This is a genomic window from Amycolatopsis suaedae, assembly GCF_004214935.1.
Lineage (GTDB): Bacteria > Actinomycetota > Actinomycetes > Mycobacteriales > Pseudonocardiaceae > Amycolatopsis > Amycolatopsis suaedae.
This window is the reverse complement of sequence record NZ_SFCC01000010.1, coordinates 1-223,684: the sequence shown is the minus strand read 5'-3', so window position 1 is coordinate 223,684 and position 223,684 is coordinate 1. Positions and strand designations below refer to the sequence as shown.

General features: G+C 70.6%; 220 protein-coding genes and 4 tRNA genes (1 of these 224 cut by a window edge). 117 read left to right on the top strand and 107 right to left on the bottom strand.

Annotated elements, in window-relative coordinates:
• The 3 genes in view from EWH70_RS21055 to EWH70_RS21045 are tightly spaced (at most 49 nt apart) and all read left to right on the top strand, a layout consistent with a single transcriptional unit that may run on beyond the window.
• A protein-coding gene (locus tag EWH70_RS21055; RefSeq protein WP_165436351.1) for a DUF3558 family protein crosses the window boundary here: on the top strand, window positions 1-326 show its end. It extends 628 nt beyond the left edge of the window; the window shows 326 of its 954 coding nt (coding positions 629-954); its start codon lies beyond the left edge, outside the window; the stop codon is at window positions 324-326.
• A 49-nt stretch (window positions 327-375) separates the two neighbouring features.
• Window positions 376-1,329 carry a DUF3558 family protein gene (locus EWH70_RS21050; RefSeq protein ID WP_165436350.1) on the top strand — a complete coding sequence of 318 codons (954 nt, stop codon included), beginning with the start codon at window positions 376-378 and terminating at the stop codon, window positions 1,327-1,329.
• 24 nt (window positions 1,330-1,353) lie between these two features.
• Complete coding sequence (locus EWH70_RS21045) at window positions 1,354-2,322, top strand: DUF3558 family protein (RefSeq protein ID WP_130477168.1); 969 nt, start codon at window positions 1,354-1,356, stop codon at window positions 2,320-2,322.
• Here EWH70_RS21045 and lhgO read toward each other — a convergent pair.
• Entirely contained in the window at window positions 2,319-3,512 is a 1,194-nt protein-coding gene (lhgO, locus tag EWH70_RS21040) for an L-2-hydroxyglutarate oxidase (RefSeq protein WP_130477167.1), read from the bottom strand. The genes EWH70_RS21045 and lhgO overlap by 4 nt on opposite strands.
• Window positions 3,513-3,601: 89 nt before the next feature.
• On the opposite strand from lhgO, the gene EWH70_RS21035 reads away from it, so the two are divergent.
• Window positions 3,602-4,216: a TetR/AcrR family transcriptional regulator gene (locus EWH70_RS21035; RefSeq protein ID WP_130477166.1), complete on the top strand. Its 615-nt coding sequence runs from the start codon at window positions 3,602-3,604 to the stop codon at window positions 4,214-4,216.
• Window positions 4,217-4,378: 162 nt separating this feature from the next.
• Entirely contained in the window at window positions 4,379-4,696 is a 318-nt protein-coding gene (locus EWH70_RS21030) for a hypothetical protein (RefSeq protein WP_240687117.1), read from the top strand.
• Here the strand turns inward: EWH70_RS21030 and EWH70_RS21025 are convergent.
• Together EWH70_RS21025 and EWH70_RS21020 are read right to left on the bottom strand one after the other, a co-directional pair.
• A complete protein-coding gene (locus EWH70_RS21025; protein WP_130477165.1) occupies window positions 4,650-6,191 on the bottom strand; it encodes an MFS transporter in 1,542 nt (513 codons plus the stop codon). The two genes, EWH70_RS21030 and EWH70_RS21025, sit on opposite strands and share 47 nt — an antisense overlap.
• Window positions 6,192-6,221: 30 nt before the next feature.
• Window positions 6,222-9,341: an ATP-binding protein gene (locus EWH70_RS21020; protein ID WP_130477164.1), complete on the bottom strand. Its 3,120-nt coding sequence runs from the start codon at window positions 9,339-9,341 to the stop codon at window positions 6,222-6,224.
• Between the two features lie 85 nt (window positions 9,342-9,426).
• On the opposite strand from EWH70_RS21020, the gene EWH70_RS21015 reads away from it, so the two are divergent.
• From EWH70_RS21015 to EWH70_RS20995, 5 genes are all read left to right on the top strand, one after another.
• Window positions 9,427-10,962: an ArnT family glycosyltransferase gene (locus EWH70_RS21015; RefSeq protein ID WP_165436349.1), complete on the top strand. Its 1,536-nt coding sequence runs from the start codon at window positions 9,427-9,429 to the stop codon at window positions 10,960-10,962.
• A gap of 118 nt (window positions 10,963-11,080) precedes the next feature.
• The gene (locus EWH70_RS21010) at window positions 11,081-11,476 is read left to right on the top strand and encodes a hypothetical protein (protein WP_130477162.1); all 396 of its coding nucleotides are present in this window, start codon (window positions 11,081-11,083) and stop codon (window positions 11,474-11,476) included.
• Window positions 11,476-12,129: a DUF3558 domain-containing protein gene (locus EWH70_RS21005; protein ID WP_130477161.1), complete on the top strand. Its 654-nt coding sequence runs from the start codon at window positions 11,476-11,478 to the stop codon at window positions 12,127-12,129. Before EWH70_RS21010 ends, EWH70_RS21005 begins: the two co-directional genes overlap by 1 nt.
• Window positions 12,129-13,331 (top strand): PPE domain-containing protein, encoded by a 1,203-nt coding sequence (locus EWH70_RS21000; RefSeq protein ID WP_240687116.1) that lies wholly within the window; start codon window positions 12,129-12,131, stop codon window positions 13,329-13,331. Before EWH70_RS21005 ends, EWH70_RS21000 begins: the two co-directional genes overlap by 1 nt.
• Window positions 13,331-14,023, top strand: coding sequence for an ESX secretion-associated protein EspG (locus EWH70_RS20995; RefSeq protein WP_130477159.1), 693 nt, complete (start codon window positions 13,331-13,333; stop codon window positions 14,021-14,023). The genes EWH70_RS21000 and EWH70_RS20995 overlap by 1 nt, the downstream gene beginning before the upstream one ends.
• 78 nt (window positions 14,024-14,101) lie before the next feature.
• Here the strand turns inward: EWH70_RS20995 and EWH70_RS20990 are convergent, their stop codons facing one another.
• Window positions 14,102-14,734 carry a DUF4360 domain-containing protein gene (locus tag EWH70_RS20990; protein WP_130477158.1) on the bottom strand — a complete coding sequence of 211 codons (633 nt, stop codon included), beginning with the start codon at window positions 14,732-14,734 and terminating at the stop codon, window positions 14,102-14,104.
• A 60-nt stretch (window positions 14,735-14,794) separates the two neighbouring features.
• Window positions 14,795-15,424: a DUF4360 domain-containing protein gene (locus tag EWH70_RS20985; protein ID WP_130477291.1), complete on the bottom strand. Its 630-nt coding sequence runs from the start codon at window positions 15,422-15,424 to the stop codon at window positions 14,795-14,797.
• Window positions 15,425-15,676: 252 nt separating this feature from the next.
• Between EWH70_RS20985 and EWH70_RS20980 the strand changes: the two genes are divergently transcribed.
• The 5 genes from EWH70_RS20980 (at window position 15,677) to EWH70_RS20960 (ending at window position 20,873) form a co-directional block, all read left to right on the top strand.
• Window positions 15,677-16,816, top strand: coding sequence for a DegT/DnrJ/EryC1/StrS family aminotransferase (locus tag EWH70_RS20980; protein WP_130477157.1), 1,140 nt, complete (start codon window positions 15,677-15,679; stop codon window positions 16,814-16,816).
• A 54-nt stretch (window positions 16,817-16,870) separates the two neighbouring features.
• On the top strand, window positions 16,871-17,800 hold the full coding sequence (locus EWH70_RS20975; RefSeq protein ID WP_130477156.1) for an NAD-dependent epimerase/dehydratase family protein: 930 nt from the start codon (window positions 16,871-16,873) through the stop codon (window positions 17,798-17,800).
• A gap of 35 nt (window positions 17,801-17,835) precedes the next feature.
• A complete protein-coding gene (locus EWH70_RS20970) occupies window positions 17,836-19,050 on the top strand; it encodes a glycosyltransferase family 4 protein (RefSeq protein ID WP_130477155.1) in 1,215 nt (404 codons plus the stop codon).
• A 2-nt stretch (window positions 19,051-19,052) separates the two neighbouring features.
• Window positions 19,053-19,685, top strand: coding sequence for an acyltransferase (locus EWH70_RS20965; RefSeq protein WP_130477154.1), 633 nt, complete (start codon window positions 19,053-19,055; stop codon window positions 19,683-19,685).
• A 225-nt stretch (window positions 19,686-19,910) separates the two neighbouring features.
• Window positions 19,911-20,873, top strand: a complete 963-nt coding sequence (locus EWH70_RS20960; RefSeq protein ID WP_165436348.1) for an FG-GAP-like repeat-containing protein — start codon at window positions 19,911-19,913, stop codon at window positions 20,871-20,873.
• 63 nt (window positions 20,874-20,936) lie between these two features.
• On the opposite strand, the gene EWH70_RS20955 is transcribed toward EWH70_RS20960, so the two are convergent.
• Window positions 20,937-21,899 carry a Gfo/Idh/MocA family protein gene (locus EWH70_RS20955; protein ID WP_130477152.1) on the bottom strand — a complete coding sequence of 321 codons (963 nt, stop codon included), beginning with the start codon at window positions 21,897-21,899 and terminating at the stop codon, window positions 20,937-20,939.
• Window positions 21,896-23,002: a DegT/DnrJ/EryC1/StrS family aminotransferase gene (locus EWH70_RS20950; protein WP_130477151.1), complete on the bottom strand. Its 1,107-nt coding sequence runs from the start codon at window positions 23,000-23,002 to the stop codon at window positions 21,896-21,898. Before EWH70_RS20950 ends, EWH70_RS20955 begins: the two co-directional genes overlap by 4 nt.
• A 187-nt stretch (window positions 23,003-23,189) precedes the next feature.
• Between EWH70_RS20950 and EWH70_RS20945 the strand changes: the two genes are divergently transcribed.
• The 10 genes from EWH70_RS20945 to EWH70_RS20900 all read left to right on the top strand — a co-directional run bounded on the left by EWH70_RS20945 (window position 23,190) and on the right by EWH70_RS20900 (window position 34,579).
• On the top strand, window positions 23,190-23,915 hold the full coding sequence (locus EWH70_RS20945) for an acyl-ACP--UDP-N-acetylglucosamine O-acyltransferase family protein (RefSeq protein WP_130477150.1): 726 nt from the start codon (window positions 23,190-23,192) through the stop codon (window positions 23,913-23,915).
• Between the two features lie 17 nt (window positions 23,916-23,932).
• Window positions 23,933-24,178 (top strand): acyl carrier protein, encoded by a 246-nt coding sequence (locus EWH70_RS20940; RefSeq protein WP_130477149.1) that lies wholly within the window; start codon window positions 23,933-23,935, stop codon window positions 24,176-24,178.
• Window positions 24,171-24,905 carry an SDR family NAD(P)-dependent oxidoreductase gene (locus EWH70_RS20935; RefSeq protein ID WP_130477148.1) on the top strand — a complete coding sequence of 245 codons (735 nt, stop codon included), beginning with the start codon at window positions 24,171-24,173 and terminating at the stop codon, window positions 24,903-24,905. The genes EWH70_RS20940 and EWH70_RS20935 overlap by 8 nt, the downstream gene beginning before the upstream one ends.
• A complete protein-coding gene (locus tag EWH70_RS20930) occupies window positions 24,902-26,299 on the top strand; it encodes an AMP-binding protein (protein ID WP_130477147.1) in 1,398 nt (465 codons plus the stop codon). Before EWH70_RS20935 ends, EWH70_RS20930 begins: the two co-directional genes overlap by 4 nt.
• A gap of 2 nt (window positions 26,300-26,301) precedes the next feature.
• The gene (locus EWH70_RS20925) at window positions 26,302-27,351 is read left to right on the top strand and encodes a LuxE/PaaK family acyltransferase (RefSeq protein ID WP_130477146.1); all 1,050 of its coding nucleotides are present in this window, start codon (window positions 26,302-26,304) and stop codon (window positions 27,349-27,351) included.
• Window positions 27,348-28,610, top strand: a complete 1,263-nt coding sequence (locus EWH70_RS20920) for an acyl-CoA reductase (protein ID WP_130477145.1) — start codon at window positions 27,348-27,350, stop codon at window positions 28,608-28,610. Before EWH70_RS20925 ends, EWH70_RS20920 begins: the two co-directional genes overlap by 4 nt.
• 48 nt (window positions 28,611-28,658) lie before the next feature.
• The gene (locus tag EWH70_RS20915) at window positions 28,659-29,660 is read left to right on the top strand and encodes a lysylphosphatidylglycerol synthase transmembrane domain-containing protein (RefSeq protein WP_130477144.1); all 1,002 of its coding nucleotides are present in this window, start codon (window positions 28,659-28,661) and stop codon (window positions 29,658-29,660) included.
• Window positions 29,661-29,838: 178 nt separating this feature from the next.
• Entirely contained in the window at window positions 29,839-31,941 is a 2,103-nt protein-coding gene (locus EWH70_RS20910; protein ID WP_130477143.1) for a DUF6541 family protein, read from the top strand.
• A gap of 26 nt (window positions 31,942-31,967) precedes the next feature.
• Entirely contained in the window at window positions 31,968-33,641 is a 1,674-nt protein-coding gene (locus EWH70_RS20905; protein WP_130477142.1) for a glycosyltransferase family protein, read from the top strand.
• Window positions 33,642-33,850: 209 nt separating this feature from the next.
• A complete protein-coding gene (locus tag EWH70_RS20900; protein ID WP_130477141.1) occupies window positions 33,851-34,579 on the top strand; it encodes a lysophospholipid acyltransferase family protein in 729 nt (242 codons plus the stop codon).
• Here the strand turns inward: EWH70_RS20900 and EWH70_RS20895 are convergent.
• Window positions 34,576-35,391 carry an HAD family hydrolase gene (locus tag EWH70_RS20895; protein ID WP_240687114.1) on the bottom strand — a complete coding sequence of 272 codons (816 nt, stop codon included), beginning with the start codon at window positions 35,389-35,391 and terminating at the stop codon, window positions 34,576-34,578. The genes EWH70_RS20900 and EWH70_RS20895 overlap by 4 nt on opposite strands.
• A gap of 65 nt (window positions 35,392-35,456) precedes the next feature.
• Here EWH70_RS20895 and EWH70_RS20890 point away from each other — a divergent pair, with 65 nt between their 5' ends.
• Entirely contained in the window at window positions 35,457-36,329 is an 873-nt protein-coding gene (locus tag EWH70_RS20890; protein WP_130477140.1) for an LLM class flavin-dependent oxidoreductase, read from the top strand.
• Between the two features lie 598 nt (window positions 36,330-36,927).
• Here EWH70_RS20890 and EWH70_RS20885 read toward each other — a convergent pair.
• The gene (locus tag EWH70_RS20885; protein WP_130477139.1) at window positions 36,928-38,889 is read right to left on the bottom strand and encodes a DUF6541 family protein; all 1,962 of its coding nucleotides are present in this window, start codon (window positions 38,887-38,889) and stop codon (window positions 36,928-36,930) included.
• 88 nt (window positions 38,890-38,977) lie between these two features.
• Here EWH70_RS20885 and glf point away from each other — a divergent pair, with 88 nt between their 5' ends.
• The 5 genes from glf to EWH70_RS20860 all read left to right on the top strand — a co-directional run bounded on the left by glf (window position 38,978) and on the right by EWH70_RS20860 (window position 44,750).
• Window positions 38,978-40,204, top strand: coding sequence for a UDP-galactopyranose mutase (gene glf / locus EWH70_RS20880; protein WP_130477138.1), 1,227 nt, complete (start codon window positions 38,978-38,980; stop codon window positions 40,202-40,204).
• Window positions 40,197-40,733 carry a phosphatase PAP2 family protein gene (locus tag EWH70_RS20875; RefSeq protein ID WP_130477137.1) on the top strand — a complete coding sequence of 179 codons (537 nt, stop codon included), beginning with the start codon at window positions 40,197-40,199 and terminating at the stop codon, window positions 40,731-40,733. The genes glf and EWH70_RS20875 overlap by 8 nt, the downstream gene beginning before the upstream one ends.
• The gene (locus EWH70_RS20870; RefSeq protein WP_130477136.1) at window positions 40,705-41,724 is read left to right on the top strand and encodes a decaprenyl-phosphate phosphoribosyltransferase; all 1,020 of its coding nucleotides are present in this window, start codon (window positions 40,705-40,707) and stop codon (window positions 41,722-41,724) included. The genes EWH70_RS20875 and EWH70_RS20870 overlap by 29 nt, the downstream gene beginning before the upstream one ends.
• Before the next feature lie 75 nt (window positions 41,725-41,799).
• The gene (locus tag EWH70_RS20865; RefSeq protein ID WP_130477135.1) at window positions 41,800-43,335 is read left to right on the top strand and encodes a hypothetical protein; all 1,536 of its coding nucleotides are present in this window, start codon (window positions 41,800-41,802) and stop codon (window positions 43,333-43,335) included.
• On the top strand, window positions 43,335-44,750 hold the full coding sequence (locus tag EWH70_RS20860; RefSeq protein ID WP_240687113.1) for a hypothetical protein: 1,416 nt from the start codon (window positions 43,335-43,337) through the stop codon (window positions 44,748-44,750). The genes EWH70_RS20865 and EWH70_RS20860 overlap by 1 nt, the downstream gene beginning before the upstream one ends.
• On the opposite strand, the gene EWH70_RS20855 is transcribed toward EWH70_RS20860, so the two are convergent.
• Window positions 44,723-45,901: an MFS transporter gene (locus EWH70_RS20855; protein WP_240687112.1), complete on the bottom strand. Its 1,179-nt coding sequence runs from the start codon at window positions 45,899-45,901 to the stop codon at window positions 44,723-44,725. The genes EWH70_RS20860 and EWH70_RS20855 overlap by 28 nt on opposite strands.
• A gap of 45 nt (window positions 45,902-45,946) precedes the next feature.
• On the opposite strand from EWH70_RS20855, the gene EWH70_RS20850 reads away from it, so the two are divergent.
• Window positions 45,947-46,357 (top strand): MerR family transcriptional regulator, encoded by a 411-nt coding sequence (locus tag EWH70_RS20850; RefSeq protein WP_240687111.1) that lies wholly within the window; start codon window positions 45,947-45,949, stop codon window positions 46,355-46,357.
• Window positions 46,358-46,741: 384 nt separating this feature from the next.
• Here the strand turns inward: EWH70_RS20850 and EWH70_RS20845 are convergent, their stop codons facing one another.
• Genes EWH70_RS20845 through EWH70_RS20820 form a run of 6 tightly spaced genes read right to left on the bottom strand, consistent with a single transcriptional unit; the run spans window position 46,742 to window position 52,078 of the window.
• Window positions 46,742-47,332 carry a hypothetical protein gene (locus EWH70_RS20845; protein WP_130477134.1) on the bottom strand — a complete coding sequence of 197 codons (591 nt, stop codon included), beginning with the start codon at window positions 47,330-47,332 and terminating at the stop codon, window positions 46,742-46,744.
• Window positions 47,329-47,985: a hypothetical protein gene (locus EWH70_RS20840; RefSeq protein WP_130477133.1), complete on the bottom strand. Its 657-nt coding sequence runs from the start codon at window positions 47,983-47,985 to the stop codon at window positions 47,329-47,331. Before EWH70_RS20840 ends, EWH70_RS20845 begins: the two co-directional genes overlap by 4 nt.
• 1 nt (window position 47,986) lies before the next feature.
• Window positions 47,987-49,438 carry a WXG100 family type VII secretion target gene (locus EWH70_RS20835; RefSeq protein WP_130477132.1) on the bottom strand — a complete coding sequence of 484 codons (1,452 nt, stop codon included), beginning with the start codon at window positions 49,436-49,438 and terminating at the stop codon, window positions 47,987-47,989.
• A gap of 10 nt (window positions 49,439-49,448) precedes the next feature.
• Complete coding sequence (locus EWH70_RS20830) at window positions 49,449-49,940, bottom strand: YbaB/EbfC family nucleoid-associated protein (RefSeq protein WP_130477131.1); 492 nt, start codon at window positions 49,938-49,940, stop codon at window positions 49,449-49,451.
• Between the two features lie 27 nt (window positions 49,941-49,967).
• Window positions 49,968-50,723 (bottom strand): decaprenylphospho-beta-D-erythro-pentofuranosid-2-ulose 2-reductase, encoded by a 756-nt coding sequence (locus tag EWH70_RS20825; protein ID WP_130477130.1) that lies wholly within the window; start codon window positions 50,721-50,723, stop codon window positions 49,968-49,970.
• The gene (locus EWH70_RS20820; RefSeq protein WP_130477286.1) at window positions 50,720-52,078 is read right to left on the bottom strand and encodes a decaprenylphosphoryl-beta-D-ribose oxidase; all 1,359 of its coding nucleotides are present in this window, start codon (window positions 52,076-52,078) and stop codon (window positions 50,720-50,722) included. The genes EWH70_RS20825 and EWH70_RS20820 overlap by 4 nt, the downstream gene beginning before the upstream one ends.
• Before the next feature lie 115 nt (window positions 52,079-52,193).
• On the opposite strand from EWH70_RS20820, the gene EWH70_RS20815 reads away from it, so the two are divergent.
• A complete protein-coding gene (locus EWH70_RS20815; protein WP_130477129.1) occupies window positions 52,194-52,637 on the top strand; it encodes a GtrA family protein in 444 nt (147 codons plus the stop codon).
• Between the two features lie 78 nt (window positions 52,638-52,715).
• Window positions 52,716-54,671 carry a glycosyltransferase gene (locus EWH70_RS20810; RefSeq protein ID WP_130477128.1) on the top strand — a complete coding sequence of 652 codons (1,956 nt, stop codon included), beginning with the start codon at window positions 52,716-52,718 and terminating at the stop codon, window positions 54,669-54,671.
• A gap of 63 nt (window positions 54,672-54,734) precedes the next feature.
• On the opposite strand, the gene EWH70_RS20805 is transcribed toward EWH70_RS20810, so the two are convergent.
• Window positions 54,735-54,977, bottom strand: a complete 243-nt coding sequence (locus tag EWH70_RS20805) for a hypothetical protein (protein ID WP_130477127.1) — start codon at window positions 54,975-54,977, stop codon at window positions 54,735-54,737.
• 108 nt (window positions 54,978-55,085) lie between these two features.
• Here EWH70_RS20805 and EWH70_RS20800 point away from each other — a divergent pair, with 108 nt between their 5' ends.
• From EWH70_RS20800 to EWH70_RS20785, 4 genes are all read left to right on the top strand, one after another.
• Window positions 55,086-55,871, top strand: a complete 786-nt coding sequence (locus tag EWH70_RS20800; RefSeq protein ID WP_130477126.1) for an ESX secretion-associated protein EspG — start codon at window positions 55,086-55,088, stop codon at window positions 55,869-55,871.
• Window positions 55,872-55,966: 95 nt separating this feature from the next.
• Window positions 55,967-56,437, top strand: coding sequence for a hypothetical protein (locus EWH70_RS20795; RefSeq protein ID WP_130477125.1), 471 nt, complete (start codon window positions 55,967-55,969; stop codon window positions 56,435-56,437).
• Window positions 56,438-56,454: 17 nt separating this feature from the next.
• Window positions 56,455-57,000, top strand: coding sequence for a DUF3558 family protein (locus tag EWH70_RS20790; RefSeq protein ID WP_130477124.1), 546 nt, complete (start codon window positions 56,455-56,457; stop codon window positions 56,998-57,000).
• A gap of 10 nt (window positions 57,001-57,010) precedes the next feature.
• Window positions 57,011-58,462: a hypothetical protein gene (locus EWH70_RS20785; RefSeq protein WP_130477123.1), complete on the top strand. Its 1,452-nt coding sequence runs from the start codon at window positions 57,011-57,013 to the stop codon at window positions 58,460-58,462.
• A gap of 55 nt (window positions 58,463-58,517) precedes the next feature.
• Here EWH70_RS20785 and glfT1 read toward each other — a convergent pair whose 3' ends face one another.
• The 3 genes from glfT1 to wzm are packed head-to-tail and all read right to left on the bottom strand — an operon-like array spanning window position 58,518 to window position 61,205.
• On the bottom strand, window positions 58,518-59,438 hold the full coding sequence (gene glfT1, locus EWH70_RS20780) for a galactofuranosyltransferase GlfT1 (RefSeq protein ID WP_276320569.1): 921 nt from the start codon (window positions 59,436-59,438) through the stop codon (window positions 58,518-58,520).
• 3 nt (window positions 59,439-59,441) lie between these two features.
• A complete protein-coding gene (gene wzt, locus EWH70_RS20775; RefSeq protein WP_130477122.1) occupies window positions 59,442-60,257 on the bottom strand; it encodes a galactan export ABC transporter ATP-binding subunit Wzt/RfbE in 816 nt (271 codons plus the stop codon).
• A 3-nt stretch (window positions 60,258-60,260) separates the two neighbouring features.
• Window positions 60,261-61,205: a galactan export ABC transporter permease subunit Wzm/RfbD gene (wzm, locus tag EWH70_RS20770; RefSeq protein ID WP_130477121.1), complete on the bottom strand. Its 945-nt coding sequence runs from the start codon at window positions 61,203-61,205 to the stop codon at window positions 60,261-60,263.
• 171 nt (window positions 61,206-61,376) lie between these two features.
• Between wzm and EWH70_RS20765 the strand changes: the two genes are divergently transcribed.
• The 5 genes from EWH70_RS20765 (at window position 61,377) to EWH70_RS20745 (ending at window position 65,061) form a co-directional block, all read left to right on the top strand.
• Window positions 61,377-62,006: a glycosyltransferase family 29 protein gene (locus EWH70_RS20765; protein WP_130477284.1), complete on the top strand. Its 630-nt coding sequence runs from the start codon at window positions 61,377-61,379 to the stop codon at window positions 62,004-62,006.
• 26 nt (window positions 62,007-62,032) lie between these two features.
• The gene (locus EWH70_RS20760) at window positions 62,033-62,467 is read left to right on the top strand and encodes a hypothetical protein (protein WP_130477120.1); all 435 of its coding nucleotides are present in this window, start codon (window positions 62,033-62,035) and stop codon (window positions 62,465-62,467) included.
• Entirely contained in the window at window positions 62,467-62,931 is a 465-nt protein-coding gene (locus tag EWH70_RS20755; protein WP_130477119.1) for a GNAT family N-acetyltransferase, read from the top strand. Before EWH70_RS20760 ends, EWH70_RS20755 begins: the two co-directional genes overlap by 1 nt.
• 5 nt (window positions 62,932-62,936) lie before the next feature.
• Complete coding sequence (gene pseI, locus EWH70_RS20750) at window positions 62,937-63,989, top strand: pseudaminic acid synthase (protein WP_130477118.1); 1,053 nt, start codon at window positions 62,937-62,939, stop codon at window positions 63,987-63,989.
• A gap of 172 nt (window positions 63,990-64,161) precedes the next feature.
• The gene (locus tag EWH70_RS20745; protein ID WP_240687110.1) at window positions 64,162-65,061 is read left to right on the top strand and encodes an endonuclease domain-containing protein; all 900 of its coding nucleotides are present in this window, start codon (window positions 64,162-64,164) and stop codon (window positions 65,059-65,061) included.
• A 79-nt stretch (window positions 65,062-65,140) separates the two neighbouring features.
• On the opposite strand, the gene EWH70_RS20740 is transcribed toward EWH70_RS20745, so the two are convergent.
• Complete coding sequence (locus EWH70_RS20740) at window positions 65,141-66,265, bottom strand: DegT/DnrJ/EryC1/StrS family aminotransferase (RefSeq protein WP_130477117.1); 1,125 nt, start codon at window positions 66,263-66,265, stop codon at window positions 65,141-65,143.
• Complete coding sequence (gene pseB, locus EWH70_RS20735) at window positions 66,258-67,241, bottom strand: UDP-N-acetylglucosamine 4,6-dehydratase (inverting) (protein WP_130477116.1); 984 nt, start codon at window positions 67,239-67,241, stop codon at window positions 66,258-66,260. The genes EWH70_RS20740 and pseB overlap by 8 nt, the downstream gene beginning before the upstream one ends.
• Before the next feature lie 49 nt (window positions 67,242-67,290).
• On the opposite strand from pseB, the gene EWH70_RS20730 reads away from it, so the two are divergent.
• Both EWH70_RS20730 and EWH70_RS20725 read left to right on the top strand, forming a co-directional pair.
• Entirely contained in the window at window positions 67,291-68,013 is a 723-nt protein-coding gene (locus tag EWH70_RS20730; RefSeq protein ID WP_240687109.1) for a cytidylyltransferase domain-containing protein, read from the top strand.
• A complete protein-coding gene (locus EWH70_RS20725; RefSeq protein ID WP_130477114.1) occupies window positions 68,010-68,981 on the top strand; it encodes a spore coat protein in 972 nt (323 codons plus the stop codon). The genes EWH70_RS20730 and EWH70_RS20725 overlap by 4 nt, the downstream gene beginning before the upstream one ends.
• Here EWH70_RS20725 and EWH70_RS20720 read toward each other — a convergent pair.
• A complete protein-coding gene (locus EWH70_RS20720) occupies window positions 68,969-69,541 on the bottom strand; it encodes a bacterial proteasome activator family protein (RefSeq protein WP_130477113.1) in 573 nt (190 codons plus the stop codon). The two genes, EWH70_RS20725 and EWH70_RS20720, sit on opposite strands and share 13 nt — an antisense overlap.
• A 124-nt stretch (window positions 69,542-69,665) precedes the next feature.
• Here EWH70_RS20720 and EWH70_RS20715 point away from each other — a divergent pair, with 124 nt between their 5' ends.
• Complete coding sequence (locus EWH70_RS20715) at window positions 69,666-70,865, top strand: cysteine desulfurase-like protein (protein ID WP_130477112.1); 1,200 nt, start codon at window positions 69,666-69,668, stop codon at window positions 70,863-70,865.
• On the opposite strand, the gene EWH70_RS20710 is transcribed toward EWH70_RS20715, so the two are convergent.
• A complete protein-coding gene (locus EWH70_RS20710) occupies window positions 70,862-71,836 on the bottom strand; it encodes an NAD(P)H-quinone oxidoreductase (protein WP_130477111.1) in 975 nt (324 codons plus the stop codon). The two genes, EWH70_RS20715 and EWH70_RS20710, sit on opposite strands and share 4 nt — an antisense overlap.
• A gap of 55 nt (window positions 71,837-71,891) precedes the next feature.
• On the opposite strand from EWH70_RS20710, the gene EWH70_RS20705 reads away from it, so the two are divergent.
• Both EWH70_RS20705 and EWH70_RS20700 read left to right on the top strand, forming a co-directional pair.
• A complete protein-coding gene (locus EWH70_RS20705; RefSeq protein ID WP_130477110.1) occupies window positions 71,892-72,551 on the top strand; it encodes a GNAT family N-acetyltransferase in 660 nt (219 codons plus the stop codon).
• Window positions 72,552-72,651: 100 nt separating this feature from the next.
• Window positions 72,652-74,181, top strand: coding sequence for a M28 family metallopeptidase (locus EWH70_RS20700; RefSeq protein WP_130477109.1), 1,530 nt, complete (start codon window positions 72,652-72,654; stop codon window positions 74,179-74,181).
• Between the two features lie 54 nt (window positions 74,182-74,235).
• Here the strand turns inward: EWH70_RS20700 and EWH70_RS35530 are convergent.
• A tRNA-Ser gene (locus EWH70_RS35530) sits at window positions 74,236-74,323 on the bottom strand.
• Between the two features lie 74 nt (window positions 74,324-74,397).
• Between EWH70_RS35530 and EWH70_RS20695 the strand changes: the two genes are divergently transcribed.
• Window positions 74,398-74,829, top strand: a complete 432-nt coding sequence (locus tag EWH70_RS20695; protein WP_205669191.1) for an SgcJ/EcaC family oxidoreductase — start codon at window positions 74,398-74,400, stop codon at window positions 74,827-74,829.
• 81 nt (window positions 74,830-74,910) lie between these two features.
• Here the strand turns inward: EWH70_RS20695 and EWH70_RS20690 are convergent, their stop codons facing one another.
• Window positions 74,911-75,384, bottom strand: a complete 474-nt coding sequence (locus EWH70_RS20690; RefSeq protein WP_130477107.1) for a MarR family winged helix-turn-helix transcriptional regulator — start codon at window positions 75,382-75,384, stop codon at window positions 74,911-74,913.
• A 514-nt stretch (window positions 75,385-75,898) separates the two neighbouring features.
• On the opposite strand from EWH70_RS20690, the gene EWH70_RS20685 reads away from it, so the two are divergent.
• A complete protein-coding gene (locus tag EWH70_RS20685; protein WP_240687108.1) occupies window positions 75,899-76,420 on the top strand; it encodes a hypothetical protein in 522 nt (173 codons plus the stop codon).
• 10 nt (window positions 76,421-76,430) lie between these two features.
• On the opposite strand, the gene EWH70_RS20680 is transcribed toward EWH70_RS20685, so the two are convergent.
• Window positions 76,431-77,450 (bottom strand): hypothetical protein, encoded by a 1,020-nt coding sequence (locus EWH70_RS20680; protein WP_130477106.1) that lies wholly within the window; start codon window positions 77,448-77,450, stop codon window positions 76,431-76,433.
• Window positions 77,447-78,019 (bottom strand): RNA polymerase sigma factor, encoded by a 573-nt coding sequence (locus EWH70_RS20675; RefSeq protein WP_205669190.1) that lies wholly within the window; start codon window positions 78,017-78,019, stop codon window positions 77,447-77,449. The genes EWH70_RS20680 and EWH70_RS20675 overlap by 4 nt, the downstream gene beginning before the upstream one ends.
• A gap of 86 nt (window positions 78,020-78,105) precedes the next feature.
• Between EWH70_RS20675 and EWH70_RS20670 the strand changes: the two genes are divergently transcribed.
• Window positions 78,106-78,807, top strand: a complete 702-nt coding sequence (locus EWH70_RS20670; RefSeq protein ID WP_165436347.1) for a L,D-transpeptidase family protein — start codon at window positions 78,106-78,108, stop codon at window positions 78,805-78,807.
• On the opposite strand, the gene EWH70_RS20665 is transcribed toward EWH70_RS20670, so the two are convergent.
• The gene (locus EWH70_RS20665) at window positions 78,797-79,078 is read right to left on the bottom strand and encodes a DUF2277 domain-containing protein (protein ID WP_130477104.1); all 282 of its coding nucleotides are present in this window, start codon (window positions 79,076-79,078) and stop codon (window positions 78,797-78,799) included. The two genes, EWH70_RS20670 and EWH70_RS20665, sit on opposite strands and share 11 nt — an antisense overlap.
• Before the next feature lie 127 nt (window positions 79,079-79,205).
• Here EWH70_RS20665 and EWH70_RS20660 point away from each other — a divergent pair, with 127 nt between their 5' ends.
• Window positions 79,206-79,736 carry a hypothetical protein gene (locus EWH70_RS20660; RefSeq protein WP_130477103.1) on the top strand — a complete coding sequence of 177 codons (531 nt, stop codon included), beginning with the start codon at window positions 79,206-79,208 and terminating at the stop codon, window positions 79,734-79,736.
• Window positions 79,737-79,749: 13 nt separating this feature from the next.
• Here EWH70_RS20660 and EWH70_RS20655 read toward each other — a convergent pair whose 3' ends face one another.
• Together EWH70_RS20655 and EWH70_RS20650 are read right to left on the bottom strand one after the other, a co-directional pair.
• A complete protein-coding gene (locus tag EWH70_RS20655; protein WP_240687107.1) occupies window positions 79,750-80,913 on the bottom strand; it encodes a S8 family peptidase in 1,164 nt (387 codons plus the stop codon).
• Window positions 80,914-80,961: 48 nt separating this feature from the next.
• On the bottom strand, window positions 80,962-83,892 hold the full coding sequence (locus EWH70_RS20650; protein WP_130477102.1) for a LuxR family transcriptional regulator: 2,931 nt from the start codon (window positions 83,890-83,892) through the stop codon (window positions 80,962-80,964).
• A 336-nt stretch (window positions 83,893-84,228) separates the two neighbouring features.
• Between EWH70_RS20650 and EWH70_RS20645 the strand changes: the two genes are divergently transcribed.
• The 4 genes from EWH70_RS20645 to EWH70_RS20630 all read left to right on the top strand — a co-directional run bounded on the left by EWH70_RS20645 (window position 84,229) and on the right by EWH70_RS20630 (window position 89,831).
• A complete protein-coding gene (locus tag EWH70_RS20645) occupies window positions 84,229-85,032 on the top strand; it encodes an alpha/beta hydrolase (protein WP_205669189.1) in 804 nt (267 codons plus the stop codon).
• A 136-nt stretch (window positions 85,033-85,168) separates the two neighbouring features.
• A complete protein-coding gene (locus EWH70_RS20640) occupies window positions 85,169-86,338 on the top strand; it encodes an acyl-CoA dehydrogenase family protein (RefSeq protein WP_130477101.1) in 1,170 nt (389 codons plus the stop codon).
• On the top strand, window positions 86,335-88,302 hold the full coding sequence (locus EWH70_RS20635; RefSeq protein ID WP_130477100.1) for an acetate--CoA ligase family protein: 1,968 nt from the start codon (window positions 86,335-86,337) through the stop codon (window positions 88,300-88,302). Before EWH70_RS20640 ends, EWH70_RS20635 begins: the two co-directional genes overlap by 4 nt.
• Window positions 88,293-89,831: a thiamine pyrophosphate-binding protein gene (locus tag EWH70_RS20630; RefSeq protein ID WP_130477099.1), complete on the top strand. Its 1,539-nt coding sequence runs from the start codon at window positions 88,293-88,295 to the stop codon at window positions 89,829-89,831. Before EWH70_RS20635 ends, EWH70_RS20630 begins: the two co-directional genes overlap by 10 nt.
• A 4-nt stretch (window positions 89,832-89,835) precedes the next feature.
• On the opposite strand, the gene EWH70_RS20625 is transcribed toward EWH70_RS20630, so the two are convergent.
• Together EWH70_RS20625 and EWH70_RS20620 are read right to left on the bottom strand one after the other, a co-directional pair.
• Window positions 89,836-90,429 carry a TetR/AcrR family transcriptional regulator gene (locus EWH70_RS20625; protein WP_130477098.1) on the bottom strand — a complete coding sequence of 198 codons (594 nt, stop codon included), beginning with the start codon at window positions 90,427-90,429 and terminating at the stop codon, window positions 89,836-89,838.
• Window positions 90,430-90,444: 15 nt separating this feature from the next.
• Entirely contained in the window at window positions 90,445-91,539 is a 1,095-nt protein-coding gene (locus EWH70_RS20620; protein ID WP_130477097.1) for a winged helix DNA-binding domain-containing protein, read from the bottom strand.
• A gap of 155 nt (window positions 91,540-91,694) precedes the next feature.
• On the opposite strand from EWH70_RS20620, the gene EWH70_RS20615 reads away from it, so the two are divergent.
• Entirely contained in the window at window positions 91,695-92,687 is a 993-nt protein-coding gene (locus EWH70_RS20615) for a beta-ketoacyl-ACP synthase III (RefSeq protein ID WP_240687106.1), read from the top strand.
• On the opposite strand, the gene EWH70_RS20610 is transcribed toward EWH70_RS20615, so the two are convergent.
• The 8 genes from EWH70_RS20610 to EWH70_RS20575 form a co-directional block, all read right to left on the bottom strand.
• On the bottom strand, window positions 92,671-94,176 hold the full coding sequence (locus tag EWH70_RS20610; RefSeq protein WP_240687105.1) for an adenylate/guanylate cyclase domain-containing protein: 1,506 nt from the start codon (window positions 94,174-94,176) through the stop codon (window positions 92,671-92,673). The two genes, EWH70_RS20615 and EWH70_RS20610, sit on opposite strands and share 17 nt — an antisense overlap.
• Before the next feature lie 783 nt (window positions 94,177-94,959).
• Window positions 94,960-95,877 carry a non-homologous end joining protein Ku gene (gene ku, locus EWH70_RS20605; protein ID WP_130477096.1) on the bottom strand — a complete coding sequence of 306 codons (918 nt, stop codon included), beginning with the start codon at window positions 95,875-95,877 and terminating at the stop codon, window positions 94,960-94,962.
• Complete coding sequence (gene ligD, locus EWH70_RS20600; protein ID WP_338078596.1) at window positions 95,877-96,746, bottom strand: non-homologous end-joining DNA ligase; 870 nt, start codon at window positions 96,744-96,746, stop codon at window positions 95,877-95,879. The genes ku and ligD overlap by 1 nt, the downstream gene beginning before the upstream one ends.
• A 28-nt stretch (window positions 96,747-96,774) precedes the next feature.
• Window positions 96,775-97,587 carry a class I SAM-dependent methyltransferase gene (locus tag EWH70_RS20595; protein ID WP_130477275.1) on the bottom strand — a complete coding sequence of 271 codons (813 nt, stop codon included), beginning with the start codon at window positions 97,585-97,587 and terminating at the stop codon, window positions 96,775-96,777.
• A gap of 45 nt (window positions 97,588-97,632) precedes the next feature.
• Entirely contained in the window at window positions 97,633-98,424 is a 792-nt protein-coding gene (locus EWH70_RS20590) for a SigB/SigF/SigG family RNA polymerase sigma factor (protein WP_130477095.1), read from the bottom strand.
• On the bottom strand, window positions 98,421-98,846 hold the full coding sequence (locus EWH70_RS20585) for an ATP-binding protein (RefSeq protein ID WP_130477094.1): 426 nt from the start codon (window positions 98,844-98,846) through the stop codon (window positions 98,421-98,423). Before EWH70_RS20585 ends, EWH70_RS20590 begins: the two co-directional genes overlap by 4 nt.
• Before the next feature lie 49 nt (window positions 98,847-98,895).
• Window positions 98,896-99,228, bottom strand: coding sequence for a plasmid stabilization protein (locus EWH70_RS20580; protein WP_130477093.1), 333 nt, complete (start codon window positions 99,226-99,228; stop codon window positions 98,896-98,898).
• Between the two features lie 22 nt (window positions 99,229-99,250).
• On the bottom strand, window positions 99,251-100,219 hold the full coding sequence (locus EWH70_RS20575) for a baeRF2 domain-containing protein (protein ID WP_130477092.1): 969 nt from the start codon (window positions 100,217-100,219) through the stop codon (window positions 99,251-99,253).
• Window positions 100,220-100,330: 111 nt separating this feature from the next.
• Here EWH70_RS20575 and EWH70_RS20570 point away from each other — a divergent pair, with 111 nt between their 5' ends.
• The gene (locus tag EWH70_RS20570; RefSeq protein WP_130477091.1) at window positions 100,331-101,095 is read left to right on the top strand and encodes a sulfite exporter TauE/SafE family protein; all 765 of its coding nucleotides are present in this window, start codon (window positions 100,331-100,333) and stop codon (window positions 101,093-101,095) included.
• Here EWH70_RS20570 and EWH70_RS20565 read toward each other — a convergent pair.
• Window positions 101,073-101,789 carry an antibiotic biosynthesis monooxygenase gene (locus tag EWH70_RS20565; protein ID WP_130477090.1) on the bottom strand — a complete coding sequence of 239 codons (717 nt, stop codon included), beginning with the start codon at window positions 101,787-101,789 and terminating at the stop codon, window positions 101,073-101,075. The two genes, EWH70_RS20570 and EWH70_RS20565, sit on opposite strands and share 23 nt — an antisense overlap.
• Window positions 101,790-101,817: 28 nt before the next feature.
• Window positions 101,818-102,870, bottom strand: a complete 1,053-nt coding sequence (hisC, locus tag EWH70_RS20560) for a histidinol-phosphate transaminase (RefSeq protein WP_130477089.1) — start codon at window positions 102,868-102,870, stop codon at window positions 101,818-101,820.
• Between the two features lie 111 nt (window positions 102,871-102,981).
• Here hisC and EWH70_RS20555 point away from each other — a divergent pair, with 111 nt between their 5' ends.
• The 7 genes from EWH70_RS20555 (at window position 102,982) to EWH70_RS20525 (ending at window position 108,420) form a co-directional block, all read left to right on the top strand.
• Window positions 102,982-103,614, top strand: coding sequence for a dienelactone hydrolase family protein (locus EWH70_RS20555; protein WP_130477088.1), 633 nt, complete (start codon window positions 102,982-102,984; stop codon window positions 103,612-103,614).
• A gap of 91 nt (window positions 103,615-103,705) precedes the next feature.
• On the top strand, window positions 103,706-104,176 hold the full coding sequence (locus EWH70_RS20550; RefSeq protein WP_130477087.1) for a hypothetical protein: 471 nt from the start codon (window positions 103,706-103,708) through the stop codon (window positions 104,174-104,176).
• Entirely contained in the window at window positions 104,173-105,354 is a 1,182-nt protein-coding gene (locus EWH70_RS20545) for a PPE domain-containing protein (RefSeq protein WP_130477086.1), read from the top strand. The genes EWH70_RS20550 and EWH70_RS20545 overlap by 4 nt, the downstream gene beginning before the upstream one ends.
• 9 nt (window positions 105,355-105,363) lie before the next feature.
• On the top strand, window positions 105,364-106,143 hold the full coding sequence (locus EWH70_RS20540; protein ID WP_130477085.1) for an ESX secretion-associated protein EspG: 780 nt from the start codon (window positions 105,364-105,366) through the stop codon (window positions 106,141-106,143).
• An 11-nt stretch (window positions 106,144-106,154) separates the two neighbouring features.
• Window positions 106,155-108,116, top strand: coding sequence for an acetoacetate--CoA ligase (locus EWH70_RS20535; RefSeq protein ID WP_130477084.1), 1,962 nt, complete (start codon window positions 106,155-106,157; stop codon window positions 108,114-108,116).
• Window positions 108,117-108,201: 85 nt separating this feature from the next.
• A tRNA-Ser gene (locus EWH70_RS20530) sits at window positions 108,202-108,291 on the top strand.
• Window positions 108,292-108,347: 56 nt separating this feature from the next.
• Window positions 108,348-108,420, top strand: a tRNA-Arg gene (locus EWH70_RS20525).
• A gap of 567 nt (window positions 108,421-108,987) precedes the next feature.
• Here EWH70_RS20525 and EWH70_RS20520 read toward each other — a convergent pair.
• A complete protein-coding gene (locus tag EWH70_RS20520) occupies window positions 108,988-110,190 on the bottom strand; it encodes a DNA sulfur modification protein DndB (protein WP_130477083.1) in 1,203 nt (400 codons plus the stop codon).
• Window positions 110,191-111,020: 830 nt separating this feature from the next.
• Between EWH70_RS20520 and EWH70_RS20515 the strand changes: the two genes are divergently transcribed.
• Together EWH70_RS20515 and EWH70_RS20510 are read left to right on the top strand one after the other, a co-directional pair.
• Window positions 111,021-111,440 (top strand): very short patch repair endonuclease, encoded by a 420-nt coding sequence (locus EWH70_RS20515; protein WP_130477082.1) that lies wholly within the window; start codon window positions 111,021-111,023, stop codon window positions 111,438-111,440.
• Window positions 111,441-111,450: 10 nt separating this feature from the next.
• Window positions 111,451-112,608: a DNA cytosine methyltransferase gene (locus EWH70_RS20510; protein WP_240687103.1), complete on the top strand. Its 1,158-nt coding sequence runs from the start codon at window positions 111,451-111,453 to the stop codon at window positions 112,606-112,608.
• A gap of 141 nt (window positions 112,609-112,749) precedes the next feature.
• Here the strand turns inward: EWH70_RS20510 and EWH70_RS20505 are convergent, their stop codons facing one another.
• The 5 genes from EWH70_RS20505 to EWH70_RS20485 all read right to left on the bottom strand — a co-directional run bounded on the left by EWH70_RS20505 (window position 112,750) and on the right by EWH70_RS20485 (window position 117,433).
• Window positions 112,750-113,715: a NaeI family type II restriction endonuclease gene (locus EWH70_RS20505; RefSeq protein ID WP_130477081.1), complete on the bottom strand. Its 966-nt coding sequence runs from the start codon at window positions 113,713-113,715 to the stop codon at window positions 112,750-112,752.
• Between the two features lie 63 nt (window positions 113,716-113,778).
• Window positions 113,779-114,645, bottom strand: a complete 867-nt coding sequence (locus EWH70_RS20500) for an NgoMIV family type II restriction endonuclease (protein ID WP_130477080.1) — start codon at window positions 114,643-114,645, stop codon at window positions 113,779-113,781.
• A 285-nt stretch (window positions 114,646-114,930) separates the two neighbouring features.
• Entirely contained in the window at window positions 114,931-115,665 is a 735-nt protein-coding gene (locus tag EWH70_RS20495) for a DNA methyltransferase (RefSeq protein WP_130477079.1), read from the bottom strand.
• 66 nt (window positions 115,666-115,731) lie between these two features.
• Window positions 115,732-116,709 (bottom strand): esterase/lipase family protein, encoded by a 978-nt coding sequence (locus EWH70_RS20490; protein ID WP_130477078.1) that lies wholly within the window; start codon window positions 116,707-116,709, stop codon window positions 115,732-115,734.
• 106 nt (window positions 116,710-116,815) lie between these two features.
• Entirely contained in the window at window positions 116,816-117,433 is a 618-nt protein-coding gene (locus EWH70_RS20485; protein WP_240687102.1) for a TetR/AcrR family transcriptional regulator, read from the bottom strand.
• Window positions 117,434-117,471: 38 nt separating this feature from the next.
• On the opposite strand from EWH70_RS20485, the gene EWH70_RS20480 reads away from it, so the two are divergent.
• Both EWH70_RS20480 and EWH70_RS20475 read left to right on the top strand, forming a co-directional pair.
• On the top strand, window positions 117,472-117,969 hold the full coding sequence (locus EWH70_RS20480) for a GNAT family N-acetyltransferase (RefSeq protein WP_130477077.1): 498 nt from the start codon (window positions 117,472-117,474) through the stop codon (window positions 117,967-117,969).
• 12 nt (window positions 117,970-117,981) lie between these two features.
• Window positions 117,982-118,797, top strand: coding sequence for an SDR family oxidoreductase (locus EWH70_RS20475; protein WP_130477076.1), 816 nt, complete (start codon window positions 117,982-117,984; stop codon window positions 118,795-118,797).
• 90 nt (window positions 118,798-118,887) lie between these two features.
• On the opposite strand, the gene EWH70_RS20470 is transcribed toward EWH70_RS20475, so the two are convergent.
• The 4 genes from EWH70_RS20470 to EWH70_RS20455 all read right to left on the bottom strand — a co-directional run bounded on the left by EWH70_RS20470 (window position 118,888) and on the right by EWH70_RS20455 (window position 122,384).
• Complete coding sequence (locus EWH70_RS20470; protein ID WP_130477075.1) at window positions 118,888-119,613, bottom strand: GntR family transcriptional regulator; 726 nt, start codon at window positions 119,611-119,613, stop codon at window positions 118,888-118,890.
• Between the two features lie 76 nt (window positions 119,614-119,689).
• Entirely contained in the window at window positions 119,690-120,700 is a 1,011-nt protein-coding gene (locus tag EWH70_RS20465) for a M14 family zinc carboxypeptidase (RefSeq protein ID WP_130477074.1), read from the bottom strand.
• A 27-nt stretch (window positions 120,701-120,727) separates the two neighbouring features.
• Window positions 120,728-121,441, bottom strand: coding sequence for a 2OG-Fe dioxygenase family protein (locus EWH70_RS20460; protein WP_130477073.1), 714 nt, complete (start codon window positions 121,439-121,441; stop codon window positions 120,728-120,730).
• A 61-nt stretch (window positions 121,442-121,502) separates the two neighbouring features.
• On the bottom strand, window positions 121,503-122,384 hold the full coding sequence (locus EWH70_RS20455) for a helix-turn-helix domain-containing protein (RefSeq protein ID WP_240687101.1): 882 nt from the start codon (window positions 122,382-122,384) through the stop codon (window positions 121,503-121,505).
• A gap of 330 nt (window positions 122,385-122,714) precedes the next feature.
• Here EWH70_RS20455 and EWH70_RS20450 point away from each other — a divergent pair, with 330 nt between their 5' ends.
• Both EWH70_RS20450 and EWH70_RS20445 read left to right on the top strand, forming a co-directional pair.
• Window positions 122,715-123,176, top strand: coding sequence for an SH3 domain-containing protein (locus EWH70_RS20450; RefSeq protein WP_130477072.1), 462 nt, complete (start codon window positions 122,715-122,717; stop codon window positions 123,174-123,176).
• Between the two features lie 163 nt (window positions 123,177-123,339).
• Window positions 123,340-123,837 (top strand): hypothetical protein, encoded by a 498-nt coding sequence (locus tag EWH70_RS20445; protein ID WP_130477071.1) that lies wholly within the window; start codon window positions 123,340-123,342, stop codon window positions 123,835-123,837.
• On the opposite strand, the gene EWH70_RS20440 is transcribed toward EWH70_RS20445, so the two are convergent.
• Window positions 123,834-124,268 carry a type II toxin-antitoxin system Rv0910 family toxin gene (locus EWH70_RS20440; protein WP_240687100.1) on the bottom strand — a complete coding sequence of 145 codons (435 nt, stop codon included), beginning with the start codon at window positions 124,266-124,268 and terminating at the stop codon, window positions 123,834-123,836. The genes EWH70_RS20445 and EWH70_RS20440 overlap by 4 nt on opposite strands.
• A gap of 140 nt (window positions 124,269-124,408) precedes the next feature.
• On the opposite strand from EWH70_RS20440, the gene EWH70_RS20435 reads away from it, so the two are divergent.
• Window positions 124,409-125,401: an aldo/keto reductase gene (locus EWH70_RS20435; RefSeq protein ID WP_130477070.1), complete on the top strand. Its 993-nt coding sequence runs from the start codon at window positions 124,409-124,411 to the stop codon at window positions 125,399-125,401.
• Here EWH70_RS20435 and EWH70_RS20430 read toward each other — a convergent pair.
• A complete protein-coding gene (locus EWH70_RS20430) occupies window positions 125,372-126,004 on the bottom strand; it encodes a DUF2238 domain-containing protein (RefSeq protein WP_205669188.1) in 633 nt (210 codons plus the stop codon). The genes EWH70_RS20435 and EWH70_RS20430 overlap by 30 nt on opposite strands.
• 58 nt (window positions 126,005-126,062) lie before the next feature.
• Here EWH70_RS20430 and EWH70_RS20425 point away from each other — a divergent pair, with 58 nt between their 5' ends.
• Window positions 126,063-126,536, top strand: coding sequence for a GNAT family N-acetyltransferase (locus EWH70_RS20425; protein ID WP_130477270.1), 474 nt, complete (start codon window positions 126,063-126,065; stop codon window positions 126,534-126,536).
• On the opposite strand, the gene EWH70_RS20420 is transcribed toward EWH70_RS20425, so the two are convergent.
• On the bottom strand, window positions 126,520-127,116 hold the full coding sequence (locus tag EWH70_RS20420) for a hypothetical protein (protein WP_130477068.1): 597 nt from the start codon (window positions 127,114-127,116) through the stop codon (window positions 126,520-126,522). The genes EWH70_RS20425 and EWH70_RS20420 overlap by 17 nt on opposite strands.
• A 93-nt stretch (window positions 127,117-127,209) precedes the next feature.
• Here EWH70_RS20420 and EWH70_RS20415 point away from each other — a divergent pair, with 93 nt between their 5' ends.
• The gene (locus EWH70_RS20415; RefSeq protein ID WP_205669187.1) at window positions 127,210-127,995 is read left to right on the top strand and encodes a metal-dependent hydrolase; all 786 of its coding nucleotides are present in this window, start codon (window positions 127,210-127,212) and stop codon (window positions 127,993-127,995) included.
• Between the two features lie 10 nt (window positions 127,996-128,005).
• Window positions 128,006-130,357, top strand: coding sequence for a Tex family protein (locus tag EWH70_RS20410; protein WP_130477067.1), 2,352 nt, complete (start codon window positions 128,006-128,008; stop codon window positions 130,355-130,357).
• Between the two features lie 57 nt (window positions 130,358-130,414).
• Here EWH70_RS20410 and lysA read toward each other — a convergent pair whose 3' ends face one another.
• Window positions 130,415-131,728, bottom strand: coding sequence for a diaminopimelate decarboxylase (gene lysA / locus EWH70_RS20405; RefSeq protein ID WP_130477066.1), 1,314 nt, complete (start codon window positions 131,726-131,728; stop codon window positions 130,415-130,417).
• 193 nt (window positions 131,729-131,921) lie between these two features.
• On the opposite strand from lysA, the gene EWH70_RS20400 reads away from it, so the two are divergent.
• The 6 genes from EWH70_RS20400 to EWH70_RS20375 are packed head-to-tail and all read left to right on the top strand — an operon-like array spanning window position 131,922 to window position 137,809.
• Window positions 131,922-133,139 (top strand): extracellular solute-binding protein, encoded by a 1,218-nt coding sequence (locus EWH70_RS20400; protein WP_130477065.1) that lies wholly within the window; start codon window positions 131,922-131,924, stop codon window positions 133,137-133,139.
• Window positions 133,136-134,191 (top strand): ABC transporter ATP-binding protein, encoded by a 1,056-nt coding sequence (locus tag EWH70_RS20395; protein WP_130477064.1) that lies wholly within the window; start codon window positions 133,136-133,138, stop codon window positions 134,189-134,191. Before EWH70_RS20400 ends, EWH70_RS20395 begins: the two co-directional genes overlap by 4 nt.
• Window positions 134,188-135,066, top strand: a complete 879-nt coding sequence (locus EWH70_RS20390) for an ABC transporter permease (RefSeq protein ID WP_130477063.1) — start codon at window positions 134,188-134,190, stop codon at window positions 135,064-135,066. Before EWH70_RS20395 ends, EWH70_RS20390 begins: the two co-directional genes overlap by 4 nt.
• Window positions 135,063-135,878, top strand: coding sequence for an ABC transporter permease (locus EWH70_RS20385; RefSeq protein WP_130477062.1), 816 nt, complete (start codon window positions 135,063-135,065; stop codon window positions 135,876-135,878). The genes EWH70_RS20390 and EWH70_RS20385 overlap by 4 nt, the downstream gene beginning before the upstream one ends.
• A 60-nt stretch (window positions 135,879-135,938) precedes the next feature.
• Window positions 135,939-136,508, top strand: a complete 570-nt coding sequence (locus EWH70_RS20380) for an RNA polymerase sigma factor (RefSeq protein ID WP_130477268.1) — start codon at window positions 135,939-135,941, stop codon at window positions 136,506-136,508.
• A complete protein-coding gene (locus tag EWH70_RS20375) occupies window positions 136,505-137,809 on the top strand; it encodes a hypothetical protein (RefSeq protein WP_130477061.1) in 1,305 nt (434 codons plus the stop codon). Before EWH70_RS20380 ends, EWH70_RS20375 begins: the two co-directional genes overlap by 4 nt.
• Window positions 137,810-137,812: 3 nt before the next feature.
• Here the strand turns inward: EWH70_RS20375 and EWH70_RS20370 are convergent, their stop codons facing one another.
• Together EWH70_RS20370 and EWH70_RS20365 are read right to left on the bottom strand one after the other, a co-directional pair.
• A complete protein-coding gene (locus EWH70_RS20370; RefSeq protein WP_130477060.1) occupies window positions 137,813-138,589 on the bottom strand; it encodes a sporulation protein in 777 nt (258 codons plus the stop codon).
• Window positions 138,590-138,650: 61 nt separating this feature from the next.
• The gene (locus EWH70_RS20365; RefSeq protein WP_130477059.1) at window positions 138,651-139,277 is read right to left on the bottom strand and encodes an alpha-ketoglutarate-dependent dioxygenase AlkB; all 627 of its coding nucleotides are present in this window, start codon (window positions 139,275-139,277) and stop codon (window positions 138,651-138,653) included.
• Window positions 139,278-139,463: 186 nt separating this feature from the next.
• On the opposite strand from EWH70_RS20365, the gene EWH70_RS20360 reads away from it, so the two are divergent.
• Window positions 139,464-139,967, top strand: coding sequence for an ATP-binding protein (locus EWH70_RS20360; protein ID WP_130477058.1), 504 nt, complete (start codon window positions 139,464-139,466; stop codon window positions 139,965-139,967).
• Window positions 139,968-140,034: 67 nt separating this feature from the next.
• Complete coding sequence (locus tag EWH70_RS20355) at window positions 140,035-141,567, top strand: trypsin-like serine protease (protein WP_130477057.1); 1,533 nt, start codon at window positions 140,035-140,037, stop codon at window positions 141,565-141,567.
• On the opposite strand, the gene EWH70_RS20350 is transcribed toward EWH70_RS20355, so the two are convergent.
• Both EWH70_RS20350 and EWH70_RS20345 read right to left on the bottom strand, forming a co-directional pair.
• The gene (locus tag EWH70_RS20350) at window positions 141,543-142,328 is read right to left on the bottom strand and encodes an SDR family NAD(P)-dependent oxidoreductase (RefSeq protein WP_130477056.1); all 786 of its coding nucleotides are present in this window, start codon (window positions 142,326-142,328) and stop codon (window positions 141,543-141,545) included. The genes EWH70_RS20355 and EWH70_RS20350 overlap by 25 nt on opposite strands.
• An 11-nt stretch (window positions 142,329-142,339) precedes the next feature.
• Complete coding sequence (locus tag EWH70_RS20345) at window positions 142,340-143,131, bottom strand: aldo/keto reductase (protein WP_130477267.1); 792 nt, start codon at window positions 143,129-143,131, stop codon at window positions 142,340-142,342.
• A gap of 153 nt (window positions 143,132-143,284) precedes the next feature.
• On the opposite strand from EWH70_RS20345, the gene EWH70_RS20340 reads away from it, so the two are divergent.
• Window positions 143,285-143,740, top strand: a complete 456-nt coding sequence (locus EWH70_RS20340; RefSeq protein WP_130477055.1) for a MarR family winged helix-turn-helix transcriptional regulator — start codon at window positions 143,285-143,287, stop codon at window positions 143,738-143,740.
• A 470-nt stretch (window positions 143,741-144,210) separates the two neighbouring features.
• Here EWH70_RS20340 and EWH70_RS20335 read toward each other — a convergent pair whose 3' ends face one another.
• From EWH70_RS20335 to EWH70_RS20315, 5 genes are all read right to left on the bottom strand, one after another.
• Window positions 144,211-144,717, bottom strand: coding sequence for a DUF4232 domain-containing protein (locus tag EWH70_RS20335; protein ID WP_130477054.1), 507 nt, complete (start codon window positions 144,715-144,717; stop codon window positions 144,211-144,213).
• Between the two features lie 94 nt (window positions 144,718-144,811).
• On the bottom strand, window positions 144,812-146,875 hold the full coding sequence (locus EWH70_RS20330; RefSeq protein ID WP_240687099.1) for an iron ABC transporter permease: 2,064 nt from the start codon (window positions 146,873-146,875) through the stop codon (window positions 144,812-144,814).
• Window positions 146,876-146,882: 7 nt separating this feature from the next.
• Window positions 146,883-147,860: an ABC transporter substrate-binding protein gene (locus tag EWH70_RS20325; RefSeq protein ID WP_130477053.1), complete on the bottom strand. Its 978-nt coding sequence runs from the start codon at window positions 147,858-147,860 to the stop codon at window positions 146,883-146,885.
• Between the two features lie 15 nt (window positions 147,861-147,875).
• Window positions 147,876-148,715 carry an ABC transporter ATP-binding protein gene (locus tag EWH70_RS20320; RefSeq protein WP_130477052.1) on the bottom strand — a complete coding sequence of 280 codons (840 nt, stop codon included), beginning with the start codon at window positions 148,713-148,715 and terminating at the stop codon, window positions 147,876-147,878.
• A gap of 67 nt (window positions 148,716-148,782) precedes the next feature.
• Window positions 148,783-149,187 (bottom strand): hypothetical protein, encoded by a 405-nt coding sequence (locus EWH70_RS20315; protein WP_130477051.1) that lies wholly within the window; start codon window positions 149,185-149,187, stop codon window positions 148,783-148,785.
• Window positions 149,188-149,211: 24 nt separating this feature from the next.
• On the opposite strand from EWH70_RS20315, the gene EWH70_RS20310 reads away from it, so the two are divergent.
• Entirely contained in the window at window positions 149,212-149,814 is a 603-nt protein-coding gene (locus EWH70_RS20310) for a TetR/AcrR family transcriptional regulator (protein WP_165436345.1), read from the top strand.
• Here EWH70_RS20310 and EWH70_RS20305 read toward each other — a convergent pair.
• Window positions 149,800-150,687 carry a dihydrodipicolinate synthase family protein gene (locus tag EWH70_RS20305; RefSeq protein ID WP_130477049.1) on the bottom strand — a complete coding sequence of 296 codons (888 nt, stop codon included), beginning with the start codon at window positions 150,685-150,687 and terminating at the stop codon, window positions 149,800-149,802. The two genes, EWH70_RS20310 and EWH70_RS20305, sit on opposite strands and share 15 nt — an antisense overlap.
• A gap of 11 nt (window positions 150,688-150,698) precedes the next feature.
• Window positions 150,699-151,619 (bottom strand): DMT family transporter, encoded by a 921-nt coding sequence (locus EWH70_RS20300; RefSeq protein ID WP_130477265.1) that lies wholly within the window; start codon window positions 151,617-151,619, stop codon window positions 150,699-150,701.
• A gap of 73 nt (window positions 151,620-151,692) precedes the next feature.
• Between EWH70_RS20300 and EWH70_RS20295 the strand changes: the two genes are divergently transcribed.
• Window positions 151,693-153,030 carry an aminotransferase-like domain-containing protein gene (locus tag EWH70_RS20295; protein ID WP_338078595.1) on the top strand — a complete coding sequence of 446 codons (1,338 nt, stop codon included), beginning with the start codon at window positions 151,693-151,695 and terminating at the stop codon, window positions 153,028-153,030.
• Window positions 153,031-153,080: 50 nt separating this feature from the next.
• Here EWH70_RS20295 and EWH70_RS20290 read toward each other — a convergent pair whose 3' ends face one another.
• Window positions 153,081-153,821, bottom strand: a complete 741-nt coding sequence (locus tag EWH70_RS20290) for an AraC family transcriptional regulator (protein ID WP_130477047.1) — start codon at window positions 153,819-153,821, stop codon at window positions 153,081-153,083.
• 54 nt (window positions 153,822-153,875) lie between these two features.
• Between EWH70_RS20290 and EWH70_RS20285 the strand changes: the two genes are divergently transcribed.
• The 3 genes from EWH70_RS20285 to EWH70_RS20275 all read left to right on the top strand — a co-directional run bounded on the left by EWH70_RS20285 (window position 153,876) and on the right by EWH70_RS20275 (window position 156,597).
• Complete coding sequence (locus EWH70_RS20285) at window positions 153,876-155,006, top strand: MFS transporter (RefSeq protein ID WP_130477046.1); 1,131 nt, start codon at window positions 153,876-153,878, stop codon at window positions 155,004-155,006.
• 80 nt (window positions 155,007-155,086) lie between these two features.
• Window positions 155,087-155,440, top strand: coding sequence for a YciI family protein (locus tag EWH70_RS20280; protein WP_130477045.1), 354 nt, complete (start codon window positions 155,087-155,089; stop codon window positions 155,438-155,440).
• Entirely contained in the window at window positions 155,437-156,597 is a 1,161-nt protein-coding gene (locus EWH70_RS20275) for an RNA polymerase sigma factor (RefSeq protein ID WP_338078594.1), read from the top strand. The genes EWH70_RS20280 and EWH70_RS20275 overlap by 4 nt, the downstream gene beginning before the upstream one ends.
• On the opposite strand, the gene EWH70_RS20270 is transcribed toward EWH70_RS20275, so the two are convergent.
• From EWH70_RS20270 to EWH70_RS20250, 5 genes are all read right to left on the bottom strand, one after another.
• A complete protein-coding gene (locus tag EWH70_RS20270) occupies window positions 156,594-157,046 on the bottom strand; it encodes an SRPBCC family protein (protein WP_130477044.1) in 453 nt (150 codons plus the stop codon). The two genes, EWH70_RS20275 and EWH70_RS20270, sit on opposite strands and share 4 nt — an antisense overlap.
• Window positions 157,043-157,384 carry an ArsR/SmtB family transcription factor gene (locus EWH70_RS20265; RefSeq protein WP_130477043.1) on the bottom strand — a complete coding sequence of 114 codons (342 nt, stop codon included), beginning with the start codon at window positions 157,382-157,384 and terminating at the stop codon, window positions 157,043-157,045. Before EWH70_RS20265 ends, EWH70_RS20270 begins: the two co-directional genes overlap by 4 nt.
• Before the next feature lie 331 nt (window positions 157,385-157,715).
• Window positions 157,716-158,747, bottom strand: a complete 1,032-nt coding sequence (locus EWH70_RS20260) for an NAD-binding protein (protein WP_130477042.1) — start codon at window positions 158,745-158,747, stop codon at window positions 157,716-157,718.
• 77 nt (window positions 158,748-158,824) lie between these two features.
• Window positions 158,825-159,745, bottom strand: coding sequence for an aminoglycoside phosphotransferase family protein (locus EWH70_RS20255; protein WP_130477041.1), 921 nt, complete (start codon window positions 159,743-159,745; stop codon window positions 158,825-158,827).
• Complete coding sequence (locus tag EWH70_RS20250) at window positions 159,742-161,301, bottom strand: FAD-dependent oxidoreductase (protein ID WP_130477040.1); 1,560 nt, start codon at window positions 161,299-161,301, stop codon at window positions 159,742-159,744. Before EWH70_RS20250 ends, EWH70_RS20255 begins: the two co-directional genes overlap by 4 nt.
• Before the next feature lie 76 nt (window positions 161,302-161,377).
• On the opposite strand from EWH70_RS20250, the gene EWH70_RS20245 reads away from it, so the two are divergent.
• Window positions 161,378-162,007 carry a TetR family transcriptional regulator gene (locus EWH70_RS20245; RefSeq protein WP_130477039.1) on the top strand — a complete coding sequence of 210 codons (630 nt, stop codon included), beginning with the start codon at window positions 161,378-161,380 and terminating at the stop codon, window positions 162,005-162,007.
• Between the two features lie 5 nt (window positions 162,008-162,012).
• Here EWH70_RS20245 and trxA read toward each other — a convergent pair whose 3' ends face one another.
• From trxA to EWH70_RS20215, 6 genes are all read right to left on the bottom strand, one after another.
• Window positions 162,013-162,345 (bottom strand): thioredoxin, encoded by a 333-nt coding sequence (gene trxA / locus EWH70_RS20240; RefSeq protein ID WP_130477038.1) that lies wholly within the window; start codon window positions 162,343-162,345, stop codon window positions 162,013-162,015.
• On the bottom strand, window positions 162,342-162,734 hold the full coding sequence (locus EWH70_RS20235) for a MerR family transcriptional regulator (RefSeq protein WP_130477037.1): 393 nt from the start codon (window positions 162,732-162,734) through the stop codon (window positions 162,342-162,344). Before EWH70_RS20235 ends, trxA begins: the two co-directional genes overlap by 4 nt.
• Before the next feature lie 29 nt (window positions 162,735-162,763).
• Entirely contained in the window at window positions 162,764-163,285 is a 522-nt protein-coding gene (locus tag EWH70_RS20230) for a putative immunity protein (RefSeq protein ID WP_130477036.1), read from the bottom strand.
• Window positions 163,286-163,358: 73 nt separating this feature from the next.
• Complete coding sequence (locus EWH70_RS20225) at window positions 163,359-163,805, bottom strand: hypothetical protein (RefSeq protein WP_130477035.1); 447 nt, start codon at window positions 163,803-163,805, stop codon at window positions 163,359-163,361.
• On the bottom strand, window positions 163,802-164,929 hold the full coding sequence (locus EWH70_RS20220; RefSeq protein ID WP_130477034.1) for a hypothetical protein: 1,128 nt from the start codon (window positions 164,927-164,929) through the stop codon (window positions 163,802-163,804). The genes EWH70_RS20225 and EWH70_RS20220 overlap by 4 nt, the downstream gene beginning before the upstream one ends.
• 67 nt (window positions 164,930-164,996) lie before the next feature.
• Window positions 164,997-165,635 carry a TetR/AcrR family transcriptional regulator gene (locus EWH70_RS20215; RefSeq protein ID WP_130477033.1) on the bottom strand — a complete coding sequence of 213 codons (639 nt, stop codon included), beginning with the start codon at window positions 165,633-165,635 and terminating at the stop codon, window positions 164,997-164,999.
• Window positions 165,636-165,771: 136 nt separating this feature from the next.
• Between EWH70_RS20215 and EWH70_RS20210 the strand changes: the two genes are divergently transcribed.
• The 4 genes from EWH70_RS20210 to EWH70_RS20195 are packed head-to-tail and all read left to right on the top strand — an operon-like array spanning window position 165,772 to window position 169,620.
• Entirely contained in the window at window positions 165,772-167,157 is a 1,386-nt protein-coding gene (locus EWH70_RS20210) for an MFS transporter (protein ID WP_130477032.1), read from the top strand.
• Window positions 167,158-167,178: 21 nt separating this feature from the next.
• Entirely contained in the window at window positions 167,179-168,030 is an 852-nt protein-coding gene (locus EWH70_RS20205; RefSeq protein ID WP_130477031.1) for an SDR family oxidoreductase, read from the top strand.
• A complete protein-coding gene (locus EWH70_RS20200; protein ID WP_240687096.1) occupies window positions 168,002-169,198 on the top strand; it encodes an MFS transporter in 1,197 nt (398 codons plus the stop codon). The genes EWH70_RS20205 and EWH70_RS20200 overlap by 29 nt, the downstream gene beginning before the upstream one ends.
• Window positions 169,195-169,620, top strand: a complete 426-nt coding sequence (locus EWH70_RS20195; RefSeq protein WP_130477030.1) for a Dabb family protein — start codon at window positions 169,195-169,197, stop codon at window positions 169,618-169,620. Before EWH70_RS20200 ends, EWH70_RS20195 begins: the two co-directional genes overlap by 4 nt.
• 9 nt (window positions 169,621-169,629) lie before the next feature.
• On the opposite strand, the gene EWH70_RS36625 is transcribed toward EWH70_RS20195, so the two are convergent.
• From EWH70_RS36625 to EWH70_RS20180, 3 genes are read right to left on the bottom strand one after another with little or no spacing between them, the layout of a single operon-like run.
• Window positions 169,630-169,926, bottom strand: a complete 297-nt coding sequence (locus EWH70_RS36625; RefSeq protein WP_338078599.1) for an effector binding domain-containing protein — start codon at window positions 169,924-169,926, stop codon at window positions 169,630-169,632.
• Between the two features lie 6 nt (window positions 169,927-169,932).
• Complete coding sequence (locus tag EWH70_RS20185) at window positions 169,933-170,766, bottom strand: Rid family hydrolase (RefSeq protein WP_130477028.1); 834 nt, start codon at window positions 170,764-170,766, stop codon at window positions 169,933-169,935.
• 17 nt (window positions 170,767-170,783) lie between these two features.
• On the bottom strand, window positions 170,784-171,620 hold the full coding sequence (locus tag EWH70_RS20180; protein WP_130477027.1) for an isocitrate lyase/PEP mutase family protein: 837 nt from the start codon (window positions 171,618-171,620) through the stop codon (window positions 170,784-170,786).
• A 95-nt stretch (window positions 171,621-171,715) separates the two neighbouring features.
• On the opposite strand from EWH70_RS20180, the gene EWH70_RS20175 reads away from it, so the two are divergent.
• Entirely contained in the window at window positions 171,716-172,297 is a 582-nt protein-coding gene (locus EWH70_RS20175; protein WP_130477026.1) for a TetR/AcrR family transcriptional regulator, read from the top strand.
• A 50-nt stretch (window positions 172,298-172,347) separates the two neighbouring features.
• Here the strand turns inward: EWH70_RS20175 and EWH70_RS20170 are convergent, their stop codons facing one another.
• Both EWH70_RS20170 and EWH70_RS20165 read right to left on the bottom strand, forming a co-directional pair.
• Window positions 172,348-172,896, bottom strand: coding sequence for a hypothetical protein (locus EWH70_RS20170; RefSeq protein WP_130477025.1), 549 nt, complete (start codon window positions 172,894-172,896; stop codon window positions 172,348-172,350).
• A 415-nt stretch (window positions 172,897-173,311) separates the two neighbouring features.
• A tRNA-Lys gene (locus EWH70_RS20165) sits at window positions 173,312-173,384 on the bottom strand.
• Between the two features lie 114 nt (window positions 173,385-173,498).
• Here EWH70_RS20165 and EWH70_RS20160 point away from each other — a divergent pair.
• The 3 genes from EWH70_RS20160 (at window position 173,499) to EWH70_RS20150 (ending at window position 178,170) form a co-directional block, all read left to right on the top strand.
• Window positions 173,499-175,340 (top strand): serine/threonine-protein kinase, encoded by a 1,842-nt coding sequence (locus tag EWH70_RS20160; RefSeq protein WP_130477024.1) that lies wholly within the window; start codon window positions 173,499-173,501, stop codon window positions 175,338-175,340.
• On the top strand, window positions 175,337-177,163 hold the full coding sequence (locus tag EWH70_RS20155) for a serine/threonine-protein kinase (protein ID WP_130477023.1): 1,827 nt from the start codon (window positions 175,337-175,339) through the stop codon (window positions 177,161-177,163). Before EWH70_RS20160 ends, EWH70_RS20155 begins: the two co-directional genes overlap by 4 nt.
• A gap of 68 nt (window positions 177,164-177,231) precedes the next feature.
• The gene (locus EWH70_RS20150; protein ID WP_130477022.1) at window positions 177,232-178,170 is read left to right on the top strand and encodes a GntR family transcriptional regulator; all 939 of its coding nucleotides are present in this window, start codon (window positions 177,232-177,234) and stop codon (window positions 178,168-178,170) included.
• A 16-nt stretch (window positions 178,171-178,186) separates the two neighbouring features.
• On the opposite strand, the gene EWH70_RS20145 is transcribed toward EWH70_RS20150, so the two are convergent.
• The 8 genes from EWH70_RS20145 to EWH70_RS20110 are packed head-to-tail and all read right to left on the bottom strand — an operon-like array spanning window position 178,187 to window position 186,603.
• Window positions 178,187-178,642 (bottom strand): hypothetical protein, encoded by a 456-nt coding sequence (locus EWH70_RS20145; RefSeq protein WP_130477021.1) that lies wholly within the window; start codon window positions 178,640-178,642, stop codon window positions 178,187-178,189.
• A complete protein-coding gene (locus tag EWH70_RS20140; RefSeq protein ID WP_240687095.1) occupies window positions 178,639-181,350 on the bottom strand; it encodes a WXG100 family type VII secretion target in 2,712 nt (903 codons plus the stop codon). The genes EWH70_RS20145 and EWH70_RS20140 overlap by 4 nt, the downstream gene beginning before the upstream one ends.
• Complete coding sequence (locus EWH70_RS20135) at window positions 181,347-181,661, bottom strand: hypothetical protein (protein ID WP_130477020.1); 315 nt, start codon at window positions 181,659-181,661, stop codon at window positions 181,347-181,349. The genes EWH70_RS20140 and EWH70_RS20135 overlap by 4 nt, the downstream gene beginning before the upstream one ends.
• 1 nt (window position 181,662) lies before the next feature.
• Window positions 181,663-183,555, bottom strand: coding sequence for an AMP-binding protein (locus EWH70_RS20130; protein WP_165436344.1), 1,893 nt, complete (start codon window positions 183,553-183,555; stop codon window positions 181,663-181,665).
• Window position 183,556: 1 nt separating this feature from the next.
• Complete coding sequence (locus EWH70_RS20125) at window positions 183,557-184,177, bottom strand: EndoU domain-containing protein (RefSeq protein WP_130477019.1); 621 nt, start codon at window positions 184,175-184,177, stop codon at window positions 183,557-183,559.
• On the bottom strand, window positions 184,174-185,724 hold the full coding sequence (locus EWH70_RS36620; RefSeq protein ID WP_130477018.1) for an EndoU domain-containing protein: 1,551 nt from the start codon (window positions 185,722-185,724) through the stop codon (window positions 184,174-184,176). The genes EWH70_RS20125 and EWH70_RS36620 overlap by 4 nt, the downstream gene beginning before the upstream one ends.
• 13 nt (window positions 185,725-185,737) lie before the next feature.
• Window positions 185,738-186,286, bottom strand: coding sequence for a YbaB/EbfC family nucleoid-associated protein (locus EWH70_RS20115; RefSeq protein ID WP_130477017.1), 549 nt, complete (start codon window positions 186,284-186,286; stop codon window positions 185,738-185,740).
• Complete coding sequence (locus EWH70_RS20110; RefSeq protein WP_130477016.1) at window positions 186,283-186,603, bottom strand: type VII secretion target; 321 nt, start codon at window positions 186,601-186,603, stop codon at window positions 186,283-186,285. The genes EWH70_RS20115 and EWH70_RS20110 overlap by 4 nt, the downstream gene beginning before the upstream one ends.
• A gap of 209 nt (window positions 186,604-186,812) precedes the next feature.
• On the opposite strand from EWH70_RS20110, the gene EWH70_RS20105 reads away from it, so the two are divergent.
• The 4 genes from EWH70_RS20105 (at window position 186,813) to EWH70_RS20090 (ending at window position 191,336) form a co-directional block, all read left to right on the top strand.
• Window positions 186,813-187,652, top strand: coding sequence for an ESX secretion-associated protein EspG (locus EWH70_RS20105; protein WP_130477015.1), 840 nt, complete (start codon window positions 186,813-186,815; stop codon window positions 187,650-187,652).
• A 14-nt stretch (window positions 187,653-187,666) separates the two neighbouring features.
• A complete protein-coding gene (locus tag EWH70_RS20100) occupies window positions 187,667-188,077 on the top strand; it encodes a hypothetical protein (protein WP_130477014.1) in 411 nt (136 codons plus the stop codon).
• A gap of 19 nt (window positions 188,078-188,096) precedes the next feature.
• On the top strand, window positions 188,097-190,013 hold the full coding sequence (locus tag EWH70_RS20095) for a hypothetical protein (protein ID WP_130477013.1): 1,917 nt from the start codon (window positions 188,097-188,099) through the stop codon (window positions 190,011-190,013).
• A gap of 135 nt (window positions 190,014-190,148) precedes the next feature.
• Complete coding sequence (locus EWH70_RS20090; RefSeq protein ID WP_130477012.1) at window positions 190,149-191,336, top strand: MFS transporter; 1,188 nt, start codon at window positions 190,149-190,151, stop codon at window positions 191,334-191,336.
• Here the strand turns inward: EWH70_RS20090 and EWH70_RS20085 are convergent.
• Both EWH70_RS20085 and EWH70_RS20080 read right to left on the bottom strand, forming a co-directional pair.
• Window positions 191,302-191,946, bottom strand: a complete 645-nt coding sequence (locus EWH70_RS20085) for a tetratricopeptide repeat protein (RefSeq protein ID WP_130477011.1) — start codon at window positions 191,944-191,946, stop codon at window positions 191,302-191,304. The two genes, EWH70_RS20090 and EWH70_RS20085, sit on opposite strands and share 35 nt — an antisense overlap.
• A gap of 39 nt (window positions 191,947-191,985) precedes the next feature.
• The gene (locus EWH70_RS20080; RefSeq protein ID WP_130477010.1) at window positions 191,986-192,537 is read right to left on the bottom strand and encodes a TetR/AcrR family transcriptional regulator; all 552 of its coding nucleotides are present in this window, start codon (window positions 192,535-192,537) and stop codon (window positions 191,986-191,988) included.
• Here EWH70_RS20080 and EWH70_RS20075 point away from each other — a divergent pair.
• Together EWH70_RS20075 and EWH70_RS20070 are read left to right on the top strand one after the other, a co-directional pair.
• Window positions 192,473-193,804, top strand: a complete 1,332-nt coding sequence (locus tag EWH70_RS20075; RefSeq protein ID WP_338078593.1) for an MFS transporter — start codon at window positions 192,473-192,475, stop codon at window positions 193,802-193,804. The genes EWH70_RS20080 and EWH70_RS20075 overlap by 65 nt on opposite strands.
• A 5-nt stretch (window positions 193,805-193,809) precedes the next feature.
• On the top strand, window positions 193,810-194,733 hold the full coding sequence (locus tag EWH70_RS20070) for an LLM class flavin-dependent oxidoreductase (RefSeq protein WP_240687094.1): 924 nt from the start codon (window positions 193,810-193,812) through the stop codon (window positions 194,731-194,733).
• On the opposite strand, the gene EWH70_RS20065 is transcribed toward EWH70_RS20070, so the two are convergent.
• Window positions 194,734-195,453, bottom strand: coding sequence for an SDR family NAD(P)-dependent oxidoreductase (locus EWH70_RS20065; RefSeq protein WP_130477008.1), 720 nt, complete (start codon window positions 195,451-195,453; stop codon window positions 194,734-194,736).
• 73 nt (window positions 195,454-195,526) lie between these two features.
• On the opposite strand from EWH70_RS20065, the gene EWH70_RS20060 reads away from it, so the two are divergent.
• Window positions 195,527-196,078: a MarR family winged helix-turn-helix transcriptional regulator gene (locus EWH70_RS20060; RefSeq protein ID WP_130477007.1), complete on the top strand. Its 552-nt coding sequence runs from the start codon at window positions 195,527-195,529 to the stop codon at window positions 196,076-196,078.
• On the opposite strand, the gene EWH70_RS20055 is transcribed toward EWH70_RS20060, so the two are convergent.
• Window positions 196,079-196,561, bottom strand: coding sequence for a hypothetical protein (locus EWH70_RS20055; protein ID WP_130477006.1), 483 nt, complete (start codon window positions 196,559-196,561; stop codon window positions 196,079-196,081).
• Window positions 196,562-196,573: 12 nt separating this feature from the next.
• Window positions 196,574-197,572 (bottom strand): hypothetical protein, encoded by a 999-nt coding sequence (locus tag EWH70_RS20050; protein WP_130477005.1) that lies wholly within the window; start codon window positions 197,570-197,572, stop codon window positions 196,574-196,576.
• 168 nt (window positions 197,573-197,740) lie between these two features.
• Between EWH70_RS20050 and EWH70_RS35855 the strand changes: the two genes are divergently transcribed.
• The 3 genes from EWH70_RS35855 to EWH70_RS20035 all read left to right on the top strand — a co-directional run bounded on the left by EWH70_RS35855 (window position 197,741) and on the right by EWH70_RS20035 (window position 200,193).
• Entirely contained in the window at window positions 197,741-198,145 is a 405-nt protein-coding gene (locus EWH70_RS35855) for a VOC family protein (RefSeq protein WP_205669185.1), read from the top strand.
• Window positions 198,146-198,182: 37 nt separating this feature from the next.
• Complete coding sequence (locus EWH70_RS20040; protein ID WP_130477004.1) at window positions 198,183-198,500, top strand: hypothetical protein; 318 nt, start codon at window positions 198,183-198,185, stop codon at window positions 198,498-198,500.
• Between the two features lie 145 nt (window positions 198,501-198,645).
• Window positions 198,646-200,193 carry a GMC oxidoreductase gene (locus EWH70_RS20035; RefSeq protein ID WP_205669184.1) on the top strand — a complete coding sequence of 516 codons (1,548 nt, stop codon included), beginning with the start codon at window positions 198,646-198,648 and terminating at the stop codon, window positions 200,191-200,193.
• 415 nt (window positions 200,194-200,608) lie between these two features.
• On the opposite strand, the gene EWH70_RS20030 is transcribed toward EWH70_RS20035, so the two are convergent.
• From EWH70_RS20030 to EWH70_RS20020, 3 genes are read right to left on the bottom strand one after another with little or no spacing between them, the layout of a single operon-like run.
• Complete coding sequence (locus EWH70_RS20030) at window positions 200,609-201,097, bottom strand: carboxymuconolactone decarboxylase family protein (protein ID WP_130477002.1); 489 nt, start codon at window positions 201,095-201,097, stop codon at window positions 200,609-200,611.
• The gene (locus EWH70_RS20025) at window positions 201,094-202,173 is read right to left on the bottom strand and encodes an NAD(P)H-dependent amine dehydrogenase family protein (protein WP_130477001.1); all 1,080 of its coding nucleotides are present in this window, start codon (window positions 202,171-202,173) and stop codon (window positions 201,094-201,096) included. Before EWH70_RS20025 ends, EWH70_RS20030 begins: the two co-directional genes overlap by 4 nt.
• A gap of 32 nt (window positions 202,174-202,205) precedes the next feature.
• Window positions 202,206-203,066, bottom strand: coding sequence for a LysR family transcriptional regulator (locus EWH70_RS20020; RefSeq protein ID WP_130477000.1), 861 nt, complete (start codon window positions 203,064-203,066; stop codon window positions 202,206-202,208).
• A gap of 75 nt (window positions 203,067-203,141) precedes the next feature.
• Between EWH70_RS20020 and EWH70_RS20015 the strand changes: the two genes are divergently transcribed.
• Window positions 203,142-203,984, top strand: a complete 843-nt coding sequence (locus EWH70_RS20015; protein ID WP_130476999.1) for a PhzF family phenazine biosynthesis isomerase — start codon at window positions 203,142-203,144, stop codon at window positions 203,982-203,984.
• Between the two features lie 18 nt (window positions 203,985-204,002).
• On the opposite strand, the gene EWH70_RS20010 is transcribed toward EWH70_RS20015, so the two are convergent.
• Entirely contained in the window at window positions 204,003-205,409 is a 1,407-nt protein-coding gene (locus tag EWH70_RS20010; protein ID WP_130476998.1) for a short-chain fatty acyl-CoA regulator family protein, read from the bottom strand.
• 104 nt (window positions 205,410-205,513) lie between these two features.
• On the opposite strand from EWH70_RS20010, the gene EWH70_RS20005 reads away from it, so the two are divergent.
• Genes EWH70_RS20005 through EWH70_RS19995 form a run of 3 tightly spaced genes read left to right on the top strand, consistent with a single transcriptional unit; the run spans window position 205,514 to window position 209,003 of the window.
• Window positions 205,514-206,995, top strand: a complete 1,482-nt coding sequence (locus EWH70_RS20005; RefSeq protein WP_130476997.1) for an MmgE/PrpD family protein — start codon at window positions 205,514-205,516, stop codon at window positions 206,993-206,995.
• Window positions 206,995-207,888, top strand: coding sequence for a methylisocitrate lyase (prpB, locus tag EWH70_RS20000; RefSeq protein ID WP_130476996.1), 894 nt, complete (start codon window positions 206,995-206,997; stop codon window positions 207,886-207,888). Before EWH70_RS20005 ends, prpB begins: the two co-directional genes overlap by 1 nt.
• An 8-nt stretch (window positions 207,889-207,896) precedes the next feature.
• Window positions 207,897-209,003: a bifunctional 2-methylcitrate synthase/citrate synthase gene (locus EWH70_RS19995; protein WP_130476995.1), complete on the top strand. Its 1,107-nt coding sequence runs from the start codon at window positions 207,897-207,899 to the stop codon at window positions 209,001-209,003.
• On the opposite strand, the gene EWH70_RS19990 is transcribed toward EWH70_RS19995, so the two are convergent.
• From EWH70_RS19990 to EWH70_RS19975, 4 genes are all read right to left on the bottom strand, one after another.
• Window positions 208,996-209,829: an arginase family protein gene (locus tag EWH70_RS19990; protein ID WP_130476994.1), complete on the bottom strand. Its 834-nt coding sequence runs from the start codon at window positions 209,827-209,829 to the stop codon at window positions 208,996-208,998. The genes EWH70_RS19995 and EWH70_RS19990 overlap by 8 nt on opposite strands.
• A gap of 3 nt (window positions 209,830-209,832) precedes the next feature.
• Window positions 209,833-211,602, bottom strand: coding sequence for a BTAD domain-containing putative transcriptional regulator (locus tag EWH70_RS19985; RefSeq protein WP_130476993.1), 1,770 nt, complete (start codon window positions 211,600-211,602; stop codon window positions 209,833-209,835).
• Between the two features lie 199 nt (window positions 211,603-211,801).
• Complete coding sequence (locus EWH70_RS19980) at window positions 211,802-212,371, bottom strand: TetR/AcrR family transcriptional regulator (protein WP_240687093.1); 570 nt, start codon at window positions 212,369-212,371, stop codon at window positions 211,802-211,804.
• Between the two features lie 374 nt (window positions 212,372-212,745).
• Window positions 212,746-213,531 carry a TetR/AcrR family transcriptional regulator C-terminal domain-containing protein gene (locus EWH70_RS19975; protein WP_130476991.1) on the bottom strand — a complete coding sequence of 262 codons (786 nt, stop codon included), beginning with the start codon at window positions 213,529-213,531 and terminating at the stop codon, window positions 212,746-212,748.
• An 85-nt stretch (window positions 213,532-213,616) separates the two neighbouring features.
• On the opposite strand from EWH70_RS19975, the gene EWH70_RS19970 reads away from it, so the two are divergent.
• Window positions 213,617-215,884 (top strand): ATP-binding cassette domain-containing protein, encoded by a 2,268-nt coding sequence (locus tag EWH70_RS19970; protein ID WP_130476990.1) that lies wholly within the window; start codon window positions 213,617-213,619, stop codon window positions 215,882-215,884.
• Window positions 215,885-215,887: 3 nt separating this feature from the next.
• On the opposite strand, the gene EWH70_RS19965 is transcribed toward EWH70_RS19970, so the two are convergent.
• A complete protein-coding gene (locus EWH70_RS19965) occupies window positions 215,888-216,988 on the bottom strand; it encodes a serine hydrolase domain-containing protein (RefSeq protein WP_130476989.1) in 1,101 nt (366 codons plus the stop codon).
• Window positions 216,989-217,347: 359 nt separating this feature from the next.
• On the opposite strand from EWH70_RS19965, the gene lanKC reads away from it, so the two are divergent.
• The 4 genes from lanKC (at window position 217,348) to EWH70_RS19945 (ending at window position 223,610) form a co-directional block, all read left to right on the top strand.
• A complete protein-coding gene (gene lanKC / locus EWH70_RS19960; RefSeq protein ID WP_130476988.1) occupies window positions 217,348-219,912 on the top strand; it encodes a class III lanthionine synthetase LanKC in 2,565 nt (854 codons plus the stop codon).
• Between the two features lie 21 nt (window positions 219,913-219,933).
• Window positions 219,934-220,077 carry a SapB/AmfS family lanthipeptide gene (locus EWH70_RS19955; protein WP_130476987.1) on the top strand — a complete coding sequence of 48 codons (144 nt, stop codon included), beginning with the start codon at window positions 219,934-219,936 and terminating at the stop codon, window positions 220,075-220,077.
• Window positions 220,078-220,218: 141 nt separating this feature from the next.
• Complete coding sequence (locus tag EWH70_RS19950; protein WP_130476986.1) at window positions 220,219-221,883, top strand: ABC transporter ATP-binding protein; 1,665 nt, start codon at window positions 220,219-220,221, stop codon at window positions 221,881-221,883.
• Window positions 221,880-223,610, top strand: coding sequence for an ATP-binding cassette domain-containing protein (locus EWH70_RS19945; protein ID WP_130476985.1), 1,731 nt, complete (start codon window positions 221,880-221,882; stop codon window positions 223,608-223,610). Before EWH70_RS19950 ends, EWH70_RS19945 begins: the two co-directional genes overlap by 4 nt.
• Window positions 223,611-223,684: the final 74 nt, after the last annotated feature.

Genomic DNA, 223,684 nt, shown 5'->3' with positions numbered 1-223,684 from the left:
GGGGCAACATCGACGGTGATCCTGGCTGCGAATGGCCATCGTTGTCGCCGGACCGGCAGCCGCTCTACGTCGCCCTGGCGCTCGACAGGTCTGCCGATCAGGTGGCCCAGGGCGAGAAAGCGGACGAACAAGTACAGGTCAACGGCCGGGGCTGGGGGCTTCACCGTACGCCGCAGGACTCCAAGATGAACTGCGCCGCGGTTCTCGCGTTCGGCGAGAAGTCCGCTGTCATGGTCACGGGTGGCCATCGGCGTGAGCCAGGCAAGGTATGCGATCAGGTCCTGAAGGCGTTGCCGGTGATCACCGCCAAACTGCCGCCGGCGTAAGGCCTGGCCCTGTTACCGTGGCGGCATGGTAGGGGGATGGACACGTACGGTGACCGCCGTGGCGGCGGCGTTGGTGCTGGCGGGTTGTACGAGCACGGTTGCGGGTAGTGCGCGGCCGGGTGCGGCTCCGGCGGCGCCGGTGCTGGATCCGTGTGCGTTGCTGACGCCGGAGCAGGCGACGTTTCTGGAACTGCAGCCGCAGGGCAGGCTGACGCCCGGCAAGGAGGACCGCCGGCTCCCGCCGAGCTGTCGCTTCTCGCCCGCCGAAGCGAACGACGACCGGTCCGGTGTGGACATCGTCGCGTCGCTGAGCATGTCGGCGGCGACCTACCACGCGGGTGCGGCTCACATTGAGCAGGTGCAGTTGGGCGGTCTGACGTGGAACCGTTATCCGAGCGCGTTCGGCGATGGTTTCTGCAACTACGCGGTCGTGTTGTCGGAGCAGTCGTTCGTCGAGGTCACCACGACCAACTTCGGGGACAAGAGCAAGGCCTGCGATCTGGCGAAGCGGGCGGCGCCGCTCGTGGCATCGCATCTGCCGGGTGGGGCGCCCGCTTCGCCGGTGCCACAGAAGCCGGTCGCCCCGCTGGCCACCGTGGAGCCATGTGACTTGATCACGCCCGAGGAGTCGGATCAGCTTCAGATCAATCCGCAGGGCGCGAAGACCGGTGACGGTCGCGACGCCATCGGTGGCGAGCCCGGTTGTCAGTGGGAGTCCACCGATTCGGCGCTCCATCCGATCTACCTGAAGTTGTCGACCAAGAATTCAGCCGCGGAGCTCGGGGACGGCGGAAAGCCCGATGAGCAGATCCAGGCTGGTGGACGGACGTGGGACCTGTATCGCACCCCGAACGACGACCCGGACTCGTGCGCCGCTGTGCTGGGGTTCGGGCCGGATTCGGGCGTCAAGGTCACCGGAGGGAACCGGGCCGACCACGCCAAGGCCTGCGACCAGGTGCTCAAGGCGCTGCCGTTCATTACGGCGAAACTGCCGCCAGCCTGACCTGCGGGTTGTTACCGTGTCGGCGTGGCAGGGGGCGTGGCGCGTTGTGTGGTTGCCCTGGCGGTCGCCGTACTCGCCGGGTGCACCAGCACGGTCGCGGGCAGTGCGCGGCCGGGTGCGGGCCCGGTGCCGGTGTCGGATCCGTGCGCGTTGCTGACCGCCGACCAGGCCGCGTTCCTCGAACTGGTCCACCCCGGCCAGCTGCGACCCGGTGACATCGAACGCCAGGTTCCGCCCAGCTGCTACTGGGAAGCGCACGAGGACAGCGCCACCGACGCGTCGTTCTCGACCGCCGCGGCGCTGGACCTGCCGATGGAGGCGTACTACGGCGGCAAGGGGCCGATCGGGCACGTGCAGTTCGGCGGGCTGACCTGGGAGAAGCACGCCGACCCGCTCACCGGCGGCGGGGTCTGCAGCTACGCCATCAAGCTGTCCGAGACGTCGTTCGTCGAGATCGGCAGCTCCAACTTCAGCGAGGAGACGAAGGCGTGCCAGAAGGCCGACGAGGCCGCGCCCTTCGTCGCCTCCCATCTGCCCGGCGGCGCGCCCGCGCCGTCGACACACCGGCCGCCACACCCGCTGACGGCGGTCGCGGAGCCGTGCGACCTGCTCAGCCCGCAGGAGACCGACCAGCTCGGCGTGCAGGCGCAGGGGCGCAGGACGGGCACCGATCGCGGGTCCATCAAGGGCGAACCCGGCTGTGAGTGGGACTCGGCGAACCCCGACATCCAGTCGGTGTACGTCAAGGTGTCGACGAAGGAAGCGAAGCTCGCGCCGTACCAGGAGCAGCCGGACGAGCAGCTCGACGTGGCCGGTCGCAAGTGGAGCGTCTACCACATGAACGAGCACCCGGACAGCTGCTACGTGATCCTGCCGGCGAACCCGAAGGGTGGCGTCGTGGTGCTCAGCGGCCACAAGACCGACCACTCGAAGGCGTGCGAGCGGGCCAAGGCGGCTGCCACCGCGATGACCCCCAGGCTCCCGCCCTTTTAGGAGGCCTCGACCTCCGTCGCCACATACTTGGCGATCTCCAGCGCGCTGGTCGCGGCCGGTGAGGGGGCGTTGAGCACGTGGACCTGGTTGGGGGCGGACTCGATCAGGAAGTCGTCCACCATCGAGCCGTCCGGCAGCAGCGCCTGAGCGCGCACGCCGGAGCCGTGCCGGACGATGTCGTCGGGACCGACGGCGGGCACCAGCTTGGCCAGGCTCGCGGCGAAGCGCCGCTTGGAGAACGACCGCCGCACCTCGTCGAGACCGATCGGGTAGGCGTACTTGCGGGCCAGCCGCCACGCGCCGCCGAACCGGGCCACCTCGGCGAGGTCGCCGACCGAGATGTCCGACCACCGGTACCCCTCACGGCGCAACGCCAGCACCGCGTTCGGGCCGGCGTGGACGCTGCCGTCCAGCATCCGGGTCAGGTGCACGCCGAGGAACGGCAGCGACGGGTCGGGCACCGGGTAGATCAGGCCGCGGACCAGGTGCCGCCGGTCGGGACGCAGTTCGTAGTACTCGCCGCGGAACGGCACGATCCGCGCCCTCGGGGTCAGCCCGGCCAGCCGCGCCACCCGGTCCGACTGCAGCCCGGCGCAGTTGACCAGGCTGTCCGCTCGCAGCACCTCGCTGCCGGTGGCGACCTCGACGCCGCCGAGCGCACCCGCGCGGATGCCCCGCGCCGGGGTACCGAGGCGCAGGTCGGCCCCCGCCTCCTCCAGCAGCCGCACCAGCGCGCGGCAGACGGCGGGGAAGTCGATGATGCCGGTGGACTCCACCCGCAGTGCCCGCACGCAGGCGACCTCGGGCTCGTACTCCCGTGCCTCGTCGGCGCCGATCAGCTTGGCAGGTACGCCGTTGGCCTCGGCGCGTTCGGCGAGCACGCCGAGCGCGGGCAGTTCCGCCTCGGAGGTGGCGACGACCAGCTTCCCGCAGACCTCGACCGGCACGCCGTTGTCCTTGGCGAACTCCACGATGGACTGGTTGCCCGCCACGGACATCCTGGCCTTGAACGAACCCGGCTTGTAGTAGAGGCCGGCGTGCACGACGTTGGAGTTGTGGCCGGTCTGGTGCGCGGCCCAGTCCGTCTCCTTCTCCAGGACGGTCACGCCGTGACCGCGCCGGGTCAGTTCCCACGCGACCGACAGCCCGATGATCCCGCCGCCGATGACGACCGTGCTCCTGCTGCGCATACCCACGGCAGCCCAGCGTACGGGCCCGCTCGTCCCTGCCGGACAGCACCCCTGACAACCTAACGGCTGTCAGGTACGCTACCTGACAAATGTCAGGTAAACGTCTGAGCCCCGCCGAGCGCCGGGCCCGCATCCTCGACGCCGCCGCGGCGGTCTTCGCCGAGTCCGGCTACGACGCCGCGGGCATGCGCGCGGTCGCCGCCCGGGCCGGGATCACCACCCCGGTCCTCTACGACCACTTCCGGACCAAGGCCGATCTCTACGCCCAGCTGCTGGAGTCCGAAGTGGACGCACTGATCGAGGCGTGGGCGGGGCGCCCGGTCCCGGCCGAGTCACGGGCGCTGCTCACCACGACCGCCGACCGGGTACTGCGGTGGGCGGAAACCCACGAGTGCGGCTGGCGGATGATCTTCGCCGAGACACCGGCCGACCCGGTCGTCGCCGAGGTGCACGCCGCTGGCCGAGCCCGCGCGATGGCCGCCGCGCGGGCGCTGTTCGCCTGGCTCCCCGCGCTCGACACCACGTCCGACCTGCCCCGCGAGCGCGTCGACGAGGCGTTCGCCGTGGCCGCCACCAGCACCCTGAACGCCCTCGCCGGCTGGTGGTGGGCCAACCGCGACGTACCACGCGACCAGGTGGTCGCGTTGCTCACCGACCTGCTGTGGCACGGGCTGCGGCAGCTCACCGAAGGGAGAAGGCCATGAGCGCGACCCAGCGGTACTGCCGCGGCGGGGAGACCGGGGACCTGGAGCTGGTCCGCGGTGCCCTCGCCGAGGACGTCGTCCTGCGCTCACCGCTGACCCAGCGGGTCGCGTTCACCGGGCGGGGGCAGGTCGTGAGCCTGGTCGAGGTCGCCGCTGACCCACGTGCGGGACCTCCACTTCACCTTCGACGTCGGCGACGACCGCACCAGGACCGTCGGCTACACCGGCACGATCAAGGGCCGTCCGATCGAGGAGACGGCGGTGTTCCGGCTCGACGACGACGGCCTCATCGCCGAGGCGACGCTGTACATCCGCCCGCTCACCGCGCTGGTCACCGTCATGGCGACGTTCGGCCCGGACATCGCCCGGCGCAACGGGCGGCCGTGGGCGGCCAGGCTGCTCTCCGTCCTGACCGCCCCGCTGGTCTGGGTCGTCAGCCAGGGCGACCGGCGACTGGTGTCGCTGGCTGCTCCTCGGTGACCTCCTCGATCACCTTCGGAATGCCGCGCATGGTGACCAGCGCCCCGACCGCGATGAGCACCCCGAGCGCCGCCGAGCCGTACATGGTCGCCTCCATGCCGGTCAGAAACGCTTCGCGGGCCGAGTCCAGCGTCCCCGCGGGCAGGGCGTCCGCCACGGCCACGGCGCCACCGAGCGAGTCCCGCGCCGGTGCCTCGACCTCCGGCGGCAGCCCGGACGGCAGCACCAGCTCGGCCCGGTAGACCGCACCGAGCAGGGTCCCCAGCAGTGCGATGCCGAGCGCACCGCCCAGCTCGGTCGCCGTCTCCGAGATGGCCGACGCCGCGCTGGCCCGCTGCCGTGGCACGGTCGCCAGGACCGTGTCGGTGGCGATGGTCAGGGTCGTGGCCAGCCCGACGCCGGAGATCAGCATGCCGATCAGCACGAACCAGTACGGCGTGCCGGTGTCGACCTGCGCCAGCACCAGGAACGACACCGCGCACAGCGTCAGCCCGCCCGCGATGGCCCGCGACCGGCCGAACCACTGCACGGACAGCCCGGCGAGCACGCCGCCGACCAGCGCACCGGCCATGCCGGGCAGGTTCGCCAGCCCCGACTTCAGCGGTGACCAGCCGAGCACCAGCTGGAAGTACTGCGCGAACGTCAGCGAGAGGGCCAGCTGCGCGAACATCACCGCCGCGGTGGTCCCGACGGTCGCGGAGAACGCCCGCTGCGCGAACAGCGAGATGTCGACGAGTGGCTGCGGCAGCCGCCGTTGCCTGGCCAGGAACCACACCAGCCCGCCGACGCCCAGCACGGCCGCGACGATCACGTCCGGCTCGTCGATGCCCTTGTACGCGGTTTCCTTGATCGTGTAGACCACGCCGATCAGGCCGACCATCGACAGCAGCACGCTGAGCGGGTCCAGCCGGGTGGCCACCGGGTTGCGTGACTCCGGCAGGATCACCGCGCCCGCGATCAGCACCACGAGCACCATCGGGACGTTGATCAGGAACACCGAGCCCCACCAGAAGTGCTCCAGCAGCCAGCCGCCGAACACCGGCCCGCCACCGAACCCGAGGATGACGACGCTGCTCCACAGGCCGACGGCCATGGTGCGTTCCTTCGGGTCGGTGAAGACGTTGCGGATGATCGACAGCGTGGACGGCATCAGCGTCGCGGCCGCCATGCCGAGCAGGGTCCTGGCCACGATCAGCAACTCGGGGGTCGGCGCGTACGCGGTCAGCACCGACGCCAGGCCGAACACCGCGGACCCGATCAGCAGCAGCTTCTTCCGGCCGATGCGGTCACCGAGGTTGCCCATGGTGATCAGCAGCCCGGCGATGGCGAACCCGTAGGCGTCGGAGATCCAGAGGAACTGGGTCGCGGTCGGCTTCAGGTCCTCCAGCAGCTTGGGCACCGCGAGGTGCAGGACGGTCATGTCGAGGGCGATCAGCAGGTTGGCCACACAGCAGACGGCCAGAGCGGCCCACCGACGCCCGTTGGAGATGTTCATGTGCGCAGCGTCGGACCTGCCGCTGACCGTTCACGCACCGAGCGCTGGCAGCTCCACCCCGGTGATCGTCAGCTCCCTGCCGGCGCGGAAGGCCACCTCGTACGCGGCGAGGCCGATCTGCCCCACCGCGGCCTCCCTGGTCGCGGCGACGTCGGGATCACCGGCGACCGTGGTGCCCCGCACCCCGGCTGCGGCACCGAGCAGGTGCGCCGCCCTGCTCGCGTCGCTCGGCGCGGCCGCGGCGGCGAGTGCCTCCAGCGCGTCGGCAGCCGTGCGGGCGTTCTCCCTGGCCACCGCCGCGTCCAGGGCCTGCCGCAGCAGGCCGGCGGCCGTCGCCGCGTCGCCCTCGGCCAACGTGATGCGGCCCAGCTGCACCAGGAGTTCGACACGCATCTCGGCCAGGGTGAACGTGTCGGACTGCCGGCAGACGTCCAGCGCCCGCAGGCACCGCTCGCGGGCCCCGGCCAGGTCACCGCGCCGGTACGCCACGGTGCTCAGCCCGGCCAGCGCGCTGGCCAGCGTGTTCGGCTCACCGGTCTCGGTGGCCAGCTCGGCCGCCCGGTCGAAGTCCGCGGCCGCGGCCTCGACGTCACCTGCCAGCACCAGGCACTTGCCACGCTCGCACAGCAGGTCGGCGGTGCTCTCCACGGCACCGAGTTCCTCGGAGAGCCGGACTCCCTCGCTGAGCAGCCCGATGCCCTCGGCATGTTCGCCCCGCCAGCTGGTCAGCTGCCCGAGGTGCGCGACGGCCTGGGACAGGCCCCACCGCTCGCCGACCTCCCGGAACCGCTCGACTGCGTGCCGCAGGTGGTCCTCGGCCTCCACCAGCTTGCCCTGGTAGAGCGCGGAAAGCCCGGTGCCGAACGCGGAGAGCCCCCGGCTCCACGGCTCGGCGGTGAGCAGGTCGGGAATGCCCGGCCAATGTTCGGGAGGTCCCGTGGCGGGCGGCGGGCCGGCCACCATGCCCCACAGCATCAGCAGGAACGGCTGGCGCGGCGGCGGCCAGGACGGACTGCCCGCCTGCACGACAGCCAGGTGCTCAGCGAGGTCGGCCGTTTCGGCCAGCCCGGAGTGCGCGCACAGCACGCACACCGCGTGTTCCTCCTCCAAGCCTTCCGGCGGCACCGGCCCGACGGCGTGGGCCAGGCGTGCCGACAGCAGCGCGCCCTCGTAGCGCTTGCCCCGCATCCACCAGTACGGCGTGAGTGCGCTGACCAGCCGCAACGCCAGCTCTGGCGCGGAGCGGGTCGCCCAGTGCAGTGCGGAATGCAGGTTGTCCACCTCGGCGTCCAGGCGGTCCAGCCAGCCCAGCTGCGCACCGGTACGCAGGTGCGGGCCCGCCCGCTCGGCCAGCGCCAGGAAGTATTCGGCGTGCGCGCGCCGGGCGAGCCCGGCGCGGCCGGACTCAGTGAGCCGCTCGGCGCAGTAGGCGTGGACGGTCTCCAGCATGCGGTAGCGGTCGCCGGTGCCGAGTTCCAGCAGCGACTTCTCGATCAGCCCGGCCAGCGCGTCCGGCACGTCGTCGACGAAGGCCGCGCAGACCTCCTGGACGGCGGTCAGCGTCGCGCCACCGGCGAACACGGTCAGCGCACCGGCCAGCGCCTGCTCGGCGGGTGCGAGCAGCTCCCAGCTCCATTCGACGACCGCCCGCAGCGTCCGGTGCCGGGCCTGCGCCGTCCGGGTGCCGCGGGACAGCAGCGCGAACCGGTCACCGAGGCGGGCGGCGATGTCGGCCACCGACAGCGACCGGACTCGCGCGGCTGCCAGCTCGACGGCCAGCGGCAGGCCGTCGAGCGCCTGGCAGATCCGCAGCACCGGCTCCAGGTCCGCGGGGCCGAGCACGAGGTCGGCCCTGGCCGCCGCGGCGCGGTCGAGGAACAGGCGTACGGCCGGGTAGCGCAGGGCAGTGTCGAACGGGACGTCCGCGGGCGGCACGGCCAGCGTCGGAACCGGGCTGACGGTCTCGCCGGGGATGTTGAGCGGTTCCCTGCTGGTCGTCAGCAGACGTATGCCGGGACACCCGGCGAGCAGGCGCTCGGCCAGTTCCGCGGCCGCGTCGATCAGGTGCTCGCAGTTGTCCAGCACCAGCAGCAGTTCGCGGTCCCGCAACGCCGTCAGCAGCCGGTCGGTGGGATCCGCCGGTGGCTCGCCGGTGCGCTGCGGGGCGTCCCGCAGGCCGAGCGCGCCGAGCACCGCCGGCGCCACCTCGGCGGGGTCGGACAGCGGCGCCAGCTCGATATAACAGACCGGCGATCCGGCCGAGCGGACCGCCTCGACGGCCAGCCTGGTCTTGCCCGTCCCGCCCGGCCCGGTGAGGGTGACCAGCCTGCTGGCGGCGAGCCGTCCGGCCAGCCGTTCCAGCTCGTCGTCCCTGCCGACGAAGCTGGTCAGCTGCGCGGGAAGCGGTGTGCTCCTGCCCGTCGGAGCGGGCTCGGCCCGCAGAACCGCCAGGTGGACCGCGGCCAGTTCGGCCGACGGGTCGGTGCCCAGCTCCTCGGCCAGGACGGTCCTGGTCTCGGCGAACACGGCCAGTGCCTCGGCCCGTCGACCCGCCGCGTGCAGTGCGCGGATGAGCTGGGCGGCGAGCCGTTCCCGCAGCGGGTTCGCCGCCACCAGCTCGCGTAGTTCGGCGACGAGTTCCTGATGTTCGCCCAGGCCGAGCGCCGCCTCCATGCGGTCCTCGGTCGCGGTCAGCCGCAGTTCCTCCCACCGTCGCGCGAGCGCGCCCGGCGCGGGCAGCGAGTCCAGTGCGGGGCCTCGCCAGAGGCGCAGTGCGGCGGCGAGCAGGTCGGCGGCGGTGGCGAGGTCACCGTCGGCGAGCGCGGCCCGGCCCCTGGCCACCAGCCGGTCGAAGCGGTGCAGGTCGACGTCGTCGGGCTCGACCCGCAGCCGGTAGCCGGTCGGGGAGTGCTCCAGCTCGACGCCGGGCAGCGCCTGCCGGAGGCGGGACACCTGCGACTGCAGGGCGTTGGCGGCGCCGGCGGGCGGGTTGTCGCCGTAGAGGCCGTCGACCAGCCGGGCCGTCGGCACCACCTGGCCCGCGTCGAGCAGCAGCAGCGTGAGCAGGGCGCGGACCCGCGGGCCGCCGACGGCGACCGCCTCGCCGGCGGCGGTACGCACCTCCGTCGGACCGAGAACGCCGAACCGCATGGGGACATCATGCCCCTACCCGGAGCGGCGTGACCGGCTTGTGACAACCTTGAGTGTCACGTCTGAGCACGTCGCGGAGACTTTCTTGCAAACCGAAACCGTAAGCGAGCGCGAAACCGAGCCGTCGCGGTCCGTTCCTGCGCTGGCCAGGGTGCCGGTATGCGTGATCGCGGGCGCGGTGGCGCTGCTCCTGCTGCTCACCAGCGGGCGGTACGGCTTCTTCGGTGACGAGCTGTACTTCCGCGCCGCCGGCCGGAACCTGGACAGCGGCCTCGCCGACCAGCCGCCGCTGGTCCCGCTGGTCGCGCGGGCCATGGAGTTCGTCTTCGGCGACTGGGTGCCCGGCTCCCGGCTACCGGTGATCGCACTGGTCATGCTCGGGGTGTTCATCACCGCGCAGATCGCCAGGGAGTTCGGCGGCGGGCGGCGCGCGCAGGTGCTGGCCGCGGGCGTCTACGCGGTGTCGCCGTTCTTCCTGTACGGCGCAGGCCACACGCTGTCCACCCAGTCGTTCGACTCGTTCTCCTGGACGCTGGTCAGCTGGCTGCTGGTGCGCTGGGTCCGCACCCGCGAGGACCGGATGCTGCTGTTCGCCGGCCTGGCCACCGCGGTCGGGCTGCAGGGCAAGGCGATGCTGGTGGTGTTCTGGATCGGCATCGGCGCCAGTGTCCTGCTGCTCGGGCCGCGGGTGATGCTGATCCGCAAGCAGCTGTGGTTCGGCGCGCTGGTGGCGGTGCTGCTGGCGGTGCCGTGGGTGCTGTGGCAGATCCAGCACGACTGGCCGCAGATCGAGATGACGCAGGTGGTCTCCAAGGAGATCGAGGCGTCCGGGGGCAGCAGGGAGACGTTCCTGCCGGTCGCGTTCACCTGGGTCGCCGGACCGCTCGGCGCCATCCTGTTCAGCCTCGGCGCGCTGGCGCTGCTGTTCGCCCCGACGCTGAAGCCGTACCGTTTCTACGGCCTGGCGACGATCGGGATCGTCGCCGCGTTCTGGTACAGCAACGGCCGCCCGTTCTACTTCGCCGGCCTGTTCGCCGTCTGCTGGGCGGCCGCGGCGGTGGTGATCGAGCAGCGTGCGCCGAAGGCCCGCTACGTGCCGTGGGTGGCCGCGCCGATCTACACGTTCGCCGGCATCCTGATGTTGTGGGGCCTGCCCAGCGGGCCGCCGATCTGGCCGCTGTCGCACTACAAGGACCAGCCGGTCAGTCCCGCCAACATGCAGCTGGAGGAGTTCGGCTGGCCGCAGATGGTGGACGCCGTCGAACGGGCCTGGAAGCAGATCCCGGAGAGCGAGCGGGCCACCACGACGGTGCTGGCGGGTCACTACTGGCAGGCGGGCGCCCTCGACGAGTACGGCCCGGAGCGGGGCCTGCCGCCGGTGCACAGCCCGCACCGCGGGTACTGGTACTTCGGAGCCCCGCCGGAGTCGGCGACGACGGCACTGGTCATCGGCTACTCGCCGGAGGACGCGGAGAACATGTTCGGCGAGGTCGAGGCCGTGACGCTGGTGGACAACGGCCACCGGATCAACAACGGCACCCAGGGGCAGGCGGTGTACATCTGCCGGGAGCCGAAGCAGACCTGGGAACAGCTCTGGCAGGCGACGCGCCCGCTCGTGTGACCGCTGTCGCGCGCATTCCGTGGTCGCGCGAGCACGGTTCGTGGCATAGTGGTCCAGCCGGGTCATGATAAGTGGCCTAGGCCAGCTTGTCCAGTCTCGGGGATGGGGAGGATCACCGATGACACAGCCGCAGCAGCCGGTCGCCCACTACGCGGGGACGGACCCGCTGTCGCAGGCCGCGGGTGCGGTCAAGCCCGGAGGGCCCGGCTTCGCCCTGGCGCCCGACGAACTGGTCTCCATCGCGAACGAGTGGGAGTCCCTCGCGGACCTGTTCACCCGGGCCCGGGAGCACACCGGGGCGATGGCTGAGGTAGAGGGACCCGGCTTGGAGTACGCGAGTACCGACAACGCGAAGATGATCAAGCAGTCGGGCGTGCTGGCGGACCAGTCCCTGGAGGGACGGGTCCAGTACTGCCTTGATCAGGCCGCGAAGTTCCGGGCGGCGGCGGGCAAGTACGCGGCCGCCGAGGACGACGCCAAGGGCGAGGTCGAGTCGAAGGGTGGCAAGTTCTGATGCGTTCGGCTGTCATCGGGACCACGGTGCTGGCCGTGGTGCTGGTGGGGTGTTCAAGTGGCGGCGGTGGTCAGGTGGCCGGAACGCCGACTCCGGCACCGCCGACCTCCAGCCCTCCGGTGAGCTCCCCGCGCGATGGTGAGCTACCACCGCCCCAAGGCGAGGTGTCGGTGCCGGGGGCTGGTGCCCCGTCGGTATCAAGGCCGCTGGAAGTCGGCCGTTACGAGCAGGAGCCGTGCTCGACGCTCAGCGCGGCGCAGGTCGAGGAGTACATGGGCACTGGTGCGACCAGTGAGGCGACCAACCTGGGTGGGCCTGGTTGTGAATGGCACAAGCCCCAGACTCAACTCGCCATCACGGTCAAGTTCCTCAAGATCCACGATCTCGGATTGACGGCGTTGTATGCCAATCGCTCTCAGTACCAGTTGTTTCGGGAGTTGGATCCGGTCGCCAGTTATCCAGCGGTGGCTTGGGGTTTGACCGACGACAGCATGACGAAGGGGCAGTGCCGGGTGCGGGTGGGTATCAGCGACCGGGCGACCATGGACTTCATTTTGAAGCTGTCGGAGAAGAACGTCGGGAAGATGGATCCGTGTGCGGGGGCGCGTGAGGTCGCCCAGGCGGTGATCACCAACATCCAGGGGGGCAACTGATGGGCAACGGTGCGCTCAGCGCGAGCCAGATCTACGAGCAGATCACCGGCGGGCCGGGCCCGGCGCGGCTGCACAGCGCGGGCGAAGGCGCCGCGCAGCTGCGCCAGCTGCTCTCCGAGGCGGCCGGGCGGGTCAACGCCCTGCACGGCCGGATCGGCGCGGGCTGGCAGGGGGCCGCGAGCGAGGCCGCCGCCTCGGCCGCCACGCCCCTGGCCGACGCCGCCGCCAAGGACGCCGACCTGCTCACCGTCGCCGATCAGGCGATCGTCGCCCAGGGGGACGCCTTCGGCACCGTCCGGGGCACGGTTGTCCCGGTCCCGCCCAACCCGCCGGCGTTCGACGCCGACGACTTCACCGCGATGGTCAACTCCGGCACCAACTCCCACCAGGCGAAGATGGTCACCTGGCTGGCGCAGAGCCAGGCCAACGTCGACGCCTTCAACGCCTACCACCAGGCCAGCACCGCCAACGGCCAGACCATGCCCAGTTCCTACGCCCCGCTGGTCGATCCCGGCGCACCGATCGCGATGGCCGACCAGGGGCCCGCGAAGGGCTTCGACGGCGGCGAACGGCCCGGTGGCGGCGGCGTGATCACCCCGCCGGGCGGGCCCGGGGCGCGGCAGCAGCACGGCCCCGGTCCGCAGCAATCCGGGCCGCAACCGGCACCTAGCCCGGGTCCCGCACCGACCCCCGGACCCGGAGCCGAGAAGCCCGACGACAGCACCCGCTCGGCCGGAGCCACCCCACCCAAGACCCCGCCCGCGTTTGGCGACCAGCCGGGACGCCCACCGGCGCTCGGCAGCCCACCGCCGGTCACCAGCACCGGACCGGGAACCGGCGGCGGACTGCTGCCCGGCTACCGCGGTGGCTTCACCGGCGGTCCCGGGACGACCGGGGGACCCGGTGGCGTCGCGGGTCGCGCGGGTGGTCCGGTGGCCGGACCGGGCGGCCGCCTCACCGGCGGCGGCGAACTGGGCGCGGCTGGGCGGACCGGCCCCGCCGGTGCGGCCGGAGCGTCCGGCCGGCCGGGTGCGATGCCGATGGGCGGCGCCCCGATGGCGGGCCGCGGCGAGAAGGAAGAGGACAAGGAACACCAGCGCGCGCCCTACGTGAAGGGCGAGGACCCGGAGGAGCTGTTCGGCGGGGACATCGTGAAACCGGTGCCGGCCACGATTGGTGAGTCCAAGCCGCAAGACCGGTGATGGACACGGTCGAACTCACCCTCTCGACGCTGCTCGCAGCACTGCGCCGGACCGGCTGCGAACGGCCCCACGTGGCCCTCGCCGGTCAGCCCGTCTACGTGCCCGCCGAGGCGGCACCCGCGCTGGAGCGCGCGGCCGTCGACGAGCTGAGCGGACTCGGGCTGGCCCGCGGCACGTCGCTGACCGACGACTTCACCGACCTGTTGCACCTGCTGGCGACCCCGGAGCTGGACTTCCACGCCCACGTACGCACCGGTGACGAGGAGTACGCGGTGCTGGTCGCCGCACGAGGGCGGGAGGCGGCGGTCGTGGTGCGCGACGGGAACCGGGTCTGGCTCAGGTCCAGTCGCGACCCCGACCACGCGGCGACCCTCGTCGCTCACCTGCCGGAGTTCGCCCCGGCCCGGTTCACGCCGTTCTCGGTCGACCGGGCCGAACTGCGTGCGGAGCGCAGGCGCAGCGCGGAGGCCAGGGAACTCGACGAGATCCTCGGCGTCCCGCGGTACGGCTGGGGCTACCTCCAGGCCGCTCACCGTGATCGCCGTGGGGACCGCAGGCAGGCCGGTGAGGACATCACCTATCTCGACATCGACGCCGGACGGATCGGGTTCACGCCGGCGGGCGGCGGTTACCTGACCGTGCTGCCGGGCACACCGGACAATCTGGCGGCCAAGCTGGCGGCCCTCCGCTGATCGCGACGGCACCGGGCGGTGTGTGTCGCGACCCACACCGCCCGGCTCGTCGGCCGGCCGCCGCTAACCCGGCGACGCTTACTTACATTCCTTCCAGGCGAAGTGGTAGGTCGTGTTCACGGCCCCGTCGGTGGAGTCCATCGACAGGAAGCTGGTGGTCTTCTTCGGGTCCGAGGTCCCGGCGTTGACCCGCAGCTCGGTGTTGATGTTGAAGTTCCGCTTCTCCCCGCACGGGGAGTACACGATCGCGGCCAGTTCGGTCTCGTCCGTGGCCTGCCAGTTGTCGCTGTGCGGGCCGCGGTAGTTGTGTGTGCGGTACTCGGTCGGCGACATTCCCTGGAAGTAGTAGTTCGCCCGCTGCATCCCGGTGGCGCCGGCTTCCAGGTGTGCGAAACCCCGGTAGTCGGCCCTGGCGATTCCGTAGGTGAATCCCTGCGGAACATTCACTCTGAGGTTGAGCTGGCAGTTCTTTCGGAAATCGGTCGGCTTCGCGCCGACACCGACCTGAGCGAGGTATTCGCTGTAGGTGACGGTGAACGCCTTGTTGTCCGGCGATACGGCGACGGCCGCCGTTCCCGCCGGGCAACCCGAACCATTGACGGTGACCACGTCGATCGTGATGTGGTCGGGCGGCGGAGTGGTACCCGGGGCGCCGCCCGGGGGAAATATGATCGACGCGGCCAGGGCAGCGGTAGTCAACGCAGTGAACATCGATAACGCCTTTCCGTCTTCAGGGTGGAGAGTGTCGGCGCGGCGGATTCACTGGGTTGGCTATTCGCACTTCTTCCAGGAGAACTGGTACCTGGTGCTGACGCTGCCGTCGGTGGAGTCCATCGACATGAAGCTGGTGGTCTTGGCCGGGTCGGAGGTGCCCGCGTTCACGCGCAGCTCGGCGTTGATGTTGAACAGCCTCTGCTCACCGCAGGGCGCGTAGATGATCTCCGCGACCTCGGTGCGGTCGGTGGTCTGCCAGTTGTCGCTCAGCGGACCGCGGAACGGATGGCTGCGGTGTTCGGTCGGCGACATCCCGGTGAAGTAGTAACCGGCACGCTGCAGTCCGGTCGCGCCTCGCTCCAGGTGGGCGAAACCGCGGTAGTCGGCCTGTGCGATTCCGTAGGTGAAGCCCTGCGGATAGTTCACCCGGAGGTTGAGCTGGCAGTTCTTCCGGAAATCGGTGGGAGTGGAGCCGACTCCGGTCTGGGCGAGGAATTCGCTGTAGGTGACCGTGAAGGCGGTATTGTCCGGGGAAACCGCGACCGCGGACGTTCCGGCGGGGCACCCGGAACCGTTCACAGTGACGACGTCGACGGTTACCCGTCCCGGAGGCGCGTTCGTTTCAGCGGGGACGGCCGGCGCCAGCGCGGTGAGCGCGAGCGAGGCCGCGGTGAGTGTCGCTAACATGTGGGGGATACCTTTCCGCTGCATTTCTTCGCATTGGCGGCGGCAGTTGACAACCATAACCCCGCTCCCAGTCGCAGGACTCCGCTGAACGGGGCAGTTTCTACACAGAGTTAGAAAACGTTTACTGACTGTTGTCAGTCTGCCAAAGGCAACGCTGAGTGCTCACCGAGCGTCCAGGTACCGGGGCTGTCCGGCCACGCTGGGCGCTCCAATACACTTCGATCCGACCGAGTGCAATGCCATGGGAGAGGTATGTCTGACAGCCCCGCGACGATCGCGTTGGGCCAGCCGACCGTTGGGGAGGAAGAGCTGGCCGCGGTGGCGGAGGTCTTCCGCTCCGGCTGGCTGGCCGGCGCAGGTCCCACCTGTCGCAAGTTCGAGGAGCGTTTCGCGGCGGCCGTAGGCACCCGCCACGCTCTGTCCACCAGCAACTGCGGGTCCGCGCTCTATCTGGGCCTGCGCGTTCTCGGTGTCAAGCCGGGCGACGAGGTCATCGTCGGCGACTACACGTTCCCCGCCACCGGGCACGCCGTGCTGCAGGCCGGGGCGAAGCCGGTGTTCGCCGACGTCCGCCCGGATATCTGGAGTGCCGACCCGGCCGCCATCGAGGCCCTGATCACCCCGCGCACGGTCGGCATCCTGCCGGTCGACGTCGCCGGCCAGCCCGGTGACTTCGACGAGTACCGCGCCATCGCCGACAAGCACGGCCTGTGGCTGTTCGAGGACGCCGCCTGCTCCGCGGGCGCGACGTACAAGACGCGGCCCGCGGGCAGCCTCGCCGACCTGGCCGCGTTCTCGTTCCACGGCCGCAAGGGCATCACCGCGGGTGAGGGCGGCGCGCTGGTCTCCGACGACGAGGAGCTCATCGCCAAGGCCCGCAAGCTGCACACCTACGGCATCGAGCCGGCCATCAGCCGCGAGGGCAGCGACGAGCTGCCGATTCCGACGTTCCACGAGGCCGGCTACAACTTCCGGCTGTCGGACATCCAGGCCGCCATCATGAACGTCCAGCTGGACCGGCTGCCGCAGCTGCTGGCGGCCCGCCGTTCGATGGCCAAGCGTTACACCGAGGCGTTCGACGGCCTGGACGGCGTGCAGGTGCCGGTGGCCCTGCCCGACCGGGAGCACCCGTGGCAGGCCTACATCCTGACGATCGCGCCGGAGATCAGCCGTGGCGCGGTCGCCATGCGGCTGCGCGAGCGCGGCATCCAGTGCAACTTCGGCACCTACGCCTCGCACCTGCAGCCGGTGTATGGCGAGCAGGAGCCGCTGCCGGTCTCCGCGGACATCTTCCGCAGGCACCTGGCCATCCCCATGCACTCGAACCTGACCGACACCGAGGTCGAGCGCGTCGCCGAAGGCGTGCGCGAAGTCATCGCCGAGCTGTCCTGACCATCCATACGCGACATCCACAACGGACGAACCAGACACGGAGAGCGCACGCACATGTCCGACAAGAAGGTCTTCTTCACCGGCGGGGCCGGCTTCATCGCCGCGCACACCATCCCGCTGCTGCTCGAGCGCGACTACTCGGTCGTCATCTACGACAACATGACCCGCGGTGACCGCGACCGCGTCAACGAGTTCGTCGCCACCGGCAAGGTCGAGCTGGTGGAGAAGGACGTCCGCTACGGCGGTGGCGTCCGGGAGGCCATCCGCGGCTGCACCCACGCCATCCACTTCGCCACGGTGTCGATCAACAAGTCGATCGCCGACCCGCACGAGTCGATCGACATCAACATGACCGGCAACCACAACGTGTTCGCCGCGGCCGCCGACGAGGGCGTGCAGCGCCTGGTGTTCGCCTCGTCCGCCTCGGTGTACGGCGACCCGCAGAAGCTGCCGATGCACGAGGACGACCAGCTCAACCCGCTGACCCCGTACTGCATCTCCAAGCGGGCCGGCGAGGACCTGCTGGGCTTCTACCAGCGCCAGAAGGGCCTGTCCTGGAACGCGCTGCGGTTCTTCAACGTGTACGGCCCGGGCCAGAAGATCGAGGCGTACTACACCTCGGTGATCAACCACTTCATCCAGCGCCTGCGGGCGGGCCAGGCCCCGGTCATCGACGGCAAGGGCGAGCAGTCGATGGACTTCATCCACGTCACCGACCTGGCCAAGTCCGTGGTCGCCGCGCTGGAGTCCGAGCAGGCCAACCTGCCGATCAACATCGGCACCGGCATCGACACCTCGATCGCCACGCTGGCCAAGATCCTCATCGACGCCGTCGGCGTGGACGTCGAGCCGCAGTTCAACCCGCGCGACGTGCTGGTCTCGCGGCGCGCCGCCGACATCACCAGGGCGCGTGAGGTCCTCGGCTGGGAGCCGACCATCTCGGTGCAGCAGGGCATGACCGAATTGGTCAAGGCCTCGGCGTGACCTCCCCGGCGGCTGGGCCTGCGGAAGGGCGAGCAATGCGAATCGTGGTCGTGAACAACTTCTTCCCGCCGCGGGTGGGTGGAAGTGCGCACATGTCGGCGTCGCTCGCCGAACAGTTCGTGTCCGAGGGGCACGAGGTGCTCGCGATCACGGCCGCCTACCAGGACGCGCCGCCGGAGGAGGAACGCGGAGGCTACCGGGTGGTCCGGCTGCCGGCGATGAAGATGCCGCAGCTGGGCCTCTCGATCGACTTCGACATGACGTTCGCCTCGGTGCGGCCGGGGAACTGGCGCAAGCTGTTCCGGCTGCTCGACGAGTTCCAGCCGGACGCCATCCACCTGCACGGGCAGTTCTTCGACCTGTCCTGGATGGCCGGCTGGTACGCCAAGCGGCGGCGCATCCCGCTGCTGCTGACCATCCACACCCTGCTGATCAGCGACAACAAGCTGTACGGCACGGTGTTCCGGATGCTCGACGCGATGCTGGTGCGGCCGATCCTCGGCGTGCTCAAGCCGCGCTACGTCATCCTCGACAAGCTCGGCGTCGATTACTGCGTCGACCGCTACCGCACCAGCGACGCGAACTCGGAGTACTTCCCGATCGCGGTCGACACCGAGCACTTCGACAAGCCGCTCACCCGGGACGTGCGGGCGGAGAACGAGATCGGCGACGGCCCGCTCATCGTCTCGCTCGGCCACGTGATCCCGCTGCGCAACCGGCTGCCGCTGGTCGAGGCGATGCCCGCGATCCTGGAGAAGTACCCGGAGACCAAGGTGATCGTGGTCGGCCGGGTCTACCACGACGCGTTCATCAAGCGTGCCGAGGAACTCGGCGTGCGGGACGCGTTCGTCGTGAAGGGCGCGGTGCCCAAGGACGACGTCCCGTCCTACTACGCGGCGGCCGACCTGGTGGCACACGACCTCAACGGCGGCTGCGGCACCGCGTCGCTGGAGGCCATGCTGTCCGGCACCGCGACGATCGCCTCCGCCGAGATCGACAACTACCCGGGCATCGAGCTGCACAACGGGGAGAACATCCTGTTCGTGCCGCCGGACAGCCCCGACGCGGTGCGCGACACCGTCATCGAGATGCTGGACGACCCGGTGCGCCGGGCACAGATCGCCAAGCGGCAGAGTGCGATGGTGCGGGACAACTTCGGTCTCGACGTCGTGGCGGAGGAGCACCTCCGCACGTTCGAGAAGATGATCTCCGACGCTCCGAAGGCCCCGCGTCGCAAGGGAAAGAAGTAGGTTTGTTCTTCGACGACGAACGCAGCAACCGGCTGCGCCCGCAGATTCTCACCGAGCTCGTCGGCGAGTACATGAACGACGCCGAGCGGGCCAAGCTGTACGGCCTGCCGGAGACGACGCGAATCCGGCAGCGGGCGAAGATCGTCAGTCCGGAGAACCTGAAGATCGGCGACCACTGCTGGATCGGTGAGGGCGCCGTGCTGGACGCCAGCGGCGGGCTGGAGATCGGCGAGCACACCAGCATCGGGCTGAACACGCTGATCTTCACCCACTCCAGCTGGCTGGCGAACATGACGCTGCAGAACCACTCGGGCAGCGACCTCATCGAACGCAAGCCGGTGAAGATCGGCAAGGGCTGTTTCATCGGCGGTCTCGTCGTGATCATGGCCGGGGTGACAATTGGCGATTTCGCCACCGTTCAGCCCAATTCCGTGGTGGCGAAAGACGTACCGGAACGCGCATTGGTCGCCGGAAATCCGGCGCGTGTTTTCCAGCGTTACGACGACGAGTACATCCAGGCCGAGGTGGACCGCGTCCGGGCGGAGAACGAGCGCAGGCGCAAGCTGGCCGCCGAACGGGGGGACGCCCCTTCGTGGGGCGCACCGGCTGGCGACTTCACCGAGAACCAGGGCTGACCTGCGTCTTTACCACGCTTCCCAGTACGGCACCAGTGCCGATGGTCCGTGATCTTTTACCCGGATTGCTCCTTTCGTATGACCCACAAAAGTGTGGGGCAACGTCGGTGCCCTGCGGTAGCGTTCTCCTTGTGTCGGGGATGAGGTTCCACTGACTGAGGGGCAAGAATGAGTTCGGTTATTTCTGGGGGGCGCTCGCGCGCCCGAACGTTCGTTCGAAACACGATGATCGCGGCCCTCGCCGGTGCCGCGGCGCTGACACTGGCGGCGGGCCCCGCCGGTGCGGCGCAGGAGCAGAAGGGGGATCTGCCCAAGCGTGAGGTCGCCTACCAGCCGAAGGCGGCCAAGAAGGGGGACGTCGGCACCCAGTCGGCGTCCAGTGGTGGCCGTTCGGGGGACTGGAACGGTGACGGCGTGAAGGACCTGCTGCTCCGCCGCGGCGGGGATCTGCTGGTCAGCCTGCACACCGGTACGTACAACGGCACGGCGACCTACGCGCCGCCGGTGGCGATCAACTACGGCTGGGGCAACGTCCGCTGGCTCGGCCAGATCGACATCGACGGCAACGGCCTGGCCGACCTGCTTGCGGTCTACCCGAACGGCGACGCGAAGGTGTTCCTGCACTCGGGCACCTTCAACGGGCTCAACACGCTGGCGCCGTGGCCGGACGGCGAGGCCAACCGGCCGGTCGTCGCGTACAACCTGGACATCTACGACCTGATCATGACCGGTGACATCACCGGTGACGGCAAGGATGACCTGGTCGGCCGCCGGGGCGACCGTACGTTCCTGCACACCAACACCGGGCAGATCGGCGACGGCGCGGCGTTCTTCGGGGCGCAGCTGTTCGTCTGGGGCGAAGGCCTGCGGACCGACCGGGAGCAGAACCTGGCCGACGTCACGCTGGATGGCAAGCTCGACTTCGTGTTCGTGGCGAGCACCGGTGACCTGGTCGTGTTCGACCTGGCCAGCGGGACGCAGACCAGGGCGGCCGTGAACTGGCACCTGCGCAGCGCGCTGACGCTGAGCGATGTCAACAAGGACGGCAAGGTCGACCTGCTCGGCCGGATCGGCACCGCTGGTCGGCTCGAGGCCTTCACGCACGGCGGCACCTGGCAGGGGGAGAACACCTTCGCGCTGCCGGTGTGGCTGGGTGACGGCTACAACCAGTACAGCGTGATCAGCTAGTCCGGGAACATCTGAAGGCCACCTTCACCACGTCAGACGTGGTGAAGGTGGCCTTCACGAGCGTCAGGCGGGCGAGCCGGCCTGGTCCAGGACGCTGGCCACGACCTCGTGCGAGGGCAGGATCGAGTCGCGCTCGGCAGCCGCGTCGACCTTGCCCTCCAGCAGGTCGACGAAACGGTCCAGCTGGGTCGCCAGCGGCTCGCGCGCGGTGACCAGCTCCGGGATCTCGATCACCGTCTGCTGCCGGTAGCCCAGCCCGTCCGGCGTGACCGCGTCGTGCGACACGTGCCGGTAGATGGTGACGTCACGGCGCAGCAGGTCGATCTCGATCAGCCGGTCCAGTTCGGACACCATCAGCGACCGGACCTTGCGCTGCCCCAGCCGGGACGCCGACACGGTGGCCAGCCCGAACGGGAACGTCAGCACGGTCTCGATGGTGTCCTCGGCGCCGGTGACCGACGACGGGTGGAAGTAGCCCGCACCCGAGGTCACCCGCGACGGCGTCGCGCCACCCATGAACTGGATGGTCAGGTCGACGTCGTGCACCAGCAGGTCCCACGCCACACCGGTCTTGATCCGCGGCGCGTACGGGCCGTGCCGCCGCGCCATCAGGTGGATCGGCTCGGTGACCAGCGCCCGCGCGGTCATCACCGCGGGGTTGTACCGCTCCAGCAGGCCGCACATCAGCGGAATGTCCTTGGACCGGGACAGTTCCACGATCTCCCGCGAGGACTCCAGGCTGTTCGCCACCGGCTTCTCGACCAGCATCGGCTTGTCCTGGCCGAGGATCTCCAGCGCCAGCGGGTGATGCACCTCGGTGGCCGAGGCCAGCACGACGGCGTCCACATCGGACAGCGAACCGATCTCCGGGGTCCACTCGGTGTCGAACCGGTCGGCGACGGTCCGGCCGGCCTCCTCCCGCGGGTCGATGACCCTGGCCAGCCGCACCCGGTCGTTCTGGGACAGCACGCGAGCGTGCAGCGACCCCATGTTCCCGGTGCCGACGAGTGCGATGCGCAGCGTCATGCCCCCAGCACCTCACGAACCGTGGCGATGATGGTGTCCACATCGGACTCGGAGAGCGCGGGGTGAACGGGCAGCGACAGCGCCTGCTCGGCGACGGCCTTGGCGACCGGCACGTCGTCCACCGACACCTCCGGGATCAGCGGGTGGTTGCGGTAGCAGTCGTAGTCGAACACGACCTTCGGGTAGTAGATCCCGTTGCCGATGCCCCGCTCGGTCAGCGCCGCGGCCAGCTCGTCGCGGGACAGCATCGCGTGCGGCCCGACCAGCACCGTGTACTGGTGCCACACGTGCTCGCGCCCCGGCAGGACGGCCGGCAGCTCGAGGCCCACCGTCCCGGCCAGGCCCTCGGTCAGCCGGGCGGCGTTGCGTTGCCGCGCCGAGGTCAGCTCGTCCAGCTTCTCCAGCTGCGGGATGCCGACGGCCGCGTGCAGGTCGGTCATCCGGTAGTTGTGGCCGGCCACCTCGTACTGGTAGCGGGCACGCATGCCCTGGTTGCGCAGGACACGCAGCCGGTCGGCCAGCGTGTCGTCGTCGGTGGTGATGACACCGCCCTCGGCGGTGGTGATGTTCTTGGTCGCGTACAGCGAGAAGCAGCCGAGCCCGTAGCTGCCCGCGCGACGGGACTGGAACGAGGCGCCGACGGCCTGCGCCGAGTCCTCCACCAGGTGCAGCCCGTGCTCGGCGGCCAGCGGCGCGAGCTTGCCCATGTCGGCGGTCTGGCCGTACAGGTGCACCGGCATCAGGACCTTGGTGCGCGGCCCGATGGCGGCGGCCACCTTGTCCGGGTCGATGGCGAAGTCGTCGCGGGAGATGTCAGCGAACCGGACGGTCGCGCCCGCCTCCAGGATCGCGTTCAGAGTGGCGACAAAGGTGAACGGCGAGGTGACGACCTCGTCGCCCGGCTTCAGGTCGAGCACCTGCAGCGACGCGACCAGGGCCGTTGTGCCGTTGTTCACGGCGACGGCGTGCTTGGTGCCGCTGACGCGGGCGAACGCCTCCTCGAACCGCTTGACCATCGGTCCCTGCGCGATGGCGCCGGATCGCAGCACCTCGACCACAAGGTCCTCCGCGTCGCGGACGTCGACCACGGTAATGGGGATCATCGGCAGTCTTTCGCTCTCTGTGTCGCGCGATCATCGGTCGGCGTGGTCGCGGGGGCGGACCACCCCGTCGGGTACAGTGGGCTCCCGGTTCGTACGGCCGCCCCGCCCCAACGCGGGCCCACGTTACCGGGCGGACGCGTCCGCCCTTGAAATAGGTTGAGTCAGCCGAATACGAACGGGACCTTCAGTGGCAAATCGCATTCATCCGACAGCGGTCATCGGTGACGGCGTCCAGCTCGGCGACGACAACGTGATCGGTCCCTTCACCGTCATCGTCGGCCCGGCCGTGATCGGCGACGGCAACTGGATCGGCCCGCACGTGACGATCGGCACTCCCGGCGAGGACCGGCACGGCCCGCACCCGGTGGCCTGGGAGGACGCCCCGACCGGCGACCCCGCCGCCGACGGCCACGGCGTGCGCATCGGCAACCGCAACCGCATCCGCGAGTACGTGAGCATCCAGCAGGGCACCTGGCGCACCAGCACGCTGGGCGACGACAGCTACGTCCTGCGCGGCAGCCACATCGGCCACGACGTCGTGGTGGACGACCAGGTCACGCTGGCCTGCAACGTGCTGCTCGGCGGCCACACCCACGTCTGGTCCGGCGCCAACCTCGGCATGGGCGCCGTCGTTCACCAGAACGGCCGCGTCGGCCCCGGCGCGATGGTCGGCATGGGCTCGGCCGTGCGCAGGGAAGTGGGCGCCTTCACGATCAGCGTCGGCAACCCCGCCAGGGCCACGGGCGTCAACGTCGTAGGCCTTTCCCGGCGCGGCCTGGACGAGGCCACGATCGAGGCGCTGGAGCCGTGGGTGAAGGGCAAGGGCGAGCTGCCCGGGGACGGGCTGGTCGACCGGCTCCCCGGTGACCTCTCTACCTTGGTGAAGGCGTGGGACGCGCGTCCCCGGGACTAGTTGACAAGGAAATGGACATGGCGGAAATCGCTGGCAAGCTGCGTGAGGTCTTCGTGGAGGCGCTGGACCTCGACGGTGACGTCGACGTCGAGAACCTCAAGTACCGCGACATCGAGGCGTGGGACTCGGTCGGTCACATGGCGCTGGTCGCGGCCATCGAGGACGAGTTCGACGTGCAGTTCGACACCGACCAGGTGATCGACATGAGCAGCTTCAAGGTGGCGGTCGACATGGTGAAGGAGCTGCAGGCCGCGAATGACTGACCTCACCGGCAAAGTCGCACTGGTCACCGGCGGTACCCGCGGTATCGGCCTGGCCACCGTCCGTGCGCTCGCCGAGGCGGGCGCGACGGTGGTGCTCACCGGCCGCGACGAGTCCGCCGCCAAGGAGACCGCCGCCTCCGTCGAGGGCAACGTCAGCGCCGTGGGCCTGGACGTCACCGACGCCAAGGCCGTCTCGACGGTCGTGCGTGGCGTGGCCAAGGAGCACGGTCAGCTGGACATCGTGGTCGCCAACGCGGGCATCCTGGAGGACGCGCTGCTCGGCATGATCCGCGAGGACCTGGTCGACCGGATGATGTCCACGAACGTCGGCGGCACGATCCACACCGTGCAGGCCGCCGCCCGCGCGATGATGCGGAAGAAGACCGGCGCCATCGTGGTGCTGGCCTCGATCGTCGGTGAGCAGGGCAGCGCGGGCCAGGTGGCCTACGCCGCGTCCAAGGCCGCCGTCGGCAACGTGGCGAAGTCCGCCGCCAAGGAGCTGGGCCGTTACGGCATCCGGGTGAACGGCGTCGCGCCGGGCGTGATCGAGACGGCGATGACCGAGCACCTCGGCGAGGACATCATCGCCGGCCGGGTCGAGGACACCCCGCTCGGCAGGCTGGGCAAGGCCGAAGAAGTGGCCAAGGCCATCCGCTTCCTGGTCAGCGACGAGGCGTCGTTCGTGACCGGGCAGATCCTCGGTGTCGACGGAGGGCTCGTTCTCTGATGTTGGTGGGTGACGGCGCCCGACTGGTCGACGTGGCCGGTGACCGGACGCTCGCGGGTGAGGAACTGGCCGCCGAGGTGGCCGCGTCGGGTGCCCGGCTGGCCGAGCTGCCGGCCGGTGTCCTGTTCGCGCGCATGTCGGTCGATCTGGCCAGCGTGCTGCGGTACCTCGGCGCGTTCGAGTCGGGCCGCGCGGTCGCGCTGATCGACCCGGCGCTGGACGCCGACGTGCTGGCCGGCCTGGTCGCCCGGTTCCGGCCCGCCGCGGTGCTGGCGGCACCGGACGGCGATGTCCCGGACGGCTACACCGCACGCGACGGCGACTGGGTCCGGGACTCGGCCGAGGGCGTCGTACCCCACCCCGACCTGGCCGTGCTGCTGCCCACCAGCGGGTCCACCGGGAACCCGAAGCTGGTGCGGCTGTCCCGGCAGGCCGTGCTGGCCAACGCCGAGGCCATCGCCGAGGTGCTGGGCATCGACGCGGAGGAGGTCGCGCCGACCAGCCTGCCGCTGCACTACAGCTACGGCCTGTCGGTGCTGAACTCGCACCTGCTGCGGGGCGCGACCGTGGTCGTCGAGCCGTCCGGCGTGCTCGGCAGGGGGTTCTGGGACGCCGTCAACGAGCACAAGTGCACGTCGCTCGCCGGTGTTCCGTATCACTACGAGATGCTGCGCAGGCTGAAGTTCGACCCGGAGAAGTACCCGAGCCTGCGCACGCTGACCCAGGCGGGCGGCAAGCTCCGCAACGACCTGGTCGCCGAGTTCAACGACAAGATCCGCGCCGCCGGCGGGCAGATGTTCGTCATGTACGGGCAGACCGAGGCCGCGCCGCGGATGACCACCGTGCCGTCGGACCGGCTGGCGGAGAAGCTGGGCTCGGCGGGGCCCGCGCTGCCCGGCGGGTCGTTCGTGATCAAGCGTGACGACGGCGAGGAGACCACCCACCCGAAGATCGTCGGTGAGGTCGTCTACCGCGGGCCGAACGTGATGATGGGTTACGCCGAGAACGAGGCCGAGCTGGCCGAGGGCGACGTGATGGGCGGTGTGCTGTCCACCGGCGACCTGGGCTACCTCGACGAGGACGGCTTCCTGTTCATCACCGGCAGGCTCAAGCGGATCGGCAAGGTGTTCGGCAACCGGGTCAGCCTGGATGATCTCGAGCAGGCGGCGCGTTCAGCTGGAGTAGGCATCGACGTGGTCGCCGCCGTCCCCGCCGGGGACAAGGTGGTGCTGTTCGCCGAAGGGGTCGACAAGGACACCTGCAAGGCGGCGGCCAGGGCGCTGTCCGAGCGGCTGCACCTGCACACCAGTGGTTTCGACGTGCGGCCGATCGACACCGTGCCGCTGCTGGCCAGCGGCAAGATCGACTACCGGACGCTGGAGGGCCAGGTCTAACCATGTTCACCCTGTCTCAGGCGGAGCGCGAGAAGACGCTGCTGCCGCAGCTCGCCGAGCTGACCGCGCACCACCGCGCCAACTCCGCGGGCTACGACCGCATCCTGTCCTCGCTGGGCATCCCGGCCGACGCGGCGTTCGGCTCGATCGCCGACCTGCCCTGGCTGCCGGTGCGGATGTTCAAGACGCACGACCTCAAGAGCGTCCCGGACAGCGAGGTCTTCAAGACGCTGACCTCGTCGGGCACCACCGGCTCCGGCGCGTCCCGCATCTACCTGGACAAGGACGCCGCCGGCGCGCAGACCAGGCAGCTCGGCGCCACGCTGCAGACCGTTCTCGGCGGCGACCGGCTGCCGATGCTGATGGTCGACACGGTCAGCATCATCAAGAACCGCCGCTCGTTCTCCGCCCGCGGCGCCGGTGTGCTCGGCATGGCCAACTTCGGCCGCAAGCACGTCTACGTGCTGGACGAGAACGACAAGCCGGACATCGAAGCCGTCAAGGGCTTCCTGGAGCGCCACGGCGACCAGCCGTTCCTGATCTTCGGCTTCACCTTCATGGTGTGGCTCTACCTCTACGAGGTCGCCAGGGACAACAACCTGGACCTGTCCAACGGCATCCTCATCCACTCCGGTGGCTGGAAGAAGCTGATCGACCGCGCGGTGGACAACACCGAGTTCCGCCGCCGGTTCAAAGAGGACACCGGCCTGCACCAGATCTACAACTACTACGGGATGATCGAGCAGATCGGCACCGTGTTCCTGGAGGGCCCGTCCGGCAACTCGCTGTACTGCCCGGACTTCGCCGACGTCGTCATCCGCGACCCGGAGACCTGGCAGGAACAGCCGGTCGGCAAGCCGGGTGTCATCGAGGTGGTGAGCACGCTGCCGCGGTCCTACCCGGGACACGTGCTGCTCACCGAGGACCTGGGTGTCTACAACGGCATCGACGACGGCGACTGGCCGGGTAAGCACTTCTCGGTGCTGGGCAGGCTGCCCAAGGCCGAGGCCCGCGGCTGCTCGGACACGTTCTCCGGAGGGCAGGCCGCGTGACCACCGTTACCCAGCGTTTTCCCGAGGCCGAGCCGGTCGACGTCGGTGAACTGGTCGAGCGGCTGCGGGCGGAGCCGGACGGCGGCAGGCTGACCGTCGGCGACCCCCGGATCATCGACTTCCTCACCAAGTTCTCCCGCAAGCTGCTCGCGCCGGCGACCGCGCGGCGGTACCCGGAGCTGGCCTCGCTCGGCTTCTTCCTGCGCAAGGCGGAGATCCACAAGGCACTGGCCGGGCTGGCCGACGGCGACGCCAGCACGCTGCGCTTCCCGCGTGGGCTGGTCTTCCACGTCCCGCCCGCCAATGTGGACACGATCTTCGTCTACTCCTGGGCGCTGTCCGCCCTGGCGGGCAACCCCAACGTCGTGCGGGTGTCCTCGCGCAGCGCGGGTGCCGCCGAAGAGGTGCTGGCGGCACTGAACGCCGCACTGTCCGAGGTGGACGCCGACACCGCGCGGGTCATCACGCAGACCCAGCGCATGGTCACCTACGACCGCAGTGACGAGATCAGCACCGCGTTGTCCGGTGCCTGTGACCTGCGAGTCATCTGGGGCGGCGACGGGTCGGTCAACGCCCTGCGGCGCTACCCGCTGTCGCCGCACGCCCGCGACATCACCTTCTCCGACCGCTCGTCGTTCGCCATCGCCTCGGTGGCCGCCTGGCAGCGGTCGTCGCAGGCCGAGCGCAGGCTCGCCGCCGAGGGCTTCTACAACGACTCGTACTGGTTCGACCAGGCCGCCTGCTCGTCGCCGCGTGCGGTGTTCTGGGTCGGCGACGAGGCGGGCGCCACCGAGGCGGGTACGCAGTTCCGCGAGCTGCTGGCCCAGGTGCTGGCGGACAAGCAGCACGTCACCGAGCCTGCGATGGCCGTGCAGAAGCGGGTGTCGGCCTACGGCGCCGCGGTGGACGGGCTGATCACGAAGATCTCCTTCGACGGTGCGGGCACCGACACCAACGGTGTGGCCACATTGGAGCTGGCCGAGCCGGCAAGTATGCCGAGGGAGTGGCTGGGAGCGGGCACGTTCGCGCACGGCAGCGTGCGCAGCCTGGACGAGCTCGTGCCGATCGTGGTCCGCAAGGACCAGACCGTGTCGCAGTTCGGCTTCGACCACGCCGAACTCGTCGACTTCGCCAAGGCTCTCGCGGGCCGGGGCGTCGACCGGATCGTCCCGTTCGGGGAGGCCCTGAGCTTCGCCGCGGTGTGGGACGGATACGACCTGCTCGGCGAGTTCACCCGCCTGGTGACCGTCGCCACATAATCGACCGCCTATGGTGGCCCCGTGCCCCCCGAGGAGACCCGACAGCACATGACCGCCGTGGAAGAGCCCAAGCTCGCCGAGGAGTCGTCGGCTACGGGTGTGACCGAGAAGCCGGCCAAGCAGCCCAAGACGACAAAGGCGAAGCTGCTCGACGCCGCACGGTGGATCGCCATCGCCGTGGTGATCTTCTTCGCCGTCCGCAGCCTTGTCGTCAACTGGGACGAGTTCTGGCTGACTCTGAAGGGCATCGCCTGGCAGTCGTCGGTGCTCAGCCTGGTCGCGCTGGTCGCGTCGATCGCGGTGTCCACCTACGGGTGGCAGGCCGTGATCGACCACCTCGGCAAGCCCATCGGCTACGCCAGGGGCGCGCAGATCTGCCTGGTCGGGCAGCTCGGCAAGTACGTGCCGGGCAGCGTCTGGGCCTACCTGCTGCAGATGGAACTGGGCAAGAAGGCCGGCCTGGCCAGGGTCCGGATCTTCACCGGCTCGCTGATTCACTTCGGCGTCGGCGTGGTGGCGGCGCTCGCGCTGTCGCTGCTGGCCATGCCGGCGGTGTTCGCCAACAGCCCGAACGCCTGGTGGTTGCTCATCGGACTGCCGCTCGGCCTGGCCGCGCTGCACCCGAAGATCCTGACCTGGGGCACCTCGCTGGTGCTGAAGATCCTGCGCCGCCCGCCGCTGCAGCGCCCGCTGGGCTACCGCGTCGTCGGCAAGGTGTTCGGCGCCTGCGTCGGTGCCTACGTCCTGCAGGGCGTCCACCTGTGGCTGCTGGCCAACTCGGTCGGCGCGCCGGGGATCGGCGGGTTCATCCTGTGTGTCGGTGCGATGGCCATCGCGATGACCGCGGGCACGTTCGCGTTCATCCTGCCCAGCGGTGCCGGTGTGCGGGAGGTCGTGATGGTCGCCGTGCTCACCGCGACCGCCATCACCGGTCCGCAGGCGCTGGCGTTCGCGCTGGCCTCGCGGGTGATGTTCACCGTCGCCGACCTGCTCACCGCCGGTGGTGCCGCGCTCACCGCACGTATCCAGGCTCGTCGCGCCGCTGCCTGAGTCCCAAGCTCGTGAAGGCCACCTTCATTACGTCTCACGTGGTGAAGGTGGCCTTCACGTGCTTTGTGCGAACGGTTCCGCCCGCCACGAGGGGGTTGCGAGCATTTCGCTAGCCTGACCCCTGTCTGGGGGCAGAACCGCGCGAAATGGGAGTTCCAGTGTCACAGGTGTGTGCTCGGTGACCGGCGTTCTGCAGCTGCTGGCCGGGGTCGCCACGGTGGTGGTTCCGGGGCTGGCGCTGCTGCTGGCGGCGGGCGTCCGGGACAAGGTCTGGCTGGCCGGGCTGACCGCCCCGGCCAGCGTCGGCGTCTACGCGCTGACCGGGGTCGCGTCCGGGGTTCCCGGCCTGCCGTTCGGCCCGTGGCTCGCGCTCGGTGTCGCCGTGGTCGTGGTGGCGGTGGTCGGCGTCGTCGCGTGGCTGCTGCGCCGCCGTGGCCTGGGACTGCCGCCCGAACCGGCCGAGCCCGACCACTCGTTCCTGCCCGCGCTGTCGCCGGGGATCTCGAAGGCCGCCAAGCTCGGCGGCGCGGCGATGGTGCTGCTCGCCCTGGTGCTGGCGTTCGAGCCGTGGCGCCGCGGCATGGGCGGCTGGTCCACCTATCCGCAGGAGCACGACTCGATCGTGCACACCCTGCTCGCCGGCTACATCACGCACACCGGCAACGCGGCCCCGTGGGAGCTGCTGCCGCTGGACATGCTCACCGGGCAGCCGGTGGCCTACTACCCGAGCGGCCTGCCGATCACCGTCGCGCTGAGCGGCGAGCTGGCCGGTGGCCCGATCGTCGGCTACAACGTCATCGTCGCGCTGATGCTCGGGCCGGTGTTCGTGCTCGGCTGTGCCGCGCTCACCGCCGCGGTGTTGCGCAGGCTGCGGTTCGGTCCGGAGTGGACGATCGTCGGCGGCGGTGTCGCGGCGATCGTGGCCGCCGGGCTGTTCCGGCCCGGGTTCAACATGATGCACGTCGGCGGCATCGCCCCCAACGCCGTCGCGCTCGCGCTGACCCCCGGTGTGCTGGCCGCCATCTTCACCATCGGCCGCGGACAGTGGGCCCGCGCGCTGGTGCTGGGCATCGCCGTCGCCGGGACGTTCAGCGTGCATCCCAGCGTCGCCGTGTCCATCGGCGCGAGTGCCGTGGTCTACCTGGTGGTCGAGGCGTTCACCAAGCAGGGGCGGGCGACGCTGCGGGGCCAGTGGCCGGTGCTGGCCGGCGCCGCGGTGGCCGCGGGCCTGGCCGGGCTCGGTGCCCTGCTCGGCGCCGCCACGCAGGCGAACCGCACCGGGAACTTCCCGGCCGACATCGGGCCGCTCCCGCTGGGTGAAGCGGTCGGCACCAACATCATGATGAGCTTCGGCGAGGCCGTCGCGGGCCGTCAGGTCACCGCGGAGCTCACGGCGGCGGTGCTCGTGCTGGCCGGCGCCATCGCGGTGTTCATGACCAGGCGAGCCTGGGGCGCGCTGGCGCTGTGGTCGTTCTGGATGCTGATCAGCATCGTGTTCCGGATGAACCCCAACGGAATCGTCGGCAACACGCTGGGCGGGTTCTTCTACAAGTCCTACGTCCGCATCCAGTCACACGTTTCGCTGTTCGTGCCGTTGATGATCACCATCGCGGTGCTGTTCACGGTCGCCGGGGTGGCCCGGTTCCTGGCCACCCGTGAGGAGCGCTTCGGGGCGCTGGCCCGCTCACGTGGCGTCCTCGCGCTGGGCTTGGTGGTCGTGGTGATGCTCGGCTACGGCATCACCGCGTCGGTGCCCTACGCCAAGCGCAACGCCCAGCTGATGGCGACCCGCTGGGCGCGGCCGCACTTCGTCCGCGTCGACGACGACGACCAGAAGGCCGCCAGGTGGCTGGCCGAGCGGATCAAGCCGGGCGAGCGCGTGATGAACAGCGCCAACGACGGTTCGACCAACCTGTACACCGAGTACGACATCCCCGTGGTCAACATCGTCACGCTCGGTGCCGCGCAGCTTCCCTACACCTACGAGCTGCTGGACCGGTTCCGCAACTACTCCAGCGATCCGGCCGTGCTGAAGATGATCCTGGACCTCAACATCGCCTACGTGTACTTCGACACCGAGGCCCCGGTCATCGGGGCGGGCGGCGGGGCCCCGGAGAACTGGCTGCACGGAGCGCAGACGTTCCGGCTTCCCCCTGGTCTGCTCGGGTTGGAGGGGTTGCCGGGATTGAGTGTCGGCTTCCATTCGGGCAGTGTGACGGTGTACCAATTGGACAGAAGGGTTCTCGAAGGTCTGCGGGCGGGGAACACGGCTACGCCTTGACGTGCTGCCCCGGAGGGTGAGGGGCTGTGGCCGCTGTCGCGGTGGGTGCATGGCTGCTGCTGTCCGTGCTCGTCCTCGCCGCCTGGCCCCGGCTCAACCGGCAGCGCGCCTGGCGCGTCGCCGCGCTGCTGCTGACGCTGGCGTTCTCGGTCGCGCACCAGCTGGTGTTCCGCGGCCTGTCCGGCGAGGCGCAGATCGCGTTCCGCTACGCCGAGAACCTGGCGCAGGGCAACGGCCCGGTGTTCAACGCGGGCGAACGGGTCGAGGGGTACACGAACTTCGCCTGGGTGGTGCTGCTGGCCTGGCCGCGGACCCTGCTCGGCGCCGACGTCGCCGACACCGCCGTCGCCCTGGGCATGCTGGCCACCTGCGGATCGGTACTGCTGGCCTACTTCCTGGTCAACAGCATCGTCCGGCTGGCGGCCCCCGATCCGGCCGACGCCCTGCCCGCGCTGGGTGTCGCCGGGGCGATGCTGACGGCCGCCGCCAGCGGCCTGGCCGCCTACGGCGCGTCCGGCAGCGAGACGCCGCTGTTCCTGCTGCTGACCCTCGGCGTGTGCACGGCGCTGGTGCGGCGCCGTCCGCTCGTGGCCGGGGTACTGATCGCGGCGGCGATCATGACCAGGCCGGACGGCATGCTGGTCGGCATCGTCGCGGTGATCTGGCTGCTGTTCGCCGCGGGCAGGGGCAGGCTGACCTGGTGGGCACCGGCTGGATGCGGGCTCGGCGCGCTGGTGCTGCTGGTGCCGTGGGTGGGCTGGCGGGTCACCTACTACGGCTGGTTCGTGCCGAACGTCCGGGCCGTGCGGGCGCCTGCCGCGCCCGCCGACCAGCTGTCCGACGGCTGGCAGTACCTGACCGGATTCGTCGTGTCGCACCAGGCGTTCCTGCTGCTGGGCGTCGCCGCGATCGCCGCGATCGTGCACCGTCGCAAGGACGGTGAGGCCGCCGACGGCGAGGCGCGGGCGGCGTTGTGGCTGCTGTTCACGGTCGCCGTGGTGTACCTGGTCGCCGTGACGCTGCGCGGTGGCGACGCGCAGCCGGCGTGGCGGTTGCTGGCCGGCGTTCCGGTGCTGTTCTCCATCGGCGCCGTCGCCGCCTACGGTGCGCGGCTGCTGTCGCAGGGCATCCCGTCGCCGCGGCCGCGGTCGAGGGTGCGGGTGGTCGCCAGCGTCACGGTGGTGGTGTCCGGGCTGTCGCTGCTGGTGTCGACGACGCAGGAGAGCATGCTGCCTGCCGTGCGCGACTGGTCCGCCCGGACGGCCGAGCTGGCCGAGATGGGCTCCTGGCTGGGCGAGCGGCTGCCTGCCGGGTCGGTGGTCAGCACGTACGTCAACGGCGCGCTGGCCTACCACGCGGGTATCCGGATCGCGGTCGTCGACGTCCGCGGCCGCACCGACGAGCACATCGCCCGCGACGGCGAGCGGGCCGAGCGGAGCCCGGACCGGCTCGTCGCCAGCGACTACGACTACGTCGTCAACGTGCGCAGGCCCGCGGTGGCGGTGGCCGCCGAGGGTTACGTCGACCGGCAGCACTGTGCCGCCGACCCGGCCTACGCCGGGCGGTACAACGTGGCGACGTTCCAGCGGGAGGGCACGGCCCGGTGGGCGACGGTGTACCTGCGCAGGGAGCAGGTCGGCGGCCTGGTCGCGGCGCTGGACGCGGACCCGCGGTTCACCTACGTGCCCTGTCCGCTTTGAGAGTTTCCACACTCCAGGAGTGCGCTGAACCACCCAGCCCTGCTGCGCGGCGCCCAGGCGCCGCCTCGCTGCGTTGTCGGATCGCCCGAGTACGGTCCAGTACGAGGGCGATCCTCCGCCTTGCGAGGCGGCGCCTGGATCACCGCTCGCGACGGGCTGGGTGGTTCAGCACACTCCACGTGCAACCTACGGTCGCGTAACCTAGGTTGATGGCCGAACTCGTGTACCCGCCCGTCGTGGCTGCCGCCAAGCTGATGTTCAGGGTTCTGGACAACCGGCTGGACGTGCGCGGCACCGAGCACATCCCTCGGCACGGCGGCGCGGTCATCGCCTGTAACCACGTCAGCTACCTGGACTTCATCTTCTGCGGGCTCGGTGCGCAGCCGGCGCGGCGGCTCGTCCGGTTCATGGCCAAGCAGGAGATCTTCGCCAACCGGATCGCCGGGCCGCTGATGCGCGGAATGCACCACATTCCCGTCGACCGGTCCGCCGGCGCGGCTTCCTACGCCGAGGCCGTGCGACGGCTGCGGGCCGGTCAGGTGGTCGGCGTGTTCCCCGAGGCGACGATCAGCCGGTCGTTCACCGTGAAGCCGATCAAGTCCGGTGCCGTGCGGATGGCGGCCGAGGCCGGCGTCCCGGTGGTGCCGATGGCGTTGTGGGGCACGCACCGGCTGTGGACGAAGGGCCGCCCGCGCACGCTGACCAAGCGGCACGTGCCGATCTCCGTGCTCGCCGGTGAGCCGCTGACGCCGTCGCCGGGGGACGAGCCGGAGGTCGTCACCAAGGAGCTGCGGGCGCGGATGAGCGGCCTGCTGGACCGGATCCAGGCCGACTACCCCGAGCAGCCGGCGTCCGAGGACGAGCGCTGGTGGCTGCCCGTCCACCTCGGCGGCACCGCGCCGACGCCGGACGAGGCCGCCGCCCTCGACGCCCGTTAGAACCAGCGTTCGAGGACCTGGGCCACGCCGTCCTCGGAGTTCGGCGCGGTCACCTCGTCGGCGACGGCGAGCAGGTCCGGGTGCGCGTTCGCCATCGCCACCCCGTGCCCGACCCAGCGCAGCATCTCCAGGTCGTTGGGCATGTCGCCGAACGCGATGATCCGCCGCTGCTCGACGTCCAGCCTGCGGGCCACCTCCGCCAGCCCGGTCGCCTTCGTCACCCCAGGGGCGCCGATCTCGATCAGGCCGGCATTGGACGAGAACGTGATGTCCACCTCGGCACCGAGCGCCTCGGTCGCCAGCGCGGCCATCTCGCCCGAGGTCATGCCCTCGTGGCGCACCAGCAGCTTCATCGCGGGCTTGCCCAGCACCTCGGCCTTGGCCGCCGTGATGCCCTCGCCGTCGCCCCAGGGGTTGGAGTACTCGGTCTCGACCACGTAGTTGTGCACGTCCGGGTCGATCGCCCGGCGGCCGATGCGCTCGGCCGCGTACCGGCAGTCCGGGATGGCCCTGTCCAGCTCGTCGGCGATGTCGTGCAGGCGCTCGGGTTCGAGCAGGCCGTTGACCTGCAGCACCCGGTCCTCGCCGAGGTCGTACAGCACCGCGCCGTTGGCGCACACGGCGTACCCGGTCAGCCCCGCGGGCTCGGCGACCGGCGCCATCCAGCGTGGCGGCCGCCCGCTGGCCAGCACGACCGGCACCCCGGCCTCGATCGCGCGGCGCACCGCGGCCAGGGTCCGCTCGGTGAGCTTCTCCCGGGGGCCGAGCAGGGTTCCGTCGACGTCGGAGGCGATCAGCTGGGGTCTCTGCACGTGCACCAGTCTCCCAGAGCGATCCCGGGCGGCCGACGGTCGGTGTTGACCACTACCTTGGCGCCGTGCGTGTTGGAATCGTGATCCTTCCCGAAGACCGGTGGTGGGCGGCGGAGCCGAAGTGGCGGGCCGCCGAGGAGTACGGCTTCGACCACGCGTGGACCTACGACCACCTCGGCTGGCGTGAGCTGGTCGACGGCCCGTGGTTCAGCGCGATCCCCACCCTGACCGCCGCGGCGGCGGTCACGTCGACGATCCGGCTGGGCACGTTCGTCGCGTCGCCGGTGTTCCGGCACCCGGTGCCGTTCGCCCGTGAGCTGATCACGCTGGACGACATCTCCGACGGCAGGTTCATGCTCGGCGTCGGAGCCGGGCACGGCGCGGAGAACTACGACGGCAAGGTCCTCGGCGGCCCGGAACTGTCCGTGAAGCAGCGAGCCGACCGGTTCGTCGAGTTCGTCGAGGCGCTCGACGTGCTGCTCGCCACCGACAAGGCGGACTACGAGGGCGAGTACTACCGGGCCGTCGGCGCCCGTAACGTCCCCGGCTGCGTGCAGCGTCCCCGGCTGCCGTTCCTGGTCGCCGCGAACGGGCCGAGGACACAGCGGCTGGCGGCGCGGTTGGGATCGGCCTGGGCGACCACCGGCCGCAAGACCGACAACCTGGACGACTGGTGGCGCAGCGTCGCCGAGCTGTCCGAGCGCTACACCGAGGCGCTGGCGGCCGCCGGCCGGGAGACCGACCGCTACCTGAACCTCGACTCGTCGCCGGTGTACTCGCTGTCCAGCGTGGGCGCGTTCACCGACGCCGTCGGCAGGGCGCGCGAACTCGGCTTCACCGACGTGATCGTCCACTGGCCCCGCTCCGGCGGTTACTACGAGGGTCACGAGTCGGTTCTGGAGCAGGTCGCCGACGAGGTGCTGCCGGACCTGGGTTAGTCCGTTAGGGTGACAGTTTCCACTGATGGAAACCTGTCGGTGCTTTTCTGAGTTCTTACGAGTACATGACTTGCCCGGGGGTGCATGGGGGTCACGGCTCCGGAGGTGACGGCAGGGGCAGCCGTCACCTCCGGAGCCGATCTTGTGTCCGGAGCACGTGAAGGCCACCTTCACCACGTGAGACGTCGGGGCCCCGGCAGAGTCGGGAGTCGTGGGCGATTGCCGTGAGGGCCCCTTTCACGGCATCTGACGCCACCACATCCGCCCTCACCCCGGCACACCCGCCCCACCGGCCTCCAACACCACAACCACCCCACCAGCCACCACGAACGAGACAACCCGCCAAGCACCAGAGCACGTGAAGGCCACCATCACCACGTCACACGTAATGAAGGTGGCCTTCACGAGCCTGGGCCGGGCCACGTCTCGCGATCTGGAACCGGCGTCCACATCGTGAGTTCTGCGCTCGCGACCGCGAGTTCTGCATTGCGGCCCGCGAATTCTGCGCTCGGGATCACCCTCGCCCTGCCGCACCCCGGACTTTGCCGGGACCCTGACGTGAGACGTAATGAATGTGGCTTTCACGTGCTTTGGGGCGTCAGCGCAGGACCGTGTAGATGACCGCGCCTGGGTTGCTGTACTCCTTGCGCAGGAAGCGCAGGCCCTCCAGGTCACGCAGGCCGGACGTCACCGAGTACTGCGCCTGGATCGAGCCGTGGCCGATCAGCACGTGCCGCACGTTCAGCCGCTCCACCGCCGCCCGCACCTCGGGGTTGGTGTCGTACTCGCGGAAGTGCCTGGCCAGCAGCTTGGCGTCGGGCGGCGGGACGCTCGGGTCGTAGTGACCGGCCACCGGCTTCACGCCCGCGATGGCGTACACCCAGGCCGTGCCGTCGGACCGCTCGTTCATCACCCGCTCACCGGGCACCGCGAACTTCTGCAGCTCCAGCATCGCGCGGACCTCGTCGGCCGACACCGGCTGTTCGCGGTGCTCGGACTCCGGCCCGTTGTGGTACGCGTAGGCGACGGCCTGGGCGTTGACGCTGGTGTAGAAGCCGTTGGTCAGCACTGCGAGCAGCGCCAGCACCACCGCGCCGGTCGCCAGCCCGACCCTGCCGGTCGCGTTCGGCCGCGCCTGCAGCCAGGACCACTGGCCGATCGCCTTGGCCGACAGCCGCTGCAGCTCGGCCAGGCCGTGCCCGGCGAGCAGGCACAGCGGGATCGCGGCCAGGGCCATGAGCCGGTAGCGGTCGTTCCACCACGGCCGCGACATCGAGATCACCCACGGCTCGGCGCCGTAGGAGGCCACCAGCACGAACATCGCCGACAGCAGCACCGCCGACATGACCACCCACAGCATGCGGCCGAGCTTCCACAGCATGATCACGCCGACGGCCAGCAGCAGGCTGAGCCAGATCTGCGGCTCGTCGAGCACCTGCCGGAACGTCGCCAGCTGCGTCAGCGCCGCCATGACCGGGATGTCGGACGCCCACGGGTTGTACGGGTAGGCACCGGAGCTGAACGTGAGCGCGCCGAGGATGTGCGGCGCGGTCATCAACCCGGCGGCCAGCGCCGCGGGCGCCACCAGCGCGAGGTCGCGCCACGGCTTGCCCTTGCGCTGCCACCAGCGCTGCACCAGCAGCGGCAGCGCCAGCAGGATCGCGCCGAACAGGGTGCTGGAGTGCGCGGCGAGCAGGCCGGCGGCCGACAGCGCCAGCACGAACCCGGTGTCCAGGCCGGGGCGGTCGAGGAAGACCTGCAGCGCGACGGCCGACAGCGGGGTCAGCACGATCCCCAGCGCGAACGGCAGCAGCCCGCTGGACACCGACTCGTAGGCACCCGTGGTGGCGGCCGCCGCGACCAGCGCGGTGCAGCCGGCGAACACGGCGCGGCCGCCGAAGCGGTGGATCACCGCGACCAGCGACAGCGCGAAGATGCCTGCGACCGGCACCGTGACGGCGTTCAGCGCGGCCGGGACGGTGGCGCCGGACAGGGAGTACACCAGCGCGCCGACCAGGTGGTACGCGTTCGGGTAGTACGACCCGTCGGGGTACCAGTTGATCGTGCTCATGCCGGTCAGCGATCCGTCGCCAGTGTCGGCGATGTAACGCAGGCCGTTGGCGTGGTACACGGTGTCCCAGCGCTGGAACACGGCGTTCGGGCCGCCCGCCGCCGACAGCACCACCACGACGGACAGCACCGTGGCCAGCGCGACGCAGGCCGCGACGGCCCAGTGCGCGCGGGCCGTCCAGGCGACCGGTGGGCCCGCGGCCTCCTTGCCCCACCCCAGGCGGGCCGTCAGCTTGCGGGCGGTGAAGCCGAGGCCGGCGAACAGCAGCGTGACGGCCGCGACGGTGCCGACGTTGTACGGCAGCCCGAACTCGGCCAGCCACGGCCCGGCCAGGCCGGTGACCGCGTAGGTGAACAGCGGGGTGAGCCCGGCCAGTGACCACCCACGGAGCCCGGCGGCAAGCCCGACCAGCAGACCTGGCACGACGAGGACGACGAGGTAAATACCGATCGTGGTCGCGTAGGTCCAGAACGTGTCCGGTGTTGGCACTGCTCCAGCCGACTTTCTGTGGTAGTTCTGTTGCTCGGAGGTATGGGCGTTGTGACCCGTGTCTGGTGCGTCGGTACCCTGGGCGCCCGTGAGCGCCCACACGAATCCCGTAAAGACTACTGAAGCCGACTTTTCCGGTTTCGACCTGATCGTCGTTGGCTCCGGTTTCTACGGCCTGACCATTGCCGAGCGGGCCGCGACCCAGCTGGACAAGCGCGTGCTGGTGCTCGAGCGCCGGCACCACATCGGCGGCAACGCCTACTCGGAGCCCGATCCGGAGACCGGTATCGAGGTGCACAAGTACGGTGCGCACCTGTTCCACACCTCCAACAAGCGGGTGTGGGAGTACGTGAACAAGTTCACGGAGTTCACCAACTACCAGCACCGGGTGTTCGCCAAGGCCAAGGGGCAGGTCTACTCCTTCCCGATGAACCTGGGGCTGATCAACCAGTTCTTCGGCAAGTCGCACACGCCGGACGAGGCCCGCGAGCTGATCGCCAAGCAGGCGTCGGAGTTCGACACCGCCAGCGCGCAGAACCTCGAGGAGAAGGCGATCTCGCTGATCGGCCGGCCGCTCTACGAGACGTTCATCCGCGGCTACACGGCCAAGCAGTGGGAGAACGACCCGAAGAACCTGGGCGCCGACATCATCACCCGGCTCCCGGTCCGCTACACCTTCGACAACCGGTACTTCAACGACACCTACGAGGGCCTGCCCGTCGACGGCTACACCGCGTGGCTGGAGAAGATGGCCGATCACCCCAACATCGAGGTGCGGCTCAACGTCGACTACTTCGACGTGCGGGACCAGATCCCGGCAGGCACCCCGACCGTCTACACCGGTCCGCTGGACCGCTACTTCGGCTACTCCGCGGGCAAGTTCAGCTGGCGCACCGTGGACTTCGAGTCCGAGGTCGTGCAGACCGGCGACTTCCAGGGCACCTCGGTGGTCAACTACAACGACGAGGAAGTGCCCTACACCCGGATCATCGAGTTCCGGCACTTCCACCCGGAGCGCAAGCACTACCCGGACGACAAGACGGTGGTCTTCCGCGAGTTCTCCCGCTTCGCGGGGGAGGACGACGAGCCGTACTACCCGATCAACAACCCGGAGAACCGCGAGAAGCTGGTGCAGTACCGGGAGCTGGCCAAGCGCGAAGCCAAGGAGCGCAACGTGCTGTTCGGCGGCCGCCTGGGTACCTACAAGTACCTCGACATGCACATGGCGATCGGCTCGGCGCTGACGGCGTTCGACAACAAGATCGCGCCACACCTGACCGACGGCGCGCCCTTGGACGGATCGCTCGATGCTTAAGAAGAGCCCGGCCACGGAGGTGGTCGTGCTGGCCAAGGCGCAGCGCCTGCTCAACCGCAAGGGCGCTGTGCCGGTCGCCAGGGGGATGTCGCACTTCGGTGAGCACAGCGCGGGCTGGTTCGCGCTGGGTCTGCTCGGCGCGGCGGTGGACCGCCGCAGGCGCAAGCAGTGGCTGGTCGCGGCGGCCGGCGTGGTGGGCGCGCACGCCGCGTCGATCGCGGTCAAGCGGGTCGTTCGCAGGCCCCGGCCGGACGACCCGAGCGTCGAGGTACTGGTCGGTACCCCGAGCAAGCTGAGCTTCCCTTCCTCGCACGCCACCAGCACCACGGCGGCCGCGGTGCTGTACTCGGGACTGACCGGGCGTAACCTCGTGCCGGCACTGGTGCCGCCGATGCTGGCCTCCCGGCTGGTCCTCGGGGTGCACTATCCGACCGACGTCCTCGCCGGTGCCGCTCTGGGGGGAGTTATCGGCGGACTCCTGCGAAGGAAGCTGAAGCGAGATGAGCGAGACGAGCGAGAAGAAGACTGATCCGACCGGCGAGCCGGAGAACCCGGCTGCCGAGACGGTGGAGTCGGAGACCGTCGAGACCACCGGTGCCGAGGCGGCCACCTCGGCACCGGTGACCACGAAGCGGGGGCTGCTGGCCACCGCGAAGGGCGTGCTCAAGACGGCGCGGCCACGCCAGTGGGTGAAGAACATCCTGGTGTTCGCCGCGCCGTTCACCAGCGGCCAGATCGGCAACGCCTCGGTGCTCGTCGACGCCGCGGTCGCGTTCGTGGCGTTCTCGCTGGTCGCGTCGTCGGTGTACCTGATCAACGACGCCATCGACGTCGAGGCCGACCGGGCGCACCCGACGAAGTCGCGGCGCCCGATCGCGGCGGGCATCGTCCCGGTCCCGCTCGCCTACGGCGCCGCCGCCGTGTTCTTCCTCGCCGGGATGGCGGTGGGCACGCTGGCCCACCCGAGCCTGCTGATCGTGCTGGCCGTCTACGAGGCCATCCAGCTCGGCTACTGCTTCGGCCTGAAGCACCAGCCGGTGATCGACCTGGCCATCGTCGGCTCCGGCTTCCTGATGCGGGCCATCGCGGGCGGTGTCGCCGCCGGCATCACCCTGTCCCAGTGGTTCCTGCTGGTCACGGCGTTCGGCTCGCTGTTCATGGTGGCGGGCAAGCGGTACGCCGAGATCATCCTGTTCGAGCGGACCGGGGCGAAGATCCGGTCGTCGCTGAAGAAGTACTCGGCCAGCTACCTGCGGTTCGTCTGGGCGACCTCGGCCGCGGTGCTGATCATGACCTACTGCCTGTGGGCGTTCGAGCTGCAGCAGCGCGCGGACGGCTCGGTGTGGCCGGTCATCTCGGTGATCCCGTTCGTCGTGGCGGTGCTGCGGTACGCCGTCGACGTGGACGCGGGGACGGCGGGGGAGCCGGAGGAGATCGTCCTCAAGGACCGGATCCTGCAGGTGCTCGGCGTCGCCTGGATCGCCAGCCTGGCCATCGGTTACTACCTGTTCAAGCTGTAACACCCGGTGACCTGAGACCGAGCCCACAACAGGCGGATAACGAATTCATCACGAAAGCTGATACAGTACCGCGCGATGCGTATCAGCATGTCGGCCGAGGATTCCACCGTACCGGTGCCCGTGTCCTCGGCTCGGCAGCCGAACTGGGCGCTCGGCGTCGGCGTGGCGATCGCGTCGGCCGTGGTGTTCGCCGTCGCCAGTACCCATCTCGTCGACGACGCCTACATCACCCTCACCTACGCGGAGAACCTCGCGCTGCGGGGCCACTGGGGGCTGATCGACCACGGCGCCGCCAACACCGCGACCTCGCCGCTCAACGTGCTCGCCCTGGCGTCGATCACCGTCCTGACCCGGGACGCCGTGCTCGCCGCGGGCGTGTTGTTCGTGCTGTCCGCCGTGCTGCTGGCCTACGGCCTGCGCCGGCTGGGCCGGATGCACGGCCTGGCCGGCTGGTTCGCGCCGGTGACCCTCGCCGCGGTGGCGCTCAACCCGCTACTTCTGTCGTCGCTCTGCCTCGAGCTGATGCTGGGTGTGGCGGCGGCCAGCTGGCTGCTGGTGTACTCCGGCGAGCGCAGAGCCGTCGCGTTCGGCGCGGTCGCCGGGGTGCTCGCGTTGATCCGGCTGGACCTGCTGATCATCGCCGTGGTTGTGTTCGCCGTCCGCAAGCGGTTCTGGTCGGGCATCTGGCGGACCACGCTCACCGCGCTGGTGGTGGCCGGGCCCTGGTTCCTCTACAGCTGGCTGGTGCTCGGCTCGGCGGTGCCGGACACGCTGATCATCAAGACGATGCAGGGCGACTGGGCGCGGTCGACGTTCGCCGGCGGCCCGCTGCTCTACCTCGACCATTACCCGGCACCGACGGTCCTGGCCTTCCTGCCGGTCGTCACCGCCCTGCTCGCCGGTCTGTTGTGGACGGTGCTGAACCGCAGGGGCAGCGTGACCGCGCGGCGGATGACCCCGTTCGCGGTGCTGGCGCTGGGCGGGCTGGCGCACTTCCTCGCCTACGTCTGGCTGAACGTCCCGCCGTATCACTGGTACTACGTCCCGAGCGTCGCCGCGGCGACCGTGTTCAGCGTCGCCACGGTGGCCGCGCTGGACACCTCGCGGGTGCGGCGGCTGGTCGCGGGTGCCGGGCTCGCCGCGACGGTGGCGTTGCTGGCCGCCAACGTGGCGTTGTACGTGCAGCCCGGGATTCCTCGGGAGTTCGCGCCGATCAGTGCCAACCACGCGTCGTCGGCGCAGTACCTGCGGATCGGCGAGGAACTGGCCGGCATCGTCGGCGAGCGCACCATCCGTGGCCCCGGTGAGATCGGGGCGCTGGCCTACGGCTGCCGCTGCGAGATCGTCGACGTGTTCTCCGACCGGGGCGCCGTCGGCCTGGCCATCGAGCGGCACCGGGAGCGGGCGAGCGCGCTCGGCAGGGCGTTCCTGGACCTGAACTTCCGGTTCTTCGACCACAGCGTGGCCCCCGCACCGGCCGACCTGGTGCTGGAGACGGGTGCCGTGCCGCCGCCGTCGGCCCTGGCGAGCTGGACGATCTCCTCGCCGTGGTCCGGCAGCACGCAGCTCTACCTGGTGCCTGCGGGCGAGGCAAGGACGATGGCCGGCTGATGGGCTGGCGCACCTGGTGGCCGGTCGCCGTGCTCGCTGCGCTGGCGTACCTGCTGTTCTCCCGGCACCTGATCGACGACTCCTACATCACGTTCTCCTACGCGGAGAACCTCGCGCTGCACGGTCACTGGGGACTGGTCGAGCAGGGCACCTCGAACACCGCGACCTCGCCACTCAACGTCCTGGCGCTGGCCGCGGTGACGTTCGTGGTGCGGGACGCGGTCGTGGCGGGCGGGGTGCTGTTCGTGCTGGCGCAGGTGCTGACGTTCACGGCGCTGCGGGAACTGGGCGGGCGCTACGAGCTGCCTGCGTGGTTCGCCCCGGTCACCGTCGCGCTGCTGGCGCTCAACCCGCTGCTGCTGTCGTCGGTCGGGCTGGAGATCGCGCTGGGCGTGGCGGGTGTGAGCTGGCTGCTGGTGTTCGCCGACGCGCGGCGGCCGTGGGCGGCCGGGGTCGTCGTCGGCCTGCTCGCGTTGCTCCGGCTGGACCTGCTGGTGATGGCGGCGGTGATCCTCGTGCTGCGCAAGCGGTTCTGGGACGGCCTGTGGCGTTCGGCGGTGGCCGCGCTGGCGGTCGCGTTGCCGTGGTTCGGCTTCAGCTGGCTGGTGCTCGGCTCGGCAGTGCCGGACACGCTGGTCATCAAGACGCTGCAGCGCACCTGGGGCGAGTGGGGCTTCACCAACGGGCCGCTGCTGTACGTCGAGCACTACGGCGCACCGGCCGTGCTGTCCTGGCTGCCGCTGGCGACGGCCGTCGTCGCGGGCCTGGTGTGGCTGGTGCGGCGGCCGCGGCTCACCCCGTTCGTGGGGCTGATCGCGGCCGGACTGGCGCATTTCCTCGCCTACTCGTGGCTCGACGTTCCGCCGTACCACTGGTACTACGGCCCGAGCATCGCCGCCGCGACGGTGTTCACGGTGGCGGTGGTGGCGACGTTCCAGTTCCGGGTGGTGGTCGCCGCCCCGGTCGCGCTGGCGGTCGCCTTCGGCTGGGTCTACGTCGCGCCCGGCCTGCCCCGCGACGCCGCGCCGATCACCTCGAACCACGCGACGTCGGAGCAGTACCTGGCGATCGGGCGGGACCTGAACCGGGTGGCGGCCGGGCGGGCCGTCACCAGCGCGGGGGAGATCGGCGTGCTGGCCCACGCCTGCCACTGCGAGATCCTCGACGTGTTCTCCGACCGTGGCGCCATCGGTCCGGCGATCGAGCAGCGCCGGGCGGAGGCGGGTCCGTTCTCCCGTGCGCTGCTCGACCTGAACTTCCGGTTCCTGAACCGCGACGTCCAGCCGAAGCGGGCCCCGCTGACCCTGGCGACGACGACCGGAGCCGTGCCGCCGGGGACGCTGGCCAGCTGGCGGATCAGCTCGCCGTGGACCGGCGAGCGGACCCTCTACGTGGTGCCGGCCAGCACCGGCTGAGCCACGGCCGTCGCACGTCGGCGGGTGTGTCCGGCGATGACCAGCGCGACGCCGATCCCGACCACCGTCGGCACCGCGGCGAACAGGCCGACGCTGCCCAGCCCCAGTCCGCCGGTGATCACCGCGCCGCCGAGGATCGGGCCCAGCGCGGCGGCCGCGTTGAACGCGGAGATGTTCACCGAAGCCACCAGCCCGGAGGCGGGGCCCGCCTGGCCCATCAGGAACGTGTGCAGCAGCGGCCCGGTGGCGAACGCGCTGGTGCCCAGCAGGAACAGGCTCAGCACGCTGGTCACCTTGGTCTGCATGAGCAGTCCGTGCAGCAGCAGGACGGTGCCCAGCGCGGTGATGGTGAACGGCAGGACCCTGGCGATCCGGTTCGGCGGGACGCGCCCGGCGATCCAGCTGCCCGCCATCGTGCCGAGGCCGTAGATCAGCAGGACGCCGGTCACCCAGCCCGGGGCGAACCCGGTGACCTCGCGCAGGGTCGGCGAGACGTAGGTGAACGCGGTGATCATGCCGGTGAACGACAGCACGGTGGTGGCCAGGCCGAGCAGGATGGCCGGCTTGCGGAACGCCGAGATGCTCTCCCGCACGGTCGGCTCCGGCTCGTGGTCGACCTTCGGGCAGAACACCAGCACACCGATCAGGCCGATCAGGCCGAGCGCGGCGACCAGCACGAACGACGCGCGCCAGCCGTTGGCCTGGCCGATCAGCGTGCCGATCGGGACGCCGAGCACGGTCGACAGCGCGATGCCGTTGACCACCTTGGCGATGGCGGCGGTCTGCTTCTCCTCCGGGACGGAGGCGATGGCGACCTGCGAGGCGACCGAGAGGAACAGGCCCTGGGCCAGCGCGCCGAGGATGCGGGCACCCATCAGCAGCGGGTAGGTCTGGGCGAGGGCGGACAGGACGGCGGCGCCGGTCGCCAGCGCCATCAGTCCGACCAGCAGGGGACGTCGGGGAAGGTTGCGGGCCACGACCGTGAGGACGGGGCCGCCGACAGCGACGGCCACCGCGTAGGCGGTGACCAGCAGGCCGGCCGTAGGCAGCGAAACGCCCAGGTCGCCTGCCACCTCCGGCATCACGCCGATGATGATGAACTCCGAGGTGGCCACGGCGAAGGCGCACAGCATCAGGATGAGGACGATCACGTCAGTGACGGTAAACATTGACACTGACGTCAGAGTCAACTCACGATGAGCTATGCCTCATTCGACGGATCGGGGAATACCGTGCACATCGGTGAGCTGAGCGAACGCACCGGCACCACGCCGCGCATGCTGCGTTACTACGAGCAACAGGGCCTGCTGAAGCCGCAGCGGACCGAGGGCCGGTTCCGCACCTACGCGGAGACCGACGTCCAGCGGGTGCGGCGGATCCGCTGCCTGCTCGCCGCGGCGTTGCCGATCGCGGTGATCGCCAAGGTCCTCGCCTGCCGCGACGGCGCGCTGCCCACCGACCCGGAAACCTGCGAGCCGCTGCTCGACGTGCTGCAGCGGCAACTGGACGCCATCAACGAGAAGATCGGCGACCTGCACACCAGCAGGGAGGCGCTGGAGCGCCTCATGCGTGACCTGCACGCCGGCCTGGAGACCGCCGTCCCGTGACGCCCGCTCGCGCGAGTCGGCCGTTCAGGACCCGCGAGTTGTCCGTTCCCGCCCGGCTGGTTCCACTGGCAGGCGCGCCGGTTCCGGATCGCGAGACGTCGGCCTGCGCCCAGGCTCGTGAAGGCCACCTTCATTACGTGTGACGTGGTGATGGTGGCCTTCACGTGCTTTGATGCTTGCTGGGGTTGTCTCGTTCGTGGTGGCTGGTGGGGTGGTTGTGGTGTTGGAGGCCGGTGGGGCGGGTGTGCCGCGGTGAGGGCGGATGTGGTGGCGTCTGATGCCGTGAAGGGGGCCCTCACGGCAATCGCCCACGACTTCCGACTTTGCCAGGGCCCTGACGTCTCACGTGGTGATGGTGGCCTTCACGTGCTTTGACGGGCACTGTCAGCGGGACAGCGCCGCGGCGACCTTCTCGGCCGCCAGGCGGTCCCGCAGCCAGAGCGTGGAGCCGTCGGCGAAGTCGACGGTGACCGTCCGCACCGGCGGCACGCTGCGGCCGAGGAACTGCGACCGCAGGCCGCGCACCCGGCCCGGCTCCACCTCGTACAGCTCCACCAGGCCCGTCCGGCCACCCGGCTCGGTCAGCATGCCCGCGGGCAGCAGCAGGGCCACCCGCTGAGTGGTCATCGTGAACCGAGCGATGCCCCGGCTGGCAGCGAGGCCGTCGAGGAACCGGACCGCGTCCTGCCGCCGGTCGGCGGCCTCGGCCCAGTAGGCGACCGTCGGGTCCTCGGTCCACTCCAGGTCCCCGTCGGCGGGCAGCGGCCAGCGGCACCGGTCCAGGCGCAGCGCGGGCAGGTCGTCCGGCGCCACGTGCGGGACGCCGCGCACGCCACCGATCAGCGCACCGCTGTAGCCGAACAGCGGCGGCAACGTCAGCAGCAGCCGCTCACCCTTGCGCAGCCAGAGCTTGCCGACCTCCTTGGCCGCCGCCTCGCCCGCCTTGCGGGCCGTACGCGGATCGAACGGGTTCACCGGCCCAACCCCACCATCCACTCGCAGACCTGCGGGTCGTCGTCGGCGAACAGCAGGTCGAAGCCGGATTCGTCGACAAGCGACACCCGGACGCAGGGCCTGCCCTTGCGCTTGGCGGTGTCGATCCGGGCGATCTCGGCACGCGGGACGTCGGTCACCGGCGTGAGCCCGGGATAGAGCCGCACGGGTTCGCCCTCGGTGTTGCCGCCGAAGCGCCGCCGGTTGTCGGTGAACACCTTCACCAGCCGCCCGGCCCTACCGAGCAGCGAGGCGGGCTCCTCGGCCTCCTGGGTCACGACGGCCGCGACGGCCAGCCGCGCCGGCGTGAGCGCCCACAGCCGCCGCACCGCACCGACGCCCTGATCACGCAGATGCCGGTGAGCGAGGCTGTCGATCCCGCCGAACACCACGACGTCCGGATCCGGCAGCCGCTCGGAGCCGCCGCCGTCGTCCCCGCCCCAGTTGGTCGCCGCGACGACGGCCCCGACCACGGCGGCACCCGCGAACCCGGCCTTGGGCTCACCACGCGCGGTCAGCCCGCGGACGTCGAACTGGTGCTCGGTGGCGAACGCCGCCCACAGCAACGGTTCCCCCGGCTCGCAGAGCAGCGCCCGCGCGTGTGCCGCCGCGCCGACGGGCTGGCTGAAGTTCACACTATTCAACCGTGAAGCCCTTGTCGGTGGCCTGCCTGCGCTCCTCTTCGGACGATGGGTCGGCGGCCTTGTCGTAGCCGTACTTGATGCCCTGCTCCATCGCCAGCCCGGGCGCGTTCTCCATCGTGCCGCGGAACGCCGCCCTGCCGACGTCGGTGGTGCCGCTCATGCCCGCGGCCCGCAGCCCGGCCTCGGCCAGATTCGCCGACAGCGCCTCGGAACCCTCGTTGATGCCCATCCGGCCGGCGAACTTGTTGCCGGTCTTCGACGCGCCGGTCACCGGATCGGCCTTGGTGACGATCTTGGCGATCGGGTTGTTGTCCAGCTGCATCACGAGCTTCTTCTGGAACCAGTTGCCGTCCCGCATGGCCTCGGTTCGCTGGACGACCTGCTTCAGCGGACCGGTCCGGACCATCCGCAGGACGTCCTCCAGCTGGTCGATCAACGGCTTCAGCTTGCCGAGCAGCAGCTTGACCTTCATCGCCAGCCGGGCCGCGGTGCCGCTGACGTGGGCCGTCGTGGTGACGCCCGCCGCGGCCATCGACGCACCCGCGGTGATCCAGGACGCGGCCAGCGCGGCCAGCCACTCGATGATGAGGCCCATCACGAGTTCCTGGATGATGTCGATGACGATCTCGACGAACGCGTCGAACAGGTCGGCCGCGATCTCCAGGATCCGCTGCACGTTGCGGATGTCGTTGGCGAACGCCGCGGTGCCGTCGCCGAACTCGGTCATCTGCGTGCGGAAGGCGTCGCCCGCGTCGCCCTTCCACGCCTCCGCGGTGGCCGCCGCCCGCTTCGACTCGTGCTGACCGGTCTCCTCCAGCCACTTGGCGACCTGTTCCCAGCCCTTCGCGGTGCTGCGCATCTGCTCGGGGTCGCCGATGGCGGGTTCCAGTACGAACTCGACCAGCGGGCTGATCACGATGCCGATCAGGAAGCCGAGCCCGTTGTCCAAGAAGGACTGACCGGGGCTGGTGACCAGCTGGAGCTGCTCCATCCGCGCGTTGACCGCGGCGATGGCGATGTCCGGCGGGCTGCTCGCCCGCTTGATGTCGCCGATGTTGGACAGGATCGAGCTGCCGTACCCGCCGTGCTGCTCGACGTAGCCCTTGCGCTGGCCGTCACCGGCGCTGTTCAGCGCCTCGAAGTCGCCCAGCTTCTTGATGCCGTCGGTGGTCGCCTCCTCGTTGCCGAGGTAGGCCTTCGCGGCCGCGCCGGTCTTCTGCTCCATCTCGTCGAGGAACGCCTTGGCCTGCGTGGCGAGGCCCTGGCACTCCTCCAGGTTCTCGAAGTACTTGAACGCGAGCACCTCACCGATCGGGCCGAAGCACTCGTCGCTCACCCTGGCCTGCTCCAGCAGCGAGGCGAGGCTGGCGAAGTGGTCCGCGGTCTCCTTCGATCCGCTGCCGTGGGCGGTGAGCGCCTCGGTCGCGACCTGATGTCCGGTCATGTCTTTCCCCCTAGTGCGTCGGCCGCATGATCGGGCCGCCGAAGTCCTCGTCATCGGAGTCGTCGCGCCGCCGTGCGGGCCGCGGCGTCGGCTTGGGCGCCGGTGCGTGGACCGGCCCCGGCAGGTTCTCCGCCGCCGGTGGCGTCGCGGGGCCGATCGGCTCCACCGCGTGCGCGGAGAACGCCTCCTTGAACTGGTCCAGCCGGTCGCCGAGCACCGGCCGCACCGTCTCCTCCATCAGGGCGGCGGCCTGCTGTGTCGCCTGCCGGACGGTGGCGAGGATCTCCTGCTGCAGCTGCGTGTGCGAACGCTGGACGGCACGCGGCGACAGCTGCAGCCCGAGCAGCGCACCCGACGGCGCGACGGTCACGGTCACCGACCCGTCGGCGTTGCGGGCACTGCCGCGCAGCTCGGCGAGCTTGTCCTTCAGCTCACCGGCTCTGGCGGCCTGCTCGCTGAACGCACGAATGGTCGCGTCGAGTTTGGCTTCCTGATCCGGCATGGCCCCACCGTAACGGCGGGGGCCTAGCTAGATGGGCAGCTTGCGGAAGATCGGCCGTGGCACGTGTCGCAGCGCCGACATGATGAACCGGAACGGCGGCGGCGCCCAGACCAGCTCCTTGCCCTTGCGCTGGGCGTCGACGGCGATCTCGGCGACCTGCTCGGCGGTCTGCGCGAGCGGGGCGTCCTTCATGCCCTCGGTCATCTTGGTCTTCACATGACCGGGCCGGACCACCGTCACCTTGACCCCGTGGTCGGCCAGCGCCTCACCGAGGCCCAGGTAGAAGCCGTCGAAACCGGCCTTGCTGGAGCCGTACATGAAGTTGGACCGGCGCACCCGCTCACCGGCAACCGACGACAGCGCGATGACGCTGCCGTGCCCCTGCTTCTTGAGCTTGTCGGCCAGCGCGACGCCGACCGAGACCGCGGCCGTGTAGTTGACCGTGGCCAGCTCCACGGCCTTGCCGTGGTCCTGCCACAGTTCCTCGGCGTCACCGAGCAGGCCGAACGCGACCACGGTGACGTCGATGTCGCCGTCGGAGAACGCCTTCTCGATCACCGAAGGGTGCGAGCCGGGGTAGCTGGCGTCGAAGTCCACAGTGGACACGTCGGCGCCTGCCGCGCTCAGCCGCTCGTAGGCGGCGTCGAGGCGGGCCGACGGCCGCGCGGCCAGGACGATCCGCAGTGGACTGTCGGCGAGGTAGCGCTCGGCGATGGCCAGGCCGATGTCGGAGGTGCCGCCGAGGAGCAGCAGGGACTGGGGGTTGCCAACTGCGTCGATCAAAGCTCAAGCCTCCGGCTCATGTCCGAGGCGAACACGCCCTCGGGGTCAACGGAACTGCGGATCTTGCGGAACTCGTCGACCCGCGGGTACATCCGGTGGAAGGTCTCCGCGCTCGTGCGGGAGTCCTTCGCGGTGTAGAGCCTGCCGCCGACCGAGAGCACCTCCTCGTCGAGTTCCCGGCACAGCCGGGACAGCCCGGCCTTGATGGGGAAGTCCAGGCAGATCAGCCAGCCCTCGTGCGGGTACGACAGCGGCGCGCGGTTGCCCTTGCCCATCGTCTTGAACACGTTCAGCGCCGAGTAGTGGCCGGAGTTGGCGATCTTGGTGATGATCCGGCGGAAGTCCTCGTGCGCGCCCAGCGGAGTGCTGAACTGGTACTGCAGGAAGCCCTTCGAACCGTAGCCGCGGTTCCACTCTCCGACCAGGTCGAGCATGTGGTAGAAGGACGTGATGTTCTGAATCGCGCCACGCCCCGCCTTCGGCGTGGTCCGGTAGTAGAACTCCCCGATCGCGGTCAGCGAGAGCTTGTTCATGAGCCCGTTCGGGAAGACGTCCGGGACGGTCAGCAGCTGCGGGGCGTCGAACTTCAGCGGCTCCGCGCGCAGCTTCTCCGGCAGCTGGTCCACCGTGGCCAGCGAGCCCCTGCCGAACGCGCCCCTGCCGAGCTTGGCGCCCTTCGAGATGGTGTCGAACCAGGCCGACGTGTAGGTGTAGTTGGCCTCGGAGCCGTTGCTGATCAGCTCCAGCGTCTCGTCGAGGTTCTCGGTGCGGTCGTTGTCGACGATGAAGTACGCGGTCTCGGTCCTGGTCATCCGGATCCGGGCACGCAGGATGATGCCGGTCAGGCCGATGCCGGCGACCGTCGCCCAGAACAGGTCGGACTCCGGGCCGTCCGGCGTGATCGTGCGGATCTGCCCGTCGGCCGTGAGCAGGTCCATCGACACGACGTGGTTGCCGAAGCTGCCCGCGGAGTGGTGGTTCTTGCCGTGGATGTCGTTGGCGATCGCGCCACCGATGGTCACCTGGCGCGTTCCGGGCAGCACCGGCACCCACAGCCCGTGCGGCAGCGCGGCACGCATCAGCTGGTCCAGGCTGACGCCGGCGTCCACGTCGACCTCGGCGGTGTCCGGGTCGATCGAGTGAATGCGGTTCAGCGGGGTCATGTCGACGACGAGACCGCCCGCGTTCTGCGCCGGGTCGCCGTAGGAGCGGCCGAGACCGCGGGCGATCACCCCCCGGTCACCCGCCTGGGCGACCGCCCGGGCGATGAGGTCGACATCGGCGGTGGACAGCACCTCGGCGGTGGTCGGCGCGGTGCGTCCCCAGCCGGTGAGGGTTTGCCGCTGGGTCGGTATCGACTGCTTCCCGTGGCTCACCCGACCAGGGTAGCCACCGCCCGACGGCGCCACCCGGGCACGCCACTCGTACACTTGCCCCGGTAAACGGACCCCTGGTCGATGAGGTAGTGACGTGGTGACGACCGAGCCGGAAGCGGGCGTAGGACGCCCGGCCTCGCCGGGGCTGCTCGGCCAACTCCTGCGGTTCGTCCTCATCGGCGGCTTCTGCGCGCTGGTGGACCTCGGAAGCTACTGGCTGCTGCTGCAGACCGGCCTCTGGGTGCACTTCGCCAAGGCGCTGGCCTTCATCGCCGGTACCACCACCGCGTACTTCCTCAACCGCCGCTTCACGTTCGCCGCCGGCAACAACGGCACCGCGAGCCAGGCAGGTGGGTTCGCCCTGCTCTACACGGTGACGTTCTTCGTCAACGTGGGGACCAACGCGCTGGCCTTGGCCCTGCTCCCGGAGTTCCGCTGGGAGTTCGCCGTAGCTTGGGCGGTCGCGCAGGCAACCGCGACCACCATCAATTTCGTAATGCTTAAGTGGGTCATCTTCCGCGAGCGGCACGACGCATGACCTCCTGTGAACAGTTCACAGGAACGGGCTGTAGTTTGTGGCCGCGTGTTCTTAGCCCCCTTGGAGGATTGAGGTTCAATGCCCGGTAAGGCAGCAGCGGCAACCGGACAGGCTGGTGGAGTGGTGGTCAAGGAACAGCCCGTGAGCCCGACCCTCGAGGCACACGACGACACGACGTTCTCCGAGCGCGCGCCGCAGGGTCGCCTGCTCGCGCAGCGCGGCCTGTTCTCCGGCCCGTCCGACCTCGTCCCCGAGGGGCTCTACGCCGAGGTCATCGCCGGGATCGTCACCCGGCGCCGGGACGGCATCACTCTGGCCGAGAACGCGCAGGTGTCGTGCAACACCTACTTCGGGCGCTTCCCGGCCAGCTACTGGCAGCGGTGGACGGTCGTGCGCGAGGTGCGGGTCGAGGCCGTCGTGACCGGCTCCGGGCACCTGTCGGTGAGCGCCTCGGACATCGAGGGCGAGCCGCGCATGGTGGCCAGCCAGCGGGTCGAGGGCCTGAACCAGGCCACCGTCACCATGGAAGCCAAGATCGACAAGTTCTTCGACGGCGGCGCCCTGTGGCTGGACCTGGTCACCTCGCAGGGCCAGGACCTGGTCGTCGAGAAGGTCCGCTGGACCGTCGAGCCGCCGGAGCGCATCCGCCCGACCGCGGTGACCATCTGCACGATGAACCGCGCCGACGACTGCCTGGCCAACCTGCAGGCGCTGGCCGGTGACCTGTCCTCGCTGGAGACCCTGGACGCCATCTACGTCGCCGACCAGGGCACCGACCGCGTCGAGAGCCGGGACGGCTTCGAGCAGGTCGCCAAGGACCTCGGCGACCGGCTGCACTACATCATCCAGCCCAACCTCGGCGGTGCAGGCGGGTTCACCCGCGGCCTGTACGAGGTGGCCGGGCACACCGAGACCGAGCACGCGAACGTCCTGTTCATGGACGACGACGTGCTGCTGGAGCCGGACCTGATCATCCGGATGACGGCGTTCTCCAACAAGACGGCGAACCCGATCATCGTCGGCGGGCAGATGCTCAACCTGCTGCACCCGCACCAGCTGCACCGCGGCGCCGAGTACGCCGACCTCAACCGGCTGGAGACCGGGCAGGTCGTCAAGCACAGCCTGGACACCGCCGACCTGCTCGGCTTCGACGAGGAGACCGGCAAGCCCAACCGGCAGGAGCGCCGGATCGACGCCGCCTACAACGGCTGGTGGTCCTGCCTCATCCCGTACGAGGTGGTCAAGGCCTGCGGTTACCCGCTGCCGTTCTTCTTCCAGTGGGACGACCAGGAGTACGGCTACCGGGCCCGCGCGAACGGGTTCCCGACCGTCACCCTGCCCGGTGCCGGCGTGTGGCACGCCGACTTCCACTGGAAGGACTGGGACGAGTGGCACCGCTACTTCAACCTGCGTAACGCCATGATCACCGCGGCGTTGCACAGCCCGTTCGACCTGAACGTGCTCACCAAGACGCTGCTCGGCCACATGGCCCGTTACCTGCTCGGGATGCAGTACGCGCTGACCGCGACCCTGCTCAAGGCCCTGGAGGACTTCCTGGAGGGGCCGGAGATCCTGCGTGACGGCGGCGTCGCCGCGATGAAGGAGATCCGGGAGATCCGGGCCCGGTACCCGGAGGCGAAGAAGTACGACGCCACCGAGGTGCCCGGCATCCCGTCCAACGACATCGGCATCATCAACGCCGCGCCACGGCCCAGCATGCAGCGTGCGGTGCTGATCAAGCGGGTCATCGACCGGGCGCTGGGCAGGCACCGGCACGCGCTGGGCCAGATCCCCGCCGACGAGGCCTACTGGTGGCACGTGTCGCTGTTCGACACGGCCGTCGTGACCGACATGTCGCAGGAGGGCGTGCGGCTGCGCAAGTACGACCGGGAGGAGATGTTCCGCCTGGCCAAGCGTGGCGCGAAGCTGATCGCCCGGCTGCGCAAGGAGGGCCCGGCGGTGCAGGAGCAGTACCGCCGCGCCATGCCCGAGCTCACCAGCCGGGAGAACTGGAAGCGGCTCTACGAGCTCTGACCTGCTGCCGAAAGGCGCTTTCACTTCACCCCGTGGAGTGAAAGCGCCTTTTGTTTTCCCTGGTCAGCGCAGACCGAACACCTTGCTGCGCCGCTGCAGGTCGTCGATGTAGGCGACGGCCACGTGCGAGAAGTTGATGTGGACGGTGGCGCCCTCCTTGGTGGTCACCGCCTCGACGGAGCGGTGGTCCAGCATCAGGTGCAGTTTCTTGTCCAGCTCGTCGACGTCGTCCTCGTTCAGCGCGAAGAACAGCGGTTCGTGCGCTGCGGCGAGATGCAGGACCAGGACCGGCTTGGTGTCGCTCATGATCCCCAGGACAGCGCACCCGCCCACGGTGGACAACCCCGGTTCGCTGACAGCGCAGCCTGCGGATAACGTTCAGTCACACGCTGACACGGGCCCAGGGGGGAGCAGATGGCGCACTCGTTCTCGCTGTCGCTGGCGGCGGTGGACATCCTGCTGGACCTCGGCAAGCTCGGCCCCGCGCCGTTCCCGTTCGAGGTGCCGCATCTCGGGACCACCCACGAGCAGCGCGCCGCGATCCGCGACGCCGTCTACCGCGACCTCGACTCCCGCGGCCTGATGTTCCGCGGCCGTCTCGACCCGGACGCCGAGGTGGCGCTGCGGACGTTCGTCGCCTCCCCGGTCGCCATCGTCGCCGCCGGCGAGCTGGACGACGGAAAGCCGCTGTTCGCCAGGGTCGCCGCCGACCGGCAGTTCGCCGTGCTCGTCCAGCAGAAGGACAACATGCTGGTCTTCGAGGAGGTCCGGCCGACCGGCATCGTCCCGGCCATCGTCGACCTGCTGCCGCTCACCTCGCCGGGCCCCGGCCAGTCGGTGACCGTCGCGCGCCCGTCCCGCAAGCCGAAGCCCCGGCACCGGCAGGAGGACAGCTACGACCCGTTCGCGGGAGTGTCCGGCCCCAGGTCGCAGTCGTCGGTGTCCAGCCAGATGCGAGCCATCGAGCGGATCTTCGAGAAGCCGAAGCTGCGGATCGGCCAGTTCACCGCGTTTGTCCGTGACGACCGGGGCGCCGAGGTCGACATGAGCCCGCTGGCCTGGTTCGACAACGAGGACGGCCGCTACCTCGTCACCATGCGTGACGCCGAGGACGGACAGCAGTGGGTGACCTACGCCCCCGCCGACAACGCCCGTATCGGCCAGCAGCTGTACAGCCAGGTCGAGCGCTACCTGTCCTAGCGCACTCCTGGGGAACCGTTCGCACGGGCGAACCGTCATAGTGGGTGGCCGACGTAGAATGCGCGCGGACAGCCACTGAGGGAGGGCGAGCAGCGATGCCGGTGTTCCAGGAGGATCCGGGTCAGTCTTCGGCGCCACCGGTGATGCCGGGTGGCGCGGCGGCGTTCGACAGCAACCTGAGCAAGCAGGTCGCGGCCACCGCCGGTGAGGCGAAGAAGCTGGTCGAGGCCGCGAAGAACGGCGGCTTCAAGATCGACCCGGACGCCATTCCCGACCTGGTGAAGGCACTCACCACCATGAAGGACAAGGTGGACAAGACCTTCCGGGACGTCCAGTACGTCGCCGAGGCTCCCAAACTGGGCAGCCACGCCTACGGCCAGACCGTGGCGCAGCACAACCAGAAGGGCGGCGCCGGCGAGGTCGGCTCGGTGAAGCAGGTGCTCCAGCACTTCAGCCAGGTGCTCGACGACGCGCACTTCGCGTTGCTGCGGGCGTCGGGCAAGTACGGCGACAACGAGGACGCGATCCGGGCGGCGATGAAGTCGCCGCAGGTCGTCCAGGCGTGAGGACGGTTGCTCAGCGCATGAAGCGGACATCGACACTGCTGGTGCTGGCCGCGGCCGGCGCGCTCGCCGTCGGCGGTTGCTCGTCGGTCGACGGCACCGCCAAGCCCGCGCCCGGCAGTGCCCAGCCGTCCACCGGCGCCAGCTCACCGGCGGAGTCGAGCAGCCCGGCACCCGGTGGCGACTCGCCCACCGCGGCGCTGAAGCCCTGTGAGCTGGTCACCGCGGCCGACCTCGCGCCGGTCGGCCAGTTCGAGCCGGGCAAGGAAGGCAACAAGGGCGGCGCCCGAGTGTGCGACTACGACCGGGCCAGCGACACCGATCTCGGGATCGCCATTCGTGACACGCAGGGCATCGACGAGGTCCAGCAGGCGAACAAGAAGACCGGCAAGATCAAGGACCGCCGTGCCGTGCGGGCCTACAGCGACGGTGGATGCTTCTTCGCGATCGAGGTGACCCCCACGTCCAGGGTCGACGTGTCGGTCGCCATCGGAGACGAGAACGAGGTCTGCCCGGTGGCCGAGCAGGTGGCCGGCATCGTCGAGGCGAAACTTCCGAAGGGGTGAGGGAGTTCAGATGACCAAGCAGCTCACGCAGCAGGAGTTCGAACGGCTGTCGCCGTCGGCGCGGGACCAGTACCTGCAGGACGTCGCGTCGTCGAACACGCCGCAGGACGCCTGGCTTCTCGGCTTCATGCAGGACTTCGTGGCCCGCCAGGCCGCGTCCCAGCAGGCCGACCAGATGGGCGAGAAGAACGTCAAGGACCTCTCCGACGCCAAGGGCGTCCAGTTCATCGAGGGCCTCAAGCCGTCCGGCGAGAACTACCCCGGCCACTCCCACGCCCAGATGACGAAGTACGTCAACGACAACCTGGACACGCAGCAGATCGTCGGGGTGTCGGACGCGTACCACAAGCTCCACCTGGACTTCAAGGACTTCGCCGACCAGCTGACCGAGGCGGTCAACAAGTCCAAGGGCGCCTGGGAGGGCAACGCGGGCGAGAACGCCCGCGGGTACTTCGCCAACCTCGCCAAGTGGGCCGACACCAACGGCGACAACGCCAAGCTGGCTTCGGAGACGATGTACCAGCAGTCCGACGCCGCCGGCCGGGCCAAGAACGGGATGCCGGAGGAGGTCCCGTTCAACTGGCAGTCCGAGATCGACAAGTGGAAGCAGAACCCCTTCGACTTCGCCGGCAACATCAAGGAGACGCTGGAGACGTACAAGGCCAACAAGCAGGCGCACGCGGACGCGGCGCAGGTGATGACCACGTACGACAACGAGCTCTACGAAGCGGCCTCCAAGCAGCCGGTGTTCGCCGAGCCGCCGAAGTTCAACGCCGCCGGGTCCGGTGGTGACGACGGCGGTTTCGACGGCAACCAGATCGACGGCAAGTACCGGCTGCCGGACGAGAACGGTGGCAACGGCGGCACGGGCAGCTCCGGCTACGGCGGAGGCATGCCGGGCGGCGGCGGTTCGATGCCCGGTGGCGGCGGCAACGACGGTGGCGGCTCCACGCCGAGCGGTCCGGGGTCGCAGACCGGTTCGGGCACCGTGCCCGTGGGCACCGCGCCTGCCGGTTACCGGCCGCCTGCCGGCATGCCGACCGGCGGGCCCCCGCCGAGCACCAGCGGGATGCCGATGGGTGCCATGCCGATGGGCCCGATGGGTGGCATGGCCATGTCCGGCCCGGAGAACTACCAGAGCAAGATCGGCCGCGGCGGTTTCGGCCCGGGCGGTGGTGCGGGGATGCCCGGTGGCGGTGGCTCCGCCTCGGGTGCCGCTTCGGGCGTCGCCAAGCCCGGCGGTGTCGGTGCGGCCGAGGCCGCTGCCGGCCGCGGCATGGGCGCCGGTGGCCGCGGCCCGGGTGGCATGGGCGCGGGCATGGGCGGCATGGGTGGCGCCGGCCGTGGTGGCCAGGGCAGCGAGGACGAGGAGCACACCAGGCCCGCGTTCCTCGTCGAGGGTGACCCCGACGAGATCTTCGGGACCGACCAGCGCACCGCGCCCCCGGTCATCGGCGAGTAGAACGTCCGAACGCGCAGAAGGGGCCCGCCAGGCAGGCGGGCCCCTTCTCGTGTGCCTAGAACCGGAAGAACTTCTCCCGCTGACCCTGCCGGACCAGCTTCAGCCACTGCAGGAACGCCTTCGGGTCCCGCTTCACGGCCACGAAGTACAGGCCGAACCGGAACACCTCCAGCGCCCCGATCTTGCGCATCCCCGGCTGCGACAGCAGGTAGCCGCGGTTGCGGTAGGTGTAGTACCGCTTGACCTCGTTCTCCGGGTCCTGCGCGTGGAACCGGCCGCCGAGCATCGGCTTGAACTCGTCGGAGCCGTCGGGGTGCAGGTAGGTGGCCTTGAGCGAGGTGCCGAACGGCAGCCCGGAGCGGACCAGCCTGCGGTGCACCTCGACCTCGTCGCCGCGGAAGAACAGCCGCAGGTCCGGCACGCCGACGACGTCCAGCGTCGACGCTCGGAACAGCGCACCGTTGAACAGTGACGCGATTCCGGGCAGGAAGTCCTCGCCGAGCTCGGCCGACGACCGCTTCCAGGTCAGGCCCCTGCGCAGCGGGAACGCCAGCTTGGCCGGGCTGTCGATGTTCGACACCACCGGCGAGACCTCGGCCAGCTGACGCTTCTCGGCCTCCTCCAGCAGGACGGCCAGCACGGTCTCGTCGGCGGGCCTGCCGTCGTCGTCGGCGAGCCACAGCCAGTCGGCGCCCAGCGCCAGCGCGTGCAGCATGCCCAGGGCGAACCCGCCGGCGCCGCCCAGGTTGTGGTGTGAGGGCAGGTAGGTGAACGGCAGCGGGAACGACTCGACGACCTCACGGGCCGGCTCGTCGGGGCCGTTGTCCACCACCACCAGGTGAGTGACCGGATGGGTCTGCGCGGCGATGATCTTCAGGGAGTCGGCGAGCAGGTCCCGCCGGTGCCGGGTGACCACGACGGCCACCACCGATCCCTCGGGTAGCGGACCCTGCTCGGTCATCGGCCGCTCAGTCATCGGTCAGTCACCACCGTTCCCGCTCATCGCGGGCGCCGCACCGATGCGGGCCAGCGTCTCGGCACTCAGGTGCTCGAACGGGTCCCGCCCCTTGTAGGCGGTGAGCACCTCGCGCAGGGAGCCTTGCTGCTTGACGTTGCCGCTGTCCATCCAGATCGCCGAGTCGCAGAACTCCATCAGGAACTCGTCGGAGTGGTTGGCGAACACCAGCAGCCCGGACCGGCGGACCAGGTCTTTGAGCCGGTCGCGTGCCTTGGCCATGAACGCCGCGTCCACGGCGCCGATGCCCTCGTCGAGGATGAGGATCTCGGGGTCGATCGAGGTCACGATGCCCAGTGCCAGGCGGACCCGCATACCCGTCGAGTAGGTCCGCAGCGGCATCTGCAGGAAGTCGCCGAGCTCGGTGAACTCGGTGATGTCGTCGACCCGCTTCTCCATCTCCTTGCGGGTCATCCCCAGGAACAGGCCGCGGATCATGATGTTCTCGAGGCCGGAGATCTCCGGGTCCATGCCGACGCCGAGGTCGAACACCGGGGCGACCTTGCCGACCACCCGCGCCGAGCCGCGGGTGGGCTCGTAGATGCCCGAGAGCAGCCGCAGCAGCGTGGACTTGCCCGCGCCGTTGTGGCCGACCAGACCGACCCGGTCGCCCTCCTTCAGCGACACGGTCACGTCGCGCAGGGCCTCGATCACCGGAACCCGGCTGCCGGTGCCGATCTTGCCGCCGACCTTGCCGATGACCTTCTTCTTCAGCGAGCGGGTCTTGGCGTCGAAGATGGGGAAGTCGACGTAGGCGTTGCGTACATCAATGCTGACCATGTGTCACACCCAATAGGAGACGCGGGCACGGTAGTTGCGCATGGCGATCAGGGCCAGGCCCCAGCCGACGACGGCCATGCCGACGACGGCGATCCAGCTGACCGGGCTGATGTGCTGCCCGAGCAGTGGTGCGCGTACCACCTGCACCAGATGGTAGATGGGGTTGAACTGGATGATGGGGAGCACGGTGTCAGCAAGGTCGCGTTTCGTGCCGGTCACCGCGGTCACCTGGTCCAGCGGCCAGACGATCGGCGTCATGTAGAACATCAGCTGGACCAGGGCGGCGATGACCTGGGGGATGTCGCGGAAACGGGTCGAGATGATGCCGAGCAGCATCGTGACCCAGCCGGCGTTGATGGCGATCAGCGCGAACCCGACGACCGCCAGCAGGATGTCGAAACCGATGCCGGGGTGGCAGGTCCAGCTGCTGCCCGCCTCACAGGCGCCGTTGCCCTGGAGGGTGTAGGGGTTGCCGAGGGTGCCGACGAAGATCAGCGCCATGGCGATGTAGACCAGGAAGTTGTGGCCGAACATCAGGGCCTGGCGCCACACGGTGCGCAGTGCGTAGACCGACAGCGGTGCCGGTAGCTGCTTGATGAGGCCCTCGTTGGAGATGAAGACCTCCATGCCCTCGGTGAGGCAGCCGCTGATGAAGGTCCAGATGATCATGCCGGTGGCGACGTAGGGCAGGAACGTGGCGACCGGTGCGTTGAACAGCACCGAGTAGAGCCCGCCGAGGCCGACCGCGATGACGGCCTGGCTGATGGTGATCCACAGCGGCCCGAGGACAGAGCGTCGATAACGCTGTTTGATGTCCTGCCAACCGAGGTGGCTCCACAGTTCCCTGGCCCGGAAACCGGCTTTCAGATCGGCGAAGGCGCGCTTGAAGGTGCGACTGTCGGAGAGTGGGGGCGCCGGGGGAGCGACGCTGGTGCTGGTGGCATGCACGGTTCACGACGATACCGAGAGGTGAACCCGGCACGGTTTCACCCCGTCAATGCAGGGGATTACTGCAACTGGTAGCGGGATCCGTACCGAATGTTCACGCGGCGTGTCCTGGTAGTTTCCTGTCCCATGACAAGCGCCGTCGTCGCCAGCGCCGCGGGTGAGCCGAGCCTGATGGTGAGCCTGCTCGAGGCGTACGCCGACCGGCCGTCCCCGCGTGCCGTGGCCGTGGTCGGCAACCAGCCGCTGCCCGAGGATCCGCAGCGGGCCAAGGCGATCGACGCATGCGATATGGTCATTCGCGTCAACGGCTTCGTCTGCGACGAACCGGACGGCCCGCCCGCCGTCGGGACGCGCACCCACGTCGTCGTGTTCAACCGGGCCGTGCGGGCCACGAAATGGGTGTTCCACGACTACCGCTCGCGGCTGTACCTCATGGTCGAGCCGGGCAGGCTGCACTGGGAACCCGAGGAACTGCCCGCCTGGTGGCCCGCCGATCTCGGGCTGGTGCCGGTGTCCAACACCGAGGTGACACTCCCGCTGTCGGACGCGCTCGGCCTGCCCACCCGGACGGAGTCGACGTGGTCGACCACCGGCACCATGGCGGCGTGGATCGCGCGGACCGCGTTCCCGACCGCCGAGCTGCTGCTGACCGGGTTCTCCTTCATCGACAACCCGAACCAGACACACTGGGACCACGCGGCCGGTGACTCCTGCATCGTCGGCCCGGAACACCAGATCGCGGCCGAGGGCCGGTTGCTCGACTCCTGGACCCGCACGGGCAACACCAAGCTCTGGCGCTGATTCACCACTCAGATCGAAGGAACCGCATGTCTCCGTTCAACTTCCGACGCCGTGCCGCCGCGAGGCTGGCGAGAGTGGTCGACTTCCGGCTCAACGAGCGGGTGCATCCCCTGGAACAGCGCCTGCGCCACCAGGAGGACTGCACCGACGACCACCGCAGGCGGCTCGACGCGCTGGAAGCCGGCATCGAGCAGCTGCGGGGCGACCTGCGCTGGACCGACAACGAGCTGGAGCGGCTGATGCCGCACGTCGCCGCGCAGGATGCGCGGATCGAGTCGCTGCGGGAGCAGATCGCGCTCGTGCCGCACGCCGACAAGCCCGAACTCGCGGAGGCCCGGTCGCTGATCGAGGAGGTGCAGCGGCAGCACGCGCAGATCCGGGTGCGGCTGACCGGCATCGCCCGGTACGAGCACCGGTTGCGTGCGCTGGAGGAACAGGCCGCGGTCACGGTCGGGGAGTAATGCCTGCCGTCACCACCCGTGCGGCCACCGAGGCCGACGCCGGGTTGCTGCTCGAGTGGCGCAACGACCCGGTGACCCGGCGATGGTCACGCGACACCGGGGAAGTGGGGCTGGACGACCATCTGGCGTGGCTGTCGCGTTCCCTCGGGTCGGCGGAGCGGCTGCTGCTGATCGCCGAGTCCGGGGGAGCCGCGGCGGGCAACGTGCGGTTCGACCTGCGTGCGGCCGGTGTCTGGGAGGTGAGCATCACCGTGGCGCCGGAGTTCCGTGGCCGGGGCCTGGCGGGTGCGATCCTCGCGGCGGGCGAGGAAGCGCTGCTGCGGGCGCGTCCGGTGGACACCGTGCTGGCCGCCGTGCACCGGGAGAACGCGGCGTCGGCGGCCCTGTTCGACCGCGCGGGCTACGTCGAGCGGGAGGAGCCGGAAGGGCCGTTCCGGCGGTTGTCGAAGACGTTCGTACGATGAGGGCCATGACCAGCGACGTGCGGATCGGTGCCCATTCCGTCGGGCCGGGGCATCCGCCGTTCGTCATCGCCGAGATGTCCGGCAACCACAACGGGGACCTGGACAGGGCGCTGGCGATCGTCGATGCGGTGGCCGCCACCGGCGCGCAGGCGCTGAAGCTGCAGACGTACACGCCGGACACGATCACGATCGACGTGGACGGGCCCGCGTTCCGGATCGGCGACGAGCACTCGCTGTGGGGCGGGCAGAACCTGTACAAGCTCTACGAGCGGGCGCACACGCCGTGGGAGTGGCACGAGCCGATCTTCGAGCGTGCGCGGTCGCACGGCCTGGAGGTGTTCTCCAGCCCGTTCGACCCGACGGCGGTGGAGCTGCTGGAGTCGCTGGGCGCGCCCGCGTACAAGATCGCGTCGTCGGAGATCGTCGACCTGCCGTTGATCGAGCTGTGCGCGCGGACCGGCAAGCCGCTGGTGATCTCGACCGGCATGGCCAGCATCGCCGAGATCGACGCGGCGGTGCGCACGGCGCGGGAGGCGGGCAACGACCAGCTGATCGTCCTCGGGTGCACGGCCAGCTACCCGGCCTCGCCCAGCGAGAGCAACCTGCGTGGGCTGCCGGTGCTGGCGTCGGTGACCGGGACGCTCGTCGGGCTGTCCGACCACACGCCGGGTATCGGCGCGCCGCTGGCCGCCGTCGCGCTGGGGGCGGTCGCGGTGGAGAAGCACGTGACGCTGGCGCGGGACGACGGTGGCGTCGACGCGGACTTCTCGCTGGAGCCGGCCGAGCTGGCGGCGCTGGTCGTGGAGAGCAGGCGGGCCTGGGAGGCGCTCGGTTCGCCGGTCATCGGGCCCCGGGAGAGTGAGCGGGAGGGGCTGCGGCTGCGGCGGAGCCTGTACGTCGTGGCCGACGTGCGGCCTGGGGATAAGGTCACCCCCGCCAACGTCCGCTCCATCCGCCCCGCGGGCGGCCTCCCGCCGTCCGACCTGTCCAAGGTCCTGGGCCGCACCTTCACCGCCCCGGCCCCCCGAGGAACCCCCCTGACCTGGGACATCATCTAGCCACCCACCGCGAGTCGTACGTTCTCCCGCGCGAGTCGTACGTTCCCACGCGCGAGTCGTAGGTTCTGACGCGCGAGTCGTCACTTCAAGTTGTCCACAGGCACCTGGGGTTGTCCACAGGCAGGGCAAGATGCTCTTGGCAACGCCGCCAAGGGCGGGCAACAGTGATCGCGTGTCTGAATTTCCGGAAGGCCTGCACGGCGCCCATCTGAGGGCAGCGTTACGTCGTGAGCTGGGAGCCGATGCCCTGCGCGCGGCGGTGGACGGTGGGCGGCTCGTCTCGTACTCCAAGACCGTGCTGGTGGAGCGCCGCAGGGCGCTGGACTTCCTCACCACCGCCGCCGCAGCTCTGTTGTTCCATGGCCCCGCGGCCGTGCTGACCAGGCAGACCGCGCTGGCGGTGCACGGTGTGGCGGCCGCCGAGCGGGCCCCGGTCGAGGTGCTGGTGCCGTACGCCCGCCGGGGCCACAAGCGTCCAGGGCTTCGGGTACACAACGGGCGCGTCGAGGACCAGGACGTGGTGGAGATCGCCGGCTTGCGGACCGTCGCGCTCGACTACGCACTGGCGGACGTCCTCGCCCGCGACCCGGGGCGCCTCGCGCTGGCCTGTGCCGACCAGGCGATGGCGATGACTCCGGAGCCGGAACGAGGTGAGTTCCGGGAGTGGATCGAGGTGCGGATCACCGACCGGCCCGATCCCCGGGGACGCAAACGGGCCCGGATTCTCCTGGACCTCGTCACGGGGCTGCCGGAATCCCCGTCGGAGAGCGCGCTCCTGCTGACGCTGACGGAAGCGGGCTATCCGCCGCCGCAGCCCCAGTTCTCCGTCCGCGACCTGGCCGGACAGGAGATCTACCGGCTCGACTTCGCCTGGGCACAGTGGCGGATCGCCGTCGAGTACGACGGGTACGAGGCTCACGAGGGCAGGCAGGACCTCGACGCCGCGCGGGATGCCGACCTGGCACGTCGCGGCTGGATCGTCATCCGCGCCACCGCGGCCGACCTACGAGACCCGACCCGGCTGCTGGCCGCGGTCGCCTCGGCCTTCGCCCGCCGCGGCGTCGCCGCCTGAACCTACAACTCGCACGTCAGAACGTACGACTCGCGCGTGGGAACGTACGACTCGCGCGTGGGAACGTACGACTCGCGGGTTAGAAGAAGGCTCGGATCGCGGTTATGACCCTGTCCACGTCCTCGTCGCGCAGGTCGGGGAACATGGGCAGGGAGAGCTCCTCGGCGTAGAAGCGCTCGGCGTTCGGGCACAGGCCACGGCGGTAGCCCTGGTCCTCGAACACCGGATGCCAGTACGCCGGGATGTAGTTCACCTGCACCCCGATGCCCTCGCCCCGCAGGTGCTCGAACAGCGCCCGCCGCCTGCCGTCCAGGACCCGCAGCGGGTACAGGTGCCACACCGGCTCCGCGCCCGGCCGCACCACCGGCGTCCGCACACCGTCCACATCGGACAACGCAGCGGTGTAGCGCGCGTGGATCTCCGCCCGCCGCTTGACGAACGACGGCAGCCGCTTCAGCTGGTTGCTCCCCAGCGCGCACAGCACGTCCGGCAGCCGGTAGTTCAGCCCGAACTCGTGCACCTCCTGGTGCCACGGCCCCTCGTCGGGAAACCGCTGCCGCGCCTTGTCCCGCACCAGGCCGTGGTTGCGGAACCCGCGTGCCCGCTCCAGCAGCTCCGGCGACGGCGTGACGACCGCGCCGCCCTCGGCCGTGGTCAGGTTCTTCGTCGGGAAGAACGAGAACGTCGTCAGGTCGGCCATCGACCCGACCGGCCTGCCCTGCCAGGAAGCGCCGATCGAGTGCGCCGCGTCCTCCAGCAGCAACGCTTCGCCCGCGACCTCCCGCAGCTCGTCCATGGCAGCCGGGTGCCCGGCGTAGTCGACGGCGGCCAGCACCTTCGTCCGCGACGTCATCGCCGCCCGCGCGGCCTCGACGTCCAGCAGGCCGGTCTCCGGGTCGACGTCGGCGAACACCACCTTCGCGCCGTGCAGCGCGGCGGTGGACGCCGTGGCGACGAAGGTCATCGGCGAGGTCACCACCTCGTCGCCCGGCCCGATGCCGGCGGCCGCGTAGGCGACGTGCAGCGCCGCCGTCCCCGATGTCACCGCCACCGCGGGGGTACCACCGGCGTGCTCGGCCAGCCCGGCCTCGAACCGGTCCACCTCAGGGCCGGTGGTCAGCCAGTCGGTCCGCAGGACCGCCGCGACCGCCTCGATGTCCTCTTCGGACACCGACTGACGTCCGTAGGGCAGGAACTCAGCCATACTGCTCAACCAGGTCACGCAGTTCGTCGGCGTCCAGCCACAGGTCATTGGTGTCCGACCGGTACGCGAAACCGTCCTGGACCGGTTCGCCGTCGGCGGGCGGCTGGTAGCCCCAGCCCGCGATGTGCGGCTGCACGATGTAGCGGTCGGGCAGCCGCAGCGTCCGCCGCGAGTCGTCGGGCGCGATCATCTCCTCGTGCAGCTTCTCGCCGGGCCGCACGCCGACCTCGTGCATCGGGCTGCCCGGGGCGATGGCCTGCGCCAGGTCGACCAGCCGCATGCTCGGGATCCGCGGCACGTACAGCTCACCGCCGTGCATCTGGTCGAACGAGTCGACGACGAACCGCACGGCCTGCGGCAGCGTGATCCAGAACCGGGTCATCTCCTTGTGCGTGATCGGCAGCGACTCGCCCTTCGCCGCCAGCGCGCGGAAGAACGGGATGACGCTGCCCCGCGAGCCCATCACGTTGCCGTAGCGCACTACCGAGAACCGCGTCGGGTGCGCGGCCGCGTAGTGGTTGGCGCTGATGAACATCCGGTCGGCACACAGCTTGGTGGCGCCGTAGAGGTTGATCGGGCTGGACGCCTTGTCGGTCGACAGCGCGACGACCTTGCGCACCCCGGTGTCGATCGCGGCCTCGATCACGTGCTGCGAGCCGGTCACGTTCGTCTGCACGAACTCGAACGGGTTGTACTCGCCGGTGTCGACCTGCTTGAGCGCCGCGGCGTGCACGACGTAGTCGACGCCGTGCATGGCACGCTCCAGCCGCCGCCGGTCGCGGACGTCGCCGATGAACCAGCGCAGCCGCGGGTCGTCGCCGAACTGCTGGCGCACCTCGTACTGCTTGAGCTCGTCCCTGGACAGCACGACCAGCCGGCTCGGGTTCAGCTCGGCGAGGGCGTAGGAGATGAACGCCTTGCCGAAGGAACCCGTCCCGCCGGTCAGCAGGATGCTCGAGCCTTCGAGCTCGGCCATCGATGACCTCCGCGTTTCGTGGGTGTTGGCGTCCGACATCATGTCACCCATGCAGGTCACCGCCGTGATACAGGCACGGCTGTCGTCGACCCGCCTGCCCGGCAAGGTGCTGCGGCAGCTCGGCGGGCGTTCCGTGCTCGGCTGGGTGATCCGGGCGGCGCTGGCCGCCGACGGCGTGGACGCCGTGGTCGTGGCCACCTCCGACGGGTCCGACGACGACGCGGTCGCCCAGGAGGCAAACGCTTGCGGTGCGGCCGTCGTCCGCGGTCCGCTGGACGACGTCCTGGCCCGGTTCCTGCTCGCGCTCGACGCCCACCCGGCCGACGCTGTGGTGCGACTCACCGCCGACTGCCCGCTGCACGACCCCGCGCTGATCAGCCAGCTCGTCGCGCTCTGGCGGGCCCAGCCGGACCTCGACTACCTGAGCAACACCCTCGTCCGCACCCTGCCCCGCGGCTTCGACGCCGAGCTGACCAGGGCGGACGTCCTGCGTGAGCAGGCACTCGACCCGGCAGGCCCGCACCGCGAGCACGTCACGGCCGGTGTCTATACGCGACCGGACCGCTACCGCTGCGCCGGACTCGTCGTCGCGCCTGCCGCCGACGACCTGCGGGTGACGTTGGACACCGAGCAGGACTGGCGGCTCATCGACGGCGTCGTCGCCGAGCTGGGCGACCGGCCGCCTGCCTGGCGCGAGGTCGTCGACCTGCTGCGGGCCCGGCCCGACCTGGTGGCGCTCAATGCCGGCGTCGAGCAGAAGGCGGTCCGGTGAGGCTGCTGCTGCGGGCCGACTCCTCGGCCGAGATCGGCGCGGGCCACATCGCCCGCGTGGTCGCGTTCGCCGAGCACGCCGTGGCCAGGGGCTGGACGGTGTCGTTCGCCGGCCGGACCACCAACGCCGAATGGCTGGCCGCGCGGTTCGATCAGCTCGGCGTCCCCCGGTTGCCGGACGGCCCGCTCGGCGAGCTGGCGGCCGGGCACGACGCCGTGCTTGTCGACCACTATGGCCTCGGCGAGCTGCGGGACGAGGTCAACGCCGCGGGCGCGCTGCTGGTGTCCATGGAGGACGGCACGTTCGGCAGGCGGCGGGCCGACATCGTGGTCGACTGCGGCCTGCACCGCGCCGACCGGCCCGCCGACGACTCGCCGGTTCTGCTGACCGGCCCCGCCTACGCCCCGCTGCGGCAGGTCGTCCAGGCCGCCAGGGCGAGCCGCGACGGTGAGCCGCACGACCCGCCAAGGGTGCTGGTCGTGCTCGGCGGCGGAGGTGTGTGGTCCGGCGTCGTGAGCGGCATCCTCACCGCCCTGCGGGACACGAGCTTGCCGTTCGCGGCCGAGGCCCTGGTGCGTGGCGAGCCCGCGGTGCCGGACCCGCTACCCGGTCAGCGCTTCCTCGTCGCCCCGCCGAGCACCGAGCTGCCCCGGCTGCTCGCCGGAGCCGACCTGGTGATCAGCGCCGCCGGGGTGACGTTGCTGGAGCTGTGCTGCATCGGCGTTCCGACGGCGCTGGTGCGGCTGGTCGACAACCAGGCCACCGGCTACCGCGCCGCCGTCGACCAGGGGCTCGCCGCAGGGCTGGAGAGCGGGACCGACCTCGCGTCGGTCACCGAGGTGCTGACCGGCCTGCTCGCCGAGCCCGCCAGGCGGGAGAAGCTGGCCGCCGCCGCGGCCGCCGCCGTGGACGGCCGCGGCGCCGACCGCGTGCTGGACGCGATCGCTCAGCGGTCTCAGAGGTACTGACCGCCGCCGATGTTCGGCCCGCCGGACTCCTGGCCGGCGCCGGACGACCCCATCGGCAGGCCCCTGCGCATCTGCTCCAACTGCACCCGGGCCGCCATCTGCTGGGCGAACAACGCCGTCTGGATGCCGTGGAACAGCCCCTCCAGCCAGCCGACGAGCTGGGCCTGCGCGATCCGCAGCTCCGCGTCGGACGGCGTGGCGTCCTCGGTGAACGGCGCGACGAGCCGCTCCAGCTCGTCCTGCAGCTCGGGCGCGAGTGCCTGCTCCAGCTCCTTGATCGAGGTCTGGTGAATCTCGCGGACGCGGTTGCGGCTGGCGTCGTCGAGCGGTGCCGCCCTGACCTCCTCCAGCAGCTGCTTGATCATGGTGCCGATCCGCATGACCTTCGCAGGCTCCTCGACGAGGTCACCGACGGAGTCGCCCTGCTCCGGCTCGCCGTTGGACGCGACGCGGGCGGTGCCGACGGGCGTGCCGTCGGGGCCGACGACCACCACATGGTGGGACTGCTCCGCGTCCTGGTTACCGTCGGTGTCGGACCGGTGGAAATTCGGCTCGGTCATGTGCTCCGTCCTGGCCTGGTTCCTGGGTCTGCTCTCCAACGAGCGTAGCGACGCGCCGCCGTCACCTGCAGTGCAGGCCAACCCCGCTCGCGCGGCGGAAGCTGGACCTCCGTACGGTGTGTCCATGGCGTTCGACGTCGCTCGGATTCGTGGATTGTTTCCCGCTCTGGGTGACGGCTGGATTCATTTCGACGGCGCCGCGGGCATGCTCGTCCCCGAACAGGTGGCTTCCGCCGTCTCGACGGCCATGCGGGCGCCGGTTTCCGGCCCCGGTGGCGCCTTCCCCGCCTCCCAGCGTGCGGAGAGCATCGTGGCCGCGGCTCGCCGGGCCGTCGCCGACCTGGCCGGGGCCGATCCGGCCGGTGTGGTGCTCGGCCCGAGTGCGTCGGTGCTGATCCAGCGCCTGGTCGACGCGCTGTCCGACCGCTGGACCATCGGCGACGAGGTCGTGGTCTCCCGCCTGGACGAGCCCGCGAACCTCGCGCCCTGGCAGCGCGCCGCCAAGCGCGTCGGCGCTGTGGTGCGCTGGGGTGAGATCGACATCGAGACCTGCGAGCTGCCCGCGTGGCAGTACGAGGGCCTGGTGTCGGCGCGGACGAAGGCCGTCACGATCACCGCGGCGTCCGGCGCCGTCGGCACCCGCCCGGACCTGCCGACCGTCATCGAGCTGGCGCACCGGGTCGGCTCGCTGGTCGTGGTCGACGCCACCTACGCGGCCCCGTTCGTGTCGCTGGACCTGCCCGCGCTCGGTGCCGACGTGATGGTGCTGTCCGCGCAGTCCTGGGGCGGCCCGGCCGTCGGCGCGCTGGTCTTCCGTGACCCCGAGCTGCTGGAACGGCTGCCGTCGGCGTCGCTCGAACCGGGCGCCCGCGGCCCGGCGCGGCTGGAGCTGGGCCCGCACGCCTACCCGTTGCTGGCCGGGCTGGTCGCCTCGGTCGACTATCTGGCCGGCCTGGACGACGCGGCCGCGGGCTCCCGGCGGGAGCGGCTGGTGACCTCGCTGGGCTCGGCGAAGTCGTACCACGCCGGCCTGCTCGCGCAGCTGTCCACCGAGCTGCGTTCGCTGCGGCACGTCACGGTGATCGGCGACGCGATGCGGCGCATCCCGGCGCTGGCGTTCATGGTGGCGGCGAAGAAGGCACACGAGGTCGCCGACTACCTCGCCTCCCAGGGCCTGTGCGCGTTCGCGGACGAGGGCACCAGCGGGGTGTTCGCCGCGCTGGGCGCCGGAGAGGTGGGCGGTGCCGTCCGCATCGGCCTCGCCCACTACTCCAACGTGTTCGAGATCAACCAGCTCGTCCGCGTGATCGAAGAGATGCGTTAACGGGCGGCCAGCAGGATCTTGCCGAAGACGTCGCCCTCCTCCAGGGCACGGTGTGCCTCGGCGGCCTCGGCCATGGGCAGCACCTGGTCGATGATCGGCTGCACCGAGCCCTGCGCCACCAGCGGCCACAGGTTCTCCCGCACGGCTGCGACGATCTCGCCCTTCTGGTCAAGCGGCCGGGCCCGCAGCCCGGTCGCGGCCACGCTGGCCCGCTTGGCCAGCAGCTTGCCGATGTTCAGCTCGCCCTTGATCCCGCCCTGCATGCCGATGATCACCAGCCTGCCGTCGGGGGCGAGCGCGTCGACGTTGCGGCCGAGGTACTTCGCGCCCATGTTGTCGAGGATGACGTTCGCGCCGCCTGCCTCGGCCCGGAGGAGCTCGACGAAGTCCTGCTCCTTGTAGTTGACCAGGATGTCGGCGCCGAGCTGGCGGCAGCGCTCCAGCCGCTGCGCCGACCCCGCCGTCACCGCGACCGTCGCGCCCAGCGCCTTGGCGACCTGGATGGCGTGGGTGCCGATCCCGCCCGCGCCGCCGTGCACCAGCAGCACCTCGTCCGCCCGCAGGCCGGCGTGCATGATCACGTTCGACCAGACGGTGCACGCCACCTCCGGCAGTGCGGCGGCCGCCAGCAGTTCGACCTCGCCGGGCACGGGCAGCAGCTGGACGGCGGGCACCACGACCTTCTCGGCGTAGCCGCCACCGGCCAGCAGCGCGCACACCTCGTCGCCGATCTGCCAGCCCTCGACGCCTTCGCCGAGCTCGGCGATCGTGCCGGAGCACTCCAGGCCGATGATCTCGCTGGCGCCCTTCGGCGGCGGGTAGTGCCCCTGGCGTTGCAGCAGGTCGGCACGGTTCAGTGCGCTCGCCGCGACGTCGACGAGAACCTCACCGGGACCCGGCTCGGGGTCGGGAACCGTTGTCCACTCCAGGTTTTCCGGGCCGCCCGGCTCGCGGATCATGATCGCACGCATGGTGCCGACCCTATATACGTTTGCCGTGATGTGAAGGATTGGCCAACATCGGTGCATGGAACCCTGGCCGCTACGGCATCTGGTGCTGCGGACACCCCGCCTCGAACTGCGGCCGGACGACGACGCGAGCCTGCTAGAGCTGTGTGAACTCGCGCTGGGCGGCGTCCACCCGCCCGAGCAGATGCCGTTCCTGATCCCGTGGACCGATGCCGAACCGGAGGACATGGTCGGCAAGATCATGCGCTACCACTGGGGTGAACGGGCCGGGTGCGAGCCCGGTTCGTGGGGGATCAACTTCCTCGTGCGCCGGGACGGCGAGCTGATCGGCAGCCAGGGGCTGTACGCCAAGCAGTTCGCGGTCACCCGCGAGGTCAGCACCGGATCGTGGCTCGGGCAGCGATTCCAGCGGCACGGCTTCGGTACGGAGATGCGGGCCGCCGTCCTGCTTTTCGCTTTCGATCACCTGGCCGCAATACAGGCCCGTTCGGCGGCATTCACCGATAATGTCAATTCGTTACGGGTTAGTGAGAAACTCGGTTATCTTCCGGACGGATCGGATACCGCCGTGCGCCGCGGCGAGCGGGCCGTCGAGACCCGGTTGCTGCTGACCAGGCAGCGGTTCGCCGGGTTCCGGCCGGACTGGACGCTCGAGGTCGACGGGCTGGACGGCTGCCGAGGGTTACTTCTCGGTGGCACTACGACGAACGACTCTTGACCCGCGCACGGATAGGGATGAAAGTAATCCGGCACTACGTGTAGCCGGACGCGTCGGGGGATTCCGCGGCCGGTCCTTACCAGGATTGGGGAGCTTGTCTATGACATCGGTCAGGAAACGGCTCGCGCCCGCGGTCGCGCTGGCCTCGTGCGCGGGCTTGGCCCTGGGGCTCGCACCCTCGGCCGCCGCCGCGCAGCCACAAGCCGCCGCGGACGGTCCCGCACTCGCCCGGCAGCTGGCCCGCAAGGTCGACGTCGGCGCGGTCAACCGGCATCTCGTCGCGTTCCAGCGACTCGCGGACAGCAACGGCCGCAACCGCGCGGCAGGCACCGCGGGGCACGCCAAGTCCGCCGAGTACATCGCCGGCAAGCTGGAGGCCGCCGGCTACAACGTGACGCGGCAGCAGTTCCCGTTCTTCTTCTTCCACCCGCTGGAGGAGAAGCTGACCGTGGGCGGCAAGAACGTGCCGGTCAAGGTCATGGTCTACAGCAAGGACACCCCGGCAGGCGGGCTGGAGGGGCAGCTCGCGGTGATCCCGTCCGACGCCACCCCCGGCTGCGAGGCCACCGACTACGGCAACGTGACCGGCAAGATCGTCCTGGTCTCCCGCGGCGGATGCGCGTTCGCCGACAAGCAGGCCGCGGCGGCGCAGGCCGGTGCGATCGGCGCGATCATCTACAACAACGTCGACGGCACGCTGAGCGGGACGCTCGGCGACCCGGCGGCCGCGAAGATCCCGACCGGCGGCATCACCAAGGCCGAGGGTGAGGCGCTCGCCGGCAGCAACGGCGCGACGGTGAAGCTGGTGCTGCGGGCCGAGCAGGAGGAGCGCACCACCTACAACGTCATCGCCGAGACGAAGACCGGCCGCAAGGACAACGTCGTGATGGCCGGTGCGCACCTCGACGGCGTCCCGGACGGCCCGGGCATCAACGACAACGGCACCGGCTCGGCCGCGCTGCTGGAGACCGCCGTGCAGCTCGGCGGCAGCCCCAGGGTCAACAACGCCGTGCGGTTCGCCTGGTGGAGCGCGGAGGAGTTCGGCCTGGTCGGTTCGGACTACTACGTCGGTCAGCTGAGCTTCGAGCAGCAGCTGGACATCGCCCTGTACCTGAACTTCGACATGATCGGCTCACCGAACACGGGCTACTTCGCCTACGACGGTGACGACTCCGCCGGTGACGGCAACGTCGGCCCGTACGGTTCGGCGCAGATCGAGCAGGCGTTCCGCGGCGCGCTGACGTCGCAGGGTGTCGAGGTCGAGGACACCGACTTCAGCGGTCGTTCCGACTACGGCGGCTTCATCGCCGTCGGTATCCCGGCCGGTGGCCTGTTCACCGGTGCCGAGGGCATCAAGACCCCCGCGCAGGCCGCCAAGTGGGGCGGTCAGGCTGGCGTCGCCTACGACAAGTGCTACCACCAGGCCTGCGACAACCTCGGCAACGTCGACCGGGTCTCGTTGAACCGCAACGGTGACGCGCTGGCGTTCGTGATCGGCTCCTACGCGATCAGCACCGAGGACGTCAACGGCGTGCCGCCGGCGAAGGCCGCCAACAAGAAGCAGCGTGCCGACCAGCGTGCGCAGCAGCGGATGTTCGCCGCGGCGCACACGCACGAGGTCGCCGCGTAGATTTCGGCGAAGAAAAGGCCACCACCCGCCGGGTGGTGGCCTTTTCCGTGTGCGCGGTAGCGGTGGGATTCGAACCCACGGAGGGTGTCTAGCCCTCTCGCGTTTTCAAGACGCGCTCCTTCGGCCGCTCGGACACGCTACCCATGACGAGCGTAGCCGAATGGTGCGGCGCGACTGTCTTGACCTCAACTTCGGTTGATGTTCCAGGCTGGGGTCATGACTACGACGGACATCGAGATCGCGGCCATCAGGAAGCTGGTCGACACGGTCACGCACGCGCAGAACAACGAGCTTCCCGACGAGTTCCTCAAGCTGTTCCGGGCCGACGCGATCTGGACCACCGGCGGCGGCAAGCGTCTCTACGGCATCGACGAGATCGCGGCGTTCACGCGCCAGGTGCTGCCCGGCGGGATGGCGGGCATGTCGGTCGCGTTCGAGCTGGAGCACGTGTTGTTCATCCGCCCGGACGTCGCCGCCGTCAAGCTGCGGCAGATCTACCAGACGCCCGACGGCCCGGACATCGGCACGCCGCTGTGGATCCTGGCGAAGGAGGACGGGCAGTGGCGCCTGACCGCCTGCCAGAACATGGCCGCGCCGGACGACGAACTGGAGACGAGCGGCAGGCCCATCTTCGCCCCGGCGAGCTGACCCGGCCGGGCCCCACAGCACGTGAAGGCCACCTTCACCACATGAGACGTGGTGAAGGTGGCCTTCACGTGCTTCGCCTAGCTAGCCGGCAGGCCAGTCGGCGCCGCCCAGCTTGCGGTGCACCCGGCTGAAGACGTCGGTCAGCACGGCCTGCTCCTCCTCGGACAGCAGGTCGATCAGGTTCGCCCGCACGCCTTCGACGTGGGTCGGCGCGGCCGCGCGCAGCAGGTTCGCGCCCTCGGCGGTGAGCTCGGTGACCACGCCACGCTTGTCCTCCGGATCGGCGACCCTGCGAACGAGCCCGCCCGCCTCCATGCGCCGGACCTGATGGGACAACCTGCTCTTCGTGGAGCCCAGCATCCCGGCCAGCTCGGACATCCGCATGCGCCCTTCCGGATGCGCGGACAACACCACGAGGACCTCGTAGTCGATGAGCGACACGTCGTGTGTCTCGGCGAGATCCCGGTGCAGGCGCTGCCGCAACAGCAGGGTCGCGACGATGTAGGAGCGCCAGGCGAGCAGCTCTGAATCGGTCAACCACCGAGGTTCGCTCATTCCTCGCAGACTACGACCCCACGCTCACGAAACGTCACCGGGAGTGGCCTAGCAGACACATGGGGCGAGTTTCCACCAACGAGCGATAACGAAAAGGTTGTGAGCTGCGTCTCAAAGGCGCATCCTTGGATACCAAGCGGATGGGTAAGGCCCGCGGCACGGCACACCGGCAGGGCGAGCCGGGGCGGGCCACCAACCGGGAAGGGTCAGGTGGTGCGGTGACGAACGATTCCTCGCGGTTGACCGCCGACTGCGTCCCCACGGCCGGTGCGGATCCTTACTGACCCGGTCGTGATTGTGAACAGTGCGTCCCGGGCACTCTTCCGGATGCGTTTCGCGCACACGGCGTGCTTCTGGCCTGCTTCGGTCGCGGCCTCCAGGACCGCTCCGGCAGCGCCGCTCGCCGGCCCGGTTGTGGCCAACCGCCGTCAACTCATGTAACAACCTCGGTACAACCCGGGTGCGGCACCCCGTGCCGCACCCGGGTTTTTCGTTGTCGCACAAGCTGTTCGTCGTGCTAGACAGGGCCATGAGCGAACTGCTGGCCCTTCCCGAGGTCCCTCCACCGCCCCCGTGGCGGCCGGTGGAGTCCGGGGTCCTGCACATCGGCGGCGTCCTCGGCATCGGCTTCGCCCCGCACCCGGAGTCCGGCGCGGAGCTGCTGCTGGTGGCCTCGACGGCTGGTCGTGGCCTGTTCGACGCCACCGGGACGAGGCTCGCCAGGGACCGCGACGAGGACGCCGGCTACCCCCACGGGCCCGACCTGGCCTGCGACGGCATCGGCCCGCTCGCCGGCACCCGCGTCCGCATGGCCGGCCTGTACGGCGGCGGCCTGCACACCCTCACCGACGATCGCTGGCGGGTCGACGTCATCGCCCCGGCGTGGCCGGACGAACGCGTCGTCCTGTCCAGGGACGGCGATCGCTGGGTGGTCTTCGACGCCGACGTCACCGAACTGCGAACCGCAGGGTTCTCGCCGTCCGGCCGCACGCTCGTCGCCGCGACCAGCAGTGACGTCACGCTCTGGACGCGGTGACCGAACCGGGTCAGCGGGTTTCGTCGAACGAGTGCACCCGGTCGACGGCGAGGTAGACGGCGAACGTCCCGGCCACGACGTTCGTCGCCGGCCGCTTGTTGTCCGGTGGCACCGGGACCTGCCGCTCCACCTCCAGCAGCGCGCCGGAGCGGGGATCGATCGTCACCACGATCACGCCACCCATCGCGGTGGCGACCGTCAGCCTGGTGCCGCCGCGGCCCACCCGGTCGATGGCAGGCTCGGCCTGGCCGAACATGGTCGTCGCGGTGAGCCGGACCGCCGGGGGCAACGCCGGTTCGGCGGCCAGTTCCAGCAGCACCCGCCGCTTCTGCAGGTCCAGTTCGGGGCCGCCGGTCGGGATCGGCTTGCCGGGCCCGGGGTACCAGCCCCGCGCCAGCCGGGAGATCACCTCGTCCAGCCGCGCGGGGTCCGGTGACAGCCCGCGCAGGTCGTAGCCGCCGGTGAACTCCGGCTCGGCCAGCAGCTCCCTGGTCGTCGGCTGGACGGCCGAGGCGGTGTCCGGCGACGGCCCGATCCGCTGGTCGACCGGCGCCGTTGTCAGGCCGAGCTGACCGGCGTAGCGCGCCAGCCAGCCGTCGCACGGTCGTTCGTCGACGGTCGCGTGGCAGGAAGCCTGCCGGTACGGCTCGGTCCGGACGCGGACCTCGCCCTGGTCGCTGAGCCACACCTGCTGGTCGCTGCGGACCTCGACGGTCAGCTCGCCGCCTTCCAGCGACTTGTACGTCTCGCCCGCGATCCCCCTGACGTAGGAGATCGACGCGGGGGCGACCGGTGGTGCCGCGTGCTGCTGCCCGGGCTCGTCGCCGCCGAGGGTCGCGGGCACGATCACGGCCGCGGCGACGGCGGCGGCCGTCGCGGCGAGCGCCAGCACGGGACGCCACCGGGGCGGCCGGGGCCGGATCGGCGTGGCGGGGCTCAGTCCGGCTTCCGGCACGTGTGCGGCACGCAGCCCGTCCAGCAGCCGTTGCTCGAAGCCGGTCAGCTCGGCGGCGTAGTCGTCGCGCTTCATGCGTAGGTCTCCGTCCCGTCCTGGGCCGGCAGTGCCTTGCGCAGCCTGCGACGGGCCCTGGCCAGGCGCATCCGGGCGGCCGGAGCGGCGATCCCGAGCGCGGCCGCGGCCTCGCTCGGGGTCAGGCCGTCCATGCTGACCAGCAGGAACAGTTCCCGTTCGGCCTCGGGAAGGGCACGCATCGCGGTCGCCAGGTCGGCCGAGGCGCGGTGCGCGTCGATCCGGGCCGCCAGCTCGGCGTGGTCGTCCGGCAGCAGGTCGCGGGTACCGTAGAGCCGCTCCAGCGCCCTCGCTTCGACGGCCCTGCGCCTGCCGCGTGCCGCGACCAGGTTGCCAGCGATGCCGAAGATCCAGCCCCTGGCCGAGCCGCGCCGGGCGTCGAACGTGTGTGCCGACTGCATCACCTCCAGGAACACCCCCGCGACCAGGTCGGCGGCATCGTGCGGATCGCCGAGCCTGCGCGTGGCGTACCCCAGCACCGCCCGGACGTGTCTGCGGTACAGCTCGGCCAGCGCCTCCGGGTCCGCGCCGACGCGGACGACCAGCTGTTCGTCGGACTCACCTCCCACGCATGGACCTCCCTGCCCGTACTTGGTCCGAGCGGTCCGGAGCGCAACGTGTGTTGCGCTCCGGCCGGTACCGGCCAAGTACCAACGTGGGAACTTCGAGGAGCGTGTTCGTCGGGGGCCTGTTGCTCGTCGCGGCGGCCGGGTGCTCGACCGGTGTGCCCGCACCGGCCCCGGCACCGGTCGCCGCCCACGTCACGCTGCCGGCCGCGCCGCCGTTCGCCGTGCTGGCGGAGGGCGCGGCAGGCCGCGAGGTGGCGACGCTGCAGGCGACGTTGCGGGGCCTGGGGTTCCAGGTACGCCGGGACGACGGCCGGTTCGACACCGAGACCCGGCACGCCGTCGTCGCCTTCCAGAAGGCACACGGCCTGCCCCGCACGGGCGTGGTCGACGTCGTCACGAGCGACAGGCTACGGAGTCCGGTCCTGCCGCGCCCGCGGGTCTCGGCGCCGGGCTTCCACGTCGAGGTCGATCTCGCCAGGCAGCTCGTCTACCTCGTCCGCGACGGCAGGGTCGACCGCGTCTACGACGCGTCGACCGGACGTGACGCCGACGGCAAGCGGACACCACCCGGCGAGTACCGGATCTCCTACCAGATCAACGGGTGGCGCCACGCGAAACTGGGCCCGATGTGGAAGCCGTCCTATTTGGACAGCACGGGGCTGGCCCTGCACGGGGGCGAGCCGGTGGAGGCGACGCCCGCGAGCAACGGCTGTATCCGGATGACCGACCCGTCCGTCGAGGAGGTCTACCCGTTGCTGAAGCCGGGAACCCGGGTGCTCATTTACTAGCGGCTGCCTTCGCCGCGATCCGGGCCTGCACCTCGGGGCGGCGCAGCGGCGGCACGGTCGTCGGCGGCTGCCTGCGTTCGGGCAGTTCGTCGAGCAGCCGGGCGGTGATCGCGGCGATCTCCGCGACGGCGGCCTCGAACGGCTCCCGCGTGCGGTCGGACAGCGACTGGACGCCGGTGACCTTGCGGACGTACTGGCGGGCGGCGGCCTCGATTTCCTCGGCCGTCGCGTGGGGCTCGAGACCACGCAGCGTGGTGATGTTGCGGCACATGAGAATCAGAGTACGTGCAGGTCACTCGATCGAGTCAAATCGAAGCTCGATCCACTCAGAGTAGAAAGCGAGGGCCGTTCACGCTGGTAGCTTCGGGCCGTTCTGCTTGAATCGCAGGGAGGTTCGGGTGACGCGGGGCAGGATGCTGACCGGCACGCCGGCGGCCCAGGACGTACTCGACCGGACCGGGATCATCGGCGCGAGTGTTCCGCCGCAACGAGCGGTGGCGCCGGTCCCGGCCGCGCCGAGGCCGCGTGGCCGGGGCACGCGCGTCACCGCCGTGCTCTGCGGCGCCGCGGCACTGCTGGCCATCGGGTGGGTGGCCGGTGGCTGGTTCGCCGAGCGGACCGGGGATGCCGTGCCGACGACCGTCGTCGCCGAGTCGGCGCCGGAACCGGTCGTGCGGCCCGAGCCCGCCGCGCCCGTCGCACCCGCCGTGGCCGCGCCGACGACCGAGGCCGCGCCGAAGCCGGTCAGGGCGGAGCAGCCGCGCAAGCAGCAGCCGCAGCGCAAGGTGACCACCGCGCCCAAGAAGAAGACCCAGGCCGAGCCGCGTAGCGACCTGCCCCGCCGCGAGGTCGAGCGGGACCCGATCGCCGAGCACGTCAGGGCCTGGGTCGAACCGTTCATCGAGTCGGCCATGCGCTACGCGCGTTAGCCGGCGGACCGGCTCAGCGCACGTAGAGCAGCTTGTTCGTGGAGCCGCTGCCCGGGTTGCGCACCACGTTGTTCGTGGCGTTGTTCTTCAGCGCCGTCTGCACCTGCGCCGGCGTCGCGCTGCGGTTGGCCGACAGGTACAGCGCCACCGCGCCCGCCACGTGCGGGGTCGCCATCGACGTGCCGGACAGCGAGTGCGAGCCGCCGCCGTTGCGGGTCGACGGGATGCTCACGCCGGGCGCGAAGATGTCGGTGCACGTGCCGTAGTTGGAGAAGCTGGCCCGGTTGTCGTTGCGGTCGGTCGCGTTCACTGTGATCGCCTCGGCCACGCGGGCGGGGCTGGAGTTGCAGGCGTTCGTGTTGGAATTACCCGAAGCCACCGCGTTGGTGATCCCCGCGGACACCGACCGGCGCACGGCGGCGTCGATCGTCGAGCTGGCGCCACCGCCGAGGCTCATGTTGATCACGGCGGGCTTGCGGGCGTTCTGGGTCACCCAGTCGATGCCGCCGACCACCTGCGCGGTGGTGCCGGAGCCGGAGCAGTTCAGCACCCGCACGGCGACCATGCTGACCCGCTTCGCCACACCGTAGGTGGCGCTGCCGACCGTCCCGGCGACGTGCGTGCCGTGGCCCTGGCAGTCCGACGCGTCGTTGTCGTTGTCGACCAGGTCGCGTCCGCTGGTCACCCGGCCGCCGAAGTCGGTGTGCCGCATGTCGACGCCGGTGTCCACGATGTAGGCCGTGACGCCCTCACCGCCGTTGGGCGGGGTGTAGGTGTTGTCCAGCGGCAGGTTGCGCTGGTCGATGCGGTCCAGGCCGTAGCTGGCGACGGCCTGCGTGGTCACCACCGAGTCCTGCTCGACGTAGGCGACCCTCGGGTCGGCTGCCAGCCGCCGGGCCTCGCGCTCGCTCAGCTTCGCGGCGAAACCACCCAGTGCCGAGTAGGTGTGGGTCAGGCTGCCGCGGTGCTTGCCGACCAGCGTCGACGCGAGGTCGGTGACCGCGCTGATTCCGGGCAGTTGCTTGAACACCACCAGGTAGCTGCCCGGCACGGCGGTGGCCGCGTTCGGGACGACCACGTCGGCCTCGGCCGCCTGCGCCGGGACGGCCGTCATCGCCAGGCCGAGGCCGGTGATGGCAGCCGCGACGCCCGCGAGGCGGGCTCGGTTCTTCGTCACGGTGGGGACTCCGTTTCTTGTTTCGAAGGGGCGGAACGGTGCGGCGGTCTAGGGGGAGGTGAGCAACGCGGAGTGCCGCGCCACCTCGGTGCGCGAGCGGGCGCCGAGCTTGCGCAGCACGTTGGCCACGTGTTGCTCGACCGTTCGCGGGGACAGGAACAGGCCGGTGGCGATCTCCCGGTTGGTGCGGCCCTCGGCGAGCATCTCGGCGACCTCGCGTTCACGTGGCGAGAGCTGCCGCCCGTAACCACGCCTGCCGCGTTGCGACGGTGCCCACGCGCCGTGCTCGCGCAGCAGGTGCCTGCAGCGGCCGGCGTCCCGGGTGGCGCCGAGTGCCTCGTAGCCCTCCGCCGCCGCGCCCAGTTGCGCGGTCGCCGTCGAGTCGCCGTCGGCGAGCCTGCTCAGCGCGGCCCGTTCGGACGCCCAGTGGGCCGGGTAGGGCATGGGCAGCGCGGCGTAGCGGTTGTGTGCCTCGGCGAAGGCCACCGCGGCCTCCGGATGCTTGCCACGGGCGGCGAGCAGTACGGCCTCCGCCGCGACCAGCCCGGCGTCGGCTGCCGGGGCGTCCCGCCCGGCGATGCCCTCGGCGTACTCGCGGACGGCGGTCTCCGCGTCACCCCAGCGTTCGGCCTGCGCGTACGCCTCGGTGGCCCAGGGGATCAGCTCGGCCGCCCACACCCAGACGCCTTTCGCCCGCGCCGCGGTCATTCCCTGGTCGGCCGCGGCCAGCGCGCCCGGCAGGTCGCCGGCGGCGAGCCGGACCCAGGTGAGCATTCCCGCGGCGGCCAGCACGACCGGTGCGACGCCCTGGCCGGGGTGCAGCAGGCTGGTCTCGGCGAGGTGCCGCTCGGTCTCACCGAAGTCGCCGCGTACCGCCGCCAGTCCGGCGAGAACCAGCGACGACTCCGCCGTGATGGCCATCAGGTCGCGGTACTTGGCCCGCAGTGCCTCGGCCGCCTCGGCCAGCCCGGTCCAGTTGCCGGTCACCCAGTCCAGCCGGACCCTGGTGGACTGGCCGTTGCCGGTGACGTACAGCGCCCCGGCGGGGGTGGCGATCTGCAGGCCTTCCTTGAGCAGCTCGTCCGCCCGGGCGTAGTGGCCGACCCACGCGGCGGCGTCGGCGAGGTTGCCCCAGAACCGGGCGAGCTGCACCCGCTCGGCGACCGAGTCGGCGGCGATGGCCTCGCCCTTCTCCTCGCGCAGCGCGGTGAACTCCGTCCACGCGCTGCCGTCGCCGATGTGCATCCGGCCTGCCAGCCGGTCGGCGGTCAGCGCCAGCCGCAGCTCCTGGTTGGTGAGCTGGTCGTGGACGGCCCGCGCCCGGTCCATCCACTGCTGGTGCCACTCCAACGACGTGGTGCCGTCGATGGGCTGTGCCAGCAGGTTGATGCCGCGTGCGGTCTGCTCCGGGTCCCCGGCCAGCTCCTCGATGGCGCGCTGCACCTGGGCCCGGCCGCGGCTGAGCTCACCGGCCTTGCGCACGAGCAGCAGGCCGGTGTTGACCCGGATCGTGCCCCGGGTGGCGCGGTCCAGCCTGCATTGCGCGAGCACGCGTTCCAGCGTCCTGGTGACGCCGGGCCGCAGGCCGCGCAGGGCGACCTGGCTGAGCTTGACCGCCATCCTTCCGGCGTCCACATCGGACGGATCGGCACCGTCCAGCACGGACTGCAGTGCCTCGATGGCCGTCGCCGTCTCGCCCAGCTCGATGGCCTGGTCGGCGGCGGCCTCGGCGTAGCGGACCCACTCCGCGACGCGACCCGCCGCGCGGGCGTGCTCGGCGAGCTGGCCGAGCGGCGGCGGGTCGGTGGCAGCCAGCGCGCGCATGGCCCTGGCGTGCAGCAGTTGTCTCTCCGGGCCGCTGATCGCGTCGTAGACCGACTTGCCAGCCAGCGGATGGCGGAAGCCGTACAGGTCGGGGGTGTCCTCGCGCAGGACACCGGATTCCAGCGCCTGCGCCAGTGCGGTGGCCAGCTGCCTGCCACGCAGCCCGGCCAGCGCGCCGATCAGCGACGCGGTCGCTGGCACGCCGAGGACCGCCGCGCAGCGGGCGACCCGGATGGCGTTGTCGGACAGCGTGCACAGCCGCTCGGTCATCGCCTCCCGCAGCAGGACCGGGACCTCCAGGCGGTCCAGCAGCCGGTGGCCGGGCGCGCGGTCGACCTCCAGCGCGGGCCCGCGCAGGGCACGCAGCGTCTCCTCGACGACGAACGGGATACCCGCGGTGCTCTCGTGCAGCTTCGTGGCGAACTCGTCGGCGACCCGGGGCGCGTCGAGGATGACCTCGGCCATCCGGCGCACGGCGGGCACGTCGAGCGGTCCCAGGTGGACCATCGCCGCGCGCACGCCCTCGGCCGGCCGGTACGGAACGCCCAGCGGGCTGGGCGAACGCAGGTCCTCGCTACGGTAGGTGACGACGACGCCGAGCTGCTCGGGCGGCCGGGACAACACGAACCACAGCACGTCGCGGGTGCGCTCGTCGGCCCAGTGCAGGTCGTCGATCACCAGCAGGGTCGGGCCGCACGCGCCGAGCAGCTCGCGGATGGCGCGGAACTCGCGGTGCCGCTGCGCGGCCTTGTCCGGCAGGGGATCCGGTTGCGGGGGTAGCAGTTCGGCGATCTCCGGCAGCAGCGGCCGCAGGACGCCGACCACCGGACTCAGCGGTCCGGGCGGTTGCTCGGCGACGCCGCGCAGCGCTTCGAGCACCGGGCCGTACGGGAACGGCTCGGCCAGCGACTGGCAGCTGCCGGTGAGAATCCTGGTTCCGGTCAGTTCGGGCCGGCTGACGAGTTCCTGCACCAGCCGGGTCTTGCCCATGCCGGCCTCGCCCTCCAGCAGCACCGCACACGGCCGTTCGGCCACGAGGTCGACCAACATGGCCAGCTCGGTGTCCCGGCCGACGAGTACGGGGGAACTCGTCCGGACCGACAGCACCGAGGCGCGCTGGGCAGGGCAGGCAGGACGTGGGGCCATCCACACCATGGCTCGCTCCTCGACGCGGGCGGCTGGGGCAGGCCGCCACGCTGATCGGGAGAGTAAGCATCCGGATAACGCTCGTAAACCTCGCGTGTGGGCAGGATTCACGTCGCCGGGGGGCCGTCCGGGGACGGTACGTCACCGCAATGCCGACGTCTTGTGGTTGATTGTTCACAGACCGTACCCAGAATCGATCTCTCACCCGGTTCAGTAACCCGTCACTCGGTGGTGTGACCCGAAATGTGACCAAAAGTAAGCATGAAAAAAACCTACGGATGGACCCACACGAACGGGTGAACGTGTGGGTCCGCACGGAGTGAGAAGCCGTGTCACACTCTGCCGGTGGCGCGGCCGGTGTGGATCTGGGTGGGCAGCGTGCTCGCGGTCGTGGTCCTCGTCGTCGGCCTCGCCTACGCCTTCCAGCGCAAGCTGATCTACCTCCCCAGCACCGCGCCGGTTCCGTCCGCCGCCTCGATGCTCGCCGGTGCGCGGGACGTCGTGCTGCACACCGCGGACGGGCTGGAGCTGGGTGCCTGGTTCCTGCCAGCCAGGACCACCCCGGAGCGTGGAGCCGTCCTCGTCGCGCCGGGAAACGCGGGCGACCGGACCTTTCGCGCACCGCTGGCGGCGGAACTGGCCGCTCGCGGGTTCGCCGTGCTGCTGGTCGACTACCGCGGCTACGGCGGCAATCCCGGGAGCCCGACCGAGGAGGGGCTGACCCAGGACATCCGCGCGGCGCACCGGTTCCTCGCCGGCGCGGGCTACGGCCCGGACCGGCTGCGGTACTACGGCGAGAGCCTCGGCTGCTCGCTGGTCACGAAGCTGGCCACCGAGCAGCCGCCCGCGGCGCTGGTGCTGCGCTCGCCGTTCACCGACCTGCCGGCCGTCGGACAGCGGCAGTACCCGATCCTGCCGGTGCGGCTGCTGATGTGGGACCGCTTCCCGGTGGCGGAGGACGTCCGGCGGATCCGCGTGCCGGTGACCGTCGTGCTCGGTACGGAGGACTCGCTGGTGCCACCCGAGCAGAGCCGCGCGGTGGCCGCCGCCGCGGCCGGGCCGAGCCGGGTCGTCGAGGTCGCCGGCGCCGGGCACAACGACCCGGCGCTGCTCACCGGCGACGCCCTGCTGGACGCCATCACCGCCTGACCTGCCTGTTCTGCCCAAAGCACGTGAAGGCCACCTTCATTACGTCTGACGTGGTGAAGGTGGCCTTCACGAGCTTTTGTCCCGGCCCGAGTCCGAGTATAACTGAGTGGTCAGTCAATTTACCCTGGAGCGCGCCATGCCCCGTGCCGTTCGTGACGCCCTCGACCTCACCCCCGAGCAGCGCGAGTTCCGCGAACTCGCCGCCGACTTCGCCGAGCGGGAGATCCGCCCGGTCGCCCGCGCCGTCGACGACGCCCAGACCGAGTCCCCGCTCGACCTCTGGCGCACCGCGAGCAAGGTGGGCCTGACCGCGTTCATGCTGCCGTCGTCCGTCGGCGGCGGCGGGATCACCGACCTGCTCACGCAGGTTCTGGTCCAGGAGGAGCTGTGCCACGGCGACATCGGGATCGGCAACCTGCTGACGTCCAACGGCTTCTTCGCCGACCCGATCCTCGAACTGGGCACGCCCGCGCAGCAGGAGCGCTGGCTGGCGCCACTGACCGGCGACGACCCGCCGCTGACCGCGCTGGCCGTCACCGAGCCCGGGGTGGGCTCCGACGCCGCCGCCCTGCGCACCAGGGCCGTCCGCGATGGTGACGAGTACGTCCTCACCGGGCAGAAGGCGTGGATCTCCAACGCCCCGTACGCGAAGTGGTTCGTCATCTTCGCCACCGTCGACCCGGGTCTGCGGTCCAAGGGGGTCACCGCGTTCGTCGTCGACCGGGACACGCCGGGACTGACCGTCGGCAGCCCGATCCGCAAGCTCGGCCAGCGGGCCATCGTCAACGCCGAGGTCTTCCTCGACGGCGTGCGCGTCCCCGTAGCCAACCGCCTCGGCGAGGAGGGGCAGGGCTTCTACGGCCTGATGCGGACGTTCGACGCGTCCCGGGTGCTGATCGGCGCGTCCACCACCGGGCTGGCCAGGGCGGCGCTCGACTTCGCCGTCGACTACGCCCGCCAGCGCGAACAGTTCGGCAAGCCGATCGTCGAGCACCAGGCGGTCGCGTTCCGGCTGGCCGACATGGCGTCCAAAGTGGACATATCGCACTTGCTGACCGTCCGGGCGGCCCGGCTGTTCGACGCCGGTGAGGACATCACCGCCGAGGCGGCGACGGCGAAGCTGGTCGGCTCGGAGAACGCCATGTGGTGCACCTGGGCCGCGGTGCAGACGCTCGGCGGCTGGGGCTACTCACAGGACTTCCTGGTGGAGAAGTGGATGCGGGACGCCAAGCTGGAGGAGATCGAGGAGGGCACCTCGGACATCCAGCGGATCGTCATCTCACGGCAGTTGATCAGGCAGCGATGAGCGAGGTGTTCGGCGACCCCGCCTCGGTCGCGGTGGTCGGTGCGAGCGCGGACCCGGCGAAGTGGGGCCACTGGCTGGCCCGCGGGGCACTGGAGGGCAGCGGCAGGCGGCGGGTCCACCTGGTGAACAGCCGGGGCGGCGAGGTGCTGGGACACCAGGTGTACCGGCGGCTCGGTGAGCTGCCCGAGGTGCCCGAGCTGGTGGTGCTCGCTGTTCCGGCCACCGCCGTGCACGACGTCGCCGGCGAGGCGCTGACGCTGGGCACGCGCGGCCTGCTGGTGATCACGGCCGGCGTGCCCGACCCGGCCGGGCTCGCGGCCAGGGTACGTGCGGCCGGTGCGCGGTTGGTCGGGCCGAGCTGTCTGGGGCTCTACGACGCGCAGTCCCGGCTGGAGCTGGCCTGGGGACGGTTCCAGCCCGGACCGCTGGGCATCGTGTCGCAGAGCGGGCAGGTCGGGCTGGAGCTGGCCGGGCTCGCGGCCGCCGCGGGCGTCGGCGTGTCGCGGTTCGTGTCGGTCGGCGGTCAGGCCGACGTGACGCTGGGCGAGATGGTGGAGGGGCTGGCAAGCCACGAGGCCACCCGGGCCGTCGTCGTCTACGCCGAGGGCTTCGGCGACGGCAGGCGGCTGGTGCACACGCTGCGGCGGCTGACCGAGGCGGGCAAGCCGGTGGTGGTGCTGACCGTCGGCGCGAGTGCCGCGGGCAGTGCCGCGGCCCGCTCGCACACCGGGGCGCTGACGTCCACAGTGGACGTCGTCGACGCCGCCTGCCGGGCCGCAGGCGCGGTGCGGGTGACCACGCCGGCCGAGGCCGTCGACGTGGCCCGGTTCCTGCTGGAGGCGCCCGCCGCCGTCGGCGACCGGCTGGCCATCGTCGGCGACAGCGGCGGGCAGGGCGCCATCGGGGCCGACGTCGCGGTGCGGGCCGGGCTGCGGGTGCCGAGGGCGCCGGTGGACCTCGACGGCGCCGGGGAGAAGGACCTGACCAGCTACGCCAGGGCGGTCGGCGCCCTGCTGCGGGACGGCGAGGCCGACGCCGTGCTGCTCACCGGGTACTTCGGCAGCTACGGCACCGACACACCCGAGCTGGGCGAGCTGGAACTGGCGGTCGCCGACGACATTGGCGCGGTCGTCGCCGAGACCGGCGTCCCGGTGGTGGTGCACAGCATGGGACCGGCGGGCTCACCCGCGGTCCGGGCACTGCGGGCGCGCGGGGTGCCGGTGTACGGGACGGTCGACGCGGCGCTGTCCGCGCTGGCGGCGGCGGTCCGGCTGGCGGCGGGCAGGGGCGCCGTGCCGCCACCGGTGCCGGAACCACGGCGGCCGCTGCCCGGCGGCGGCTACCTGGCCGCACGTGAGCTGGTCGCGTCCGCGGGCGTGCGGTTTCCCGCCGGGGTGGCGGTGACCGGGCCCGCCGACGTGCACCCGCGGGTGACCGGGCTGCGGGCGCCCTATGTGGTGAAGGCGGAGTGGTTGCCGCACAAGAGCGACGTCGGTGGCGTGGCCGTCGGGCTGGCCGACGGCGGCGCGGTCGCCGAGGCGCTGGCCGGGATGATCGCGCGGCTCGGGCCGGGGCGTTACGTCGTGGAGGAGCAGGACGTCCGGCCGGATGCCGTGGAGATCCTCGTCGGCGCGCGATGGGATGCCGCGTTCGGGCCGGTGGTGCTGGTCGGTGCCGGTGGGACGGAAGCCGAGCTGTACCGCGACACGACCGTGGAGCTGGGGCCGGTGGACACCAGGCAGGCGCTGGCGATGCTGCGTAGGCTCCGCTGTTACCCGCTGCTGGACGGCTGGCGCGGGCGGGCGCCGCTGGACCTGGTGGCGCTGGCGGACACGGTGTCCGCCGTGTCGTGGGCGCTGGTGGACTCCGGCGCGGGCGAGATCGAGCTGAACCCGGTGCGGGTCGGCGCCGACGGCGTGGTCGCGGTGGACGCGCTGGTGACGGGAGGAGCGGGATGGGCGTGACCGGGGCGGCCGCGCTGGTGCGGTCGCTGGTGGCGCACGGCGTCGAGCTGGTGTTCGGCATTCCGGGCACGCACAACCTGGGCATCTACGCCGAGCTGGGACGCCACGGTGTCCGGCACGTCTCGCCGCGGCACGAGCAGGGGGCCGGGTTCGCGGCCGACGGCTACGCCAGGGTGACCGGACGGCCGGGCGTGTGCCTGACGACCAGCGGGCCCGCCATCCTGAACGCGGCCACCGCCGCCGCCCAGGCCTACTCGGATTCGGTACCGGTGCTGCTGATCTCGCCGGGCGAACCGCTCACGCATCCGGGACGCGGCAACGGATTGCTGCACGAGGTCCGGGACCAGACGGCGGCGATGGCGGCGGTGACCGCGGGCAGCCACCGGGTGACCAGCGTCGAGGAGATCCCGGTCGCCGTCGCGCAGGTGTTCGCCGAGATGTCGGCCGGCCGCCCGCGGCCGTGGCATCTGGAGATCCCGCTGGACCTGATCGACGCCGTGGCCGACGTTCCCGTCGTGGAGCCGGTCGCGGTGCCGGTCGCGCGGCCGGACGTCACGGAGGCCTTCGCCCTGCTGCGGGACGCGCGGCGGCCGGGGGTGATCGCCGGTGGCGGTGCGAAGGGCGCCGCGGCGGAGCTCGCCGCGTTGGGGGCGCCGGTGATGTTGTCGGCCAACGGCAAGGGCATCCTGCCAGCCGACCACCCGTGTTTCGTCGGCGCGGGACTGCAGCACGCGGCGGAGTTCGTCGCGGACTGCGACGTGCTGCTGGCCGTCGGGACCGAGCTGGCGCCCGCCGACCTGTGGAACGGCCCGCTGGCCGTGCCGGGGAAGCTGATCCGGCTGGACATCGACCCGGTGCGGGCCGTGACCAACGCGCGTGCCGACGTCGTGCTGGTTGGCGACGCGGCAGCCACGCTGGGTGCGCTCGCCGGAGCCGTTTCGGTGTCCACTGTGGACCGTGCCGCGGAGTGGCGTGCCCGGGTGTCGGCGCGGGCCAGGGCGGAGGGCGAGCGGTGGCTGCCGATCCTGTCGGCGCTGGAGGGTGCGCTGGGCCGGGACGGCATCCTGGCCGCGGACAGCGCGATGGTCTGTTACTACGGCGCACTGGCCAACCTGCCGACGTACACGCCCGGGTCGTTCCTGTACCCGACCGGGCTAGGCACGCTGGGCTACGGCCTACCGGCCGCGATCGGCGCGAAGCTCGGCAGGCCGTCGGCGCGGGTCGCGGTGCTGCACGGCGACGGCGGGATCATGTTCACCGTCGCCGAGCTGGCGTCGGCGGCCGCGCTGGAACTGCCGTTGCCGGTGGTGGTCGTGGACAACGGCGGCTACGGCGAGATCCGCGCCGAGATGGCCGAGCGGGGCGACCCGCCGCTCGGCGTCGACCTGCCCAGCCCGGACTTCGCCGCACTGGCCCGTTCCCTCGGCTGCCACGGCGTGACGGTCCCCGACCCGGAGGCGCTGCCCGCCCTGCTGACCGAGGCCTTCGCCGCCAACCGCCCCACGGTGCTGCACGTGGCGGGCGCCTGAGTGGTCAGATCAGCAGGTCCTGGTTCACGAAGGCCAGGCAGAGGTCGCGCATCAGCGGGACCGACATGCTGGCCGGGCCGAGCAGGACCTGCCAGGCCAGGCCGTCGATGAGGGCGATCAGCTGGTTCGCCATCCGGGCCGGGTCGCCGTCGCGGACCTGCCCCGCCGCCTGACCGTCCCGAACGATCGCGGTGACCAGGCCGCGCCAGTCGCCGTACATCCGCTCGTGCAGCTGACGCAGCTCCGGCTCCCGCATGCCTTGCGACCACAGCTCCGCCCAGACCTTCCAGGCCTCGATCGTCTCCGGCTGGTCGGGCAGGTACGAGTCGACGACGAGCCGCAGGCGGTCGGCGGGCTGCTCGCCGGTGTCGAGCATCCACCGCCTGCGGTCCAGGGACCGCTGGTAGTTGTACTCGTAGGCGGCGTGCACCAGATCCCGCTTGGTGTCGAAGTAGTAGTGCACGGTGCCGCCGCTGACCCCTGCCGCCTTGGCGACGTCGGACACCCGCAGGTTGACGAACCCGTGCTCGGCGATCACCGCGCACGCCGCACGCAGGATCTGTGCGCGGCGCTCCGCTTCGACGCTGGGCCTGGGCATGACCGGAACCGTACCTCAGTACTCCGCCACGAACCGGATGTCGTGAACGGCGGACGGTTCGGCGAAGCGCAGCAGCCGTGCCCCCGCGCTCGTCAGTGCCGTGCGGTCCTTTGTGGACATCCTGGCGAACTCGGTGACGGTCAGCGTCGCCGAATCCCCGGCCCGCTCGATCCGCCACACCCCGCGCACCACCCCGTCGCACAGCACGGCTTGCGGGATCAGCCCGTTCTTCGTGAAGATCCGCCGCCGGTACTCGTCGCTGATCACCCGCGTGCGGTCCGCGTAGGACAGCAGTGTCTGGTCGAAGCCGCCGAGAAACCGTGGTGGCGCGGGCGTGTCCGGGTCCGGCCGGTCAGCGTCGGGCAGGTCGTACAGCGTCCTGCCCGCTTCGTCGCGGAACGTCCGCAAGTCCAGCCCCTCGACCACCTCGCCGAGCCTGGTCAGGCCGCACCAGGTCTGCACGTCGAGCACGCTCGCCGGACCGAATGCGGCCAGGTACCGCAACACCAGCGCCGCCGGGTCGGGCGGCGCGAGCGGCCTGCCGAGCCAGTCCTGCGCGGTCGCGTACGTCGTCTGACCGGACCGGCCCCACACCCCACGCGGCGGAACCTGGACCAGCGGCAGCAGGTTGCGGGCGATGTGGGCCAGTGTCGACGGGGGCCGGCCGGGCCAGCGCAGCGCCAGCCGCTCGCCCAGCCGCCCGGCCGTCAGCGGTTCGCCGGCGAGCAGTTCGCGAGCGTGCCCGGCGACCTCGGCCAGGTCCAGCCCGGCCGCCTTCGCCGCGTGCTGGGTGTTGGTCGCCAGGTCGCGATCCAGCAGCGGTTGCACCACCGGCCGCCACGCCAGGCCGTCGGCGGCGTCGACCAGGTGCACCGTGCCGCGCATCAGCACGATCCGTACGACCTCGCGGTTCACCAGCAGCTCGGACAGCTGTTCGGGGCGGAATCCGTGCAGCCTCGTCCACAGCGCGTAGTACGGCGGCCACGGCGACTGGGCCTGCAACCCGGCGAGGTGGCGGACCGCGTCGAGCACGCCCAGGTGCGAGCGCCGCAGCAGCAGTTGCCGGGCCAGCATGGCGCGGTTGAGCGCCCGCGGGCTCAGCGTCGTCATGCAGGCAGGCTAGCCAGCCGCACCGACAACGCCGCCGAACCCGGACAAAAACCCGAAAACTCCTCGGAATGAGAGGCCGGTCACAACTGGTCGGTATACCCGGTAGTAGGACCTAAAAGTGTCCTGTACTAGGTCGTTTCTGGAGGGACTAAGCCGTGCCCGCAGCGGTGCTCGCCGGTCTGGGCGCGTCATTGCCCACCCGTGTCGTCGACAACGACGAGCTGTCGAGCAGGCTGGACACCTCGGACGAATGGATCCGCACCAGGACCGGCATCGCGTCGCGACGCGTCGCCGACCCCGATGTGTCCACTGTGGACCTCGCGGTGGAGGCGGGTGAGCGGGCTCTCGCCTCGTCCGGCGACCGGCGGGTCGACGCGGTGGTGCTGGCGACGTCGACGGCCGACCAGCTCTGCCCGGCCAGCGCCCCGCAGGTCGCGTCCCGGCTCGGCTGCGGCGGTGCGGCCGCGTTCGACGTCAACGCGGTGTGCAGCGGCTTCGTCTACGGTCTCGCCACCGCGGCCGGCCTGATCGCGGGCGGGATCGCGCGGCGGGTGCTGGTCGTCGGAGCCGACACGTTCACCCGCATGCTCGACCCGGACGACCGCGGCACGGTGCCGATCTTCGGCGACGGCGCGGGCGCCGTCGTGCTGCGGGCGGGCAGCGCCGACGAACCCGGCGCGATCGGCCCGTTCGACCTGCACAGCGAGGGTGAACTGGCCGATCTGCTGATCGTGCGGGCCGGTGGTGCCAAGGAGCGGTTCTCCGGCAACCGGGCCGACTACTATCTGGACATGAAGGGCACGGCGGTGTTCCGGCACGCCTGCGCGCGGATGGCCGAGTCGTCGCTGACCGTGCTGGAGCGGGCGGGCTGGTCGGTGTCCGATGTGGACCGGTTCGTCGGGCACCAGGCCAACATCCGGATCCTGCAGAGCACGGCCAAGCACCTCGGCCTGCCCGCGGACGCCGTCGTGGCCAACATCGGGCACACCGGCAACACCAGCGCGGCGTCCATCCCGCTGGCCTTCGCCGACGCGGTCCGCGACGGCACGCTCGTGCCCGGTCAGCGGGTGCTGGTCAGCGCGTTCGGCGCGGGGCTCACCTGGGGTTCCACCGTGCTGCGCTGGCCGGACGTCACTCCGGCCGGGTGAGCGCCGCGTAGGTCACCGTCGCCTGCTTGCGGCCCCGCAGCTGGACACGCCTGCCGCGCTTCCAGTTCCGCTGCTCGCTCGGGGTCGCCGCCTCGACGACGGCCGCGCTCGCCAGCAGCCTGCCCGGCACCTTCTTCGCGCTCTCGGTCAGCCGGGCCGCCTCGTTCACCGCGTCGCCGATGACCGTGTACTCGAAGCGGCTGCTGGTACCCAGCTGACCGGCGAACACCGGCCCGGCCGCGACGCCGATGCCCAGGTCCAGCTCGCCGGTGTCGCGCACGGCGTCGCGGATGGCCCGCGCGGCGAGCAATGCCGACGTCGCGGGGTCGGCCAGCCGGGTCGGCGCGCCGAAGACGCACAGCGCGGCGTCGCCCTGGAACTTGTTGACCAGCCCGCCCTGGGTGGCCACCGCGTCGACGACGGCGGTGAACAGCCGGTTCAGCTTGGCCACCAGTTCCTCCGGCGGCATCCGGTAGGCCAGCGCCGTCGAGTCGACGACGTCGACGAACAGCGCCGTGACCTCGCGGACGTCCCCGGACAGCGACGCCCCGTACTCCAGCGCGTGGGTGGCCACCTCGGTGCCGACATGCCTGCCGAACAGGTCCCGCAGCCGCTCCCGCTCCCGCAGCCCGGCGACCATGTCGTTGACCGACGTCTGGAGCATGCCGATCTCGCTGGAGTCGTCGACCGGGACGGTGACGTCGGTGCGGCCGCGGGCCACCTCGTCCAGCGCCACCCGCAGCCGGTGCAGCGGGGACGCGACGGCGCGGGCCAGCAGCGCGGTGGCGAACGCGCCGAGCACCAGGCCGATCACCGCGAGCACGATCAGGCTCGCCGTCGGGTCGGCGTCGCCGAGCGAGGGCGGGGTGGCGACGAACAGCACGCCGAGCATCGGCACGCCGCTGGCCATCGCCCAGGTCAGCACCAGCCGGGTCAGCACGGTGACCGCCAGCCGGCCCTGCGGCGGGCTGACGCTCAGCGCCAGCGTCATCACCGGACGGGCCACCCGCTCGGCGATCAGGTAGGTGAGGCCGACGGTCGTCAGGCCGCCGAGCAGGACGGTCAGGCCGACGCCGAGCGCGTCCCAGGCCGAGCCGAGTGCGCCGGCCAGCGCACCGTGCAGCACGGTGCCGATCAGCCAGAGGGTGCCGCTGACCAGCGCCATGTCGGTCGGGATGCGCAGTGCCCTGCGTGCTTCCTGCTCCGTCGGGTCGCGGCCGAGCACGAACCACACGACCGTCCGCCGCTGCAGCAGGGCCGTCCACGCGGTGCCGACCAGCAGGGCCAGCGCGATGTAGCCGGCGGAGACGACGGCCAGCACCCAGTCCTGGTCGATGTCGCGGGGCGAGCCCTGCAGGGTGAGCAGCAGGAACACCACGCCGGACCCGCAGACGCTCGACCCGACGCCGAGCGCGGCGAAGCCGAGGCTCGTCCGCAGCACGAGCGGGAACCTCTCCGGCGGGGGGCGCCGCAGTCTGATCCTCCGCACGCGATGATCGTAAGCCGCCGGTCCCTGAGACGCCGGGGCCCGGCGGTCAAGCACGTGAAGGCCACCTTCATCACGTCTCAGGTGAGGGTCCCGGCAAAGTTGGGTGGTCCGGAGCGCGTCATTCGCGTTCCGGAAGACGAGACTCGCGGCGAGTGGCCCGTTGGCGCGGGTGCGGGTTCACGGGCTGGGACGCGGGGTCCGGATGGTGAGTGACGTGTTCAGGAACGCGAAACTCGTGCTCCGGCCCGGCACGGCCGCGCGAGCGGCCCGTTCGGCCAGCCGATGACGGGCGGGTCTCGCTATCTGGAACCGTCGTGCCGGAGAGTGGGACCAGGAGGGCGGGAAGGTGCAACTCGCGGGTCGGGAACGGTCGACTCGCGGGTCGGGAACGGAGGACTCGCGCGAACGGCCCGGTCACGCGGCCGACCGGCACCACGTGAGAACCGGCGTCCACATGGTGAGTTCTGCGCTCACGCACGTGAGTTCTGCGTTCCGGCACGCGAGTTCTACGTTCCGGTAAACGAGTTCCACGCTCGAGACCAGCCACCTCGCCTGGCCGCCACCGGACCTTGCCGGGACCTTGACGTGAGACGTGATGAGGTGGCCTTCACGTGCTTCGCGGCCCCGGTGTCGCGGCCTCAGTGACCTCAGTGACCTCAGTGGTCACAGCAGGCGCGGCAGCCTCACCGGTCACCACGAAGGAGACCACCGCGGCCACCGGCGAACGCCCCCAATGCCACATTGGGGGACACGCGACAAGCAACCGGCCCGGCCGCAGACGGGTCAGCCTGCCTTGCGGACGGCCTCCTCCAGTTCCTCGCGGTTCATGCCGGAGCGGCCCTTGACGTCCAGTTCCTTGGCCAGCTTGCCCAGCTCGGTCTTGTTCAGCTTGCTGAGGTCCCGTTTGCGGGACCTGCGCCCGCGCTTGCTGTTCTCCACGCTGCGCGACAGCGCCTCGAACAGGTCGACGACCTTCGTGGCCTGCGCGGGCTCCTCCTCCGGGGTGACCGTGCGGCCAGCCTTCTTGTCCTCGATCAGCGACATGACCCGCTCGGTGTAGGTATCGGTGTACTCCTCGGGCTTCCACTCCTCGCTGAGCGACTCGATCAGGTCCGTCGCCAGGTCCAGCTCCTTGGGCTTGGGCTTGACCTGCTTGGGCAGGGTCCGCAGTTCCTTGGCCGGGTCCCGCAGGTCGGCCGCGAAGTGCAGGGTGTTCAGCACCAGCACCGGGTCACCCGCCCGCACCGCGGCCAGGTACTCCTTGCCCCGCATGACGAACCGCGCGATCCCGGCCCGGTTCGTCTTGTCCATGGCCTGCCGCAGCAGGCCGTAGGCGCGGTGGAACTCCTCCTTCGCCGGGGTCAGCCAGTAGGTCTTGTCGAAGAACACCGGGTCGATGTCCTCGATGTCCACAAAGGATTCGATGTCGATGGTCCGGGACCGCCCCGGCGCGACCTCGTCCAGCTCCGACTGCTCGATCAACACGTAGTCGCCCTTGCTGATCTCGTAGCCCTTGACGATGTCGGAGTAGTCGACCTCCTTGCCGGTGCGCTCGTTGACCCGCCGGTACCGGATCCGGTCCGAGGTGCCGCGCTCGAACTGCCGGAAGTGCACCGAGTGGTCGCTCGTTGCGCTGTACAGCTCGACCGGCACCGTCACCAGGCCGAAGTTGATCGACCCGCTCCAGATCGCCCGTGCCATCACAACCTCCGCATCGCGTCGTGTGCCGATCCGGCGTGCTCACGCAGGTCCCGCCACGGGTCGGCCTTGCGGGCCATCCGGTTGCGCAGCCGGTCGACCGGGTAGCCGGCGGGCTCGGCCCGGCCCAGTTCCGGCCAGTCCAGCGGGGTCGCCACCGGCGCTCCGGCACGTGCTCGGACCGAGTACGGCGCGACGAACGTCTGCGCGTAGCCGTTGCGGTTGACGTCGAGGAAGATCCGGTCGCCACGCTTGTCCTTGCGGATCTCGGTGGTCAGCCGGTCCGGGTCGCGCTCGGCCAGCCGCGTGGCAGCCGCCCTGGCGAACTCGCGTACCTCGTCGAAGCTCGCGTCGCGGGTCAGCGGCGCGGCCACGTGGAAGCCCCTGCCGCCGCTGGCCTGCACGTATGGCGTCAGCCCGACCTCGGTGAACAGGTCCCGGACCCGCCTGGCGACCGTGCGCAGTTCGCCGACCCCGGTGCCGTCGGGTGGGTCCAGGTCGACGACCACCAGGTCAGGGTGCTCCAGGTCCTCCACTGTGGACAGCCAGACGTGCAGTTCCACCGCCGCCTGGCCGGCCAGGTACACCAGGGCGTCGGCGTTGTCGCACACCACGTGCCGCACGGTGCCGCCGTCGCGCTGCGGAACCTCGACGGTGGTGACCCAGTCCGGGAAGTGCTCCGAGGCGTTCTTCTGGAACCAGCCCTCGCCGCCGATGCCGTCCGGGAAGCGGCGCAAGGTCAGCGGACGGCCGGCCAGGTGCGGCAGCATCACCTCGGCGACGCCGCGGTATTGCCCGGCGAGGTCGCCCTTGGTGACGCCGTCGCCGGGGAACAACACCTTGTCCGGTTTGGACACCCGCACGGCGTTCATGCGGCGCGGTTACCCCGTGCCGCCGAGGTCAAAACCGGTAGCGGAGCAGCCTGCCCATCTTCCGGAAGGCGGGAATCCGCATGGCGACGGCCAGCTGGATCTTCGTGGTGGCCGGCAGCCGCCACTTGTCGCCCTCGTCGAAGAAGTCGTTCGCGGCCAGTTCGGACATCAGCGTGAGGCCGAGCGATTCCAGCTCGCGGGGGTCGTCGATACCCCACTTCAGGGTGGCACCCGACTTGCGGACCACCGGGTTGAGCTTCTGCAGCCGGATGCCGAGCGAGCTGAAGCAGTCGAAGACCAGCTGCCCGCTGTCGAAGCGGTCGACGATGGCACGCAGCAGGTTCTCGCCGCCCTGCTTGTCCAGGTACATGGTCAGGCCCTCGGCGACCATGATCGTCGGCCGGTCGGCGGGTACCTGGTCCAGCCACTCGACGTCGGTCACCGAGGTGCCGATGTTGCGGTGGCCCTCCCGCGCCGGGTAGATCTTCTCGCGCAGCTCGACGACGTCGGGAAAGTCGACGTCGTACCACCGCACCCCGGGGCCGGGGTCGAGCCGGTACACCCGGGTGTCCAGACCGCAGCCCAGGTGCAGGACGTTGCACTCCGGGTTGGCCGCGATGAACTCCGCGGTCCAGCGGTCGATCGGCTTGGCCCGGAACACGACGCTGAGTGCCAGCTGCTGGTTCACGCCGAGCCGGTCGAAGTCGTAGTCGATCCTGCCGACCGCCTCCTCGGCGGCCTTGTCACCGAGCACCGGGTCGGGTGAGCGGCTGTCCAGCGCCCTGCCGTACAGCGTGCCGAGCATGGTCGCGCGGGCCTCGGTGAAATGGACCTTCTCCATGTGGAGCGCTCCGATCATCACAAGTTTTAGAAACTTGTGAAAAGACTACTCCGTCCCGTCCGGCTCCGACAGTCCGGCTCGCAGCTGCTGCAGCGTGCGCGCGAGCAGGCGGGAGACGTGCATCTGCGACACGCCGATGCGTTCGGCGATCTGGGTCTGCGTGAGGTTGTGCACGAACCGCAGGGCGAGGATCTTGCGTTCCCGCTCCGGCAGCTTGCTGACCAGCGGATGGAGCACCTCGTAGTTCTCCACGCTGGTCAGGCCGCTGTCCTCCTCGCCGAGCGTGTCGCCCAGCGACATGCTGTCCGAGTCCGCACCGGTCAGGACGTCGTCCAGCGACATCGAGTGATACGCGTTACCCGCCTCCAGGCCCTCGTGCACCTCGTCGATCCCGATGTCGAGGTGGGCGGCCAGCTCGCTGGGCGTCGGCGCCCGGCCCAGCCGCTGGGACAGCTCGGTGCTCGCCGCGCCCAGCGTCAGGTGCAGCTCCTTCAGCCGCCGCGGTACCCGGATCACCCAGCCGGTGTCGCGGAAGTGCCTGCGGACCTCGCCCATCACCGTCGGGACGGCGAAGGACAGGAAGTCGAACCCGCGTGCGGGGTCGAACCGGTCCACCGCGTTGATCAGGCCGACCCTGGCGACCTGCACCAGGTCCTCCTTGGCCACGCCACGGCCGGAGAAGCGCTGCGCGATGTGCTCGGCCAGCGGCAGGTGGCCGGTCACCAGCTCGTCGCGCAGGGTGGCGCGGCGCGGGTCGTTCTCGTCGAGCTCGGCCAGTTCGGTGAACAGCGGGGCGAGGTGTGCGTAGTCGTCCCCGCCCTCCGGCGGTCGGGTCACGCGTCGACCGCCGGCCGCCGTTTCGCCAGCGCGATGTGCACCACGTGACCGGTTCCGTCGGCCTCGGCCCAGCTGGTCGCCTCGTCCGCCAGGGTGGTCAGCACCTTCCAGCCGAACGACCCGGTGTCGGGCACCGCCCGATCGGCCGACAGCACCGCGCCGTGGAAGCGCAGCTGGTCGTCGTCGAAGGTGAAGCGGCAACGCATGGACGAGCCGGTGGTCGCCCGGGTGATCAGCTCCGAGCAGGCCTCGTCGACGGCCAGCCGGAGGTCGGCGATCGTGTCCAGGTCGAAGTCCGCCCGCATCGCGATGTTCGACGCGACCCCGCGGATGATCGGCAGGTGAGCCAGATCCGCGCCGAGGCGGATCTCGATGTCGTTGCGGTCACCGAGATCACTCGGCGGTGGGTCCTTCTCGATCACGTGGTTCCCCTCAGCGCAAGCCTGCCGGACCGTTGAAGCTTAGAGCGATTCACCGTCCGAGCGCGCGCTGCAGCTCCTTCTTCGTCATCCGCGAACGACCCTTGATGTTGCGCTTCTTGGCGTCGTTGTAGAGCTGTTCCTTGGTCGGGCCGCCGGGTCCCTTGCGGTTGCCGGAACGCTCGCCGCCACGCTTCTGCGGCGACTTGTCCTTCAGCGAGGTCTTGCTGGCCTGCTTGGACTCGCCGCTGCGGGCACGGTTCTTGTTCACCGTTCGCGCGGCGATCTCCTCGGCCCTGTCCTCGCTGGCGCCCCGCTTCTTCTGCCCGGACTTGATGTGTTCGTACTGGCGTTCTCGCTTGTTGCTCCATGCCTGCTGCGGCATCGTGCACCTCCTGGTTGTTGTTTCACGCGTGCCTGAGCAGCGCGCCGACTCCCTCGGTCAGTTCGAGTTCGCCGCCCACGTGTTCCAGCTGGGCGCCCGTGCGCAGCGCGGCGTAGGGCAGTCGTTCGTCGTCCGGCGTTTCCGGGTCGCTGACGAGCAGCGTGTCCACGTTGGCCTCGCGCAGCGCCGCGTCGACGGCCGTCACGCCGGAGACGGCGAGGCCGTGGGCGGCGCCCCGGTGGAACCGCTCGGCGGTCTCCGCCCGCTGGGCCCTGCGGCGCTCGCCGAGCAGCTCGGCCAGCCTGCCGTCCAGCTCGGGGCCGCCGGGCAGTTCCTCGACCGGACCGTCGATCTGCTCGCGTACCGCCGTGCGGGCCTGGACCTCGCCGGCCAGCACGACCAGCTCGGCGCCGGTCCGCCGGGCCGCGGCGGTGATCTCCGCCGCGATGTCGGCCGCGTTGTGCCGGACGGTTTCCTCGGCGCGGTTCTGGATGTCGTGGTGCGCGGCGCCACCGCCGCGGACCTTGTGGACCGGGTGCGACCGGCCCTCGGCGGTGTGGACGCCGGTCACCCGGCCGTGCTCGTCGACCGTGGTGATCCGGGCGCCGGTCCGGTCCACCTCGGCGACCACGTGTGCCGGGCCGCGTTCCTGCCCGCGGGTGAGCGGGATCAGGTACGGCATGGACGACACCCGTGCCACCGGCTGATCCGGTGAGTCGGTCAGCCACTCGTCGATCACCAGCCGGTCCCGTGCCGCCACCAGTGCCCTGCCTGCCCTGCCGACCGGGCGTTCACCGTCCAGGACCGCCTGTTCGAGGGCCTCCAGTGCCGGTGCGGGCGTGCCCTGGTCGGCCAGTTGCTCGCGGATGCCGCGCCAGAGCAGTTCCAGCTTCTTCGCGGCGTCCTCGGTGTCGTGGCGGTGGGTGAAGTAGACCGAGCTGAACGGGCCGTCGGTGCTGGCCAGTTCGCGCAGGGTCGTGGTGTCGGGCATCGTCGCCGCTCGCCTCCTCACGTCGATCAGCCGGGTACTACCCGCGCCGTTGACGACAGAAACGTCACACCTGGGTGCTTTCGGGTACCCCGGCGTGCTTAAGGTGCGCCGGTGACGTGGTGGCATGCGGTGGTGATCCTGCTGGCCGGGGTCTGGGCGGGAACGATCAACGCAGTGGTGGGCTCCGGCACGCTCGTCACGTTCCCCACGCTGGTCGCGCTGGGCTACCCGCCGATCACCGCTACCACGTCGAACGCCATCGGCCTGGTGCCCGGCACGATCAGCGGCGCCATCGGCTACCGCAAGGAGCTGGGCGGGCAGGCCCGCAGGCTGGTGATCTACGGCGTGGCCTCGTTCCTCGGCGCCATCGGCGGGGCACTGCTGCTGCTGAAGCTGCCGAAGGACGCGTTCGAGACGATCGTGCCCGTCCTCGTCGGACTTGCCGTCGTGCTGGTGATCGTGCAGCCGAAGGTGTCCGCGTGGGTGGCCGGACGGGACGACTCCGGCGCGCCGGACCGCAACCGGTACAGCGTGCTGCTGCTGGTCCTGATCGGGCTCATCGGTGTCTACGGCGGATACTTCACCGCCGCGCAGGGCGTGATGCTGATGGCGGTGATGGGCATGATGCTCAGTGACCCGCTGCAGCGGCTCAACGGGATCAAGAACGTCCTGTCCGCCATCGTCAACGTCGTGGCGGGCGCCATCTACGCCGTCGTCGCCCCGGTCGACTGGATCGTCGTGGGCATCCTGGCCGTCGGCTCGACGGCGGGCGGGATACTCGGGTCCTGGATCGGCCGCAAGCTCCCGCCCGCCGCCCTGCGCGCGGTGATCGTGGTCGTCGGCGTGGCGGCCGTCATCCAGCTGGTGCTGCGCTGACCGTTCCTACATGGTGGTAGCGCCGCACCGAACCGCCGACGTTGCCCGGGAAGTTCTGCACCCGGTGCCACAGCGGGCTCGGCGAGCCGATGCCGTCACCGGGCGCGGCCAGCGCGTCGATGTGGTGCTGCTCGGTCTCCCACTCGGCGTAGTTGATCACTTTGACGCCGTCGTTGCTGGTGTGGAAGTACGCCGCGATCCCGCCCTCGGGCAACGTGCCACCGGCGCGGTCGGCGTCCAGTGCCGCGAAGACGCTGTCCACCCATTCCCGCTGCCGCGCCGGATCCGGGCCGTCGAAGATCATCGTGACCAGCACGATGATCCCGGCCACCCGCGTGTCGCCCTCGGTGCGCCCGCCGCGGTAGAGCGTGTAGTCGTCGACGCCGTGCCGCTCGATCTCCGGCACCTCGGCGAGAATCTCCCGCTGCCGTGCGGGATCCGTCTCGCGGAACCGGGCGACGGCGCCGGTGTCCGTCCACTGTGAATAGTGCAGGACCCGCTCGCCGTCGGTGCTGGTGTAGACGCTGTGCGAGAGCAGGCCGTCGGGCAGCGGGTGCCGGTCCCACGCGCGCAGTGCGGCGTCGGCGGCGGCCCGCTGCCGGTCGGCGGGCACGGTCCACTCACTCGCCAGCACGACGCCGGAGTCGGCGCGGCCGGGGTCGGGCAGGGTCTCGGTCAGCTGTGCGTTCGTCATGCGCCCAGCCTGTGACCTCAACAATGGTTCAGGTCAAGTACGTCCGTGCCGCGGCGATCATCACGTCGTTCTCCTCGGGGGTCCCGATGGTCACCCGGGCACCCTCGCCGACGAACGGCCGCACGACGACCTTGCTGTCCAGCATGTGCTCCGCGAACTCGGCGGTCCGCTCACCGAGCGGCAGCCAGACGAAGTTCGCCTGGGTCGGCGGCACCTCGAAACCGGCGTCGAGCAACGCGTCGCGCACCCGGGTGCGTTCCTCGCAGGTCTCGGCGCAGCGGGCGAGCAGCTCGCCGGCGGCGTCCAGCGACGCGATCGCGGCCGCCTGGGCGACGGCGTTCAGGCTGAACGGCACGTACACCTGACGCAGTGCCGTGGTGACGTGCGCGGGCGCGACGGCGTAGCCGACCCGCAGGCCGGCCAGGCCGTAGGCCTTGGAGAAGGTACGCAGCACGGCGACGTTCTCCCGGCCGGCCCGCAGCGTCATGCCGTCGGGCACCTCGGCGTCGGTGACGTACTCGCGGTAGGCCTCGTCCAGCACCACCAGCACGTCGGCGGGCACCGCGTCGATGAACCGTTCCAGTGCCTCGCGGCGGATCGACGTCCCGGTGGGGTTGTTGGGGTTGCACACGAACACCAGCCGGGTGCGCGGGGTGATCGCGGCGAGCATGGCGTCCAGGTCGTGCTCGTGGCTCGGGGTCAGCGGCACGCGGACGCCGGTGGCGCCGGCGATGTGCGTCACGATCGGGTAGGCCTCGAACGACCGCCACGCGAAGACGACCTCGTCACCCGGCTCGCACAGGGCCTGGACGAGCTGCTGGCACAGGGCCACCGAGCCGCAGCCGACCGCGACCTCGTCGGTGGTGACGCCGAACTCCCTGGCCAGCCGGTCCACCAGCGCCCACGCGCCCATGTCCGGGTAGCGGTTGACGTCGGCGGCGGCCTCGGCGATCGCCTTGGCGACGCTCGGCAGCGGTCCGGCAGGCGCCTCGTTGCTGGCCAGCTTGATCGCGCCGGGCACGCTGCGTCCGGGGACGTAGGTGGGCAGCGAAGCCAGGTCGGCACGGGTCTGCACGGGCATGTGGACAACTCCCTCTCCGGTGTGGATGCCTTGACCGTATACGCCGCATCCACGGCGCTCCAGAGCTTTCGGTGTTGACTCCCGTTCACCCGTCAGTGGTTGAGTAGGCACATGACGCAGACACACACCGACGACTACCGACGCGCGGACGGCCGCGCGCTCCGCCTCACCTACGCCGAGCCGGACGGTGTCGTGCGAGGCGGCCTGGTGGTGCTGCACGAGGCGGACGGCGTCACCGACGGGGTGCGGTTCCTGGTCGGCAGCCTCGCCGACGAGGGCTGGCTCGCGGTCGCGCCGCACATGTCCGGCGACGGCGGGCTGAGCGGCGGTGACATCCTCGGCGCGACCGACATCACGCTGGCCTGGCTGGTCGACCGCGGGGTACGGGCCGACCTGCTCGGCGTCGTCGGGTTCGACCTCGGCGGGGCCGCGGCACTCGTCGTCGCGGCCAGCAGGAAGCTCGGTGCGGCGGTCAGCGTCGGCGGTCAGGGGCACGACGGCGAGCTGCCGCCGCTGGTCGAGATCGCGGGCAAGCTGACCAGCCCGTGGCTGGGCATCTACGGCGACGCCGGCGATGAGGACGGAGCCGAGGTGGAGCGGCTGCGCGAGGTCGCCGCGTCGGCGAAGGTCGCCACCAACGTCGTCCGCTACCCGGGCGCCAACCACCGGTTCGACGCCGACCCCGACGCGGCCGCCGAGGCCTGGCAGCGCACCCTCAACTGGTTCGACGCGCACCTCCGCTGAAACCGGATGGAGCCGAAGCGGTACTCGCCGCGTCCAAACGTCGCGCGGTACAGTTCTGTTTCGAATGTCACTTCAGGGGTGGGATGTCGACATGGCGCCAGCGAAGAAGCCGACGGAAACGGCACGGGAGGGCTTCGCCGCCTCCGCGCCGAAGCTCGCGCCGATCGCCGGTGACGTCCAGGCCGTCAAGAAGTCGGCCAAGACGGGCGGGTTGAAGCTCGAGGAGGGTGCGGCCCAGAAGCTCCAGAAGGAGCTGGCCGACATCCGGGTCAGGGTGGTCGCGATGATGCGCGAGGCCCGGGAGCTGGACGTTCCGCTGCACCTCGGGTCCAGTTTCGTGGCGCACGCGATGAGCGAGCGCCTGCGGTGGGCCGCCGGTGGCGCGGCCATTCCCGTTCTCGGTGACTTCCGCGACGTGCTGGAGGACCTGGAGCTGATCGTCAAGCGGGCGGACAAGAAGTTCAAGGAGACCGAGGAGCAGGCGGAGGAGCAGTTCCGCATCGCCATGGAGAATGTCGACGACGTGGCCGGCTTCTACAACCAGGGCGGTGACCAGCGGTGAGCCGGCGTCCCGAGCCCGACGCCCGGTGCCTGCCGTGGCCGCCGAAGCCGTGGCCGCCGGTCGAGCAGGACCCGCCGGGGACCGATCCGACCCAGCCGGTCGACTGGCTGAGCCATTCGCACCCCCAGCTGTACGCGATGGTGCACGAGGACCTGGATCTCACCGCCGTCAACCGCGTCGCGGAGCAGTGGGCGAAGCTGAGCAAGGACCTCGCGGAGATCCGGGACGACCTGCGTGCCGCTGTCGAGGCCTCGGCGAAGGGCTGGGAGGGCGACTCGGCCGAGCTCGCCAGGGACACCCTGACCAGGCTGACCATCTGGACCGAGGAGACGGGCCTGCGGGCAGGCAACGTCTCCAAGTGCGTCGAGGACCAGGCACAGAACGCCGCGACGGCGAAGAAGAACATGCCGGAGCCGCCCAAGATGCCGTTCCCGCAGCCCGCGCCGCTGCCGATGCCCGACCGCGGTCCGATGCCGGTCGAGGGTGGCACGGCCGCCATGTCGGCCAGCCCGTTCACCACCGGTGACTTCACCGGCGGACCGGCGATCGTGGCCGACCCGGAACCGCAGCGGGAGAAGGCGCAGCGCCTGCACGAGCAGGCCGCGCAGGTGATGGAGCAGTACCAGCGGGACTCCGGCGAGATCTACCACACGGTGCCGGACTTCAGCCGTCCCAACGGCGACCAGATCGTCTACGGGCCGCCGCCCGAGGAACCGCCGAAGGAGCCGGAGCCCGAGCCGCCGCCGTCCGAGAAACCCGACGACTCCACGGGCAGCAGCTCGACCGGCCCCGGTCCCGGCCCGGGTGGCGGGGTGCCGTCCCAGCCCGGCCCGGGCGGCGCCGGGACGTTCTCGCCCGGCCCCGGAACGGGGGCCATCGGCGGTGGTGGCGCCGTCGGCGAGCAGCTCAACCCCGGCCAGCGCGTCGGATCGGGCCAGTTCGGTCCCGGTGCCGGTGGTGCGGCAGCCGCCGCGGCGGCGTCCGGCCGTACCGGCGGCATGGGCATGGGGATGGCCGGTATGCCGATGATGCCGCCCGGTGCGGGCCAGCGGGGCGACGAGGAGGAGCACCGGGCGCCGTCCTACCTGCAGGACGACGAGAACATCTTCCATTCGGACCTGCAGGTCGCTCCGCCCGTGCTCGGGCTGGAGGACCAGCCGCGACGGCGCGACAGATAGCGAGAGTTCATGCGTGATCCGGACTCCGGGTGGATCCAGTTGCATCCGGCCGAGTTCTTCCTGCTCTGGTCGACCATGGGGCTTGGTGAGCTGCCCACTGTCCTGGGTATCCCGCACATCGGGCGGACGGCGTCGGCGCGCGCGGCGCTGTCGGATGCCGCCAGCCAGGCGCTGGCCGAACGCGACCTCGGCACCGTCAACCGGCCGGCCCGCGACCTCGGGCTGCTGCTGCGGACCCTCGCCGAGGCCGAGCTGCGGCTGGACATGACCGCGGACGGCGACGACTACTCGTTCCGGTCGGCCTCGTCGGTCGACCGGGGCGGGGCGGCGGTGTCGGTCGGGGTGGCAGGCGAGACGGTCCGGCTGGGCCCGGTGCGGGAGCCGATGCTGGTGGCGACCATGCTCGAGGCGCTGACACCGTTGAAGGCCGCGCCCGGCGTGCCCGCCAACATCCGGGTCAGCGACTACACCGACGCCTGTGCCGAGGGTGAACGGCTGGGCGCGGAGGGTTTCGTCGCGGTACTGCGTGACGCCGGCGTCCGGCCGCCGGAGGTCAACACCATGGTCCGCGCCGTGACCGGTAGGCGTGGCGGCGGCCAGTTCGGCGCCAGCGTGCGCGGCAGGGGCAGCTCCTGGATCCGCACGCCGAGCACGGTCAACTGGGTGGACACCGACGAGGGCCGCTACGCGTTGCGCAGCAGGGACGGCTGGCTCACCGCGACGCCGGTGGACGACTACCGGCTGAGGATCATGGCGCAGGAGATGGTCGGCGAGATCACCCGGCACTAATGTCGGAAGGTATGACCGACGCTCCGGAAGTGCTGTGGCGGCCGAAGGCCGACCGGGACACCCAGATCGACCGATTCCGCTCCTGGCTGCGGGCCGAGCACGGGGTGGAGGCCGACGACTACCGGTCACTGTGGGACTTCTCGGTGGGGTCGCCGGAGCGCTTCTGGTCGGCCCTGACGGAGTTTCTGGGCGTGCGCTGGCATGACCGGCCGGCCGAGGTGCTGTCCGGTGAGATGCCTGCCGCCAGGTGGTTCGCGGGCGGCACGCTGAACTACGCCGAGCACGCGCTGAGCGGCGGCGTCGCGGGCGCCGCGAAGGCCGACGACGAGCTGGCCGTGGTGTTCCACCGTGAGGACGGCAGGGCCGAGCAGCTGACCTACGGCAGGCTGCGGGCAAGGGTGGCCGCGGCCAGGGCCGCGCTGCGGGAGCTGGGCGTCGGCAAGGGCGACCGGGTGGTCGCGCTGGCGCCGAACTGCCCGCAGACGCTGATCGCGTTCCTGGCGGCGGCGAGCCTCGGCGCGGTGTGGTCGTCCTGCTCGCCGGACTTCGGGGCGCGTGCCGTGGCCGACCGGTTCACCCAGATCGAGCCGGCCGTGCTGATCGCCGTCAACGGTTACGTCTACAATGGACGGTCGTTCGACGTGCGGCCGACCGTCGAGCAGCTGCGGTCGAGCATCGGTTCCCTGCGGGCGACGGTGCTGATCGACTACGCCGGCGGCGGCGACCTGCCCGGCACGCTGGACTGGGACGACCTGCTGACCAGGCACGACGGTGCGGAGCTGGCGTTCGACGCGGTGGAGTTCGACCATCCGCTGTGGGTGCTGTACTCGTCGGGTACCACGGGCCTGCCCAAGGGCATCGTGCACGGGCACGGCGGGATCGTCGTCGAGCACCTGAAGATGCTCGCGTTGCACTGCGATCTGGGGCCGGGGGAGCGGTTCTTCTGGTTCACCACCACGGGCTGGATGATGTGGAACTTCCTCATCTCCGGGCTGCTCGTGGGGTCGACCATCGTGTTGTTCGACGGCAGTCCCGGGCATCCTGACCTGGGTGCCCTCTGGAAGCTGGCCGAGCAGCACAGGGTGACGTTCTTCGGTACGTCGGCGCCGTTCGTCCAGAGCTGCCTGAAGGGCGGGGTGCACCCGTCGCGGCAGTACGATTTGTCCGCGCTGCGGGCCGTCGGGTCGACGGGCGCGCCGCTGAGCCAGGAGGGCTTCCGCTGGCTGGTGGACGAACTCGGCCGGGGTGTGCAGATCTGCTCGGTGTCCGGCGGGACCGACCTGTGTACGGCGTTCGTCGGCTCGTCGCCGGACGTGCTGGTGTGGCTGGGCGAGCTGTCCTGTGCCGCGCTCGGTGCCGCGGTGGCCGCCTACGACGAGGCGGGCAGGCCGGTCGTCGAGGAGGTCGGTGAGCTGGTCATCACCCAGCCGATGCCGTCGATGCCGGTGTTCTTCTGGAACGACCCGGACGGCTCGCGGCTGCGGGAGGCGTACTTCGACTTCTACCCCGGGGTGTGGCGTCATGGTGACTGGATCCGGGTGACCAGCCGGGGTTCGGCGGTCATCTACGGCCGCAGCGACTCGACGCTCAACCGTGGTGGCGTCCGCATGGGCACCGCGGAGTTCTACCGGGTGGTCGAGGGCTACGACGAGGTGCTGGACTCGTTGGTGATCGATACCTCGGCCGCGGGTGCGGAGGGTGAGCTGCTGTGCTTCCTGGTCCTCGCGGAGGGTGCGGACCTGGCGGAGCTGGAGCCGCGGCTGCGCAGGGAGCTGCGTGGTGCCCTGTCGCCCCGGCACGTCCCGGACCGCTTCGTGGTCGTCGACGAGGTGCCGCGGACGCTGAACGGCAAGAAGTGCGAGGTGCCGGTGAAGAAGATCCTGGCCGGCGTCGCCCCCGACCGCGCGGTGAGCCGGGACGCGCTCGCCAACCCCGACGCGCTCGCCCCGTTCGTGGCCCTCGCGGGCCGTTGACCTGGGGATTCGTGGCAGATCGGGGGTGCTTTGCCGGGCGTCGCGGGGCGTGTGTACTCTATCTGGGCAGTGGTCGTTCGGCCTGGGAGGCTTCGCCTAGTCTGGTCTATGGCGCCGCACTGCTAATGCGGTTGGGGGTAACCCCCCCTCCCGGGTTCAAATCCCGGAGCCTCCGCTGGAGCCCAGCTCGCTGGGCGCCACCCCGGTCGCACGACCGGACAACTGAACATTGCGCCCGTAGCTCAACGGATAGAGCATCTGACTACGGATCAGAAGGTTAGGGGTTCGAATCCCTTCGGGCGCGCGTCTGGTTGAGACAGCACAAGAACCCCCTGGTGACAGGGGGTTCTTGCTATTCACACCTCGCAGTCGATTACGGTCGTGGCCCCCCCCGACTGGGCTAGCTGCAGGGTGGCGAACAGGCTGTGCAGGATCAGTTCAGCGCTGACGGGAGCGCGTGAATGCGGCGTTACTTGGAGTTGCGCCCGAGGCTACAGTGCCGCCGAGCTTGATCTCCGAAATGCCGGATATAGCAGTGATTCAAGTCAACAGGTCGAGCCCGGGACTTGAAACCCCGACCCGTGTTCCGATGCGGGTTAACGTCGCTGCTGGCTAGACAAGCGTGCGGGTGTGAGCTGGTGGAAGGCCGACAACCCAGCGATGTGAGACATTGTGAGGACTAGTTTCTCGCGTAACGGATGGATGGACGTCATCCGCATGAGTTTGTCCGACGAAGTGGGTACACGTCGATCGCTGTGACCAGCTGCGACGTCTTGTCGTCACCCGCTGGGCGGAGGCCCAGCGTTCCAGGGATGTAGTGACATCTCGGAAACGCTGGGACTCGCCGTTAATCGGGCGTTGGATTAAGGGCCTACACCCCAGCCTGCGACTTGAGTCCCGGCAAGACGTGCTCGGCCATTCTTACTGCTGCACTACCCCAGGCGTCTCGGCCGGTAGCGGCCTTGCCCGTCTCGGGGTCGACCAGTGTTCCGATGAGTGCCCGACCTTCGCGCTCGAAATCGAAGGACTCCAGCTTGCTTACCGCGTCGGCGATCGAGAGGTCTTCGTCTTCCGTCCGAACGATATGTACCGCCGCGGCAATCGCATAGATGACATTGGCCGAAAGGAGCCAGGTCTCCTCCCGGACGACTGCGAGCCCGCGCTCACGGCTGAGGCCTTCGGCGATCCGGGGCAGAGCGCAGTACGCCGACCAGAACTCGATCAGGTCTCCCGTGGCCGCCTCTTCTCCGACTCGGGCGATCGTCGTCTCGACGGCGTCGTTCCACGTCCGCGTCGTTCGAGCAGAGGTACCGATGAGAAGCGTGCCGGACGCGTAGCGCATGGCCTTGAACGACATCAACTTCGCCGACAATTTGCCTGGAGTGTCGGTCAGGAACTCGATCCGCGCTCCTTGGTCGAAGCCCGCGACGTCGCCGGCCTTGATGACCTCCTCGATGAGCAAGCGGTTCAGCACCTGACGACGGTCCATCGACTGTGCGATCGACGCATTCAGGGGCTTAGCGTTCTTCTGAAGGTCGCTGAAGTCCTGTGCCCGTCGTACTTGGTCGTCATCAATAACAACGACGATCGGTTGACCCGATGTCCGGAGGCGTTCGATCACCTCGTCGTTGAGGGGCTCGTGAGCGGTGATGACGTCGCCGTATGCTGACGTTCGGTGCCCACCGTCGCCAACCTTGAACTTCGCGCCCGGACGAACGTACAGGACCCCGGAGCGGATGACTTGGTTGTTGTCGTCGTCGGCCACGAAGTGTGCGTCGTGCTCCGAGATGTAGAGAAGGATCGAGTTGAGTACATAGTCCGGCGTGTCTTGAATGTAACTGGCGATAGCATCGCGGTGAGCCTTGTCTTCCTTCCTGTTCGTGCCCACCCCGGACAGTGGATCCCATTCCTCGCGCGGCCCAACGACACCTACGTAGTCGACCGGTGTCATCGCCGTAATGCAGAAAGGCCTCCCGCCCATCTGAAACCCGATTGCAGGGTAAGGGACGTATCCGTATGAGATCTTGCGCTTCTTGTTGGGTCCATCGGAACCCTTGTCTGATGAAGGCACCATGCTCCTTTTGACGTAGAGGCAGCCGCTACGGCGGATCCAGAGGACTCTACGTCACAATCAACAGATCAAGCAAGCGTCAACTTGACGTAACAGCGCTGATGTGAGCTCGGTTTTGACGTAGCACGGTGCTGGCAGGGTCGGCAACCTTGCTCGACCTGTTCGTCGTCTGACTCTTGCCTACGGAAAGTCCGGGCTTGCAATACCGACAGTCACTGCAGCTCAATGTCCGGCAGCATCGGTGACGATCGGCGAGGACGTCCCAGAAGACCGTTAGATGCGCGAGTTTATGAGGCTGGGCCCGACGGTGATCGACGCGGGATCGGAGGTTGGGGCTTGAATCCGGCCGAGCGTGAACCAGGTCGAGGCGGCAGAAACCTCACCCCATCTGAGGTCCTGCACTCCCTGTGTGGCTCACTGCGCTTGCTTGTGGCCGATTCCAGATGGAAGGAAGTCGCACGGACTCGACGGGAGACCGTTGCCGCATGGTGCGAGCCAGCCCTATGGGCTCCAGAGTGGCACGTGGGCCGGAACCTCATTCTTAGTTGCGCCTCGATCGCAGTTCAAGGCCAAACCTCCCCGTATCGCATCGGGACGTCGATTGTCTCCACGGGGAGCTCGACACGTCGAAATACATGCTGGTAGTCCAGCCATAGAAGAGTCACCGCTGAGGCGCCGCCGAGACGGAGTTATAGTGGCGTAGGTTCGGCTCAGTGGCGGCGAAGTCAGGGGCCGGCCCGTAGAAACTCGGCGACCCCGGCTACTGTAGTCGGGGGAGAGAGGATCTCTCCTTGAAGGACACGTTGCCGACCACAGATGTAACCCGTGTTCGCATGAGCAGACAGCGCAGTCGTGACACGAGCACGGAACTCGCTGTGCGTCGCGAATTGCACCGGCTCGGCTTGCGTTACCGGGTCCATCGCCGTCCGCTTTCCGGGGTAAGGCGTGAGGCCGATGTGGTGTTTGGCCCTGCAAAGGTGGCGGTCTTCGTGGACGGGTGCTTCTGGCATGGGTGTCCGGTGCACGGAACATGGCCCAAGCGAAACGGCCCCTTCTGGAGGAATAAGATCGAGCAGAACCAGGCTCGTGACGGAGACACCGACCGTCGGCTGGAGTCAGCAGGGTGGTTGTCGGTACGGGTGTGGGAGCATGAGCATCCGGTCGACGCAGCCGGCAGGATCGCAACGATCGTTGCGGCTCGCAGGAGACCGCATCGTGGGTCGTTGCCGACGACTGTCGGAGTGGTCGACTAACCTGCGTAGCGTGGGCACGAAACCGTTCTCGATGATCGACTTGTTCGCTGGCTGTGGCGGCATGACCTCGGGCTTTATGGCTGCGAAGGGGTTCAAGCCAGTCATGTCGGTCGAGTTCGACCTGCATGCGGCTGCAACTTACGCAGCCAACTTCGGAGAGTCGCACACCTGCCACGCAGACATAGCCAGTATCCCGAACGAAGAGATCCCCCAGGTTGACCTGATCATCGGCGGCCCGCCGTGCCAGGGCTTCTCCAACCTTGGGTCTCGTAACGTGAACGATCCGCGGAACAAGCTCTGGAAGGAGTACATCCGCTTCGTCCGGCACGCCACACCGAAGGTCTTCGTCATCGAGAATGTCGACCGGTTCTTCTCTTCCAGCGAGTTCGCGCTTCTGCAGGCCGAGGCTCAGCCGGGTGGTCTGCTGGAGAACTACGAGTTGTCGTCGGGGTTCCTGCTTGCCGCCGACTTCGGCGTACCACAGCGACGGAAGCGGACCATCGTGATCGGCTCTCGTATCGGTAGGATTCCACTGCCTGCCTCAACGCATGCTCGGCCCGGAACCTTGGACGTAATGCCCGCATGGCACACGACCCATGATGTCCTGAGCGGACTCCCCGAGACCCCGGCGACTACCGAGCTGCCGGCGTCGTCGGTGGAATTCTTCGGCAAAGACGTGCCCGGCATCTTCAAGAGTTCGGATCTGCACATCGGCCGAAACCCGACTCCGTTGTCTCTGGAGCGCTACCGCCACATCCCGCCCGGGGGCGGTAGGTTCGACTTGCCTGACCATCTGCTGTCGCGGTGCTGGAGGGAGAAGAAGAGCGGTACGACCGATGTTATGGGACGAATGCGATGGGACATGCCCTCGTTGACTATCCGCACGGAGTTTTTCAAGCCCGAGAAGGGGCAGTATCTACACCCGCAGTGGGAGCAGAACAGTGATGGCCATAGCGTCGATCGCCCGATCACCCACTGGGAAGCCGCCCGACTTCAGAGTTTCCCCGATGACTTCCAATGGTGTGGAACTAAGTTGCAGATTGCCAAGCAGATCGGCAATGCCGTTCCTCCGATGCTGGCCGAGGCCATTGCGCGGCACCTCAAACCATATCTTCGCGGTAACTCGCAACGCACCCACAAGACGGCTACATGTCGTCTCTGTCGATAGAGCGGTAGAGACCAGTTCTATTGGCTTGGCTGACTGTCGGGCGCAACTGATGAATGCTCGTGAGAATTCCTTGCGTTCTAGTAAGTCTTCCTGTGGTCCGCTTATGCGGCGGCGGTTGCTGGAACGTAGGTTTCAGCTCGTTCAATAACGGATTGTCGGCGCTGGTGTGACAGGGTCGTCCGGTTTGGCGACAGCGTAAATGCCCTCCGGTAGTGTGACTGTTGGGCGACCCGGCACGGCCGAGTCGACCGTGGTTAAACGTACCGACAGGAAGGTGCCCTTCGTTGGGACGGGCAGGCCAAGTGCGCGAGCGACAAGTGGGCTCTGGTTCTGGTGACCGAGCACGACGATACCCTCTGGTGCCAGTTGGGGCCGGGCATCACGACAGCGTTTGAGACCGTCTGCCTGCCGCGCCACCGTCATTGCGGTGGTACGGTCAATGATCTGGCATTGGACGTTGCGTAGCAGCTGATTGATCCGCTGCTGGCCGGAGCGGGGAGCGACGATGGTGCCAACCAGGTTGTCGGGCAGGGAGAGTAGCAGATTGAGGGGCAGCCTGGCATGACGGGCCAGCCAGACGACGCGCTCCTTGGCTGCAGCGGTGATAGTGGTCTTCTGGTCCTTATTTCGTCCTTTGTTGAGGACTTCAGGAGTGACCCGGATCAGCCCGACGTCGAAAGTCCCCTTGTGGTCGTTGGCAGAAGTCAGGAGACACAGGTGGCCCACCGCCTCGGTGGGTATCGACCAAGATCCGCGCAATGAGAACTTCGAGTCGACATCGTGACCGGCGATAGCGTAGTCCATTTGTGCACCACGCGGGAGCTGGAAGGCGGCGCGGGTAACGATCTCTACCTTGGTTCCCAGGTAAGTCTTCTCGGTCTTCTCCGTGAGGTCGATGTCATAGCGGCCGGTTCGTTGTCCGTCCAGTACTTCGTCGATCGATTGACGAAGAATCGACCCGAACTGTTGCTTCAGGTCACGATGTCCCCGGAACCAGTTGACGATCTCTGCCAGGGCAGGATCCTTGGTGCTGGTGTGCGCAGGGGTCGCGTCAACCTCTACCTCGACGGGCGAGTCCGGGCCGAACAGGACGAGATCTTCGGACACACGGACACCATATCCCTTCGAGCAGCCACTCGTAACTGTTTACGGTGGGCGACTTGGCTCAAGTTAAGACCTGTTGGGAAGGGACTGGACGACGCGGACCAGGTCGTCGAAGTCCCGGAGGCGGTTCTGGCTCATGAGCCGATCGAAGGTCTTCTTCGGTGACCAGGCGGCTGGGTTGCGTCGCTTCTCCGCTTCGATGTCTATCGCCTTCGTCAGGGACGCCAGGTCTAGGTGGTACACCCAGTCGACGGAGCCGGATCCGTCCGCAAGAATTTTGAGCATTGAAGGCCGAGTCTCTGCTGTAATGACGCCAAAATGCGGCATTCGGCCGCGACGTTGGGTAACCAGCTTGTTGCCTTGAGAAACACAGTCCTGCGCCCGGTCGGTGCGCAGGGACCATTTGGCCGACAAGGCCACTGCAAGCTCTGGGCGTTTGTGTTCATGGGGAACGCCGATCACCACGTCCAGCTTTAGGAGGGATTCTTCCGGCATGAGGCCGACCAATGTTCTCACCCGTTCGGCGTCGGTATGGATGCTCTTGCTGAGACGCTGGGCGAGCATTGTCAGGCGGCGTCTTTCGCGACCGTCGGAAATCTTCTGGATCGCGGTGATCAACGCGTCGATTTCCGTGGTGGAGGCACTGTATCCAGCACGGAAGGCCGGGAAGACGTCCAGATGCTCGTACTGACTGAACTCCGCTGCCGGGCATGATCGTTTGATCTGCAGGTCTGGGCGCGCTTTTTGCAGGACCTCTATCACGCATCGTTCGAGATCGGAACCGTCTTGGTCGGGTCGTACATGCTCTGCTCCGGCGACCTTCAAGAACTGGTTTCCGAGGCAAACTGATAGATCATCGCTGGCGTCGGACATGTTCGGCTTGTTGTTCTTCTGGCGGTAGCCACAGAGAGCTTGAGTGAAAGGTGCAGGCACATAGCCACTTTGCCATCCATGGGCCAGTGGTGCCAGCGATGTCCGAAAGAAGCCTAGTCTCGTGATCGGATGTTGGCTTCAGTGTAGCGCGGAGCAAATCCGGCCTCGGCAGGCTGAGTGATTGAACTGCCGCTCCAGAGTCGTCTGCGCGGGATGCCGCCTGTCAGGAGCGATGGAGATCCCGCCTGCACATCGTGCCGCTCATGCTCGGCGCCGGCGTGCGCCTGTTCGACGGTGTGCCGCCGCTGGGCCTGGAACAGGTGGCGTCACGGGCCGCGACGGGCGTCACGCACCTGACCTATCGCGTTTCGGCGGGCGGACGCGCTTCGGGTGGGCCGGGTCGCGCTTGATGAAGACCAGGAAGTACGAGTGGTTCTTGCGGGCGTGTTCTTGGGTGAGCAGCCGCGTCACGCCGGGACGGTTGGGGCGCACCACCACGAACAGGTCCTTGCAGTAGAAGCCGTCCGACTCGAAGGCGTTGATCAGCTCGACGTGGGTCAGCCGCTGCCGGTTCGCACTCACCTCGTCCTGGCATTTCACCACGAACACCCCGTAGTCCCGCAGGACGCGACGGGCCTCGACCGCGGCCTTCAGGTACAGGTCGATCACCGCGTCGTGGTACTTCGGGCCGTCGGCGTCGGGCGGCACGGCCTTGCTGTCGGAGTAGCGGCTGCGGAACGCCGCATGGGAACCGGAACCGGCCATGTTGCCGGTGCTCTTCCGGAACAGCCCCTCCATGTACGGCGGGTCCAGCACGACGCAGTCCAGCTCGCCGTCGCCGTAGGGCAGGTCGCGGCAGTCGACGCCGGTCTGGATGTCGGTGGCGAGCACCTCGTACGCATCGTCGGGCACGTTGCGCCAGAACGCACCCTTGCCCCACGTCACGTCGGCGATCCGGCTGCCGCGCGGGACGTGCAGGTCGAGGACGTGGGGGAACACCTCGGCGTTCGTCCCGACGTAGGCGCTCAGCACCAGGTCGGTCGTCGCCACCCCGTCGGGGCGCTTGCGGCCGGTGTCCATACCGGAACTCTAGTGTCCTGCACCGGACTTCCGGTGCGGGACACTAGGGCACCGGCCGCAGGGAACTCAGCTACGCGCGTAGTCACGCAGCGGCGGCTCGGCGCGGACCCAGGTCCACGGCGGGCTCTCCAGCCAGGCCTTGGCCGGCATCGCCAGCAGCGACGGCAGCGTCCTTACCAGCCCCGCCCAGTCGAGGGGCATGAACGCCTTGCCGCACAACGACTTGTCGACACGGGAGGCGACCGCGGGACCGTCGTGGGTGAGCGCGTCGACGGCGATGCCGAACGCCACGGCATCGACGACCAGCGCCAGGTGCTCACTGACCCTGCCGGGGCAGACCTCGTCGATGCCGATGTGCGCGGCCCCACGCAGCGCGCTGGCCTCCCGGCCGGGCGCGGCGAACTCGTCGGTCACCGTGTAGATCGACGTGAACGACGGACCGCTCGGCGTCGGCTGCGCGTTCAGCGCCCGCGACCAGTTCGACTTCGTGGTGAACTGCCAGAACGACTCCTGGCACCCGGTGACCAGCACCCCGCAGTACGCGTCGGCCATCACCGAGCCCTGGAAGGGGCTGCCCAGGCTGATCGCGTCGTCGAGCTTGCCGGGGATGTCCGGCCAGAACCTCGCCACCCACGCCGGGTGCAGGCCGCCCTGGCTGTGACCGACCGTCGACACCTTCCTGCCACCGCTGCGCTCGGACATGGTCCGGATCGCGTGCACGACGTACTCCGACGAGGTCTGCATGTCGCGCCAGCCGCGATGCGGGTAGTCCACCCAGCAGGTCGGGATTCCCTTGTCCCGGAACACGGTCACGTAGTTCCAGGCGAAGTTCTCCCCACCGTTGGCGGTGGTGCCGGGAACGAACAGCACCGGATCGGCCTTCGCGTCGTCGATGCTGTCGTCGCAGTGCAGCGCGGCGGCCAGCTGGGCGACGGGCGTCTTCAGCGGTGGACCCGGAGGTGATTCCGCTGCCGTGGCGATCCCGGCCGAGGCCAGCGGCAGGACGGCGAACAAGGCGACGAGCAGGCGGCGGCGAACGGCCATGACGAGACCTCCGGGGCGCGTCCGGCAGGTCGGCTCCGTTGCCCCTGCCGTGACCTACCGCACAGTAGCTTCGCCCGGCGAAATCTGGCAAGACCTCTGACCAGAATTAGTCGGCGAGCGCGAGCGCCGAGATGAAGCGGACGGCCTCGGCGATGACCTCCTCGAACGGCCGCTGCCGCCCGTTCAGTGACCAGTGGTAGATCAGCTCGTTCACCGCGCCGATGATGGCAACGGCACTCAGCCGGAAGTCGCGTGCCGGCCGTTCGCCACGGCCGGCGGCGTTCTCCGCCTCCGCGACGAGGAAGTCGACCCAGCGCTCCCGCCACGCCAGCCGGTGCTGTTCCACCGCCGCGCTGACGCCCACCAGTTCCACATAGGACAGACGGGCCCAGCGTGGATCCTCGGCGGTGACCGTCATGTGCGCCCGGATGGCCTTCTCGACGCGGACCAGCAGTGGGGCGTCGTGTGCCTCGGCCAGTGCGTCAGCCGCAGCCACCAGCGCCCGCTCGATGATCCGGTCGTGCAACGCCATCAGCAGGGCCTCGCGCCCGCTGAACTCCTCGTAGAAGTTCCGCGTCGACACCCCGGCCGCGGCACACAGCTTCTCGATCGACGACGCGGCGTACCCCTCGGCGGTGAACGCCTCCAGGCCGGCGTCCATGAGCCGTTCCCGGCGTTCCGCCCGCCGCTCCGCCGCGGTCATGCCGCCGTACGCCCTCGCCACGTCGCCAGCCTAACCCGACCGGGCGACATACTGATCCCATGCGACTCGACGAGCTGGTGGGCATCCCGGACACCCATCTCGCCCCGGCGACGCCTGCCGACTGTGCCGAACTGCTGGTGCTGCAACGGTGTTGCTGGGTGCAGGAGGCTCTGCAGAACGACACCCTGGACGTCCCGGCACTGCACGAGAGCCTCGACGACGTGCTTGAGTGGACGTCCACCTGGTCGACCTGGTGCGTACGACAGGGACACCGGCTGGTCGCCGCCGTGCGGGCTCGCCTCGACGGTGCCGTCTGGGAGGTCGGCAGGCTCATGGTGGCCCCCGACCTCGCCGGCCGGGGGCTCGGCCGCTGGCTGCTCGCCTACGCCGAGGCCCAGGCGCCGCCGGGTGTCACCGGATTCGCGTTGTTCACCGGCGCCCGTAGTCCCCGCAACATCACCATGTACCAGCGCGCCGGCTACCGGCTCGCCGAGTCGGCCGAGGTGCCCGGCCACATCAAGGGCGCCGTCCAGCTCGTCAAGGCGCTGCCGAGCTGAGACCCTGAGTGGATGGACGCACCACGGACGGTCGCCATCACCGGGGCGGCACGGGGCATCGGACTGGCAACGGCCACCGCCTTCGCCGAGCGCGGGGTGCGGGTGGCGATCGGGGACAGGGACACCGCGCTGGCCGAGCAGGCCGCCGCCACGATCCCCGGCGCGGCGGCGTTCCCGCTCGACGTCACCGACGCCGCCTCGTTCGCGGGATTCCTCGACCGGGCCGAGGCGGAGCTGGGCCCGATCGACGTGCTGGTCAACAACGCCGGCCTGATGGTCACCGGCGAGTTCCTCGCCGAGACGGCGGCCGAGCTCATGATCGACGTCAACCTGCGGGGCGTGCTGATCGGCTGCCGGCTGGCGGGCGAACGGTTCGCGCGCCGGGGCGGCGGCACGATCGTCAACATCGCGTCGATGGCGGGAATGGCCGGCTTCCCGGGGATTGCCACGTACAGCGCCACGAAGTTCGGCGTGGTCGGCCTTTCCCAGGCGTTGCGGGCCGAACTGCGGCCGCTCGGCGTCCGGGTGTCGGCCGTGCTGCCCGGCATCGTCCACACCGAACTGTCCGCGGGCGTCCGGCTGCCCGCGTCGGTGGAACGGTTCGCGTCGTGCGAGCCCGCCGACATCGCCAGGGCGGTTCTGCGGGTCATCGCCACCGGCAGGGCGACCGTCTACGTGCCCGGCAGGCTCAGCCTCCTGCTGCGCGGCACGCTGCTCATGCCCGAACCACTGCAGCGGCTGATCGCGGGCGCGATGGGATCCGAGCGCCTGTACCTCAACGTCGACCAGGCCACCCGCGACGCCTACCACCGCCGCGCCACCGGCTGATCATCGCTGCGCGTGCCAGTTCCGCGACCCTGGGTTGTGGCCTGTTCCACTAGGCGCTACAGTGGCTTATGCCACCGGCGAGGGTGGGAGTTAGGAAGGGAAGGGATGCACCTGGTCAAGTGACCACACGTCAGGCGGATAGACGGCCTCGTCGTACTGCACGACGACACCCTTCGCGTCGACAACGGTCAGCCTGTGCTCCAGCACGGCGGCCGGCGCGGTCAGGCCGAGGCGCTGACACTCGACGTCATCCGCGAGCCGGGCGGCAACGCGGTCGCGACCACTCAGCGGGTTGCGGTCCGCGAGCGAGGCGAGATATGCCTCCGCGCCGTCCTTCGGATCGACGTCGGTGAGCAGCCGCACGGCCTGCTCCGCGAGTTCGGACGGGTACCACGTCGTGAGTAGTCCGGTCGGCCGCGCGTCTTCGGCACGGGCGATCAGCCGGCGGCACAACACCGGCTCGTCCGAGCCGAACTCTCCGGCGACGTGCGCCGGCGGCGAGGTCGTCTCCGACAACACCACTTCGACGGCACGGTTCTCCGCCCTGGCGATGTCGATGAACGTCGGCCGCCAGCGGCGGTTCCCACGCGGATCACGCACGAACGTGCCGGAGCCGTGCCGTGTCTCGACAAGACCCCTGTCCTGCAGGGCTTTCAGCGCCTTCGACGCGGTCGGCCGCGCTACACCCCACTCCAGCGCCAGCTTGCGCTCCGACGGCACCTCATCGCCCGGCTTCAGTTTGCCGCTGGCGATTCGCTGTTCGATGTCGTTGGCGATCTGCAGGTACTTCGGCGGTACTTCCTGGATTTCCGGCATTGACGTCCTGTGTCGGCACGGGGTGGCGAGGGTGGGCCCACACTAGCAGTGCCGGGCCCACCCGTGCCGGGCATGATCACGCCGCTTCGGAGTGCTCCTCATCGGTGCCCGGCAACGGCTTCCCGCGCGGCGGGATGGCCTCGGCCTGCGCCGGGTCGATGTCCCGCACGGAGCCGTCGGCAGCCGACCGCGCGATCGCGAGCATCGACGCCAGCGCCGACCGGATCTGCGCCTGCTCGTGCTGCTTCTCCATGGCGCTGAGCTCGATCAACACACTGCCGCTGCCCAGCAGGCCGTAGCCGTTGCGGGCGATGCCCTCGTAGTTCCCGCCCGGGTACTGCGACGTGTTGCCGCCGGCGGCGTCGATCGACCGCTGTGCCACCACCGAGATCTGCTTGGCGAAGGCGACGTCCTTCGCCGCCACACCGGGATGCGTCGGCCACATCACCGACGCCGTGATCTCCCTGCCGTCGTCGCCGACGTAGCGGCCCTGCATGTGGTAGTCGACCGTGATGGCCGGGCGGAACGCGGCGAACCGCCGCTGGATGATCGCCGCCTCCGTGGCCGGATTGTCCTTCGGGGCCACCGCCGGGTTGTGGTAGCGGTTGATGTCGTACCCCTTGCCGCGCTCACCGAACTCGGGATCGGCGCCGGGGTCGTAGTTGAACCGCCAGTCGCGTTCGTGGCCGTCCGGGTTGGCCCGGACCACGATTTCCACGGTGACCTTGGACCGCAGCGAACGCTGCCACGCGCTGTTGCCGACACCGGCCGTGCGCAGGAACTCCAGCGCGGCGGGCGTGCCCAGCGGTTCGTCGCCGTGCTGCTGGGTGACGTAGAGGATCCGCAGCGGGCCGTTGCCGACCCGCGCCGTCCACACCGGCCGTCCCTCGTTGGAGCGGCCGGCCAGGTCGACGTCGACGCGGCCGAACGACAGCAGCTCCAGCTTGTGCAGCTCGGCCGCCAGTTTCACCGTGCTCGGCCGGGGATCGAGCTTCCTGCCCGTCTCGGCCTGTGCGGGAGTGGCGACGAGTGCCGCCACCGCCAGCATTCCGGACACCAACCCGACAACTCGCGCTCGCCTGCTCATGCGCTGAGTCTGCAACCGCGGGCGTCGTCAGTCCAGGGGATAGGTGTGCGGGTAGTTGATCGTGCAGATCAGCGCGTCGCGGCAGGCCTCGCCGCCCGCGGGCGGAACCAGCGGCGTCACTCCGTGGCGGAACCGGTCGTCGCGGAAGACGATCAGGTCGCCCGGGGCCAGCGTGCCGCGGAAGATGACGTCGGAGTCCGACTCCAGGCCGTACAACCGGGTTTCCGCGCCGGTGCCGACCTTGCCGACCACGTAGACGTAGATGTACTCCTCACCGTCCTGGTGCGGCTTGGTCACCACGTTGGTGTGCGTGCGGAACAGGTTGACGCCGAACGTGCCGCGCCGCTGCCGCCGCTCCGGCGGCACGAGCGAGACGGCCATGGAGATCCAGGCGGCGAACAGCGGGTCGCCGAGCAGGGGAGTGCGGTCGAACTCGCGGCGCTGGTTGCGCCAGTCGCCGCGGTCGGAGATGGCGATCGTGTCGTGCTCGGTCAGCGTGGGGAACTCGCCGTCCCACTCATACCGGACGACGTCGCGGGCCCGCTCGCGGTCGGCCGGCAGGTCTTCGGCGTACCGGCGCAGCACACGTTCGTTGAAATACTCCGCGGCGATGTGCGCGCGTATTTCCGGTGGAAGTCCGATTTCATTTTCGGTGATGACCGCGTACCCGGCCTCGGTGAGTTGTCCGTGCACCTTGTCGACCATGTCGGGGTCCGGTGCGAGCAATTGCGTGACGGTCATGGAAGAGGTCCAATAGCGACAGTGACGGCGTGTTCCCACCGTCTGCGAACAGGAAGGTCGTTCAGCCGAAGGACTCGTCGCGAACCTTGCGGAGCAGGCTGCGGGTGTCCTCCGGGTCGAGCGCGTGCCGGTACAACTCTTCGTAGTATTCGCGGTAGTGTGCGACCGTTTCGGGGGATTCGATGTACCGGAATCCGGCGTGCGTCTCGATGTTGACGATGTCGTCGTCGAGCTCGTCGGGAAACTCGAAATACGCGTACATTCCGGTGGACGTGAAAAGCGAGGGTGTCGAGAACGGGAAGACCCGCAGCTCGATGTTGGAGTGGGTGGATCGCTCCACCAGGTAGTCCAGCTGCTCACGCATGATGGACTTCGAGCCGACCAGCTGCCGGATGCTGGCCTCGTGGGTCACCGCGACGAGCCGGAGCGGGTCCATGTCCTCCCGCTCGTCGAGCGCGCGCTTGCGGTGTTCCCTGACTTCCACCAGCTGCTTGATCTCGCCGGCGGTCCACCACGGCTCGGCGGTGGAGTAGTAGGCACGGGCGTAGTCCCTGGTCTGCAGCAGAACCGGGATCACCGGGATGGTGTACACCCTGGCGACCGACGCCTCCGTCTCGTACGCGATGTGCGCGTCGAGCCCGGTGGGCAGCGTCTTGGAGTAGTCGACCCACCAGCCGTCCTCGTCGGAGGCCTTGACCCAGCGCGTCAGCTTCGCGGCGAGCTGGCTGCCGGCGAGCCCGTAGAACTGGATGAGATCGCGGACGTCCCTCGGCTTCGGGCTGCCCTGCGCGTTCTCCAGCCTCGACAGCTTCGACGTCGAGATCATCAGCTCGCGAGCCACGTGCTCCAGCGTGTGGCCGGACTCCTCGCGGAGCCGGCGCAACTCGTTGGCGATGCGTCGACGCGGCATCACCGGGCCCTGGACGGCCATCGAGCTCCTCATGCGGGACTTGATGCGTGGGCTGGGACCAGTCCTCGTGGGAATCCCAGAGCGGGACTGTAGCACGCTCGGCTGCCGGACTGGGATACCGACACGGGAACCAAATTTTGGGAATTGCATAGTGGGCATGCAGTGAGGGACAATGGTTCTGCAGCTTCCAGGCAGGGATCCCGAACCCCCCGGCCTGGAGATCGACACCCACCACTCCGGCGGGCCGCGACAAGGAGCGGCTACGTCAAGCCTCGGCGAAAGGACACGGCACTCGGGCACACAACGGCGACGCAGGAGAGCGGCGGGTACTTCACAAGCCCATCGGGGCGGAGAGGACCGACCATGTTCGTTGCACTGCGACTGGGACTCGTGATCCGAATTCTCGCCGTGGCCGCGTTGCTCGTCGGCGTGCTGGTTCTCCTGCTGGTCGGGGCGCAGAGCAGCCCCGGCGCCTCCCCTCGGCAGACCCCCGTGGCGCCGCCGGTCGACGTGCGAGCGGAACAGCCCTCCGCCGTCGAATTCCCCGTGGCGCGTTCCGCCAGTGACGGGTTGAACATCCGCGAATGCGCTGCCGTCACCTGCCGCAAGAGCGGCGTGCTGCGGCCGGGCGACTCGTTCACCGGGCAGTGCTGGGTGCGTGGCGGCGAGGTGGACGGCGACAACCTGTGGCTGCGCGGGGAAAGCGGCTACGTGTCCGCCCACTTCCTCGACGACCCCGTCGGGGCCTTCTTCAACGACAAGACCGCTGCCGTCCCCGCCTGCGACTCCATGGCGCGCAGCGGCGAGACACTGGCAGTGGGCTGATTCCAGCCGCGCGCTCGAACGGGTGTATTTTCTCCGTTCGAGCGCGCGTCGGGGTTACGCACGGATGTTTTTCCGGGATTTTCGTGGGAAAAGTACCCACGAGGTTCACTCTTCCGGTAGAAAGACTCTCTGCACGCGCCTGCCAGCTGTGAAGGGTCTTCGCGTGAAAGACGAGATGTCGGTGGACGAACTCCTCGAACGGGAGGGGTGGGTCCAGCACGTCCCGCCACCGCCGCCACGGTCGCGCTGGCGGGTGTTCGCGGTCATGGCCGCGGTCGTGCTCGGCTGCGGTGTCGCGGCCCTCGTCGTGCGTGGTGGCCCCAGCGAGCCGCTGGCCGAGCCCGCGCCACAGGGCATCGACATCATCAAGTACCCCTGGCAGCCGACCGGTGTCGCCGGCCCGGACGCCACCGCGGTGACCGAGGAACCCGGCGGGGCCGGTGGGGACTCCGGCTTCGAGATCCTGCCGACCGAGGAAGAGACGACCAGCAGCAGGACCTCGCGGACCACCACGCCGCCGCCGGACACCGGTGAGGAGACGACCTCGGAGCCGTCGTCGTCGAACCCCGGCGGCCAGCCGCCGACCTCCAGTTCCTCGCAACGGCCGACGACCACCACGACGTCGAAGAAGCCCTGCCTGCTGCCGCCGCTGATCTGCTAACGGAGCAGTTCCGACAGGTTGCCGACGGATTTGCGCAGGTCGCCGCGCAGCGCGCGGCCGACCGCCAGCCCCAGCGGCCCGAACACCGGTTTGCCGGTCACCTCCGCGGAGATCCGCACCTCGGACTCGTCGCCGTCCGGCCGGACGCCCAGCGCCATCGCGATCCGGACGCCGCCGACGCCGTCGCCACGCAGGGAAAGCGCACACGGCTCGTCGTAGCCGTCGACCCGCCAGGTGATCCGGTTGCGCAGGCCCTTCACGGTGACGATCGAGGTGAACGTCGTGCCCAGGGTCAGCTCGGGTGGGATCGGGCTGCGCCAGTCCTCGTGCAGGATCAGCCAGGCGTCGAACCTGCGCAGATCGGCCGCCAGAGCCCATGCTCGTTCCGGTGTCGCGGGTACGCGCGCCGCGACGTCGACCTTCACTGACACTTCGGGCCTCTCTCCGTTCGGCCGCGGCCCGCCCCCTGAGGCGGTGTCTTCCCTCCTCGCCGTCGGCCGCTGGGCGGCCTTTGGGCTCGTCAGTCCAGACACCGCCGGGCGGCCCGGGATCGCGCGACATAATGTAGGCCATGCGAACTCGCGCTCTCGGTTCCACCGGTCCGTCCGTGTCCGCCCTCGGCCTCGGCTGTATGGGAATGTCCGACCTGTACGGGCCTGCGGCCGAGTCCGACGGCATCGCCACCATCCACGCGGCCCTGGACGCCGGGATCACGCTGCTCGACACCGGCGACTTCTACGGCGCGGGCAGCAACGAACTGCTCATCCGGGACGCGCTGCGGGGCCGGTCCGAGCAAGCCGTGCTGAGCGTCAAGTTCGGCGCGTTGCGGGGGCCGGCCGGCGACTGGCTGGGGTTCGACGGCAGGCCGGCGGCCGTACGCAACGCGCTGGCGTACAGCCTGCGCAGGCTGGGCGTCGAGTACATCGACATCTACCGGCCCGCGCGGCTGGACCCGGCGGTGCCGATCGAGGACACGGTCGGCGCCATCGCCGAGCTGATCGAGGCCGGTTACGTCAAGCACATCGGGCTGTCCGAGGTCGGCTCGGAGACGCTGCGGCGGGCCGCCGCCGTGCACCCGATCGTCGACCTGCAGATCGAGTACTCGCTGCTGGCCAGGGGAATCGAGGACGACATCCTCGGCACCTGCCGGGAGCTGGGCATCGGTGTCACCGCCTACGGCGTGCTGTCGCGGGGGCTGGTGTCCGGGCACTGGACCGCCGACCGCGAGCTGCCGCCGGACGACTTTCGCTCGCACGTGCCGTGGTTCCAGAGCACCCACCTCGGCCGTAACCTGCAGCTGGTCGCCGCGTTGCGGGAGGTCGCGCTGGCCAAGGGAACGTCGGTGGCCGCCGTCGCCGCCGGCTGGGTGCTGGCTCAGGGCGAGGACATCGTGCCACTGGTCGGCGCGCGTCGGCCGGAGCAGCTCGCCGAGTCGATCGAGGCGGCGAGCCTGGATCTGTCGGCCGACGACCTGGCCGCCATCGAGGCGGCGGTGCCCGCGGGAGCGGCGTCTGGCAAGCGGATGCCCGACGAACTACTGGCGCACCTGGACAGCGGCGTCTAACTGCCGGTCGTGGACGCGACGCAGCAGTAGCAGGGCCAGCAGGGCACCGCACACGCAGAGGAACATGTCCCACTGCGTGTCCCAGATGTCGCCCTGGGTGCCGAGGAAGTCGGTCGCCGCGCCGCCGAGCGCGAGCGCCGCACCCCACTCGACCAGTTCGAACCCGACGCTGATCGTCGCGCACACGCACACCGCCAGAAACGCCGTCCAGCCGCGGCCCAGCGGCGTCAACCGCAGCAGCAACTCGCGTACGGCGATGGCGGGCACGAAGCCCTGCACGACGTGCGCGAACCGGTCGTAGTGGTTGCGGCTGGTACCGAGCCACTCCTGGAACCAGGCGCCGAGCGGGGTTTCCGCGTAGGTGTAATGGCCGCCGTAGCAGAGCACCAGCGCGTGGAACACCAGCAGCCAGCAGAGCAGCCGGGTCAGCGGGAACCGCTTGCGGTAGAACAGGACCAGCGGCAGGCCGGCGAGGACCCAGATGACCTCCAGCGCCCACGTGCCGTACGACTTCGGCGCGATCGCCGACAGGACCAGACCCGCGACGGTGACGCCGACCAGCACCCTGCCCTCGGCCGGGGACACGCCGCGCACGGTTGGCATCCCCATACTGTGCCGGAAATTCGCTGGACCAGCAGCGCAAGATGGACCGGTGACCATCATGGAGGTGCTGCCCACATCGCCGGAGGCCGACGTCATCCTGCGCCGGTACTACGAGGACATCGGCGGCCGGTACCACGGGCGTGTCCTGCGGCGGGACGAGGTCGACCAGATCATGACCGACTTCCCCAGCGACGACCTCGTCCGCCCGTCCGGGGTCTTCCTGCTGGCTGCCGGGGCGAACGGGCCGGTCGGGTGCGTCGGGGTGCGGGTGTACTCGGCCGACGTGGTGGAGCTGACCAGGATGTACGTCGACGGCGCGGCACGTGGCCAGGGCGTCGCCGCGCGGCTGCTGGCTGCCGCCGAGGAGGCCGGCCGGTCGTTCGGCGCGCGGGCGCTGTGGTTGAACACCCGCAGCGACCTCGTCGAGGCCCGCGCCCTGTACGCCAAGCACGGCTTCACCGAGATCCCGCCGTTCGGCGACGACCCGTACGCGCAGCACTGGCTGGGCAAGGACCTCACGCCAGCTCGTTGACGATCTCGCGCAGCCCCGACTCGTACGCGGGCCAGTCGTCCACGACGCGTGTGGACACCAAGAGGTGGCTCGGGGTGAGCCGGTGCCATACCCTGCCTGCCACCGGGACCTCCGTGATCACCAGCACGAACGGGCGTGGAGACCGGCCGTGCCCGGTCTCCCAATCGCGGACCAGGGCACCCAGGTCGTGGACGCCGGCAGGATCCCGGAACCGGGTTGGCCAGGGATGTTCGGCTGCGGGGGCCGCCAGTGTCTCGACGGCGTGCCGCAGTTCAGGGCGACGGGTCTGGGCGGGGGAGTGGGGGAACGCGGGGTGGTTGTCGAATCCGGCCCGTGCGTCACGCGGCGGTTCTTGGTTCTTGTACGCGAGGATCTCCGCCCACCAGCCCGGCCACTGTGCGGCGACCGCTGCCCGATCGACTCCGTCGGGAACGACGACGGGAACGCTCGGTTCCACGGGCGGCAGCACCGGTTCGGTCACGACGGAGAGCGCGAGTGCGTCCCGCACGAACAACGCGAGATTGGTCGGATGGTGGTTTCCCCAACGGATCTGCCAGCTGGGACCACCTGCGAACCGCACGACGCGAGCCTACCGCGCCCGCTGTGACCAGTGATGCTGGTGATGCTCGTGTGACTCCGGCAAAATAGCCGGGAAACACGGGGGGAGAAGCTCATGATGGGGCGCACGCACGCGCTCACCGGCTGGTGCGCGGGGCTGGCGCTCGCGCCGTTCGTCGGGGCCGGCACGCTGCACCAGGCGATCGTGTTCGCCGCCACCACGGCGGGTTTCGCGTTGCTGCCCGACCTCGACCATCCCGGCGCCCGCGCGTCGCGGCTGCTCGGTCCGCTGACCGGTGCGCTGTCCTGGTTGCTGCGTAAGGCTTCCGGCGCGTTGTACCAGGTCACCAAGGGGCCGAGGGACGAACGCGGTAAGGGCACCCACCGGCACCTCTCCCACACGGTGCTGTTCGCGGCCGCGCTCGGCGGGCTGACCGCGCTCGGCACCGAGGCGGGTGGTCCGTGGGCGGTCGTCGGTGTCACGGTGTTCGGCTTGCTGCTGGCCGAGGACGCGCTCGGTGACTGGGTCCTGCTCGCCGGCTGCGGGGCCGTGGTCTGGTGGGTTTACAGCGTCGGGCCGGACGGGCTGAACCAGCTCGGTGACCTCGCCGGCTGGCTGGGTATCGCCGTCGCCGCCGGGTGCGTCACGCACTGCCTCGGCGACGCGGTGACGTCGTCGGGCTGCCCGTTCCTGTTCCCGCTGCCGATCGCCGGCGAGACCTGGTACGAGCTGCGGCCGCCACGCTGGCTGCGTTTCCGCACCGGCAAGAAGGTGGAGAACCTGCTGGTGTTCCCGGTGTTCGCGGTCCTCGCGCTGCTGCTCGTCCCCGGCGTGTGGGAGTTGCTCGTCTCGACGTTCGAACGCTGGCTGGGTGACCAGCCGGTGGTCCAGGCGGGCTAGGGTGCCCGGCATGCCGGAAAGCAAGATTGAGCAGCAGATCGCCGAGGAGCTCGGTGTCGGGGTAGGCCAGGTCACCTCGGCCGTGGGCCTGCTCGACGGCGGCGCGACCGTCCCGTTCATCGCCCGCTACCGCAAGGAGGTCACCGGCGCGCTGGACGACGCCCAGCTGCGCACGCTGGAGGACCGGCTGCGGTACCTGCGTGAGCTGGAGGAACGGCGGGTCGCCGTGCTCGACTCGATCCGCAGCCAGGGCAAACTGGACGACGAGCTGGAGGCGCGGATCCTCGCCGCCGACTCCAAGGCCCGCCTGGAAGACATCTACCTGCCGTACAAGCCGAAGCGGCGCACCAAGGCCCAGATCGCCCGCGAGGCCGGTCTCGAACCGCTCGCCGACGGCCTGCTCGACGACCCGACCGTCGACCCCAAGGCGGCCGCGGCCGCGTTCGTCGACGCGGACAAGGGCGTCGCCGACGCCGACGCCGCGCTGGAGGGCGCGCGGGCCATCCTGGTCGAGCGCTTCGCCGAGGACGCCGACCTGATCGGTGAGCTGCGCGAGAAGATGTGGGGCGAGGGCAGGCTGGCCGCCAAGGTGCGGGCGGGCAAGGAGACCGAGGGCGCCAAGTTCGCCGACTACTTCGACTTCGCCGAGCCGTTCACCAAGCTGCCCTCCCACCGGATCCTGGCGATGTTCCGCGGGGAGAAGGAGGAGATCCTCGACCTCACGATGGAGCCGGAGGCCGAGCCGGTCGAGACCGGGCCCAGCGACTACGAGGTCCGCATCGCCCACCGCTTCGGCATCAGCGACCAGGGCCGTCCGGCCGACGCGTGGCTGAACGGCTGCGTGCGCTGGGCGTGGCGCACGAAGATCCAGCTGCACCTCGGCATCGATCTGCGCATGCGGTTGCGGCAGGCCGCCGAGGACGAGGCCGTCCGGGTGTTCGCGGCCAACCTGCGGGACCTGCTGCTCGCCGCGCCGGCCGGCACCCGCGCGACCATGGGCCTCGACCCCGGCTTCCGCACCGGCGTCAAGGTGGCGGTCGTCGACGCGACCGGCAAGGTCGTCGCCACCGACACCATCTACCCGCACCAGCCGCAGCAGCGCTGGGACGAGGCGCTGGTGACGCTGGCGAAGCTGGCCAAGCAGCATTCGGTCGAGCTGGTCGCCATCGGCAACGGCACCGCGTCGCGGGAGACCGACAAGCTCGCCGGTGAGCTGATCAGCAAGTTCGCCGACCTCAAGCTCACCAAGGTGATGGTGTCCGAGGCGGGTGCGTCGGTGTACTCGGCTTCGGCGTTCGCGTCGCAGGAACTGCCGTCGCTGGACGTCTCGCTGCGTGGCGCCGTGTCGATCGCCCGCAGGCTGCAGGACCCGCTGGCCGAGCTGGTGAAGATCGACCCGAAGTCGATCGGTGTCGGGCAGTACCAGCACGACATTTCCGAGGTGTCGCTGTCCCGCTCGCTCGACGCCGTGGTCGAGGACTGTGTGAACGCCGTCGGCGTGGACGTGAACACGGCGTCCGCGCCGCTGCTGACCCGGGTGTCCGGCATCGGGTCGAGTCTGGCGGAGAGCATCGTCGCGCACCGCGACGCGAACGGCCCGTTCCGGGAGCGCACCGCGCTCAAGGAGGTCGCCCGGCTCGGGCCGAAGGCGTTCGAGCAGTGTGCCGGCTTCCTGCGGATCCCCGGTGGCGACGACCCGCTGGACTCCTCCGCCGTGCACCCCGAGGCCTACCCGGTGGTGCGCCGGATCCTGGAGGCGACCGGTTCGGACCTGCCGTCGCTGATCGGCAACTCGCGGGTGCTGACGAAGCTCGACCCGCGCAAGTTCGTCGACGACACGTTCGGCCTGCCGACCGTCACCGACATCCTCGCCGAGCTGGACAAGCCCGGCCGCGACCCGCGCCCGGCGTTCAAGACCGCCGCGTTCGCCGACGGTGTCGACAAGCTGTCCGACCTCAAGGCCGGGATGACGCTGGAGGGTGTGGTCACCAACGTCGCCGCGTTCGGCGCGTTCGTCGACATCGGCGTGCACCAGGACGGCCTGGTGCACGTCTCGGCGATGTCGAAGAACTTCGTCAAGGACCCGCGTGAGGTGGCCAAGCCCGGCGACATCGTGCGGGTGAAGGTGCTCGACGTGGACATCCCGCGCAAGCGGATCTCGCTGACCCTGCGCCTGGACGACGAGGTCACCCCCGGCGGCAAGCCGCAGCGTGCGGAGCCGCGGGGTGGGCAGCGGCAGGGCGGTCAGGGTGGTCAGCGCGGGCAGGGTGGCAAGCGTGGCGGCCAGCGGGGCGGCGGACGGCAGCAGCCGGCCCCCGGCGGCGCCCTCGCCGACGCCCTGCGCCGCGCCGGGTACAAGTAGCCGCACGCGACCGGGCCCTCACGGCAGCAGACGCCGTGAGGGCCCCGGCATCCGGGCTCAGGCCTCCCGGGCCAGCAGGTCCTCCTCGGTCTCCCTGCGGACCAGCAGGCGCGCGACCCCGTCCCGCACGCCGACCAGCGGCGGTCGCCCGACCAGGTTGTAGTTCGACGCCAGCGACTGGTGGTACGCGCCGGTGCCGGGGACGGCCAGCAGGTCGCCCGCGCGGACGTCGCCGGGGAGCGGGACGTCCTCGGCCAGCACGTCGCCCGACTCGCAGTGCCTGCCGACGACCGTCACCGGCACCCGCGGGGCGTGGCTGACCCGGCCGGCCAGCCGCGCGGTGTAGCGGGCGCCGTACAGGGCGGGCCGCGGGTTGTCGCTCATCCCGCCGTCCACCGCGACGAACGTCGAGCTGCCCCGCTTCACCGCGCATACCCGGTACAGCGTGATCCCGGCCCGCGCGACGATGGCGCGGCCGGGCTCGACGGTCAGCCTCGGCTCGGCCAGCCCGTGTGCCGTGCACTCGTAGGCCAGCGCCACCCGGACGCGGGCGGCGAACCCGGTCAGGTCGAAACCGGTGCCCGCGTGCCCGCCGCCGAGGTCGAGCTGCGGCAGCTCGATCCCGTAGGTGGCGCGAATCCGCGCCAGCGCGGCGACCATCCTGCGTGCGGCCAGCTCGTAACGGTCCACTCTGGACACCTGCGAGCCGATGTGGCAGTGCAGCCCGACCAGTCGCAGGCCGGGCTGGCCGAGCACGGTGGCCACGGCCCGGTCGAGGTTGTCCGGCACGGACGGTCGCAGCGAGAAGCCGAACTTCTGCCCCTCGGTACCGGTGTTGATCTTGCGGTGGGTGTCGCCGTCGACGTCCGGGGTCACCCGGATCAACACGTCCTGCCTGGCGGTCAGCGCGCCGAGCTGGTCGATTTCGTCGAGTGAGTCGAGCACGATCCGGCCGACGCCGTAACCCAGCGCGGCCTTCAGGTCCTCCGGGGTCTTCGCGTTGCCGTGCAACAGGATCCGGTCGGCCGGAAAGCCCGCCGAGCGGGCCATCGCCACCTCCCCGCCGGAACAGGTGTCCAGTGACAGCCCCTCCTCGGCCAGCCAGCGCAGCACCGCGCGGCAGCACAGCGCCTTGCCCGCGAACGCGACCTCGACGCCGGGCAGCGCGTCGCGGTAGGCCCGCGCTCGGCGGCGGACTTCGGCCTCGTCGATCAGGTACGCGGGGGTGCCGAACCGTGCCGCGAGCGTCCCGGCCGGTACCCCGGCGAACACGAGGTCGCCGTCGAGCCGCGTCCCCGGCGGCCAGGCCTCGGCGTCGAGCCGGTCGGCCACGGTGCGTCCCACGCTGGGGAGCAGCTCGGCGAGTGTCACGGGAACCTCCTGGTCGGTGGTGTCGGTACACCCCCAGGACAACCCCGTTCGGCGAACGCGTGCCGCGGCCGAACGGTCTACTGACGCCTCCGCGCCTGCCGTTGACGGCCTGTTGACGGCCTAGTGGTGCTGGTCACCGAAGTGTGAAATCTGATATATGATGCGGCACACCAGTGGCACGGAGGGAAGAGCCATGCACCGTCGCAGTGGACCCCGGATCGTCGCCCTCGTCGCGGTCGCCGGACTGATCGCCACCGCCTGCGGAGCACCGGGTGGTCAGCAGGCCGAGCAGGTCGGCGCGGGCTCCGTGCCCGCCAAGCCGAGCGCGCCGGTGTCGCTGAACATCCTCGACATCGCGGGCAACCTGCAGCTGACCAAGCCGATGATCGAGAACTTCAAGGCGGCCAACCCCGACGTCATCGGCAACATCACCTACTCGACCGCGCCGGCACCGTCGATGGCCGGCAAGCTCAAGGCCGAGCAGGACGGCGGCGTGGCGCAGACCCACCTCGTGCTCAGCGGCACCGACGGCCTGTCCGCCGGGATCGCGCAGGGCGTGCTGACCAAGATCCTGCCCGACTTCGCCGACCGGTTCCCCGGCCTGCTGGACAACTACCTGCCACCCGCGGCCGCCATGCAGCAACTGGCCGACGGCCACGGCGTGGAGGTCGTCTACTACCCGTCGGGCCCGCTGCTGGAGTACAACCCGGCCGCGGTGCCGCAGGTCCCGGACTCGCCGCGGACGCTGCTGGAGTGGGCCAGGGCCAACCCGGGCAGGTTCCAGTACGCCAACCCGGCCAACTCCGGCCCCGGCCGGACCTTCCTGATGGGCCTGCCCTACCTGCTCGGTGACGTCAACCCGAAGGACCCGGAGAACGGCTGGGAGAAGACCTGGGCGTTCCTGAAGGAGCTCGGCCAGTACGTCGACTACTACCCGTCGGGCACCACCGAGGTGATGAAGAACCTCGCGTCCGGCTCGGTGAACATGGTCATGTCGACCACCGGCTGGGACATCAACCCGCGCGTGCTCGGCACCGTGCCGGACACCGTCAAGGTCGGCATGATGCAGCCGATGACCTGGGTGACCGACGCCCAGTACGTCCTGGTGCCCAAGGGGCTGTCGGCCGACCAGCTGTCGGCGATCCTGCTGCTGATCCAGTGGATGCTCAAGCCGGACCAGCAGGCCATCGCCTACGACAAGGGCTACTTCTACCCCGGCCCGGCGGTCAAGGGCGTGACGCTGGACATGGCGCCGCGGGAGAGCAGGGACGTCATCGCGCGGTTCGGCAGGCCCGAGTACGAGCGGTGGATCGAGCAGTACCCGAAACAGCCGTCGCTGTCAGCGTCCGAGCAGGTCAAGGCGTTCGACCGGTGGAACAGGGAAGTCGGCGGCGGCAAGGTCAAGAAGTGACCGGGGATTTCACGCAGCTGCGGCTGGCGGGCGTGAGCCGCCGGTTCGGCACGCACACCGCGCTGGACGAGCTGAACCTGACCATCGCAGGCGGCGAGTTCGTGGCGTTGCTCGGCCCGTCCGGGTGCGGCAAGTCCACCGCGCTGAACTGCCTGGCCGGCCTGCTCCCGCTGACCGGCGGCGGGATCTGGCTCGACGACCGGCGCATCGACGGACTGCCACCCGAGCAGCGCGGCTTCGGCATGGTGTTCCAGAACTACGCGCTGTTCCCGCACCTCTCCGTACGGGACAACATCGCATTCGGACTGCGGATGCGCAGGGTCGGCCGGGCCGAACTGGCGCGGCGCACCGACGAGGCGCTGCGGCTGGTGCAGCTGACCGACCAGGCCGGCAAGTACCCCGGCCAGCTCTCCGGCGGCCAGCAGCAGCGGGTCGCCATCGCCAGGGCCATCGTGCTGGAGCCGCCGCTGGTCCTGATGGACGAACCGCTGTCCAATTTGGACGCGAAGCTGCGGCTGGAGATGCGGATGGAGATCCGCAGGCTGCACCAGACGCTGGGACTGACCACCGTGTACGTCACCCACGACCAGGAGGAGGCGTTGTCGCTGGCCGACCGGCTCGTCGTGTTGCGTGACGGCACCGTGCAGCAGGTCGGCACGCCGGAGGAGGTCTACGCGCAGCCTGCCAACAGATATGTCGCCGGATTCATGGGATACCGGAACCTGTTGCGGCTCGGCGTCGTCGAAGGAACTGAAACCGGGGTGGTCGTCGAGGGACACGGGGTGCGGCTCACCGGAACGAACCGCGACGGCCTGCGCGAGGGGCAGGCCGTCGCGGCGATCCGGCCGGAGGACTTCGTCGTCGGTGACGCCGCCGGCAACAGTGCCGAGGTGGTCGTCGAGATCGTCGAGTACCACGGCAGGGAGCTGTCGGTCTCGGCCCGGCTGCCGGGGGGCGAGCCGGTGTACTTTCGCACCGACAAGCGACTGTCCTCAGGGGACAGTGTGCGGATCAGCGTGCCCGCCGAGCGGGTGCTGGTGTTCGCGCCGTGACCGCGACCCTGCGGCACCGGCTCGCCGAACGTGGCGTCGACCGCACGCTGTGGCTGCTGGCGCCCGCGGTCGCGTTCGCGGTGGCGTTGTTCTGTTACCCGTTCCTGTACGGGCTGCAGCTGTCGTTCGCGCCGCGGTCGGGCGGTGGCCCGTTCGCCAACTACGCGCGGTTCCTCAGCGAGCCTTACCTGCGGGACACCGTGTGGACGACGCTGGCGATCAGCCTGCCCGCCACGCTGATCAACGTGCTGGCGTCGGTGCCGATCGCCTACGTCATGCGCGGGAAGATGCGCGGAAAACGGCTCCTCACCACGATTCTCGTCGTCCCGATCACGCTGGGCACGGTGCTCACCGCACAGGGCCTGATCATGTACGGCGGTCCGGCCGGCTGGCTCAACAAGGCACTGCGGGGCATCGGGCTGATCGACGCCCCGCTGCCGCTGATCCACAACTACACCGGTGTGCTGCTGTCGCTGGTGATCACCGGGTTCCCGTTCGCGTTCCTGCTGACCACGTCCTACCTGTCCGGCATCGACCCGTCGCTGGAGCGGGCGGCGGCCACGCTCGGCGCGGGCTGGTGGCAGCGCTTCCGCCGGATCACGTTGCCGCTGCTGGCACCCGGGCTGGCCATCACGTTCTGCCTGTCGTTCGTGATGGCGTTCTCCGTGTTCCCCTCGGCCCAGCTGGTCGGTGACCCGGCCGGGTCGACGCGGGTGATCTCCATCGCCGCCTACGACGCGGCGTTCCAGGAGTACGACTACTCGATGGGCTCGGCCATCGCGATGATCATGGCGGTGGTCATGCTGGTGATCATCGGCCTGGTCATGGCCTGGCGGGCGAGCCTCTACCGCGGCGCGACCGGAGGTAAGGGATGAGTCCCGGACGCTGGATCATCTGGGCGGTGGTGGCGTTCTTCTTCGTCAACCTGATCGCGCTGGTGGCCTCGGTGGTCGTCGACTCGTTCGGGCAGCGCTGGTTCGGCACCTGGCTGCCGGAGGGGTTCACCACCCACTGGTACGGCGACGCCTGGCGGGAGTTCGGCCTGTCCAAGGTGCTGCTGGTGACGGCGGTGGTGGCGCTGGTGGTCATCGCGGTCTCCCTGCTGATCGGCGTCCCGGCCGCGTACGCGCTGGCCCGGCGGAGCTTCCCCGGCAAGAAGGCGCTGATGCTGCTGTTCGTCCTGCCCATCCTGGTTCCGCCGATCACCTACGGCATCCCGCTGGCGACCGTGTTGTACAAGTTCCAGCTCGCCGGATCGCTGACCGGCGTGATCCTGGCCAACCTGGTGCCGTCGGTGCCGTTCGTGATCCTCACGATGACGCCGTTCATCGAGCAGATCGACCCGAAGATCGAGGCGGCGGCGCGGATGAGCGGCGCGCGGACGACGGCGGTGTTCACGCGCATCCTGGCCCCGCTGCTGCTGCCCGGGATCCTCGCCGCGGGCATCCTCGTGCTGGTGCGCACGGTCGGCATGTTCGAGCTGACCTTCCTCACCGCGGGCCCGGACAGCACGACGCTGGTCGTCGCGCTGTACAACTCGGTGTTCGCCGCCGGGATCAGGGCCAACCAGTCGGTCGACGCGATGGCGACCATCTACACCGCGTCGATGCTGGTACTGCTGCTGATCGCGTTGCGGTTCGTCAACCCGACCCAGCTGGTCACCCGTGTTCAGGAGGACACCACCTAGGCCGGGCTGCAACACTGCCGCTCGTGCCGGCAACACCCGGATGTGACGACCACTGCGAACATGTCGGCGGGCACGGTGGGTGAGCCATCGGCCGACGCCGAACTCTGGGGGCGCGCGGCGGGAGGCGACCGGACGGCGTTCGGCGAGCTCTTCGAACGTCACGCGCAGGCGGTGTGGAACCACGCGTACCGGCTGACCGGGTCCTGGGCGCAGGCCGAGGACCTGACGTCGGCGACGTTCCTCACCGCGTGGCGCAGGCGTGAGCGAGTCACCCTCGTGCACGACTCCGCGCTGCCGTGGCTGTACGCCGTCGCGGGCAACCTGGCCCGCACCGAGCGCCGCAGCGGCGCCCGCAGGCTGCGGCTGCTGCGTAAGGTGCCGCCGGCAGGCGACCATCCCGATCACGCCGACTCGGTGGCCGACCGGCTCGACGGTGAGCGGCGCCTGACGACGGTGGTCGCCGCGATCCGGGAGCTGCCGGCGGCGCAACGGCGGGTGGCCGAGCTGTGCCTGCTCGGCGAGCTGCCCACCGCAGACGTCGCCGAACTGCTCGGCACCGCCGAGGTCACCGTGCGCACCAACCTGTCCCGCGCCCGCGCGCGCCTGCGTAGCCGGCTGGAGGAGAAGTGAACGACCTGAAGCTGCCCGAGCGCCGTGTGCTGCCGGACGCGGTACGCGAACGGATGCGGGCGAAGCTGGACGAGGGAATGAACCGGCGGCCGCGTCGCGGCACGCACCTCGCCGCCGCGGCGGCCGTCGTGGTGCTCGCGGGCAGCGGTGCCGTGGTGGTGTCCCAGCTCGGCGAGCCGGAGCCGGTGGCGACACCGCCGCCACCACGCGAGATCATCCAGGGCCCCGGCCTGGACGCCGCGCTGGCCGCCAGGGAGCTGGACCGGTGCTGGGCCGCGGTACGCACGTCGGGCAGGACTCTTCCGGACCGGTCCACCTGGGTCCCGGTGTTCACCGTGGCCGAGAGTCACTACCTGCAGCCGACCGTGGTGGCCGCCCGGGTCGACGGCAAGCCGTTGTTCTGCGTGACGACCCGGACCACCGTGACCGTCAGCGACCCCGGCGCCACCCCTGGCTACGCGCCGGGCACGAGGACGGGCGTCCTGCTGGCCAGCGCCAACGGCATCGTCGCCGGTGTCGCGGATCCGGGCTGGGACGAGGTCATGGTCCACGCGTTCCACGCCGGGGGCAGCAGTGCCGAAGGTGGCATCCCCGTCGGCGAAGGCCTGTTCGCCACCGCCGTGAGCGAGCGGCCGGAGGGCACGACGTATGCCGTGGCGCCGTATCGCGAGGCCCAGCCGAACCCGGCCGGTCCGGTCAACCTCCCGCCCGCACCCGCGCCGCTGGTGTCCATTGAGGACCGTCCGGTGGCGCCGGTGGACCGGGTGTCGGAGGCGGGCCGGTTCCTCGGGGACTGCCTCGCCAAATCCAGGCGGCCGGTGTCCGATCCGCAGAGCTACGAGCCGGGGGTGCTACTCAGCAAGGGATACGGGCGGCTGGTGACCGGCAGGGCCGACGGAGCGTGGGTGACCTGCGCCGAGGGACTCTCGATGGCGACCACGGACGTGAACGTCCGGGAGCAGCACGCGATGACGCTCCCGCTCGGTGACGGCCCGCCGGTGCGGGTCATCGCGTACGACACGGTGAACATCACCGCGACGCCGGGGGGAGAGGGCAATGCCATGGCGGAGGAGGTGATCACCGGGGTCGTCCCGGCCGGGGCGACGCGGATGACCCTGGCGTTCGGCGACCGGGCGCCGGTCGAGGTTGCCGTGGCGAACGGGTCGTTCGCCCTGTGGCAGCCCGAGAACGTCCGGGTGCCCGGCCCGAACAACTCGTCCGACCTGCCGCCGATGCACGCCAAGGTCTACGACGGTGCGGGCAAGCTGCTCTACGACGGGCCGCTGCACCGTCCGGGCTGAGCCCTACAGCCAGCCGCTGCCCATCGAGGACAGCCGCCCGTCGAGTTCCGCGGCCCAGTTGACCTGGTCGACCTGCGCGTAGTCCACCCGCAGCAGGTTGACCAGGTCACGGCCGCTGCTGATCAGCCCCGCCTTCTTGTCGCCCTCCAGGATCACGTCCATTCCGTGCTGGTCGGCGACGAAGGTGACCTCGAGCTGCTTGAGCCGCGGGTAGCGGCGGGAGCCGTGGAACTCGATCTCCTGGTAGAAGGGCAGCGTCTGGGTGCGCACGCCGCGCAGGCGGCCGGCTTCGACGTCGGCGGAGTGCAGGCGGAAGCCCAGGCCCTCGATCGCGGCCAGGATCGTGTGCTGCGCGGGCAGTGCGCCGACGCCGATCGGGTCGGTGTCGGTGGCGTCGATGGCGCCGCTGATCTCCAGGATCGTGCGCACCGAGACCTGGGTGCCGCGCAGGTGCCGGTTGTCGTAGAAGGTGATCGGGGTTTCCAGTGGTGCGACCAGCTCGAACGGGAACTCGACGACCTGCTCCGGCGGGAGGTTCACCGCGCCGGCGACCCGGGTGCGGCCGAAGCCACGCATCAGGTCGACCTCGCTGTCCTTGCCCTCGTGCTCGACCCGGGTGACGAACTCGACGAGCACGCCGGGGATTTCCTGGGGCACCTTGCCACCGCGTAGCCGGATCACCCCGCGGACGACACCGCCGGGCTGGACGCCCGCGGTGAGCAGCTCGGTCTCGACCTCGGCTCCGCCGACACCCACGGCGGCAAGCAGCTTCTTGAACATGCCCCGAGTCTTCCGAGGCCGCGTTCCTGCCGCTCGTCTCGTCTTCGAACTGTGACCTGAATCACCGGACGCCGCGTGGGCGGAACTGGATGCTGATCCGCGGCCCGACCGGCCGGTTGGTCTTGGGTATCGCGTGTTCCCAGGTCCGCTGGCAGGAGCCGCCCATGACCAGCAGGTCGCCGTGGCCCAGTGCGCGGCGGAGCTGATCGCCGCCGCCGCGGGGGCGCAGCAGCAGGCTGCGTGGCGCGCCGACGGACAGGATGGCGACCATCGTGTCCTCCGTGCTGCCTCTGCCGATCGTGTCGCCGTGCCAGGCCACGCTGTCGCGGCCGTCGCGGTAGTAACACAGACCGGCCGTGCGGAACGGTTCGCCGAGTTCGCCCGCGTAGTGCGCGGACAACGCGGCCATGGCGTCGGTGAGCACCGGGTCGGGCAGCGGGCTGCCCTCGCGGTAGAAGCAGAGCAGCCGCGGTACGTCGACCACCCGGTCGTACATCCGCCGCCGCTCGGCGTACCACGGGACGTCGCTCACCAGCCGGTCGAACAGGGCGTCGGCTCCGGTCAGCCAGCCCGGGAGCACGTCGATCCAGGCGCCGGCGCCGAGGTCGGTGCGCTCGGCGGAGGCGAGGTCGCCGAGCCCGGCCTGGCCGGCGCAGTCGAACAGGGAACCCTGCAGAGCTGCGGACATGGCGGCCACGATACCTCATGATCGAACATTTGTTCTAGTGTCATGTTGACGGTCGTCGGCGGAGATCGACTTGTTGTGAAAAATTGGTTTGGCCGGGTGGACGCGGGCGCGGGGGAGTTGGCAGTATGCCGGTCTCGGCTGGTCGTGTGGGGGGGCGGTTCGGCCGCGCGGGAGGAAAGGATTCCGGTGACCACACACACCGCCCAGGTAGACGACCTCCGACTGGTGGCGCTGCCCAACGCCGTCAACTGCACGGCGCTGTTCGTTCGCTTCACCCTCCGCGAGTGGTCACTGTCGATGTTGCGAGATCGGGTCGAACGGATGGCGTGCGACCTGGTGTCCGCGGTGGTCGAGGACGCCAACCCGGCCTCGCCGCACTTCCTGACCGTCCGGCTGCGCCTGCGTGGCGAGCACCTGTCCGTCGAGGTCGAGGACGACGAGCCGATGCGCCCGCACGCGAAGGCGCCCGCGTACAGCGACACCCGCAGCGGCATCGAGTCCTACGGCGCGCGCGGCAAGATGGTGTGGTGCGAACTCGCGTTGCCCGGTGGCGTGAACGCGACGTCGGTGACGCTGCCCCGGCGCGACGGCCGTCGCTCGGTGGTGCCGGAGTCCGTGCACGACGAGGTCTACACGCAGAACGACCCGGAGATCCTCGGCCGCATCCTCTCCGGCCTGACCCGGGGTTAGCCGGCCGTCACAAGATCGCGACAGGACGGTCGACCCACGCGGACATCGGCCCAGCAGGGTGAGCCGCATGCGAAGTCTGCTGCTCACCGCGATACTCCTGCTGGCCACCGCCCTGCCCACGCAGGCCATCATCGGCGGCGTCGAGTCGCCGGTGGCCTACCCGTTCATGGGCTCGTTCCAGCCCGCCTACCCCGCGCCGCCCCGTCCGGACGGTCACGGCTGCGGAGTGGAAGTTCTGGCGCCGCACTGGGTTCTGACGGCCGGCCACTGCGCGGGCAAGAACCCGACCGACGCGAAGGTCGGGGTCCCGCGTGGCTGGAAACTCCGGATCGGGTCGCTGGACACCACGTCCGGCGGTGAGGTCGTCGAGGTCGACCACTACTACCGGCTGGCGACCAGTAAGGACGAGGGCGGTTTCTGGGGCAAGGATCTCGCCCTGCTGCACCTGGCGACGCCCGTCCAGGCCGAACCCGTCCGGATCGCGTCGGCGACGCCACCGGAGAACTCGCCCGTCCGCATCATGGGCTGGGGGATGACCTGCGAGGACGGGTCCTGCTACCCGACGCGGCTGCGTGAGGCGGACACCGTCGTGCAGCCGCTGTCGGCCTGCCCGTCCGCCGCTCCCACCGGTGAGCTGTGCATCGGCAGCCGCGACGGCAGTGTCGCGGCCGGGAACATGGACTCCGGTGGGCCCGCGCTCGTCCGCGACGGCGACGGGTGGACGCTGGCCGGGGTGGTCAGCGGGCCCGGTGGCCCGAACGCGCCGACGTTGTTCACCGACGTCACCCGGCACGCCGGCTGGATCAACGGCATCATCAGCGGCACCAACGTGCCGCCCGACGACGAGATCCCGAACGTCGAGGGCGCCGTGGATCTGAACGGCTGTGTGGGATCGGTCGTCCGCGGTCCCGAAGCCCGGGAAGACGATCCGGCACTGCTGCTGACCAACGGCCACTGTGTGCACGGCGAGCGGCCCGCACCCGGAACCGCGCTCGTGGACCGTCCGGCCGACCGCCCGGCGCCCATCGCCGACCGGCAGGGCTATCCGCTGGTCACCGCCCGCGCGAACCGGCTGGTGTACGCGACGATGACCGGCACCGACGTCGCGCTCTACCGGCTGGACAGGACGTACGCGCAGCTGGCCGCCGAGGGGGCGAAGGTCTTCCGGCTCACCGCGGACCCCGTGCGCGCGGGCGACCCGCTGACCCTGGCGTACACCAGCAGGCGGATGGCGTGCTCGGCCGAGGCGATCGTCCCGCACCTGCGCGAGGGCGGTTACCAGCAGGACGATTCCATCCGCTACGCCGCGGGCGAGGCGTGCACCCCGTGGCCCGGCACGTCCGGATCCGCCCTGCTGGCCGCTGACGGCAGCACCGTCGTGGGCATCCACGGCACCCACAACCGCGACGGCGCGCGGTGCACCGACGACAACCCCTGCGAGGTGGCCGGGGACGGGACCGTCACCGCCGTGCGTGGCCGCGCCTACGGCCAGCAGGTCGACCTGCTCTCGGCCTGCCTGACCGCCGGGTCGAGGCTGGACCTGTCCCGTGCGGGTTGCTCCCTCACTGGCCCGGGTTACGGCACGATCGAGTCGACGTAACCGCCGTCGACCCGCACCGCGGCGCCGGTGGTCGCCGACGCGAGCGGCGAGCTGAGGTAGACGACCAGGTTGGCGATCTCCTCGGGCTCGATCAGCCGCTGCAGCAGCGACTGCGGCCGGTGCAGCCGCATGAACTCTCGCTGCGCCTGGTCCCACGGGAGGTCGCGGTCGACCAGCTGGTAGACGAAGTCCTCGACACCACCGGTGTGGGTCGGCCCGGCGATCACCGAGTTCACGGTGACGCCGGTGCCGGCCGCCTCCTTGGCGAACCCGCGGGACACGCCGAGCAGAGCCGTCTTGGACACGCCGTAGTGGATCATCTCCGCCGGGATGACGACGGCCGAGTCGCTGGCGATGTTCTGGATCCGGCCCCAGCCGCGCTCGATCATGCCCGGCAGGTAGGCCCTGGTCAGCCGGACCGCGGTGAGGACATTGACGTCGAAGTACCGCCGCCACTCCTCGTCGGTGACCTCGAGCGCGGGCTGCGCGCCGAAGATGCCGAGGTTGTTGATCAGGATGTCGACGTGTGGCACCAGTTCGGTGATCCGGTCGTCGGCGGCGACGTCGGCCGGGGCGGCGATCACCTGGGCGTCCGGTACGGCCTCGATCAGCTTCTCGATGGCCGCGTCGACGCCGGCGGCGCCGCGGCCGTTCACGGCCACCCTGGCACCGGCCTTCGCCAGCCCGGTGGCGATGGCCAGGCCGATGCCCTGCGTCGAGCCGGTGACCAGCGCGGTCCTGCCGGAGAGGTCCAGCTGCATGATCAGTCCTTTCAGACGACGTTGAAGGTGTCCGGATGCGGGCCGGTCCGCACGTCACGGTCCAGAGTGGACAATGCGGCGAGGTCGTCCGCGTCGAGCGTGAAGCCGAACACGTCGAGGTTCTCCCGGATGCGCGACGGCGTGACCGACTTCGGGATCACCACGTTGCCGAGCTGCAGGTGCCAGCGCAGGACGACCTGCGCGGGCGTGCGCCCGTGCTTGTCCGCCAGCGACCTGATCGTCTGCTCGGCGAGCAGGTCACCGCCCTTGGCCAGCGGGCTCCACGCCTCGGTGACGATCCCGCGCTCGGCGTGGAACGGGCGCAGCTCGGCCTGCTGCAGGTACGGGTGCAGCTCGATCTGGTTGACCGCGGGCACGACGTCGCTGACCTCGGCCAGCCTGCGCAGGTGCGACGGCTGGAAGTTGGAGACGCCGATGGCGCGCACCCGGCCGTCGGCCAGCAGTTTCTCCAGCGCCTTCCAGCTGTCGGCGTAGCGGTCGCGCTCGGGCACCGGCCAGTGGATGAGGTACAGGTCGAGGTAGTCCAGTCCGAGCAGCTGCCTGCTGGCTTCGAACGCCTTCAGCGTCTCGTCGTGGCCCTGGTCGGCGTTCCACAGCTTCGTGGTGACGAACAGTTCCTCGCGCGGGATGCCGGACTGCCTGATCGCCTGGCCGACGCCGCCCTCGTTGCCGTACACGGCGGCGGTGTCGATGCTGCGGTAACCGGCTTCCAGCGCGGCGGTGACCGCGGCCGCGGTCTCGTCGTCGGGCACCTGGAAGACGCCGAAGCCGAGCTGGGGCATCGTGACCCCGTTGTTCAGTGTGATCGTGTCCACGGAGCCTCACATCTCACGTAGTCTTGTATCAGGAGAATACCGGCGTAAGCCGATACTTGCAGACGCCGTATACCGTACCACGCATGGAAGCGCGGCTCGACTTGTGAGGAGTGGTGAACCGTGTCACTGCCGGAAGACGCCGTGCAGGCACGCGCGCAGGGCTGGCGCACCCTGGCGGCGTTGCACGCCCGGCTGGAGGACCGGCTCGAACGGGCTCTGCAGAAGGAGCACGGGCTGTCGGTGAGCGAGTACACCGTGCTCGACGTGCTGACCCGGCAGGACGGCTTCCACCTGCGGATGAGCCAGCTCGCCAGTGCCGTCGTGCTCAGCCAGTCCGCGACGACCCGGCTGGTCAGCAGGCTGGAGGACCGCGGCCTGCTGCAGCGGTACCTGTGCCCGACCGACCGCAGGGGGATCTACACCGAGGTCACCGATGCCGGTAAGACGCTGCTGGCCGACGCGCGCCCGACCCACGACGCCGCGTTGTCCGCGGCGCTCGGCGAGGCCGAGCGCCTGCCCGAACTGGCGCCGCTCGTCGACGCCCTGGCGAAGCTGACCTTCCCGGCTGCGCGGTAGGCCCAAAGCACGTGAAGGCCACCTTCACCACGTGAGACGTCAGGGCCCCGGCAAAGTCGAGTGGTCCGGAGCGCGTGATTCGCGTTCCTGAGGACGAGACTCGCGGCCCGGCAGGGTCGCGCGAGCGGCCCGTTCGGCCAGGCGAGGACGGGGCTGGTCTCGCTATCTGGAATCGGCGTGCCGGACAGTGGGACCAGGCGGGCGGGAACGTACAACTCGCGCGTCAGAACCTACGACTCGCGCCCCAGAACGTACGACTCGCGTGAACGGCCCGTTCGCGCGGGCGACCGGCACGACGTGAGAACTGGCGTCCACATCGTGAGTTCTGCGCTCACGCACGCGAGTTCTGCGTTCCCGACCGCGAGTTCTGCGTTCCGGCACGCGAGTTCCACGCTCGAGACCAGCCACCTCACGTGCCCGCGACCGGACTTGCCGGGGCCCTCACGTGAGATCACGAGCCTTGGGGCCGTCTAGTGGCCGATGCCGCCGGGGCCGGCCTGGACCGGGCCGTAGCGCAGCTGGTGCGCCTCGGGGCTGGCGTCCATCGAGCCGAGCGTCCACGGCGTCGAGATGTGTCCATTGTGGACGTCCACGGTGATCCTGCTGGGAACGTCCTGGTCGGCGCGGTCGGCGATGCCGGTCCAGTGCAGCAGCACGTGGGCGGACTGGCCGGGCGCGAGCTCGACGGTCGGCACCTCGGTGCCCTCCTGCGGCACGGTCTCGATGCGCGGCGCCCCGGACAGCGAGATCGGCAGGGTGCCGGTCAGCTGGCAGGTCTGACCGGTGTTGGTGGTCAGCGTCAGGTAGCCGTAGCGCTGGCCCGCTCCCGGGTCACCCGGGGCGAGCGAGGCGGTCAGCTGGCCCGGCGCACACGGCTGTGCGGCCGCGGCGCTTCCGGTGGTCAGGACGGTGGTGGTCGCGGCGGCGCCCAGCACGGCAGCGACGGCGATTGTGCGGCGGACCGTGGTCCTCGTCATGATCGGCTCCTTCCGTGCGTGTGGTTCCGGAAGTTGGTGTCTCCCGGAACGTCCTGTCACTTGGTAAGACGTTCACCACGGCGGAAGGTTGCGTTCAGCGGGCAGCGCGATTGCGGTAGAGCAGCCAGACGAAGTACGGCACGCCGATGATCGCGGTCACCAGGCCGGCGGGCAGCTGCCCCGGCGCCAGCACGGTCCGGCCGACGGTGTCCGCCACACAGACGAGAATCCCGCCCAGCAACGCGGCGGCGGGGAGCATGCGGGAGTGCCGCCTGCCCACGATCGCGCGCGCGGCGTGCGGCGCGACCAGCCCGACGAACGTGATCACACCCACCCCGGCCACCGCGGCGCCGGTCAGCAGCACGGCACACGCCAGCAGCAGCAACCGCGCGCCCGGCACGGGAACGCCGAGTACCCGCGGTGTCTCGTCGTCCAGCGACAGCAGGTCCAGTTCGCCACGCGTACGGATCAGTACCGGCAGCACCAGCAGCAACACCAGCATCATCGGCACCAGGTGCTCGAACGTCCTGCCGTAGGTCGAGCCACCCAGCCAGGTCAGCGCCTTCGTCTCGTTCCACGGGTCGGACAGCGTGATCAGCACGGTGACCACGGCCAGCGTGCCCGCGTGCATGCCGTATCCGATCAGCACCAGCCGTTCGCTGGCGAAACCGCCCCGCGCCGCGAGCGCGAACACCACGGCCATCGCCAGTGCGGCACCGAGACCGGCGACACCGGCCTGGGTCCAGAACCCCACGCCGGATACCAGCGTGATCACCGCGACCGCGCCGAGGCCCGCCCCGCCGACGACGCCGATCATTCCCGGCTCCGCCAGCGGATTGCGGGCGACAGCCTGGATCAGCCCGCCTGCCAGCGCCAGTGACGCACCCGCCAGCAACGCGGCCAGTACCCGCGGCGCCCGGTTCTCCATGACGCTGGTGACGATCGGGCCCGCCTGCCCGCTCAGCCAGTTGACGACGTCGCCGAGCAGGAGCTTCGCGTCGCCCAGCAGGAGCGCGCCGACGACCGACGCGGCCGCGGTGACCACCAGGACACCCAGGATCAGCCGGTAACGTGCCGCGCTCACACCGCCCCGCGCACCGGCGGCGGGCGGTTCGGTCGCGGTCGCGGTGACCCGGACGTTGCGGGCCAGCACCAGCAGGAAGACCGCGCCGAGGATCGTTGTCACCGCACCGGTCGGGATGCTCAGCGCGCCCTGTGCGGTGACCATCGTGCGGATCAGCAGGTCCGCGCCCAGCAGCAGCGCCCCGCCCATGGCGGCCGAGACCGGGATCAGCGCCGCGTGCCGGTGCAGGCCCGGCACGACGTCGGCGAGCAGGCGGACCAGCGCGGGCGCGGCGAGCCCGACGAAGCCGATCGGGCCGGCCAGCGTCACCGCGGCCGCCGCCATCAGCACGCCCAGCGCGATGGCGGTGAACCGGATCCGTCCAACGTGGACACCCAGCGTCCTGGCGTGGTCCTCACCGAGGTAGATCAGGTCGAGCCGGCGGGCCAGCAGGAGCAGGATCACCAGCGTCGCGCCGACGACCGGGCCGAGCGTGGCGATGCCGCCCAGCCCGTTCTGGTCCAGCGCGCCCTGACCCCAGGCGAACAGGCCGCGGGTCTCCATGGCGAACAACATCAGCAGTGCCTGGGTCACCGAGTGCATCGCCAGCGCGATCGCGGTGCCCGCCAGCACCAGCCGTACGACCCCGCCGGTTCCGGACAACGCCAGCACCAGGACGGCCGCGCCCAGGCCACCGGCGAACGCGACACCGGCCGTCCCGAGCAGCGGCAGCGTCACGCCGAACGCCGTGACGGCGACGATCGCCAGGTGCGCTCCGGCGTTGACGGCGAGCGTGTCCGGCGAGGCCATCACGTTGCGGGACACCGACTGCAGCACGGCGCCCGCCACGCCGAGCGCCGCACCGACGACGAGTGCCGCGAGCAGCCGGGGAAGCCGCGACTCCAGCAGCACCGCGGCATCGCCGGAGTCGCCGCTGAACGCCAGGCCCAGCACGTCGAACGCGTCCAGGTTCGCGGTGCCCTGCGTGAGGTGCACCGCCGAGCCCAGCACGATCAGCACGCCGAGCCCGGCCACCAGGGCCGTCAGCCGCCCGCGGCGCCGGATCGCGACGGCGGGCGGCGCCAGCGTGTCCACTGTGGACTTACTTCTTCAGTGCGGCGACGGCCGCGTCGACGTACTGCTCCATGGACTTCGGGCCGCCGAACATCCACAGCGAGTCCGGGAAGCGGTGCACCTTGCCGCCCTTGACGAACGGCAGGTTCTTCCAGATCGCGTTGTTCGCCAGTTCCTTGGCGTACGGGTCGCCCTCGGAGTTGTTGGCCATGTACCAGAACCGCACGTCCGGCAGCTGGGTCAGCCCTTCGACGTCGGCCTGCGCCAGGCCGTACTGCGCGTCACCCTCCATCGTCCACGCGGTGGGCAGGCCCATCCGGTTGAAGACCTCGGCCACCAGCGAACCCTTGGTGAACGGCCGGATGCTGACCGAGCCGGAGGTGACGTAGGCGTCGGAGAAGGCGACCTTCTGGCCGGCCGCGCCGAGCTTTTCCACCTCGGCCTTGCCCGCGGCGACCTTCTGCTCGAACTCGGTCTTGAGCTGCGCGGCCTTCGCCTCGGTGCCGGTGGCCTTGGCGACCATGTCCAGGCCCGCGTACATCCCGCCCACCGGGTCCTTGGCGTTGCCGCCGCTGAGCACGATGACCGGTGTCTTCGCCTCGATCTGCTCCAGCGCGCCCTCGGTGAGGCTGTCGGTGACGACCACCAGGTCGAGGCCGAGCGTGCTCAGGGTGTCCAGGCTCGGCTCGCCCCGCGTGCCGATGTCCTTCGGCGTGCCGTCCAGCGGTGCCGCGCTGACCCACTGGCCGTAGCCCTTGATGTCGGAGACGCCGACCGGCATGACACCCAGCGACACCAGGTGCTCGACGCCGTTCCACTCGGTGGCCGCGACCCGCTTGGCCGGGCCGGGGAGCTTGACCTCCTTGCCCCGCGAGTCGACGACCGTGATCGGGCCGCCGGCCGGTGCGGCGGGCTGGTTGCCCGTGGCCTGCTCGGTCGTGCCGCAGGCCGCGGCGAGGAACGTGACGGCCGCGGTCAGGCCGAGTACCACCCTGGTGATGCGCATGTTTCTCCTTGTTACTCAGGCCGACGCGGCGCGGACGCCGACGTCGTTGAAGCGGCCGACGGCGCGGGTGTGGATGCGCCCGTCGGCCGGGTCGACGGCCACGTCCACCCGGATGCCGTAGGCACGGGTGAGATTCGCGGTGGTCAGCACGTCGGCGGGGGTGCCCTCCGCGGTGACCCGGCCGTCCTCGAGCAGCAGCACCCTGTCGGCTACGGCGGCCGCCTGGTCGAGGTCGTGCAGCACCACGCCGACCCCGACGCCGTGCTCGTCGGCGAGGTCGCGGATGACGTCGAGAATCTCCACCTGGTAACGCAGGTCGAGGAAGGTCGTGGGCTCGTCGAGCAGCAGCAGCGCGGTGTCCTGGGCGAGGCAGCTCGCCAGCCACACCCGTTGCGCCTGACCGCCGGACAGCGCCTGGACGGGCCGGTCGGCGATCGGGGACAGGCCGGTCAGCGCCATCGCGCGTTCCACCGCGGCGGGCCCTTCGGGATCGCGGCCGCCCCAGCGGGAGCGGTGCGGATGCCTGCCGAACTCGACCAGCTCGCGGACACACACGCCGCCGGGTGCTGTGCGCTGCTGGGACAGCATCGTGATCCGCCGCGCGATGTCCTTTCCGGACAGTGCGCGCAGATCCGCGCCGTCGGCGAAGGTGACCTGGCCCGCGGTCGGCGGGTGCAGCCGCGCCAGCGCCCGCAGCAGCGTCGACTTGCCGCTGCCGTTGGGGCCGATCAACGCGGTGACGGTCCCCGCCTCCAGGGCGATCGACGCGGCGTGCACGACGACGTCGCTGCCGTAGGCGACATCGATCTCACGTGCGGACACGCCGACATCGGCGCGTGGCGGGGTGACGGACACGCGAGTACGGTAAAGGGAGGCTTACCTAACCACAAGAGTGGTGGTCCGCACAGTTTTCGCTTTGCCTTCAGTGCTTGGTCATGGTGAATTCATAACCGCCGCCCGGCCACTGCCACGCTCCACTCAGTACGGTCCGCCCGGCGTCGAACTCGGCCCTGGAGAACGCGGGCGATCCCTTGGGCCCGCCCCAGACCGTCAGTGTGTCGCCGTCGATCTCGTAGGTGTAGTCCAGCGTCTCGCCGGTGTCGGTGTAGGCGCGAGAGGTGATCTCGGCGGCGGGCTCGGTCGCGCCGAACGGTTTGACCGCACCGATGATCTCGACTGCCTCGTGCGTGACGCCGTCACGGGTCAGCGTGCCGTGCTGGCGAAGGAAATGCTTGCCCGGCAGCCAGTCGAACCGGGCGTGGCCGGTGACGTCCCCGCTGAACTCCCACTCGCCGACCATGACCTCGAACGCGCTGATGTCTGCCATGAAACTAAACGGTATAGTGTCGCTATGGGAGTCGACAAGCCCCAGGTGATCCTCGCGGCCGCGACGACGGTGTTCCTGCGCGACGGCTACCACGGCGCGAGCATGGACGAGATCACCGCGGTGGCCGGGGTGTCCAAGCCCACCGTCTATCGCCACTACGCCGACAAGGGCGTGCTGTTCAGGGCGGTCGTCCAGGCGATGATGGAGCGGCTCGACCGGTCCTTCCGGGACGAGGCCCTGGAGCTGGACACCGATGGCGAGCCGTTCATACCGCTGTGCGGTCTCGCGCGGCGGGTCCTGACCGGGCTGCTCGACCCGGAGGTACTGCGGCTGCGCAGGCTGGTCATCGGCGAGGCGGGCCGGTTCCCCGAACTCGGGCAGACCTACTGGCGGCACGGCTTCGAGAAGGGGCTCGGCACCCTCGCCGACGGCCTGCGGCGCATGGCGGACCGTGGCCGGCTGGACGTCGCGGATCCGCACTTCGCGGCAGGGCAGTTCGCCGGCCTGGTGCTGTGGGTGCCGGTCCACCAGGCGCTGCTGTGCGGGCCCGACGCCGTCGCGGACGCCGACATCGACCGGCACGTCGAGGCCGGCGTCCACGCGTTTCTCGCGCTACACGGCCGTTGACGCCCCGATGACGGCCAGTGCGGCGTCGACGGCGCGGCGCCCGTCCTCGTCGAGGGGGCGGACGGGCGCGGGCAGGCCGGGTTCACCGATCAGGCCGAGCCGTACGGCGATCGCCGAGACGACGCGGTAACTGCCGTAGCGCGCGAACAGTGTCCACAGTGGAGCAAGCCGGTCGGACAGCTGGCCTGCCCGCGCGGTGTCGCCCGCCGTCGCCGCCCTGGTGATCTCCAGGCAGGCCTCCGGCAGGACACCGCCGAGCACGCTGTACCAGGCGTCCGCCCCGGCGAGCAGGCCCTTCGCCGCGGCCGCGTCGCCGCTGACGCCGATCGTCACCGCGGGGGGCAGCAGCGAGCGCAGCCGGGCGATGCGCCCGGGATCGGCGTCGACCGGCGGGATCTTGACCGACGCGACGCCCGGCAGCCGAGCGATCCGGCCGTGCAGCTCGTCGGTGAACGTCACGTGGGTGGTGCCCGGGTTGTCGTAGACGACCAGCGGCACCGAGAGGTTCGCGGTGACGTCGGCGTACAGGCCGAACACCTCGTCGTCGGTGAGCGGCTGGTAGGTCATCGGCGCCAGCAGCACCGCCGCCGCTCCGGCCCGCTGGGCGTCCTCGACGTGGCCGAGCACGTCCCGGGTCCGCAGCGCGCCGACGCCGACGATCACCGGCACGGAACCGGCGGCCCGCACCGCCAGCTCCGCGGCCCGGGCACGTTCGGCGCGGCTGAGGTAGGCGTAACCGCCGGTCGATCCGAGTGCGCCGATCGAGTCGGCGCCGGCCGCGGCGATCCGGGCGACCAGGCGTTCGTAGGCGGCTTCGTCGACGCCGTCGCCGGTGACCGGCGTGAACGGGAAGGCACTGAGACCGGTGAACACCACGTGTCCTTTCAGGTGCGGTCGAGACGGATGCGCACGGCGAGGCCGGCGCAGCAGATCACGGCGATGCCGCCGAGGACGGTCGGCCAGGTCAGCTCCTCGTGCAACAGCAGTGTGGCCCATGCGATGCCCAGCACGGGCTGGGTCAGCTGGGTCTGGCTGACCTGCGCGATCGGCCCGATCGCCAGCCCCCGGTACCAGGCGAAGAAGCCGAGGAACATGCTCACCAGCCCGAGGTAGCCGAACGCGGCCCACTGCACCGGACTCGCCGACGGCGGCTGCTGGACCGTGGTCACCACGGTCAGGACGATCATCAGCGGCGAGGCCAGCACGAGTGCCCAGGACACCGTCTGCCAGGCGCCGAGCTCCCGGGCGAGCAGGCCGCCTTCCGCGTAGCCGATCGCGGCGGCGAGGACCGCCCCGAACAGCAGCAGGTCGGACCAGTGCAGCCTGCCGAACCCGCCGCCCTGCAGGAACGCGAAGCCGACCGCGGCGGCGGCGCCGACTCCGGCGGTGACCCAGAACGCCACCGGCGGGCGTTCCCTGCCGCGCAGGACCGCCAGGACGGCGGTCGCCGCGGGCAGTAACGCGATGACCACGGCGCTGTGGCCGGCCGACGCGGTGGTGAGCGCGTAGGAGGTCAGCAACGGGAAGCCCACCACGATCCCGCCCGCCACCACCGCCAGCCGTGGCCACTGGGTACCCCTCGGCAGGCGTTGCCTGGTCACGGCCAGCGCGACGCCGGCGAGCAGCGCCGCGACGACCGCGCGTCCGGCGCCGATGAACAACGGAGACAGACCGCCGACGGCGACCCGGGTGAACGGGACGGTGAACGAGAACGCCACCACGCCCAGCAGGCCCCAGCCCAGACCGGCACGCGAGGGCGATAACGCTCCAGGCGGGTCGAGAGTAGCGCTACTATGTCCTGACATGGCCAACGATAGCACTGCGCGGATTGTGGCAGGACTGCGGAAATGGATCGCGCAGGCTCCGCCGGGTGCGCGCGTGCCGTCGAACCGGGCGCTGATGGCCGAGTACGGCGCCGGCCCGGTCACGGTCCAGAAGGCGATGCGCACGCTCGGCGGGCTGGGGCTCGTCGAGAGCAGGCCCGGTGTCGGGACGTTCGTGCGCGCGGTACGCACCACCCGCCCGCTCGACTACGGCTGGCAGACCGCGGCGCTGCGGTCCCCGCAGGCCCGCATCCCGCCGCTGTCGACGCCGATGCGCAGCATCTCGCCCGACGCGATCGGCCTGCACGCCGGTTACCCCGACCGCGCGCTGCTGCCGGACGGCCTTGTCCGGGCCGCGCTCGCCCGCGCCGCACGCGGCGAGACGGCGCTGGTCCGCAGCGAGGCAGCCGGCCTGCCGGAACTGCGCGAGTGGTTCGCGGCCGAACTCGCCGGGGCAACGCCGGTCGGCGTCACCCCGCCCGCGGCGCGGGACGTGGTGATCCTTCCGGGCAGCCAGAGCGGGCTGAGCTCGGTGTTCCGCGCGCTGGTCGGGTTCGGGCAGCCGATGCTGATGGAGTCGCCGACCTACTGGGGCGCGATCCTCGCCGCGGCGCAGGCGGGCGTGCACGTCGTGCCCGTCCCCAGCGGACCGGACGGGCCGGACCCGGACGAGCTGACCCGGGCGTTCGACGAGACCGGCGCCCGGCTGTTCTACGCGCAGCCGAACTTCGCCAACCCCACCGGCGCGCAGTGGTCCGCCGAGCGGGCCGAGCGGATCCTCGGCGTCGTCCGCGCGAGCGGCGCGTTCCTCGTCGAGGACGACTGGGCACACGACTTCGCCATCGACAGCGAGGTCCGGCCCATCGCGGCACACGACGACGCCGGGCACGTCGTCTACCTGCGCTCGCTGACCAAGAGCGTGTCGCCGTCGATCCGGGTCGCGGCCGTGATCGCCAGGGGACCGGTGCGTGACCGGGTGCTCGCCGACCGCGGGGCGGAGTCGATGTACGTCAGCGGCCTGTTGCAGGCGGCGGCGCTGGACGTCGTCACGCAGCCGCGCTGGCGTACCTACCTGCGGGGACTCGGGCAGCAGTTGCGGGCGCGCCGCGACCTGCTCGCCGGCAGCCTTGCCGAGCACGTGCCGCAGGCGCACCTCGAACACGTCCCGCGTGGCGGGCTGCACCTGTGGGCCCGGCTACCCGACGGCATCGACCTGGACCGGCTGGTGCGCGACTGCGAGGCGGACGGGGTGCTGATCGCGGCGGGCACCGAGTGGTTCCCGGCCGAGCCGGCCGGCCCGTACGTCCGGCTCAACTACTCCGGCCCCGGCCCGGACCGCTTCCCCGACGGTGCCCGTGTCCTCGGCCGGGCCGTGGCGGCTTTATTGGGTTGAAGCCGCGACGCGGAGCGTCTCCGTTGAGGTGGTGGCGGGGCTGTGGACGGCTAAGGACGGTGGGCGCCGGGGGTGTGGCCGAACGCCTGGCGGAACACGTCGATGAACGCGCTGGCCGACGCCCAGCCGCAACGGTGCGCGACGGTGGTCACCGGGGTCCGCTCGGCAAGCAGGACCAGGGCGTGGGCGAGCCGGAGCTGCGTGCGCCACTGCGGGAACGTCATGCCGAGGTCGGACCGGAACAGCCTGCCGAGTGTGCGTTCGCCGGCGCCGACCCGCCTGCCCAGTGCCGCCAGCGTGCTGGTGTCGGCCGGGTCGGCACGCAGGATGTCGCACACCGCCCGCAGCCGTGGGTCACGTGGTGCCGGCAGGTGAACCGGCTGCTGCGGAGCCGCCCGCAACTGGTCGAGCAGGACGGCACGCAAGCGTTTGCGTTCAGGGCTGTCCGTGTCCGGGTCCCGGGTGTAGGCCAGGATCAGCTCCCGCAGCAGCGGGGCGACGGCGAGCACCGTCGGCTCGCGCAGCCCCAGCGGGTTGGCCGACGCGGGCAGGCCGACCAGGTGCAGTTCGAGCGGCCCGTGTGCCTGGTGGGCGTGGACGGTGCCGGCGGGCACCCAGATGGCGCGAGTCGCCGGGGCGACCCAGGAGCCGGCGTCCGTGGTGATGGCGAGTACCCCGCTGGCCGCGTAGACGATCTGGTGTTCGTCGTGGCGGTGGGCGCTGATGGTGGCGCCGGAAGCCAGCGACTGGACCCGGGTCGGGGCCGACGGAACGTGTCGGGTTTCCGTCATAACCTGGCAGATTACCGGAAGCCGGTCAGCCGTGATCGGGCGAGCATGGGCGGCGTGCCGAGGAACAAGTCGATCATCCTGCTGTCGGTCGGGCATGCGTGCGTGGACGTCTACCAGGGCGCGGTCGCGGCGCTGGTGCCGTTCTTCGTCGCCGAGCGGGCCTACGGGTACGCGGCGGCGTCGGGCATCGTGCTGGCCGCGTCGCTGCTGTCGTCGGTGGTGCAGCCGCTGTTCGGCGCGGTGACCGATCGCTGGGCGCTGCCCTGGCTGCTGCCGGTGAGCACGGTCGCCGGCGGGGTGGGCATCGCCGTGAGCGGCGTGTTCGAGTCCTACGCGCTGACGCTCGCGTTCGTCGCGCTGTCCGGGATCGGCGTCGCCGCCTACCACCCGGAGGCGGCCAGGGTCGCGCGCCTGGCCAGCCGCGGCAGGCACTCGGCGATGGGCTGGTTCTCGCTCGGCGGGAACCTCGGGTTCGCCGCGGCTCCGCTGCTGGTCACCGCCGTCGTCGCGGCCGGTGGTCTGCGGCTGTCGCCGCTGCTGGTGCTGCCCGCCCTGGCCGGGAGCGTGCTCTGCCTGCCGGTGCTGCGGGCGCTGGGCGGGACGGCGGGCGGCCGGACCGGCCGTGCGGTGGTGGGCACCGACGACCGGGCGTCGTTCCTGAAGCTGTCGCTGGCGGTGGTCTGCCGGTCGATCGTGTTCGTCGGGTTGAGCACGTTCGTCGCGCTGTACGCCCAGCAGCGGGTCGGTGGTGGCGCCGCGGCCGGTGCGGCGGCGTTGTTCGTGCTCTACCTCGGTGGTGCCGTGGGCACCGTCGTCGGCGGAAACCTCGCCGACCGCTGGGACCGGGTCCGCGTGGTGCGCTGGGCCTGCCTGGTCAGCCTCGTGGCCGTCGCCGGGGTGGTGTTCGTGCCGGGACCGCTGTTCTACGTCTTCGTGGCGCTGACGTCGGCTGGCCTGTACGTCCCGTTCTCGCTGCTGATCACGCTCGGGCAGGACTACCTGCCCAGCCGGGTCGGCACCGCGAGCGGCGTGACGCTGGGCCTGACCGTCAGCGTCGGCGGCATCGCCAGCCCGGTGCTCGGCGGCATCGCGGACGCGTCGTCGCTGCAGGTGGCGCTCCTGCCGTTGATCGCGCTGCCGGCGCTGAGCTGGCTGGCCGTGCGCGACCTGCGTGAACCGGCGTGACGAATTTCCTCCGGACGGGCTGTCGAAATCGCCGATCCCGGTTGTCTAGGAGACGATCGATCCCCGGACGAGGAGAAGCGATGAAGTACATGCTCTTGATCCACCACGGTCACTCCGCCGACGACACCTCGGTGTGGGACGCGCTGTCCGAGGAGGAGCAGCAGGCCGTGTACGCCGACTACTACGCGATCAACCAGACACCGGGCGTGACGCCCGGCGAGGGCCTGGACGCGGCCGAGACGGCGACGACCGTACGGGTCGAGAACGGCAAGCCGCTGGTCACCGACGGACCGTTCGTCGACATCAAGGAGGCGATCGGCGGGTTCCTGTTCTTCGAGGCCGACGACCTCGACGCCGCCATCGCGCTGGCGGCGAGGATCCCGGCGGCCCGGCTCGGGGGAGCGGTGGAGGTCCGCCCGACCAAACAGTGGTGACCACGGTCGAGCGGGTCTTCCGCGACCAGTGGGGCCGCGTGCTCGCGGCGATGGTCGGCTACTTGGGCGACCTCGACCTCGCCGAAGAGGTCGCCCAGGAGGCGTTCGCCATCGCCGCCGAGCGCTGGCCTCGTGACGGCGACCCGGCGAACCCGGCCGCCTGGCTGATCACCACCGCCCGCAACCGGGCCGTCAACCGGCTGCGCAGGGAGCGCGTGCTCGCCGCCAAGGCGCACCTGCTGCGTGAGCCGCCGCCCCCGTCGGCCGAGCAGGAGTCGCCCATCCCGGACGGACGCCTGGAACTGATGTTCCTGTGCTGCCACCCGGCGCTGGCCGTCGAGGCCCAGCTGGCGTTGACACTGCGGTCGCTCGGCGGGCTCACCACCGCGGAGATCGCCCGCGCGTTCCTCGTGCCCGAGCCGACCATGGCGCAGCGGATCGTGCGGGCCAAACGCAAGATCGCCGCGGCGGGCATCCCGTTCCGGATGCCCCACGAGGACGTGCTCGCCGAGCGGACCACGGCCGTGCTGGCGGTCGTCTACCTCATCTTCAACGCGGGCTACGGCGGCAGGGGAGAACTCGCCGCCGACGCGATCCGGCTCGGGCGGGTGCTGGCCGGCCTGCTGCCCCGCGACCCGGAGGTACACGGCCTGCTCGCCCTGATGCTGTTGCTCGACGCCCGCCGCGAAGCCCGGTTCCGCGACGGTGACCTCGTTCCGCTGGCCGAGCAGGACCCGGCACTGCTCGACGGAAGGATGGTCGGCGAGGGCAGGCAGGTCCTGGACCGGGCGTTGCGGCTCGGCGGCCGCGGCCCGTACGTCGTCCAGGCCGCCATCGCCTCGTTGCATGCCGACCAGCCGAGGGACTGGCGGCAGATCGCCGCGCTCTACGGCGAACTGCACCGCCTCACCGGGTCACCGGTCGTGGAACTGAACCGGGCCGTCGCGGTGTCCGAGGTGGACGGTCCGGAGGCAGCTTTATCCATTGTGGACACCCTGCCGCTGGGCAGCTACCACTACCTGCACGCGACGCGTGCCGAGCTGCTGCGCCGCACCGGCAGGCGGGCCGAGGCCCGCGACGCGTACCGCCGGGCGCTGGAACTCGTCGACGACGAGGCCGAGCGCCGCCACCTCGAACGGCGGCTGGGTAGTCTCTAGAGGTCCCGCAGTACCTGGGCCAGCCTGTCGCTGACGATGCTCTGCCACCCGCCGCCCATGATCGAGCGGGCGCGCTGCTGCAGCGGACTGTCGGGGTCGAAGCCGTCGTGGGTGAGGAACAGGCGGGTGCCGGTACCCTCCGCCGCGAGTGTCCAGGTGATGGTCCAGTCGGCGGTGCTCGGGCTGTCCTCGGCCGCGTCCCGCCAGCCGAGCCGTAGCATGCGTTCCTCTTCGAAATCCAGCACTTCGGCCTGGATGGTGCCGGAGAAGCCGGTGCCCGGCATGGCCTGTGCCCGCATGGTGTAGCGGTGGCCGATCTCCAGCCGGAAGTCGCCAGGCAGGAGCCACCGGGCGATCAGGTCGGGCTCGGTCAGTACCCGCCACACCTTCGCGGGCGGGTGCGGGAAGAACTGGTCGATGTGGACGGTGGTCAGGTCGGTTGTCGTCATTGTTCCTCGTCGTCAAGGGAGTCCAGTACGCCGGCCATCGTGCGCAGCCTGTCGCGCCAGAATCGTTCGAACGGGTGCAGCCATTCCTGCACCTCGTACAGCGCGCCGCCTTCCAGGCGATAGAGCCGCTGGCGGCCCACCTTGGTCTCGCTGACCAGCCCGGCCTCCCGCAGTACCCGCAGGTGCTCGGAGAAGCTCGGCCGGGCCATCGCGAAGTGGGCGGCGAGTTCCGCGACCGGCATCGGGCCGTTGTCGCGTAACAGAATCAGCACCTCGCGCCGCACCGAACTGGACAGTGCGGCGAAGATGCTCTCGGTGGTCGTTCGGACTGCCGGCATGCCGGAACAATAGGTAGGAAATCTCCTACCTGTCAAGCGTGGATGCCTGCGCGGATGTGAAGGCCGAGTTTCTGTCGTCTCATGTGATGAAGGTGGTCTTCATGGCCTTCCCGCCCCGGGTGGCAGCCTCACCAGTCACACGCGGCCCAAAGGACCCAGCCGTCACCACGAAAGAGACCCAGCAAACTCCCCCAATGTGGCATTGGGGAACTTCAACTCCCCCAATGTGGCATTGGGGGCGCACAGCACCCGCCCCAGTCACCACAACAGCACCAGCGCAGCCAACGGCACCATCCTTGCGCGGCACGCAACCAAAGGGCCCTTCACGGCATCAGGCGGAGCGGGTCAGCGCGCTGGTGATCTGGTCGGCGGTCAGCCGGCGTGGCCCGACGTAGTACAGCACCGATCCCGCGGGCAGTTCGGTCTCCCAGGCGGGGCTGACCAGCAGTTCGTCGCCCGTCCGCGCGGCGAGCAGGGTGGCGCCGTGGGTCCGGCCGAGCGCGGTCTGGCAGTGTTCCACCCGGACGGCGCCCAGCTCGGGCGGGAGCGCGGCGGAGAACGTGTCCGCCCCGCCCTGCGTCATCAGCTCGGCGTACACCTCGGCGATGCCCGGCGAGGTCAGCTCCTCGACGATCATCCGCGGGGTGTGCCACTGTACACAGTGGACGTCGTTGTCGACGTACCGCAGCAGCGTGGACCGTTCCATGTCCCGCAGCGCGACCACCAGGTGCAGGTCGGGGTTCACGTGGTCGACGGCGACCGCGACGGCGAGCGCGTCGTTGTCGTCGGCCACATCCACCAGCACCGTGCGGGCACGCTGCACGCCGGCGCGGCGCAGCAGGGCCTCGTCGGCCAGCTCGCCCCGCACGAACGTCACCGGGTGGTGCGGCAGCGGGTGGGTCGCGGTGTCCTCGCGGGCACACAGCACCACCTCACGGTCGGCGTCGGCCAGCAGCTGGTCGATCATCCGCTCGGTACGTCCCGGCGTGTAGCCGAGCACGACGATGTGACCCGACGTCGTCACGGTGAGCGTTCCCTGCATTCGACGTCCTCTCGTCCGTTCGACGACCCCGGCCAGCTTGGCGAAGACCGTCGTGAGCGTGACGATCCCGCCGACGATGACGTAGACACCCACCACGTGACCCGCGCCGGTCTTGGGAAAGAAGTCGCCGTAGCCCACGGTCGCCGCGGTCACGACGAAGTACCACCAGTAGTTGGGCGGCGACACCAGGTCGCTGTCCGCGGGCTCGGCCCAGGTCATCAGCGGCCAGCTCGTCGCGAAGACGAACAGGATCACCAGGATCGGCGCGGCCCAGTTGAGCGCGGCGAGCCTGGCCAGCAGCCTGGCGACGAAGAACGGCACGGCCCCCTCCCACGGGTCGGATGGGCCGACACCCTAACCCGGCGAACAGCCACGGCACCGTCGATCCGGGCAAATCGTTAGAACGGTGCTACTCGGGCACGCCACTGGTCGATGGACGGGTTCAGATACTCCACAACGGACGGCAGCCGCGGCACGAGGGACAGGTAGGCGATGACGCGGAGCATCCCCACGGCGTTGACGAACCTCAGCACGTCCGGGTTCAGCGGCCTCGTCCCGGCCTCCCGCGCGCCGCGGTCATAGGCGGCTTCGAGCTCGGGGGTCAGGCCTGCCAGGTCCCATTCGACCGGGCCGAGCGTGACCAGTTCGAAGTCGGCGAACAGCTTCCCGTCCACCGAGCCGACGATGTTCGCCGGCGGCGAGTCGCCGTGGACGGGCTGCAGGTCGATGCCGGGAAACCGGGCCTCGAACGCCGCCCGGGAGCACACGAGGGGCTTCAGGACCTGCCACTCGCGGCTGGCGCGGTCCAGATCGTCCGGGGCGATGAGGTCGGGTCGTCGCCGCAGCTCGTCGAGGCTCTCGGTGATGAACCGCGGTTCGGCCGCGGACAGGAACGACAGCGGGCCGGGGTATCCGCGCAGGGCGGCGTGCAGTGCGGCGGTGCGCTCGGCGTTCGCCACGTAGTCGGGCTCGGCGCCGTCCGGCTCGACGTACTGCCAGAACGTCATCGCGAACCCGTCACGCTCGACGGGCCTGCGGGGCACGAGCGGGCTGGGTGGGATCACCGGGACGCCCTGGTCCGCGAGCCAGCGGGTGACGTCCAGTTCCGCCTGCTGGCGGCCGCCCGGGTGGCTCGGTACGACGACGGGAATCCGGGCCACCACCGGCGACGGCGCCAGGTGCACGACGACGGAGAACAGGTCGTGGAGCACCCGCGCGTCGGTCACGGTGAGCCCGAACTCCCGCCCGGCTCCCACCGCCGCGTCGACCGCGGCGGACGTACGGCGGGCGAGGTCTTCCGGGGTGGCGAAGTCGATCATCGGCCGATGGTCGCATGCCGCAGCGCCTGCCGGAGCCGCTCCTCCGGCAGCTCGGGCAGTGTCGCGGCCCGCCAGGCGATGAAGCCGTCCGGCCGGACCAGGGTCGCGCCCGACCTGGTGATGCCGTAGCCGCGGGTGAACCGGTCGTCGGGGTCCGTGCCGATCCGGTGGAAGTCCAGCCCGAGCGCCGCGGCCGCGGCCGCCCAGCCGGCACCGTCCGGCCCGGCCAGCAGGGTGAACGACCCGGTAAACAGGTCCACAGTGGACACTTTCTCCCCGTCCCGGTCCAGCCAGACGTGTGGTGCCCGGGAACCGGGACGCCCGCTGGGTTCACGGGGATCCTCGAGCGGTGTGTCGGAGGCGTACCGGTAGCCGAAGATCATCGTGATGTCGTCGATCCCCTCGCCGGTTTCCTGCTGACGACTGTGCAGAAGCTGGACCGCGGTGCGCACGGTCAGCTGCGCGACCGGTCGCCGCTCGTTCTCGTAGGTGTCCAGGAGCGTGTCCGGTGCCTGGCCGTAGATCACGGCCGCGAGCTTCCACGCCAGGTTGTGTGCGTCGGCGATGCCGGTGCTGGCGCCGTAGGACCCGGACGGCGGCATGACGTGCGCCGAATCTCCGGCGAAGAACACCCGCCCGGCGCGGTAGCTGTCCGCCACCCAGGCGCCGATCGTGCTGTGGGAGACCGTCTGCGACCAGCCGGGAACCGGCGGCACGATGCTGACTGCCAGGTCCGGGTCGCCGACCGCCTCCCTGGCCAACGCGACGCAGTGCTCCTCGGTGAAGTCCTCGGGCTTCTGGTCCGCAGCCGGGTCGTACGGCGAACCGAGCATCCACCGCCCGAACGTCCGCAGTGGTACGAGAACGGTGCCCTTGGTCGGCCGGTCGAGGTAGGCCAGGGTGAACCGCCTGCCCCGCAGCGCGTCCTCGAGGTCGGCGTCGAAGACGAAGTACACGACGTGTCCGGACGGCCCCATTCGCTCCGCGCCGATCCCGAGCCGGTGGCGGATGCCTGCCCTGTTGCCGTCCGCGGCGACGACGTAATCGGCGTCGATGCCGTACTCGCCGCCGGCCGCGTCCCGCACGACGGCGTGCACGCCGTCGGCGCCGGAGTCGAGGGAGACCAGCTCGGTGCCGAACCGGACGTCGGCACCCCGGTCCTCGGCCTCGGCGCGGAGGATGCGCTCCAGATCGTCCTGGTCCACCAGTGCCCAGTCGGTGGGGCTCAGCCCTTCCGGTGGCCGGACCTGGGCGAGCAGGTCGAACCGGAAGCGTTCCTCGCCGAGGAGGGTCTCCGCGCCGATCATCTCCGGGAAGCCGGCCAGCAGCGATGTCCGGTCGCGGATGCGTTGCTCCAGCCCGAGCGCGCGATAGATCTCCATCGTGCGCGGGTTGAACGCCCTGGCCTGCGGCAGGATTGCCGTGTCCGGGTGCCGCTCCACGAGGATTGGGCGGATCCCTTGTCGTGCCAGGAAAAGTGCTGCTGACAGGCCGGTGACACCGCCGCCGACGACGAGAACCGCGGTGTGTTCCTTCGCTGCTTCCGAGGTGGTCATGCCGCCCATAATCAGGCGACTGCCTCACACTGTCAACCATCTGTTTGATTAATTGCGATGGACGTATGATGTGCTCATGAGCACGTCGAAGCCGCGTCGGTCACCCAAGCCGCACGAGCGTCAGCGCGACCCGGAACGCACCCGGCGGCTGATTCTGGACGCCGCTGCGGCCGAGTTCGCCGCGCACGGGTTCGCGGGCGGGCGGATCGCCGCCATCGCGGCGAGGGCGGGGGTCAACCAGCAGCTGATCTCGTACTATTTCGACAGCAAGGAGGGGCTCTACCAGGCGCTTTCCGAGGATTGGCGGCAGCGGCAGAGCCAGCTCGTGCCGCCCGGAACGGCGCTGGACGAGCAGATCCGCCGGTACGCGCTGGAGGTGCTGAACAACCCGGACGGCGTCCGGCTGATGGCGTGGGGAGGGCTGGAGTACGCGGGCCCGCGGAACGACCCGGACCACGCCCCGCGCGCGGAACGCCTGCGGGGCAGCGTCGACGAGGTCCGTGCGCTGCAGGAGGAGGGCCGGTTGCCTGCCGACGTGGATCCGGCCTACCTGCTGATCATGCTGATGGCCGCCGCGATGGCGACCACCACGCTCCCGCACGTCATCGAGGGTCTGTGCGGCGTCGATCCGCGCTCACCCGAGTTCGTCAATGGCTACGCCGATCAGCTAGCCGCCGTCGCACGGCACCTCGGCCTCGGCAGGTAGCGCGGCTAGCCGCGGGCGGGCTGGGCCGCGAGGGCGGCGTCGATCTCGGCGAGCAGGGCGGCCTTCGGCCGGGCGCCGACGAGCACGCGGATCGGTTCGCCGTCGCGGAACAGCATGAGCGTCGGCAGGGACATCACCTGGTAGTCACGGGCGGTACGCGGGTTCTCGTCGGTGTTCAGCTTCCGGACGATGAGCACGCTGGCGCGTTCGGCGGCGATCTCGGCCAGCACCGGCGCGATCATGTGGCACGGCGGGCACCACTCGGCCCAGAAGTCCACCAGCACCGGCAGTTCGTGGTCGAGCACATCGCGCTGGAAGGTGTCGTCGGTGACCGTCATGATTCCTCCGGTTCGGGTACGCGGCACGGGTCCGGTTGCCTGGCCATGGCGGCGGTCAGCTTGGTGTGCAGGCCGGTCCGCAGGGCGGTGAGCCTGGCGATGCAGGCGTCCACCTCCGCCAGTTTGCGTTCGTAGACCTCGATCGAATCGGCGCAGGCGTCACCGGCGTCGTGCCCGGACCGCAGGCAGTCGACGAACGGCCGGGTCTCGTCCAGGCTGAGCCCCGATGCCTGCAGTGCCCGGATCTCGTTGACCAGGCGGACGTCGTCCTCGCCGTACTCGCGATAGCCGTTCGCCGCCCGCCGCGCCCGGAGCAGGCCCTGCGACTCGTAGAAGCGCAGCGCCCGGGTCGTGGTGCCGGCGCGCTGGGCCAGTTCGCCGATCCTCATGCGTTCGACGCTAGACCTTGACGCTGACGTCAAGGCAAGCCGCGCAGCGACGCGTCCAGTCTTCGCAGGAGTTCTCCGGCGCGGCCCCGGCCACCGGGCGCGCCGGGGTAGCGCTTCAGCACGGACACCACGACCGGGCCGGCCAGGTGCACCGCCATGCCGATGTGGGCGGCGCCGTCGCCCGCGTCGAGTTCGACGGCGTGTGCGGCGTAGGCGGCGGCGCCGAGGATGTGCCAGACCTGGGTCGGCTTCGCCAGCGGATGCAGGTAGGCCGCGCCGGCCGTGGCGACGGCGGCACGCGCGACATTCGCTGCCGCAGCCTGCCCGGCGTCGCGGGCCTCCTGGAACGCCCGGTTCGCCGCCCAGGCGGCGTCCCGGATCGCCTTGGTCCGCCTGGCTCCCTCCGCGAAGAGCCGGGTGGCGTCGATCGCGGCCCGCGGGCGGGGGTCGCCGGGGCGGTCCCGTTCGAAGATCGGCAACGCGGGTTCGGCGCACGCGACGGCGTAGCCCGCCACTGCGCGTAGCTCGGCCATGCAGAGTTCCAGGTGCATGGGCCTCGACAGTATCGTTGAAGGTTCGATTGATACTTCCGGGCGAAACTGCCAGTGCGGCAGCGCGAAAGCCTCAACCCTGCCAGCGGCGCTGCCACTGGGCGCGCTGCGGGCGTTCCGTCGGGCGGTCGGTCCGCGGCGGTGCCAGCAGGATCGAGTCCTCGTCGTCCTCCGGTTCCGGCCGCCGGGCCGGTGCGGGCTTCGCGGGTGGCTCCTCGTCGGGCTCGGGATCCGGCATGGCGTCGAACTGCTCGACCGCGTCGTCGAGCGTGTACTCCGCCATGGCGCGGTCCATGTCCTCCTTGCTGACGTCGCGCAACGCGGCCGCCGCCTTCTCCCTGAGCGCGGTGAACTGCTCGCGGTAGGCACCGAACGCGGCGTCGCGCATACTGATCCGCCCGGCCTGGACCTCGCGGGCCATCTCGGCCAGTGCGGGATCCTTGCCTGCCGCGACCTTGCGAAGCAAGGCCTCCCTGAACCGTCGCAGTTCGGCCGGATCGACCGGCAGGTCCGGGTTCACGATCGCCGCTCCGGTTTCTGGTAGGCGGGGTCTTCACCCTTCTTGTTCAGGTTGTCCAGCTCGCAGTCCGGCATGTCCGGCAGGTCGAAGAACTTGACGGCATGCTCGAACATGCGGGCGGTGTTCAGGGTCGTCGTCACACCGGAGGCGATGGCGCTGACGACCACCATGATCTTGGCGAGCAGCGGTGCGGCAGCGGCCAACCCGATGCCGCCTGTCACCAGCCCGATCCCGGCGGCCAGGATCAGGTCCGCCACGATGTCGAGCAGGAAGTTGATCAGGTCGTTCAGCATCTGCTGGGTGTCGTAGATGCCCTCGGTCTGCCACTTGTAGAACTCGGCGAGCGCGGTGAACGCCTCCGATTCGGTCTTGGTGGCCGAGTGCAGCTTCTGGAAATACTCCAGTGCCGCATCGGCCGCGTTGCCCGCCCAGGTGTGTGCCAGCCCTTCGGGGACGTACTTGACGTTGGTGGCCATGCGTTCGACGGCCTCGCCGCAGGCCTCAAGTGCCGACGCGCACTTGCCCCACTCCTTCCACTCGCCGGCGAACAGCTCGATCACCCAGTCGATCGGATCTCCTTTCCAGCCGAAGTAGCCGTCCATCAGCTCCTTGACCCAGAGCCGGGCGTAGTAGGCGAGGCTGACGGCGTCGGTCAGCTCACGTGCCTTCTTGTCGATCCAGTCGCAGGCCTCGTTGTCGAATCCGCCTGGCTGGTAGCCCTTTCCGACTTCCAGCGCGGAAACGGGGTCGGCCCGGTCCTCGAAGTTCCGGGTACCGTCCGACACGGACGCGGAGTCGTTGGTGAGCGGCTTGGGCGAACCGCCTTCGAGGATGGCGTCCAGTTCGGCGGCCCCCTCGCCGTCGCGGAACCGGTAGTCCTCCGCGACGCTGGACATGGTGCGGGCGGAGTCGGTGCCGATGTCCCGCATCAGGTCGGTGCGCTCGTTCATTCCCCGGATGGCGTTGCCGTGCGCGCTGAACAGGATGGAGAGCACCCCCTCCTCATGCGCGTCCATGCTTGTTTCCGTGGACAGGAAGCTGCCGACCTCGCGGGCGTGATCGCCGTAGCGGTCGAGCAGTTTCGAGCACCTGTCCAGTGCTTCCGGATCGACCTTGAATCCCACGCTGCCCCCTTCCGGTCAGGGGGCAAGGTCGCAGAGGCAATCAGGCCGTCGACCCAGCGTGCTCAGGTCACTGCGCCAGCAGGCTCTCCACCTCCGCCTCGAACAGGCACTCAGGGTCGAAGTCCATGCCGTCGAAGTGGCCGGCGAGCTCCAAGGACAGCACGCCGTGCAGGCGGGTCCAGAAGGTCAGGCCACGACGCAGGGCGGCGGGAGCCGGCTCTCGCTTCCCGGCGAGCATCCGGCCGGCCAGGTGTTCGTCGAACGCTGTCGGCGCAGCGGCCGCGATCTCGGGACCCGCGGCCAGCAGCATGTCCATGATCTCCCTGGAGGTGGCGACGGTGTCGTCCGGCGCGTGGTAGCCGGGCACGGGCGTGCCGTAGATCAGGTGGTACCGGTGGGGATCCGCGAGTGCCCAGCGGCGCATCGCCCGGGCCATGCCGGCGAGGTCGGCGCCCTCGTCGGCGGCTGCCTTGAGTGCGTCGGCCAGGCTGCGGTAGGCGTCCCGGATGAGCTCGGTGATCAGCTCGTCGCGGCTGGCGTAGTAGTGGTACAACGCCGGGCCGCTCATGCCCACCTGCTTGGCGATCGCCTTCAGCGACAGTGCTGACGCGCCCGCCGTGGCGATCTGCTCCCACGCGTGCTGCTTGATCTCCGCACGCAGCTGCGCCCGGTACCGCTCGCGGGGCGAGGTTGCGGCGCCCGCCATCGACCGCCTCCGTTCGTTACAGGGTTTAGCCAACGATAGCCCCTGTCGGAATTTCTTGCCGGTGTCTTGACCGTGAGGCTATCTGCTGTCAATCTAGTTACAGGGTATAAATACTTCGACCGTAGGTAGGGTTGACATGACGAGTGATGAACGGCCACGGGCACCACGTGGTGCGGCGATGGCCGGTCTGGCCACGGCCGTGTTCCTGGTGATCCTCGACAGCACGATGGTGAATCTGGCCGGGCCCGCGATCCGGGAGGGTCTCGGGCTCACGGCCACGGAACTCACGATCGTCGTGGACAGCTACCTGGTGGCGTTCGCCGGTTTGCTGCTGCTCGGCGGCCGCCTCGCCGACGTGCTCGGCGGCCGGAAGGTGTTTCTCGGCGGTATGGCCCTCTACCTGGTCGCCTCGGCCGCGTGCGGGTTGGCCGTCAGCGGCGAGATGCTGATCGCCGCGCGGATCGGTCAGGGAATCGGCGGCGCGGTGGTGATGCCGGCGGCGCTCTCGCTCGTGCTCGCGCTCTACACCTCGCCGGCGGAACGCTCACGTGCGATGGGCATCTGGGGTGCCATCGCCGGGGCAGGAAGCCTCATCGGCGTCTTTCTCGGTGGCACGTTGACGGAGGTGCTCGGCTGGCCGTCGGTGTTCTTCACCCCGGTGCCGTTCGGCGTCGCAGGCGCATTGATCGTGTGGCGCTCGGCGCCGTCGGTCCCCGGTCGTCCCGGCCGGTTCGACGCACTCGGTGCCATCACCTCCACCCTCGGGATCTCCGCCCTCGCCTTCGGCATGGTCACCGCGTCCGAAGCCGGCTGGGCCTCGCCCGGCACGCTCGCCGGTCTGGCCGTCGGGGCCGGGGCGCTGGTCACGTTCGTGCTCGTCGAGCGGCGGTCGTCGCATCCGCTGGTCCCGCTCGGCGTGTTCCGCCGGAAGCCGGTGGTCACGGCGAACCTGGTGACGCTGTTGCTCGGCGGCACGCTCACCGGTCTGTTCTTCTTCCTGCCGCTGTACCAGCGCGAGGTTCTCGGGATGAGCCCGCTGGCGACCGGGATGACCCAGGTCCCCATCGCCGTCATGATCATCGTCGGCAGTGTCGTCGCGCCGCTGGTCGCCAAGCGCATCGGGCTGAACCGCGCACTGCCGGCCGCCCTCGTCGTGCTGCTCGCCGGTTTCCTGTGGCTGGCGCTCGATCCGACGAGCAGTGGCTTCTCGGCCAGCCTGCTGGGCGCGTTCCTGCTGATCGGTGCCGGTCTCGGGCTGGGCCTGGTCAATGCCACCGCCATGGGGGTCCGCGACAGCGGCGACGGTGAGTCGGGCTTGCTCAGCGGACTGATCAACGCCGCACAGCATCTGGGTGGCGCGGTCGGACTCGCGGCACTGGCGGGCGTCGCGATCGGCGCCTCAGGAGCACAGGGAGACATCGCGTTCCAGACTGCCTTCTTCGGCCAGGCCGCGTTCGTCCTCGCCGGTCTCGCCCTTTCCCTCATCCGCACCAGGACCCCCGCGGCCGCCGGGGTCCACTGAGTCCAGAAAGGACATACCGCCATGACCGCCACCACCGTGCTCGTGACCGGAGCGACCGGAACCGTCGGCTCCGCACTGGTTCCCGCCCTGCTCGCCCGCGGCGCCGACGTCCGCGCCATGGTCCGCGATCCCGGCAACCCCGTTCCCGGCGTCGAGAACGTGGTCGCCGACCTGCGGGATCCGGAGTCGGTCACCGCCGCCCTGCGGGGCGTGGACGCGGCGTTCCTCAACAGCCCCTCGGCCGAGGACGCCGCCGCACTGCAGATCCAGTTCGCCGACGTCGCCCGCAAGACCGGCCTGCCGCGGCTGGTGGTGCTGTCGCAGTACGCGGCTCGCCTCGACTCGCCGGTACGGTTCCTGCGCTGGCACGCCGAGGTCGAGGCACACGTCCAGCGGCTGGGCATCGACCACACCGTGCTGCGGCCCAACCTCTACATGCAGGCGCTGCTCAGCTTCGCCGGCACCGTCGCGCGGGGCTGGTTCACCGCACCCATCGGCGGTGCCGCGGTCAGCCTCGTCGACACCAGGGACATCGCGGATGCCGCCGCGGTGACGCTGACCGAGCCGGGACACACCGGGCGCACCTACACGCTGACCGGGCCCCGTGCCGTGACCCACGACGAGATCGCCGACGCGTTGACCGCCGCCACCGGGCGCGACGTCGCCTTCCAGGACTCACCGCCGGACGTGTTCGCGGCGGCCCTGAACGGGATGCTCCCGCCGTGGCAGATCGACGGTCTCGTCGAGGACTACGCCCACTACGCCAGGGGTGAGGCCGCCGAGGTCCACACCTGCGTCGGCGACCTGACCGGGCATCCCGCCCGCGACATCAGCGAGTTCGCCCGTGACCACGCCGCCGCCTTCGCTGCGTGACCCCGCGGTGAGCCGGCTGGCTCGCGGGACGATCCTCGTCGCGGCGACGCTGACGATCATGGCGCCGGCCACGATCGCGCCCAGCCTTCCGGCGATGGAGCAGGTCTTCGCGGGCCAGGCGGGAGCGTCGCTGCTGGTCCGCCTGGTCATGACGATCACCTCGCTGACGATCGCCGTCAGCGCGCCGGTGTCCGGCCTGGTCGCCGACCGCGTGGGCAGCAGGCCGCTGCTGCTCGCCGGTCTGGTGCTGTACGCCCTCAGCGGCACCGCCGGGTACTTCGTCGACGACCTCTATCTGCTGCTGGCGACCAGGGCGCTGCTCGGCGTCGCCGTCGGCGCGGTCATGACGGCGGTCAGCGCGACCATCACGGACTGGTTCGATGGGCCGCGGCGGGCGTCGTTCCTCGGGCTGCAGCAGATGTTCGCCAGCCTCGGCGGGGTGGTGTTCCTGCCACTGGCCGGGGTGCTGGCGACGATCGACTGGCGGGTGCCGTTCTGGCTGTACGGCCTGGCCGCCGTGGTGGCGCTGCCTGCCTTCGTCTCCGTGCGGGACCGGCGCGGGGAAGTGCCCGTGGCGGCGGTGCGGGACGGGCGGGTGGTGTCCGGCCGTGTGCTCGGCATCTACCTGCTGGCGTTCGGCGCCACGACGGCGTTCTACCTGGCGCCGACTCAGGTTCCGTTCCTGCTGGACAGCCTCGGCACCAGCTCCGCCCTCGTCGGTGTCGTCGTCGCCGGGAGCACCCTGAGCAGTGCGCTCGCCGCACTGGCCTTCCGCGGACTGCGCGGGCGCCTGGACTCCGCGGCGATCACGACGCTCAGCATCGCGTTGCTCGGCGGGGGCTGGCTGCTGGTCGGCGCCACCGGCACGGTCCCGGGCATCGCGGCCGGGCTGCTGGTCGGCGGAGCCGGTGTCGGACTCGCCGTCCCCAACCTCAACCTGCGACTGTCCGAACTGGCCTCACCCGAATGGCGCGGCCGTGTCCTCAGTGGACTCGTCGTGGCGATCTTCCTCGGCCAGTTCCTCTCCCCGCTGGCCGCCCAGCCCCTGATCCAGGCCACCGGCGTCGGCGGCGCGTTCACCCTGGCCGGGATCGTCATGTCCACCGGTGCGGCAGTCGCCGCCGCCGGGATCCGGAAACACACCATCACCGAAAGGAAAGTCCGATGATCTACCACTGCATCCGATTCGCCGTGAAGCCCGGCGTCTCCGCGGCCGACCGGGACGCCGCGCTCGACCAGCTGAAGACGTACAAGGACGCCATCCCGTCGATCAGGTCACACATCGTCGGCCCCGATTTCGGTGGCGAGTACGAGTTCGGCGCCGTCACCGTGATCGGGGACCTCGACGGCTACGCGGAATACATGAACCACCCGGCCCACCTGGAGATGGACCGGGTCGGCCTGCCGCTGATCGACAGGTTCATGTCCTACGACATCACCGACGACCCGGACCCGGAGTTCGGCGCGAAGATCGCCGAGATCCACCAGCGGCGCTACGACGACCAGCCCGACATCGCCGGACTGGTCTCCGACCTCGGCGAGTACACCGGCAGTGCCGCGCCCGGCAAGCACGGCACCGCCCAGGCGTAGAACGGTTTCTCAGCGGGCCGGGCGCAGCGACACGTAGATCTCCGGCTGCCGCCCGGCCGGCCAGACCTCGAAGTCCGTGGCGTAGGCCCGGTCGAGCTCGCCGCGATCCTCGGCCGCCCAGATGGTCGCCCAGCCGTCGACGATCGCGTAGGGGAGCGGCCCCTCGGTGCGGACCCGGAGGTAGCGTCCCGCGGGCACGCGGACGACCAGCGTGGCGTTCGGCGTCGTTCGTGGTGCGGGTGGCCAGGCCGCAGACCCAGCGTTCGGGCTGCTCGAGGATGTCGTGTTCCATCGCTGCTCCGGGATTCGTGGTCACGGCAGCGACGCGTCGCCACCGGCGTTGGTGATCATGCGGCGCAGCACGGAAATCGCCTGGGCGTACTCCGCGTCGCTGATCCCGGCGTGCAGGCGCGCCCGGATCGCGGGCAGCTCGTTCTCCACCCGCGTGCGAACCGTGTGACCGGCTTCGGTGAGCCGGATCGTCCCGTCGTGTTCGTCGATCCAGCCCTGTTCGGCGAGTGTGCCGATCAGCGAGTCGGTCCCGGCGGTGGCGAACGGCCGGATCCGGTCGGCCAGGGCGGTCCGGCTGAGTTCGCCGCCGTCGCGGGCGAGCAGGTTGAGCGTCATCCACGTCTGCTGGGGGGTGCCGAACCGTGCCTGTGCGGCGTCGATGTGCTGGATGATCGCCTCGTGGGCGCGACCGGTCCAGTAGCCGGCGGGCTGGGCGGCCAGCTGTTCGGTGGTGGGCTCCGGCCGGATCACCGCGACGGCCTCCACCTCGACGAGCTGGTTGTCGTAACCGAGCGCGGCGACGCCGAGCAGCGTGCTCGGCGGGTTGGGTTCGCCGAACGTGTCCCGGACGACCTGCCACGCGGTGACCAGGTCGGCCTGCTCCGACGACGCGACGAGGACCCTGGTCCTGATGACGTCCTGCAGGGTGCAGCCGCTGGCGGCCAGCGCCGTCTCCAGGTTCTCGAGTGCCTTGCGGGCCTGCCCGGCGAAGTCGCCGGGCGCGGCCGTGGTGCCGTCCTCGTTCAGCGGGCAGGCGCCGGCGAGGAAGACGAACCGCGAGCCGGGTGCGGCGGTCGCGGCGTACTCGTACTCGGCGACGTCGGACAGCGCGTCGACGGGAACGAACGAGATCAACGTGGTTCTCCTCTGTTTCAGGTGGGCAGCAGCGTGCTGATCTCGCGGAGATCGAGCGCGTCGGCGAATGTCGTGTAGGTGCCGCTGGTGAGCAGTTCGCCGGTACAGGCCCGCGCGGCGGCGTAGGCGGCCTGCTGGATGGCCGACCCGACGCTCACCCGCCGCACCCCGGCGGCGGCGAACTCCCCGACGGTCGGGCCGCCGGGCACGGCCATCGCGTTGACCGGCAGCGGGACCGCGGCGGTCAGGGTGGCGAGCGCGTCCAGGTTCAGCAGGCCGGGCACGAACAGGCAGTCGGCGCCGGCCTCGGCGTAGACCCGGCCGCGCTCGACGGCCTCGTCCAGGTTCCCGCCGCCGACGAGGAAGACGTCCGTGCGGGCGTTGACGACGAGTCCGGTCAGGCCGGCGCGTTCCGCCGCCTCGCGTGCCGCCCGCAGGCGGCCGGCGAACGCCGCCGGGTCGAGCAGGGCGTCGTGCCGGAACGTGGTGTCCTCCAGGTTGATCCCCACCGCCCCCGCGCCGACGACCCGCTCGACGGTGGCCGCGACGTCGGCGGGGTCGGGCCCGTAGCCGTCCTCGATGTCCGCGGTCACCGGAACGTCGACCACCCGGGCGATCCTGGCGACGGCCTCGATCACGACGTCCCTGCCCGGCCGGGTGTTCGGGTCGGAGGCCAGCGCGCCGTCCTGATATCCCAGCGCCCAGGCCACTCCGGCGCTCGTGGTGCCGACGGCGCGGGCTCCCGCCCGCACGGCGAGCAACGCGCTCAGTGCGTCCCAGGCGTTGGGCAGAACGAGCGGGGCGTCCTCGCTGTGGAAGGACCGTAGTGCCGCCGCCGCGGCCGGTGATCCCATGATGTCTCCCCGGAGGTTACCATTACAAACCGACTGTCGGTCTTTTTCCTAACAGACCGACAGTCGGTCGGTCAACGCGATTTACAGGGAGGGTCATGGACCGCAGGCAGGAACGCGGCCGGACGACGCGGGATCACCTGCTGACCGTGGCGACCGGGCTGTTCACCGAGCGCGGTTACGAGGGCACGTCGATCGAGGCCGTGCTGGCCGAGGCAGGCATCAGCCGGGGCGCGCTCTACCACCACTTCCCGGGCAAGGACGCCCTGTTCACCGCCGTGTTCGAGGCCGTGCACGACCGGGTGGCCGTCGAGGTCGCGGCGGCGGGGAAGGGCAAACCCGGTGGCGACGCGCTGCGGCTGGGCTGCCTGGCCTGGATCCGGTCGATCCGCGATCCGGCCGTGCACCGGATCGTCCTGGTCGATGCCCCGGCCGTCCTCGGCTGGGCGCGCTGGCGGGAAGCCGACGAGAAGCTGGTCCTGCCCGGCCTGCGGCACGCGCTCGCGGCCGCCGGGACGGTGCCCCGCGCGCACCTCGAGGTCTTCGCGCTCGCCCTGCTGGCCGGGCTCAACGAGATCGCCATGACGATCGCCAGGGCGGACGACCCGAACTCGGCCGCCACCGCGGCGGAAGCGGCGCTGGACGAGTTCCTCGGCCGGGTGGTCGGATCGGGTTCTTAGGCGAGCCTCGACCTGGAGTCCACTGTGGACGAATTCGAGAAGGCGGCGGGCTAGTGCAGTAGGTCCGGCCGGACCCTGGCTATCTCCTCGGCCAGCCGCCGGATCGTGCCGAGGTTCCGCGTTTTCAGCGTTACCGAATCGGCGGTGCGTTTCACCAGCGCCGCGTGGCGGGTGACGAAGGTGTGATCCACCGGAGTCAACACCAGGGCAGGCAGCACTGGCTTCGAGTTCGGGTCGCCCTTGACCGGCGGGCGGGGTTCCTGGCCGCGCACGGCACGCAGCTCCTCCCACACGATCAGGTCGGACTTGCGGCCGGCTCGCCACCACAGTCCACGGTCGTCGACGGCGAAGCGATGCGTGTGGGGGACGGAGCCGATCATGATCATCAGGCCACCCAGCGCGAGTGCGCCGAAGAGGAACGTCGCGACCTCCGGAGGAATGTCAATTCGCCGCGAGGACGACGGATTCCCGACGTCCGGGAAGACGGCGACCAAGCCGAAGAGGACGAACATGGCCAGCCCGCCGATGAACGGCCACCGGCTGGACCGGTGCTCGACCACGGGCGTCCCGGGGTGGGGTGACCAGAGCTGTTCGGGCATGGCCGGCAGCGTAGCCGAAGCAACGCGGGGTGACGGCCGAAGTCCACATGCGACGACTGCGCTGTGAAGGTGGCTTCAGCCGCCGGTCGAAGCACGTGAAGGCCCCCTTCAGTACGTGTGACGTGGTGATGGTGGCCTTCACGTGCTGTGAGGGGTGGTCTCGTTCGTGGTGGCGGGTGGGGTGGGCTGGAAGACAACATCGGGCCAACGCCACCGCCACGAAGGGCACCTTGCTAGCGCAACACGCAACCAAGGTGCCCTTGGTGGCACCGTCGGGAGCGCCCGGGGTTTGCCGGGCCCCTGGCACCGGATGCCGTGAGGGCTCCTTCATGGCATCGAGGCCACCTGACATCGGACTTCGCGCACAGCGAGCGGTTCGCACTCGCAAAGCGGATCTCTCGCCCGTCGAATCCGGTGGGCCGCCAGGGGCTCGAACCCTGGACCCGAAGATTAAAAGTCTCCTGCTCTACCAACTGAGCTAGCGGCCCTCGGGGCAAAGTCTAGCGGGAGCCGGTCAGCGGACTCGCGGCGTCCTACGGCCCCGGACGCCGGATGTCGGCCAACTGCGAGTGACAGGAAGCGCCAGTTTGTAACCTGGCCTGGTGAGACCGTCGCAGCCGGGGGAGCCGGCCCATGTCGGCCGCTACCGCGTCCTGACCACGCTGGGCGAGGGTGGCATGGGCCGGGTGCTGCTCGGGCTGTCCCCGGACGGGCGGCTCGCGGCCGTGAAGCAGATCCGGCCCGCGCTGGCCGGTGACCCGGCGTTCCGTGCCCGGTTCCGCCGCGAGGTGGAGACCTCGCGGATGGTGTCGGGTGCCTACACCGCCGCCGTGCTGGACGCCGATCCCGACGCGCCCGCTCCCTGGCTGGCCTCGGTGTTCGTCGCGGGTCCCACGTTGCGGGACGCCGGGCCGCTGCCGCCGGAGTCCGTCCGGTTCCTGGCCGCCGGGCTGGCGTCGGCGCTCGGCGAGATCCACCGGGCCGGCCTCGTGCACCGGGACCTCAAGCCCGGCAACGTCATCCTCGCCGACGACGGGCCCCGCGTGATCGACTTCGGCGTCGCCCGCGCCGCGACCGGGGCGTCGGAGCTGACACACACCGGCAGCATCGTCGGCTCGCCCGGGTTCATGTCGCCCGAGCAGGCCGAGGGCAAGCCACTCACCCCGGCCAGCGACGTCTTCTCGCTCGGCTCGCTGCTGGTGATGGCCTCGACCGGGCAGAGCCCGTTCGCCGGAGCGTCCGCGCCGCAGACGTTGTACAACATCGTGCACAACCCGCCCGACCTGCGGGCCGTGCCGCCGCCGGTGGCGGAACTGGCCGCGCGCTGCCTGGCCAAGGACCCCGCGCGGCGGCCCACCCCCGCCCAGATCCTGGAGCACCTCGGCCCGGTCACCCCCGGTCCGCGGCCGTGGCCGCCTGCCGTGCACGCCGCGGTCGCCGAGCAGCGGGCCGCCGTCGCCGCGGTGCTCGACCCGCCCCGGCGGCGGGGGCCGATTGTCGCGGTGGCCGCGGCCGTCGTCGTCGTGCTGGCCGTGGTCCTGGGGATCACGCTCACCGGCGACGAGCCGGCCACGCAGAACGTCGCCGCGTCGAGCACACCGCCACCACCACCGCCACCGGCGGCCACGCCGCCGAACCAGGACCCGCTGGCCGCCGCCAACCTGCGCAGAACCGACCCGTGCAAGGTCCTCGACGGCCGCACCGTCGGCAAGGCCGGTGTGCTGAAGGCGGACTCGACCTCGCGGTTCACCGCCTGCACCTACACACTGGCCGACGGCCGGTCGGCGGACCTCACCACCGGCGGGCCGCTGGGGAAGACCACGTCGGCGCTTCCGCCGACCCAGATCGAGGGCAGGCCGCTGGTCGTCCTGGACAGCGACACCGGCAACTCGTGCCGGGCCGCGGTCCAGGTGGTCGACGCGCCAGGGCAGGGCATCGTCGCCGAGGCCCATCTCGGGGCCGGTGGACCGGACTCCTGCGAGACGGCCCAGGCCATGCTCGCCGAAGCCCTGCGCCGCATCCGTGCGGGCGAAGCCGTCCGGGACATGCCCGGCTCGCTGCGCAACGCCGACCCGTGCGCCCTGCCCGACCCGGCGACCGCGATCCGGCTGTTCGGTACCCCGCGGTCGTCGGGGCCCAGCGGCAGCCTCTACTGGTGCACCTGGGAGTACGCCTCGACGCTGAAGGTGGCACTCGAGGCCGGCACCGACCCGGCCAAGGATCCCGGACTGCGGCAGGTCCGGATCGGCGACCTCACCGCCTACGAACGGGCCGACGACAGCGGCTTGTGCACTGTCCTGTGGGCACACCGGCCGCTCGACGAGACCTCCGCCGAACTGGTCACGCTGAGCTACGGGGCCGTGCCCGGCAGCACCCAGGCCACGATCTGCCAGAACCTGCGTGAGCTGGCCGCCACCATCGTCCCGAGGCTGCCGAAGCCATGAAGCCACTCGCTCCAGGAGAACCACGCCAGGTCGGCCCGTACCGGCTGATCGCCGCACTCGGTGAGGGCGGCATGGGCCGTGTGGTGCTCGGTCTCTCGCCGGACGGCAGGCTGGCCGCGGTCAAGCAGGTCCATGCCGAGTTCGCCGCCGACGACGGTTTCCGCTCCCGGTTCCGCCACGAGGTCGACGCCTCACGGCGGGTGTCCGGCGCCTACACCGCCGCGGTGCTGGACGCCGACCCTGAGGCCGCCACGCCCTGGCTGGCGTCGGTGTTCGTCGCCGGCCCGTCGTTGCGGGAAGCCGTCGACGCGGCCGGGCCGCTCCCGGTGCCGACGATCCGGCACCTGGCCGCCGGCCTGGCGGCGGCGCTGGCCGACATCCACCGCGCCGGCCTGATCCACCGCGACCTCAAGCCCGGCAACGTCATTCTGACCGAGGACGGCGCCAGGGTCATCGACTTCGGCATCGCCAGGGCGACCGAGGGTGTCTCCGAGCTGACCGGCACCGGTGCCGTCATCGGCTCACCCGCGTTCATGTCGCCGGAGCAGGCCGAGAGCCGCCCGATCACCCCGGCCAGCGACGTCTTCTCGCTCGGCACCATGCTCGTCATGGCCGCGACCGGCGGCAGCCCGTTCCTCGGCGAGTCCACCCCGCAGACGCTGTACAACCTGGTGCACACCGAGCCGGACCTGCGCGCGGTCCCGGCCGAACTGCTCCCGCTCATCGGGCCGTGCCTGGCCAAGGACCCCGCCCACCGGCCGACCCCGGTGCAGATCCTCGACTTCCTCGGCCACACGGCGACCGGCCCGGTGCCGTGGCCGCACCCTGTCCGGGAGCTCATCGCCGGGCAGCAGGCGCAGGTGCGGGCCGCGCTGGCCTGGCCGGTTCCCCCGCCGCCCCCGCCGCCGGCCCGGCGCGGGCGCGGGCTGGTCGCCGTCGCCGCGGTCGCCCTGGTGGTGGCCGCGACCGTGACCACCGTGGTACTGGCCGACCGGGACGACGAACCGCCCGCGCCACCGCCGCCGTCGATCTCGGCGGCCGACGCGCTGCACCCGGACCGGCTGCGTGCGACGGACCCGTGCCGCGCGCTGAGCGAGCAGCCCGACCCCAGGCTCGGCAAACTCCAGCCCAGCACGGGCAACGTGTCCCACCTCAGCGCGTGCGAGTACGAGACCGACCGCTACGACCGGGTCCGGGTCCGGCTGGGCATGGACATGATCGTGGCGAAGGGCACCCCCGCCGAACCGCTGGAGGGGCTGCCCGTGCTGAGGGTCGACAAGCGACCGGGCTGCGACGCGGTCATCCAGCTGCCCACCATGCCGACCCTGGGGCTGATGGTCGGCACCGACTCCACCGAGGCCGGCGCCTGCGACGTCGCACGCACGCTGCTCACCGAGGTGCTGGCACGGCTACGCAGCGGCCAGGCGGTCCGCGAGCCGCAGGCGTCCGCGCTGGCCGGGACCGACCCCTGCCGGGCTCTGAGTCAGGACGCCGTCGCGTCGGTGGCAGGCCCGGTCACCAAGGTCGAACCGACCGCGCTGGACAGCTGCGCTTGGACGACGGCGGGCCACCTCACGCTGTCGTTCGTGCGGTCCGACGACCTCGCGACCGACGAGAAGTACGAGCCGTTCGACATCGGCTGGCCCGCGTACCGCCAGAAGTCGGACTCGGGCTCCCCGGTGTGCGCGGTCAGCTGGGCCCCGCGGCCGTCGGTCGTCCGGACGGAGAACGTCCGGATCAGCTTCAACGAAGACGGCATGTCCCTCGACGAAGCCTGCGAGAAGGTCAAGAGCATCGCCCAGCGGCTCGAGCTGCCCCGGTGAGGCCGAAATGGACGGTACAGCCGATTCCGTTGGATAGACTGGCCAGTCGGCTGTGCAGGGGGTGACGAATGCTGGCAGGCAAGGACATACAGGTCGACCGCGACTCCGACGTGCCCATCTTCCGGCAGATCGTCACCCAGCTCTCGTTCATGATCGAGAACGGCGAGCTGGAGAGCGGCCAGACCCTGCCCAGCGCTCGCCTGCTGGCCGACAACCTGAACCTCAACCGCAACACGGTGGCCCACGCCTACGCCGAGCTCGGCGAACTCGGGCTGGTCCGCAGCCGCGGACGCGGCGGGACGGTCGTGGTGGGCCCCGGCGCGGAGCGGACGTCCACCCCCGCACACGACCGGGCCAGGGCGATCCTGGACACGGCGACCAGGCAGTGCATCGAACTCGGGCTGTCCGCGTCCGAGATCCAGGCACTGGTGACCGCCCTCGCCCTGCGAGCCGAGGAGGACCAGCTCAAGGTCGCCTTCGTCGAGTGCAACGCCGAACGCGCCGGCTACTTCGCGCGTGAGCTGTCCGAGCACGTCGGCCTGACGGTCAAGCCGCTCGTCCTCGGTGAGTTCGACGCCGCGCGCGAGCGGGCCGACCTGGTGCTGACGACGTTCTTCCACCTGGCCGAGGTGCGCGGCCTGTGGCGGGGACGCGACACCGAGGTGGTGGCGATCGTCGTCGCACCACACGTGCGGACGCTGGTGCGGATCGCCGCCGTGCCGAAGAACCGGACCGTCGGCATCTGGTACACCACCGAGGACCAGGCCACCAGCATCAGGGACTCGCTGGCCGAGACGGGCCTGACCAACATCACCGTGCTGCACGGCACGTCGGACGAGGACATCGAGGGCGTGGACCTCGTGGTGATCCCCAGCGAGCTGCTCGAGCTGAAGGCGCGGTTCGACGGCCGGGTGAAGGTGATCGAGTTCGGCAACGTGCTGGACGCCGCGTCGATCCGGATGGTCACCGAGGTGGTCAGCGACATGCGGGCCGCGAAACGTCGCTGACCACCTGGCGTGTTGCTCAGTCCGCCCAGCGGTTGTTGAGGAAGGCGTCGTCCTCGTCGTCGTCCGCCGGCCGGGGCCTGCGGGCCCGGCGGACCGGCTCCGGCGCCGCGCGAACGGGAGCCGGTGCCGGTGGCGGCGGGGTTGCCGGTGCCACCGGGGCGGGGGCCGGGGCACCCGGGGTGAAGGTCACCTCGGGCGGCTTGCCGGGGATCTCGTCCGGATCGTCGAACGCCGACGCCTGGGCGGGCTCGGCGTGCGAGCGGTCGGTGCTCCACCCGGACTTCGTCTTGCGCCGCCCCAGCTCCCGGCGATGCTCGACGTACCGCTCGGCCGTCTGGACCTGCTTGGTCATGTACTCCTGGGCGCGTGCCTTGAGTTCCTCGGCCCGCTGGTCCCGCAGCGCCCGGCGTTCCCCCTGTTCGCGGACCAGGCTGTCCAGGGTCGCCTTCATGACCGAGGTGTCGTCGCTCATGCGTTCCTCCCGCGGTTGAGCGGCACGTCCTCGTCGTCCAGCAGCGAACCGGTGATCCGGGCACCGGGTGCGCTGGCGGTCTCGAACAGCTGAGCCTCGATCTGGTAGGCCCGGTTGCCGCGTTCCTGGTCGCCGCTGTTCTGGTTACCGGCGCCCATGCCACCCATGGCTCCCATCGGCGCCATCGCGCCGCCCATGGGCTGCCCGGTGGTGCCCGTCATCTGCGTGGGTTGCGCGAACGGTGCCGCCGCGGGCTGCGCGGGCTGGACTCCGCTCGTGGTCTGGGTACCGCCGAGCAGCGAGGGCTCGCTGCTCGGCGCCGCGCTCGCGCCCTCGACACCGGCCGGGGAAGCCGAACCGCCGCCGCCCCCGCTGTGCGGGGTGGGGCCGTCGGACCGGAACGCCTCGCGGTCCGGCCCGGGCTTCGGCTCGGGCTTGTCCGCGGGGGCGTCGGGCTTGTCCTTGTCCTTGGCGGAGTCCTCCTCGCCGAGGGTGTAGCTGGTCGGCTTGCCGGAGCCGTCGTCGACGGTGACGACCGTCGGGCCGTCCGGTCCGTCCGGCCGCTCGGCGGTGATCTTCAGGTCGCCGTCCTCGATGTGGATCTTGCCGTCCGGACCGGGGCGGTGGACACCTTCCTCGCCAGGCTTGCCGTCATCGGTCCAGTCGAGCTTGAACTCCTTGTCCGGACCGGAGCCGTCGCCGACCTTGATCTCCATCTCGCCGTTCTTGTCCGGCTCGGTCATCTCGAACGTCTTGTCGCCCTGCTTGACCTCGAGCGTGTCGAGCTTCTCGTCGTCCTTGCCGGGCTTGTCCTCGCCGGGCTCGCCGCCCGGCCCGTCGCCGCCGAGCTTGTCGCCCGTCTCACCGGGGCCATCGAGCTTCTCGAGTGCCTCCCGCGCCTTCTGCTTCGCGTCTTCCGCTGCCTTCTCGGCCGCGGCCTTGTCGGCGGCTTCCTTGGCGTCGGCCTGCGAGCCCGCGTCACCGCCACCCGGACCCGACCCGCCGCCGAGTCCGCCACCCGGACTCGAGCCGCCACCGCCGAGACTCGACCCACCGCCGCCGGAGGGCCCGTTCTTCAGCGCCTCCGCGGCCGCCTTCTTCGCCGCCTCGGCCTGGGCCGCTGCCTGCTGCTTCCTGGCGTCCTCGGCAGCCGCCTCCTGGTCGCCGGGGCTGCCACCGGGCGGCGGCGGGACCGGGCCGGGGGAGCCCTTGCCCGAGCCCGACCCCGAGCCTGAGCCCGAACCCCCGCCGTCGGCGCTGGTGCCCGAGGGCACGGAACCGTCCGGAATGGACGGAATCGGACCACCGCCGGAACCGCCCCGGGGCCCGCCGTCCGTGCCACCAGGACCACCGGAACCGGAACCTCCGCCGCTGCCCGGCCCGCCGCCGGCGCCGGCGCCACCGGTTCCGCCACCGGAGAAGTCCGGCCCGCCGGAGCCCGGACCGCTGTTGCCCGGACCGCCGGACCCGGAACCACCCGTGGTGTCGGGTCCCCACTCGGTTCCGGGGGCGCCCGGGCCGCCACCCGTGCCACCGGGACCGGGGCCACCACCGGTACCGGCACCGTCGCCGGGCGGCTTGTCCGCTCCCTCGAACTCGTTCTTGATCTTGCCCATCACCTTGTCGAGCTCGTCGTAGGCCTTGTCGACGAACTCCTTGGTTTCCTTGCAGGACTTGTCGAAGTCGAGGTAGATCCGGTCCCACATCTCGGGGTTGAACTGGTTCTGGATCCACTGCTTGGCCAGGTTCTGCCCGGCCTTCTTGTACTCGTCGTCGTCACAGCAGCCGTCCTGGCTGTTGAGCTGTTCGACCAGGTTGGAGCCGAAGTTGACGTCCATCCAGCCCGCGATCTGGGCCAGATCCTCCACGCCGCTCTTCTCGCCGGTGGCGATCGCGACGACCTTCTGCGCCATCGCGAAGTCCGCCTTGCCGACGACGTCGGTGTACAGCTCGGCGACCTCGTCGGCCTTGCCCTTGCACAGCTTGAACACGGCGTTGGCGGTGTCCAGAGTCGCGCGGCTCGCCTCGTTGAGGGTCTTGACGAGTTCGTCCGCCTTCGGCTGGATCTTCTCGTTGTAGTGGTCCGACGCCGCCTTCGCGCCGTCACCGGTCCAGGTCCCGAACAGGCTCTTGAGCTGGGAGTCCGATTCGTGCAGCGTCTTCTCGACGGTGGTCGCGCCGGTCTTGAAGTGGGCGGCGTCGTCGACGAAGTCCTGGAACTGGATGCCCCGCTGCTCGTCGAACCGGCTGCGGATGTCCTTGTCGAGATCGAGGGCACGCGTCGAGCCGCGGCAGTCGTCCGGAAGCTTGGCCAGCAACGACCCGAACGTCTCGAACACCTTGAGGGCCGGTGCGGCCGCGTCGAACAGCTCGTCGGAAGTCTTGGTGCCGCCGCCCTCGGCACCGGGCTCCTTGGTGTTGCCGAGCGTCTCCTTGCCCTTGTCGACGTCCTTCGTCTGCTGGTCCTGGTTGTAGCCGGCCTGGTCGCCCGCGGCCTTCGCTTCCTGGTAGATCTTGTCCAGCTCGGGGACCGGCATGAAGCTGGGGATGTTGCCGTACGCATCCTCGTACTTCTTGGCTTCGTCGCGTTCCGCTTGCGATGCGTCCGGGTCGGCGCGCATCCAGCTGGACATGAGCATGGCCTTGTCGCCCGGGGGCACGCTCGGGTCGTCCAGGACCGCCTTGACGTCACTCCACTTAGGACTCACTGCTGCTGCCCCGCCTTCGTGATGGCATCTGCCTGGTCGGACTCAGCGGAGCCGTAGGCCGAGCCCGCGGTCCCGAGCTTGGTGCCGAACCCGCCGAGCGTGCTGCTGTAGCCGTTGACCGAGTCCCACAGCGCCTTGACACCGGCGGTGTACTTCTCCGCGTGGCTACCGTGAACCCTGCCGAAGCTTTCGGCCTTGATCGGCGTGCTCTCCAGGTCCGGGTTGTCGTCGATCAGCTGTTCCGCGAGCTTGCCGACGCTCTTCGACGTCGAGTTCAACGCCTCGGTCGTCGCGGTGTAGCCTCCGCTCATTTCAGGGCCTCTCGTCAGATCCGCTTGTCATGCCACCGAAGGACTCGGCGAGCACCTCGGCCACCGCCCGGATGTCGGTGAACCGGTCGAGCTGGTCCAGGTCGATCGTCACGCCGTAGTAGACCTCCAGCGCCGACAGCAACCTGATCCGCCCTTTCGAGTCGATGCCCAGCTCCTCCAGCGGGGCATCACGTCCGATGTCGCCGGGGTCGACCCGGAAGACCTCGCTGACCACCCGTACCACTTCGGCATGGCGGTCCCGGCCGTAGCGCGCTTTCGCCGCCGTCCGGGCGATCTTGCCGCTGGAAGTCCGCGGTAGCGCGCCCGGCTGTACAATGTGGACGGACCGTAGGGTCAGGTCGTGCTCGCGGGACACCGCGACGAGCACCGCCCTGGTGATTTCCCGGAGGTCGGCCTCGGCGTCGCGTGCCCGTTCGGCGACAACTACCGCACCCTCACCGGCCTCGTCCGTGACGCCGAAGGCGGCGACCCGGTCCCGGCGGATCGCCGGATGTGCCTCGCCCGCGGCCGCCTCGATGTCCTGCGGGTGGAAGTTGCGGCCGTCGATGACGATGAGGTCCTTGAGCCTGCCGGTGATGTAGAGCTCGCCGTCGTGGAAGACACCAAGGTCACCGGTGCGCAGCCAGCCGCGGACACCGTCGAGTTCCGCGTCGAACGCCGTGCTGTCGCCGCGACCCCAGTAGCCCGCCGCGACGTTCGGCCCGTTGATCCAGATCTCCCCGGCCTCGCCGTCGGGCTGTGCCACGCCGTCGCGGACGATCCGCACCCGCTGCCCGAGTGGACGGCCGACGGAGACGAACTCCTGGCCGCCCGGCACCTCGACCGCCGTGCCCTGCGCGAGGGCGTCCCGGTCGAACACCGCGCCGCGTGGTCCGTCCGGGCCCGCGCTGGCGACGTACACGGTCGCCTCGGCCAAGCCGTAGGACGGGCGGTGCGCCTCGGGCCGGAACCCGTGCGGGCCGAAGACCTCCCGGAACCGGGCGACCGTGCCGGGCCGGACCGGTTCGCTGCCGTTGAGCGCGACCCGCACATCGGACAGGTCCAGCTCACCCGCTTCCGCGGCCGCGTCGGCGGCCAGGTCGAACGCGAAGTTCGGCGCGGCGGTGAACACGGCGGAGTGATCCGAGAGCTGACGCAGCCACCGGGCAGGCCGGTGCACGAACTCGGCCGGCGCCATGAACACCGACCGCGCACCGGCGAAGACCGGCAGGCACAGTAGCTGGATCAGGCCCATGTCGTGGAAGAACGGAATCCAGCCCGCGCAGGTCGTGCCCTCGTCGACGGCGTAGGCCCGGCTCGCCTGCCAGCAGGCCGCGGCGATCGCCCGGTGCGGGATGACGGCACCGGCGGGTTCCCTGGTCGAACCGGAGGTGTACTGGAGGTAGGCCGGGCTCTCGGGTTCGACCGGCACCGGGTCGGTGGCGGGACCGGACACCTCGTCGACCACCAGCAGGTGCTCCGGCGTCCCGGCTTCCCGCGTCTTGGCCGCCGCTGCCGAGGAGGTCAGCCACACCCGCGCGCCGCAGTCGGCGAGCACGCCGGTGAGCCGCTCCCGCCGCGCTCGGTTTCCCGGTGCCATCAACGGAACCGCGACCAGCCCGGCGGCGAGCGCGCCGAAGAACGCGAGCGGGTAGTTCAGGTCCTGGCCGCTGAGCACGGCGACGCGGTCGCCCGGCTCGGCGACCTCACGCAGTGCCCCCGCCACCTGCCGCACCCGGGTGACGAACTCCGCCCAGCTGAGGGTGTTCTCCACCCCGGCGGTGTGGTCCTGGTGCGTGAACAGCGGCCGGGAATCGTCCGCGCGAGCGAACAGCAGCTCGACGATCGAGGTGCCCAGCACCTCGTCGGGGACGTCCACCGGCATCGTTGTCATGTCAGAACAGCACCGGGAAGTAGGTGAGTGCCTGGCCGGTGGCCGGGTCGTGGTAGCCGGCGAGTTCGAGGTTGCCCCACATGCCCGACCACGCCCCGGTCTTCTCGTCGGTGACCAGCTGCGGCGACTGCCAGGCGCCTTCGCCCGCCCGGATCACGTCCTCGCGGGTCCAGGTCCGCGGGAAGTAGGTGTGATCCACATAGGACACCCGACCGCTGTCCGGGTGGTTGAACTCCGTGGTGGCCCTGGTGACGGCCGGGTAGCCCGCCGGACGCTGGAGCCGGGGGGCCTGGGCACTGGAGATCAGGAACCCGCGCAGGCCCTCCAGCACGGGCCAGAACAGCGACGCGGGAATGGTGAGCCGCGGCCACCGGTCGTAGAGGCTTTCCAGCAGCACGACGTCGTTGACCAGGTCGAGTGCGCAGCCGTTGCCGAGCCAGGTCCGTTGCTCGGCCTGTGCCAGCCGGACGAAGCCGGCGAAGTCGTCCATCGCGGCGATGTTGGGCTGCACGTCGGTGTGCAGGAAGGCTGCCAGCGGAAGGAGTTCCTCGGGCACCGAGATGCGCAGGCGGCGGAACTCGTCGTAGGTGAAGGTGATCTCGTCACCGATTCCGAACATCATTGTTGGCTCGAAGGGAAGTAGGACGAGACGTCCCCAAACCGGTCGACGAAACCCTGGATCCTGATCGGCTTTCCGTCCGGGAGGAACGCGTGCCCGTACCACCTGTTGCCATTGAAACCGCCGCTGGGTGCGCCGTTGTTCCAGGCGGTGTTGCCGAGCTGCTGGATCTGGTGCGGTTCGAGCCCGACCGGGAACATCGTGCTGGGGTTGGGTTTCCCGAGGTTCCCGTACTGCGGGTCGTAGGCGATCGTCGGGTTTTGGTGGGTGTAGACACCGTTGCTGTAGTAGTCCCTCCCGAATCCCGGCGAGTTGGATACGCCGTGCCCGTACTGGTGGACGTTCGATGGAGGGGTGTTGACCTCACCCTGCCACAGGTGCCCGCCGGTGGGCCTGCCGCTGTTGACGTTGAAGTCGCCGTGGGTCGCGTGCTCGTGAGCGGCGGCCGGGATCGGCGGCCGCGTGCCGGGCGGTAACTGGTTGGCGGGCGGTGTGAACGTGGTGGGGTACGGGTTGAGGAACGACCCGTCCGGAGCCGGACGCGGCGGCGCCGGGGAAGGAGGCGGTGGCAGAGGTGGAGGTGGTGGCGGGGGCGGTGGACCCGCGTTGGACGCGTTGGTGCCATCCGTCGAGGAGCCCTCGCCGGTGTTCGGCTTCTTGTTCGGCGGGGGGCCGGAATCGCTGTCGCTGTCGTCGTGCGGGCGCTTCCTCCCGCCGCTGCCGGAACCACCGGCGTCACCGGGAAGAGCCCGGGAACCGTCCCCGCCGCGACCGGGCTTGCCGGACGAGGGCACCGTGCCGCCGTCGATCTGCTTCAGCGCCTTCGACGCCTGCGCGAAGATGTCGTCGGCCTGCTTGATCAGCGGGCTCAGCTTGCCCATTGCCTTGACCAGCTTCGTGGTGACGTCGGCGATCTTCGTCACCGTCGAGGCGATCGCGCGGACCGCCTGTGGCACCACCCAGGTCAGGCCGATGCCGAGCGTGGCCATCGCCTGGAGTGCCCAGCTCACCAGCCTGCCGATCAGCTCGGCGATGATGTCGCGCACCAGCCCGCGGACCGCGGCGACCACCTCGCCGCCGACCTGCACACCGGAGGACGCGCCCTCGGCTGCCTGCTGTGAGGCGCCGAGCAGGTTGGCGATGTCGGTGGCGCGGGTCCGGTAGGCGTCGGCCGCGTCACCGCTCCACTGCGCGGTGTCCGCGGCGACCGCGGCGTCGAGATCCTGACTGATCGCGGTCAGCTCGCCGGCCACGTTCTGCCAGGTCTCGGCATGCGCGGCGATCTGGTTCGGGTCACCGGTCAGCGCGTCCAGGGCTTCCTTGAGCGGGCCGATGTGTTCCATCAGCCAGCCGACGCCGTTGGCCAGGATCGTGCCGAACGGGTCCATGACCGCGCCGAGCATGTCGAGCCCGGTGCCGACGGCACCCATCGCGGCCGCCGCCCAGTCGCCGCTCTGGATCGCGGAGTTCAGCTCGGTCGCGGACTCCAGCAACGGCGCACCGGCGACGGCGCTGGTGGGTTTCGGCTGCGCGACCAGGGGGTTGCTCACGCCTTACCTCCGGCTACCACGGCGAGTTCTCGCCGTCCTGGCCTTCCGGTGTGTCGTCGTCGCGGCGCCTGGCTGGGCGCGGCGGCTGGGGCTGGCCGGGAGGTGCCGCAGGCGGGGGTGGCGGCGACGCTTCGGCGGTGGGCGGCTCCTCGTCGGCTTCCGGGTCGGGGAAGCGCGAGCGGAGTTCGTCGACCATCATCGCCTTGGTCTGCGGGTCCTGGTCGCCGAGTTGCTCGGTGAGCACCTCGTTGACCTGGCCGGCGATCCCGGCCTGCGCCTGGCGCATGGTCCGCAGGATCAGCGCCGACAGTTCCGGCAGCGGGATGTTGCGGGCCCTGGACGAGAACTCCAGGTCGGTGAGGCTGCCGTCGGAGCGCACGGTCGCCTTGACCTCGCCGCGGGGACTGGTCGCCGTCAGCCGCATTTCCTCGGTCCGCCGGGCGACCTCCTGGTACTTCTCCGCCTTGACGGCGGCGGCGTTCGCCCACTCGTCGATGCGGGCCAGGGCCTGTTCGGGGTCGGCGTTGATCCCGGCGAAGCCGCCGGGAAGGGGGTTGCTCATACCTGTTGCCCGTCGATCTCCACGCCCACGAAGGGCTGCGCCATGTCGTTGTCGCGTTCGGTGTAGGTGGTGGCGGTGGTGCGGATGTTGCCTGCCGTCGTGCCCATCGCGTCCTGCGCCGACTTGAGCGTGTCGATGGCCTGCTCCTCCATCGGGTTAATGATCGGAGGAATGAACGAACAGAGCAGGCCGTAACAGTCGTCCGACATGGCCGCGGTCTGCGCGGCGGACAACGCTGTGCCTAGCCGGTCGGTCAGACCGTCGAGGTGACTCGCATGTGCCGAAAGGTCGTCACCAACGACATTGAACCCAGTCATGCCCCCGCTTTCCTCCCGCCCGAGTGCTCGCAACCCTAGCCTGACGCTGGGCTGGGTGTCACTGAACACTAGTATTTTTACCTGTATGTATGGGTGTAATGCCCGATTGTGTGCCTAGTTCTACTGCCTAGTTGGCTGGTATGTTCACATCCGGGTGCGCTGCGTGGTACTGCTGCGCGCACTAATCAGGGGAAGGCGACGCCCGCACGATGGCGGACCAGTTCGAGTTCACGCTGAACAGCGTGGAGACAAGTGTGATCGGCCAAGCGCTCGGGACCGACGTGCGCCTGTATCCGCTCCGCATGCGCAACACCACGATCGACCCCGACCGGCTGGCCAGGCTGGCGCAGCGGGTTTTCACCCGGCTCCGGGAACGCGGCCTCAGTACCGCCGACGACTTCCATCCCGGTGTCACCACGGCTTTCCGGCTCATCGCGGAACATCGGGTGTCCGCGGCGGTGACCGGGATCGACGGCCGCGGCGACGACATCGCCGCGCTGGTGCTCACCGACGGCGAGCAGGCACTGGGGATCACCCAGCCGGCCGGCGCCGACGAGTTGCTGTTCGCGCTGTTCTCCGACGACGACGTGGTCGGTGTCCTCGCCGGCATCCCGCCGGGCGTCCGGGCGGCGCCCGGGCGAACGCTGTCGGTCCGGGAGACCCCGGAGGTCCGGCAGTCGGCGATGGCCGCGCGCCGGGCGGCGGAAGCGGAGTACGACGAGGAGGAGACCGACGCCTTCGGCAACATCGAGGTGGTCGGCGTCGTGCGTGCCCCGGGACGTCCGCGCGGCGGTGGTACCGATGCCGAACAGCTCGCCGACGTCATGGCGCGGCCGCGGACGGGCAGCGGGCAGATCGTGATCACCGGGTTCGGCCGCGGCGGCGCCCGGCGCGACGCCGAACCGCTGAGCTGGCTCGACACCGAGGAAGGCCGGTACCTGGTGCGGACCTCCACCGACGACGGCGGCGCCTTCGTGGCGTCCTACGTTCCCGCGGGGCGGGCGGAGCTGGTCAACGCCATCCGCACCGCGGTGGCCACTGCCTACTGACTGAGGAGCAACCGATGAGTGAGGAAGCAACGGGGGAGACCGCGGCCCTCCGTCCGGTTCTGCGGGACAGTGCCGTCCGGCTGAAGCAGCTCGCGGTCGACGGCGGCTTCCGGGTCGACGAACACACCGGCGACCGCATGATCAGGGCGCTGGAGGACACTTTGGACAGTCTGGAGACCCGGTGGGACAGCCTGCAGAAACTCGGCACGTCCCCGCCGATGAGTTCCACCGCCACGGCGAACTGGGTGTCCGGGCACATGGTGAACACGGCGACAGACGGCAGCGGGCTGCTGACCCGGTTGCTGGAGGCACGTAGCGAGATCCCGACCTACATCGAGGCGATCCGCCTGGCCAAGCGCAACTACCGGGAGAGCGACGACAAGGTCGAGACCGATCTCCGGGCCGTCCAGGTACCCACCGACTGACCACCTCTGAGGAGCCCTCGTGCCGACCCCAGAAGAGCAGGCCCGCGCGGCCTCCGATCCCAGCAGCCCCACCTACGACCCGGGCGGGCCGCACTACGACGTCACGATGGACTCGTCGTCCGAGTTCTACATCGGGCCGATCATGGACGACGTCAAGTCGGGTACCGAGATCCGGGAGACAGCCTCGCTGGTGACCGACCTCGAGACGGTGATCGCCGGGTCGGCGCACCCGCTGCTCGGGTTGATCATGAACCTCACCAGGGAGCAGCGCGTCCAGGACCGCTACACCGACGCGATCACGGGCGCCCGGGACGACCTCGGTGGCGACCTCGACCTCCGGGACGCCGGCAGCCCGCCGAAGACGATCTGGGCCAACGCCTCGCACGAGCAGATGGTGAGCGCGATCTCCGAGCAGGCCGACTCCGGTGTCGTCGCCGAGTCCTCGGAGGAGTGGGTCCGGCTCGGGTCCGACCTCACCAGTCACCAGAAAGCACTGGGCGGTGCCATCAACGACAGCGTCTCCGACTGGCAGGGGGTGGGCGGTGATTCGGCCCGCCAGCACCTCGCCGAGGTCGGCAGGTGGCTCGGTTCCACCGCCGAGGGCGCCACGCTCGTCGGCAGGCAGCAGCAGATCCACTCGCAGACGCTGAACGAGACGCAGAAGCAGATGGCGGCCAACCCGGTCGTGCCGTACTCGCCGACCGAGGCGAACCTGCGGCTGATGGCCATGACCGACCCGGTGCAGTTCGCCAAGCAGCTTGCGGTGGAACAGCAGACGTTCGAGTCGCACCGGGCCGGGCGCGAGCAGGCCGCGCGGATCATGACCCAGTTCGACGAGACCATCGCGGGCGCGGTGAAGACACCCGTGTTCGCGTCACCGCCGTCGCTGGCGAAGTTCAGCGCGACGAAGGCCCCGCTGGATCGCGCCGGTGGCGGCGCCGCGGGCGAAGGGAAGCTGCGGCAGGAAGGTTTCAGCGAGGCGGCCACGCCCGTCGGGCTGGCCCGGACCGAACAGGAACTCGGCACGCCGGCGAAGTGGGACGGTGCGGACGCCCTCCGGTCGTCCCCGATGGGGGTACCGGCCGCCGACGGCGGCCAGTCGGTCCCGGGTAGTGACGCGCCGCCGCCCGGCGGCTGGCGTGCGCCCGACATCCCGGCGGCGTCCGCACCGGGTGGCGGACCGATCAACGAGACCACCCACACCTCGGGATTCGGGCCGTCGAGCGTTCCCGGTGGTGGTCCGGGCGGGATGCCGCACCTGCCGTCGATTCCCCAGGACCCGACCACGCCGAGCCGGACGCCACCGGTCGTGCCGTCGATCCCGACGTACCCGACGCAACCGGGTGGGACCAGGGGCGGTGGCCCCGTGCAGCTGCCCGGGTTCAAGCCCGATCCGGGGGCGCCGAGGGGCGGTGGTCCCGGTCCGCTGCGGCCGCCGGGGTTCAAGCCCGAGCCGGGTGGCGGTCCGCGTCCGCAGGTACCGAAGATCCCGCCGATTCCGTCCGGCCCCGGCTCGCCGGGTGACCGGCTGGGTTCCCCGCCCAACTCGCGGATGCCGTCGTTCGGCGGACCCGGCGGGACCGGTGGGTCCGGGGTGCCTGGTATTCCCGGCGGTGGCGGGAAGTTCTCCGCGGGCAGCATGGGTGGTGCCGGCGGCGTCGGCGGCGTTCCCGGTGGCGGCGCCGCGTCCGGTTCGGTCACCGGTGGCGGCCAGCCCGGAGCCGGTGGGCTCCGCGGGCCCGAGGGCGGCCCGCGTGGCGGCACGCACGCCGGGATGCCCATGGGCGGTGCCGGTGCGCCGGGTGCCCAGAACCGGGAGGAGGACAAGGAACACCGCCTTGGCTCCTACCTCGAAGGTGACGAGACCCTGTTCAGCCCGGAGCAGCCCGTCGCGCCACCCGTCATCGGCGACTGGACGAACAAGGACTGGAAGTAGGCAGGTCTGATGCCGTGAAGGCCGCCCTCACGGCATCAGACGCCGTGAGGGCCCCCTTCACGGCATAGGCGCGCGATTTCCCGGAAACGGCAACGTTGTTTGTCTGGATCGGCCCGGGTTCCGATGCTGAGCCGCATGGAGCTAACGCAATCGAGCGCACCGGCCACCGGCAGACTTCCGGTGGGCGTGTACCTGCTGGGGTTCAGTCTGTTCGCGATGGGGACCGCCGAGTTCCTGCTGGCCGGTGTGCTGCCCGCGGTGGCCATCGATCTGGACGTGAGTTTGTCCTCGGCGGGGTTCCTGATCACCGCGTTCGCGCTGGCCGTGGTGATCGGCGGGCCACCGTTCGCCGTGCTCAGCCTGCGCTGGCCCCGCCGCACCGCGCTGGTGGCGACGCAGGGGGTCTTCGCCGTCAGCGTTGCCGTCGGACTGCTCGGAAACTACGAGATCCTGCTGGTGACCAGGGCGATTTCGGGTGTCGCCTACGCGGGCTTCTTCGCCGTCGCGTCGGTGACCGCGATCAGCCTCGTGACGCCGGACCGCAACGCCCGCGCCTCCGGCGTCGTGGTCAGCGGGCTCAGCCTGGCGATGGTCGCCGGTGGCCCGGCCGGAACACTGCTCAGCCACTTCACCGAATGGCGTGGCGGCTTCTGGGCGGTCGTGGTGCTGACGCTCGCCGGGATCGCCGGCTGCCTGCTCGGGCTCCCGGCAGGCCCGGCGACCGGTCAGGCCGCCACGCCGAGCGTGTCGCGGGAACTCACCACTATGCGCAAACCGATGCTCTGGGGGATCTTCGCGATCACGATCCTGACCACCGCGGCGTACATGATCACGTTCAACTACCTGGCCGCCATGCTCGCCGGCATCACCGCCGTCCCCGAGGCCTGGATTCCGGCGATCCTGGCGCTCTTCGGCGTCGGCGCCTTCGCCGGTCTGTCCGTCGGCGGCCGGATTTCCGACCGCCGCCCGCATTTCGCCCTGCTGACCGGGGCGTCGGCGATCGTCGTCCTCTCGGTGGTCATGGTCTTCGCGGTCGGCCATGTATGGGCCGTCGTTCCCACGGTGCTCCTGCTCGGCATCGCCGCGTTCGTGCTGAACCCGGCTGTCTACGGGCGTGTGTTCGCCATCGCGGCCGAGGCGCCCACCCTCGCCGGTGCCACCACCGTGTCGGCGTTCCAGCTGGGCATCAGCATCACCCCGGTGCTGGCGGCCGCCGCGCTCACGCAGGGGGCCGCGCTCACGTCGGTCAGCTGGATCGGAGCCGCTCTCGCCGTGGCCGCAGTGCCGCTCATTCTCCTTGACCGGCGCGGTAGCTCAGGCTGACGACGTCGACCGGCGGCCGCGAGTAGGCGTCGGCTCGGTGGAACCACGCGTCGGCTTCCACGGTGTCGCCGCGCTCGCGGTAGTAGTCACCGAGCCGCCGGGCCGCTCGCTCGTCGCGGTGCTCGTCGGCGGCCCGTTCAAACCACGTGACCGCGCCGTCCTCGTCGCCGTCGCGGGCGGTGAGGACACCGACGCAGTAGGCCGCCTTGGGATGGCCGAGGTCCGCCGCGTGCCGCCACGCCTCCAGCGCGCCCTCGGTGTTGCCGAGGTCCAGCCGGACGTGGCCGAGGTTGAAGGCGCCACCCGCGTTTCCCTTGTCCGCGGCATTGCCGTACCAGGTCTCGGCCGCCGCCAGGTCGCCGCGGTTGTCGTGCAGCCGTCCGATGTTGAAGGCTGCCTTGTCCTCGCCATCGGCCCACGCACGGTCGTAGAGGCGCATGGCCTCGGCCTCGTCCTCGGTTTCCAGCAGCCGGCCGAGATTCAGTGCCCCGCCGGTGTGACCGGCGTCGGCCGCCTGCCGGTACCAGCGCCGGGCCTCGGTCTCCTCGCCGGCGTCCTCGGCCAGCGAGCCGCGCTGGAAGGCCGCCTCGGCGTCCCCGGCTTCGTGCATCTTCCCCCACCTTCCGGTCAGACGCCGACTCTAGCCGCCTCAGTCCGCGGGCGGACCGGCAAGCCGCCGCACCGCGGCCAGCGTGAGCGCGCGGCTCTGCGGCTTGCTGTCGAGGGCACGGTGGATCGTCAGGCCCTCGATCAGGGCGTCCACCTGACGGCACGTGTCCGGGTCGAACGCGCGCCCGAGCGAGGCCCGGCTTCGGGTCATCCAGTCCCGGGTGATCTCCCGGTACGCCGGCAGCCGCGCGGCCAGCGTGTACAGCTCGTGGACCAGCACCAGATCCCGCTGTGACGTGATCGCGTCCAGGTGGATGATGTCGGTGACCGCCTCGCACGCCTCGTCCCACGACGTCGCGCGCCGCATCCGGTCGTCGAAGCGGCGGCTCTTGCCGGTGGCGAAGCGGGTGAACGCCTCCAGCAGCAGCTCGTCCATGCTCGTGAAGTGGTAGGTCATCGAGCCGAGGGGGACGTCCGCACGCGCGGCGACCTTGCGGTGTGAGGTGCCGGCGACCCCGTCCTCGGCGATGACGTCGAGCGCGGTGTCGATGATCCGGTCCCGCCGGTCGGGGTCGGTGCGCCGGGTGCCCACGGTCTCGAAACCTCCTCTGGTGCTCCGGGTGCGGACGAGTGTACAGTCACTGTGTACGTACGTACGCATAGACAGGGGTGGGATGAGCAGGGCGAACGCCAGATGGCGCTGGGGGCTCTACGCTCTGGCATTCACCATGGGGATGAGCATCGCGTCCTGGGTGACCAGAACGCCGGCGATCCGCGACGCGGTTTCGGCCTCGACCAGCGAGATGGGCATCGTGTTGTTCGGCCTGTCCGCCGGGTCGATGATCGGCATCCTGGCCGCCGGGGTGTGGGTGCACCGCGTGGGGATCCGGCCGTTGCTGGTGACCGGGACCGGCCTGCTCGTCCTCGGGCTCGCGGTCGTCGCCACCGGGGTGCTGCTCGCGCTGGGCGCGGGAGTCTTCGCCGGCCTGTTCCTGTTCGGCCTGGGCATGGGCGCGGCCGAGGTGGCACTGAACGTGTCCGGCGCGGTGTACGAGACCACCACCGGGCACACCAACATGACGCTCCTGCACGGCATGTACAGCCTCGGCACCCTGATCGGGGCGCTGCTCGGGTTCGCCGCGGTGGCGACGGGCCTGCCCGTCGCGGCACACATCGCGGTGATGACCGGCCTGGTGGCAGTCACGGCGGTGCGGGTGATCGGCTGGATCCCGGCCCGTTCCGGCCAGGCCGAGGGCAAGCCGCGCTGGCGCGACCAGGCTCGCGTGTGGACGGACCGGCGGGTCGTCCTCATCGGACTGATCGTGCTGGCGCTGGCACTGGCCGAGGGTTCGGCCAACGACTGGCTGCCGCTGCTCATGGTCGACGGCTACGGGCTGGACGCCACCGCGGGCTCGGTCGCGTTCACCGCGTTCGCCGCCATGATGACCATCGGCCGGTTCACCGGGACGCCGCTGCTGCGCCGGTTCGGCAGGGCGCTGGTGTTGCGGGTGGCCATCGCCGTGACCGCGGCCGGGCTGGTGCTGATGGTCTTCGCACCGAACGCGATCCTGTCCGGCGTCGCCGTGGTGCTGTGGGGACTCGGCGCGTCGCTGGGCTTCCCGGTGGGCATCTCGGCCGCCGGTGAGCATCCGGACAACCCGGCCGCGCGCGTCAGTGCCGTCGCCACCGCGGGCTACGTCGCCCTGCTCGCCGGCCCGCCCGCGCTCGGCTTTCTCGGCGAGGAGTTCGGCCTGCGCACGGCGATGCTGCTGGTCCTCGTGCTCGTGTCGGCCGCCGCATTGTGCACCGGCGCGCTGCGGCCGGTGCGTTCCTCCGAAGAACTCCAGACAACGAGGTGACCCCAGTGAACCAGCCGTCCGTCGGCGTCATGCTGCCCCGTGACCTGCCCGCGTCGCGCGTACTCGACTTCGCCCGCCGGGCCGACGAACTCGGCTTCGCCGAGCTGTGGGTCGTGGAGGACCTCGGCTTCCGCGGCGGCTTCGCGCAGGCCGCGGCCGTGCTGGCGGCGACGTCGTCGATCCGGGTCGGCATCGGGATTCTGCCGGCCGCCGTCCGCAACGTCGCGTTCACCGCCATGGAGATCAACACGCTGGCCGAGCTGTTCGGCGACCGGATCGACGTCGGCGTCGGGCACGGCGCCAAGGACTGGATGAAGCAGATCGGCGTGTGGCCGCCGAGTCCGCTCGCCGTGCTGCGGGAGCAGTTCAGCACGCTGCGGACGCTGCTGGCGGGCGGTGAGACCGCCGACGGCGTCCGGCTGACCAGTCCCGCGTCGCGGCCACCCCGCCTGCTGGCGGGGGTACGCGGGCCGCGTTCCCTCGCGCTGGCAGGCGAGGTGGCCGACGGGACGATCCTCGCCGAACCGGCCACGCCGGAGTACGTCGCCGCCGCCCGGGAGCGGATCGGTGACGTGCCCGGCCATCACGTCGTCGCCTACAACGTCGCGAGTGTCCATCCCGACCACGCCACCGCGGTGCGAACGGTCCGGCCGGCACTGGAGTGGATCGGTGAGCCGGACTGGGCGCCGCACCTCGCGCCGCTGCCGTTCGCCGCGGAGTTCGCGGCGTTGCGGGCCTCCTGCGCGACCCGGGCGGAGTTCACCGAGCGCTTGCCGGAGGAGTGGGTCACCCAGCTCGCGCTCGCCGGTACGCCGGACGCGGTCCGGGCCCGGATCCAGGCCATCGCCGACGCCGGAGCGTCGACGGTGGTGCTGGTCCCGGCTGGCAACGACGGCGGGGTCCTCGACGACTTCGCGGCGGTGTTGTGATCAGCGAGTGGGCCACTCGCCGCCGTTGACGGCGACGACCTGGCCGGTGATCTGCCGGGCGCCGGGGGAGGCGAGAAACCGGACCGTGGCGGCGATGTCCTCGGGCGTTCCGGCGCGGCCGGTGTTCGTCGCGGCGATCAGGCTGTCCCTGCGCTGGTCGGTGAGGAAGTCGCGGAAGAACTCCGTCGACGCGATGTAGCCGGGGGCAACCACGTTGCTGGTGATGCCACGCGGGCCGAGGGTGCGGGCCAGGTCGATGTTCCAGGACGCCAGCGCCGCCTTCGCCGCGCCGTAGGCGCCGGCGCCCTTGTCCGCGGCGATCGATCCGATGTGGACGATCGCGCCGCCGTCGGCGAGCTTGCCGTCCAGCGCGGCGGTGGTGAGCACGGCGGAGAGCAGGTTCGCGTCGAGGTTGGCGCGCCAGTTCTCGGCGAGGGCCTTCAGGTCGGCACCGGGTGCGTCGCGGTCGAAGTCGGTGTTGCCGCCCGCGTTGTTGACCAGCACGTCGACCCGCTCCAGGGTCGCGGCCAGTGCTTCGGCCTGGGCCGGGTCGGCGGCGTCGCAGCACACGGCTCGCACGCCGAGTTCGGCGGCCACCCGGTCCAGCACGGCCTGCCGCCTGCCGGTGACGACCACGTCGTCGCCGTCGGCGGCCATGGCCGCGGCGACCGCCCGGCCGATGCCGGTCCCGCCTCCGGTGACAACCACGGTTCGGGTCATTCGGGTACTCCCTCCACGGTATCGTTCAGGTCTAAACGTACCAGTTGTTTAGGTCTAAACGAAAGGTGTCCCCATGAGCCGCGAGCTGGACCCCGACGATCACGTCGACGCGATCGCCCTGGCCTGGCAACGGGAACGTCCGGGTACGCCGGTCGACGGCATCGGCATCATCACCCGGCTCTGGCACGCGGCGAAGCTGGTCGGCGACGACCGCAGGCGGGTCCTCGCCGACGCCGGTGCCGACACGGCGACGCTCGACCTGCTCGGGGCGCTGCGCCGGGCGGGACCGCCCTACACGCTCACCACGCGGGAACTGGCCGACCGGGCGGTGGTCAGCCCCGGCGCGATCTCCCAGCGGGTGGCCCGGGCCGAACGCGCCGGTCTGGTCGTCCGCGCGCCGGACGAGTCGCGGGCCCGTGCGGTGGCGGTGACGATGACCGAGGCGGGGCACGCGACGGTGGAGCGGCTGGTGGACCGCGTGCTGGGCCGGGAGGCCGAACTGGTCGCCACGCTCGACCCCGAGCAGCGGGACGCCCTGGCCAGTCTGCTCGCGGCGCTCATCGACGGCCTGCACCGCAAGCTCGGCGAGCACCGCTACACCCACGTCGGCGGCGAGCCACTGTGACTACTGCCAGCGCCGGGTCCACCGTTCCCGCCGCGGCGCGGCCTGGGACTCGGCGTCCTGATCCCTTCGGGGTTGCGAGACCATGAACGACTCGCCGTCGAAGTACTCGTCGTCGGGCTCCGGTTCGGGGGCGGGAGACGTATCGGGAGCCGCCTCTTCGGCATCCAGCTCCGCGTTCCGCCGGGCGAGCCGGTCGACCAGCTCGTCGAACGACTTCCCTTCGACCTCGGCCTTGGCGTCGTCGTCCGCCTCGCGGGCCGCACGCAGTGCCTTTTCGGTCGCCACCGAGAACGCTTCTCGGTAGGCGGCGCTGGCCACGGCTTCTCGCAGGGTCAGCTTGCCCGAGCGCACTTCCCTGGCCATCTCGGCCAGGACGGGGTCAGGCCCGTTGGCCGCCGTCCGGAGCGCGAACTCGCGGACTTCGCCGAGCCTGGTCAGGTCCAGGTTCAGCGGTGGAATTCGGTGACGTGCTTCCTCCGACATCGGTGGTCTCCCTCAGATCGTCTCGCTGGGGTGGTCGTAGTCGCGGTACTTCCCGGTGCCCGGAAGGTCGGTGAGTGTCGAAAGCGGGACCGGATCCGCCGAGACGAACTGAATCGCCGTCTCCGCTGCCTGGATGTAGTTCATGATCGAGGTGACGAGCGTTCCGATGAGGCCGACGACCTCCCAGACCGCCATGACCCAGCCGCCACCGGCGATCATCGCAACCGCCTCGAACGCGGCGTCGATCAGCCCGTTCAGGGCATCGTTGATGGCCACCTGCGTCTCGTGGGCGAGCTCGGTAATCAGCTTGTACTGCTCGTACAGCTTGTCGAAGGCCTCGGACTCGGTCTCGATCGCGTCCTTCAGGTTGTCGAAGTACTCGTAGGCCGCCTCGGCGGCCTTTCCCTCCCACACCTGCGGCAGCTTGGGCAGGGCGTACATGTCGAAGTTGTCCGAGATCCCGCGAGTCGCGGAACGGCAGAGCCCCCATTCGAGGGCGCAGGTAGCCCAGGCCGACCACTCGCCCATGAACCACTGGACGATCCAGTCGAGCGGGTCACCGTCGAACACCCCGAGTTTCTTGCACGCCCAGGCGATGAACTCGCGGATGTTGGCCATCCAGCTGATGTCGTCGCAGCGATCGCGGATCCACTTCTCGAGCCCCTCGGCCTTCGGTTTCAGCTCGTCCGGGTCTTTCTCGACGTCGAGGTTGCCCTTGGTGGGGTACCACTCGAAGCTCGCGCTGGATGCGTCGTCAGCGGGGGGCAGAAAGCTCTGGTAGGTCGCGCCGGGGTAGGTCTCGTCGATCTTCGCCGCTTTGTCCTTGTCACTCTTCTCGTACATCCGGGCGGCCGAGTCGATCTCGAGGGCCGCGTGTTCCGCGATGTGGGTGAGGTGCTTCATCCGTTTCTTCATCCCGTCGGTGTTCGACGAGTGGTAGCCGCTGAGCATCATGAAGATGCCCTCTCCGTGGGCGCTCAGGGTGATGTCGTCGGTGATGTTCTTCTTCACGGCCTCGGTGTCCTCGCGGCAGCCCTCGAGGAACTTCGAGAAGTCGTGGAGTTCGTCGGGTTCGACTTTGAACGACATGCGCCTTCCTCCGTGTCGTGGTTGTCAGCGACAACGGTGTGGCAGTTGCCAGCCGGCCGTCGTGTCTTTCGCCGAGAATGGGACGGTGGGATGAATCTCGTCCCTGACCTGCGTAAACGACCGGCCGTGGGACGGTGGGACGGCTCGCGCTGGAATACTGCGGCCGTGCTGGACGGCACCGTCGATGCGCCGCCGGACGGCCACGCCGGCTGGATGGAGTACCAGGTCGCCCGGGGATTCCCGGCCTGCGAACGGGTCGAGTTCGCCGCGGTGACCGGCGACGGCGGCCGGGCCCGCTTCATCGCCGTGCCCGAGCCGAAGCGGGGCAAGAACCGGCTGCACCTCGACGTCCGCGCGACCGTCGCCGGTGACGACCCGGCGGCCAACGCCGGCCGGGTGGACACGCTGGTCACGCGCCTGACCGGCCTTGGCGCGACCCCCCGGGGCAGCGGCGTGGCCGCTACACAGCGCTGTTCATGCTCGCGGTGCCGGTGACCGTCGCCGTGGGAACGCCGCTGTCGACGCTGCTCATGTGGCGACGGTTCCCGGCTGGCGCTTCATGTTCTTCGCCGAGGGGCTGCGGGCCGCCCTGGACGCCGAGCGGGAGGACGTCGCCGAGGTCGGCCGCGGCTCGTTGCGGGCGGCGCTGCGGGACGTACGGGTCTACGTGATCGACCTGATCACGGCGTTTCCCTCCGTGCTGGCGGCGGTGTCGAGGTGGCTGTACGCCCGCCGCTCCGACCGGGCGGGCGAACGGCTGCGGCAAGTCGCGCTGGCCCTCGCCGGGTTCGTGGTGGCCGCCGCGGCCGGCACGCCGGCGTTGCGCCGCGGCGCCGCGTTCACGCGCTGATCAGTACTCCAGCCGGGCGAAGTCCTTCGCGTTCGCCTGCATCGCAAAGTATAACTTGTTCTTATTCGCCTACAGTGAGGAACGTCACATGAACAACGATGTCATGTGGGGTAAGGGTTCCCGAGGTTTCTCCCGACGGTCGTTCATGGTTGGAACAAGTTCCATTGTCGGTCTCGCCGCTCTGGGTGGCCGGGCTGCCATCGCGGACGCCGCCCGCGTACCAGCGCTGGTGATCGGCTCCGGCTACGGCGGTTCGGTCGCCGCGCTGCGGCTCGCGGAGGCCGGCGTCGACGTTCACGTCGTCGAGCTGGGCATGTCCTGGGACACCCCCGGTCCGGACGGTAAGATCTTCGCCAACACAACCAAGCCGGACTACCGGTCGTTCTGGCTGCGTACCCGCACCAAGCAGCCGCTGAGCAACTTCCTCGGGTTCCCGCTGGACAAGGACGTCCCGCGGTACACCGGAATTCTCGACGCCGAGGACTTCGCCGGCATCAGCGTCTACCAGGGCCGCGGGGTCGGCGGCGGCTCGCTGGTCAACGGCGGGATGGCGGTGACGCCGCGACGGCAGCACTTCGGCGCCGTTCTGCCGTCGGTGAACCCGGACGAGATGTACGACGTCTACTACCCCCGGGCCAACGCCGGGCTCGGAGTGACCAATGTGGACCCCGCGTGGTGGGAGGGCACCGACTGCTACCAGTACGCGAGGGTCGGCCGCAAACACGCGCAGCGCTCGGCGTTCCCGTTCGTCTTCGTGCCCAACGTGTACGACTGGGAGTACATGAAGCAGGAGGCCAGCGGGGCGGTCCCGCACTCCGCGCTGGCCGGTGAGGTGCTCTACGGCAACAACCACGGCAAGAAGACGCTGGTGAAGACCTACCTGGCGCGGGCGAAGGCGACCGGCCGCGTGACGATCTCCCCGCTGCACCGGGTCACCTCGGTCGCGCCCGCCGGTGGCGCGTACACGGTGACCATGGAGCAACTCGACACCACCGGAGCCGTGACGGCGACCAAGTCGGTGACCGCGGACCGGGTGTTCTTCGCCGCCGGGAGCGTCGGCACCAGCAAGCTGCTGACCAAACTCAAGGCGACCGGCGTGCTGCCGAACCTGAACGGCGAGATCGGCAAGGGCTGGGGCGACAACGGGAACGTCATGTGCGGCAGGGCGAACCATCTGTGGGACCCGACCGGCAAACTCCAGTCGGCGATGCCGACGGCGGGGATCGACAACTGGGACGCCGGTGGCGCCTTCGCCGAGGTGGCCCCGCTGCCGACCGGGATCGAGACCTGGGCGTCGTTCTACCTGTCGATCACCAGGAACCCGCACCGTGCCGAGTTCACCTGGAACGCGGGCGCGGGGCGGGTCGACCTGAGCTGGCAGACCGCGTGGAAGCAGCCGTCGATCGACGCCGCGAAGACGATCTTCGACAAGATCAACGCCAAGGAGGGGACGATCTACCGGACGGATCTGTTCGGCGCGTACAAGATCTGGGGCGACCACCTGACGTATCACCCGCTCGGCGGCGTGGTGCTGAACAAGGCGACCGACAACCACGGGCGCCTGCACGGTTACCGGGGCCTCTACGTCATGGACGGCTCGCTGATCCCGGGCAATGCCAGCGTGAACCCGTTCGTCACCATCACCGCGCTGGCCGAGCGCAACATCGAGGCCATCGTCACCGCCGACCTCTAGACCAAAGTCGGGCGCCGGGCGTGAGCAAGGGAGCTTTACTAGCGAAGAAGGGTAGTAAAGCTCCCTTGCTGTCTTACTGGTGGGGCTGCCGTGGCTGGCGAGGCCAGTGGGACGCCGGGGATCGCGTGAAGGCCGAGTTCCTGTCGCCAGACGTGATGAAGGTGGCCTTCACGTACCCGACGCGAACCCGTCAGGCGGGCACACCTGTCACACCGGCACCAGCCAACGCACCCACCCCACCAACCACCACGAACGAGACAACACCCCCGGCACCTCGCCGCCAGCAACGGCACCATACTTGCGCGAGACGCAACCACAGCGCCCTTGCCGACGGCCCCCAGGCCGTCGCTGCCAACCTTGCCGGGACCCTGATGTCTCACGTAACGAAGGGCCTTCACGAGCTTGGCGAGCCGGGTCACGACGTCGCGTGGCCGGGCAGGACGCACATCGTGTCGATGCCCAGCACGTGGTTGAGCCTGCCGAAGGCCAGCCACGAGCCGATGCTCATGCTCAGCTCCACGATCTCCGCCTGGCTGTAGCGGGCGGTCATCCGGTTCCAGAAGTCCTCGTCGAGGTTGTGGTGGTCCAGTGCGTACCGCTCGGCGTACTCGGCGGCCAGCCTCGTGCGGTCGTCGAACGCGTCGGTGGTTCGCCACTGGGCCACCGCGTCGGCGAAGGACTCCTCGACCTTCTGCCCGTCCCGCTCGGTACGCCAGTCCAGGCAGAACACGCAGCCGTTGATCTGCGCGATCCGCAGCCGCGCCGCCTCGAACTCACGCAGCCCGAGGCTGGTGTTGGCGTACACGGCGAGCGAGAAGTTCGACGCCGCCGCGCCGATCTCGGGCACCATCTCACCCCACACGTAGGCGATCGGGTCCTTGCCGCTGGGGATGTCGATGTTCATCGTGGACTCCTTCCGAGCCTGCCGACGGCGGGTCGCAGCGGAACGTCGAGTGCGTCGTAGAGGCCCGGCCCGGCTTCGACGAGCCAGTCGATGGCCGACACCAGCCGCCCGACGGCCGTGGCGTTGCCACCGGCGGACTGGTTCGCGTCCTCGTCGGTCGCCTCCACGGTGACCTCGATGCGCGGCCTGCCCTCGATGATCACCCGGTGCGCGCCACCGGGGTTGGGCGGCTGCGGCCAGTCCGGCGCGCAGGAGGGGTGGATGCGGGTCACGTGCTCGATGACGATGCGGACCTCGCCGTCGACGACGCCCTGCACCTCGAACCGCACCGCGCCCTGGGTGCCCTGCTCGAACTCGCCCATCGTCCGGGTGGTCACGGTCCGCTCCAGCGGGCGCCGGTCGACGGTCTCGCGCAGCTCGTCCAGCTCGACCTTCAGCGCGCGGGCCATCAGCCGGATCTGGCCGCCCCACACCATCGACGGCACCGACGCCGCCAGCATCGGCGGCTGGTAGTCCATCGGCTGGCCCATGCCGACGAGGTAACGCACCGAGTCGGGCTGCTCGTAGGTGGAGTAGTCGAAGATCTCCTGGCAGCGGATGACGTCGACGGTCGTGCCGAGGCCGCTGATCAGCAGCGGCAGGACGTCATTGCCCCAGCCGGGATCGACGCCGGAGACGAACAGCGACCCGCCTCCCTGCTCGACGGCCGCCAGCAGCGGTTCCCGCAGTTCCGCCGGAGCGTTGCGCTGGTCGTAGAGCGCGTACAGCGACGGCGTCACCACCACGGCGCCCGCGCCGACGCACCTGACCAGATCGGCGAGCGCGTCGGCAGGCCGGATGTCACCGGACGCCGCGTACACCACCGCCCGCGGCTTCGCGGCGAGCACGGCGGCGACGTCGCCGGTCGCGGCGACCCCGAGCGCGCGGTCCAGCCCGGCCAGTTCGCCCGCGTCCCGGCCGACCTTGCCGGGATCGTGGACGACGACGGTGGACAGCTCCAGCGCGGGATGGGCGTCCACGGCGCGGATCGCCGCCCGGCCGACGTTTCCGGTGCCCCACACGGCCGTGGTAATCATCGTTCGAGCCTAACGAACGCTTGCTTCGGTGCCTACCGCCAAGCGGCGCCGATCGCCTCGGTCACCGTGGCCACCGCGGGGGAGACCCACCGGCGTGGATCGGTCACGACGGCCAGCGGGACGTCGGGCAGGTCGACCGCGACCTCCCGCAGCGAGCCGTCGGCCAGTTGCGCCGCCACCGCGATCCTCGGCAGCACCGACAGCCCGAGCCCGGCCAGCACGCACGAGCGGGCCGCCTCGATGCTGCCGAAGCGGGTGATCCGCGCTGGCCCGGCCAGCTTCGCGGCGAACCGGTCGCTGTAGGAACAGCCTTCCTCCAGCAGGAAGTGGGCGAAGCCGGCCAGTTCCCGCCAGGTCACGGTGCCGTGTGCGGCGGGATGGGCTGGCGCGGCGACCAGCGTGACCGGCTCCGCGCCGACCACCTGACCGTCGGCGGGCACCTGGTCGTCCAGCACGAGCGCGACGTCGAACCGGCCGTCGACCGCCCGCAGCCCGGCCAGCGCGGCAGACGTTCCCGCCGGGGCGAGGTGCACCCGCAACTCGGGGTGCCGCGTGGCGAGTTCCGCGATCACGACCGGCAGCCGGTAGGCGCACATCGACTCCGGCGCGCCGACGGTCACCTCACCCGCGACGACCTCGTCGGCGCGGGCGGCCGCGAACAGGCGGTCCTGCGCGTCGAGAACCTCCCTGGCGTGCTGGGCGACCCGGGTGCCCGCCGGGGTCAGCCGGGATCCGCCGGGTAGCCGGTCCACCAGCGGCAGGCCGAGTTGCCCCTCCAGGCTCTTGATGTGGCTGGTCACGGTGGACTGCACGACGTGCAGGTCGGCGGCGGCAGCGGTGAAACTGCCGGTCCTGGCGAGGGTGAGGAACGTGCGTAGCAGCTGGGTGTCCACGTCATCGAGTTTATCGATAACGTCTATGTCCAATCATCGTTGGAACAAATCGCGCCAACGGGGGAAGGTAGGGGCATGACAGACGTTCTCCGCTACGCCGCCTTCACCACCGACCCCGCCACCGGCAACCCGGCGGGGGTCGTGCTCGACGCACAGCACCTCGACGACGACGACATGCAGGCAGTCGCGGCCGACGTCGGGTACTCGGAAACCGCGTTCCTCTCGCCGCTGGGCCCGGGGGAGCGCCGCTTCCGCCTGCGGTTCTTCAGCCCGCGGGCGGAGGTGGCCTTCTGCGGGCACGCCACCGTCGCCACCGCCGTCGCGCTGGCCGAACGGGACGGGACCGGCCCGCTGACGTTCGAGACGCCCGCCGGTGAGGTGACCGTCGAGACCCGCGAGGACGGCACGGTCGTCGCCGGGATCACCAGCGTGCCGGCCCGGTCGCGGCCCGCCACGGCGGACGAGCTGGACCGCGCGCTGTCGGCCCTGCGCTGGCAGCCCGCCGACCTCGACCCCGACTGGCCCGCCCACGTCGCGTTCGCCGGCAACGAGCACCTGGTACTCGCCGCCCGCACCCGCGAGCGGCTGGCCGACCTCGACTACGACTTCACCGCACTCGCCGACCTGATGCGGGAGCGGAACTGGACCACCGTGCACCTGGTCTGGTTCGCCGAGGACGGCACCGTGCACGCCCGGGATCCGTTCCCCGTCGGCGGCGTGGTGGAGGACGCGGCGACCGGGGCGGCGGCGGCCGCGTTCGGCGGTTACCTGCGGGAACTGGGCCGGGTCACCGAACCGCGGCGCATCACGGTCGTGCAGGGCGAGGACATGGGGCGGCGCAGCGAGCTGATCGTCGACGTCCGCCCGGACGACCCGCGGGTCACCGTCACCGGCGCCGCCACCCGGATTCCGGGGTAGCTCCGGGCTTTCGCCGGGTCACCGCGCCGGTGGGTAGGGCAGCAGGCTGCTGCTGTTCTCGTCCACCCGCAGCGGCTTCCCGATCACCGGGAACGCCCGCTGCGGGCAGGCGGGGCGCTCACACACCTTGCAGCCCATGCCGATCGGCGTCACCGCGGCAGCCGAGCCGAGCGCGATCCCGTCCGAGTAGACGAGCCTGCGGGCGTGCCGCAGTTCGCAGCCCAGTGCGATGGCGAACGTCTTGCCGATCTCACCGTGCCCGCCGCTGCCCCGCGTGACCGTGCGGGCGATCCAGAAGTACTTCTTGCCGTCGGGCAGTTCCGCCACCTGTGTGAGAATCCGGCCGGGCGAGCCGAACGCCTCATAGACTATCCACAGTGGACACGATCCGCCCGCACGGGAGAAGTGGAAACCGGTCGCGGACTGGCGTTTGGAGATGTTGCCCGCCCGGTCGACCCGGACGAACGAGAACGGCACCCCGCGCGTACCCGGCCGCTGCAGCGTGGACAGCCGGTGACACACCGTCTCGAATCCGACGCCGAAGTGGTCGCACAGCCGCGCGATGTCGTAGCGGTAGCGCTGTGCCACGCCGAGGAAGGTCCGGTACGGCAGCACCAGCGCGCCCGCGAAGTAGTTCGCCAGGCCGATTCTGGCCAGCCTGCGCGCGGTGCCGCCGGTGAACGGGCCGGTCGCGGCGAGCCGGTCGATGGTCTCGCCGGCCTCCAGCCAGGCGAGCTGCGACGCCAGCCGGAACGCCGCCTGCCCCGGCCGCAGTGTCGGCGACAGCCGCAGCTCGCGCCGGGCCGGGTCGTACCGGTGCTGGTCCTCGCCCGGATCAAGGCCGGCGTCGACCACCGCGATGCCGTGCCGCTCGGACAGCCGTGCCGCCAGCGCCCGGCGGACGTCGCCGGGCCGCAGCCGCAGCTCGGCCGCCAGCCGCTCGGCCGGCTCGTCCAGCTCAACGATGTGGTTGCTGCGCTGGTAGAAGTAGTCGCGGACCTCCTCGTGCGGCAGCTGGGTGGCGGTCGGCTCGAGGCCCTGCTCGGCGACCAGCGCGGCGATGTTCTCCGTCGCCTCGCGGTAGCGGTGGTGCAGCGCGACCAGCGTGCGGGCGACGCCCGGCAGGTTCGCGGTCAGCTCGTCCAGCTCGCCCGGTGAGATCGTGCCGCCCACCGAGTCGTCGGTGAACACCTCGCGTACATCGGCGACCAGCCGGGCGGTGTCCTGCGGGGCGAAGAACTCGGCGTCGACGCCGAACGTCTCGGTCAGCCGCAGCAGCACCGGCAACGTCAGCGGGCGGGTGTTGTGCTCCAGCTGGCTGACGTAGCTGGCGGAGATGTCCAGCTGCCTCGCCAGCTCGGCCTGACTCAGCGAACGGCCCTCCCGCAGCTGCCGCAGCCGCGCACCGGCGTAGGTCTTCTCCACATCACAACCTTTACACGATCGCCGGAAATCTTCACAAGACATGACATCTGCCCTGGTGGTTCCCTTGTGGAGGGCAACACCACCTTCACAAAAGATGGGAAAGCATGATCGACCACACCGTCCGCACGCACGCCTCGGCGGAGTCGCTCGCCCGCGAGGAGCAGCTGGCCTGGAAGCTCGCCGCCGTGGCCACCGACCCGGTCGCGGTGACCGCCGAGGTCACCGAGATGGTGATCAACAGGGTGATCGACAACGCCGCGGTCGCGCTCGCCTCGCTCACCCGCCGCCCCGTCCGGGCCGCACGCGACCAGGCGACGCGGCACCCGTACCGGCCCGGCGCGAGCGTGTTCGGCACCGATGGGCGGTACTCGCCGGAGTGGGCGGCCTGGGCCAACGGCGTCGCGGTGCGTGAGCTGGACTACCACGACACCTTCCTCGCCGCCGACTACTCGCACCCCGGCGACAACATCCCGCCGGTGCTGGCGGTCGCCCAGCACACCGGCCGCGGCGGCGCCGACGTCGTCCGTGGCATCGCGGCGGGCTACGAGCTGCAGGTGAACCTGGTCCGCGGCATCTGCCTGCACGAGCACAAGATCGACCACATCGCGCACCTCGGACCGTCCGCGGCCGGTGGTATCGGCGCGCTGCTCGGCCTGGACACCGAGACCGTCTACCGTGCCATCGGGCAGGCCCTGCACACCACGACCGCCACCCGGCAGTCCCGCAAGGGCGAGATCTCCTCGTGGAAGGCCTACGCCCCGGCGTTCGCCGGCAAGGCCGCCGTCGAGGCCGTGGACCGCGCCATGCGGGGTGAGGGTGCGCCCAGCCCGGTCTACGAGGGCGAGGACGGCGTCATCGCCTGGCTGCTCGGCGGTCCCGACGCGCGCTACACCGTGCCGCTGCCCGGCCCCGGCGAGCCCAAGCGGTCCATTCTGGACACCTACACCAAGGAGCACTCCGCCGAGTACCAGAGCCAGGCGCTCATCGACCTCGCCCGCAGGCTCGGTCCGCGGATCGGCGAGTTCGACAAGGTGAGCAGGGTGGTCATCCACACCAGCCACCACACGCACCACGTGATCGGCTCCGGCTCAGGCGACCCGCAGAAGTACGACCCGGCGGCCAGCCGGGAGACACTGGACCACTCGATCCCCTACATCTTCGCCGTCGCGCTGCAGGACGGGCAGTGGCACCACGAACGGTCCTACGCGCCCGACCGGGCGGCCCGCCCGGACACGGTCGAGCTGTGGCGGAAGATCAGCACCGTCGAAGATCCACAGTGGACACTCCGGTACCACGACCCGGAACCGGCGTTCGGCGGCAGGGTCGAGGTCGAGCTGGTCGACGGCACCGTGCTCACCGACGAGATCGACGTCGCCGACGCCCACCCGGCCGGGGCGCGGCCGTTCGGCCGCGAGCAGTACGTGGCGAAGTTCCGCACGCTCGCCGACGGCGTCGTCGGTGCCGCCGAGCAGGACCGCTTCCTGGACGCTGTCACCCGGCTGCCCGAGCTGGACAGCGCCGGCCTGGCCGGCCTGTTCCCGGCAGCGGAGGCCGACACCGCGCCCGCGACGAGGGGGATCTTCTGATGTTGCACGCCACCACCTCGCCGTCGGCCAAGCGGGCGGCTTTCCGTGCCGCGCTGGCGTCGGGCGGGCTGCAACGCTTCCCCGGCGCGGTCAACCCGCTGACCGCGAAACTGATCCAGCGGCACGGCTTCGACGGCGTGTACGTCTCCGGTGCCGTCGTGTCGGCCGAGCTGTGCCTGCCCGACATCGGCCTGACCACGATCACCGAGGTGGCCGGCCGCGCCCAGCAGATCGCCAGGGTCACCGACCTGCCGACGCTGGTCGACGCCGACACCGGCTTCGGCGAGCCGATGAACGTCGCCAGGACGGTGCAGCTGCTGGAGGACGCCGGGGCGGCCGGGCTGCACATCGAGGACCAGGTCAACCCCAAGCGCTGCGGGCACCTGGACGGCAAGGAGGTCGTCGACCGCGACACCGCCGTCCGCCGGATCGCCGCTGCCGTCGCCGCCCGGCGCGACCCGGACTTCGTGGTCGCCGCGCGCACCGACGCGCTGGCCGTCACCGGCATGGCCGACGCCGTCGACCGGGCGAAGGCCTACGCGGACGCGGGCGCCGACCTGCTGTTCGCCGAGGCCATGACCGGCCCCGCCGACTTCGAACGCGTCCGCGCGGCCGTGGACATCCCGATCCTGGCCAACATGACCGAGTTCGGGAAGAGCGAGCTGCTGGACACCGCGACGCTGGAGTCGCTGGGAATCAACGTGGTCATCTACCCGGTGACGCTGCTGCGGCTGGCCATGCACGCGGCCGAGGACGGCCTGCGCACGCTGGCCGAGCACGGCACGCAGCGCGAGCTGCTCGACCGCATGCAGCACCGCCGTGACCTCTACGCCCTGCTCGACTACGAGTCCTACGGGGTCTTCGACGACGACGTCTACAACTTCCGGCTCTAGGAGGCAGCATGTCCACCATCCACAAAGGACTCGACGGCGTCGTTGTCGACACCACCGGGATCTCCATGGTCAACCCGGACACCAACTCGCTGACCTACCGCGGCTATCCCGTCCAGCAGCTCGCCACCCGCTGCCGGTTCGAGGAGGTCGCCTACCTGCTCTGGCACGGCGAACTGCCCACGCCCGCCCAGCTGGCCAAGCAGACCGAGGCCGAGCGCGCGCAGCGGGAACTGCCCCGTGAGCTGGTCACCACCCTGCTGTCGCTGCCCGCGACCGCGCACCCGATGGACACGTTGCGCACGGCCGTGTCGATCCTCGGCGCCAACGACCCGCACGAGGACGACAACTCGCCGCGGGCCAACGCCGCCAAGGCGTTGCGGCTGTTCGCCGCGCTGCCGTCGGTCGTGGCGTTCACCCAGCGCCGCCGCAGGGGCCTGCTGCCGCTGCCGCCAAGGGACGACCTCGGGTTCGCGGAGAACTTCCTGTACCTGACGTTCGGCGAGGTGCCCGAACCGGAGATCGTCCGGGCGTTCGAGACGTCGCTCGTGCTCTACGCCGAGCACAGCTTCAACGCCTCGACGTTCACCTCCCGCGTGGTCACCTCCACGCTGTCCGACCTGTACAGCGCGGTGACCGCCGCCGTCGGCGCGTTGAAGGGACCGCTGCACGGTGGGGCGAACGAGGCCGTCATGGCGATGTTCGCCGAGATCGGCGACGCCGCCAGGGCCCGGGAGTGGCTGGCCACGGCGCTGGCGGACAAGCGGAAGATCATGGGGTTCGGGCATCGGGTGTACAAGAAGGGCGACTCGCGGGTGCCGACCATGCGGCAGGCACTGGACGACGTGGCGAAGATCCGCGACGGGCAGGCGCTGCTGGATCTGTACGAGGAGCTGGCCGCCGCGATGCTCGACGCCAAGGGCCTGCACCCGAACCTCGACTACCCGGCCGGGCCCGCCTATCACCTGATGGGCTTCGACACCCCGGTGTTCACGCCGATCTTCGTGGCGGCGCGCATCACCGGCTGGACCGCGCACATCACCGAGCAGCTGGCCGCGAACAGCCTGATCCGCCCGTCCAGTGCCTACACCGGCGCCGCCGAACGGGCACTCACCTGAGGATGTTTCCGGTCAGCTCCAGCAGGTCGAGCGCCGCCGCGCGGACGGCGTCGCCGGTGTCGAACGCCGGGTCGTAGGCGGCGAACGTCGCGCTCACCACCGGCAGCAGCCCGGCGACGGCCTCGACGATCCGCCGTACCTCTGTGGCGCCGGGACCGCCGGGTACCGCGTATTCGTTGGCCCGGCCCACCAGCAAGGCGTCGTGGACGTCGAGATCGACGTGCAGGTGGACCCGGCGGACGTGGCCGGGCAGCTGCCGCACCGCGTCGGCGACCAGGCCGGCGTTGGCAGGCACCGACCGGATCGCCGACTCGGCGAGTACCGCCTCCTCGGCCGGGTCCAGGTCGCGGGCGCCGATCAGCAGCACGTGCTCGTCGGGGACCGGCCGGAAGCCGGGGACCGTGGCGGCCAGCGCGGGCCAGCAACGGCCGGTGAGCACGGAAAGCCCCATCCCGTCGACGAATCCGGACGTCGTGGTGTCCGGGGTGTTCAGGTCGCCGTGCGCGTCCAGCCAGAGCACCGCGAGGTCGTCGGTGCCGGTGGTCATCCCGGCGACCACGCCGACGGTGGCGTTGCAGTTGCCGGACAACACGACCGGCGCGGTGGCCGCGGACCGCGCCAGTGCGGCCTCGCGGGCGATGGCCCGCTGCAGTTCGGTAGCGGCCCGGACCTCCTGCGGGAACCCGGGATTCTCCAGCTCCACGGTGACGACCTCGGTCGCCCCCAGCCGGCCTGCCGCCCCGCCGTCGAGCAGGTGGCCGGGACCGGCGCCCATGCGCTCGCCGTGACGGCCGGAGTCGTACGGCGACAGGATCAACCGGACCATGGCTCAGCGCCCCGCCCGCCGGGCGAGTTTCGGTGGCGCCGGCCGCATGCTGGGTACCCGGGCCGTGTTCAGCAGGCCGCGGGTCCGCAGGTTCTCCAGGCACCTGGCCACGCTCTGGTCGGGCGCGGCCGCGAGCCCGGCGCCGACCGTGCGCAGGGCCGTCGGCAGGTAACCGCACGCCTTGGCGACCTCGGCGACCGCGGCGGGTTCGGCGGCTGCCCGGTCGGGACCGATCATCGCCGCGAGCAACGCGTGTGCGTGCTCCGGCGGCAGGGCGTCGACCGGGATCTGCTCGGCACCGTCCCGCGCCGCCAGCCCGGTCAGCTGCTTGCGGCTGGTGACGATCACCGCGCAGCCCGGCCCGCCCGGCAGCAGCGGCCGCACCTGCGCGGCGTCGGCGGCGTTGTCCAGGACGATCAGCACCCGGCTGCCGGCGAGCTGGCTGCGGTACAACGCGGCGGCCTCGTCCTGGTCGGTCGGGATGCGGGTGTCGGGAAGGCCGAACGAACGCAGGAACCTGGCCAGCGCCTCGGCGGGCCGCACCGGCTGCTCGGGTGGGCAGCCACGCAGGTCGAGGAACAGCTGGCCGTCCGGGAACCGGTCCCGCACCCGCTGTGCCCAGTGCACGGCCAGCGCGGTCTTGCCAGCGCCGCTCTGTCCTTCCAGTACGGAGATGGCCATCGTCGTGCCCTGCTCGGCGAGCATGGCGTCGAGCCGGGACAGCTGTGGTTCCCGCCCGACGAAGCCGGGCACGGCGGCAGGCAGCTGAGCGGGCAGTGGCATGGCCGGGCAGGTGTTCGTGGCCGTGGCGGGCAGGTCGTCACGCAGGACCCTGGCGTGGGCGTCGCGTAGCTCCGCGCCGGGCTCGATGCCCAGTTCGTCGCACAGCCGTGCCCGTACGTCCTCGAACAGCCGCAGCGCCGCGGCCTGCTGGCCGCTGCCCGCCAGCGCCAGCATCAGACGGGCGTGCACGCCTTCGTGCAGGGGTTCCTCGTCGGCGAGCTGACGTAGCTGGGTGACCGCGGGATGGTGGCGGCCGAGCGGGAGCGCGAGGTCGGCGAACTCCAGCACCGACGCCAGCCGTCTGCCGGCGACCGCGCGGGCGAGCGGGTGTCTGCGCAGGCCGGCCGGCAGGCCGGCGAGGACCGGACCACGCCAGGCCGCGACGGCCTGCTCGAACACGTCGAGTGCGTCGCCCGCGTCGGTGTCGACGAGCAGCCTGGCCTTGGCGACCAGGGCGTCGAACCGCAGCAGGTCGACCTCCTCCGGGTCGGCGACCAGCACGTAACCCTCGGGAGCGGACGTGACCAGGTCCTCCAGCAGGTGCCTGCGCAGGATGCGGCGCAGGCCGGAGACGTAGGTGTGCACCAGGTTGGCGCAGGTCGCCGGGGGCTGTTCACCCCACAGCGTGTCGACGATGTCGTCGCGGGACACGGTGTGGTTCGCGTTCAGCGCGAGCAGCGCGAAGATGCAGCGCTGCTTCAGCGGACCGAGGTCGATCGGCCCGCCGGGGCCGGTGACGCTCAGCGGACCCAGCAGGTCGATCCGCAGCCGCCGGCCCCTGCCGGGGTCGACGAGTTCGTCCGCGGCGAGGCCGAGTGCGCCCGCCAGTAGCCGGATCGACGTCCGGCGCGGCTCGGTGCGACCGTGCTCGATGGAGCGGATGGTCCGCAGGCTGACGCCGGAGCGCTCGGCGAGTTCCTGCTGGGTCAGTTGGGCATTGACCCGTGATTCCCGCAGCGCCGCGCCCACGGCTCGGGGGTTGTCGTTCACCGCGTCCCTTCGTTCCCCTCCACGCTCACCCGTTCGATACTGGATACCGGATCAGACAGGGTGAAGCACAACCTGAGTACCCCACTGAGTCGTTGCTCAGTCACGGAATGTCACCCGAATGGCCCCGTCGAACGGGCGGGTGGGGGTGTGTTCGTTTCACCACCGTACGTGCTCAGCCGAATGGGTCGCTAAGAATCGGCTAGGGGCGGTAGCGCAGGCCGTCCACCAACAGGTTGATCAGCCGGTCGGTGCGTTCCCGCTGTTCGGGGTCGTCGCAGGCGAGCGGCAGTCCGCTGAGGGCCATCAGCAGGTCGATCGCGGTGATGTCGGTCCGGAAGACGCCCGCTCGCGTCGCGGCGCCGAGCAGCGTGGTCATCGCGCCGACGAGCCGGTCCCTGCTGTGCTTGAACGGGTCACCGCCCGACGCGATCACCGCTCTTAGCGCGTCTGCCATGCCGTGCTTGGTGTTCAGGTAGTCGATGAACCGATCAAGCCACGCCCGGAACGCCTGCTCCGGTGCGAGTTCGTCGAGGAGGGCGGGCACCGAGTCGCACAACCGGTCCAGCTCGTGCCGGTAGGTGGCCTCGATCAGGGCCTCGCGGGTGGGGAAGTGCCGGTAGAGCGTGCCGATGCCGACCCCCGCCGCCTTGGCGATCGACTCCAGGGTGGCGTCGCCGTCGCTGGAGAACGCCGAGACGGCCACTTCGAGCAGCCGTTCACGATTGCGGCGCGCGTCCGCGCGCAACGGCCGGGTGCCAGAAGCCGACACGGCGTCCCTCCTTCGGGTGCGGAGGTCCACCTTCCCACGCCCTACCATCCGGAGGACACTCCGCTTAGTCCGTGCCTTCCTGAACACGAGACTCGCGGCGGGCGGCCCGTTCGCCACGCGAGGACTGGGACCAGGCGGGCGGGAACGTGCAACTCGCGGGTCCGGAACGTACGACTCGCGCGTGAGAACGTACGACTCGCGCGAACGGGCCGTTCACGCGGGCGACCGGCACCAAGTGAGAACCCGGTCCACATCGTGAGTTCTGCGCTCATGCACGCGAGTTCTGCATTCCGGCCCGCGAGTTCCACGCTCGCGCACGGTCACCAGCCCCGGACCTTGCCGGGACCCCGACGCCCCTTCACGGCATGTCGGCGTCACGAACTCCGGGCGACCGCGGACTCGATGCCGTCCAGCAGGACGGTCAGGCCGACCGCGAAGGTCTCCTCCGCCTGCTGCTCCAGGTAGGGGCGGCCGGGGTCGAGCTGGAACGTGTCGTCGCGGCCGAGGCGGACCAGGGTGGGGAAGCGCTCGGCGAAGTCCGGCACGACCTCGGCCATCACCGCGGCGCGGGAGTGCCACCAGTCGTCGTTGGACACCCCGGTGCTGCGGGCCGCCAGCCGTGCTTCGGCGACGGTCTGCGCCGCGCCGCGCACGAAGTGGAACAGCGTGCCGACCACCCGCCGCAGCACCGCGGCGCTCAGCCCGCTGGTGTCCAAAATGGTCAGCAGCTTCTCCAGGACCGCGAACTCGTGCGGGCCCTGCACCGGCCGCACCTGCGAGACCTGCAGCAGCCAGGGGTGACGCTGGTAGAACCGCCACAGGTCCTCGGCCCAGGCCGTCACCGCACCCCGCCAGCCGTCGTCGGCCGGGTAGTCGCCCGACAGCTCCGCGTGCGCGCGGTCGTACATGAGGTCGATCAGCTCGCTCTTGCCTGGCACGTAGGTGTACAGCGCCATCGCCGTCCGCCCGAGCCGCTCGCCGACGGCCCGCATCGACAGCGCCGCCATGCCCTTCTCATCGGCCAGCTCGATGGCGGCCGCCGCGATCGTCTCCGCGGTCAGTGCCGGCTTCGGACCCGGCCGGGTCTGCTCGGCCGGCTCCGTTCCCCACAGCAGCGACAGCGACCGGCGGGCGTCTCCCTGCCCGGCGAAGACGACCACCTTGCATCTCCTTACAGTGTAAAGTAATCTGGTTCGCCGATTCCTTACGTTGTAAAGCGTAGCAATCCCCGAGGAGCAATCCCGCATGACCGATCCGCGCCCAGCCGCCGACAGCCACGACGTCATCGAGGTCCGTGGCGCCAGGGAGAACAACCTGGCCGACGTCTCCGTGGACATCCCCAAGCGCCGCCTCACCGTGTTCACCGGCGTGTCCGGCTCGGGCAAGTCCTCGCTGGTGTTCGGCACGATCGCCGCTGAGTCCCAGCGGCTCATCAACGAGACCTACACCGCGTTCATCCAGTCGTTCATGCCCAGCCTCGGCAGGCCCGACGTCGACGCCCTGCGCAACCTGAGCGCGGCGATCATCGTCGACCAGGAGCGGATGGGCACCAACTCCCGCTCCACCGTCGGCACCGCCACCGACGCCTCGGCCATGCTCCGCATCCTGTTCAGCAGGCTGGGCGAACCGTACGTCGGCACGTCCTCGGCGTTCAGCTTCAACAACGCCGAGGGCATGTGCACCGAGTGCGAGGGCCTCGGCCGCGCGACGACCATCGACGAGTCGCAGCTGGTCGACAGGGAGCTGTCGCTGAACGAGGGCGCGATCACCGTCCCCGGCTTTCAGGTCGACTCGTGGTACTGGCAGGTCCTGGCGGGTTCCGGCCTCTACGACCCGGACGTCAAGCTGAAGGACTTCACCCCGCGGCAGTGGGACGACCTGATGTACAAGCCGGTGACGAAGATCAAGACCTCGGGCGGGAACATCACCTACGAGGGGCTGGTGGTCAAGGTCCAGCGCCTCTACCTGGCCAAGGACCGCGAGTCGATGCAACGGCACGTCCGCGCGTTCGTCGACCGGGCCGTCACGTTCACCACCTGCGGTGCCTGCGGCGGCTCCCGGCTCAACCCCGCCGCGCTGTCGGCGAAGGTGGCGGGCCGCAACATCGCCGAGTGCTCGTCCATGCAGATCAGCGACCTCGCCGAGTGGCTGCGGCAGGTCGACGACCCGTCGGTCGCGCCGCTGCTGGCGACGCTGCGCGGCACGCTGGAGTCGCTGGTGGAGATCGGCCTCGGCTACCTGAGCCTGGATCGCGAGTCGAGCACGCTGTCCGGTGGCGAGGCGCAGCGGGTGAAGATGGTGCGGCACCTCGGGTCCAGCCTCACCGACGTCACCTACGTCTTCGACGAGCCGACGGTCGGCCTGCACCCGCACGACATCGCCCGGATGAACGACCTGCTGCTTCGCTTGAAGGACAAGGGAAACACGGTGCTCGTCGTCGAGCACAAGCCGGAGACGATCGCCATCGCCGACCACGTCGTCGACCTCGGCCCCGGCGCCGGTACGGCGGGCGGGCGGATCTGCTTCACCGGCGACGTCGCCGGGCTGCGGGCCTCGGACACGCTGACCGGCAGGCACATCGACCACCGCGCCCGGCTGCGCGACACCGTCCGGACGCCCACCGGTCAGCTGTCGATCGTCGGGGCGAACACGCACAACCTCAAGAACGTCAGCGTCGACATCCCGCTCGGCGTGCTGACCGTGGTCACCGGCGTCGCCGGGTCGGGCAAGAGCTCGCTGATCCACGGCGCGCTGCCCGGCCGCGACGGCGTCGTGGTGGTCGACCAGTCGCCGATCCGCGGCTCGCGGCGCAGCAACCCGGCCACCTACACCGGCCTGCTCGACCCGATCCGCGCCGCGTTCGCCAAGGCCAACGGCGTCAAGCCCGCCCTGTTCAGCGCCAACTCCGAGGGCGCCTGCCCGAACTGCAAGGGCATCGGACTGGTCTACACCGACCTGGCGATGATGGCCGGCGTCGCCTCGACCTGCGAGGAGTGCGAGGGCAAGCGGTTCACGCCCGAGGTCCTCAAGCTCAAGCTGCGCGGCAAGGACATCAGCGAGGTGCTGGCCATGTCCGTCGCGCAGGCGCGGGACTTCTTCCCGTCCGGGCAGGCCAGGGTGATCCTGGACCGGCTGTCCGACGTCGGGCTCGGCTACCTCGGGCTCGGCCAGCCGCTGACGACGCTGTCCGGCGGCGAGCGGCAGCGGGTCAAGCTCGCCATCCACATGGCCGAGAAGGCCGCCACCTACGTACTGGACGAGCCGACCACCGGCCTGCACCTGGCCGACGTCGACCAGCTGCTCGCGTTGCTGGACCGGCTGGTCGACGCGGGCAACACGGTGATCGTCATCGAGCACCACCAGGCGGTCATGGCGCACGCCGACTGGATCGTCGACCTCGGCCCCGGCGCGGGCCACGACGGCGGGCGGGTCGTGTTCACCGGCACGCCGGCCGACCTGGTCGCCACCGGCGACTCGCTGACGGCCCGGCACCTGCGGGAGTACCTGGCCTGAGGCTCAGCGCAGGGCCGACAGCACCAGGGTGCGGATCAGCGGGTGGTAGCGGCGGGCCGGTGCGTGTGCCATGAACACCACGGCCAGCCGCTCGACCGGGTCGGCCCACCAGTACGTCCCGCTGACGCCGGGCCAGGTGACCTCGCCGGGTGAGCCCGCGGTCGTCGCGCCACCGCTGCCGCGACGTACCGCGACGCCCAGCCCGAAACCGCTGGCCGGTTCCATGGCCGCCAGGCTGGTGAGGTCGGTGCCCGGGTCGAGCCGGTCGGTGAGCATGTGCTCGACGGTCTTGCGGCCGAGCAGCTCGCCGCCGCCGTCCAGCAGCAGCTGGGCGAACCGCAGGTAGTCGCTCGCCGTCCCGACCAGTCCCGCGCCACCCGAGTCGAACCGCGCGATGGACAGGTCCGGCATCCAGTGGCCGGGCAGCGCCCGCGCGTACCGGTGCGCGTCGCCGCCGGGCACGCCGAAGCCGGTGTCGGTCATGCCCAGCGGCGTGAACAACCGCTGTGCCAGGTAGTCGCCGAGCCGCTGGCCGGTCACGGCCTCGATGACCAGGCCGGTCAGGTCGAGTCCCCAGCCGTAGTGCCAGCGCTCGCCCGGCTGGTGCAGCAACGGCAGCGGAGCGAGCCGCTCGACGAACTCCGCGCCGGTGTAGGAGGTCATGCCGTTGCCGAACGCCTCGGTGTAGAGCTGGTGCACCGGCGTCGACCCGAGCATTCCCTCGACCATGCCGGACGTGTGCCGCAGCAGGTCGAGCACGGTCGGCTGCCGGATGGCGGGCTCCCGCCGCTCGCCGACCACCCGGTCGGCCAGTGGCGGCAGGAGTTCGCCGACCGGTGTGCCCAGCGGCAGCAACCCCTGTTCGTGCAGCAGCAGGGCGCCGGCGGTGGTGACCGGTTTGCTCATCGACGCGAGCCAGAACAGGGTGTCCTCGGTCATCGGCACGCCTGCCGCCGGGTCGCGGTAACCGTAGGCCCGCAGGTGGGCGAGCTTGCCGTGGTGGGCGACGGCGAGGACGGCACCGGGCAGACCGCCTCGCTCGACCTCCGTGTTCAGCACCGAATCGAGGGCGGACAGCTTACGGCTGGAGAGTCCGTCGGTCATCACCCGAGCATGATCGAACCACGATCGGGTGGCAACAATGGTATCTCTAAAATGGACAGTCTTATTGACGATTGTACAAGATGGTCCACACTCGACGATGATCTCGTTAGAATGAGTTAATGCGTCTGCGTTAACAGGCCCTACCAGGCAGTTTCCGCTTGCCAGTCGGCGTTACACTCCGACTGGGTGAAATGCGGGTGATGGTCCTACACGCTGCGTTTCCCTACCGCCCGGTATTACCGATCAGTGACCTCCGTCGGACCTGGCAAACCGCTGAAATGGCGGATTGGCTCACGGCCGTCCGACATGGGGGAATATTGCGGCACCCCGCGTAGTGAATTTTGACCAGGAAGGGTCCGATGGATCTCCGGTATGAAGCATTCTGCTTCGCGGACCCGTTGTTCTTCGACGAGCAGCGCAACGCCGGCACAGCCGAGGAGGATTTCGCGTCGGCACTTCCGCTGCCCGCCGGCTGGGTCGAGTCCGAGCGTGGAATCTGGCGTTCTCTGCAGCCGGTCGGCGCGGCGGGTTCGCTACCTGCTCAGGGCTGGAAGATCCACATTTCCGCGACAATGGACAATGCCGTGCACGTGCTGGCTACCGTGCACCGGTACTGCGTCGAGCAGGGTGTCGCCTACAAGCACCTGCGCACGCGTGGCATCCTGCTGGCTCGCAATTCGAAATACGCGCCGCGGGACGGAAGTGGAAAACTGATCACCATTTATCCGGCGGACGAGGACGGTTTGCAACGAGCCCTTGCGGACCTTTCCGCCGAGTTGTCCGGTCAGGCCGGACCCTACATTCTGAGTGATCTTCGCTACGGTGCCGGTCCACTCTTCGTCAGGTATGGCGGATTCGCCGAACAGTGGGTCGAGTCCGACGGAACGCGGGTACTGGCCATCCGCAAACCGGATGGCACGCTCGTACCGGACAAGCGTGGCCCGGCCTTTTCCTACCCCGCGTGGGTCGAATTACCCACATTCCTCGAGCCGCATGTCGCCGCCCGCAAGTCCGGCGACCCCGCGCAGTTCCCCTACCGCGTGACGCGGTCGCTGCACTTCTCCAACGGCGGTGGCGTCTACCTCGCCAACCGCCTCGCCGACGACCACGAGCTGGTCCTCAAGGAGGCGCGGCCACACGCTGGTCTGGACCGCGACCTGGTCGACGCCGTCGAGCGGCTACGCCGTGAGCACGAGATCCTCGAACGGCTGGCCGGGATCGCCGGCATTCCGGAGGTCTACGACCGGTTCACCGTGTGGGAGCACCACTTCCTCGCCATGCGGTACCTGCCGGGCAAGCCGCTGGGCTCCTGGCTGTCCCGGCACTACCCGCTGACCAGGCGGGAGGCGTCCGACGAGGATCTCGCCGCCTACGCCAGGCGGACACTGGCGTTGCTGGACCGCATCGAGCTGCTGGTGCGGCAGGTCCACGAGCGTGGTGTGGTGTTCGGCGACCTGCACGCGCTGAACATCCTCGTCGACGACGAGGACCAGCCCGCGCTCATCGACTTCGAGCTGGCCTTCGACGCCGCCACCGGCGGCAGGCCGGCGCTGGGCGCGCCGGGGTTCCGCGCACCCCGCGACCGCACCGGCACCGAGGTCGACACCTACGCACTCGCCGCCCTGAAGCTGTGGTTGTTCCTGCCGCTCAACACATTGCTGGAGCTGGCTCCCGCCAAGCTGGACTCGCTGGTGGACTTCGTCACCGAGCGATTCCCGCTGCCCAGCGGCTTCGGCGACGCCATCCGCGCCGAGCTGGCTCCCCGGGGCGACGTCCGGCACGAGCCGGCCACCACCGAGCTGGACCAGGCCGAGCCGGACTGGCAGGCGGTCCGCAAGTCGATCGCCGAGGCCATCCTCGCCAGCGCGACCCCCGAACGCACCGACCGGCTGTTTCCCGGTGACATCCAGCAGTTCGAGGTCGGCGGGCTGTGCTTCGGCTACGGCGCGGCGGGCGTGCTGCACGCGTTGCACAGGACCGAGGCAAGCCGGTACCCGGAACACGAGCGGTGGCTGATCGACGCCGTGCGCCGCACGCCGCCGGTGCGACCGGGGTTCTACGACGGTGCCCACGGCATCGCCTACGTACTGGAGAACTTCGGGCACCACGACCTCGCCGACGAGCTGCTGGCGGCGGCGGAGGGGCTCGTCCGCAAGACCACCGACCACAACCTGGAGGGCGGGCTGGCCGGCATCGGTCTGAACCACCTGCACTTCGCCGCCACCCGGGACGACCGGGCGCACCTGGACAAGGCCGTCCACCTCGGCGAGCGGCTGGCCGGTGCGCTGCCGGACGCTGAACCGCCGGGCAAGTTCGGCAGGGCGGGGCTGCTCAGTGGCTGGTCGGGGCCCGCGTTGCTGTTCACCCGGCTCTTCGAACGCACCGGCGACGAGACCTGGCTCGACCACGCGGCCGCCGCGCTCGACCGCGACCTGGCCGAGTGCGCGACCACCGACGACGGCTCGTTGCAGGTCCGCGACGGTGACGCCCGCACGCTGCCCTACGTCGGCATCGGCAGTGCCGGGATCGCGCTGGTGGCCGAGGAACTCGCCGTTCACCGGCCGCCTGCCGGCCGGCTGCCGGACCTGTTGCTGGCGTGCCGCGGCGAGTTCGTCATCCACCCCGGGCTGATGTTCGGCAGGGCCGGGCTGATGGCCGCGCTGGCCGCGGCGGGCCGCAGGCAGCCGGACCCGGAACTGGACGGTGTCATCGCGCGGCACCTGTCCCGGTTCGCCTGGTACGCGTTGCCCTACCGCGGCGGCGTTGCCTTCCCCGGCAACCAGTTGCTGCGGTTGTCGATGGACCTCAACACCGGCGGCGCCGGCGTGCTGCTCGCACTCGCCGCCGTCCTCGACGGCCATGGAGCGGTGCTGCCGTTTCTCGGCCGTACCCAAGACTTCCGGCCGAGTCGGCCGGGGGAGTGAAAACCGACGAAAGGATCCACCATGGAGCTCGTTCTGGACCTGCAGGCTATGGAGGACACCGAGGGCGCCCAGTTCGGCGGCGGCAGCGGCGGCGGCCACGGCAGCAACCTGAGCCTGCTGGCCTCCTGCAACAACAGCACCATCTCGCTGCTGACCTGCCACTGATCCTTCGGGGTAGGTGACAGACGGCGCGGGAGCGGCACAGGCCAAGTGCGCCGCTCCCGCGCCTTCATCATGGGCCACGATCACCCACAAGTGGGGCTGATTGCGCCATCTGCAACCTGATTTCTACGAAAGGGCGGCGGTATGCGCCGAGGTGACCGGCTGCTCGCGGCGGTCGCCTTCCGGGACCGCCCCCGGCTCACGTTGATCGTCACCGCCGCGCTGATCGGCGTCGCGGCCGGGCTCCTACTGCCCGGAGCCCTCGCCGACGCCGTCGACCGGGCCGTCGCGGGTGAGTCCAGCTGGCCCGCCGTCGCCTGGCTGCTCGCCGTCGGCGCGGCCGACATCGGCGCCGACGCCCTCGTCCTGCTGGTCACCGCCCGCCTGACCGCGTCGGCGGGAGCCTGGCTGCGGCGCAGGCTCACCCGGCACCTCGTCACGCTCGGCACGCGTTCCCGGTTCGCCGACGGCGACGCCGTCAGCAGGCTCACCGGCGACTGCGCGACCGCGTCCGGCGTCACCACCGTTCTTCTTCAGCTCGTCACGGCCACCGCGTTGTCGACCGGTGCCATCGTGCTGCTGGCCGTCCTGGACTGGCGGCTGGCGCTGGTGTTCCTCGGCAGCGTGCCGGTGGCGATGCTGCTGGCCCGGTCGCATCTGCGGCACACGGCCGACGACGTGCTCACCTACCAGCGGGTGTCCGGTGAGATCGCCGCACGGCTGCTGGACGCCGTCCGCGGCCTGCGCACGATCGCCGCGACCGGCACGGCCGGTCAGGAGACCCGGCGCGTACTGCGCCCGCTGCCCGAACTGGCCGGTGCCGGTGCCGGGATGTGGCAGACGCAGGCCCGCATGGTCTGGCGGGCGGCGTTGCTGCTGCCCGCCGTCGAACTGGCCGTCCTCGCCGCCGCCGGGTTCGGCGTCGCGGCGGGCAGGCTCAGCGTCGGCGACGTCCTCGCCGCGCTCGGGTACGTCGCGCTCGGCATGGGCCTGGTCGGCCAGATCCCGATGCTGACCACGCTGGCGCGGGCCCGCTCGTGTGCGCAGCGCATCGCCGAGGTGCTCGACGAGCCGCCGCCGCACGCGGGCCACTCCCGGCTGCGGCCCGGGCCGGGACACCTGGAACTGCGGGGGGTCACCGTCGACGGGGCACTGGACGGCGTCGATCTCACCGTACCCGGCGGGACGTTCCTCGCCGTGGTCGGGCCGTCGGGGTCGGGGAAGTCCGTGCTGGTCAAGACCATGGGCGGGCTGGTCACGCCGGACGGTGGACGGGTCCTGCTCGACGATCTGCCGATCGCGCGGATGCGGCCGGAGGCCCTGCGGTACGCGATCGGCTGCGCGTTCGAACGGCCCGCGCTGCTGGGCACGACCGTCGCCGACGCGGTCGCCTACGGAACGTGGGCCGGTGAGGTGGCCGTGCGCGCGGCCTGCCGCGCCGCGCAGGTGGACGACCTCGTCGTCCGGCTGCCCGACGGCTACCGCACGCCGCTCGCGCGGACCCCGCTGTCCGGCGGGGAGGCGCAGCGGCTCGGCCTGGCCAGGGCACTCGTACGCGGCCCCAAGGTGCTGCTGCTGGACGACGCCACGGCCAGCCTGGACACCGTCACCGAGGCACGGGTCGAGGACGCCATCGCGCACGCGCTGCCCGGCCGGACCCGGGTCGTCGTCACGCACCGGGTGGCCACGGCGGCCCGCGCGGACCTGGTGGCGTGGCTGGATGGCGGCAGGCTGGTGGCCGTCGCACCGCACGACGTGCTGTGGGAGCGCGGCGACTACCGCGCGGTCTTCACCGGGGACGAGTCGTGAGGCTGTACTGGCGTGCGCTCGCCGCCCAGTGGCGGGGCGGGCTGGTGCTGGTGGCCTGTTCGGCGCTGGAGGCGCTGCCCGCGTTCCTGTCCGGGCGGCTGGTCGAGCAGGCCGTCGACACCGGGTTCGCCGCCGGGGCGCCGGTGACCGGGCTGTGGTGGCTGGCCGTGTTCGGTGCCGTCTCGGTGGCCGGCGCGCTGGGCTCGCGGCTCATCTGGCGTCAGCTCGGCCTGGTGGTGGAGCCGTTGCGGGACGTGCTGGTCGACGCCGTCGTCGGCGGGGTACTGCGCGACCCGACCCCGCACCGGCACGCACCCGACGCCAGCGGCGTCGCCCGCATCACCCAGCACGTCGAAGTGGTGCGGGACGCCACCGCCGGGCTGCTCGTGCGCGCCAGGGGGATGATCGTGACGACCGTGGCCGCGCTGGCCGGGGTGTTCACCGTCGCGGGCGAGCTGGCCTGGCTGGTCGCGGGTCCGGTCGCCGGGGCGATCCTGCTGTTCTGCGGCTTGCTGCCGTCGCTGGCCCGGCGGCAGCGGGCCGTCGCGCTGGCCGACGAGCGGACCGCCGAGTCCGCTGGTGCGGTGCTCGCGGGCATGCGGGACGTCGTCGCGTGTGGTGCCGAGCGGGTGGCGACGCTGGGGGTCTTCGAGGCCGTCGACGGCCAGGCCGCGGCGGCGTCCCGGATGGCGAACGCGGCGGCGCTGCGCACGCTGGTGGTGTCCGTCGGCGGGTTCCTGCCGCTGGTTCTGGTGCTGCTGGCGGCACCGGGCCGGGTCGCGGCGGGCGAGCTGACGGCCGGTGCGGCGCTGGGGATGCTGGTCTACCTGGCGTCGACGTTGCAGCCCGCGCTGCAGGGCCTGGCCGCGACCGCGAGCACCGTGGTGCTGCGGCTGCTGGTGGCGTTGCGCAGGCTCGCCGAGACCGTCGACCACCCGGCCGTTCCGGCGGGAACGGCCCGTCCGGTCAACGCCAACGTCGTCGTGCGGGAGCTGACGTTCGGCTGGGGCGAGCACGCCGAACCGGTGGTGCGCGGGCTGAACCTGGACCTCGAACCGGGCGACCACCTCGCTGTCGTCGGCCCGTCCGGTATCGGCAAGTCGACATTGGCTGCCCTGCTGACCGGCATGGTGCGGCCGGGGCAGGGCAGTGTGCTGCTGGGCGGGGTGCCGGTCGGGGACACCGAGCAGGAGCTGCGGCACGAGCTGGTGGCGTTGATTCCGCAGGAGGCGTACGTTTTCGCGGGCACCGTCCGGGAGAACCTCGCGCTGGTGAACCCGGACGCGTCGGACGCCGACCTGCTGGCCGCCGCCGACGCGGTCGGCGCGAGCGGTCTGGTCGAGCGCCTGGGCGGGCTGGACGGGCCGATCGGCCACGCGGCCGAGGGCCTGTCCGCGGGGCAGGCGCAACTGCTGGCACTGGCCAGGGTGTACGCGGGCCGGGCACGGGTGGTCGTGCTCGACGAGGCGACGGCCAACCTGGACCCCGCCGCCGAGGCCCGCGCCGAGCGGGCGTTCGCCGAGCGGGGCGGCGTGCTGGTGGTGATCGCGCACCGGCTCAGCTCCGCGCTGCGGGCGCGCCGGGTGCTGGTGATGGACGGCGGTGACACCCTGCTCGGCACCCACGACGAGCTGCTGGCCACCTCGCCCCGCTACGCCTCCCTGATGCGGGCCTGGGACCCCACCCGCTCGCCCGCCGCCGTGCTCCCGGACGCCCAAAGCACGTGAAGGCCACAGTGATGATGTGTGTGGACGGAGATCGTGGAGGGCTTGGCTCGTAAAGCCACTGACGCCCGTTGTTG

What these genes read in the sequence shown, in the direction of transcription:
- EWH70_RS20870 (WP_130477136.1), top strand. Translation starts at nt 40,705, where the DNA reads ATGAGCGAGACGAGCGAGAAGAAGACTGATCCGACCGGCGAGCCGGAG.
- EWH70_RS20065 (WP_130477008.1), bottom strand. Translation starts at nt 195,453, where the DNA reads ATGACCCGAACCGTGGTTGTCACCGGAGGCGGGACCGGCATCGGCCGG.
- EWH70_RS20370 (WP_130477060.1), bottom strand. Translation starts at nt 138,589, where the DNA reads ATGTTCAAGAAGCTGCTTGCCGCCGTGGGTGTCGGCGGAGCCGAGGTC.
- pseB (WP_130477116.1), bottom strand. Translation starts at nt 67,241, where the DNA reads ATGGCCGAGCTCGAAGGCTCGAGCATCCTGCTGACCGGCGGGACGGGT.
- EWH70_RS20085 (WP_130477011.1), bottom strand. Translation starts at nt 191,946, where the DNA reads ATGCACGAAGCCGGGGACGCCGAGGCGGCCTTCCAGCGCGGCTCGCTG.
- lanKC (WP_130476988.1), top strand. Translation starts at nt 217,348, where the DNA reads ATGGATCTCCGGTATGAAGCATTCTGCTTCGCGGACCCGTTGTTCTTC.
- EWH70_RS20730 (WP_240687109.1), top strand. Translation starts at nt 67,291, where the DNA reads ATGCAGGTCACCGCCGTGATACAGGCACGGCTGTCGTCGACCCGCCTG.
- EWH70_RS20100 (WP_130477014.1), top strand. Translation starts at nt 187,667, where the DNA reads ATGAGTGAGGAAGCAACGGGGGAGACCGCGGCCCTCCGTCCGGTTCTG.
- EWH70_RS20075 (WP_338078593.1), top strand. Translation starts at nt 192,473, where the DNA reads ATGACGTCGAGCGCGGTGTCGATGATCCGGTCCCGCCGGTCGGGGTCG.
- EWH70_RS20800 (WP_130477126.1), top strand. Translation starts at nt 55,086, where the DNA reads ATGGCGCACTCGTTCTCGCTGTCGCTGGCGGCGGTGGACATCCTGCTG.
- EWH70_RS20720 (WP_130477113.1), bottom strand. Translation starts at nt 69,541, where the DNA reads ATGACCGAGCCGAATTTCCACCGGTCCGACACCGACGGTAACCAGGAC.
- EWH70_RS20795 (WP_130477125.1), top strand. Translation starts at nt 55,967, where the DNA reads ATGCCGGTGTTCCAGGAGGATCCGGGTCAGTCTTCGGCGCCACCGGTG.
- EWH70_RS20025 (WP_130477001.1), bottom strand. Translation starts at nt 202,173, where the DNA reads ATGATTACCACGGCCGTGTGGGGCACCGGAAACGTCGGCCGGGCGGCG.
- EWH70_RS20710 (WP_130477111.1), bottom strand. Translation starts at nt 71,836, where the DNA reads ATGCGTGCGATCATGATCCGCGAGCCGGGCGGCCCGGAAAACCTGGAG.
- EWH70_RS20170 (WP_130477025.1), bottom strand. Translation starts at nt 172,896, where the DNA reads ATGCCCGAACAGCTCTGGTCACCCCACCCCGGGACGCCCGTGGTCGAG.
- EWH70_RS20310 (WP_165436345.1), top strand. Translation starts at nt 149,212, where the DNA reads ATGGGAGTCGACAAGCCCCAGGTGATCCTCGCGGCCGCGACGACGGTG.
- EWH70_RS20630 (WP_130477099.1), top strand. Translation starts at nt 88,293, where the DNA reads ATGGGCGTGACCGGGGCGGCCGCGCTGGTGCGGTCGCTGGTGGCGCAC.
- EWH70_RS20850 (WP_240687111.1), top strand. Translation starts at nt 45,947, where the DNA reads ATGAGCTATGCCTCATTCGACGGATCGGGGAATACCGTGCACATCGGT.
- EWH70_RS20145 (WP_130477021.1), bottom strand. Translation starts at nt 178,642, where the DNA reads ATGAGCGACGACACCTCGGTCATGAAGGCGACCCTGGACAGCCTGGTC.
- EWH70_RS20460 (WP_130477073.1), bottom strand. Translation starts at nt 121,441, where the DNA reads ATGACCGTCACGCAATTGCTCGCACCGGACCCCGACATGGTCGACAAG.
- EWH70_RS20495 (WP_130477079.1), bottom strand. Translation starts at nt 115,665, where the DNA reads ATGGACACCGGCCGCAAGCGCCCCGACGGGGTGGCGACGACCGACCTG.
- EWH70_RS20060 (WP_130477007.1), top strand. Translation starts at nt 195,527, where the DNA reads ATGAGCCGCGAGCTGGACCCCGACGATCACGTCGACGCGATCGCCCTG.
- EWH70_RS20620 (WP_130477097.1), bottom strand. Translation starts at nt 91,539, where the DNA reads ATGACGACGCTGAGCCCGCGGGCGCTCAACCGCGCCATGCTGGCCCGG.
- EWH70_RS20365 (WP_130477059.1), bottom strand. Translation starts at nt 139,277, where the DNA reads ATGTCCGCAGCTCTGCAGGGTTCCCTGTTCGACTGCGCCGGCCAGGCC.
- EWH70_RS20550 (WP_130477087.1), top strand. Translation starts at nt 103,706, where the DNA reads ATGGCGCCAGCGAAGAAGCCGACGGAAACGGCACGGGAGGGCTTCGCC.
- EWH70_RS20115 (WP_130477017.1), bottom strand. Translation starts at nt 186,286, where the DNA reads ATGAGCAACCCCCTTCCCGGCGGCTTCGCCGGGATCAACGCCGACCCC.
- wzt (WP_130477122.1), bottom strand. Translation starts at nt 60,257, where the DNA reads ATGGTCAGCATTGATGTACGCAACGCCTACGTCGACTTCCCCATCTTC.
- EWH70_RS20805 (WP_130477127.1), bottom strand. Translation starts at nt 54,977, where the DNA reads ATGAGCGACACCAAGCCGGTCCTGGTCCTGCATCTCGCCGCAGCGCAC.
- EWH70_RS20790 (WP_130477124.1), top strand. Translation starts at nt 56,455, where the DNA reads ATGAAGCGGACATCGACACTGCTGGTGCTGGCCGCGGCCGGCGCGCTC.
- EWH70_RS20975 (WP_130477156.1), top strand. Translation starts at nt 16,871, where the DNA reads ATGTCCGACAAGAAGGTCTTCTTCACCGGCGGGGCCGGCTTCATCGCC.
- EWH70_RS19955 (WP_130476987.1), top strand. Translation starts at nt 219,934, where the DNA reads ATGGAGCTCGTTCTGGACCTGCAGGCTATGGAGGACACCGAGGGCGCC.
- EWH70_RS19970 (WP_130476990.1), top strand. Translation starts at nt 213,617, where the DNA reads ATGACCGATCCGCGCCCAGCCGCCGACAGCCACGACGTCATCGAGGTC.
- EWH70_RS20680 (WP_130477106.1), bottom strand. Translation starts at nt 77,450, where the DNA reads ATGAAGCGCGACGACTACGCCGCCGAGCTGACCGGCTTCGAGCAACGG.
- EWH70_RS20290 (WP_130477047.1), bottom strand. Translation starts at nt 153,821, where the DNA reads ATGACGGAAACCCGACACGTTCCGTCGGCCCCGACCCGGGTCCAGTCG.
- EWH70_RS20490 (WP_130477078.1), bottom strand. Translation starts at nt 116,709, where the DNA reads ATGGCCGTTCGCCGCCGCCTGCTCGTCGCCTTGTTCGCCGTCCTGCCG.
- trxA (WP_130477038.1), bottom strand. Translation starts at nt 162,345, where the DNA reads ATGACGGTCACCGACGACACCTTCCAGCGCGATGTGCTCGACCACGAA.
- EWH70_RS20690 (WP_130477107.1), bottom strand. Translation starts at nt 75,384, where the DNA reads ATGAGCGAACCTCGGTGGTTGACCGATTCAGAGCTGCTCGCCTGGCGC.
- EWH70_RS20835 (WP_130477132.1), bottom strand. Translation starts at nt 49,438, where the DNA reads ATGACCGGACATCAGGTCGCGACCGAGGCGCTCACCGCCCACGGCAGC.
- EWH70_RS21035 (WP_130477166.1), top strand. Translation starts at nt 3,602, where the DNA reads ATGTCAGGTAAACGTCTGAGCCCCGCCGAGCGCCGGGCCCGCATCCTC.
- EWH70_RS20470 (WP_130477075.1), bottom strand. Translation starts at nt 119,613, where the DNA reads ATGCCGGAAATCCAGGAAGTACCGCCGAAGTACCTGCAGATCGCCAAC.
- EWH70_RS20935 (WP_130477148.1), top strand. Translation starts at nt 24,171, where the DNA reads ATGACTGACCTCACCGGCAAAGTCGCACTGGTCACCGGCGGTACCCGC.
- EWH70_RS20175 (WP_130477026.1), top strand. Translation starts at nt 171,716, where the DNA reads ATGGACCGCAGGCAGGAACGCGGCCGGACGACGCGGGATCACCTGCTG.
- EWH70_RS20055 (WP_130477006.1), bottom strand. Translation starts at nt 196,561, where the DNA reads ATGTCGGAGGAAGCACGTCACCGAATTCCACCGCTGAACCTGGACCTG.
- prpB (WP_130476996.1), top strand. Translation starts at nt 206,995, where the DNA reads ATGTTGCACGCCACCACCTCGCCGTCGGCCAAGCGGGCGGCTTTCCGT.
- EWH70_RS20125 (WP_130477019.1), bottom strand. Translation starts at nt 184,177, where the DNA reads ATGATGTTCGGAATCGGTGACGAGATCACCTTCACCTACGACGAGTTC.
- EWH70_RS20705 (WP_130477110.1), top strand. Translation starts at nt 71,892, where the DNA reads ATGGAACCCTGGCCGCTACGGCATCTGGTGCTGCGGACACCCCGCCTC.
- EWH70_RS21000 (WP_240687116.1), top strand. Translation starts at nt 12,129, where the DNA reads ATGGGCAACGGTGCGCTCAGCGCGAGCCAGATCTACGAGCAGATCACC.
- EWH70_RS20315 (WP_130477051.1), bottom strand. Translation starts at nt 149,187, where the DNA reads ATGGCAGACATCAGCGCGTTCGAGGTCATGGTCGGCGAGTGGGAGTTC.
- EWH70_RS20955 (WP_130477152.1), bottom strand. Translation starts at nt 21,899, where the DNA reads ATGACGCTGCGCATCGCACTCGTCGGCACCGGGAACATGGGGTCGCTG.
- EWH70_RS20430 (WP_205669188.1), bottom strand. Translation starts at nt 126,004, where the DNA reads ATGCCAACCGTGCGCGGCGTGTCCCCGGCCGAGGGCAGGGTGCTGGTC.
- hisC (WP_130477089.1), bottom strand. Translation starts at nt 102,870, where the DNA reads ATGCCCGTGCAGACCCGTGCCGACCTGGCTTCGCTGCCCACCTACGTC.
- EWH70_RS20465 (WP_130477074.1), bottom strand. Translation starts at nt 120,700, where the DNA reads ATGAGCAGGCGAGCGCGAGTTGTCGGGTTGGTGTCCGGAATGCTGGCG.
- EWH70_RS20130 (WP_165436344.1), bottom strand. Translation starts at nt 183,555, where the DNA reads ATGACAACGATGCCGGTGGACGTCCCCGACGAGGTGCTGGGCACCTCG.
- EWH70_RS20205 (WP_130477031.1), top strand. Translation starts at nt 167,179, where the DNA reads ATGACCGCCACCACCGTGCTCGTGACCGGAGCGACCGGAACCGTCGGC.
- EWH70_RS20385 (WP_130477062.1), top strand. Translation starts at nt 135,063, where the DNA reads ATGAGTCCCGGACGCTGGATCATCTGGGCGGTGGTGGCGTTCTTCTTC.
- EWH70_RS20250 (WP_130477040.1), bottom strand. Translation starts at nt 161,301, where the DNA reads ATGACCACCTCGGAAGCAGCGAAGGAACACACCGCGGTTCTCGTCGTC.
- EWH70_RS21010 (WP_130477162.1), top strand. Translation starts at nt 11,081, where the DNA reads ATGACACAGCCGCAGCAGCCGGTCGCCCACTACGCGGGGACGGACCCG.
- EWH70_RS19990 (WP_130476994.1), bottom strand. Translation starts at nt 209,829, where the DNA reads ATGGTCCGGTTGATCCTGTCGCCGTACGACTCCGGCCGTCACGGCGAG.
- EWH70_RS20940 (WP_130477149.1), top strand. Translation starts at nt 23,933, where the DNA reads ATGGCGGAAATCGCTGGCAAGCTGCGTGAGGTCTTCGTGGAGGCGCTG.
- EWH70_RS20210 (WP_130477032.1), top strand. Translation starts at nt 165,772, where the DNA reads ATGACGAGTGATGAACGGCCACGGGCACCACGTGGTGCGGCGATGGCC.
- EWH70_RS20875 (WP_130477137.1), top strand. Translation starts at nt 40,197, where the DNA reads ATGCTTAAGAAGAGCCCGGCCACGGAGGTGGTCGTGCTGGCCAAGGCG.
- EWH70_RS20640 (WP_130477101.1), top strand. Translation starts at nt 85,169, where the DNA reads ATGCCCCGTGCCGTTCGTGACGCCCTCGACCTCACCCCCGAGCAGCGC.
- EWH70_RS20755 (WP_130477119.1), top strand. Translation starts at nt 62,467, where the DNA reads ATGCCTGCCGTCACCACCCGTGCGGCCACCGAGGCCGACGCCGGGTTG.
- EWH70_RS21025 (WP_130477165.1), bottom strand. Translation starts at nt 6,191, where the DNA reads ATGAACATCTCCAACGGGCGTCGGTGGGCCGCTCTGGCCGTCTGCTGT.
- EWH70_RS20515 (WP_130477082.1), top strand. Translation starts at nt 111,021, where the DNA reads ATGAGCAGACAGCGCAGTCGTGACACGAGCACGGAACTCGCTGTGCGT.
- EWH70_RS20980 (WP_130477157.1), top strand. Translation starts at nt 15,677, where the DNA reads ATGTCTGACAGCCCCGCGACGATCGCGTTGGGCCAGCCGACCGTTGGG.
- ligD (WP_338078596.1), bottom strand. Translation starts at nt 96,746, where the DNA reads ATGAACGCCGTGCGGGTGTCCAAACCGGACAAGGTGTTGTTCCCCGGC.
- EWH70_RS20300 (WP_130477265.1), bottom strand. Translation starts at nt 151,619, where the DNA reads ATGTCAGGACATAGTAGCGCTACTCTCGACCCGCCTGGAGCGTTATCG.
- EWH70_RS20380 (WP_130477268.1), top strand. Translation starts at nt 135,939, where the DNA reads ATGTCGGCGGGCACGGTGGGTGAGCCATCGGCCGACGCCGAACTCTGG.
- EWH70_RS20415 (WP_205669187.1), top strand. Translation starts at nt 127,210, where the DNA reads ATGATGGGGCGCACGCACGCGCTCACCGGCTGGTGCGCGGGGCTGGCG.
- EWH70_RS20005 (WP_130476997.1), top strand. Translation starts at nt 205,514, where the DNA reads ATGATCGACCACACCGTCCGCACGCACGCCTCGGCGGAGTCGCTCGCC.
- EWH70_RS20900 (WP_130477141.1), top strand. Translation starts at nt 33,851, where the DNA reads ATGGCCGAACTCGTGTACCCGCCCGTCGTGGCTGCCGCCAAGCTGATG.
- EWH70_RS20715 (WP_130477112.1), top strand. Translation starts at nt 69,666, where the DNA reads ATGGCGTTCGACGTCGCTCGGATTCGTGGATTGTTTCCCGCTCTGGGT.
- EWH70_RS20435 (WP_130477070.1), top strand. Translation starts at nt 124,409, where the DNA reads ATGCGAACTCGCGCTCTCGGTTCCACCGGTCCGTCCGTGTCCGCCCTC.
- EWH70_RS20595 (WP_130477275.1), bottom strand. Translation starts at nt 97,587, where the DNA reads ATGGAGAAGGTCCATTTCACCGAGGCCCGCGCGACCATGCTCGGCACG.
- EWH70_RS20245 (WP_130477039.1), top strand. Translation starts at nt 161,378, where the DNA reads ATGAGCACGTCGAAGCCGCGTCGGTCACCCAAGCCGCACGAGCGTCAG.
- EWH70_RS20760 (WP_130477120.1), top strand. Translation starts at nt 62,033, where the DNA reads ATGTCTCCGTTCAACTTCCGACGCCGTGCCGCCGCGAGGCTGGCGAGA.
- EWH70_RS20740 (WP_130477117.1), bottom strand. Translation starts at nt 66,265, where the DNA reads ATGGCTGAGTTCCTGCCCTACGGACGTCAGTCGGTGTCCGAAGAGGAC.
- EWH70_RS20035 (WP_205669184.1), top strand. Translation starts at nt 198,646, where the DNA reads ATGGTTGGAACAAGTTCCATTGTCGGTCTCGCCGCTCTGGGTGGCCGG.
- EWH70_RS20810 (WP_130477128.1), top strand. Translation starts at nt 52,716, where the DNA reads ATGCCCGGTAAGGCAGCAGCGGCAACCGGACAGGCTGGTGGAGTGGTG.
- EWH70_RS20475 (WP_130477076.1), top strand. Translation starts at nt 117,982, where the DNA reads ATGGACGCACCACGGACGGTCGCCATCACCGGGGCGGCACGGGGCATC.
- EWH70_RS20180 (WP_130477027.1), bottom strand. Translation starts at nt 171,620, where the DNA reads ATGGGATCACCGGCCGCGGCGGCGGCACTACGGTCCTTCCACAGCGAG.
- EWH70_RS20345 (WP_130477267.1), bottom strand. Translation starts at nt 143,131, where the DNA reads ATGCCCCAGCTCGGCTTCGGCGTCTTCCAGGTGCCCGACGACGAGACC.
- EWH70_RS20535 (WP_130477084.1), top strand. Translation starts at nt 106,155, where the DNA reads ATGACCGACGCTCCGGAAGTGCTGTGGCGGCCGAAGGCCGACCGGGAC.
- EWH70_RS20830 (WP_130477131.1), bottom strand. Translation starts at nt 49,940, where the DNA reads ATGCCGGATCAGGAAGCCAAACTCGACGCGACCATTCGTGCGTTCAGC.
- EWH70_RS20135 (WP_130477020.1), bottom strand. Translation starts at nt 181,661, where the DNA reads ATGAGCGGAGGCTACACCGCGACGACCGAGGCGTTGAACTCGACGTCG.
- EWH70_RS20425 (WP_130477270.1), top strand. Translation starts at nt 126,063, where the DNA reads ATGGAGGTGCTGCCCACATCGCCGGAGGCCGACGTCATCCTGCGCCGG.
- EWH70_RS20985 (WP_130477291.1), bottom strand. Translation starts at nt 15,424, where the DNA reads ATGTTAGCGACACTCACCGCGGCCTCGCTCGCGCTCACCGCGCTGGCG.
- ku (WP_130477096.1), bottom strand. Translation starts at nt 95,877, where the DNA reads ATGGCACGGGCGATCTGGAGCGGGTCGATCAACTTCGGCCTGGTGACG.
- EWH70_RS20665 (WP_130477104.1), bottom strand. Translation starts at nt 79,078, where the DNA reads ATGTGCCGCAACATCACCACGCTGCGTGGTCTCGAGCCCCACGCGACG.
- glfT1 (WP_276320569.1), bottom strand. Translation starts at nt 59,438, where the DNA reads ATGACTGAGCGGCCGATGACCGAGCAGGGTCCGCTACCCGAGGGATCG.
- EWH70_RS20575 (WP_130477092.1), bottom strand. Translation starts at nt 100,219, where the DNA reads ATGCCCGACACCACGACCCTGCGCGAACTGGCCAGCACCGACGGCCCG.
- EWH70_RS20265 (WP_130477043.1), bottom strand. Translation starts at nt 157,384, where the DNA reads ATGCCGGCAGTCCGAACGACCACCGAGAGCATCTTCGCCGCACTGTCC.
- EWH70_RS20235 (WP_130477037.1), bottom strand. Translation starts at nt 162,734, where the DNA reads ATGAGGATCGGCGAACTGGCCCAGCGCGCCGGCACCACGACCCGGGCG.
- EWH70_RS20215 (WP_130477033.1), bottom strand. Translation starts at nt 165,635, where the DNA reads ATGGCGGGCGCCGCAACCTCGCCCCGCGAGCGGTACCGGGCGCAGCTG.
- EWH70_RS35855 (WP_205669185.1), top strand. Translation starts at nt 197,741, where the DNA reads ATGAATCTCGTCCCTGACCTGCGTAAACGACCGGCCGTGGGACGGTGG.
- EWH70_RS20635 (WP_130477100.1), top strand. Translation starts at nt 86,335, where the DNA reads ATGAGCGAGGTGTTCGGCGACCCCGCCTCGGTCGCGGTGGTCGGTGCG.
- EWH70_RS20580 (WP_130477093.1), bottom strand. Translation starts at nt 99,228, where the DNA reads ATGCCGCAGCAGGCATGGAGCAACAAGCGAGAACGCCAGTACGAACAC.
- EWH70_RS21020 (WP_130477164.1), bottom strand. Translation starts at nt 9,341, where the DNA reads ATGCGGTTCGGCGTTCTCGGTCCGACGGAGGTGCGTACCGCCGCCGGC.
- EWH70_RS20335 (WP_130477054.1), bottom strand. Translation starts at nt 144,717, where the DNA reads ATGACGAGGACCACGGTCCGCCGCACAATCGCCGTCGCTGCCGTGCTG.
- EWH70_RS20230 (WP_130477036.1), bottom strand. Translation starts at nt 163,285, where the DNA reads ATGCACCTGGAACTCTGCATGGCCGAGCTACGCGCAGTGGCGGGCTAC.
- EWH70_RS20030 (WP_130477002.1), bottom strand. Translation starts at nt 201,097, where the DNA reads ATGAACATCGACATCCCCAGCGGCAAGGACCCGATCGCCTACGTGTGG.
- EWH70_RS20540 (WP_130477085.1), top strand. Translation starts at nt 105,364, where the DNA reads ATGCGTGATCCGGACTCCGGGTGGATCCAGTTGCATCCGGCCGAGTTC.
- EWH70_RS21005 (WP_130477161.1), top strand. Translation starts at nt 11,476, where the DNA reads ATGCGTTCGGCTGTCATCGGGACCACGGTGCTGGCCGTGGTGCTGGTG.
- EWH70_RS19995 (WP_130476995.1), top strand. Translation starts at nt 207,897, where the DNA reads ATGTCCACCATCCACAAAGGACTCGACGGCGTCGTTGTCGACACCACC.
- EWH70_RS20350 (WP_130477056.1), bottom strand. Translation starts at nt 142,328, where the DNA reads ATGCAGCTGGACCTCTCCGGCAGGACCGCGCTGGTCACCGGCTCGACG.
- EWH70_RS20970 (WP_130477155.1), top strand. Translation starts at nt 17,836, where the DNA reads ATGCGAATCGTGGTCGTGAACAACTTCTTCCCGCCGCGGGTGGGTGGA.
- EWH70_RS20410 (WP_130477067.1), top strand. Translation starts at nt 128,006, where the DNA reads ATGCCGGAAAGCAAGATTGAGCAGCAGATCGCCGAGGAGCTCGGTGTC.
- EWH70_RS20700 (WP_130477109.1), top strand. Translation starts at nt 72,652, where the DNA reads ATGACATCGGTCAGGAAACGGCTCGCGCCCGCGGTCGCGCTGGCCTCG.
- EWH70_RS20915 (WP_130477144.1), top strand. Translation starts at nt 28,659, where the DNA reads ATGACCGCCGTGGAAGAGCCCAAGCTCGCCGAGGAGTCGTCGGCTACG.
- EWH70_RS20480 (WP_130477077.1), top strand. Translation starts at nt 117,472, where the DNA reads ATGCGACTCGACGAGCTGGTGGGCATCCCGGACACCCATCTCGCCCCG.
- EWH70_RS20865 (WP_130477135.1), top strand. Translation starts at nt 41,800, where the DNA reads ATGCGTATCAGCATGTCGGCCGAGGATTCCACCGTACCGGTGCCCGTG.
- EWH70_RS20355 (WP_130477057.1), top strand. Translation starts at nt 140,035, where the DNA reads ATGCGAAGTCTGCTGCTCACCGCGATACTCCTGCTGGCCACCGCCCTG.
- EWH70_RS20195 (WP_130477030.1), top strand. Translation starts at nt 169,195, where the DNA reads ATGATCTACCACTGCATCCGATTCGCCGTGAAGCCCGGCGTCTCCGCG.
- EWH70_RS20280 (WP_130477045.1), top strand. Translation starts at nt 155,087, where the DNA reads ATGAAGTACATGCTCTTGATCCACCACGGTCACTCCGCCGACGACACC.
- lhgO (WP_130477167.1), bottom strand. Translation starts at nt 3,512, where the DNA reads ATGCGCAGCAGGAGCACGGTCGTCATCGGCGGCGGGATCATCGGGCTG.
- EWH70_RS20255 (WP_130477041.1), bottom strand. Translation starts at nt 159,745, where the DNA reads ATGATCGACTTCGCCACCCCGGAAGACCTCGCCCGCCGTACGTCCGCC.
- pseI (WP_130477118.1), top strand. Translation starts at nt 62,937, where the DNA reads ATGACCAGCGACGTGCGGATCGGTGCCCATTCCGTCGGGCCGGGGCAT.
- EWH70_RS20555 (WP_130477088.1), top strand. Translation starts at nt 102,982, where the DNA reads ATGACGCAGACACACACCGACGACTACCGACGCGCGGACGGCCGCGCG.
- EWH70_RS20650 (WP_130477102.1), bottom strand. Translation starts at nt 83,892, where the DNA reads ATGGTGTGGATGGCCCCACGTCCTGCCTGCCCTGCCCAGCGCGCCTCG.
- EWH70_RS19965 (WP_130476989.1), bottom strand. Translation starts at nt 216,988, where the DNA reads ATGACCGACGGACTCTCCAGCCGTAAGCTGTCCGCCCTCGATTCGGTG.
- EWH70_RS20090 (WP_130477012.1), top strand. Translation starts at nt 190,149, where the DNA reads ATGGAGCTAACGCAATCGAGCGCACCGGCCACCGGCAGACTTCCGGTG.
- EWH70_RS19950 (WP_130476986.1), top strand. Translation starts at nt 220,219, where the DNA reads ATGCGCCGAGGTGACCGGCTGCTCGCGGCGGTCGCCTTCCGGGACCGC.
- EWH70_RS20400 (WP_130477065.1), top strand. Translation starts at nt 131,922, where the DNA reads ATGCACCGTCGCAGTGGACCCCGGATCGTCGCCCTCGTCGCGGTCGCC.
- EWH70_RS20150 (WP_130477022.1), top strand. Translation starts at nt 177,232, where the DNA reads ATGCTGGCAGGCAAGGACATACAGGTCGACCGCGACTCCGACGTGCCC.
- EWH70_RS20785 (WP_130477123.1), top strand. Translation starts at nt 57,011, where the DNA reads ATGACCAAGCAGCTCACGCAGCAGGAGTTCGAACGGCTGTCGCCGTCG.
- EWH70_RS20455 (WP_240687101.1), bottom strand. Translation starts at nt 122,384, where the DNA reads ATGAGGAGCTCGATGGCCGTCCAGGGCCCGGTGATGCCGCGTCGACGC.
- EWH70_RS20860 (WP_240687113.1), top strand. Translation starts at nt 43,335, where the DNA reads ATGGGCTGGCGCACCTGGTGGCCGGTCGCCGTGCTCGCTGCGCTGGCG.
- EWH70_RS20625 (WP_130477098.1), bottom strand. Translation starts at nt 90,429, where the DNA reads ATGCCCAGGCCCAGCGTCGAAGCGGAGCGCCGCGCACAGATCCTGCGT.
- EWH70_RS20950 (WP_130477151.1), bottom strand. Translation starts at nt 23,002, where the DNA reads ATGATCCCCATTACCGTGGTCGACGTCCGCGACGCGGAGGACCTTGTG.
- EWH70_RS20960 (WP_165436348.1), top strand. Translation starts at nt 19,911, where the DNA reads ATGATCGCGGCCCTCGCCGGTGCCGCGGCGCTGACACTGGCGGCGGGC.
- EWH70_RS20270 (WP_130477044.1), bottom strand. Translation starts at nt 157,046, where the DNA reads ATGACGACAACCGACCTGACCACCGTCCACATCGACCAGTTCTTCCCG.
- EWH70_RS20695 (WP_205669191.1), top strand. Translation starts at nt 74,398, where the DNA reads ATGACTACGACGGACATCGAGATCGCGGCCATCAGGAAGCTGGTCGAC.
- EWH70_RS20325 (WP_130477053.1), bottom strand. Translation starts at nt 147,860, where the DNA reads ATGCGCATCACCAGGGTGGTACTCGGCCTGACCGCGGCCGTCACGTTC.
- EWH70_RS20105 (WP_130477015.1), top strand. Translation starts at nt 186,813, where the DNA reads ATGGCGGACCAGTTCGAGTTCACGCTGAACAGCGTGGAGACAAGTGTG.
- EWH70_RS20155 (WP_130477023.1), top strand. Translation starts at nt 175,337, where the DNA reads ATGAAGCCACTCGCTCCAGGAGAACCACGCCAGGTCGGCCCGTACCGG.
- EWH70_RS20995 (WP_130477159.1), top strand. Translation starts at nt 13,331, where the DNA reads ATGGACACGGTCGAACTCACCCTCTCGACGCTGCTCGCAGCACTGCGC.
- EWH70_RS20110 (WP_130477016.1), bottom strand. Translation starts at nt 186,603, where the DNA reads ATGACTGGGTTCAATGTCGTTGGTGACGACCTTTCGGCACATGCGAGT.
- EWH70_RS20565 (WP_130477090.1), bottom strand. Translation starts at nt 101,789, where the DNA reads ATGACGAACGCACAGCTGACCGAGACCCTGCCCGACCCCGGCCGCGCC.
- EWH70_RS20450 (WP_130477072.1), top strand. Translation starts at nt 122,715, where the DNA reads ATGTTCGTTGCACTGCGACTGGGACTCGTGATCCGAATTCTCGCCGTG.
- EWH70_RS20765 (WP_130477284.1), top strand. Translation starts at nt 61,377, where the DNA reads ATGGTGAGCCTGCTCGAGGCGTACGCCGACCGGCCGTCCCCGCGTGCC.
- EWH70_RS20990 (WP_130477158.1), bottom strand. Translation starts at nt 14,734, where the DNA reads ATGTTCACTGCGTTGACTACCGCTGCCCTGGCCGCGTCGATCATATTT.
- EWH70_RS20520 (WP_130477083.1), bottom strand. Translation starts at nt 110,190, where the DNA reads ATGGTGCCTTCATCAGACAAGGGTTCCGATGGACCCAACAAGAAGCGC.
- EWH70_RS20015 (WP_130476999.1), top strand. Translation starts at nt 203,142, where the DNA reads ATGACAGACGTTCTCCGCTACGCCGCCTTCACCACCGACCCCGCCACC.
- EWH70_RS20925 (WP_130477146.1), top strand. Translation starts at nt 26,302, where the DNA reads ATGTTCACCCTGTCTCAGGCGGAGCGCGAGAAGACGCTGCTGCCGCAG.